Below are 230686 nucleotides of genomic sequence, written 5' to 3'. Positions count from 1 at the left end.
GGCGGCACCCCCGCACAGGGTGCCGCCCTCTCTTTCGTGATCCGGAGCCGTTGCCGATCGGTGAGGGTCGGGTGACAGACAACGGCTCCGGGGCCTCGCGCCGCCCCGGAGGGCTCAGCGGTGGTCGCTTCCCGTCGATGTGACCGCCGCCCGGCCGGCCTCCAGGCGGGCGACCGGGATGCGGAACGGGGAGCAGGAGACGTAGTCCAGGCCGACCTCGTGGAAGAAGTGGACCGACTCCGGGTCGCCGCCGTGCTCGCCGCAGACGCCGAGCTTGAGGTCCGGGCGGGTCGCGCGGCCGGCCTGGGCGGCGAGCTTCACCAGGGAGCCGACGCCGTCCTTGTCGATGGTCTCGAACGGCGACACCCCGAAGATGCCCTTCTCCAGGTAGGCCGTGAAGAAGCTGGCCTCCACGTCGTCCCGGGAGAAGCCCCACACAGTCTGGGTGAGGTCGTTGGTGCCGAAGGAGAAGAACTCCGCCGCCTCCGCGATCTGGCCGGCGGTCAGCGCGGCGCGTGGCAGCTCGATCATCGTGCCGATGGCCAGCTTGAGTGCGGTGCCGGTGGCCGCCTCGACCTCGGCGATGACCTTGTCGGCCTCCTCGCGGACGATCTCCAGCTCCTGGACCGTGCCGACCAGCGGGATCATGATCTCCGCGCGCGGGTCGGCCTTGGCCGCCCTGCGCTCGGCCGCCGCCTCCGCGATGGCCCGTACCTGCATGGTGAACAGGCCGGGGATGACCAGGCCGAGCCTCACTCCGCGCAGGCCCAGCATCGGGTTCTGCTCGTGGAGGCGGTGCACGGCCTGAAGGAGGCGCAGTTCGTTCTCGTGCGGCTCCTGGCGGGACTCGGCGAGGGCGACACGGACCGACAGCTCGGTGATGTCGGGCAGGAACTCGTGCAGCGGCGGGTCGAGGAGGCGGATGGTGACCGGCAGGCCGTCCATCGCCTCGAACAGCTCGACGAAGTCCCGCTTCTGCAGCGGGAGCAGGGCCTTGAGGGACTCCTCGCGCTCGGCCTCGGTGTCGGCCAGGATCAGCCGCTCCACCAGCTCGCGCCGGTCGCCGAGGAACATGTGCTCCGTACGGCACAGACCGATGCCCTGGGCGCCGAAACGGCGGGCGCGCAGCGCGTCCTCGGCGTTGTCGGCGTTGGCGCGCACGCGCAGCCGGCGCTTGCGGTCGGCGAAGGCCATCATCCGGTGCACGGCCTCGACCAGCTCGTCGGCGTCGTCGGCGCCCGGGTGCATCCGGCCCTCGAAGTACTCCACGACCGGGGACGGGACGACCGGGACCTCGCCGAGGTAGACCTTGCCCGTGGAGCCGTCGATGGAGACGACGTCGCCCTCCTCGACCACGTGCCCGCCGGGGACGGTCATCCGGCGGCGCTTGGTGTCGACCTCGAGCTCCTCCGCGCCGCACACACAGGTCTTGCCCATGCCGCGGGCGACCACGGCCGCGTGGGAGGTCTTGCCGCCGCGGGAGGTGAGGATGCCCTCGGCCGCGATCATGCCGTCCAGGTCGTCCGGGTTGGTCTCCCGGCGGATCAGGATGACCTTCTCGCCGGAACGGGACCACTTGACGGCGGTGTAGGAGTCGAAGACCGCCTTGCCGACGGCCGCGCCCGGGGAGGCGGCGATGCCGCGGCCGACCTGCTCCACCTTCGCGTCCTCGTCGAAGCGGGGGAACATCAGCTGGGCGAGCTGGGCGCCGTTGACGCGGGTGAGCGCCTCGGCCTCGTCGATCAGGCCCTGGTCCACCAGCTGTGTGGCGATGCGGAAGGCCGCGCCCGCCGTCCGCTTGCCGACGCGGGTCTGGAGCATCCACAGCTGGCCGCGCTCGATGGTGAACTCGATGTCGCAGAGATCCTTGTAGTGGTTCTCCAGGGTCTCCATGATCTGCATCAGCTGGTCGTACGACTTCTTGTCGATCGACTCCAGTTCCGCGAGCGGCACGGTGTTGCGGATGCCCGCGACCACGTCCTCGCCCTGCGCGTTCTGCAGGTAGTCGCCGTAGACGCCCTGGTGGCCGGAGGCGGGGTCGCGGGTGAAGGCGACACCGGTGCCGGAGTCCGGGCCGAGGTTACCGAAGACCATGGAGCAGACGTTGACGGCGGTGCCGAGGTCGTGCGGGATGCGTTCCTGGCGGCGGTAGAGCTTGGCGCGGTCGGTGTTCCAGGAGTCGAAGACCGCCTTGATGGCGAGGTCCATCTGCTCGCGCGGGTCCTGCGGGAAGTCCCGGCCGGCCTCGGTCTTGACGATCTTCTTGAACTTGGTGACGAGCTTCTTGAGGTCGGCGGCCTCCAGCTCGGTGTCGTCGGTGACCTTCTTGGCCGTCTTCGCCGCCTCCAGCGCGTCCTCGAAGAGCTCGCCGTCGACGCCGAGGACGGTCTTGCCGAACATCTGGATGAGGCGCCGGTAGGAGTCCCAGGCGAACCGGTCGTCGCCGGCCTGCTCGGCCAGGCCCTGCACGGACCGGTCGGAGAGGCCGATGTTGAGGACGGTGTCCATCATGCCCGGCATGGAGAACTTGGCCCCGGAGCGGACCGACACGAGGAGGGGGTCGTCGGCCTGCCCGAGCTTCTTGCCCATGGTCGCTTCGAGGGCGTCGAGGTGCGCACTCACCTCGTCACGCAGTGCCGCGGGCTCCTCGCCACTGTCCAGGTAGACCTTGCAGGCCTCCGTGGTGATGGTGAAGCCGGGCGGGACGGGAAGGCCCAGGTTGGTCATCTCGGCGAGGTTGGCACCCTTGCCGCCGAGCAGGTCCCTGAGGTCCTTGTTGCCCTCGGTGAAGTCGTAGACGAACTTCACGCTCTCAACGCTCGTGCCCGACTGAGCTACGTGGGGATCTTTGTTTTCCGACACGGGTCTCGACTCCTCGAGGACGCGGTGGCTGCCCTGACGGCGAGGAACATACCCAGATCGAAGGCGCCTGGGTACGTCTACTCGCGCGTCATGCGCCTGTAACCACTCGTCCGCCAGCGGATCGAAAGTCAAAGCTTGGCAAGCGGTCACAGCCGAGTGTTTTCACTTCTTGAACGCATCACCTCGCACGGACGCCGATTACCGCTCACGTGAGCGGCAATCGCCACGTTTGATTTCGCTCGATGAACGATCAAAGGGTGGCACTGAGTGCCACCCTTTGAGAAGTGCAGCCGCTCATGATCCGCTCATCTGAGCGCAACCCTTATCAAGGGTGGCGAGAATCACGCTGCCACAGCCAGCCGGATTCCACCATGCGGACCGCTGTCGGGACCCGATGCCGGACCACTCCAGGACCGCTGTCGGGACACGAGGCCGGACCACTCCGGACCACTCCCGGCACCCGATGCCGGACCACCCCAGGACCGCTTTCGGCACCCGATTGCCGACCGCTCCCGGCGCCCGGCCTTCCCGTTCCGGTGAACGCACCGGCCGGCCCGCCCGTACGAAAGGGCGGCGGACCCGGGCCCCCACGCCGGGTCCGCCACCACCGGGCCCACGGAAGGGGCCCGCGGCTCATTGCCGCGGGCCCCTTCCGACGTACCGCTCGGCTCAGCCGCCGGAGGTGTCCAGTTCGGCCTCCTCGCCGACGCCCGCGCAGTCGTACGGGTCCTTCAGCCAGCCGTCCGGCAGCACCACCCGGTTGTTGCCGGACGTACGGCCGCGGGGGCCGTCGGCGCCCACCGGCCAGGGCTGGTCGAGGTCCAGCTCGTCGAGTCCGGCGCGCAGAGCCTCCAGCGAAGAGGTGATCGCGAGCCGCTTGCGCATCTCGGAGCCGACCGCGAAGCCCTTCAGGTACCAGGCGACGTGCTTGCGGAAGTCGATCACGCCCCGGGACTCGTCGCCGAGCCACTCGCCGAGCAGCGTGGCGTGCCGGACCATGACGTCGGCGACCTCGCGGAGGGTGGGCCGCGCGAGGTCCTGCGTACGCCCCTCGAAGGCCGCGACCAGATCCGCGAAGAGCCACGGCCGGCCCAGGCAGCCCCGGCCCACGACCACTCCGTCGCAGCCCGTCTCGCGCACCATCCGCAGTGCGTCCTCGGCCGACCAGATGTCGCCGTTGCCGAGCACCGGGATCTCCGGGACGTGCTCCTTCAGCCGGGCGATGGCCTCCCAGTCGGCGGTGCCGCCGTAGTGCTGGGCGGCGGTGCGGCCGTGCAGCGCGACGGCGGTCACGCCCTCCTCCACGGCGATCCGGCCGGCGTCCAGGTAGGTGAGGTGGTCGTCGTCGATGCCCTTGCGCATCTTCATCGTCACCGGCAGGTCCCCGGCCCCGCTGACCGCCTCGCGCAGGATGGACCTCAGCAGGTTCCGCTTGTAGGGCAGGGCCGAGCCGCCGCCCTTGCGGGTCACCTTGGGCACGGGGCAGCCGAAGTTGAGGTCGATGTGGTCGGCGAGGTCCTCCTCCGCGATCATGCGGACGGCCTTGCCGACGGTCGCCGGGTCGACGCCGTACAGCTGGATGGAGCGGGGCCGCTCGCTCGCGTCGAACCGGATCAGCTGCATCGTCTTGTCGTTGCGTTCGACCAGCGCCCGGGTGGTGATCATCTCGCTGACGAACAGGCCCTTGCCCCCGCTGAACTCTCGGCACAGCGTGCGGAAGGGCGCGTTGGTGATCCCGGCCATGGGGGCCAGTACGACGGGCGGCTGTACGGTGTGCGGGCCGATCCGCAGGGTCGGGTTCATCGTCGACAGGGGCGTGGACATGGCCCCATTGTCCCGCACGCCGAGGGGTACCCGGCACGCCGCGGCACAAAGACCGTGTAGCGGTCATTAGTTAGACGCACTATCGAAACGCGCGTACGATGTCGCCCATGCCCGAGCTCAGCCACGGCCGACGCATGCTGGTGCTCGCGATCTGCTGCATGAGCCTGCTGATCGTGAGCCTGGACAACACGGTCCTCAATGTCGCCCTGCCCGCCATGCAGCGGGAGTTCCACGCGAGCACCTCGGGCCTGCAGTGGACCATCGACGCGTACACGCTCGTCCTGGCCTCGCTGCTGATGCTCGCGGGCTCCACGGCCGACCGGATCGGCCGCAAACGGGTGTTCATGGCGGGCCTGGTGGTCTTCACCCTCGGCTCGCTGCTGTGCTCGCTGGCGCCGGACCTGTCGTGGCTGGTCGTGTTCCGGATGGTGCAGGCGGTGGGCGGCTCGATGCTCAACCCGGTCGCCATGTCGATCATCACCAACACCTTCACCGACCGGCGCGAGCGGGCTCGCGCGATCGGCGCGTGGGGTGCGGTCGTCGGCATCTCGATGGCCGCCGGTCCCCTGGTCGGGGGTCTGCTGGTGGAGTCGGTGGGCTGGCGCTCCATCTTCTGGGTCAATCTGCCGGTGGGCCTGGCCGCCCTGCTGCTCACCTGGCGTTTCGTCCCGGAGTCCCGCGCTCCCAAGGCCCGCCGCCCGGACCCGGTCGGACAGCTCCTGGTGATCGCCCTCTTCGGCTCCCTCACGTACGCGATCATCGAGGCGCCGCATGCCGCCCTCCCGGTGATCGCCCCGTGCGCCGCCGTGGCACTCGTCGCCCTGCTCGCCCTCCTGATGTACGAGCCCCGCCGCCGTGAACCCCTCATCGACCTGCGATTCTTCCGCTCCGCTCCGTTCAGCGGGGCCACGGTGATCGCGATGAGCGCGTTCGCGGCGCTCGGCGGCTTCCTCTTCCTGTCCACGCTGTACCTGCAGAACGTACGGGGCCTGAGCGCCCTGGACGCGGGCCTGGGGATGCTCCCGATGGCCGTCCCGACCTTCGTGTGCGCCCCGCTCTCCGGCCGTGTGGTCGGCAGCCGGGGCCCGCGCCTGCCGCTGCTGATCGCCGGCGCCGCGATGACGGCGAGCGGGCTCCTCTTCGCCCTCTTCGAGGCCGAGACCTCGAACGTCACCCTCTTCGTCGGCTACGTCCTGTTCGGCATCGGCTTCGGCTTCGTCAACGCCCCCATCACCAACACCGCCGTCTCCGGCATGCCGACCGCGCAGGCCGGGGTGGCCTCGGCCGTCGCGTCCACCAGCCGCCAGCTGGGCCAGGCACTGGGCGTGGCGGTGATCGGCGCGGTACTGGCGGCCGGCGTCGGCTCGTCGTCGTACGCGGACGCCTTCGTCCCCGCCGCACGGCCCGGGTGGTGGATCCTCGCCGCGTGCGGTCTGGCGGTCCTGCTGGTGGGCGCGCTGACGTCGGGCCGCTGGGCCCGCGGGACCGCGGAGCGCACTGCCGAGCGGCTGGAGTCGGCGGAGATCCGCCAACCCGCGGGCGCCGGCGCGTGATCGGCCCCCCGGCAACAGCTCGACGAGCCGGGGCCACCACAGGGGGTGCGCCCGCACCCGCTCCCGCATGACCGGGCCGGTCGCCAGGGTGGACCGGCCGTAGGCGTCCCAGGCCTCGGCGCCGGCGCTGCCGGGCACCTGCTGATGGACCTGCACACCGCTGCACATCACATCGGCCGGCGAATCGGCGATGGCGCACATTCCATGTCGTCCCCGAACGGGGGCAGACGAACGGCGACACCCCACGCGGATGCCGGAGGAGTCATGCCGCAGATCGACTCGAGCAAGGTGAGCCGCTGGGATCTCCACGGCCGCGCACACGTCGTACACGTCCAGCGCACCGGTGTGCGGCGCACGATCAGATGTGACACGTGCGGCTGGCGCAGAGGCGCCCAGTTCCTGCCGTGGCTCAAGGCGCAGGAGCATCTGGCCCAGGCGCACCAGGCGACGGTGGATCCGGCGCGGGCGTGAGCGCTCAGGCCCGCAGACCCTGCACCAGCAGGTCCACGAGCGCCGCGAAGTCGGCGTCCGCCCCGGGGGTCTTCCACTCCGGGGCGTAGGCGGGATCGTGGAAGCAGGCCGTGGCCCGGAACACGGCCCAGGCCGTGGCCTCCGGGTCGGCGGCGCGGAAGGCGCCCGCGTCCACGCCGGCGGCGACGATGCGGGTCAACTGGCCCGTCAGATCGGCGATGTGCTCGGCGACCGCCTCGCCCTGCTCACCGGCGAGGACGGAGTACGTGGCGAACAGTTCGGGGTCGTCGCCCGCCTTGCGGCGCTTGGCCGCGAACAGGGTGGCGAGCCAGTCGCGCAGCCGGGACTCCGGGTCCCGGTCCGCGTCGGCGGCGATCCCGCTCAGCGCCTCGGACGTGCGGTCCAGCCAGCGCTTGGTGACCGCTTCCCGCAACGCCGCCTTCGTACGGAAGTGCCGGTAGACGCTGCCGTGGCTGACGCCGAGCGCGCGGGCCACGTCCACCACGGTGGCCTTCGCCGGGCCGTGGCGGCGCAGCACCTCCTCGGTCGCCCGGAGGATGCGCTCGGCGGTCAGGGGCTCGGTCGCTGCCATGCCTAGACCGTACCCGGCAGCCGGATCACTCCGTGGTGCCGAGGTGTGCCATCTGCGGCGCCGGGTAGCGGTCGCCCGCCGCCGAGCCCGCCGGCACGGCCCGCTCGATCGCCGCGAGGTCGGCGGCGTCGAGCGTGACGTCGAGTGCCCCCAGTGACTCCGTCAGCCGCTCCCGGGTGCGGGCGCCGACCAGCGGCACGATGTCCTCGCCCCGGGACAGCACCCAGGCGATCGCGATCTGGGCGACCGAGACGCCCTTGTGCTCGGCGACCTCGCGCAGGGCCTCGACGAGGGTCAGGTTGTGCCGGAGGTTGTCGCCCTGGAAGCGGGGCGAGTGCGCCCGGAAGTCGTTCACGGCGAGCGTGCGGTCCGCGCTGAAGTGGCCGGAGATCAGCCCGCGCGAGAGGACTCCGTACGCGGTGACGCCGATGCCCAGCTCACGGGTGGTCGGCAGGATCTGCTCCTCGATGGCGCGGGACACCAGCGAGTACTCGATCTGCAGGTCCGAGATGGGGGCGGTGGCGGCGGCCCGGCGGATGGTGTCGGCGCCCACCTCGCTCAGGCCGATGTGCCGCACGTACCCCTTCTCGACCAGTTCGGCGATCGCGCCGACGGTCTCCTCGATCGGCACGTCCGGGTCGGCGCGGGCGATCCGGTAGACGTCGATGTGGTCGACGCCCAGGCGCTGGAGCGAGTACGCGGCGAAGTTCCGCACCGCGGCCGGGCGGCCGTCGACGCCGCCCCAGTTGCCGTCCGGGTCGCGCAGCGCACCGAACTTGACACTGGTCAGGGCCTGTTCGCGCAGGCCGGCGGGGGCGGTGCGCAGCGCCTCGCCGATCAGCATCTCGTTGTGGCCCATGGCGTAGAAGTCGCCGGTGTCGAGCAGGGTCACGCCCGCTTCCAGGGCGGCGTGGACCGTGGCGACGGCCTCGCTCCGGTCCGCGTCGCCGTACAGCGCGGACATGCCCATGCAGCCGAGGCCGAGGGCGGAGACCTGGGGGCCGGTGGTTCCGAGGGGACGGGTGTCCATGGGTGCTCCTTAGACGGGGGTGGGGTCCGCGGTGGCGTACCCCTACTCTCGCATGACAGCTGACAGATTTCAATATCTGTCAGCTGTCATGTGTCAGCACCGCGTCCCGGGAACGCGAAGGCCCCCGATACGGGACCACTGACGGGTCCGTATCGGGGGCCGAAGTGCCGCCCGGCGTGCGCCGGCTGGGAGCTAAAGCCGGTCTGACCATTCGCGTCGTCGCCCGCAGGGCGGCGGGAATGGTCAGACAGGCCCTCTAGGCGCCGATCAGTCGCGAGGCCAGGTAGCCCTCGATCTGGTCCAGCGAGACGCGCTCCTGCTTCATGGTGTCGCGCTCGCGCACCGTCACCGCGTTGTCGTCCAGCGTGTCGAAGTCGACGGTCACGCAGAACGGCGTACCGATCTCGTCCTGGCGGCGGTAGCGGCGGCCGATGGCGCCGGCGTCGTCGAAGTCGATGTTCCAGTTCTGCCGCAGCGCCTGCGCGAGCCCCTTGGCCTTCGGGGACAGCTCGGGGTTGCGGGACAGCGGGAGCACCGCGACCTTGACCGGGGCGAGGCGGTGGTCGAGCCGCAGCACGGTCCGCTTCTCCATCTTGCCCTTGGCGTTGGGCGCCTCGTCCTCGACGTAGGCGTCGAGGAGGAAGGCGAGCATCGCCCGGCCGACACCGGCCGCCGGCTCGATGACGTACGGAGTCCAGCGCTCGCCGGCCTCCTGGTCGAAGTAGGAGAGGTCCTGGCCGGAGGCCTTGGAGTGGGCGCCGAGGTCGTAGTCGGTGCGGTTGGCGACACCCTCCAGCTCGCCCCACTCGCTGCCGCCGAACTGGAAGCGGTACTCGATGTCAGCGGTGCGCTTGGAGTAGTGGGAGAGCTTCTCCTTCGGGTGCTCGTACCACCGCATGTTCTCCTCGCTCATGCCCAGGCCGGTGTACCAGTTCCAGCGCTGCTCCATCCAGTACTCCTGCCACTTCTCGTCCTCGCCCGGCTTGACGAAGAACTCCATCTCCATCTGCTCGAACTCGCGGGTGCGGAAGATGAAGTTGCCGGGCGTGATCTCGTTGCGGAAGGACTTGCCCATCTGGGCGATACCGAACGGCGGCTTGCGGCGCGAAGTGGTCTGCACCTGGCCGAAGTTGGTGAAGATGCCCTGGGCGGTCTCGGGGCGCAGGTAGGCGATGGAACCGGAGTCCTGCGTCGGACCGAGGTGGGTGGAGAGCAGACCCGAGAACTGCTTGGGCTCGGTGAAGGTGCCCTTGTTGCCGCAGTTGGGGCAGTTGAGGTCGGCGAGGCCGTTCGTAGGGGCGTGACCCTTCTTCTCCTCGTACGCCTCCTCCAGGTGGTCCGCGCGGAACCGCTTGTGGCAGGAGGTGCACTCGGTCAGCGGGTCCGTGAAGGTGGCGACGTGGCCGGAGGCCACCCACACCTCGGGGGCCAGGATGACGGACGAGTCGATACCGACCACGTCCTCGCGCGACGTCACCATGTAGCGCCACCACTGGCGCTTCAGGTTCTCCTTGAGCTCGACACCCAGCGGCCCGTAGTCCCAGGCGGCACGCTGGCCGCCGTAGATCTCACTACAAGGGAAAACGAAGCCACGGCGCTTGCTCAGGCTGACGATGGTGTCGATCTTGTCGGCGGCCACGGTGCTCTCTTCATTACGACGACGGGCGACGAAGCGAGATGCTTCCAGCGAATGCTTCAGGTTACCGGCGGGGGCCGCCCCTCGACCAAATCGGTGCCCTCTACAGGCCTCTCACGTGCTTTGTTGACAACGGTTTCCATATTTGTTGAAAATGACTGTCATGAACGTACGACGACACCACATATCCGGGGTCGCGCTGGCCGCGGTCACCGCCCTCGGCCTCGGCACCCTGACCGCCTGCTCCTCCGACAGCGCCGCCGCGGGCAGCACCGACAGGTTCGATGTCGTCGCGTCGTTCTACCCGATGGCCTTCCTCGCCGAGCAGATCGGCGGCGACCACGTCAACGTCACCAGCCTCACCGAGCCCGGCCAGGAGCCGCACGACCTGGAGATCAGCGCCCGGCAGACCGCGCAGCTCCAGGAGTCCGACGCGGCGCTCTACCTCAAGGGCCTGCAGCCCTCCGTCGACGAGGCCATCGGCCAGTCCGAGGTCAAGACGAAGATCGACGCGGCCACCCTGACCTCCCTGGAGGCGCACGGCGCCGAGGTCGGCGGCCACGCGGAGGATTCCGCCGGGGAGCACGCGGACGAGCACGGCCACGAGGGCGAGGAGGAGCACGCCCACGAGGACGAGCACGCCGGGGAGGAGCACGCCGGGGAGGAGCACGGCCACAGCCACGGGACCGAGGGCGGCAAGGACCCCCACATCTGGCTCGACCCGGTGAAGTACGCCGAGGTCGCCGAGGGCGTCGGCAAGGCCTTCGAGAAGGCCGACCCGGACCACGCCGCCGACTACAAGAAGAACACCGCGGCCCTGGTCGAGAAGCTCGACGACCTCGACACCGCCTTCCGGACCGGCCTGAAGGACAAGAAGACCGACGTCTTCATCACCACGCACGCCGCCTTCGGCTACCTCGCCGAGCGCTACGGCCTGACCGAGGAGGCCATCAGCGGCCTGGACCCCGAGTCGGAGCCCAGCGGCGCGCGGGTGAGGGAACTTGAGAAGATGGCCAAGGCCGACGGCGTCACCACCGTGTTCCACGAGACGCTCGTCAGCGACAAGACCGCCAAGACCCTCGCCGGCGACGCCGGACTGAAGACGGACGTCCTCGACCCGCTCGAGGGCATCACCGACGAGTCCCGCGGCGACGACTACTTCCAGGTCATGGAGGCCAACCTCAAGGCCCTGCAGACGGCCCTGGGAGCCAAGTGACCGACCCCTTGGAGGAGGGCAGCATGACGGAGCCCGTCATCGCCCTGCGCGGCGTCCGCGCAGAACTCGGCTCGCGTCCCGTCCTGCGCGGCATCGACCTCACCGTGCACCGCGGTGAGGTCGTCGCCCTGCTCGGCGCCAACGGCTCGGGCAAGTCGACGGCCGTGCGCAGCGTCATCGGCCAGGTGCCGGCCGCCGCCGGCGAGATCGAGCTGTTCGGCACCCCGCAGCGCCGGTTCCGCGACTGGGCGCGTGTGGGCTACGTCCCGCAGCGCACCACCGCCGCGGGCGGCGTCCCGGCCACCGTGACCGAGGTCGTCTCCTCCGGCCGCCTGGCCCGCACCCGGTTCGGCGTCTTCCGCAAGGCCGACCGCGAGGCGGTGCGCGGCGCGCTGGAGCTGGTCGGCCTGGCGGACCGCGCCAAGGACGCCGTCGACGCCCTCTCCGGCGGCCAGCACCAGCGGGTGCTGATCGCCCGCGCCCTCGCCGCCGGACCCGAACTGCTGATCATGGACGAGCCGATGGCCGGCGTCGACCTGGTCAGCCAGGAAGTCCTCGCCGAAACGCTGCGGCACCAGGTCTCCGAGGGCGCCACCGTCCTGCTCGTCCTGCACGAGCTGGGCCCGCTGGAGCCCCTGATCGACCGGGCGATCGTCCTGCGCGACGGCTGCGTCCTGCACGACGGCCCGCCCCCGAAGGCCCTCGGCCAGCACGCGCTGCCCGGCCACGACCACGTACACCCGCACGCACCGGCGGGCGCCGAACCGATCCGCACGGGACTGCTCAGCTGATGGAGATCCTGAACTACGCCTTCATGCAGCGGGCGCTGCTCGCCGCCGTCCTGGTCGGCATCACCGCCCCCGCCGTCGGCATCTACCTCGTGCAGCGCCGCCAGGCCCTCATGGGCGACGGCATCGGCCACGTCGCCATGACCGGCGTCGGCCTCGGCTTCCTGCTCACCTGGTCCCCGGTGTGGATGGCGACGCTGGTCTCCGTCCTCGGCGCCGTCTTCATGGAGCTGGTCCGCTGGTACGCCAGGACCCGCGGCGACATCGCCCTCGCGATGCTCTTCTACGGCGGTATGGCGGGCGGCGTGATGTTCATCAACCTCGCCCCCGGCGGCTCCACCACGAACCTCTCCTCGTTCCTCTTCGGCTCCCTGTCCACGGTCTCCGAGTCCGATGTGACCGCGATCTGCCTGCTGGCCGCCTTCGTGGTCCTGGTCACCGTCGGTCTGCGCCGGCAGCTGTTCGCGGTCAGCCAGGACGAGGAGTTCGCCCGGGTGACGGGCCTGCCGGTGCGGTTCCTCAACCTGCTGACGGCGATCACGGCGGCGGTGACGGTCTCGGTCGCGATGCGCGTGGTCGGCCTGCTCCTGGTGAGCGCGCTCATGGTGGTGCCCGTCGCGGCGGCCCAGCAGCTCACCCGCAGCTTCGCCGCCACCTTCGCCATCGCCGTCGCCATCGGCGTGAGCGCGACCCTCGGCGGCACGGTCACCTCGTACTACCAGGACGTGCCGCCCGGCGCGACGATCGTGCTGCTGACGATCGCCACGTTCATCGCCCTGACCCTGCTGGCCACCCCGCTGACCCGGCGCCGCGCCCGGGCCCTGGCCGCCGCGCAACCCGGCGGCGATCCCGCCGAGTGCGCCATCCCGGCCGGCCGCAAGGGGCGCGACGAGGTCGGCGCCTGACCGCCCTCCGCCCGGACTGGCACAATGGCCCGGGCAGAGGCCAGATGTGAGGAGGCATTCCCGTGACGACCGCAGGACCGCCCGTGAAGGGCCGCTCCACCCGGCAGCGTGCCGCCGTGGCGGCGTGCCTTCAGGAGGTCGACGAGTTCCGCAGCGCGCAGGACCTCCATGACATGCTCAAGCACAAGGGCGACTCGGTCGGGCTCACCACGGTCTACCGCACGCTGCAGTCCCTCGCCGACGCCGGCGAGGTCGATGTCCTGCGCACCGCCGACGGCGAGTCCGTCTACCGCCGCTGCTCCACCGGCGACCATCATCACCACCTGGTCTGCCGCAACTGCGGCAAGGCGGTGGAGGTGGAGGGCCCGGCCGTGGAGAAGTGGGCCGAGGCCGTCGCCGCCGAGCACGGTTACGTCAACGTGGCGCACACGGTCGAGGTCTTCGGCACGTGCGCGGAGTGCGCGTCGGCCGCGGACGGCGACTGAGACCGCGGCGGCGGCAGGCCCTCAGGGCAGCATGTCGCCGCGGTTCACGCAGGAGTGGGAGCCGTCGTCGTTCCGCCCCACGCTGCCGTAGGACCAGCAGTGCGGCATCGGCGCGAGCGTCCGGGCCCGCGCCACGACGAGGGACCCGATGACGACGACGGCCGCCCACCCCGCCCTCGACCGCCGCCCGGTCAGCGTCAGTCCGCGGGCGGCGAGCAGCGCCGCGCACACCGTCAGGTACACGGCGACCGGCCCCAGGTTCTCCCGCGGGCCAGGGAACGACTCCATCTCCACCGTGCTGCCGAAACCGAGGAGCACGGCAAGGCACGCGAAGGCGAGGACGGCGCCGCCGCGCACCCCCGCACCGCCCGCGCGGCACGGGGGCACGGGGGGCCGTCATGCGCGTGAGAGGTGACGGTCGAGCAGGGCCCGCAGCCGCTGGAGGTCCTCCTCGCCGCGCAGGCCGCGCTTGGGGGCGACCTCCAGGACCAGGATGTTCGGGTCGCGGCTGAGCAGCACCAGGTGCTCGGGGGTCTCGCGGTAGCCGCGGAACAGCGTCCAGCGCTGCACCAGCGTCGTGTGCTCGGTCTCGATCGTGATCCCGGCGTCGGTCACCGTGGCGCGGTACTCGCCCTGCCACGAGACGGTGCGGAACACATGGTTGGCCTGGAGCCGGGGCGTGCCCCAGATCAGGACCGCGGTCAGCAGCGAGAGCACGGTCAGCACCGCGGCGTCCGCCCCTCCCAGCGCGGTGAAGGCGGCGAACCCGGCGAACAGCACGGTGAACGTCCACCGCACCGGTGTCAGCCCGCGCACGCGCTCACGGACCTGGATGCCCCGGAGGATGTCGGTGCGCGTCGGCCGGAAGGCCAGCCCGACGGCGTCGGTGCCACTGTCCTGAATGATGTCCCGCCCCTGGTGAACCATGGGCGGAACCCTAGCGTCCGAGGTCAGCCCCGAGGCTGCCTGCCCTCCATGGCCAGCAGTTCCTCGTTGGGGATCGCACCGCCGAAGCGGCGGTCGCGGGAGGCGAATTCGAGACAGGCCCGCCACAGGTCACGGCGGTCGAAGTCCGGCCACAGCACGTCCTGGAAGACCATCTCCGCGTACGCGCTCTGCCACAGCAGGTAGTTCGACGTGCGCTGCTCGCCGCTCGGCCGCAGGAACAGGTCCACGTCCGGCATGTCCGGGTAGTACATGTACTTCTGGAGCGTCTTCTCGTTGACCTTCGACGGGTCGAGCCGTCCGGCCCTCACGTCCTCGGCGAGCGCCTGCGCGGCATCCGCGATCTCCGCGCGCCCCCCGTAGTTCATACAGAAGTACAGCGTCAGCCGGTCGTTGTCCTTCGTCTGCTCCTGGGCGATCTGGAGCTCCTTGGCCACCGACTTCCACAACTTCGGCATCCGCCCCACCCAGCGCACCCGGATGCCCAGCTCGTCGAGCTGGTCCCGGGTCTTGCGGATGAAGTCGCGGTTGAAGTTCATCAGGAAGCGCACCTCGTCCGGCGAGCGCTTCCAGTTCTCGGTGGAGAAGGCGTAGAGGGAGATGGCTCCCACGCCCATCTCGACCCCGCCCTGCAGCACGTCCAGCACCCGCTCGGCCCCGACCTTGTGCCCCTCGGTGCGCGGCAGCCCCCGCTCCTTCGCCCACCGGCCGTTGCCGTCCATGACGATCGCCACATGGTTCGGGACCAGCTCCCCGGGGAGCTTCGGGGGCCGCGCGCCGGAGGGGTGCGGTTCCGGTGTCCTGTACTCCCGGCGCTGCCGCCCCAGGAACCCGCGTACCACCATGTGCTTCTCGTCTCCTCTGGCTGTTGCTGTGTGCTTACTTCTCGACGTACCGCAGCGAGCGCAGTCCGCGCTCCAGGTGCCAGTGCAGGTAGGCGGAGACCAGCCCGCTGCCCTCCCGCACGTACCGCGCCTCGCAGGCGTCGGCGGTCTCCCAGTCTCCCGTGAGCAGCGCTCCGAGGAGTTCCACGGCCTGCGGCGAGGGTACGACGCTGCCGGGCACCCGGCAGTCGGCGCAGACGGAACCGCCGGACGCGACCGAGAAGAACCGGTTCGGTCCGGGCATCCCGCACTTCGCGCAGTCGGTGAAGCTGGGCGCGTACCCGTTGACGGCGAGGGAGCGCAGCAGGAACGCGTCGAGGACGAGATGCGGCGCGTGCTCGCCCCGGGCCAGCGTCCGCAGGGCCCCGACCAGCAGCAGATACTGCTGCACCGCCGGCTCCCCCTCGTGGTCGGTGAACCGCTCGGCGGTCTCCAGCATGGCCGTCCCGGCGGTGTAGCGCCCGTAGTCGGTGACGATGGCGCCGCCGTACGGCGCGATCGTCTCGCTCTGCGTGCACAGCGGCAGGCCGCGGCCGATCAGCTCGCTCCCCCTCGAGAAGAACTGCACGTCCACGTGCGAGAACGGTTCGAGGCGCGCACCGAACTTCGACTTCGTCCGGCGCACGCCCCTCGCCACGGCGCGCACCCGCCCGTGACCACGCGTGAGCAGTGTGATGATCCGGTCCGCCTCACCCAGCTTCTGGGTGCGCAGCACGATGCCGTCGTCGCGGAACAGACTCATGGCATCCATTGTCGCCTACGTTCACGGCACCTCACCGCGACTGCGGGCGTTGGCGTACGCCGTCGCCGCGCGCAGCCGCTCGGCGGGGGTCGCGTGCCGGACGGCTCCGGGGTGGGCGTCCCACTCCCTGCCGCCGCCGTACGGTCTCAGCTGGACGTAGGGCCCCTCATGCCCCATGACGATGCCGATCCGCTCGGTCCGGGTGTCCACGACGTACGCGCCGACGGGCGGCTTCACCGCACCACCACCGCCGCGATCCGCCGTGCGGTCTCCACGGAACACCGTCCCAATTCGACCAGCGGGCAGGGCGCCTCCCGCGCAAGACTCACCGGGTCCAGCCCCAGTGACGGCAGGGAAATTCCGGCCTCAGCGAGCGCCGCCCGCAATTCCTTCACCACTTCCTCCGCTTCTTCGGCGCAGAGCGCCGAGTGTCGTGCCTCCACGGTGATCCCCTCGCTTTTCCGGTTTTACTCTTCGCACGCCCAGAATGCCGTGTCACGCCTACACTCGGCAGGATCCTGTGCACGAGAAGTGCGGGTCGACACAAGGGGGTTGGTTATGGCCAACGATTCATGTCAGGCGGCGCAGGAGTTGTTCGGCACGGACTGGAGCGGCGGCGCGAGGACGCAGGGTTCACGCAGGTGGGGCCGGGTGCGCGGGTGTTTGTATCCGGTGGGTATATCGGCCGGTTCGAACAGGCCATTAGGGAACCACAATGGGACGTGGCGCGGCGGATCGACGGGACGCTGCAAACCGACGGTGTTTTCGAGCGGCTATGCATCAAGCTGATTGACGATCGATGGTTCGCGGATTACTTCGCGAGGGCGGCTGAACCGGAAGCGCCGGCGAGAAGATCTGCGACTTCGCACCCGCGCTTGTGCCGGGGCTGTCGCGGACTCCGGAGTACGCGGGGTCGGTCACGCCGGCGGAAGAGCCCATTCGCGCCGGCCGAGCACATCGAGGAAGAGGCGTCCGTCCGAATGGAGCGCCGGCGCATCCTCGAGGACGCCGGTCCTCCCGTGGGACCCGAGGTGGGCCGCGCGGCCGGCCGGGGTCGGCGGCGCGCGGCCTGGTGGAGCACCACGACCGCCGCCACGACGGCAAGCTGCGCGCCATCGCCGACGCCCAGGCCGCGGGCCTGGTGCGGCAGGGCGACCCGTTCGACGTGATGGCCCTAGTCATCGCCGTGTCCATGGCCTGGTCACGAGGGTCCAGCCGAGGCGGGCGCGGAGGGGCGGGGGTGCCGGACCGAGGCGGCACGGCGGTACGCGTCGGCCTCCGCACGGTGTTCGACGGCGCGGGTGTGGTGCAGGGCGAGGTAGGTCTCCGGGTGCATCGGGCAACCTTGTGGACCTTCCACCACCGCTCCCGCCCCTTTTCCGTGTTCCGGGGCGGGATGGCTATGCGAAGAATCCGTTGCGACGTTTTCTTTGCAACGGATTCGTCCGACCGGACGATGAACTGCCGATGACGCCGTTGGCGTGACGTTTCGCCGTGGTCGCAACCGGGTGGGCGCGGGCGGCCTCCTGTCCTGCAGAACCGACGTTCTCTGGTGAGGAGACCGATATGACCGCCACCGCTTTCGAGTACGGCCCGAACCATGCTTTCGTCGACCCCTACGCCGTCGAGGACGGCACCGGCTCCTCCGTCTGGTGGCCCCCGGCGAACGGGCAGCGGGAGGGCGACTACCTGCTGCCGCCGCCGCGCCCGGCCGACCGGCTCGACATCGCCATCGACCCGCGCGACCGCCGTCGTCTGGAACTGCACGCCGCCCTGACCGCGGCCGGCATCCCGCCCCGCCCCGAGGACCGCGAGGCCATCGAGAGCCTGAGCGCCCTGTCCGGCAGCATCAACACCACCATCCGGCGCTGGCTGCACCACACCCTGTGAACCCGCCGCAGACGGTGAACCGGCGGGGAGGCCGTGAACCGGCCGGTTCACGGCCTCCCCGGTGCCAGCAGCCCCGCGCAGCACGAGCGCGGCCGGCCACAGGCCGACCACCGCCCACGCCCCGCACCCAGGGCACGGCGCGTCGCCGCCGTGTACGTGTCGTTGCGGCCCCTCATGAGACGGGCTCCCCTCCGGTCGGATGTCCGAATGCGCTCTCCAGACTCCCGGCGGAAGGGGGCGGGGCGTCGGGCGTGGGGGCGAGTCGGGGGGTACTGCGGCGCGGGGGCGGGACTACTCCCGGGGAGTATCCGGGGCGTGCGCCCCCGCAGGCCCCGCTCAGCCCCGGTCGACCATCCAGGTGCCGTCCTCCTCGTCGTCGACCCGCACCTCCAATTCGCGCAGGCTCATGCCGGCTGCCCAGAGCTCCCGGAAGCGTTTCATCCGGTCCTGGACGTGGTCCTGGCGCGCGATGAGCCGGGTCCTGACGTTGACGTCGCGCAGGTCCTGGTCGATCTCGAAGGAGACTGCCTCGTCGTAGACGATGAAGTCGTTGGTGGTGCCGCGCAGCAGGTGCGGCGGCAGTTCCGGCAGAACGGCCACGCGCACCTCGATGTGCAGCACCTCCTGCTCCTCGCACAGCCGCAGCAGCCGGTCGTCCAGCTCCCGGGCGCTCTCCAGCAGGAACAGCCGCCGCACCGGGACCCCGTGCTCGTCGATCGCCTCCTTCTGGGCGTGGAGGTAACGGCTGGCGGGCTCGCTGTTCCAGAACTGCCGGTCGACGGAGGTGCTCGTGGCGCAGATGGACTCCTCCGCGGCACGGGTCAGGGTGAGCATCCAGTCGTGGTTCTCGCCGGGGCACTCCACGCTCAGCGTGGACAGGTCCGTCATGTAGCCGATGACCCGCTTCATCTCCAGGCGGACGAAGGCCGACAGGATCGGCGGTCCGGGCGCCACGGCCTCGGCGAAGTTCGTGACCAGGTCGGGTGCCGTGTCGATGTCGATGCGGGCGCCGGCCGGCGCCGGGCGGAGCTCCGCGTCCCGGTCCGCCGCGACGAGCCGGTTCTCGACGAGCTGCCTCATGTCCTCGGTGTGCCGGGTCAGGCCGTTCTGCAGTTCGTCGTGGCGTCGCAGTCCGTCCCGCACGGTGGCGGCGGTCTCGGCCAGCAGGATCTCGGCCCGCCGGGCCCGTTCCTCCGCTGTCCGGTCCGGGCCGAGCAGATGCTGAACGATCACCGCGGCGCCGGCGCAGAGTCCGGCCGCGCCGAGTTGCCGCAGCGGACCGTCCTCCGGGCTCAGCAGCGCGGCGACGCCCCAGGCGAGCAGGCCGACGACGAGTCCGAGCTGCAGTCTGCGGGTCCAAGGGGCCGGGGCCGGCGGGCCGGGTGTGTCTTCGGGCTGGGATGACTGTGCCGTGCTCATCTCGCTTCTCCCCCCGTTGGGATACGCGTCGGTTCGGGATGCGGAATGTGCGTGGGGATCCGGTCGAGTCCGCTCACGGCTGGTGGGCGTCTCGCGGGTGTCGGACTAGGGGCTCGGCTCCACCTCCCGGGACGCCGGGGGGATCGCGTGCAGGGTCAGCTGGTCGCGGATGCGCTGCACCAGCGCCTGCCACTGTCGGGTGAAACCGGGCTGTTCCTCCAACGCGGTCCACAGCGGGGCCAGTTCCCTGGACACCCGGGCCCGCGGCATCCACAGATGCAGCAGATGGTCGACGGCCGGCCGCAGCGCTTGGACGACGGTGGGGCGGCCCTCGGCCGGGCCCGGCAGCGGCCGGGCGCGCGGTGTCCCGGGGCCCAGGCGGATCCCGTCCAGGATGTGGACCACGGTCGTCAGCAGCCAGTCGTGCAGGGCCAGATCGTCGCAGAGCCCGGCGATCTCGGCGCTGCGGGTGCCCTCGGGAACCCGCAGCCGCACGGTGCGCAGCTCGTCCTCCGCGACGGTGAACCGCTCGATGGACGGCCCGTCCCCGTGCTGAGTGGGCAGGGCCACCCAGCGCAGCCGGGTGGGCCGGGACCTCAGGGGCGGCCTCTGGTCGAGCAGGGGGTGCCGCAGCAGCCGTGTGAGCAGTCCGCCGGCGATCAGCCCGACGTCGAGTTCGCCGAGCCCCCCGCCGTCGAGCAGGCCCTGGGCGACCGCCTCGCGGGGCAGCTTCCCGAACGGCTCGACCACCCCGGGCCGTACCAGGTAGTGGCCCCAGGGCCGCCGGTGGTCGGGGCCGGTGGCGGGGACCCGGAAGTACGCGGACGTCTGCAGCACGCGCCCTTCGGTGAGCGCGGCCCGTGCGGCGACCGTGCCGACCGCACGGACTCTGGCCCCGTTGGAGCTGGGGAGCGGGCAGTCGACTCCGGTCAGGGTGTCGGGGGAACGCCCGTAGAGGTTGGGCCGCTCGGAGACCAGGACCCGCTCGTCGGCACGCAGGCGCAGGAGCTGGGCGGCGGCACGGCTGTCGAGGGCCTGCCCGGCGGGCAGCAGGCAGGTCCGGACCTCGCCGCAGGCGAGCACGGCACGCGCTGCGGTCTCCTCCGGCCCCATGTCACGTCCCCGCGTAGAAGAGGTAGGAGACACGATCGGCCACCGAGTCGGGTACGGCCACGGACTCGCGGGCGGACCGCTCGGCGACCTGGTGCAGCGCCTCCGGGTCCACCTCGACCTGGTCGAGGATCACCCGGACGGCGTGCTCGACGGGCAGGAAGCGGTTGGGCAGCACGGAGCAGGTCCGGTAGGCGGCGAACGGATCCGCCCGCGGGTTGAGCCGCACCAGCGTGGGCAGTTCGTCCCAGTCCTCGGGGAATTCGGAGTCGGCGTCCGGGTGCGGGTGCGGGTGCGGGTGGGGGGACAGGACGGCCTCGCCCCGGTTGCGCAGCAGCCCGAGGCGGGCGAGCTGCCACACGGCGGCCAGGAAGGGGCAGGACCAGGTGCGCCGTCCGTCGGGGCCGTCGCTCCACAGCTCGACGTCCAGGAAGACGGAGTGGCGGCGGGCCGCGGTCTCCGTGGGCGGCTGCCAGGCGGCGGCCCTCTTCATCGCCTGCGGGGCGCGCGCGGTGGGGCTGCGCTCCCCGTTGGCCAGCCAGCCGGTCTGCGCGGCCGGGGGCCGGATGCCGTAGCTGCCGGGCGGCGGTTCCTCGACGATGCGGCCGGCCACCGCTTCCGCGACCGGCACCTTGCCGGTGACCGCGCAACCGGACTCGCGGGCCAGGTAGTCGATGACCAGTCCGGCGCGGTCGGCCTCCGCCAGCAGGAGGGGGACGAGTTCGGCTGGGCTGGAGAAGCGGGCGAAGTAGTCGTCTATCAGGAAGCAGGTGCTGATCCGGGGGCGTTTGCCGCCCGCCTGGTCGACCGCGACGGTACGCGCCGCCTCCACCCAGGGCCGTACCCGGTCGAAGTGCTGCCGCAGGTGCGCGGGCCCGGCCTCGAAGTCCTCCATGTAGAAGTGGCCCAGCTCCAGGGAGAGATGGGACAGCGGCACCGCCTGGGTCCGTGGTTCCGCGGAGGTCTCGCGGAACACCGCTTCCGTCATGGCCGCCCCCAGTGGGAGTCGTCGGTCAGGCGCCGGGCGATCTCCTCGAGCGCCTCCAGCGTCTCCTTGTTGGCGATCTGGGTGGAGAGCACGTCCTCTTCGGTGATCAGCTGTTCGCGCCACTGCAGGATGGGTTCCAGCGGCACGATGCCGAGGACGACGCTGTCGCCGATGCGGTGCTCCGCGGCGAGCCGGCGCAGCGCCTCGTCGCAGGCCTGCATCCAGGCCGCCTGGGCGGGCGAGCCGTGCAACCACAGCGGCGACTCCGGATCGGGCACGGCGGCCCGTACGAAGCGGATGGCGCCCTGCAGGGTCTCCTCGTCGTGTCCGCGGTCGACGCCGCCCTTGAGGATGCCGTTCTCCTTGTGGACGAGACCGGAGGCGGCGATCACGTGCTGCCGGGTCCAGCGGTGGAAGACGAGCCAGCGGAAGGGGACGTAGCGCATCCGGGGGTGGGCCGTCGCCGCCAGGACCAGGTCCACGGCGTAGCTGCGGCCCGCGCTCAGGTCCACCACGATGAGGTCGAACTCGCCGTTGAGCTGCAGCAGGAGGTCGACGCACCGCTCCAGGGCGTCCTCGTCCGTGGCGAATTCGCCGCCCCCGACGTCACCGGGGAAGAGGACCAGGCGGCCGGACTGGTTCGGCCGGGCACGCAGCAGAGGGTGCTCGGTCTGCCGCCAGACGTCGATCCTGGCGGGCTCGGTGACCTCGCCCTCGAGGTAGGAGTGCAGGCCCCGCTCCTCGGTGCCGCGCATCGCGCCGGGGACGTCGAAGACGGCGGCGGCGGTGGGCGAGCCGAAGTCGAAGTCCACGTAGGCCACGTGGTCGCCGGTCAGGGCACGCTGGTAGGCCAGGTTGGCGCTGGTGACCGAGCGGCCCGTGCCTCCTTTGTCGGAGGCGGCGAAGACGAGCACGGCTCACCCCTCCTGTGTGGCGGCACCCCGGGCCTGGGCCAGGGTGTCGAGTTCCTGGAGCACGGGCAGGGCCAGCGCGAAGGCGGTGGCGGGCCGTTCGTCGACCAGGCCGCGGGCGTGGTCGAGGCGGCTTTCGATGCTCCGCATGGCCCGCCCCCGGCTGCCGTCGGCGGAGGCGGGGGCCTCCAGCTGTTCCTTGCCGAACAGGTGGGTGGCCTCGCTGAGCAGTTCCCTGGCGAGCTGGGCGAGTTCCGGGCTGCGGATGGGCTGCTGCTCGTACATGTTGCGAGCGGCGACCAGGCACTCGGTGACGCGTTCGGTGACGCTCCAGGACAGACGCCGGGTGATGCCGCGCGCGTCCGGGTAGACGGCCTGCACGTTGTCCCAGAGGCCGGTGCCGTGGCCTTCCTCGATCCGCCGGTTCCACAGATGTTCGAAGGTCTGCTCGGCGAGGCGCAGCAGACGGTCCTGCGCGTCGATGTTCCGGGAGAGTTCCGCGAGCTGGATGGTTCGCTTGAGCAGTTGCGCCGAGAAGTCCGTCATCCGCCACTGGAGGAGCGAGCCGGAGCGTTCGGAGCCGGCGAGCGGCATCATCACTCCCGGGTCGTGCAGCCGGACCACGGGGTCGTTGCGCGTCATCCGGCTGGTGATCCGGCCGCGATCGGCGAGGCGCTCCATGATGGCGACGGTGCGGGTGAGGTCGTCGTCGGTCGCTTTCCGGCGGACCAGGTCGTGGACGAGGATGGCCGCGACGGTCAGGGAGAAGTACTCCGACTCCAGCCGCAGGCCGGTGGTCTGCCAGGGGAGGTCCTCCAGGGGCCAGCGCTCGCTGCCGAACCTGGCCACCGCCGACCAGTACTGCTGGCTGAGTTCCCAGCGCAGCCGCAGCGCCTCGGCGAGTTTCTGCTGATCGGCGTCGAGCAGGCCCAGGGTGAGGGTGCGCTCGGAGAAGAGGTCCTGGATGCCGTCCAGGGCGACGACGGTGAAGTACACGTAGGGCAGCCGGTCGGCGATGCCGTCGGGCTGGCCGGGGACCTCGACGCTCAGGTCGGTGATCTGCGGCGCGTCCTTGACCACGCCCCAGGCCCAGCCGCACTCGAAGAGCTGGCTCTCGTCCCGGATGCTCTCCTCGACCTCGATGCCGCGGCTGAGGCTCTCGATGATCGTGGCGCGCAGCGGACGGAACCGGCGGGAGAACTGCTGCAGCACCGCCCGGTCGGACTGTCTGTTCTGCCCGATGACCTCGATCAGCCGCCGGCCCTGTTCGGACTCGGCGTCGAAGACGTTGACGGTGAAGGAGCGCAGCAGGCTGATCATCGCGGCGGTCAGCCGTGTGTTGGTGGCGTCTCTCAGCTCACTGAGCGCCTTGCGCACTTCGGGGCGGGTGGTGCTGGTCTCGTAGACCTTGAGGAATCCGAGTGTGGCGAGGCAGAGCGTGACGGACATGGAGTAGGAGTCGACGACACCCAACTTGCCTTGCTCGTAGGTGAGTTCGTCCTTCGGGTCGGCCGGTTTGAAGTACGGTCCGCCCGCGAAGGTGGGGCTCTCGTCCGGCCCGGTGTAGGTGCGCATGAACTGGGTCAGCGCGGTGATCAGGTTGGGCGGGATCTCCAGCCGGCTGCCGACCCGCTCCAGCGCGCGCAGCACGTCCCGCTCGGTGGTGTCCGGCTGGTCGAGGCGGAAGGCGGGGACCTCGGTGGCGGGGTACAGCAGACAGAGCAGCCGCTCCGCGTCCGCGACGCTGCTCAGCCCGTCGGTGTCCCCCCAGACGAGTTTTCCGTCGTCGAACGAAGAGCGGGCCGCTGCCCGCCAGATGTCCAGCAGATGCTGGCGTGGCTTGATCTGCATCCCCCTACCCCTCGTACAGATCCGGTTGCCCGTATCTCAGACATGGTCCCCGTTCCTACGTGGCGGCAATCACGGAATTCCGCCGCCCCAGTGCGAGGATCATTCCCTCGTGTCCCGGCCGCACCATGTGGTGCAGATCGTGGATCTCCAACTCGTCGGCGAAGTCCCCCAAACTCTCCCGGACCCGGTTCTCGTTCACCCGGTAGGCCGGATACCGATGGGCACCGACCTGGTATCCGACCGACTCCTTCATGAACGCGGCGGCGAACGGGGCCCCCTCGTTCAGCGCGTCCATGAAGCACCGTACGCCCCGCTGGAATTCGTCGGGACACTCGGACATGGAATCGGCGACGAAGAACATCGTCCCGATGTCCCAGCGCCGCTGTCCGTCCAGGTCGAGCAGGTTGGCCCGCTCCGCGCGGACGATCTCGCTGAACCGGCTCCGCGGCTCGAGGGAGTGATAGGCGGGAGCGTCGCGGAGCACGTCCCAGAACGCGTCCCACACCACGTCGTATCCCTCGGGAGACGCCTGCTTCTCCAAATACTCGACATTCGGGCGGGCGTACTCCAGCAGGAGGATCTTTTCGCACCAGGGGAGCATGGAGAGCGCCGGATAGAGATTCGCGCCGGCCCCTACGTCGACACCGCGCACCGAATGCGGAACGTTTTCGGCGAAGCAGCCGCTGAAATAGTCGCGCATCAGTCGAACGATCAGCAGATCGACCTCGAGCGGGGTGCGGTAATTGAGGTCGACATAGGCCTCCGGATCGAACTTCGACCACGGGGCGTCGGCGTTGCGGTCCATAATCACCCTGCCGCGTTCCATTCAGTGTCGGACAAGACCGTGTGCCCTGTCTGCGCGTCCTCGTGAACGTCGGCAGGTGAAGCAGCATCTCCGGTGCTCGCACGGTAGGCCGCCACGGCATGCGGAAACAGCCAGGAACACGCCAGTCCTCAATGAACGGGCGCACACCAGGCGCACGCCAGCATATCGCTACACACCTGAACTCGCCCTTGCACGCGGTGAGTTGGGAGCTCACTCTAGCCAGAAGCAGTCACCGGCCGCCACCGGGAGCCGCAATCCTCCCGGGTGAACGGGCCGGTGCGTGTCGCGTTGACGTCCGCACGTCCCGACTGGGGGTGGCATGACCGCCGAACCGCTGGAGCGAGCCCTGGACCGCCACGAGCACCTCATGGAACCGGCCAGGTTCCCGGGGTCCGGGCGCCTGGTCCTACGGACGGCACGGGAGTCCGACCTGCCCGAGCTGTGCCGCCTCGACGAGGAGGTCTTCCAGGAGGTCGCCTATCCCGCGTTCCTGCTGCGCCAGCTCTACGACATGTACGCGGAGCACCTGCTGGTCCTCGACGAGGGCGAGGGCCACCTGCGCGGCTATGTGCTGGCCGCCACCACGGGCCTGAGCCGGGACAGCTGGATCCTCGGCCTGTGTGTGACCCGGGACCGCCGCCGCCACGGACTGGGCCGTGAGCTGATGAGGGAGATCCTGACACGGCTGCGCCGGGACGGCGTCGAGCAGGTCAGGCTGACCGTGGAGCCCGCCAACCGGGCCGCGATCCTGCTCTACCGGTCCCTGGGCTTCCGGCCCGAGCAGCCCGACGACGGCCTGCGCCGGGACTACTTCGGCCCCGGCCTGGACCGTCAGATCCTGCGCCTCGAACTCCCCCGGGACCACTGAGCCGCCCGGGGGACCACCGGACCACCGCCGCGACGGTGCCGCGGCCTTCGGGTCAGGACGGGGTGCGGGCCGCCGCCAGCAGGCGGGTGACGTCGTCCGCGCAGATGGTGAGGGCCGCGCCCACGGTGGCCAGGGCATCGCGTTCGGCGGGGGTGTAGGGGCCGTCGGCGAGGGCGATGCGGGCGCCCTGGAGGAGGATCGATTCACGGCCCGGCGCGGCGAGGTGCGGGGCGAGCGGGTCGAGGGCCTCGTGCAGCTCGATGGCGAGGCCCGCGGCGCAGGGCTGGCCGGTGAAGCGGCCGGTGTCCGCCTCCAGCGCCTCGACGAGCGCGGCCAGCTGTTCCTCCGTGCAGTCGTCGAAGCCCGCCGCGCGCACCCCGGCCGCCGCCGTCTCCAGGGACGCGCGCGAGCCGGTGCCGCCGGCGGTCAGCACCGCGAGGGCGACGGTGTGGACGGCGTCGCGGAGCATCGCGGAGAAGCGGGTGGTGGTGGGGTGGTCCAGGACGTCGGTGCCGAAGTGGCGGCGGCAGGCGGCGCATTCGACGACCGGCCCCGTCTCGCCGCGCGGCAGCACCGGCACGCCGAAGAGGGCGAAGCGGCGGTGCCCGGTCAGCCGCTGGTAGTTGCGGTCGCCGCCGCAGCCGGGGCAGAAGAACTCCCCGTCGCCGACGGGCGTCCACGAGGTGCGGGTGCCCAGCAGGCGCGACAGTCTGGTGGCAGCGGCACGGCCGTTGGGTCCCCGTCCTGGCAGCACGTCGCACCTCCGTAAGGCCACAGCACCATCGCCGCGCTTGCGTGATGTTAGCCACATCCATGAGGTGGAGTCAGTACCCGGGACGAGACCTTTCCGTGACCTCCACAGCAATTGGCCGGTATATGACGGGGCTCCGCCCGCCGGACAAGGCGGACGGAGCCCTCAAACCCCACGAAACGGCTGTTCAGCGCGCCGCGCGGTTGACGGCCGAGACGACCGCCTTCAGCGAGGCCCGCGTGGTGTTCGCGTCGATTCCGATGCCCCACAGCACCTTGTCGCCGATGGCGCACTCGATGTACGAGGCGGCCTGCGCGGAGGCGCCCTCGCTCATCGTGTGCTCCTGGTAGTCCAGCAGGCGCACGTCGACGCCGACGCCCTGCAGTGCGTGGAAGAACGCCGAGATCGGGCCGTTGCCGGTGCCGACCAGGGTGGTCTCCACGCCGTCGACCGTGGCCTCGACGGTGAGGGTGTCCACGCCGTCGCGGTCGGTGGTGGACTGGCCGTTCGCGACCTGGATACGGCCCCAGGGGTTCCCCGGGTTGGGCAGGTACTCGTCCTGGAAGACGGCCCAGATGTCGGCGGGGGTGATCTCGCCGCCCTCCGCGTCCGTCTTGGCCTGGATGATCTTCGAGAACTCGATCTGCATCCGGCGCGGCAGGTCCAGCTTGTGGTCGTTCTTCAGGACGTAGGCGATGCCGCCCTTGCCGGACTGCGAGTTGACGCGGATGACGGCCTCGTAGGAGCGGCCGACGTCCTTGGGGTCGATGGGCAGGTACGGGACCGCCCACTCGATGTCGTCGACGGTGACACCGCGCGCGGCCGCGTCGGCCTCCATGGCGTCGAAGCCCTTCTTGATGGCGTCCTGGTGGGAGCCGGAGAAGGACGTGTAGACTAGGTCGCCCACGTACGGGTGGCGCGGGTGGACCTCCATCTGGTTGCAGTACTCCCACGTACGGCGGATCTCGTCGATGTCGGAGAAGTCGATCTGCGGATCGACGCCCTGGGAGAACAGGTTCATGCCCAGGGTGACCAGGTCGACGTTGCCGGTGCGCTCGCCCTGCCCGAACAGGCAGCCCTCGACCCGGTCGGCGCCGGCCATCAGGGCCAGCTCGGCGGCGGCGACGGCCGTGCCGCGGTCGTTGTGCGGGTGGACCGACAGGCAGACGTGCTCGCGGCGGGAGAGGTTGCGGCCCATCCACTCGAAGCGGTCGGCGTGGGTGGAGGGGGTGGAGCGCTCGACGGTCGCGGGCAGGTTGAGGATGATCTCGCGGCCCGGGCCGGGCCGGTAGACGTCCATCACCGCCTCGCAGACCTCCAGCGCGAAGTCCAGCTCGGTGTCGGTGAAGATCTCCGGGCTGTACTGGTAGCCGAACTCGGTCTCCTCGCCCAGCAGCTTCTCGGCGTACTCCATGACCAGACGGGTGCCGTCCACCGCGATCTGCTTGATGTCGTCCCTGGAGCCGCGGAAGACCACCCGGCGGAAGACCGGGGCGGTGGCGTTGTACAGGTGGACGGTGGCGCGCTTGGCGCCCTTCAGGGACTCCACGGTCCGCTCGATCAGGTCCTCGCGGGCCTGGGTCAGTACGGAGATCGTGACGTCGTCCGGGATGGCGTCCGGGTCCTCGATGATGGAGCGTACGAAGTCGAAGTCGGTCTGCCCGGAGGCCGGGAAGCCGACCTCGATCTCCTTGTAGCCCATCTTGACCAGCAGGTCGAACATCGCGCGCTTACGGGCGGGCGACATGGGGTCGATCAGGGCCTGGTTGCCGTCACGCAGGTCGGTGGAGAGCCAGCGGGGGGCGGTGGTGATCCGCTTGTCCGGCCAGGTGCGGTCGGGGATGTCGACCTGGTCGTACCGGCCGTACTTGTGGATCGGCATGGGGCTGGACTGCTGGCGGTTCGCCATGATGCGTGGGCTCCTCGGTGGTCCGCGGGGTGTCCTGAGGGACGGCCGACGGCGCAACGCCAGACTCCGCGGGGAGGGGGTCGGCCTCTACTGGGGACCCTCACCGCGGCAGCTAAGGAGAAGCAGCCCGAAACGCATGATGCTCCGCAGCTTAACCGAGTCGCCCACCGTGCGAGGGTCCGTATCAGTATGCGGGACCCGAGGGAGGAACGGGACAAAAAGTGCCGTATACCACTGCGAGAGGAGACGGAGGCGGAGTGGCCGGGGATTTCATCCATCATGGTTGCGGGTAGTGACAGTCAGGACACACAGTGCGAGGGTGCCGGGCATGACCACGACCGGGGGCTTCGAGCCCGTCTTCTGCACCATCGTCCCGCCACACGTCCTCGACCGGCTCGCCCAGGCCGACGACCCCGCGCTCGCCGGGCCGGCGCGCCGCACCCTCCAGCGCGACGCCTACGAGCGCACCCAGCGCCGGCTGACCACGGTGGTCGGCGCCCCGGCCGCCGCCCCGCTCGCCGAGGCCGAGGCCGGCAAGCCGCGCCGCACCGTGTACGACGCCCGGCACGGCACCGGCCTGCCGGGCGAGAAGGTGCGCGGCGAGGGCGACGAGCCCGGCAAGGACGCCACCGTCAACCGTGCCTACGCCGGTCTGGGCGCCACGTTCGAGCTGTTCCTCACGGCCTACGCCCGTGACTCGATCGACGGCAACGGGCTGCCCCTGGACGCGACCGTGCACTACGACCGCGACTACAACAACGCCTTCTGGAACGGCGAGCAGATGGTCTTCGGCGACGGGGACGGGGAGATCTTCCTCGACTTCACCCTCCCCATCGACGTCATCGGCCACGAACTCGCCCACGGCGTCACGCAGTACACCGCGAACCTGACGTACTTCGGCCAGCCCGGCGCGCTCAACGAGTCCATGTCGGACGTCTTCGGCGCGCTCATCAAGCAGTACTCGCTGGGCCAGACCGCGTCCGAGGCCGACTGGCTGATCGGCGCGGGCCTGCTCGCCCCGCGCGTCACCGGCACGGCGCTGCGCTCGATGAAGGAACCGGGCACGGCCTACGACGACGACGTCCTCGGCAAGGACCCGCAGCCCGCGACGATGGACGGCTACGTCCGCACCGGCCGGGACAACGGTGGCGTCCACATCAACTCCGGCATCCCGAACCACGCCTTCTACCTGGCGGCCACCACGCTCGGCGGACACGCCTGGGAGCGGGCGGGACAGGTCTGGTACGACGTCCTCACGGGCGGTGAGCTCAAGCAGGACGCGCTGTTCACGGACTTCGCGACGCTCACGGTGCGGGCGGCCCGCGCCCGGTACGGGGAGGGCGAGGAACTGCTGGCGGTGACCAAGGCGTGGGAGCGGGTGGGGGTGCGCACGCTGTAGTTCCGTACTAGACACGGACCATGCGCATTCAGGTGAGACGCACCGGTGGGTTCGCGGGCATCGAGCGGCAGGCCGAGGTGGACACCTCGGGCCGCGCCGACGCCCCCGAGTGGCACGCCCTGGCCGAGCGGGTGATGGCCGCCGGCCGGGGAACACCGCCGGCCGGGGTCCCGGACGGCTTCAGCTACCGGATCACGGTGGACGGGAGGTCGGTGTACTGCGCGGATCCCGGGCTGACGGAGGAGCAGCGGACACTGATCCGCGGAGTGCTGAAGGAAGGCGCGTAACGGCCCTCGTACGCGACGGGCGTCGACCTCGGTCACCGGCGGGGCGGAGGGTCCGGGCCATGGTGACGACGGAGGCGCCGTACGGCTGGTTCAGGGCGCTGCCAGGCGCCCGGCGGCAGTGATCAGAACCCCAGTCGCCGCAGCTGCTTCGGGTCGCGCTGCCAGTCCTTGGCGACCTTGACGTGGAGGTCGAGGAAGACGGGCGTCCCCAGCAGGGCCTCGATCTGCTTGCGGGACTTGATGCCGACGTCCTTCAGGCGCTTGCCCTTGGGGCCGATGACGATGCCCTTCTGGCTGGGGCGCTCGATGAAGAGGTTGGCGTGGATGTCGAGCAGGGGCTTGTCGGCGGGACGGTCCTCGCGCGGGAGCATCTCCTCGACGACCACGGCGATGGAGTGCGGGAGTTCGTCGCGGACGCCCTCCAGGGCCGCCTCGCGGATGAGTTCCGCGACCATGACCTGTTCGGGCTCGTCGGTGAGGTCGCCCTCGGGGTAGAGGGCCGGGCCCTCGGGCATCAGCGGGATCAGCAGGTCTGCCAGCAGCTCGACCTGCTGGTTGGCGGTCGCGGACACCGGGACGATCTCCGCCCAGGTGATCCCCAGCTCCCGGCCCAGCTGGTCGACGGCGATCAGCTGCTCGGCCAGCGCCCTGCCGTCCACCAGGTCGGTCTTGGTGACGACGGCGATCTTCGGGGTCTTCTTGATCCCGGCCAGCTCCTTGGCGATGAAGCGGTCGCCGGGGCCGATCTTCTGGTCCGCGGGGATGCAGAAGCCGATCGCGTCGACCTCCGCCCACGTGGTGCGGACCACGTCGTTCAGCCGCTCGCCGAGCAGGGTGCGCGGCTTGTGCAGCCCGGGGGTGTCCACCAGGATCAGCTGCGCCTGCGGGCGGTGGACGATGCCGCGCACGGTGTGCCGGGTCGTCTGCGGCCGGTTCGAGGTGATCGCCACCTTCTGCCCGACCAGAGCGTTCGTGAGGGTGGACTTGCCCGCGTTGGGGCGGCCCACGAAGCAGGCGAAACCGGCCCTGTGGTCCCCCGCGGCCTCATGGGCGTGGGAGGTGCCCCCATCGTCGGCAGGCTGCTCGGATGACTGGGTACGAACACTCATGCCGTCCATTCTCCCTGATCCGGAAAGCCCTGCCGTACCACCGGCCCGCGCGGGCCGGTGCGGAGGCGGGTGTTCCGGGACGTACGGGCCGGACGCCCCGTGGGTGTCCGGCCCGTACGCCCCGCCCGGTGGATCAGTCGAAGACGAACGGACCCGGTGCCTGCGGCCCGGTCGCCGTGCAGGTGATGGTGATGAAGCCGAAGGCGGTCACCTTCAGCGTGCCGCCGAACGCCTCCAGGCTGTCACCGGAGGCCACGGTCCCGGTGAGCGGGCCTACCTTGAGGGCACTACCGACCGCCATGGCCGGGTTCTTGGTGCCCTTGAAGACGGTCTTGCCGCCACCGGCCTTCACCAGGGTGAGCTCCGAGACGAGTGAGTCCTGGCCGAGGGCCACGGGCGCGGTGACCGCGGAGGTGCTGATGGTGACGGTGGCGGACGTGCCGCTCTGGGTGGCCGTCAGGGAGGCCTGGCCACCGCCCCAGCTTCCGCAGTCGGCGTTGACCGTCGCCGTCCCGGGTGCGACGGCGGCGGCGGTGGGGGCGAAGGCGAGCCCGCAGACCGCGAGAGCACCTGCCACCAGGGACGCACCTGTTCCGATTCGCTTGCCTCTCATAGGATTCCGGTCCCTTTCCGTGGGGGGGAATTCCGTGGGGGGAACTGCTCGGCAGATGGGGTCCGGACCCGCTGCACCACGCCGGCTGACGTCGTGTCAGGACCGGCGTCTCCATTGATGCGCGGGAGACAGGGCGCGGCAAGGTAGAAATCTGGCCTATTTACCGGCGGTAACAGCAGGGTGGGAGGGCAGGCGCGTCAGCCCGCGGTGACCGTCTCCCGGACCGTGCCGTCCGGGCCGGCCACCAGCACGGGGGTGCCGGGCCCGCCGAGGTCCCGTACGGCCGCGCGGTCCTCGGCCGACGCCGACTCCGCGTCCGTCACCACCGCCGCCGCCTCCAGCGACGTCGCACCGGAGGCCACGGCCATCGCCACCGCCGTCCGCAGGGCGCTGAGCTTCAGGGAGTCCAGGGTCACGGTCCCCGCGACATACGTCCGCCCGGTCTCGTCCCGTACGGCCGCCCCCTCGGGCACGCCGTTGCGGGCCCGCGCGGAACGGGCCAGGGTGACGATCTTGCGGTCCTCGGGGTCGAGCGCGCTGCTGTCGGTCATGCCCCGAGCATAAAGGGGGCTCACGGGCGGTCGAGGCGGAGGCGGTCGGCGCGCGGCAGACCGGCCACGACCAGGTCGTAGGAGTCCTCGACCAGCTCCCGCACCAGGCGGTCCGGGAGGCCGCCGTCGACGGTCACCGTGTTCCAGTGCCGCTTGTTCATGTGGTAGCCGGGGACGATCAGACCCGGGTGCTCGGCGCGGAGCCGGATCGCGTCCTCCGGCTCGCACTTGAGGTTGACCGTGAGGGGCCTCGCGTCCAGGTTCGTCAGCGCGAACAGCTTGCCCCGGACCTTGAAGACCGAGGTCCGCGGGTCGAAGGGGAAGTCCTCCACGGCCGCGTTGAAGGACAGGCACAGGGCGCGCAGCTGCCGCGGCGTCACTCCGCTCCCGCCTCCTCGGCGACGAGCGCGTCCGCCGGCTTCACCGGCTCCACCAGCACCGTCACGATCTTGTTCCGGCGTCCGGCCGCCGCCTCCGCGGTCAGCCGCAGCTCACGGGCGTCGGGGAGGGCGACCACGGACGAGGCGCCCGCGATCGGCACCCGGCCGAGGTGTTTGGCGAGCAGCCCGCCGACGGTCTCCACGTCCTCGTCGTCGAACTCCTCCAGGCCGTACAGCTCGCCCAGGTCGCCGATGTCGAGGCGGGCGGTGACCCGGTAGCACTCCTCGCCCAGCTCCTCCACCGGCGGCAGCTCGCGGTCGTACTCGTCGGTGATCTCGCCGACGATCTCCTCGAGGATGTCCTCGATGGTGACGATGCCCGCGGTGCCGCCGTACTCGTCGACGGCGACGGCGACGTGGTTGCGTTGCTTCTGCATCTCGCGCAGCAGGTCGCCGGCGTTCTTGGTGTCGGGCACGAAGAAGGCCGGGCGCATGGCCGTGGACACCAGCTCGTTCTCGGCGTCCCGGCTGATGTGCGTCTTGCGGGCCAGGTCCTTGAGGTAGACGATCCCGACGATGTCGTCCTCGCTCTCGCCGGTCACCGGTATCCGGGAGAAACCGGAGCGCAGGGCGAGGGTGAGGGCCTGGCGGATGGTCTTGTACCGCTCGATCACCACCAGGTCGGTGCGCGGCACCATGACCTCGCGCACCAGGGTGTCGCCCAGCTCGAAGACCGAGTGCACCATGCGGCGCTCCTCGTCCTCGATCAGCGACTCCGCCTCCGCGAGGTCGACCAGCGCGCGCAGTTCCGCCTCGGAGGCGAACGGGCCGTGCCGGAAGCCCTTGCCGGGGGTGAGCGCGTTGCCGATGAGGATGAGCAGCGAGGGGACCGGGCCCATGATCCGCGCGAGCGGCACCAGGACGTACGCGGCGGCCGTGGCGGTGTTCAGCGGGTGCTGGCGGCCGATGGTGCGCGGGGAGACACCGACGGCGACGTAGGACACGAGGACCATGACCGCGATGGCGATCAGCAGTGCCTCGGCCGTGCCGTCGAACGCCCTGAGGCAGCCGTACGTGATCAGCGCGGCGGCGGCCATCTCGCAGGCGACGCGGACCAGCAGCGCCACGTTGAGGTAGCGGGTGGGGTCGGCGGAGATCTGCGCGAGCCGGGCGCTGCCCCGGCGGCCGGAGCGTACGGCCTCTTCGGCGCGGAAGCTGGAGACGCGCGCGATGCCGGTCTCCGCGCAGGCGGCGAGCCAGGCGACGACCACCAGGGCGATCGCGCCGAGGACGAGTTGCGGGCTCATGACACGGTCGGGGCCGGGGACGGGCCGGTCAGGCCCCTCTCCGCACGCCAGCCGTCCACGATGGCGGCCTGCAGACCGAACATCTCGGCCTTCTCGTCCGGTTCCTCGTGGTCGTAGCCCAGCAGGTGCAGCACACCGTGGACGGTGAGCAGCTGGAGCTCCTCGTCCATGGTGTGCCGCGTCTCCGCTTCCTCGCCCTGCCTGGCGGCGACCTCGGGGCAGAGCACGATGTCGCCGAGCAGCCCCTGCGGGGGCTCGTCGTCGTCCTTGGACGGCGGCCGCAGCTCGTCCATCGGGAACGACATGACGTCCGTCGGCCCGGGCAGGTCCATCCACTGGATGTGCAGCTGCTCCATGGCGCCGGCGTCCACGACGATCACCGAGAGTTCGGAGAGCGGGTGGATACGCATCCGCGCGAGCGCGTAGCGGGCGATGTCGAGGATCGCCTGCTCGTCGACCTCGGTTCCGGACTCGTTGTTGACGTCGATCGACATCTGGTGCTCGGTCTACTTCCCCTTGTGCCCGGCCTTGCCCCGGCCGCCCTTGTGGGTGCCGTTCTGGGTGCCGTGCTGGCTGTCGTACTGCTCGTACGCGTCGACGATACGGCCCACCAGCTTGTGCCGGACGACATCGTGGGACGACAGCCGGGAGAAGTGGACGTCGTCCAGGCCCTCCAGGATGTCCTGCACCTGCCGCAGGCCGGACTTGGTGCCGTCCGGAAGGTCGACCTGCGTCACGTCACCCGTGATCACGATCTTCGAGTCGAAGCCGAGGCGGGTGAGGAACATCTTCATCTGTTCGGGGCTGGTGTTCTGGGCCTCGTCGAGAATGATGAACGCGTCGTTCAGCGTGCGGCCGCGCATGTACGCGAGGGGCGCGACCTCGATGGTCCCGGCCGCCATCAGCCGGGGGATCGAGTCCGGGTCGAGCATGTCGTGCAGCGCGTCGTACAGCGGGCGCAGGTAGGGGTCGATCTTCTCGTAGAGCGTGCCCGGGAGGAAGCCGAGCCGCTCCCCCGCCTCGACCGCCGGCCGGGTCAGGATGATGCGGTTGACCTGCTTGGACTGCAGGGCCTGCACCGCCTTGGCCATGGCGAGGTACGTCTTGCCGGTACCCGCCGGGCCGATGCCGAAGACGATGGTGTGCTTGTCGATCGCGTCCACGTAGCGCTTCTGGTTGAGCGTCTTGGGGCGGATCGTGCGGCCGCGCGAGGACAGGATGTTCTGCGTGAGCACCTGGGCCGGGGTCTCCAGGCCGTCGCTCTCCCCGTCCTCGCTCGCCCTGAGCATGGCGATCGAGCGTTCCACTGCGTCCTCCGTCATCGGCTGTCCGGTGCGGAGCACCAGCATCATCTCGTCGAACACGCGCGAAATGAGGGCGACCTCGGTAGCGTCGCCGACCGCGCTGATCTCGTTGCCCCGGACGTGGATGTCGGCCCCCGGGAAGGCCTTCTCGATCACGCGCAGGAGGGAATCTCCGGAACCCAGCACGGTCACCATGGGGTGCTGGGCGGGGACGGTGAACTGCACTCTCGCCTGCCCCTGCGCGGGGGTGTGAGCTGTGGGTGTCTGAGTCATGGGCCGGCGCTGAAGGCCTGCGATTCCTCCTCGTCACGGCCGCACGGCTGACGGCGGCCTCGCGTGTCCCAGGGTACGCCGCGGGGGTGACAACACCGTAGGCCTTTTCGACCGATCGAGCGGGGCGGGGGTCCAGGGGGCGGAGCACCCGGGCAGGGGTGCGGGGCCGAGCCCTCGCGGCGGGCCCCGTGTCAGGCCGAGCGGCGGAAGCCGATCGTCGGCACCGCCCGCCGCAGCGGCCAGGGCCGCACCGGTTCCTCCGGGACCACGTCCGCCAGGAACGCGTACCGCCGCAGCGCAGCCGGGTCCTGCCCCTCGACCGACTGCACCGTGCGCCACCAGCCCGCGATCTCCGTCCACCCCGGCGCCGACAGCGAACCGCCGAACTCCTGGACGGACAGCGCGGCGGTGAGGCCGGCGAAGGCGAGGCGGTCGGCCAGTGGCCAGCCGGCCAGGGTTCCGGTGACGAAGCCCGCGACGAACACGTCCCCCGCCCCGGTCGGGTCCAGCGCCTCGACATCGATGGCCGGCACCGAGGCGGTCTCCCCCGTACGCCGGTCCACCGCGTACGCGCCCTCCGCGCCCAGGGTGACCACCGCGACCGGAACGTGCTCGGTGAGGGCGTGCGCGGCGGCGCGGGGGCAGTCCGTGCCGGTGTAGCGCATGGCCTCCTGCGCGTTCGGCAGGAAGGCCTCGCAGTGCCGCAGGTCGGGCAGCGCGGCCAGGTCCCACGCGCCGGTGTCGTCCCAGCCGACGTCGCCGAAGATCCTGGCCCCCGCGCGCACGGCCCGCGCGATCCAGGGGGCGCTGCGGCCCGGCGTGAGGGAGGCGACGGCGGCACGCGCGCGGGGCGGGCACGGAGGCAGGTCCGCGCCCGCAGGAGGTCGTGTGCGGGTGGTGGGCGACGGGTGGGACGGCTCCTCGGGGGGCGGTTCGTGGCCGTGGGAGACCATCGTGCGTTCGCCCTCGTAGGCCATGGAGACGGTGACCGGCGAGTGCCAGCCGGGCACGGTGCGCGACGGGGAGAGGTCGATGCCCTCGCCCTGTTCCAGCGCGTCCCAGCAGTACTCGCCGTAGTGGTCGTCGCCGAAGGCCGCCGCGAGGGAGGTGCGCAGGCCGAGGCGGGCCAGCGCGGTGGCCATGTTGGCGACGCCGCCCGGGCTCGACCCCATCCCGCGTGCCCAGGACTCGGTCCCGCGCACCGGGGCGGAGTCGAGCCCGGTGAAGATGATGTCGAGGAAGACGGTGCCGGTGAGATAGACGTCCCAGGGCGGATCGTCCGGTGTGCGCAGGGCGGCGAGGGGATCGACCTGGGACGAGCGGTGCGATCCGTCGGTGAGCGCCTTCCCGGTGGACGCCATCACGGTCGCCTCCCTGACATGGTGCGGATCAGGCCAGTGTGCACCACGCCACCGACAGGGTGACGGCCGTCACCCGTCGTGAAGGAGGTGAAGCCGTACCGCTCCTTGAACCTGCGGGCCTGCTCGACGACGCCGGCCGGGTCGACGGCGGCGCCCCAGTCGTCCTTCTCCGCCGGGACGCCCTCCGAGTGGCCGGCCCACCTGTAGAAGAGGTACGCGCTGTGTTCGACGGCGTCGCGCACCTTGCCGCCGAGCAGCGCGTGCACGGGCAGGCCGAGGCCGCTGTGTTCGACGGCGTCGAGGCAGGCGACCTCGACGCCGGAGAGCACGGACAGGCGGAGCTTGCCGGCGGTCTGCACCCCGCGCAGTCCGCCGACGTCGACCTTCCCGGAAACCTGGGAGTCGTCGACGGCGACCTCGTCGGCTTCCACGAACAGCGCGTTCAGGTCGCCGGCCCGGCGGCCGACGAGCCTGTCCGCGAGGGGCGCGGCCAGGTCCAGGTACGTGGTGTCGCCGTAGGTCTCGCCCAGTCCGACGGTCGCGTCGGCGGTGACCACCTCGATGATCAGGCGGGGGGTGTACGGCTGGTGGACGCCCTGGGCGTTGAGGAGAGGCGGGTCGGCGACGAGGATCGGCGTCAGCCGGACCTCCGCCACGGTCAGGTCGCGGGGCGTGGGCGAAGTCACAGGGCGGCTTGGAAGGTTGGACAGGCGAACAGGTGCCGTCAACGGTCCGGCGCGCACCTTTCTCGCGCCGGACTACGATCGGCGCATGTCGGAGACCGGGGGCGTGCGCGAGGTGAAGTCCGCCGCGCGGACAGTGGAGCTGCTGGAACTGCTCGCCGCGCGGGGTGACCGTCCGGCCCGGCTCCAGGAGCTGGCGGACGCGCTGGAGGTGCCGCGCAGCTCGATGTACGCGCTGCTGCAGACCCTGATCTCGCGCGGCTGGGTCCGCACCGACGTCACCGGCTCGCTGTACGGCATCGGCATCCACGCCCTGCTCACCGGCACCAGCTACCTCGACTCCGACCCGCGCGTGCGGGCCGTACGGCCGTATCTCGACGAGGCGTCCGACGCGCTGGGCGAGACGCTCCACATGGGGCGGCTGGACGGGCACGACGTGGCATATCTGGCGACGCGCGAGTCGCACGAGTACCTGCGGACCATCAGCCGCGTCGGCCGGCGCCTGCCGGCCCACATGGGCGCGCTGGGCAAGGCGCTGCTGGCGGAGCGTCCGGACGAGGCGCTGCCCGAGGGCCCGTACGAGGCGGCCACGCCCAACACGCACACCTCGCGGGAGTCACTGGCGGCCGATCTGAGCCGGGTGCGCGAGCGCGGCTACTCCGTGGACCGGGAGGAGGGCGTGCCCGGAATCGTCGGCTTCGGCTTCGCCCTGCGGTACGACTCCCCCGCGCAGGACGCCATCAGCTGCTCGGTGCCGGTGGCCCGGCTCACACCGGAGCGCGAGGAGCGGATCGTCGCCCTGATGCGGGAGATCCGGACGAAGGTGGAGGCGACGATTCCCGCAGGTGGAGGGGCCATTCACTGGCGGTAGCCCGCACCGCTACCCAAGCCCGGGACACCCCAAACGCAAGAGTGTCATAGATCACATCTGGCGCACTCCCGTTGCCCTGCCCTCGCTTGATACAAATTGCCCGCGCGTTCCTGTCCGTCGACGGTCGTCGCTCCCACCCTTTTTGTCCCCCCTCCCTTTCGCATGCCCTGGGAACGCCCGTGTTCGCCGCTCGCACCACCCCCTGGCCCCTCGTCGCCCTTTTCACGGCCGGGTACCTCGCCCCGTATCTGCTGCCGACCACCGTCGGCCGGCTGGAACGCGGCCTCGATCTGTCCGCCACCCAGGCGGGAGCCGTCGGAAGCGCGCTGCTGCTGAGCTCGGCCACGGCCGGGTTCCTGCTGGCCTCCCGCGTGGAACGGGTCGGGGCGCGGACCCTGGCCCGGCTGGGTCTCGTGCTGGCCGCCGTCGGCTACGGCGGGGCCGCCCTCACCACCGCCGTACCGGCGGTCGTCGCCGGTGCGATGGTCGGCGGCTTCGGCTCGGGCACGGCCACGACGGTCGCCGCCACCCGGATCGCCGCCGAACGGGACCCGCACCGGGCCTCCACGCTCGGACTCCTCAGCGTCTCCGCGCTCGCGGGCGTGGTGTACCTGACGGTGCCGCATCTGCCGGGGCACGGACTCACCCTGGCCGCCATCGCCCTCACGGCGCTGGCCGTGTGGCCGCTGACCTCCCGGCTGCCCGCCGGCACGCCCGGTCCGCGCCAGGCCGGACCCTCGACGTCCGCCCGCCTGCCGCACCGGCGTTCGGGGCTGGTGCTCGCCGGGTCCATGCTGCTGTGGTCGCTCGCGCAGAACGCTCTGTGGGGCGTGAGCGGACGCATCGGGGTCGGTCAGGCCCACCTGTCCGAGGCGACCGTGGGTGTCGTCTTCGCGGTGGCGCTGGGCGCCGGACTGCTGGGTGTCCTGGGCGCGGGCGCGCTGGGGTCGCGGCTGGGGCGCGCCCTGCCCATCGGCGGCGGCACGGTCGTCATCGCCGGCTGCATCGCGCTCAGCGCCTCCGCGACCGGTCTGGGCAGTTTCGCCGCCGGGGAGATCGCCTGGAACACGATCTACCCGGTCGTCCTGTCGTACCTGATCGGACTCGCCGCCTCGCTGGACCCGCGCGGACGCTGGGCCGTACTGGTGGGCTCGGCGTCCTCGCTGGGCACCGCGGCCGGACCGCTGACCGGCAGTGTGCTGTCCGCGCAGGCCGGGTTCCCGGTGATGGGCACGGTGCTCGCCGCCGGCCTGCTGCTGGTGGCGCTCCCGATGACCGCCGTCGCCCTGCACACCGGCGGACGCCCGCTGCTGCCGGGCGCGGTCCGCCGCCGCGGCGGCCACCCGGCGGCCCTGGTCGCCGCGGCCACGGGCACCCCGACGGGCTCGGTCCCCGAGGTCGGCGCCATGGAACAGCCGGTGGTGGAGATCCCGCTGGACGGCACCCCCGCCCCGGCCCGGCGCGCCTACGACACGGCGGCGGCGACGCGGGCGCCCGGAGCCCCCTGAGGGTTACCGGACGTCGGTCGCGAAGTCGTACGCCTCCACCTCCGCCAGGTACCGCGCCCGCAGCTCCTCGTCGTCCTCCAGGAAGGAGGCGAGGAAGGAGTTGCGGGCCAGTTCGCGCAGGCGCTCCGGGGGCAGGCGGAGGGTGTCGCGCACCGCGTCGAAGGTGTCTGCCGCGTAGCCGCCGAAGTACGCCGGGTCGTCGGAGTTGACCGTGCACATCAGTCCCGCGTCGAGCATCGCGGGCAGCGGATGGTCGGCGAGGGTGTCCACCGTGCGCAGCCGGACATTGGACAGCGGGCACAGGGTCAGCGGAACGCGCTCCCGCACCAGCCGCTCCACCAGTACCGGGTCCTCCACGCAGCGCAGGCCGTGGTCGACGCGTTCGACGCCGAGGACGTCCAGCGCCTCGGTGATGTACTCCGGCGGCCCCTCCTCACCGGCGTGCGCCACGCGCCGCAGGCCCAGCGCGGCGGCGGCCTCGTACACCTCGCGGAACTTCACCGGCGGATGCCCGACCTCGGCCGAGTCGAGCCCGACGCCGGTGATCCGGTCCAGGTACGGCTTCGCGGCGTCCAGCGTCGCCAGGGCCGATTCGGCGGACTCGTCCCGCAGGAAGCACATGATCAGCCGGGTCGACACCCCGTGCGTCTCCCGGCTCCTGCCCAGCGCCCGCCACAGCCCCTCGACCACCGTGCCCATGCCGACGCCGCGCGCCAGGTGTGCCTGCGGGTCGAAGAAGATCTCCGCGTGCCGCACGCCCTGCGCGGCGGCGCGGGCGAGGTAGGCGTCGGCGAGGTCCTCGAAGTCCCGCTCGGTGCGCAGCACCGCCATGAGCTCGTAGTACAGGTTCAGGAAGGACTGCAGGTCCTGGAAGCGGTACGCCTCGCGGAGCGCGCCGGTGTCGGCGTACGGCAGCTCGACGCCGTTGCGCCCGGCGAGGGCGAAGGCAAGCTCGGGCTCAAGGGTGCCTTCGATATGAAGGTGCAGTTCGGCTTTCGGTACGGGCATCGAAATATCGTACGGCTGTTTCACCGACGCTTCGGAAGCCCCACCCGCTGCAGATCGTGCGCCACGGTCAGCTCACCCTCGTACCCGGCCGCCCGCGCCTGCCGCTCGAACTCCGCCGGGTCGGAGTAGCGCTGGCTGAAGTGGGTCAGGACGAGATGCCGTACGCCCGCGTCGCGCGCCACCCGCGCCGCCTGACCGGCGGTCAGATGGCCGAACTCGACGGCGAGTTCCTCGTCCTCGTCGAGGAACGTCGACTCGATGACGAGCATGTCGCAGCCCTCGGCGAGCGCGTACACCCCGTCGCACAGCCGGGTGTCCATGACGAACGCGAACCGTTGCCCGCGCCGCACCTCGCTGACCTCCTCCAGCGTGACACCGCCGAGCGTGCCCTCGCGCTGGATGCGGCCGACGTCCGGGCCCGTGATGCCGTGCGCGGCCAGCCGGTCGGGCAGCATGCGCCGGCCGTCGGGCTCGACCAGCCGGTAGCCGTACGCCTCGACCGGGTGGGACAGCTTCCGGGCCTCCAGCGTGTAGCCGGGGGTGCGGGCGAGGGGGCCGTCCGTGTCGACCGGGGCCTCGGTGAGGGCGACGGTCTCGCGGTAGGCGGTGGCGTACCGCAGCCGGTCGAAGAAACGCTGTCCGGAACGCGGGAAGTGGGCGGTGATCCGGTGCGGCACCTTGTCGAGGTTGATGCGCTGGATCACCCCGGCGAGTCCGAGCGCATGGTCGCCGTGGAAGTGGGTGACGCAGATGCGGTTCAGGTCGTGGACGGCGACCCCGGCGCGCAGCATCTGGCGCTGTGTGCCCTCGCCGGGGTCGAACAGGATGCCGTCGCCGTCCCAGCGCAGCAGATAGCCGTTGTGGTTGCGGTGCCGGGTGGGGACCTGGCTGGCGGTGCCGAGCACCACCAGTTCGCGGACGGACAAGGCGCTTATCCGGGGGGCCAGTCGAGACCGCGACCGCCCAGGACGTGGGCGTGCGCGTGCCAGACGGTCTGGCCGGCGCCGGTGCCGGTGTTGAAGACGATGCGGTAGCTGTCCAGCTTTTCCCCGTCCGCGACGGCCTGCGTCTCGCGCAGCACGTCCGCGGCGAGCTCGGGCGCGGCGGCGGCGAGGGCAGCGGCATCCTTGTGGTGCGCCTTCGGGATCACCAGCACGTGGGTGGGCGCCTGGGGATTTATGTCTCGGAACGCGACGGTCGTCTCCGTCTCCCGCACGATCGTCGCCGGAATGGTCCCGGCGACAATCTTGCAGAACAAGCAGTCATCCTGCGCTTCCCCTGCCATACACCCTCCTCGACCCAGGTGATCACGTACGGAGGCATGGTATCCGCGCCACGCGGCCGCGGGCCGTCGCACCCACGCGGCAGCGGGCCGTCGTGCCGCCGGGGCGGCACGGGTGGGCGGGACGGCGCCCCGCACACGCCGGGCCGCGCACCGTCCCCCGGCTCACGACAAGGCAGGCGGCACCTTCGCCGGCGAGGCCTCCAGCGCGGCCAACGCCAGCCTCACCGCCTCGTCCAACTGCGCATCCCTGCCCGCCGCGTAGTCCTGGGGCCGCTGCACGACCTCCACGTCGGGATCGACCCCGTGGTTCTCCACGTCCCACCCGTAACCCTCCAGCCAGAACGCGTACTTCGGCTGCGTGACCAGCGTGCCGTCGACCAGCCGATACCGGCTGTCGATACCGATCACCCCGCCCCACGTCCGCGTACCCACCACGGGCCCGATCCCCAGCGCCCGGATCGCCGCGTTGACGATGTCCCCGTCCGACCCGGAGAACTCGTTGGCGACAGCCACGACGGGCCCACGGGGCGCGTCCCGCGGATAGCTCTCCGCCCGCATCCCGCGCGGCAGGTCCCACCCGACGATCCGCCGGGCCAGCTTCTCCACCACCAGCTGCGAGGTGTGCCCGCCCCGGTTCTCCCGCACATCCACGATCAGCCCCTCCCGCAGCACCTCCACCCGCAGATCGCGGTGGATCTGCGCCCACCCGGGCGCCTGCATGTCGGGAACGTGGATGTACCCCAGCCGTCCACCGGACTTCTCCAGGACGTGGGCCCGCCGATCGGTGACCCAGGCGTGGTACCGCAGCGCTTCCTCGTCCGCGAGGGGGACGACGACCGCATGCCGCGGGTCACCGCCCCCGGCCGGCGAGACGGTCAGCTCGACCGGCTTGCCCGCCGTCCCGACCAGCAGCGGGGCGGGCCCGGTCACCGGATCGACCGGCTGCCCCGCGACGGCGACGATCGCGTCACCGGGCCGGACGGCGACACCGGGCGCGGCCAGCGGGGAGCGGGCGTCCGGGTCGGAGGTCTCCGCGGGCAGGATGCGGTCGACCCGCCAACCGCCGTCCTCGTGCCGGGAGATGTCCGCGCCGAGCAGTCCCTGCCGGGCGCCGCCGCCGTATCCGCCGCGCGGCGTGACATACGCGTGCGAGGTGCCGAGCTCGCCCTGCACCTCCCACAACAGATCCACCAGGTCGTCATGGGTGGCGAGGCGGTCGAGGACAGGACGGTAGCGGTCCAGGACGCCGTCCCAGTCGACACCGTTCATGTCGGGACGCCAGAAGTTGTCCCGCATGATGCGGCCGTTCTCGTCGAACATCTGCCGCCACTCGGCGGCCGGGTCGATGAACTGGCGCACCCGGCCGAGGTCGACGGTGATGTTGCTGTCGCTGTCGTCGTCGCCGGAGGCGCGCCGGTCGCTGGGGACGACCTTCAGCCGCCCGTCGGTCCACAGCAGCACCCGCTTGCCGTCGCCGCTGACCTCGAAGTGGTCGGCGTCCACGGCCAGATGCTCGAGGCGCTGCTGGGCGAGGTCGTAGCGCTCCAGGTCGGTCTTGGGGTCGGGGTCGTCGGGGGTGGCGCGGGAGGCGCCGAGCACGCCGCGCACCGGGTGCCGCAGCCACAGCACCCCGTCCTTGGCGGCGCGCAGGTTGGTGTAGCGGGCGGCCTCCACCGGGAACGGCACGATCCGGTCGGCGAGGCCTTCGAGGTCGATCCGGGTGGTGGGGGTGCCCTCGCTGTCGGGGGTCTCCTCCCGGTCCGGTGTCTCGAAGGGGCGCCCGTGCCGTTGCGGGCCGAACGGGGACGGCGTCGTCGCCGCGAGGGTGATCAGGTACGGGCGTACGCCCTCGACGAAGGCCAGGTCGAAGACGTGCTCGTCGTAGACCGGGTCGAAGGAGCGGGTCGACAGGAACGCGAGGTGCTTGCCGTCGAGGGTGAAGGCGGGCGCGTAGTCCTGGAAGCGCAGCGGGGTCGCCTCGGTGACCGACAGGTCGGTGGTGCCGGCGAGCCGGATCTGGCTGAGCGGGCGCGGGCCGGGGTGGGACCAGGCGAGCCAGGCGGAGTCGGGTGAGAAGACCAGCCCCGAGACGTCGCCGTCCTCGCTGCGGTCGACCTCCCGGACCTCGCCGGTCTCGCGCTCGACGAGGAGGACGCGGCCGTCGTGCGAGGCGATCGCGGCGCGGCTGCCGTCGGGGGCCATGGCGAGTTCCACGACCCGGCCGAGCTCCCCGGCGGCGATCCGGCGCGGGGTGGCGCCCGGGGCGAGGCCGGTGGCGGGGGCGAACTCCAGGGCGTCGTCGCCCTCGGCGTCGGTCACCCACACCACCCACTCCTCGCCGTCCGCGCGGAAGGCGCGCGGACGCCGGGCCCGTACGCCCGGGGTCGCGGCGAGCGCGCGGGCGGGGCCGGAGCGGTGGGTGACCCAGTGGACGGTGCCGCGCACGCACACGGCGCTGCCGCGCGCCGTGTGGTCGGGGGAGGCGGAGCCGAACCAGCGGGCCGCGTTGACCGGGAACGGCTGGAGGTCGACGCGCTGCCCGCCGAGCCGGATGTCGAGCGGGCGCGGCTCGGCCCCGTCGAGGTCGTCCAGCAGCCACAGCCGGCCGGCGCTGGAGTAGACGACGCGGGTGCCGTCGGTGGCGGCGTGCCGGGCGTAGAACCCGTCGAGAGGCGTGTGGCGGCGCAGGTCGGAGCCGTCGGCGAGGGAGGAGTACAGCGCGCCGGTGCCCTCGTGGTCGGAGAGGAACGCGATCCTGTCCCCCACCCACAGCGGGTACTCGATGTTCCCGTCGAGGTCCTCGTGCAGCCGTACGAACTCGCCGGCGCCCTCTCCGTCGCGGCCGTCCCCGTCGATCCACAGCTTGCCCGCCGTGCCGCCCCGGTAGCGCTTCCACCAGGCGGCCTCGCGGCCCATCGGCGCGGACAGCAGCACGGTGCGCGGCCCGTGGGCGACGTCGCCGACGGGGCCGTAGGGCAGGGTGGTGGCGGGGCCGCCGTCGAGGGGGACGGCGCGGGCCCAGGTGCGGCGCAGGCTCGCCTCGCCGTGGGCGCTGATCGCCAGGACCCGCCCGTCCGCGGTCCAGCCGCGCACCTGGGTCTTGAGGTTCCCCCAGTAGGTCAGGCGCCGGGCGGGGCCGCCGTCGACGGGCGCGATGTGCACCTCGGGGGCGCCGTCGCGGGTGGAGGTCCAGGCGACGGTGGTGCCGTCGGGCGAGATCCGGGGGTGGGTCACCGGCACGTTGTCGGCGCTGACCCGCCAGGCCCGGCCGCCGTCGAGCGGGGCGAGCCACACGTCGTCCTCGGCGGTGAAGGCGACCAACTCGCCGTGCGGATGCGGGAACCGGAGATAAGCGGCGGAGGCGACCGATGCGGACTGTGTCACCCGATCACCCTATGCAAGCGTGGGCGGCCTGGACAGGGGTTTCGATCACTTGCCCTCGACGGGGCGACACGACGGGTACTGCTCGCACCACACGGTCGTGGTGACGGTCACGGTGACGGTGGGCTTCGGCCCGCGCTCCGTCGGTTCGCCCACGCGCGGCGGGCTGGTGGAGTCGCAGTCGCCGAGGCCGTCGACCCGGAACCACTCCTTGCCGTCCACCTTGGCGGTGAGGTCCCCGCGCACACAGGCGCCGTTGACGGCGTGGGTGACCTTCCCGGTGACGGTGATCTCCTCGCCGTCCTGCGTCTCCCCTTCGCAGTCGACGGAGGCGACCGTGTCCTCGCCTGCGGCGGGCGACTCGCCGTCCTCCCCGAAGGACGCGGTGCAGGTCAGCCAACGCACCCCGGCCTTCTGCCGGTTGAGCTCGTCGGTCACGGTCTCGTCGGTCGTGATCGCGACGGCCGCGGATCCCAGTCCGCCGCCCTCGCACGCCACGACGCCGCCCACGGCGGCGACGGCGAACCCGACGGCGAGTGCCTGCCGCCGCCACCGACCTGCCCCGCGCGAAATCCTCGTCATCGCCCCCATGCACAGCAGCCTGCCACCGTCACAGGCGGGCGCGGTAGAGCGCATACGGTCACTTACCGCCCGGCCCCCGCCGCCCCTTCCCGTCCCGAACCCGCGCCCCCGGAAACCCCTTCGGCCCGAACGGCCTCGTCCTCAAGCGCCGGAGACGGGCTGACTCAGCCCCTCCGGCGCTTGAGGAGCGGGACCTGGGGCGGGCCCCAGGTCGGGAAGGGCGGGAAGGGGCGGGGCGGGAAACCCTCAGGTCAGGACCAGCGACCCGTGCGGCCGAGCAGCAGCGCCGCGGCGGCCGTTCCCGCGGTGGAGGTGCGCAGCACACTGCGGCCCAGCCGGTACGCGCGGGCGCCGGCCTCCTCGAAGAGCGCCAACTCCTCCGGGGAGACACCGCCTTCGGGCCCGACGACCAGCACGATGTCACCGGAGGCGGGGAGTTCGGCGGTCGCCAGCGGTTCGGTGCCGCTCTCGTGGAGCACGGCGGCGAAGTCCGCTTCGGCGAGAAGCGAGGCAACCCGCTTGGTCGCCGCCGCGTCCGCGACGCGGGGGAAGCGCACCCGGCGGGACTGCTTGCCGGCCTCCCGGGCCGTCGCCCGCCACTTGGCGAGGGACCTCAGTCCGCGCTCGCCCTTCCACTGCGTGACGCAGCGGGACGCCTGCCACGGCACGATCGCGTCGACGCCGACCTCGGTCATCGTCTCCACGGCCAGCTCGCCCCTCTCGCCCTTGGGCAGGGCCTGTACGACGGTGAGCCGGGGGAACTCCTCGGCCTCCTCGGCGACTTGGCCGAGCCGCACGATCAGCCGGTCCTTGCCCTCGGTGCCGTCCACCTCGCCCTCGGCCCAGCGGCCCGCGCCGTCGGTGAGGACGACGTCCTCACCGGCCCGCAGCCGCTTCACGGAGACGGCATGCCGTCCCTCGGGACCGTCGAGCACGTAACGGCCGGCACCGTCCGTGTCGAAGTGGTCGACGACGAACACCGGCGCGGTCATCGGGCGCCTCCCGCCGACAACGCCGTCCGGGCGGAGGCCAGTTCGGCGGCCAGTACCTCCACCAGCTGCCCGGCGGGCAGCTCGCGGGCCATGCGGTGGCCCTGTCCCGCCCACAGCGCCAGGCCCTGCGCGTCCCCGGCCTTGGCGGCGGCCTTGCGCAGCGGTGCGGTGAGGTGGTGGACGTCCGGGTAGGCGGCGGGCGCGTACGGGCCGTGCTCGCGCAGGAAGCGGTTGACCAGACCACGGGCCGGGCGGCCGGAGAAGGCCCGGGTCAGTTCGGTGCGGACGTACAGGGGGTGGGTCAGGGCCTGCTTGTGCAGGGCGTGCGCGCCGGACTCGTGGGTGGCCAGGAAGGCCGTGCCGAGCTGGGCCGCGGCGGCGCCGGCCGCGAGGACGGCGGCGATCTGGCTCCCGCGCATGATGCCGCCGGCGGCGATCACCGGGATGCCGACGGACTCCCGGACCTGGGCGACGAGGGAAAGCAGTCCGACACCGGAGCCGTCCGTCTCCGGGACGTCCCGGTGGGTGCCCTGGTGGCCGCCGGCCTCGACGCCCTGCGCGATCACCGCGTCCGCGCCGGCCCGCTCCACGGCCTGGGCCTCCTCCGCGGTCGTGGCGGTGACCAGGGTGAACGTGCCGACGCGGCGCAGGGCATCCAGCACCTCGCGGGCCGGCACGCCGAAGTGGAACGACACGACCGGCACCGGGTTGTCCAGCAGCACGGCGAGCTTGGCGTCGTAGCCGTCGTCGCGTCCGCCGTCGGGGTCGCCGAGTTCGGTCCCGTACCAGGAGGCCTCACCGGCCAGCTGGTGGGCGTAGACGCCGACGGCTGCCGGGTCGGCCGTCTCCGGCTGCGGCAGGAAGAGGTTGACGCCGAAGGGCCGGCCGGTCAGTCCCCGCAGCTGCTTGATCTCCTCGTACATGCCGTCCGCGGTCTTGTACCCGGCGGCCAGGAAACCGAGCCCGCCCGCCTCGGACACGGCGGCCGCGAGCCGCGGCACCGATACACCGCCCGCCATGGGGGCCTGCACGATCGGGTGCGGGAAGAGATCGGTCGGTACGGAGGACATGACGGCATGTTGTCACGTCCCCCGACCAACTCCGAATCGGCCCTTCCCTTGGCATCAGCCGCTTCTCGCAGGGCCCCGGCACGGATGCCGGCGGCCGCCAAAGGGGTCGCTCAGCGCCCGTCGAAGGCGTCCTTCAGCCGCGAGAACAGGCCCCGCCGCCCCGGCCGACCGTGCCCGCCCGGAGGACGACCCCCGGCCCCCCAGCGGCAACCGACCCCGCCCACGCGCGACCGAACATCCTCACCGCCCGTTGAAGGCGTCCTTCAGCCGCGAGAACAGGCCCTGCTGCCCCGGCTGGAACTGCCCCGTGGGGCGCTCCTCGCCGCGCAGCTTGGCGAGTTCGCGCAGGAGGCGCTCCTGCTCGGGGTCGAGCTTGCCCGGGGTCTGCACCTCGACGTGGACGATGAGGTCGCCCCGGCCGCCGCCGCGCAGATGCGTGACGCCCCGGCCGTGCAGCGGGATCGACTGGCCGGACTGGGTGCCGGGCCGGATGTCGACCTCCTCCATGCCGTCCAGTGTCTCCAGCGGCACCTTGGTGCCGAGGGCCGCCGCCGTCATCGGGAGGGTGACGGTGCAGTGCAGGTCGTCGCCGCGCCGCTGGAACTGCGCGTGCGGCAGCTCGTGGATCTCGACGTACAGGTCACCGGCGGGACCGCCGCCGGGCCCGACCTCGCCCTCACCGGCGAGCTGGATGCGGGTGCCGTTGTCGACACCGGCCGGGATCTTGACCGTGAGCGTGCGCCGGGAGCGGACCCGGCCGTCGCCGGCGCACTCCGGGCACGGCGTGGGGACCACGGTGCCGAAGCCCTGGCACTGCGGGCAGGGGCGCGAGGTCATGACCTGGCCCAGGAAGGACCGCGTGACCTGCGAGACCTCACCGCGACCGCGGCACATGTCACAGGTCTGGGCGGTGGTGCCGGGCGCGGCACCCTCGCCGCTGCAGGTGGTGCAGACGATCGCCGTGTCGACCTGGATGTCCTTGGTCGTGCCGAACGCGGCCTCGTCCAGCTCCACCTCGATGCGGATCATCGCGTCCTGGCCCCGGCGGGTGCGCGAGCGCGGGCCGCGCTGCGACGCCGTACCGAAGAACGCGTCCATGATGTCCGAGAAGTTCCCGAAGCCGCCCGCGCCGAAGCCGCCGGCCCCGCCGGCACCTCCGGCCTGCGAGAGCGGGTCGCCGCCGAGGTCGTAGACCTGCTTCTTCTGCGGGTCCGACAGCACCTCGTAGGCGGCGTTGATCTCCTTGAACCGCTCCTGGGTCTTCGGATCCGGATTGACGTCCGGATGCAGCTCGCGGGCGAGCCGCCGGAAGGCCTTCTTGATCTCTTCCTGCGACGCGTCGCGGCGCACGCCGAGTACGGCGTAGTAGTCCGTGGCCACTACGACTCCGCCAGGATCTGTCCGACGTACCGTGCCACTGCGCGTACCGCTCCCATCGTTCCCGGGTAGTCCATGCGTGTCGGTCCGACCACGCCGAGCTTGGCAACCGCCTCGCCGCCCGAACCGTAGCCCACCGACACGACGGACGTTGAGTTGAGTCCTTCATGGGCGTTCTCATGACCGATACGGACGGTCACGCCCGGATCCTTCGCCTCGCCGAGCAGCTTGAGGAGCACGACCTGCTCCTCGAGCGCCTCCAGGACGGGCCGGATCACCAGGGGGAAGTCATGTCCGAAGCGGGTCAGATTGGCGGTGCCGCCGATCATCAGCCGCTCCTCGTTCTCCTCGACGAGCGTCTCCAGGAGGGTGGAGAGCACCGTCGAGACCGTACCGCGGTCCTCGGCCTCGAAGGCCTCCGGGAGGTCCTCCACCAGGCTCGGCACGTCGGCGAACCGGCGGCCCGCGACCCGGCTGTTGAGCCGCGCCCGCAGATCCGCCAGGGACGACTCACCGAACGGCGCCGGGCAGTCGACCATGCGCTGCTCGACCCGGCCGGTGTCCGTGATCAGCACCAGCATCAGACGCGCGGGGGCGAGCGACAGCAGTTCCACGTGCCGCACCGTCGAGCGGGTCAGCGACGGGTACTGCACGACGGCGACCTGCCGGGTCAGCTGCGCGAGCAGCCGCACGGTCCTGGCCACCACGTCGTCGAGGTCGACGGCGCCCTCGAGGAAGTTCTGGATGGCCCTCCGCTCGGGCGGGCTCATCGGCTTGACGCCGGCGAGCTTGTCGACGAACAGCCGGTAGCCCTTGTCGGTGGGGATGCGCCCGGCGCTGGTGTGCGGCTGGGCGATGAAGCCCTCGTCCTCCAGGGCCGCCATGTCGTTGCGCACGGTGGCCGGGGAGACGCCGAGGTTGTGCCGCTCGGTGAGCGCCTTGGAACCGACCGGCTCCTCGGTGCCCACATAGTCCTGGACGATGGCGCGCAGCACCTGGAGCCTGCGTTCACTGAGCATTCGCGCACACCTCCAGAAGCCTTCCGCCCGACACTTCCCTGGCACTCTTCGTACGCGAGTGCCAGACTTCCCCGGCCCAGTGTACGGCCGGGGGGTACGCCCCGGGCAAGGCCGGTCCCATGCCGTCGCGCCCGGGGGCATCGTCCCCGCTAGCGTCGCGGTATGACCGTGACTTGGGAAGAGTCGGGATGGGAGCAAGTGGCCGCCGGAGTGGGGCGGTGCCGGCTGCCGGGGTGGGACTGCACGGCGGGGCTCGTCGTCGGCGCGGGCGCCGTGCTGCTCGTCGACGCGGGCTCCAGTCTGGGCGAGGGCGCGCGGTTGCGGGCCCAGGCGCAGGCGCTCACCGGTCGTCGTGTGACGCATCTCGCGCTCACCCATCCGCACTTCGACCACGTCCTCGGGGCGGCGGCGTTCGCGGGCGCGGAGGTGTTCGGCGCGGTGGGCATGGACACGGCGCTGGCGGGTCGCGGGCGGGAGGAGCTGCGCGCGGACGCGGTGCGCCACGGGCTGGACGCGCGGGCGGCGGACGAGGCGGTGGACGCGCTGGTCCGGCCGCGGCACGCGGTGCGCGGCGAGTGGACGCTCGACCTCGGCCTCGGCCGGGGCGGTGGCCGGCAGGTGCTGCTGGCGAACGTGGGCCCGGGGCACACGGCCCACGACCTCGCCGTGCTCGTCCCCGGCGACCCGGAGGTGGTCTTCTGCGGCGACCTGGTCGAGGAGTCGGGCGAACCGCAGGCCGGTCCGGACGCCGTACCGTCCCACTGGCCCGCCGCGCTGGACCGGCTGCTGGAGCTGGGCGGCGAGGACGCGCGGTACGTCCCCGGTCACGGGGCGGTGGTGGACGCGGCGTTCGTACGGGCCCAGCGCGACGCGCTGGCGGCCCGTTTCGGCGTGTCACGCTGATCTCGGCGGGCGGGCTTCTCGTATCGTCATCAAAATGCGCCAGTACTCCGCCGATCTGACCCCTCCGTGGAAGAAGCCGCAGCCCGTACCGGAGGTCGCGGCCGAGCCCGGCCTGGTGGTCGAGGAGCCCGGCACCGGCTTCTGCGGCGCGGTGATCCGCTGCGAGGCCGGCACGGTGACCCTGGAGGACCGCTTCGGCAAGCACCGCGTGTTCCCGCTGGAGCCCAGGGGCTTCCTGCTGGAGGGCCGCGTGGTCACGCTGGTGCGGCCGTCCGCCGGTCCGGTACGGCCCGCCCGCACGGCGTCCGGCTCGGTGGCCGTGCCCGGCGCACGCGCGCGGGTCGCCCGCGCGGGGCGCATCTACGTCGAGGGCCGGCACGACGCGGAGCTGGTCGAGAAGGTGTGGGGCGACGACCTGCGCATCGAGGGCGTGGTCGTGGAGTACCTGGAGGGCGTCGACGACCTGCCGTCGATCGTCGCGGACTTCGCCCCCGGCCCGGACGCACGCCTGGGTGTGCTGGTGGACCACCTGGTCCCGGGCTCGAAGGAGTGGCGGATCGCCGAGTCGGTGACGAGCGCTCACGCGCTGGTGGTGGGCCACCCGTACATCGACATCTGGGAGGCGGTGAAGCCGTCGTCCGTGGGCATCGCCGGCTGGCCGCGGGTGCCGCGGGGGCAGGACTGGAAGACGGGGGTGTGCCGGGCCCTGGGCTGGCGCGTGGCGAACACCGGGGAGGCGTGGCAGCGGATCCTCGGCTCGGTGCGCTCGTACAAGGACCTGGAACCCCAGCTCCTGGGCCGCGTGGAGGAACTGATCGACTTCGTCACGGCCCCGTCCTGACCGGCCTGGCTTGTTTCGCCCCCGCCGCGCCTTCCCGTGCCACACGCCGGACGGGCTGAAAGTCAGCCCGTCCGGCGTGTGTGGACGAAGCCCGTTCAGGGCCGAAGCGGGGTCCGGGGGCGCAGCCCCCGGGCGGGACGGGCAGGGGCGGCGGGGCGAGGATCCGACGGCCCGCGCGCCCCGCTCAGTCGACCAGGTCCCGCACCACCGCGTCCGCCAGCAACCGCCCCCGCAGGGTCAGCACCGCGCGGCCCGACGCGTACGGCTCCCGCTGGAGCAGCCCGTCCGCCAGGGCCCGGCGCGCGGCCGCGAGCCCGTCCGAACGCAGCAGCGCGAGCGGCACGCCCTCCTCGAGCCTCAGCTCCAGCAGGATCCGCTCCACCCGCCGGTCCTCGTCCGACAGCAGCTCACGCCCCGCCCCCGGCGACCGCCCTTCCGCCAGCGCCGCCGCGTACGCGCCCGGATGCTTGACGTTCCACCAGCGCACCCCGCCCACGTGCGAGTGGGCGCCGGGTCCCGCGCCCCACCAGTCGGCGCCGCGCCAGTACAGCTCGTTGTGCAGGCAGCGGCCGGCCTCGGAGGTGGCCCAGTTCGACACCTCGTACCAGTCGAACCCCGCCGCCGACAGGGTGTCCTCGGCCATCAGATAGCGGTCCGCGTGGACGTCGTCGTCCGTCATCGGCACCTCGCCGCGCCGGATGCGGCGGGCGAGCTGCGTGCCCTCCTCGACGATCAGCGCGTAGGCGCTGACATGGTCCGGCCCGGCGCCGATCGCCGCGTCCAGGGACGCCCGCCAGTCGTCGTCGGACTCCCCCGGCGTGCCGTAGATCAGGTCCAGGTTGACGTGCTCGAAGCCCGCCGCGCGGGCCTCGGCGACGCAGGCCTCCGGGCGACCGGGGGTGTGCGTGCGGTCGAGGACCTTCAGCACGTGCTGCCGGGCGCTCTGCATGCCGAAGGAGATCCGGTTGAAGCCGCCCGCGCGGAGGGCCGCCAGGTAGGCCGGGTCGACCGACTCCGGGTTCGCCTCCGTGGTGACCTCGGCGTCCGCCGCCAGCCCGAACTCCTCCCGGATCGCCCTCAGCATCCGTACGAGGTCGTCGGCGGCCAGCAGGGTGGGGGTACCGCCGCCCACGAACACCGTGCGGACCTCGCGCGGGTCGTCCCCCAGCACCTTGCGGGCCAGGCGGATCTCGTCGATCAGGGTGTCGGCGTAGTTGTCGCGGGAGGCCAGCACCCCGCCGCTGCCGCGCAGCTCGGTCGCGGTGTAGGTGTTGAAGTCGCAGTAGCCGCAGCGGGTCGCGCAGTACGGGACGTGCAGGTAGAAGCCGAGGGGGCGGTCGGCGGCCCCGGCGAGCGCGGACGCGGGCAGCGCGCCGTCGGCGGGGACGGGTTCGCCGTCGGGGAGTGCGGAAGGCATGTGCTCCATTGTCCCGCACCCGCCCCGCGACCTCCGCGTCACTCGGCTTGGAGCACCAGGAGGGCGAGATCGTCGGCGGGCGGACGGGCCCCGAACTCGTGCACGAGCTGCGTGATCCGTTCCGCTATCAGGCCGGCGTCCATCCCCGCGCACCCCGCCAGGGCCGTGGCGAGCCCGTCCCCGTCGTCGAACTGGCGGGAGCCGGAGCGCCGCTCGGTGACCCCGTCGGTGACGCAGAGCAGGGTGTCCCCCGAGTACATCTCGAAGGTCTCGCTGGTGTACGTGGCGTCCTCGACGACGCCGAGCAGGGTCTGCGGCTGGGCGACGGCACGGACCGAGCCGTCGGGGGCGAGCAGCAGGGGCAGGGGGTGTCCGGCGGAGGCGAGGGTGCAGCGGACGCCGCCCTCGAAGGGGACGAGTTCGCCGTAGAGGAGGGACAGGAAGCGGGTCTGGGGGCCGTCGCCGGGGGCGGTGGGGCGGGCGCCCGCGGCGACCAGCGCGCGGGCCGCGGCGTCGGCGGCCTCGGTGGCGTCGTCGAGGAGGAGCTGGTTGAGGCGGTCGAGTACGTCGGCGACGCGGTAGCCCTCGCGGGCGAGCAGCCGGAGCCAGGGCCGGGCCAGCCCGATGACGACGGCCGCCTCCGGACCCTTGCCCTGGACGTCGCCGAGGGCGAAGCACCAGCGGCCCTGTCCGGCCGGGAAGAGGTCGTAGAAGTCACCGCTCGGCCCGCCCTTGTCGCAGGGCTCGTAGACGAGGGCGCTGCGCACGCCGGGGATCTCGGCGACGGCCCCGGGCAGCAGCCCGCGCTGGAGCACGGCGCTGATGGTGGCCTGGCGGGAGTACTGCCGGGCGGCCCCGATGGCGAGCGCGACCCGGCGGCCGAGGTCCTCCACGAGGCCGGTGATCTCGTCGGGGAAACGGTCGATCCCGCCCCGCCCGATCACCAGTGTGCCCAGCGGGCGTCCGCCGGCGACGAGCCGGTAGGCGAGGGCGGTCCCGGAGACGGCGGGGGCCGGGTCGTGGGCGCCGGGGACGTGGCCCGTGCCGCCGGCCCCGGCGTGGGCCGTGGCGTCGGCCGGGACATCGGACGGGACGCCGCCCGGGACGCCGGCCGGGACATCGGCCGGGACGTCGAGCGCCTTCTCCGGCCAGGGATAGGGCACGGGACCCGGGCGTAGGGGGTCGCCCGGGTGGGGCGGGTTCTGTTCCAGGGCCCGGCTCAGGTCCTCGATGCGGTTCTCACTGGCGTGCCAGACCCGGGCGAGGCGGGGGCCGCCGACCCGTGTCGCGTCGCTCCAGCCCCCGCGGCCGGTGGCCTCGTCCTCCAGCCACACCGCGCACCAGTCGGCAAGGCGCGGCACGATCAGCTGCCCGGTGAGCGAGGCGACCAGGTCCTCGTCCAGCTGGCCCGCGAGCAGGTCGGAGGCCTCGGCGAGGAAGGACAGCGCGCCGCGCCCCAGCCAGGTCCCGTCCCGCCCCGGACGGCGGGCGAGCCAGTCGTCGCCGTACGAGCCGCCCCGCCAGGCGTCCCGCGCGCCCGGTCCCTCCCGAGGGGCGGACGGCCCCCGGGGGACCAGCGGGTCCAGCGGGTCCAGCGGGTCCAGCGGGTCCATGCAGTCGGTCGCGAGGATCTCCGCGACCCTCAGGTCCCGCGCCGCCGCGCGCTCCTGCGTGTACGCCTCGATCTGGTCGCCCGCCACGCACCCCCCGGCGGGCAGGCGCGCCCACACGGTCTTCGTGCCCGGCCGGTAGGTGATCCCCCAGGCCTCGCAGACCGCGGCGACGAGGCGCAGACCGCGCCCGTACTCGGGGGCGTCGGGCGCCGGTGCTTCGGGCTCGTCGCCGCGCGGCGCCCGGGAGGGGTGCCGGTCGGCGACCTCGACGACGATCGCGCCGGTCTCCTCGTCGAGCCCGCACGTCAGGCGCAACTCGGTGCCCGCGTGCACGACGGCGTTGGTGACGAGCTCGCTGAGGACGAGCATGGCGTCGTCGCCGACGCGGCCGGTGAGATGTTCGGCGCCGGGCAGTGCGCGCTGCGCCCACTCGCTGAGTGCCTTGCGCAACAGGGCCCGGGCGGCACCCGGCGCGAGGGGGCTTCCGGACAGGGTCGCTTCCACCCGCGCGCACCCCCGCGCGCCGGAGGCGCACGAGGCGGTCTCCCGTTGGGTCGGAATGGCCCTCATGGGCAGCTCCCCGGGCAGTTCGTACGAATAGAACCTCGATCGACGCCCACAGGGTGACAGACCGACCCCACTCATAAGCACCGAGTTACCGAAGTTGGCCCGCCAAGGGTGAGAACAGTGCTCCGCGCGTGATCAAGAACGGACAGAAAGTCGGCCGGTTCCGTACATCCCGGAACCGAAGAAACAGGGGCGGGGCCCCGGGCCGCACCGGCCCGGAACCCCGCCCCCGCGGTCACACCGCGCTGGTCACGCCTCGCGCGTGCCCGCGTACAACGTTGATCACGCCTCGCGCGTGCCCGCGTACATCTCCTCGATGAGGTCCTTGTACTCCCGCTCCACCACCGGCCGCTTCAGCTTCAGGCTCGGGGTGATCTCGCCGTGCTCGACGTCGAGGTCGCGCGGCAGGAGGCGGAACTTCTTGATGGTCTGCCAGCGCTGGAGGCCCTCGTTGAGCTGCTGGACGTAGCCGTCGACCATCTCGACCGTGGCGGGCGCGGCGACGATCTCCGCGTACGGCTTGCCCTCCATGCCGTTCTCCGCCGCCCAGCCGGCGAGCGCGGCCTCGTCGAGGGCGATGAGGGCGGTGCAGTAGTTGCGGTCGGCACCGTGCACCAGGATGTTCGAGACGTACGGGCAGACCGCCTTGAACCGGCCCTCGACCTCGGCGGGCGCGATGTACTTGCCGCCGGAGGTCTTGATGAGGTCCTTCTTGCGGTCGGTGATGCGCAGGTAGCCGTCGGGCGAGAGCTCGCCGATGTCGCCGGTGTGGAACCAGCCGTCGGCCTCCAGGACCTCGGCGGTCTTCTCGGGCAGGTTGTGGTAGCCCTGCATGATGCCGGGGCCTCGCAGCAGGATCTCGCCGTCGTCGGCGATGCGCACCTCGGTGCCGGGCAGGGGCTTGCCGACCGTGCCGGTGCGGTACGCCTCGCCGGGGTTGACGAAGGAGGCCGCCGAGGACTCGGTGAGGCCGTAGCCCTCCAGGATGTGGATGCCGGCGCCGGAGAAGAAGTAGCCGATCTCGGGGGCGAGGGCCGCCGAGCCGGAGACGCAGGCGCGCAGGTTGCCGCCGAAGGCCTCGCGGATCTTGGCGTAGACGAGCGTGTCGGCGACCTTGTGCCTGGCGCCGAGGCCGAAGGGGACGCTCGCGGTGCCGGTGCGGCGGAAGTTGTCCTGGGCGGCCTTGGCGTACTCGCGGGCCACGCCTGCGGCCCACTGGAAGATCTTGTACTTGGCGCCTCCGCCGGCCTTCGCCTTGGCGGCGACGCCGTTGTAGACCTTCTCGAAGATGCGGGGCACGGCCGCCATGTAGGTCGGCCGGACCACCGGAAGGTTCTCGATGATCTTGTCGACGCGGCCGTCGACGGCGGTGACGTGGCCGACCTCGATCTGGCCGGAGGTGAGCACCTTGCCGAAGACGTGCGCGAGCGGCAGCCACAGGTACTGCACGTCCCCGCCGCTGACCAGCCCGGTCGCGGCGATCGCCTTGGCCATGTACGACCAGCAGTCGTGCGGCAGACGCACCCCCTTGGGGCGGCCGGTGGTGCCGGAGGTGTAGATGAGGGTGGCGAGCTGGTCCTTGGTGATCGCGGCGACCCGCTCCGTGACCAGCTCCGCGTCCTTCGCCAGCCGGGCGGCGCCGCGGCGCTCCAGTTCGGCGAGGCTGATCACCCAGTCGTCGGTCTCGACGCCGGCCGCGTCGACGACCACGACCCGGGTGAGCTCGGGCAGCTCGGCGCGCTGGTCCACCGCCTTGGCCACCTGCTCGGCGTTCTCCGCGATGAGCACCCGGCTCTGGGAGTCCGACAGGATGTAGGCGGACTCCTCGGCGTTGGTCTGCGGGTAGATCGTGGTGGTGGCGGCGCCGGCGCACAGGATGCCGAGGTCGGCGAGGATCCACTCCACCCGGGTCGACGACGCCAGCGCCACCCGCTCCTCCGGCTGTACGCCCAGCTCGATCAGTCCGGCCGCGATGGCCCGGACCCGCTCCGCGGTCCCCGCCCAGGTCAGCGACTTCCAGTCGTCCGGGCCCTCGCCGGAGGCGGGCGGGACGGGGTAGCGGTAGGCCTCGGCGTCCGGTGTGGCCGCCACACGCTCCAGGAAGAGGGTCGCCACGCTCGGCGGACGGTTCTCGATCAGTGTCTGTGTGTCGCTCACGACATCCTCCGGGCCCGCGACGGTGCGGCTGGCTCAGTGCGGCTGGGTTTCCCTCGCGTCGTTGTTTAACTCGCGAGTAACTATCGAGCACGGACAGAGTAAGGGCCGATCGGTCACCGCGTAAGGGGCCACGGCCTGTCACTTCGTACAGGGAGCTACCCGATGTACGCGCAGGGGCCCGCCGCACCTGCGTGCGACGGGCCCCTGTTCCGCCCGGTTTGCGGAGTGACCCGCAGTAACCCCGGCTACTTCTTGCTCTTGCCCGATCCCGCGCTGTCATCGCTGGAGAGGACAGCGATGAATGCCTCCTGCGGAACTTCCACGGAACCCACCATCTTCATCCGCTTCTTGCCTTCCTTCTGCTTCTCCAGCAGCTTCCGCTTGCGGGAGATGTCACCGCCGTAGCACTTGGCGAGGACGTCCTTGCGGATGGCGCGGATGGTCTCGCGGGCGATGACCCGGGAGCCGATGGCGGCCTGCACCGGCACCTCGAAGGCCTGCCGCGGGATCAGCTCCTTGAGCTTGGCGACGAGCCGTACGCCGTACGCGTACGCCTGGTCCTTGTGGGTGATCGCGGAGAACGCGTCCACCTTGTCGCCGTGCAGCAGGATGTCGACCTTGACCAGGCTGGAGGTCTGCTCACCGGTGGGCTCGTAGTCGAGCGAGGCGTAACCGCGGGTCTTGGACTTCAGCTGGTCGAAGAAGTCGAAGACGATCTCGGCGAGCGGGAGGGTGTAGCGGATCTCGACCCGGTCCTCGGAGAGGTAGTCCATGCCGAGCAGCACACCGCGCCGGGTCTGGCACAGCTCCATGATCGAGCCGATGAACTCGCTGGGCGCCAGGATGGTGGCGCGCACGACCGGCTCGTACACCTCGTCGATCTTCCCCTCGGGGAACTCGCTGGGGTTGGTGACGGTGTGCTCGCTGCCGTCCTCCATGACCACCCGGTAGACCACGTTCGGCGCGGTGGCGATCAGGTCGAGCCCGAACTCGCGCTCCAGGCGCTCGCGGATCACGTCGAGGTGCAGCAGGCCGAGGAAGCCGACGCGGAAACCGAAACCGAGGGCGGCGGAGGTCTCCGGCTCGTAGACCAGGGCTGCGTCGTTGAGCTGGAGCTTGTCCAGGGCCTCGCGCAGCTCCGGGTAGTCCGAGCCGTCCAGCGGGTAGAGGCCGGAGAACACCATCGGCTTGGGGTCCTTGTAGCCGCCGAGCGCCTCCTCGGCGCCCTTGTGCTGGCTGGTGACGGTGTCACCGACCTTCGACTGGCGGACGTCCTTCACACCGGTGATGAGGTAGCCCACCTCGCCGACGCCGAGGCCGTCGGCGGACAGCATCTCCGGCGAGTTGGTGCCGATCTCCAGCAGCTCGTGGGTCGCGCCGGTGGACATCATCCGGATCCGCTCGCGCTTGTTGAGCTGGCCGTCGATGACACGGACGTACGTCACGACACCGCGGTAGGAGTCGTAGACCGAGTCGAAGATCATCGCGCGGGCGGGGGCGTCCTTGACGCCGACCGGGGCGGGGATCTCGGCGACCACCTTGTCCAGCAGCGCCTCGACGCCGAGGCCGGTCTTCGCGGACACCTTGAGGACGTCGTCCGGGTCACAGCCGACCAGGTTGGCCAGCTCCTCGGAGAACTTCTCGGGCTGTGCGGCCGGCAGGTCGATCTTGTTGAGCACCGGGATGATCGTGAGGTCGTTCTCCATCGCCAGGTAGAGGTTGGCGAGGGTCTGCGCCTCGATGCCCTGGGCGGCGTCGACCAGGAGGACGGTGCCCTCGCACGCGGCGAGCGACCGCGAGACCTCGTAGGTGAAGTCGACGTGCCCCGGGGTGTCGATCATGTTGAGGATGTGCGTGTTGCCCTTGTCGTCGGTGGGCGCCCACGGCAACCGCACCGCCTGGGACTTGATCGTGATGCCGCGCTCACGCTCGATGTCCATGCGGTCGAGGTACTGAGCGCGCATCTGCCGCTGCTCGACCACACCGGTCAGCTGGAGCATCCGGTCGGCGAGCGTGGACTTGCCGTGGTCGATGTGCGCGATGATGCAGAAGTTGCGGATCAGCGCGGGGTCGGTACGGCTCGGCTCGGGCACATGGCTGGGGATCGCGGGCACGCAGGGTCCTGATTCTTGAGGCGTCCGCATACGTGTGCTTGTGCGTCTGCGGTCTCGGGTCGGATCGATACGTAGCCTCCATGGTCCCACGGGTGGGGACCCGGGACGGGTTTGGGCCACTGAATGGGCCGCTGGTAGTGTGGGGGGCTGTGTCTCATGCCCTCTCAGCACGAGGCACACCCCAAGAAATCACCCGGTGCGGGATCCGTGCGGCATCGTGCGGCTCCGTGCCAGAACCTGTAGAGGCTCATTCGTGGCGAACATCAAGTCCCAGATCAAGCGGAACAAGACCAACGAGAAGGCCCGGCTGCGCAACAAGGCCGTCAAGTCCTCTCTGAAGACCGCGATCCGCAAGGCCCGTGAGGCCGCCGCCGCGGGTGACACCGAGAAGGCCACCGAGTACCAGCGCTCCGCCGCTCGTCAGCTCGACAAGGCCGTCTCCAAGGGCGTCATCCACAAGAACCAGGCCGCCAACAAGAAGTCGGCGCTGGCTCAGAAGGTCGCGGCCGTCAAGGGCTGAACAACCCCTTGATCTGACCGTCGGCGGGACTCCGGGCGGGCCCTCTCTCATCCGCCCCCGGCCGGCACCCCGAGCTCGTACGCGGCCTGCGTTCGCCACGCGGGTACGGGCTCACAGGCTTCATCCGAAGGCCCCGCTCCCTCACCCTTCCCCAGGGTGGCGGGCGGGGCCTTCGGCATCGTCCGGGAGCAGAGGTCGTTCATCGTGTCGATGTCCGCGACGCACTCGTCCAGGTCCGTCGTCCTGTCCCCGACGAGCCGGAAGACGATGCCTCCGTCCTCGTCCAGGTGCTCGCCCCGCCGGTCGGCCGTGAGGTGGTGCGGGCTCACCGCGTGCCCCCGGCCGTCGACCAGGACCTGCCGCAACCAGACGGCGAACGTCCCGCCGGTCTCCTCACCGAGCCGCCGGTACATGTCGGGAATCGCGTCCCGGCCCTTGTAGTCTCCGGACAGGGCGCCGGTCACCGGCACGTGACGGGTGGCATCCGCCGCACACATCGCGCGCAGGGTCTTTCAAGTCCCCGCTTACGTGAAGGCGTCGTAGCCCGCGCGACCGGGGTCAGGCCCGTCCCCTCGACCGCGCCGCCCGCGCGATGGTGACGACCGCCTTCTCCAGGGCGTACTCCGGGTCGTCCCCGCCGCCCTTCACGCCCGCGTCCGCCTCGGCCACCGCGCGCAGCGCCACGGCCACGCCGTCCGGGGTCCAGCCGCGCATCTGCTGCCGCACCCGGTCGATCTTCCACGGCGGCATGCCCAGCTCGCGGGCGAGATCGGCCGGTCTGCCGCCGCGCGCCGACGACAGCTTGCCGATCGCCCGTACCCCCTGGGCCAGCGCGCTGGTGATCAGCACGGGAGCCACCCCGGTCGACAGCGACCAGCGCAGGGCCTCCAGGGCCTCCGCCGCGCGTCCCTCGACCGCACGGTCGGCGACCGTGAAGCTCGATGCCTCGGCCCGCCCGGTGTAGTACCGGCCGACGACCTCCTCGTCGATCGTGCCCTCGACGTCCGCGACCAGCTGGGACACCGCCGAGGCCAGTTCACGCAGATCGCTGCCGATGGCGTCGACCAGCACCTGGCACGCTTCCGGTGTGGCCGATCTCCCGGTGGCCCGGAACTCGCCCCGCACGAAGGCCAGCCGGTCGGCCGGCTTCGTCATCTTCGGGCACGCCACCTCCCGTGCGCCCGCCTTGCGCGCCGCGTCGAGCAGTCCCTTGCCCTTGGCTCCGCCCGCGTGCAGCAGCACCAGCGTGATCTCCTCGGCGGGCGCTGCGAGGTACGCCTTCACGTCCTTGACGGTGTCGGCCGACAGATCCTGCGCGTTGCGTACGACCACGACCTTGCGCTCCGCGAAGAGCGACGGGCTCGTCAGCTCGGCGAGGGTGCCGGGCTGGAGCTGGTCCGGCGTCAGGTCACGTACGTCCGTGTCCGCGTCGGCGGCCTTCGCGGCGGCCACCACCTCCCGCACGGCACGGTCGAGGAGCAGGTCCTCCTGGCCCACGGCGAGCGTCACCGGGGCGAGGGGGTCGTCGGATGCGGTCTTCCTGGCCATTGCGACAAGCATCCCACGCGCCACTGACAACACCGCCCGGCCCGCGTCACCCGGCCGCTGCCGCCGGGGGCCCGTGCCCTCCGGTCGGCCTGCGGGGCCGGCCGGACTGCGGGCCCGGCCGGACTGCGGGCCCGGCCGGACTGCGGGCCCGGCCGGACTGCGGGCCCGACCGGACTGCGGGCCCGACCGGACTGCGGGGCCGACCGGACTGCGGGCCCGGTCGGCCTGCGGGGCCGGCCGGACTGCGGGGCCGGCCGGACTGCGGGCCCGCTACGGCTCCTCGCGCCAGCCGTCCCACTCCGCCACGAACTCGTCCAGCTCGCCGGGGTCCAGCCGCCCCGACTCGTCCCGCAGGAGGACGAGCCACTGCGCGTCCTCCGCGTCGTCCTCGCCCGCCAGGGCGTCCCGCACCAGCCGTGGCTCCTCGTCCACGCCCAACCGTCCGCCGAGGGCCCCGGCCACCTCTTCCGCGGCATCACGGTCGGGCAGCACCAGCACATGTCGCACATCACTCACACGGGCCATTGTCCGTTACCGGGTCAGCCGCCGTGCCCGGTGCCCCGCACCGTCGGCACCGCGTCCAGCCCGATCCCGAACCGGTCCCGGTAGACACCGAGGACCTCCTCGTCCGTCCCGATCTCGCGTTCCCGCCGCGTCCCGTCCGGCGCCGTGACCGTGAACCGCCGCCCGCTGAGCGTGATCCGCCCCCCGTCCTCGGTGACCCGCGAGCACACGAGCGACCGGGTGAAGTGGGAGGCCGGTGAGGTGCTGTGCCACCACGCCCCGGCCGTGAAGTCGTCGAGCGCCCTCGGCCGGACCTCCAGGCGGTACACCGGCCGCGCGTTCCGGGTCACGTCCAGGTCCGCCGCCTCCACCCTGTCGTGCCCGCCGCGCACCCCGGCCGCGTCGGCACCCGCCTCGACGATCCGGAAGGTGCCTCCGGGGTCCTCCTGCTCCCCCCGCTCCCCGAAGGCGAGCGGGAGATGGCAGTGGGCCCCGAAGCCGACGTCGGCCAGCCGGTCGCCCCCGTCCACCGTCCGTACCCGCAGCGCGAGATGGTCGTACGGAATGCCGAGCCGGCCCCCGTCCCCGTACACCCGTGCGGCGAGCAGCGTGACGTCGTAGCCGATCGCGGCCAGCAACGCCCCGAAGGCTCCGTTGAGTTCGTAGCAGAACCCGCCCCGCCGCCCCTGGACCACCTTGTCCAGCAGCCGCTTCTCGTCCAGCACGATCTCCTCGCCGAGATGGATGGACAGGTTCTCGAACGGCACGGTCCGCAGATGTCGCAGGTGCAGCTCGCGCAGCGCGTCCACGGTGGGCCGGGCGGGCTGTTCGACGCCCAGTCGGCTCAGATAGGCGTCGATCCCCGCGGTGTTCATGCCCTCGGTCACGCCCTCAGTGTCGCGCCACCCGCGGCTCTTCGCTCCCCTCCCCTCCGCCTGTCACCGCCAGGGCCCCGTCCCGGTCCGTCCGCAGCACCGTCGCGCCCCCGGCGCGCAGGGCGTCGACCGTGCCCGGTGCCGGATGTCCGTACGTGTTGTCCTGCCCCGTGCTGATCAACGCCAGCCTCGGGGCGGCCCTGCGTATGAGGTCGGGATCCTGATACGCCGAGCCGTGGTGGGCGACCTTCAGGACGTCCACGTCGGCCAGCCGCTGGGCCGCCGGTGACCTCGCCAGGGCGCGCTGGGCCGGGGGTTCCAGGTCCCCGAGCAGCAGCAGGCGCAGGCCGGCCGTGCGGACCAGCATGGCCACGCTGGCGTCGTTCGGCCCCTCCGGCACCGGGCCCAGGGACGGCAGACCCGGGGGCGACGTCCCGGAAGGCGGCGGACCGGGGACCTGCGGACCGGAAGGGTGCGGGCCCTGTGATGGCGGGGCGCTCGGCGGGGGCCACACCACTTCCCAGGACAGCTCCCCCGCGCGCCGCACCTCGCCGGCGACGGCATGCGTCACCGGAACCTGCCGGGCGGCCGCGAGTCCGCGTACGAACGCGGCCTGGCCGGCCGGTTCCTCGAAGGCCGTCGTCTCGACGGCGCCCACCGCCCGTCCGCGCAGTACGCCGGGCAGGCCCGCCACGTGGTCGGCGTGGAAGTGGGTCAGTACGACCAGGGGCACCCTGGTGATGCCCAGGGAGCGCAGGCAGCGGTCCACGAGGGCGGGGTCGGGTCCGGCGTCCACGACCACGCCGGAGCCCTCGCCCGCCGCCAGCACCATCGCGTCGCCCTGTCCCACGTCGCACATCACCATCCGCCAGCCCGGCGGCGGCCAGCCCGTGATCACCCGGGTCAGCGGCGGTGGCTGCACCACAAGCAGCACCAGCAGCAGTGCGCAGGCGCCGCACCACCAGGGGTGTCCGAGCAGCCGCCGCCCCACGAGCAGCGCGGCCAGGGTCACGGCGCCGAGCGCCGCCGCTCCGGTCCAGCCGCCGGGCCAGTCCACCCCCGCGCCGGGCAGCGCCGCCCCGGTCCTGGCGACTCCCGCGATCCACTCCGTGGGCCAGCTCGCGCACCAGGCCAGCGCCTTCGCCGCCGGCATCGCCACCGGCGCCGTCGCCAGGGCCAGGAAGCCCAGCACCGTGGCCGGTGCGAGGGCGAACTCCGCGAGCAGATTGCACGGGATCGCCACCAGACTCACCCGCGCCGCGAGCACGGCGACCACCGGCGCGCACAGCGCCTGCGCGGCGCCCGCGGCGGCCAGCGCCTCCGCGAGGCGGGGCGGAACCCCGCGGCGCCGCAGCCCCGCGCTCCAGCGCGGAGCGAGCGTGAGCAGCGCGCCGGTGGCCAGCACGGAGAGCAGGAAGCCGTAACTGCGGGCCAGCCACGGGTCGTACAGGACCAGCAGGAGCACGGCCGTCGCCAGCGCGGGGATCAGTGATCTGCGGCGGCCGGTGGCGAGCGCGAGCAGCGCGACGGATCCGCAGGCGGCGGCCCGCAGCACGCTGGGGTCCGGCCGGCACACGACGACGAACGCGAGGGAGAGTGCCGCGCCCAGCAGTGCCGTGGTCCGCAGGGAGATGCCGAGGCGGGGGGCGAGTCCTCGGCGCTCGACGTGCTGCGCGAGGCCGGGCGGGCCGAGGAGCAGGGCGAGGAGAATGGTGAAGTTGGCGCCGGAGACGGCGAGCGTGTGCGTGAGGTCTGTCTCCCTGAACGCCTCGTCGAGTTCCGGGGTGATTCTCGCGGTGTCTCCCACGACCAGCCCGGGCAGCAGCGCCCGCGCGTCCGCCGGCAGCCCGTCGGTGGCCTCCCGCAGTCCGCCCCGCAGCCGTCCCGCCAGCCGCTGCGGCCCCGACGGCTCCCCGACCACCTCCGGTCCGCCCCGGTCCTTCACCCGCAGCACCGCCGCGAACCGGTCACCGCCCGCCCTCGCCGGCGCGAGCCGTGCCTCGACGCGCAGGCGGGTGGAGGGGAGCAGGGCGAGCCAGGGGGAGCCCGCGCCGCCCCGTGTGGTGCGCTCGGACGGGCGCGCGTCGACGATCAGCAGCACGGGTGCCCGGGTCGCCTCCGCCGCTCCGCCGGCCCTCGCCACCCGCCGCACGTCGGCCTCGATCAGGACGGACGGTGGAGCCGTGTGGTGTCCGCTGACCCTGGGCCTGGTGAGCCGGGGGTCGGCGCTGACCTCGACCTCGGCGGTGACCCGGGCGTACTCCACCGCCAGCGCGGGAACGGGGCCCCGCCGGACATCCGAGCCGTGCAGACCCGCCGATCCGGCCGCTGCGGCGACGCAGAGCAGCGCGGCGGCACCGGCGTGGGCGGTGGCCCGTCCCCGTCCCGTCAGGCGGCTGCTCCCTGCCAGGAGGAGAACCCCGGCCGCCAGCAGGGAGGTGAGCACGACACCCGCCACCAGGCCGGACGGGGCGTGCAGCATCGCCGCCGCCGTGCCCCAGGCGGCCAGCGCGGGTGGGACCAGTCGGAGGTCCGTCGGTCCCTCCTGCCTCGGGTGCGCGGCCCCGAGCCGTTTCCCGGAGGCGGCGTGGACGCGCCGTCGGGCGGTGTGCTCGCGGGGCGGTGGCACCGCTGTGTCCGTGGCGTCGGTCCTCATGGCCGTACGAGGTTCCGCAGGTCCGCGAAGCGGCGGTCGCCGATGCCGTTCACCTCGCGCAGCTCGTCCACCGAGCGGAAACCGCCGTTGCGGGTGCGGTAGTCGACGATGTGCTGCGCCAGCACGGGGCCTACTCCCGGCAGGGTGTCGAGCTGGTCCAGCGTGGCGGTGTTGAGGGACACCGGGGCGGCGGGACCGGCTCCCGCCGCCGTACCGGCGCCGGGGGCGGTTCCGGTGGCGCCGCCCGGTCCGGCGGCCGGTGCCGGGCCTCCCACGACCACCTGTTCGCCGTCGACGAGGAAGCGGGCGCGGTTGAGGGTGTCGGTCCTGGTGCCGGGCCGTACTCCGCCCGCCGCACGCAGCGCGTCCTCGACCCGTGAACCGGCCGGGAGACGATGGATTCCCGGGTCCCGGACCTTGCCGCTGACGTCGACCACGATCTCGGGCGCCGCCGAGCCGCCCGCCGCCGTACCTGCCGACGCGCCCGGCCGGCCTTCTCTCCCGTCTGCTCCACCCGCGACCCGCTCCCCCTGGGGGACCGCCGCCCTTACCACCTCCGGTGCCCGTACCGGCTGGGCGCGCCCCGTCCAGAAGTGCTGCACGGCGAAGCCCACGGCGACCACGAGCAGCATCGACAGCGCGATCACGCTCCGCCGTTCCAGACCGCACCGCGCCTGCACCCACAACGGCAGACGCTCCCGCAGCGCGAGCCCCGCCCGCTCCCGGCGCCGCCCCTCCGAAAGCCCCGGTGCGGAAGCCGTCTCGTGCGGCTCCGCGTCCGCGAGTCCTTCGTCGCCCTCCACCGTGACCGCACCGCGCCCGGGCCACGGTGACCGGTGCCGCACGGCCACCGGACCGTCTGGATCGACTGGACGGTCTGCAACCACCGGACGGTCCGGAACCACCGGACGGTCTGCAACCACCGGACGGTCTGCAACCACCGGACGGTCCGGAGCAGCGGAGCCGTCCCCGGCCGCCGAACGACCGGCGGCCACCGAACGGCCCGCGGACCCCCCGCGCTCCACAGCCACCGAGCGCCCCGCCAACCCCCCGCGCTCCACCACCTCCGAACGCCCAGCCAACCCCCCGCGCTCCACAACCACCGAACGCCCCCTCGCCGCCGAGGAGTCGGTCCGTGGGAGGGGGCGTGCGCCGCGTACGGCCCAGCTCGGTACCCGCCTGTTGGTTCCGCCGCCCCCGACGCCCTCGTCGGCGTCGAACAGCGACTCCGCGCGGCGCCGGACTTCCTCCGCCGCGGCCTGACGGTCCCGGTGCCGGGCCCGGCTGCCACGGGGCCGGGCGGGCCGGCGATGGCGGGCGCGGCCGTCGGAGGCGGGGCCGCGGCCCGGTCCACTGGTCGGCGTCGCTGAGCGTGAGCGTGATCGAAGTGCCATGCGAGCAGGATCCGGCACCGCGCCCCACCCGCGATGATCTTGCTCGATCCCCGTGGATCACCGCCCGGTTGTGGACAACTCCGTCACCCGTACGAGTACGAGGTCACGCGACGGGCCGACAGACCGGCCGACCGCCTCATCGAGCCGAGACCACGACCCCCAGCAGCCCGGGCCCCGTATGTGCCCCGATCACCGCGCCCACCTCGCTGACATGCAGGTCGGCCAGGCCCGGCAGCCGGGTCCTGAGCCGCTCCGCGAGGGCCGACGCGCGGTCCGGGGCGGCGAGATGGTGGACGGCGACGTCGACCTCCCCGCCGCCCGCCCGTTCGGCCGCGATCTCCTCCAGCCGGGCGATCGCCTTCGACGCCGTCCGCACCTTCTCCAGCGGTTCGATACGGCCGCCCGCCAGTTGCAGCAGCGGCTTCACCGCGAGGGCCGAGCCCAACAGCGCCTGGGCGGCGCCGATACGGCCGCCGCGGCGCAGATAGTCGAGGGTGTCCACGTAGAAGTAGGCCGAGGTGTCCGCCGCCCGTTTCTCCGCGGCCGTGACCGCCTCGTCCACCGTGCCGCCCGCCTCCGCGGTCTCCGCCGCGGCGAGGGCGCAGAACCCGAGCGCCATCGCGATCATGCCGGTGTCCACCACGCGCACCGGCACCGGTGCCCGGCGGGCGGCCACGACCGCCGCGTCGTGGGTGCCGGACAGTTCGGCGGAGAGGTGGAGGGAGACGATGCCGGTCGCACCGGACTCGGCGACCTTCCGGTAGGTCTCGGCGAAGACCTCGGGGCCGGGCCGGGACGTCGTCACCGGGCGCCGCTTCTGCAAAGCCTGGGCGAGGGAGCGGGTGGAGATCTCGGTGCCCTCTTCGAGCGCGCGGTCGCCGAGGACCACGGTCAGGGGTACCGCCGTGATGCGGTGCCGCTCCATCGTCCGGGCCGGCAGGTAGGCCGTGGAATCGGTGACGATCGCGACATGGCGGGACATGAGCTGGAGGTTACCTGCCGTAGTGCCCCTGCGGCAGCCCGGCCCCGCGGGCACGACTCACGTGGTGCTCTCGGGGCGGCGCTTCTTCTGCCAGGGGTAGGTGGGACGCGGCGCGGGCGGGGTGATGGCGGGCCGCGCGGGCTCCTGTTCCGGTTCGCGTGCCCGGGCGGGCTCCGGTGTCTCCGGCCGGTTCTGACCGGCCCGCGGGGCGTCGGCGGTGGGGGCTTCGGGCCAGGGCGGGGGTGTGGGGCGCGGTTCCGTGGTGGTCCAGTGCCGCAGGGCCCCGGCCTCCATGTCGATCTGCTCGCTCAGGGAGTCCAGGTCGTCGGCCGCGAAACGGTGGGCGCGGTCGCGGGCGGCCCAGCGCAGGGAGTCCGCGGCACTCGTGATGCGCTCGGTGCGCTCGCGCAGCTCGGGCAGCCGCCCGGAGAGCGTGGCGCGGTCCGGTTCGGACTCCAGGCGCCTGAGTTCGCCGTCCAGTTCGTGGCCGTGCGCGCTGAGCCGCTGGAAGAGGCCGAGGGACTCCTTGAGGGACTCGTCCTCGGCGACGGCGGCCTCCAGCGCGTCCTGGGTGGCCCGCATCGAGGTGCGCAGCTTGAGCCGGAGCTGGGCGATCTCGCCGGCCGGGCCGGGCTGGGCGAAGGCCTTGGCCCTCAGGGTGTGGTCCTCCACCGTGCGGCGGGCCTGGGTGATGTGGCGGTCCGCGCTGCGCTTGGCGGCGCCGACGACCTTCACCGTGGCGTACGCGCCAAGCACGACGAAGAGCACGAAGAGCAACGCGACCACTGCGAACACCGCTTCCACGAAGCTCCTCCTCCGGGCCCTTCTCATCTGTCCCGGCGCACTTCGCGCCGCTCTTCAACGGTAAACGCAACGGGCAGGTCCGGAGTTCCTGACAAACCCCGAACCTGCCCGTAGGGGATCACCCGGACCCGCGGGCCCCAGACCCCTGGACCCGGACTCCGGACCCCTGGGCCCTCCGGCGGACCATGCCGACCGCCGGACGGGCCCTGACGCTCACCTCACGCCGGAACGATGTTCACCAGCTTCGGCGCCCGGACGATCACCTTGCGGATCCCGGCCCCGTCCAGCGCCGCGACGACCCTCTCGTCGGCCAGCGCCACCTTCTCCAGCTCGTTCTCCGAGATGCCCGGGGACACCTCCAGCCGCGCCTTGACCTTGCCCTTGATCTGCACCACGCAGGTCACGGTCTCGTCGACCACGTACGCCGGGTCGGCCACCGGGAAGTCCTGGTGCACCACCGAGTCCGTGTGGCCCAGCTTGCGCCACAGCTCCTCGCCGATGTGCGGGGCCAGCGGCGCGACCATCAGCACCAGGGGCTCGGCGACGGAGCGCGGCAGCGCGCCCTGCCGCTTGGTCAGGTGGTTGTTCAGCTCGGTGACCTTGGCGATGGCGGTGTTGAAGCGCATGCCCTCCAGGTCGCCGCGCACCCCGTCGATCGCCTTGTGCAGGGCGCGCAGGGTGTCCTCGTCGATGTCGGCCGTCTCGACGTCGACGACGGTCACCTCGCCGGTCGCCTCGTCGACGATGTTGCGCCACAGCCTCTGCAGCAGCCGGAACTGACCGACCACCGCGCGGGTGTCCCACGGCCGCGACACGTCCAGCGGGCCCATGGCCATCTCGTACAGGCGCAGCGTGTCGGCCCCGTACTCGGCGCAGATCTCGTCCGGAGTGACGGCGTTCTTCAGGGACTTGCCCATCTTGCCCAGCAGTCGGGAGACCTTCTCGCCCTGGTAGTAGTAACCGCCGTCGCGCTCCTCCACCTCGGCGGCCGGCACCGCGATGCCCCGGCTGTCGCGGTAGACGTAGGCCTGGATCATGCCCTGGTTGAACAGCTTGTGGAACGGCTCCGCCGACGACACGTGGCCCAGGTCGTACAGCACCTTGGACCAGAAGCGGGCGTACAGCAGGTGCAGCACCGCGTGTTCGGCGCCGCCGACGTACAGGTCGACGCCGCCGTGCGGCATGCCCTCGCGCGGGCCCATCCAGTACTGCTCGATGGCCGGGTCGACCAGCTTCTCGGAGTTGTGCGGGTCCAGGTAGCGCAGCTCGTACCAGCAGGAACCGGCCCAGTTGGGCATGGTGTTGGTCTCGCGCCGGTACTTCTTCGGCCCGTCGCCCAGGTCCAGGGTGACGTTGACCCAGTCCTCGTTGCGCGACAGCGGCGTCTCGGGCTGGGTGTCGGCGTCGTCCGGGTCGAAGGTGCGCGGCGAGTAGTCCTCGACCTCGGGCAGCTCCAGCGGCAGCATCGACTCGGGCAGGGCGTGGGCGACGCCGTCCTCGTCGTAGACGATCGGGAAGGGCTCGCCCCAGTAGCGCTGCCGGCTGAACAGCCAGTCCCGCAGCCGGAAGTTGACGGTGCCCTCGCCGTGGCCCCGGTTCTCCAGCCACTCGGTGACGCGCGCCTTGGCCTCGACGACGCCGAGGCCGTCCAGGGAGACGTCCGCGCCGGAGGAGTTCACGATCTTCGCGTCGTACGACACGAAGGCGTCGTCCCACGTCGACGGGTCGGTGCCGCGGCCGTCGGTCGGCTCGACCACGCAGGTGATGGGCAGCTCGAAGGCGCGCGCGAACGCGAAGTCGCGCGTGTCGTGGCCGGGGACGGCCATGATCGCGCCGGTGCCGTAGCCCATCAGGACGTAGTCGGCGATGAAGACGGGAACCCGCGCGCCGTTGACCGGGTTGGTGGCGTACGCGCCGATGAAGACGCCGGTCTTGTCCTTGGCCTCGGCCTGGCGCTCGACGTCGGACTTCGAGGCGGCCTGCGCGCGGTACGCGGCGACGGCCTCGGAGGGGGTCGCGTGGCCGCCGGTCCACACCTCGTGGGTGCCCTCGGGCCAGGCGTCCGGGGTGAACTTCTCGACCAGCGGGTGCTCGGGCGCCAGCACCATGTAGGTCGCGCCGAACAGGGTGTCCGGGCGGGTGGTGAAGACGGTGATGCGCTCGCCGTCGATGGGGAAGTCGACGCGGGCGCCCTCGGAGCGGCCGATCCAGTTGCGCTGCTGCAGCTTGATGGCCTCGGGCCAGTCCAGGGCGTCCAGGTCGTCGAGGAGGCGGTCGGCATAGGCCGTGATCCGCATGTTCCACTGCCGCAGCTTGGCCTTGAAGACGGGGAAGTTGCCGCGCTCGGAGCGGCCGTCGGCGGTGACCTCCTCGTTGGCCAGCACGGTGCCCAGGCCGGGGCACCAGTTGACGGGCGCGTCGGAGGCGTAGGCCAGGCGGAACTCGCCCAGGACGTCGGCGCGCTCGGCCTCGCTCAGTTCGCTCCACGCGCGCGTGTGGCCCGGTACGGGGCGCTCACCGGACTCGAAGAGCGCGATCAGCTCGGAGATCGGACGGGCCTTGTCCGCCCGCTCGTCGTACCAGGAGTTGAAGATCTGCAGGAAGATCCACTGGGTCCACTTGTAGTACTCCGGGTCGATCGTGGCGAACGACCGGCGCTTGTCGTGGCCCAGGCCCAGCCGGCGCAGCTGGGACTTCATGTTCTCCATGTTGGCTTCGGTGGACACGCGCGGGTGCGTGCCGGTCTGCACGGCGTACTGCTCGGCGGGCAGGCCGAAGGCGTCGAAGCCCAGGGTGTGCAGGACGTTGTGCCCGGTCATGCGCTGGAAGCGGGCGTAGACGTCGGTGGCGATGTACCCCAGCGGGTGACCGACGTGCAGTCCCGCACCGGAGGGGTAGGGGAACATGTCCATGATGAACTTCTTGGGCCTGGCGACCGTCTCCGCGTCGCCCGCCAGGTCGCCGCCGGGGTTGGGAGCGGCGTACGTGCCCTCGGCGTCCCAGAAGTCCTGCCAGCGTGCCTCGATCTCGGCCGCCAGGGCGGCCGTGTAGCGGTGCGGCGCTGCCTCCGCGGCTGCGGTGGCAGCGGGGTTCGTCTCGCTCATGATCCTCAATGCTCCATCGATCGTCTCTGCCTGCTGCTGCGGCTTTCCGGAAATGAAAAATCCCCTCGCACAGGAGGGGACGCCGCGCCGATTCCGACCGGCCTGTCACCGGCGGTCGGGACTGATCAGCGCGGCTCGCTAAGCAGAAGGCGTACGGCACGCATGGCGCTAGGGTACCGCAGCCCTCGTTCCGGCCGCGACGCGCTTCTCACCGCGGCGCGACGCCCTTCGCACGCCGACCCGACGCGCTCCCCACGCCGGCCGATGCGCACGGTTACTCCGCGTAACAACCACTAAGGGACATCGCAACGAGCGCGTCGTCATGTGATAACAGCGCAATAACTCAAACCTCGTACTCATCGGTATGACGAGCTCTACAGTTCGGCAGCGGGACCGCTTTACCGAACCTTTCGGAGTTGCCCCATGAACTCTCGTCCAGACAGCAGCCCACCTCCCGCACGGGGCCGGTCGGCTGCGGCCGAGCCGTGCCCGCTTCGCGTCGTGGCGTCGGGAGGCAGGTCGTGAGGCCGGACGACAGCACGGCGGACGACTGGCTCGCCGAGTTCCTCGGCTTCGGTGTGGGCGTCCTGTCGCTGGTCTGCCTGAGCTGCTCGGTGATCTGGGGACTCGTCGCCCAGGACCGGATCCTGCTCGGCCCCCGTCAGCGGATCCTGGCGCAGGCGGTGCACCGGACGACCGCGGTCGCCTCGATCGTCTTCCTGCTGATGCACATCGGCATCAAAGTGGCACAGGAGCACACCTCCTGGATCGCCGCCGTGATCCCGTTCGGACTGGCCCTCACCGACGACGAGGCCGTCACCGGCCGCACCTTCCTCATCGGGCTCGGCACCCTCGCCGGCCTGCTGATGTTCTTCGTGGGCATCACCGGCGCACTGCGCAACCGCTTCGCCTCCCCGGCCCCGGTCGCGGCCCGCTGGCGGGCGATGCACATGCTGGCGTACCCGGCCTGGTGCGCCGCGCTGGTCCACGGCCTGTACGCGGGCCGCGAGGCGAAGCCGGTCTTCGTGATCCTCTACGGGCTGTCCGTGGTCGGCGTCACGGCGGCCCTCGTGCTGCGCGCCTCCCCACGCCCGGTAAAGCGCAGAATCGCCGGCCGGATCACCTCGCTGCTCGGCCCCACCGAGCAGCGCGACCGCGAGAACCTGGAGGAAAGCAGGTCGCGCGCGGCCGGGTCCGCCCTGCCCGGACACGGGGGCCGGCGTGCCTCCGCGCGGGGCGACGAGCGCCCTCGCGGCGGGCGCCCGCTGTACGAGACCGCCGAGCGGGCCGCCGCCCCGGAACCGGCGAACGGCTTCGCCGCCGCCTACCGCGCGGTCTCGACACCCGCCCCGTCACCGTGGCAGACGCCGCTCACCGGGGGAACCGCCCGCATGGAGCTGCCGCCGGACCTGCAGCGCACGGAGGCCATGCCGCGCGTGGACGGCCCGTCCAGCACCTCGGGCAACTGGCCGATCCCGTCCCCGCCGCCGGTCGGTGAGGCACCGCCGTCGGCGTACGACCCGCTCAACGACACCGGATACACCGTCCCGGCGTATGACAATTCGGTCGGCTCCGGCTACGGCTCGAGTGATGTGTACGACACCGCTGAGACGAACACCCTCTACGGCACGTACAACCCCAGTGACACGTACAACAGCGGTCCCGCCACTGAAACGCTCCCCGGTGCGTCGCCCTCGTCGTCCTACGACTTCGACGCACCGGGTTCGGGCGAACCTTGGAACACGCCTTCCGGAGGCTTTAAGTGAACGAGGCCCTGCCCGACGTACCCGAAGTCCGCGTGGTCGGTCTTCCCCAGCTCACGTCGGGCTTCGACCTTGTCGACCGGCTCGATCTGCCCATGCACCTCAAGGTGCACGGGCCGCTCGAGCCCCTGGGCGGTGAGCAGCTCGCGCAGCTCGCCGAACGCATCAACCTCAGGGGCCGCGGCGGCGCGGGCTTCCCCTTCCACAGGAAGCTGCGCTCGGTCGCCGAATCGGCGATCAAGCGCGGCGTCCGGCCGGTCGTCGTCGTCAACGGCAGCGAGGACGAGCCGGCCTGCCGCAAGGACACGGTGCTGATCAACCGTGCCCCGCATCTCATCCTGGACGGCGCTCTGCTGTGCGCCGAGGCCATGGGGGCCCGCACGCTCGTGGTGGGGGTCACCCGGGAGTCCACCCAGCGCTCCATGGAGGCCGCGCTCGCCGAACGCGGACTGAGCAACGGGCGCCGGTCGGTGCTGCGCGCCCGTGTGCAGCGCAACCCGGTCCGTATGGTCACCGGGGCCGCGGCCTCCCTGATCCGCTCCATCGACGGCGGCCCGGCGATCCCGCCGGGCCGCAAGGTCAGCGCCTCGCGCAGCGGCGTCGGCGGCGCGCCCACCCTGCTGTCGAACGCCGAGACCTTCGCCCAGCTCGCCATCGCCGCCCGCATCGGCCCGGAGCGCTACGGCAACACCGGCCTCTACGACGAGCCGGGCACCGTGATGCTCACGGTGTCCGGCGCGGTGGCCCGCCCCATGGTGATCGAGGTGCCGACGGGCGTGCCGCTGCGCTACGTCCTCCAACTCGCCGGGGCACCGCCGGTGCCGCAGGGCGTGCTGACGGGCGGTTACCACGGCAAGTGGATCGACGCGGCGACCGTCGACGAGGCGATCGTCTCCCGCAACTCCTTGGACGCGGTGGGCGGTTCGCTCGGCGCGGGCGCGATCCTGCCGATCGGTCAGGACACCTGCCCCCTGGGCGAGTCGCTGCGGGTGGCTCAGTGGCTGGCCGAGGAGAGCGCGGGCCAGTGCGGCCCCTGCTACCTGGGGCTGCCGGCCGCCGCGCGCGGCCTGGAGGACATCCTGAACGGTGGCGGGCCGGCCGCCCTGGAGGCGGTCAGGCAGGTCGCCAAGAACGTGAAGCGCCGGGGCGCGTGCTCGCACCCCGACGGCTCCGCGATGTTCCTGGAGTCGACGCTCAAGGCGTTCACCGACGACCTCGCCGCCCATGTCCTCGGCAACGGCTGCGGACGGCCCGTGACGGGCGTTCTGCCGCTCTTCGAGGGAGGCAGGGCGCCTACGGGCATCCCTGGTGGCGGCGGGGAGGAGAACGGGCCCAGCCGCCAGAAGATCTACGTCGACTGGACGCTGTGCCGGGGGCACGGCCTGTGCGCGGACATCCTCCCGGAGGTGTTCCAGCTCGGCGCGGACGGCTTCCCGACGGTGGCTCAGGCCCAGGTGCCGCGCTTCGCCGAGGCGAAGGCGCTGCGCGCGGTGCGCCGCTGCCCGGCGCTGGCCCTGCGCGTAGAGGACGAGGCCCCCCAGGCCAAGGCGCCCTCCCGCAATCTGCCGGTGCTCTCCCAGGGCCGCGGGCGGCGCGCCCTGGGCCGCTAGGGTCTGTCCGCCCTCACAACCAGCGAGGGCGGACCATCCATTCGGATGATCCGCCCTCGACTTCTGTGGAGCTAAGGAGAATTGAACTCCTGACCTCCTGCATGCCATGCAGGCGCTCTACCAACTGAGCTATAGCCCCTTGCCCTGCTCCGCCCGGTTTCCCCGGCGGCGACGCCAACTTTACACGGTCGACCCGGGCCAACACCAAATCGGTTTCGCTTGGCTCACCTATGCCCGAAATGCCCTCACCCGAGTCATGACCCGAGTCATGACCGGGGTCATGCGGTCACGAACGAATAGAAGCGCTTGAGCGTGCAGTGTTCTTCCAGGAGCCGGCCGTAGATCGGCTCCCCCTCGAGTTCGCGGTACGTCTCGATGGGGTCGCCCTTTATGATCAGCGCCCGCGCGCACTCCTCGCACCAGTACTGGTAGTCGGGGTTGATCGGTTCCATGTCCCGGACGATCGGCGTCCCGCTGCCGCACCAGTCGCACTTCCGCCTGTGTGCACCCATCGATCAGCTCCGGCTGCGGCCGCGGGCCGTGCACACGTAGGAGATCCCGTCGTTGTGGCCGAACACCTGGGCGGCGTGCTCGAAACCGAGGGAAGGGCGGCTGAGGTGGGTCGAGGTCCGTGGCGTCGACACCGCTCCGAGAAGGTGGTCGACCTCCTCGTGGATGCTCGCAGGCATCACAACTCCCTCCCGTCGGGCCGCGCCCCCTTCCGGCCGTTTGATTCTGCCACGACCGGGCCGACACGGTCAGCGACGCCGTGGTACCGGTCGGGACACGGCTCCACACCTCGCAGAGGGATACGTCCGGGGAGACCGTCCCGCTCATGTGCGGGGAACGAAAAATCCCGCCTCCCTGAGGGAGGCGGGATCTTCGTCACGTGGAGCTAAGGAGAATTGAACTCCTGACCTCCTGCATGCCATGCAGGCGCTCTACCAACTGAGCTATAGCCCCTGGTGCCACGCGGCGTGGCCGCCTGGTGTTTCGCCCCGCTCGGCGGGGCGAACAAGAAGAACTTTAGCCTGCGACCTGCCAGAAAGTGAAATCCGGGTCCCGGGGCGTCCCGGGCCGGATCGGGAGTCCCTCAGTCGTCGTCGCCGAGCACCGGTTCGGGCAGGGTGCCCGCGTTGTGCTCGAGCAGGCGCCAGCCCCGGGCGCCCTCGCCGAGGACGGACCAGCAGCAGTTGGTGAGACCGCCCAGGCTCTCCCAGTTCTGCGGCTGGAGGCCGAGCAGCCGCCCGATGGTGGTGCGGATGGTGCCGCCGTGGCTGACCACGACGAGCGTGCCGTCCTCCGGGAGCTTCTCGGCGTGCCGCAGCACCACGGGGGCGGCGCGGTCGGCGACCTCGGTCTCCAGTTCGCCACCGCCCCGGCGGACCGGCTCGCCGCGCTTCCACGCGGTGTACTCGTCGCCGTACGTGGCGATGATCTCGTCGTGCGTCAGGCCCTGCCAGACGCCCGCGTAGGTCTCCCGCAGCGCCTCGTCGAGGGTGACGTCCAGGCCGGTGAGCGCGGCGAGCTCCGCGGCGGTGGCCGCGGCCCGCTTCAGGTCGGAGGCGACGATGGCGTCCGGCCTGAGGCCGGCGAGGAGACGGGCGGACCGGCGGGCCTGGGCGATGCCGGTCTCGGTGAGCTCGACGTCGGTGGAGCCCTGGAAGCGCCGCTCCACGTTCCAGGAGGTCTGGCCGTGCCGCCACAGGATGATGCGGCGGCCCCGGCGCGCGGACCCGCTCACCTCACCGGTGGCGCTCACCTCACCGGTGGCGCTCACCTCACCGGTGGCGCTCACCGCCACTCACCCCCCGGCTCGGTCGCCTCCTCGGCCTCCTGCTGCCGGGCGTGCTCGGCGGCCTTGCCACGGGTGGCCTTGGCGTCCTCGGGCAGTTCCAGCTCGGGGCAGTCCTTCCACAGCCGCTCCAGGGCGTAGAAGACACGCTCCTCGCTGTGCTGGACGTGGACGACGATGTCGACGTAGTCGAGCAGCACCCAGCGGGCCTCGCGGTCGCCCTCGCGGCGGACCGGCTTGACGCCGAGCTCCTTGCTGAGCCGCTCCTCGATCTCGTCGACGATCGACTTGACCTGGCGGTCGTTGGGCGCGGAGGCCAACAGGAACGCGTCGGTGATGGACAGCACGTCACTGACGTCGTAGGCGACGATGTCGTGCGCGAGCTTGTCGGCGGCCGCCTGGGCGGCGGTGGTGACGAGCTCAAGGGAACGGTCGGTTGCGGTCACTACAAGGCTTTCGGTCGGCGGACACTTGCCCTCAAGGGTCTCACGGACCGCCGGGCGCACCCCACGCGATGACGGAGGGTGCGCCCGACCACGCGCCGGGCGGCTACGAACCGGGGTCGTAGTCCTGGCCGAGGACCACCGAGACGCGGGCGTTCGCGGAGACCTTGCCCTGGGTGACGGAGTCGGCGGGCAGCCCCAGGGTCTTGGCGACCTCGGTGGCGTTCTCCTTCTCGGCGGCGTTCGCGTAGACGACCTTCGAGGCCGTCTCGGGGGCACCGGTGGTGCCGGCGTCCCGGAAGGTGAAGCCGCCGTTGAGGAGCACCACGCGGGCCTTGTCGGTGTGGTCCTGCACGCCGGTGGCGTTGCGCACGGAGACGCTGACGGCGGCGTCCTTGTCGGGGCTCTTCGCGGTGCCGCCCAGGACGTCCTCGACCACGCTGTCGCTCGCCTCCGCCGTGAGCGTGCCGTCGTCCCGCACGGGCAGCAGCGCGGTCTTGTGGTCGCCGCCCTTGGCGAGGTCGGAGAGCCGGGCCAGGAAGGAGCCCAGGTCCTTGTCGGTGAGGGGCGGCTCGATGATCTGCCCGAGGGTCTGGATGGTGGTCGTGGCGGCGCCCGGGTCGGAGGTCATCTTGCGCAGGACGCCGTGCAGGACCTGCCCGAACCGCTCCAGCTGGGCGTTTGGGTCCTCGCCGTCCGCGCGGTGGGTGGCGTAGGCGACGGCCGCCTTGCCGCTGAGGGTCCGGCCCTCGCCCTTGCGGACCAGGGGAGCCTCCCCCTTCTTGGCGTCCGGGTCGGGCACGTCGGCGTCGGCGTCGATCTCGATGTTGCCGACGAGGTCGACGAGGGTGAGCAGGAACGGGGTGTCCAGCCGCCAGGTGCCCTCGATGTCGGTGCCGAGGACGGTGTCGATCGCGGTCCTGGTGCCCTCGGAGCCGTCGTCCTCGACCGACTTGGCGAGCGTGGTGGTGGTGCCGTCGTCGCCGGTGAGGGCGAGCGAGTTGGGCAGCAGGACGGTGGTGCCCTGCTTGGTGGTGGTGTTGTCGACGAGCAGGGCGGTGGCGGTGCCGCCGTTGGTGGTGTCGTGCAGATGGACGACGATCACGTCCCGCTTCTGGGCACCCGCGGCCGTCGTGGTGCCCGTGTCCGGGTCGGAGGCGGACAGTCCGGGCAGCTTCCCGGCGTACCAGAGGTAACCGACGCCGCCGACGGCGACCAGGGCGAGGACCACGACCAGGGCGACGATCCGGCTGCGGGCGCGGCGCCGGGCCTCCTCGCGCCGCTCGGTGCGGTTCTCGGTGAACGCGAGCCAGTCGATGACGTCCTCGGAGTCGCCGTCGGGCTCCTCGACGAAGGCGAACTGCTCGGTGCGGTACTCCCGGTCGGGCTCGGCGGGGGCCGGCTCGTCGTCGTCGACGGGGCCGGCCTGCTGCGGGATGTGCGCGGTCTGCTCGGCGGCCCGGGGCTGCTGCCCGGGGCCGGCCTGCGGGGCGGCCTGCGGGGCGGCCTGCCCGTAGGGGTCGTACGGGGCGGTCGGGCCGCCGGCCTGCTGGGCCTGCTGGGGGACGCCGTAGGGGTCGTACGGGTCGTAGGAGCCGTAGGAGGGCGCCTGCGGCTGCTGCGGCGACACGCCTCCGGTCCCTGTCCCGCTCCCGGTCCCGTAGGGGTCGTACGACGGCTGCTGCTGCCCGCCCGTGCCGTACGGGTCGTAGCCGTAGCCCTGCTGCCCCTGCTGCTGGTACCCCTCGTAATGCTGAGCCTGCTGAGCCTGCTGGGTCTGCTGGTCCGTGGCCTGCTGGTAGACGGGCCGGCCGTACTCGTCGTAGCCGACGAGCTCGTACGGGGCGGCCCCGTCGGTCCCGTACCCCGCGTCGTATCGGTCGTTCACCGGTGCCCCTCTCGGCTCACTCGCCGCGGTACAGCTCGCGCTTGTCGATGTAGCGCACGACTCCGTCCGGCACCAGGTACCAGACGGGTTCTCCCTTGGCGACTCTCGCACGGCAGTCCGTGGAGGAGATGGCGAGGGCGGGAACCTCGACGAGCGAGACGCCGCCCTCGGGGAGGCCCGCGTCGGTCAGATGGTGGCCGGGCCGGGTCACGCCGATGAAGTGCGCGAGGGAGAACAGCTCCTCGCTGTCGCGCCAGGTGAGGATCTGGGCGAGGGCGTCGGCGCCGGTGATGAAGAACAGGTCCGTGTCCGGGTTGAGCGCGCGCAGGTCGCGCAGGGTGTCGACGGTGTAGGTGGGCCCGCCGCGGTCGATGTCGATGCGGCTCACGGAGAACTGCGGGTTCTCGGCCGTCGCGATGACCGTCATCAGGTAACGGTCCTCGGCGGCGGAGACCGCGCGGTGGCTCTTCTGCCATGGCTGGCCGGTGGGGACGAAGACCACCTCGTCGAGGCCGAACTGCGCGGCCACCTCGCTGGCGGCCACCAGGTGCCCGTGGTGGATCGGGTCAAAAGTGCCGCCCATGACGCCGAGACGGCGCTTGCCCCGCTTGGCCGGGCCGCTGCCGGGACCGGTAGGCATGTCCTGCTCTCCCATGCGTGCAGACCCTACCGGCCCGGCCTGGGAACCCCGGCGGCCAGGGCGGCCCGCGACGGGCTCAGCGGTCGCGGTTGAAGCGGGTGGTGATCCACAGCAGGAGCAGCAGGCCGAGCAGGGCGCCGCCGCCGGTGACGTAGGGGCTGAGGCTCTCGTGGTTGCCGCTGTGCTCTCCGCCCTCGGCGGCGAGGGTGACCAACTGGGCAGCGGTGCTGGGGAAGCTCATCTTCGGCAGGACCTATCGCGTGTGGGCGGGATAACGACGTCCGCTCATCGTAAGCGGGCGTCCTCGCGCCGGACACGCCGACTCCGCCGTTGTGGACGGGGGGACGGGTCGGGCCCGTTCGCCGGAGCGCCGCGGGCAACCCTCGCCGGCTCTCAGTCGTCCTTCCGCCCGTAGCCGCGCAACAGGAACCACGCGGTGAGCACACAACCCACCAGCATCACGATCAGAATGACCCGGAGCAGAATGTCCGTACCTCCTCGGCCGTACCGCGGTCCGTACTGCCCGTCCACGGTATCTCCGCCTAGGCTGGGCATCGCCGCGGGGGAGCAAAAGGTCGTACAAGGGGCCGCGAAGGTCACTCGAAGCACATGGGGGAAACATGTCCGACGGCCAACAGCACAACGGGCACGAGAGCGTGCCGAGCAGGCAGCGCAGGCGCTTCCCCGGAATCTCCTCGCGGGCGTACGAGCATCCGGCCGACCGCTCGGCGCTGGTGGCGCTGCGCAAGCTGAGCGGCTTCGACACGGTCTTCAAGGCCCTGAGCGGTCTGCTGCCCGAGCGCAGTCTGCGGCTGCTGTTCCTGTCGGACTCGGTGCGCGTCTCCGACCGGCAGTTCGCGCACCTCAACGACATGCTGCGGGACGCCTGCTACATCCTGGACCTGGAGAAGGTCCCTCCGATGTACGTCAACCAGGACCCGAATCCGAACGCGATGTGCATCGGCCTGGACGAGCCGATCATCGTGGTGACCACGGGGCTGGTGGAGCTGCTCGACGAGGAGGAGATGCGGGCGGTCGTCGGGCACGAGGTCGGGCACGCGCTGTCCGGGCACTCGGTGTACCGGACGATCCTGCTGTTCCTGACGTCGCTGGCGGTCCGGGTCGCGTGGATCCCGCTCGGCAACTTCGCGATCATGGCGATCGTGACCGCGCTGCGCGAGTGGTTCCGCAAGTCGGAGCTGTCCGCGGACCGGGCGGGACTGCTGGTCGGGCAGGACCTGCAGGCCTCCATGCGCGGCCTGATGAAGATCGCGGGCGGCAACCATCTGCACGAGATGAACGTGGACGCGTTCCTGGAGCAGGCCGAGGAGTACGAGGCCGGAGGCGACCTGCGCGACTCCGTGCTGAAGATCCTCAACGTGCTGCCCCGTTCGCACCCCTTCACCACCGTGCGGGCGGCCGAGCTGAAGAAGTGGGCGGCCACCCGGGATCACCAGCGGATCATGGACGGCCACTACCCGCGCCGCGACGAGGACAAGGACGCGTCCGTGCGGGACTCGTGGCGGGAGTCGGCGAGCAGCTACGCCGGTGAGGTGCGGACCTCCAAGGACCCGCTGATGAAGCTGGTCAACGACATCGCGGGCGGCGCGGGCGACCTGGGTGACCGGGTCCGCCGCGGCTTCGGGGGCTTCGCCTCCTCGGCGCCGAAGCCCCCGCGCGGGCCGCAGGAGCCGGGTACGGGTCCGGGTACGTCGTCCGGCACCGAGGGCCCGAGGGACGAGGACCCGCCGCGCGACGGCGCGTGAGGCGCGCCCTGCGCGCGTAGGGCGCCGCTCACACCGTGGGCTGCGCCGCTCACACCGTGGGCTGCGCGCCCTTCGCCAGGGAGCCGCACAGCGCCGGGACGCTGCCCGTGGCGTAGGGGTCGGTGCCGGCGGGGCCGCCCTCCTTGGCCGTCTGGCCGGCGAGCAGCGGGTGCAGCCGGCCGGCGGAGTCCTCCGCGCAGGACAGGGGCCCGGCCTGGACGTAGGCGACGACGAGCTCGGCCTGGTGCAGGCGCAGGTCGTCGCGGTCGAAGCGGAAGTGCAGTTCGCGGCGGACGGTGAACAGCGACGCCTCGGCGTCCCGGTCCGCGTCGGCCGGTCGCAGCGCGTACACGAAGGTGTGGTCGGTGGTGACCTCGAGGGTGGAGGAGTCGGTCTCGGCGGCCTGCATGGTGCCCTGGACCCGTATCTCGCGGTCGGCCAGCTCCACGCGGGAGGGGTCGAAGCGGACCAGCCATCCGGTGGGCGCGTGCCGTCCGTCGGCGGTGGGCCGATTGAAGCTCTGGTCGAACTGGTCGAGCTGGCCGGAGTCGAGCAGCACCCGTACGGGGCGGGTCCGGCCCCCGGTGACCACGCCCGGGTCGAGCGCGGACCGCACGAGGTAGTCCTTCGCGGTGATCAGCGCGGTCACCACCTGGCCGTCGGAGAAGTGCGCGGTGCGCCGGGAGGCGGGGAGCGGCACCCCCTCGGCGCCGATGCGGAACTGCGCCGCCGGACTGCGCGCGTACAGCTCCTCGACGTCGGAGGTGCCGGGCACCTCGCCCTGCGGGGCGAGCGGGATGACGGTCATCCGCAGGGGCTCGGCGGGCCGCTCGGCGGCGGGGTTGCGGTAGGGGTGGCGTACGCCCATGTAGATGGCGGTGCCGAAGGCCACGGCGATCAGCAGGACCAGGATCAGCGCCTGCCGGGACAGGCCGCCACGGCGCAGGGGCGGACGGCGGCGGACGGCGGGCGCGTGGTCGGTGATGCGTTCCTGGGCGGAGTACTCCTGGAGCCGGGCAGCCTGGACGAAGGACTCGTCGAAGACGACGGACCTGTACTCGTCCTCTCCGCCTCCGGGGGCTCCCTCGGGCGTCCCCTCGGGCGGGTCCGAAGGCCCTCCCATACCTTCAGGGTAGGTCCGGGGAGGGCCCGGTAAACGCCCGGCCGTACCCCATATTCTGACAGGTACTCACCAAGCGGATGCCCGGTCTCAGGGGCTGTGGCGCGGGATCACCGGGACGGTCGGCTGGGAGTAGTCGGCCGACGCGGAGGGTGCCGCGCCGCCACGCTCCAGGCCGGTCGAGGCGGGCGGCGGGACCGGGTCCTGACGGTGGGAGGAGGCGCCCCGGTAGACGGCCGAGAAGGCGAGCGCGACCATGCCGATGCCCATCACCAGGGCGAGCATCCAGGCGACGGGGCGGTGCCAGCGCACGTGCCTGCCGTACGGACCCGGGGAGCCGTAGTCGTCCTCCAGGACGTCGGGGTCGTCGTCCGGGACGTCGTAGCCGGGATCGCCCCGGTAGCCGCCGTACCCGTCGTCGTACCGCTCACCGCGCGCACGGGCCCGGTGGGCCTCGGCCTCCGATGCCTCGGCTCTGGCCCGCGCGGCGGCCAGGAGACGTTCGACGGCGGTCGGCTCGTGCACCTCGGCCGCGCGTACGAAGGCCTCGTCGAAGACCACGGAGGCGAACTCTTCGTCCGACACCCCGCGGTCGTGGTCGTCGTCGGGCTCCCAGCCGTCAGGGAACGGCGTGCCCCCCACGTCCTCCGGCACGGATCCAGAGTAGACCTGGGGGGTCATTTTGGGCAGACGGTATGGAAATTCATCCGTTTGCTGAGACGTCCCCCGCCGTCGCTCACCCGGGGTGCGCGGTTCAGCGCCGTACGTGGCCGTCGCCGGTGACGATGTACTTCGTGCTGGTCAGCTCGGGCAGGCCCATGGGTCCCCGGGCATGCAGCTTCTGCGTGGAGATGCCGATCTCGGCGCCGAAGCCGAACTGGCCGCCGTCGGTGAAACGGGTGGAGGCGTTCACCGCGACCGTGGTGGAGTCCACCAGCTGGGTGAACCGGCGGGCTGCCTGCTGCGAGGTGGTGACGATGGCCTCGGTGTGGCCGGAGGTCCACAGCCGGATGTGCTCCACGGCCCGGTCGAGGGAGTCGACGACGGCGGCGGCGATGTCGTGGGAGAGGTACTCGGTCTCCCAGTCCTCCGTGGTGGCCTTGACGACGGTGGCGCGGGAGTCCTTGGCGTACGCCATCACGCGCTCGTCGGCGTGCACGGTGACCCCGGCGTCGGCCAGGGCGTCCAGGGCGCGCGGCAGGAACTCGGCGGCGATGTCCTGGTGGACCAGCAGGGTCTCGGCGGCGTTGCAGACGCCGACCCGCTGGGCCTTGGAGTTGACCAGGATGTCCACGGCCATGTCGAGGTCGGCCGCCGCGTCGACGTAGACGTGGCAGTTGCCGGTGCCGGTCTCGATGACCGGGACGACCGACTCCTGGACGACCGTGTTGATCAGTGAGGCGCCGCCGCGCGGGATGAGCACGTCGACCAGACCCCGGGCGCGCATCAGCTCGCGCACGCTGTCGCGGCTCTCGCCGGGCACCAGTTGCACGGCGTCGGCGGGCAGCCCCGCCCCGCCCACGGCGTCCCGCACCACGCGCACCAGCGCGGTGTTGGACCGGTACGCGGAGGAGGAGCCGCGCAGCAGGACCGCGTTGCCGGACTTCAGGCACAGGGCGGCGGCGTCGACCGTCACGTTCGGACGGCCCTCGTAGATGATCCCGACGACGCCGAGCGGCACCCGGACCTGGCGCAGGTCGATGCCGTTGGGCAGCGTGGAGCCGCGGACGACCTCGCCGACCGGGTCGGGCAGCGCGGCCACGTCCCGCACGTCGGCGGCGATCGCGCGCACCCGCTCCGGGGTGAGCGTGAGCCGGTCGATCATGCCCTCGGTGATGCCCGCCTCGCGCGCCCTGGCCACGTCCTGGGCGTTGGCCTCGACGATCTCACTCGCGCGGACCTCCAGCGCGTCCGCGACGGCGAGCAGGGCGTCGTCCTTGGCGGCGCGCGGCAGCGGCGCGAGGGTGGCGGCGGCCCCCTTGGCGCGGTAGGCGGCCTGGCTGACCGGGGACATCGAGTCGTACGGCGAGAGCGTGGTCATGGGGGAAGGGTAGTGCGGTCGGCCGGCCCGGTCGGCAGGTATCCCAAACCCCGAGACACACGCTCAAAACGGATGCACTCCGACGGGTGTCGCCAGGGCCGGTCCGTAGCCCGCGGCGACGCGCTGGTGGTAGGTGGGCCGGTCGATGACCTCCAGGCCGACGATCTCCCAGGGCGGCAGGCCCGCGGTCTGGCGGTGCTCGCCCCACAGGCGCAGCGCCACGGCGGCCGCGTCGTGCAGGTCGCGGGCCTCCTCCCAGTAGCGGATCTCCGCGTGGTCGTCGGCGTAGCGGCTGGTCAGCAGGAAGGGGTGGTCGTGGGCCAGTTGCTCCAGGGCCCGCCGGACCTCGGCGACCGGCGCCCGTTCGCCGGAGACGCTGAGGGTGACGTGCCACAGGCGCGGGAGGTCGCCGGGTTCGCCGCCCGGACACCGGTCCCCGGCCGCGACGCTGGTCAGGGCGCGCTCGTCGCCGGCCGCACGGGAGCCGGCACCACCGCGAGACGCCGCGGTCCCAGGGCGCACTCGTCTCACGACGGCCTCCTTCACACGCGGACCGGCCCGGGGATCGGGCGGATGTGTCCCTGGGACAAAGTTGAGCAGGCCGCCGGGGGATCGCGGGGCACTTTTGCGGAACGTCCACGACCGAGGGCGGACGTAACGGCGCATTACGGATGCAGGACCACCAGGTCGTCCCTGTGTACGACCTCGCGTTCGTACTCCGGTCCGAGGTCCCGGGCCAGTTCATAGGTCGAGCGGCCGATCAGGAGGGGGATCTCCTTGGCGTCGAAGTTGACCAGCCCGCGGGCCACCGCCCGGCCCTCGCGGTCCCGCAGCTCGACCGGGTCGCCCGCGCTGAACTCGCCCTCGACGCCGGCGATCCCGGCCGGCAGCAGCGACTTGCGGCCCTGCACGACCGCGCGCACCGCGCCGTCGTCGAGGGTGAGCGAGCCCTGCGGGGTGGAGGCGTGCTGGAGCCACAGCAGCCGGTCGGCGGAGCGGCGGCCGGTGGGGTGGAAGTAGGTGCCGGTGTCGCCTCCGGTGAGGGCGTCGGCCGCGTGGATCGCGCTGGTCAGGACGACCTGGATGCCGGCGGCGGCGGCGATCCGCGCGGCCTCGACCTTGGTGACCATGCCGCCGGTGCCGACGCCCGCCTTGCCGGCGCTGCCGATCTCGACGTGGGAGAGGTCCCCGGGGCCCCTGACCTCCGCGATGCGCGAGGTGCCGGGCCGGGCGGGGTCGCCGTCGTAGACGCCGTCCACGTCGGACAGCAGCACCAGCAGGTCGGCGCGGACCAGGTGGGCGACGAGGGCGGCGAGCCGGTCGTTGTCGCCGAAGCGGATCTCGTCGGTGGCGACGGTGTCGTTCTCGTTGACGATCGGGAAGGCGCCCATCGCCAGCAGCTTGTCGAGGGTGCGGGAGGCGTTGCGGTGATGGGCCCGGCGGCTCATGTCGTCGGAGGTCAGCAGCACTTGGCCGACCCGGACGCCGTAGCGGGCGAAGGAGGCGGTGTAGCGGGCGACCAGCAGTCCCTGGCCGACGCTGGCGGCGGCCTGCTGCCGGGCGAGGTCGGTGGGCCGGCGGCGCAGGCCCAGCGGGGCGAGACCGGCGGCGATGGCACCGGAGGAGACGAGGACGATCTCCCGCTCTCCCCCGCTCGCACGTCTTGCGCCACCACCCTCGGCCGGGGCACCGCGGGCCGCCCCCTCGTTCCGGGTCTTGGCGAGCACGTCGACGAGCGCGTCGACGCGGTCGGCGTCCAGACCGCCCGCCGCAGTGGTCAGCGACGAGGAGCCGATCTTGACGACGATCCTGCGTGCCTCGCCCACGGCCTGCCTCGCGCCTGCCACCTTGCCGCCCGTCCCTCACGTCGATCGGTCGCTCGCCAGGCAATCTACGCGAAGCACCCCCGCGTGCGCTCGGGCGTTCCACCCTCCGGACATGCGCACCGTGACCGCCCGCTCACGCACCGCGCCCAGCGGAAAAGTTGCGTTGGTTGCCCATAGAAATCAAACATTCCGTGAACGTATTTTGAACGGCGTGCCCCACAACGTTCGCCCCACGAAGCGCATCCTGCTCAGATCGGGGAAGAGCCCCCATGACGTCCTGTCCGTGGAGGAGGCCCTCCACCGTGACGTCATCGCCACCAACTCCGGCAACCTGATCTTCAGCGACGCCGCGCACAAGATCCTCGAGACGCCCGGCACGGAGGTGGTCTCGAACAGGATGCGGACCGAGGTGGCCGCGGCGGAGCGCATCAACGAGGAGTACGACGCCTTCGTCGTGCCGCTCGCCAACGCCTTCCGCCCGTCCTTCGAGCCGGGCCTGAAGCGGCTCACGCGGCTGATCGGCAGGCTGAGGATCCCCGTGGTCGTCCTCGGGGTCGGCGCGCAGACCGGGCTGAACTACAACCCGGCGCGGCTGAAGCCGATCGAGCCGTCCGTGCGCGCCTTCGTCTCCGCGGTGCTCGACCGCAGCGCCTCGATCGGGGTACGGGGCGAGTTCACCGAGAAGTACCTCAACGACATGGGATTCCGCGACGTCGAGGTGATCGGCTGCCCGTCGCTGTTCATGTACGGCAAGGAACTCGCCGTACAGAAGCGGACGCAGGAGCTGACCGAGGGCTCGCGCATAGCCGTCAACGGCTCGCACAGCGCCGTGCGCAAGCTGGGCATGGACCGGATCATCTCGCGCACCCACGCCCGCTACCCCAACCTGCGGTTCATCGGCCAGAACCTCAGCGACGCCAAGCAGCTGCACTGGCGGGACCTGTCCGACCCGAACGGGAAGGTCACCGCGATGCCGACGCATCCCGACCACCCGATGTACCGCGAGGGCAAGGTCCGCGTCTACGTCGACCCGGTCACCTGGATCGACGACCTGCGGGACTTCGACTTCTCCTTCGGCTCACGCATCCACGGCAACATCGCCGCGCTGCTGGCCGGTACGCCCGCGACCGTACTGTGCGCGGACTCGCGGACGCTGGAGCTGTGCCGCTACTTCGAGATCCCGCACCGGCGGATCGACGAGCTGCCCGAGGACGTCGACCCGGCACGACTGTACGAGGAGGCCGACCTCAGCGCGCTGACGGGCCACCACCACGAGCGGTTCGAGCGGTTCACGGCGTTCCTGGACCGCAACGGCCTGGAGAACACCTTCTCGCACGGCGACGGCGGCGCGGCCTTCGAGAAGAGACTGCGCGCGCTGGACTTCCCGGCGGGAGTGCGCCCCTGGACCGACACGGACCTCGCCTCCCTCGCCTCGCGCATGGGCTGGCTGAACCACCAGGTGAGCGAACTGACCGCGGAGAACACCCGGTTGAAGCGGGACCTGGACCGTACGAAGGCAGGTGTGCGCAGGTTCGCGGCCGCCCCGGCGACCGCGTCGGTGTACCGCCGGGCCCGCCGCGTGGTGGGCGCTCCGCTGCGCAGGGCACTGCGGAAGGGGCGGTCCTAGGGAGTGTCGTTCGGATCGGGCCGACTTTCGGGGAACGGCGCCTTGCGGCCGGACACGATCCGAACGAACCCCCCAGACCCCGCCGGGCGGGCCCGGCGGGGCCCTGGCATCCTGCGGTCACTCCACACGTCGAGGACACGCGCGTGTCGTCCGGAGGTCGGCACGCGTTAACCCGGGCGCCCGTTCTGCGCCGACCCTGGAGTGACCGCAGTGCCCGAACCTTCGTCCCATCGGCGGCGGATCGCCGTTCAGTTGCTCGTCCTCGCCGCCCTGACGGCCGCCTTCGTCGCGCAGGCCACAGCCGCGCTGCACCCCCATGTGGCCCTGCTGCTCGTCTCCACCTCCGTGTCCCTGGCGGTGGAGGGTGTGCTGTACCGGTGGCAGCCCGGCATGCTGTCACTGTTCGCCAAGTCGCACGCGGACATCACCGTCCGCCATGTGCTGCGCGATCTGCTGCTGGTGGTGGGCCTGCTGCGGCTCGGGGAACAGGACCGGGAGACGCAGTACGCACCGCTCGTCGCCGGACTGCTGGCCTTCTACGTGCTGCACTGCGCGATCCAGGCGGTGTCCGTGCTGGTCCGCCGGACCCGCACGCTGCCCGTGGTGACCCGGAACGTCGACGCCTCGGCGCTGCGCCTGTCCCCCGCCCCACCCCTGCTGCTGCGCCGCCCCGGCCACCGGCTGCTGGTGTTCGGCCTGCCCGCGACGGCCGGGCTGACGGCGACGGCGGTCACCGACGATCCCCGGTACGCGGCGGCCGGTGTCGCGCTGGCGCTGCTGCTCACGTCCCTGGGCCTGGGGGCGCTGCTGCTGCGGCTGCTGCCCGGCCGGCGTCCGGCGGACGAGCAGGCGGTGCTCGACTGGTTCGACGCGTGGCTGGCCGAGTACCGGCCCACGGTCGGTCTGTACTTCTCCGGCGGCCCCTCCTCCGCCTACCAGGCCAACATGTGGCTGGGGCCGCTGGCCGGGCTCGGCGGACGGCCGGTGATCATCCTGCGCGAGCGGTTCATGGTCCCGAGGATCGCGGCGACCGACGTGCCCATCGTGTGCCTGCCGAAGGTGTCCACGCTGATGCGGTTGGAGCAGTCCACGCTCCAGGTCCTCATCCACCCGTCGAACTCCGGCAAGACCTCCCAGGTGCTGCGCATTCCCACGATCAAGCACACGTTCGTCAACCACGGGGAGAGCGACAAGCTGTCGTCCTGCAACCCGTACGCGAAGGCCTACGACGAGGTGTGGGTGGCCGGTCCGGCGGCGCGTGAGCGGTACGCGCTGGCCGATGTGGGCGTCGAGGACAAGGACGTGGTGGAGATCGGGCGCCCGCAGCTGGACGTCGTACGCCCGTACGCGGGCCCGCCCACCAGCGCGTACACCACCGTGCTGTACGCGCCGACCTGGGAGGGCTGGGACGGCCATCCGGGCAACACGTCGGTGATCACGGCCGGCGAGAACCTGGTGCGGGCCCTGCTCGCGGACCCGGGGGTGCGGCTGCTGTACAAGCCGCATCCGCTGACCGGCTCGGTCGACCCGCGGGCGGGCGCGGCCGACCGGCGCATCCGGGAGCTGATCCGGGCGGCGAACCGGGAGCGGTCCGCGTCGCGTCCCGCGCCCTCGGCGGAACTGGCGCCGCGCACCGCGGAGTTGGACCGGCTCACCACGGCCGCGTTCCGGGCGGGCGCCGATCAGGTCGAGCGGATGCTGGTGCAGTCCGCCCCGGAGCCGGGCCGGGCGGAGGCGGTGGCGCGGGCGACGGCGGCCTGGGAGGAGGCGTACTGGGCGTCGCTGCCCGAGGGGGAGCACCACATCGTCACGGACGCCCGCCCCGAGCTGTACGCCTGCTTCAACGTGGCCGACCTGCTGATCAGCGATGTGTCGAGCGTGATCAGCGACTTCCTGGCGAGCGGGAAGCCGTACGCCGTGGCGAACACCAGCGGGCTGCCCGAGGAGGCGTTCCGCGCGGCGTTCCCGACGGTGGCGGCGGCGACCGTGCTGACGCCGGACGCGGCCGGGGTGCCGGCCCTGCTGGAGTCGGTGCGCCATCCGGAGACGGACGAACTGGCCGAGGCGCGGGCGGAGTTGAAGCTGCGACTGCTGGGCCCGGCGGAGCCGACGTCCCAGGAGCGCTTCGCCGCGGCCGTACGGGCCCTGTGCGCGGCGGCGCGGGAACACCGGGCCCGTACGGCGCTGAGGGCCACCGCGGAACTGCCCGGCCAGCGCCGGGAGGCTCCCGCGGAAGCGGGGGCCGGAGCCCCCGGAGCCGGCGCGGTCTGACGACCGGGTCCGGTCGCCCCGGCCCGGCCCGACGACCGGCCCGACGTTCGGCCCGACGTCCGGCCCGGGGCAACCGGCCCGGGGCAACCGGCTCGGGGCAACCGGCCACTGGTCCCACGGCACCGGGGACCGGTCCCCGTAGACGGGACATGCCAAGCCCGCCAAGCCACGACCGACCGGCCGCGCGCCGCCGGTCCAGGCAGGACGGCCAGTCCAGGGCAGGACGCCCGATCCAAGGCAGGACAGCCGATCCAAAGCGGGACGCCCGGTCCAAGGCAGGACAGCCGATCCAAGGCAGGACGCCCGATCCAAAGCGGGACAGCCGGTCCAAGGCAGGACGCCCGGCACCGTCGGCTCAAACCGGCCCGAGCCGAAAACGGTCTGGGCCGTCGAGGTCCCCCGGCCCCGGCGGCCTCACGCCGCCGCGGCCGGGCCGTCCGGTGTGGTCCTGAAGAAGGCGGGCAGCTTGCGGCGGGCCTTGCGCGCGGCGCGGCGCAGGACGGAACGGGCGCCGCCCTCGCGGTAGCCGGGAACGGCGCGGGACTCACGCGGGGAGGCCAGGTACACGGAGTCGGGGATGCCCGCCGCACTGTCACGGAAGTGCGGGTAGGCGAGGTAGACGCGGCGGCCCCGCTTCTCCAGCCGCGCCGGCGCCTGCTGCTTCGTCCGCACGAACTGCAGTACGTCCATGAGGAGTTCCAGCCGCTGCTCGGCCACCAGGTGCAGCCGCAGCCGCTCCTCGACCTTCAGCCGCTCGGCGACGCCCTCGGTCCAGTGGACGTCCATCAGCGGCCGCGCCAGCGACAGTTTGCGCCGCCGGACGTCATCGCCGTCCTTGAGGAACCGGGGGCCGAACTGCGGCAGCAGGGTGATGGTGAAGGGCCGCACCATGAGCCGGTCGCGCCGGGGGCCCTCGGGGACGAGGTCGGCGATCAGGTTCATCAGGGCGCGGGCGGAGTCGAACCGCAGTTCGTAGCCGCCGCTCTTGGTGACGTGCTTGCCGTCGTCGCGGCCCACCAGGTAGTAGCAGGTGTGGTCGGCGACCACGGAGACGCCGTCCGCCCGCAGGTACGCCTCCATGGTGAACAGCGCGTCCTCGCCGGTGAACAGCGACTCGTCGAACCGTATGCCGTGCCGGTCCAGCAGCTCGCGGCGGAACAGCTTCTGCGCGCTGAGCGTGAACATGATGTTGGAGGAGAAGACGTCGGTGCGCTCCAGCGTCTCGCCCCACATGGACTTCGGCGCGCTGCGGTTGACGCCCTCGACCCGGCCCAGCACCACATCGGTGCCGGCGCGGTCGGCCATGGCCACCATCCGCTCGAGGGCCTCGGGGCCCAGCCGGTCGTCGGCGTCCAGGAAGAAGACGTAGCGCCCGGCGGCCTTGTCCAGGCCCACGTTGCGCGGGCCGCTGGGGCCGCCCGAGTTCTCCTGCCGGAGCACGGTGACCGGCATCGGCGCGCGGTCCGCGAACTCCGTCAGGTACTCCCCCGTGCCGTCGGTCGAGCCGTCGTCGACCGCGATGACCTCGATGCGCTCCGGACCGATGGTCTGTAACTCCACGGAGGCCAGGCACTCGACCAGATAGGGCATCGCTTCGTACGCCCCGATGACCACGGTGACATCAGGCTGCGTCACGGTCACGTTTCCCCCTCATCACGGGATAGTCCCCCGTTTCGCGTCATTCGCTACTGATTAGACGGGTGTTCGAGGGGGAAGGTTGCCCGGCACCTCTGCCTTAGTGGCTCACGTCACACCGCGCCGTCCCTCCTCGGTCACGCACCTGAAAAGGCTCGGCCCCCGAGGATCAACTCCTCGGGGGCCGAGCCCAGTTGGACCTGCGAGGCCGGTCAGCCCGCGTTTATGCCGTCCGCCTCACCGGCCGCCGACGCCCGCTGGCCGGGCACCGCGTCCGCCAGCTCCACGTCGGGGCCGCCGGTCGTGATCCGGGACGTCTGGCCGAGGTTGCGCGTCTCGGCCTTCAGCGCGAGCTGCGCGACGGCGGTGTTGAACTGGTCGATGGACTTGGGCTCGTCCGGGCCGAGCAGGTAGCGCTTGAGCTCACCGCGGTCCTCGGCCAGCGGGTCGGCGGCCGGGTCACGGACGGCGTCGAGCAGCCCGCCCAGCTCGGCCGCGCTGTTGGACAGGATCACCGCGGCACGCACCGCCGTGTTCTGCCGCTTGAACTCCTCCACGCCGAGTTCGGCGGAGTCCGTGACCGCGTACGGCTTGCCGCTGGCGATGAAGTCGGAGACCACGCTGGAGATGTCGGAGACCATCGCGTCGGAGACGTTGAAGCAGTCGTACAGACGCGGCTGGGAACCCGTGATGACGCGGTGCTCCCACTCGGGGAAGGAGCGCCAGTACGCGGCGTTCCACTCCTCGCGCAGCCGGGCGGTCTCCTCGTGCCGGGCCACGTCGACCAGCCCGTCGCGGGTGGCCTCGGCCTCGTCGCCCTTGTCGGTGCCGACGGCCAGCTCGGCCAGCCGGGCCTCGATGCGCGCCAGTTCCGCCCTGGCCCGCGTCTGTTCGGCGGTGTCGGCGGTGAAGCGCGCGTCGGCGGCGCGCTCGGCGGCGGCCTTCTCGATCAGCGCGACGATCCGCTGGTGGGCGGCCTTCGCCCGCGCGCTGCGGGTGCCGGTGAAGGGGTGCGGCTTGTACAGCACTCGCACCGCCGGGTCGGCCTCGACCAGCTTCTTCACGATGGTCTCGCCGGCCAGCAGGATCGAGGTGTTGCCGGGGTTGTCGTCCCAGCCCTCCCAGGTGGGGGCGTACAGGACCGTCGGGCAGCGTCCGTCGGCGGCACCGCCGGGCACTCCCTGCCAGGTCTGGATCGGGGCCAGCTGCGGGCGGCCGACCTCGACGATGTCGTCGTCGCGGACACCGACGTCGGCGATGGCGTAGCGGTCGCGGCCCGCGCGGCCGGCCGTCCACACCTCGTCGTAGACCTTGCTGAACGGGTTGACGCTGGCGAGCTTGTCGCTGTCGCCGTGGCCGATGAAGACGTGCTTCATGGTGGGTACGCGCAGCAGGTGGATGTTCTTGCCGACGTTCGCCGCGTACAGCGCGACCCGCACCGTGGACAGGTCCATGTTCATCAGGTGCACCCCTCCGGGCACGCAGATGACGGGGACCGTGGTGGGCGCCAGGTTCTGCAGGATGACCCGCTCGCGCAGGATGACCAGCGGACGGGTGTCCAGCTGCTCCATGGTCTCCAGCCACATGTTGACCTGGTAGGCGGAGTCCTTGGAGCCGGAGAAGTACAGCACCGTCTCCGGGCGGTACTCGCGCAGCCAGCCGTCGACCGCGGCCAGCACCTTGTCGGCCTTCGGCGGGATCTTCCGGCCGCGCACGTAGGGCACCAGGACGGCGACGTACAGGATGCCCAGGGCCAGCGTGACGCCGATGCCCGTGTACCCGACGGCGGCCGACTCCAGCTGCGCGCCGACGAGTATGCCGGCGACGGCCGCGAGGTCGAGGTGGAGCATCTTCTCCGCGGCGCGGTGCAGCAGCACGCGCGGCGGGGCGTCGGGGATGCGGACGCGGGAGGCCAGGTCGACGTTGCGGGTGGCGACCGGCATGCGGCGGCGGTTGCGGATCAGGGTGGCCAGCGCGCCGTGCGGGGCCTGGAGACCGTAGAAGGCGATGAAGCAGGCGATCGCCCCGTAGTAGATCAGGTTGTCCGCGAGGGACAGGCGGGCCAGCAGCAGGATCAGCAGCAGCTGTCGGATCAGGAAGCGGATCGACAGGCCCGCCCGCACCTTGCTGAGACGGTTGACCAGATAGCTGCCCTTGCGGTGCAGATAGTGGTCCGCCAGGTACGTCACGGCGGCCGCCGCCGCGAAGGCGGGAATGCTCGGGACGAGCGCGGCCAGCATGAGGCAGGGGAAGCCCAGCATCATGAGGACCGCCGCGGCCAGTTCGGCCGCGCTGCCCACCCGGGCGACGCGAATAGCGGTGGATATCACGGAGAACCTGCTCTTGGAGGGGGAGTGCCGGTTGTGTGCCTGCGGGTAATTCGGGAGGTACGGATTCAGGCCCCGGCGAACTCCCGTCGCTGGACTGCGTTAACGGGAGGCCGCAGAGGCCTGAATTACCGAAGACTATTTGACGGCAATTATTACACGCCGTCCTGACGGTCCAGCACGGAGGCCAGCGCCTGCTCGAACCCGGAGGCGCGCGCGGCGCCCGCCGTGGGGTCCTGCTGGCGTACGTCGATGACATGGCCGGTGAGCTCGGACAACAGCACGTCCAGCGACGTACGGGCCACCGCCTCGGAGGACAGCAGGCTGCCCGCGGGCTCCTGCCCGAAAGCCTTGGTGCGCATCGGCGTGGCGGTGCGTTCCGGGTTGATGCAGTTCACCCGGACGGCGTCACCGGCCCACTCGTCGGACAGGGCCTGGGTGAGGTTCACCATCGCGGCCTTGGTCGAGGAGTACAGGCTGTACTCGGCGCGCCCGCGGGTGTAGCTGCTGGAGGTGTACAGCAGCAGCTGTCCCTTGCTCTCGGCCAGGTACTTGTACGCGGACCGGGCGATCTGCACCGGGGCCAGGTAGTTGACCTTCAGCGCCTCCTCGATGGTGGCGTTGTCGGTCTCGGCCAGCTTGCCGATGCGCAGTACGCCCGCGGTGTTGACGACGTAGTCGATGCGGCCGGTCTCGGCGTACGCCTTCGACAGCGCGTCGTCGACCTCCTCCGGGTTCTCCACGTGGGTGCCGGTGGTGGAGCGGCCCAGCGCGTAGACGGTGGCGCCGTAGGACTCGGCGAGGGCGGCGATGTCCTGGCCGATGCCGTACGAACCGCCGAAGACGACCATGGTCTTGCCGGTGAGCAGCCGGCGGTAGACGTCCTCGCCCTTCTGCGCGGGCGCGGCGGTGGAGGCGAGCTGGTAGAGCTTGTCGGCGATGAAGACGTCGACGGGCTGGGTGACCTTCATGTTGTACTCGTCGCCCGCCACGACGTGGATCGGCACGTCCGGCAGGTACTTGAGCACGACCGAGCAGTCGTCCGTGGCCTGGAAGTTGGGGTCGCCGGCGGCGACCTCGTAGGCGCGGCGGATCGTGGACAGCTTGAAGGCCTGCGGGGTCTGGCCGCGGCGCAGCCGGGAGCGGTCCGGGATCTCGGTGATGAACTCGCCGTCCTCGCCGTGCGTGCGCGTGACGATGATGGTGTCCGCGGACGGGATGGCCACGTCGACGGCCTGGAAGCGCTCCAGCGCGGTCACGCAGTCGTCGATGACGCGCTGCGACAGCAGGGGGCGTACGGCGTCGTGGAAGAGGACGTTGCGGTCCTCGCCCTCGGCCAGGCCCTCACCGAGCGCGGCGATGGCCCGCTCGGTGGTCTCGTTCCGGGTCGAGCCGCCCTCGATGACCTGGGTGACCTTGGTGAAGCCGGCCTTGGCGACGATCTTCTCCACGTCGGGCACGTATCCCGGCGCCATCAGCACGATGATGTCGTCGATGGAGTCGGCCTTCTCGAAGGTGGTCAGGGTGTGCTCGATGACTGCCTTGCCGGCGATCTTCAGCAGCTGCTTGGGGATCGACAGACCCACCCGCTGACCGGTACCGCCGGCCAGGATCACTGCGGTCGTACGGGGCTTGGCTATGCGCTGGGACACAGGTGACCTACCTTGGGGCGACAGGGAACTTCGAAATGGTCCCACTTGTGGTTACCGCAGTGCAAGGTGAGCGACCTCCGCCGCATATGTGCGCGCAACCTGTCATTCACCTAGGACCCCTGGTACTCCGTGAGGGTTCCCGGGACCTCTGGTGAATTGCTGTGAGTAACTGCACAGGAGTTATGCCATTGCTGTGCGTGACACAGGTGACGGCACCGGCTCGCTCGGCGCGGGCGCAGCCGTTCCGGACCGCGGTGACCGGGGACCTTCACGAGTTCCTTCGACGATGTCCGGTGAACGGTACGCCCTTTGCCGGCGCCGGCCGTCGCGGCGACCGCGGTGAGCGCCCCGAACAGCGCCTGCGCTGCCGCTTCGGGCGCGAGCCGCGGCTCACCCGCGGGCACCGGGGAGTCCGGTACGGCGGACGGCGGGCCGGGGTCGCCGGGGGCGCGCACGCCCCTGCCGCCGATCCGCGCCGCCGCCTCGGCGCCGATAGCGGCGGCGGCTTCCGGAGCCCCTCACGGGGTACGGATCTTCACGTCCTGAGAGGCGGGACCGCACGAGTTCTTCATATGAGCGATCGCGCCCTGGCGCACCAGCCTCGAATACAGCTTCCGCCGGGAGATCATTGCCGCGGAATTCCTTATTAAGATTCCGCAGCATTTCGGTCTCGGCGAGGGTGAGGGAACGGTTCACGGTCTCCGGACCCGGTTTCCACGGTCCGCCGGGGAGTCCGACTGCTGCCACTGCGGGGGCGTGACCCGCACGAGAGGGCGCGGGGACCTGGACGTGCGCCCGGTCCCCGCCGCGCCGCTCGACGACACGTGCGACGACCGTCTCGTCCTCCGTGTCGGCGAAGAACGCGCTGCCGATGACGGAGGTGCGTGCGCCGGCGGGACCGCCGCCGTGGTGCCGGCCGCCCGGGGTTCGTCCTCCGTGCGGTCCGTGTCCATGCCGAGGCACGGTAGACGGACTTCCTGAGGGTGGCCCGAGAGGAGCCCGGGACCCGGGTGAGTGCCCGGCTCCTCCCGTCGGGCGGCGGGCTCAGACCAGGTGGACGCCGGGCCGGCCGGCCTCGACCCGCAGCCTGGCCAGGGTGCTCGGCGTGGCGCGCGGCGCCACGACGGTGTCGACCACCCGCACGCGCGCGTCGATGCCGTCGCGGCGGATGTCGAACAGGTGGTAGCCGCGGTGGGCGTCGAGCAGCTTCCAGTGCGGGTTGTCCGCACGCCGCGGGTCCCACTGCGCACGGAAGGCTGCCTGGTCCTGGTCGCCGTTGCTGGAGATGGAGGTGCCGACGAACTCGGCGCCCACGACCGCCGACCTCGGGTCGGCGAAGTCCGCCTTCAGGTCGCTGATCATCGTCAGGTGCCGGTCACCGGTGAGCACGACCGGGTTGCTGACCCGCCGGAACTCCTGGAGCAGGGCGTTGCGTTCGGCCTGGTAGCCGTCCCAGGCGTCGTAGAACCAGAGCTTGCCCTCGCCGACCTGGAGGTCGGTCTCGGCCATCATGATCTGGGAGGCGATCAGGTTCCAGCGGGCGGGCGAGTGGCGCAGCCCGTCGACCAGCCACCGCTTCTGCGCGGCCCCGAGCATGGTCAGCGACGGGTCCTGGGCGCCTTCCTGAGTGGTGGCCTGGTCGCTGCGGTACTGGCGGGTGTCCAGCACGTTGAGCCGGGCGAGCCGCCCGAACTCCAGCCGGCGGTACATGCGGATGTGCGGTCCGTTCGGAACGGCGGTGGCGCGGACCGGCATGTGCTCGTAGTACGCCTGGTAGGCGGCCGTCAGCCGGGCCACGAAGGCGTCGTGCGCCTGCTTGCCGGGGTCCTGCGGGATGTCGCCGGCGAAGTCGTTGTCGACCTCGTGGTCGTCGAAGGTGACCACGAAGGGGGCGTTCGCGTGCATCTCCGCGAGGTCCGGGTCGGAGCGGTACTGGGCGTACCGGTTGCGGTACTGGGTCAGGCTGTACGGCTCGCCCGTGCCCTCGTGCCGCCGTACACCGGTCGCCGAGGGGGTGGACTCGTAGATGTAGTCGCCGACGAACACCACGACGTCCGGGTCCTGCTGCAGCATGTCGGCGTACGGGGTGAAGTAGCCGTGCTGCCAGTTCTGGCAGGAGGCGAGGGCGACCCGGAGGTTTCCGCCGGAGCTGTCCGGGGCGGGCGCGGTGCGGGTGCGGCCGACGCGCGAGAGCTGCCCGCCGGCGCGGAAGCGGAACCAGTACGTGGTGTCCGGGCGCAGCCCGCGCACGTCCACGTGGACGCTGTGTCCGTGGGCGGGGCGGGCCTGGGCGGTGCCCTGGCGGACGATCTTCTTGAAGCGGGTGTCCCGGGCGATCTGCCACTCCACGGGAACGGTGCGGTCGGGCATGCCGCCGCCGTTCAGCGGGTCCGGGGCGAGCCGGGTCCACAGCACGATTCCGTCCGGCAGCGGGTCGCCGGAGGCGACTCCCAGGCCGAACACGCCGTCGGGCAGCGGTCTTCCGGCCGCCTGGGCGCCGGCCGGCAGCCACAGCTGGGCGGAGGCCGCGGCGCCGAGCGCGGCGGCACCGGCGGTCAGAACGCGGCGGCGGTCTGGCGACATTGCTCCGGTCATCGGCGAACTCCCCTGCCTCACGTGCCTCTTGGACACTGGGAAGCTCGCCGTCCGGGCGGTACGCCCGCTGAACGCCGTGATGCGCGTGCATGACAAGCAGAGAGACAACAGGAAACCCGCCGCGGCACGGGAACATCCCGTTGCCGCGACGGGTCCGTCAGGTGAGCGGCGGACGACGGCCCGTCTTCGGCCCGCCTCTCGGCCGTACGGGGCCGGTCGCGGTCAGTCGGCGAAGGCGGTGCCCAGTCCGGCCCCGGTCGCCACGGTGCCGAGGGTGCCCGCGCCGAAGGCCGTGGTGCCGTTGGGGCTCACCACGGTCGTCGGGGAGGAGCGGAAGTACCACACCGACCCGGCGCCGGAGTTCTCCCCCGGCGCACCGACGGCGAGGTCGGCGAGCCCGTCGCCGTTCGCGTCACCGAGGTGGGTGGCCCGGCCGAACCCGTCGTTCCGCTCGGCGCTGCCCGGCACGTTCGCGGTGTTCTGCGTGACCGCCCGGGCGCCGGCCCCGGTGAGTCCGCTCGCGGTGCCGCGCAGTACGACGACCGAGCCCGCGCTCGCCACACTGCCGAGGTCCTCGCCGGGCAGCCCGGTGACGACGTCCGGGTAGCCGTCGCCGTCGACGTCGCCTATCCGTACGTCGGTGCCGAAGGCGTCGTCGTCCTCGGCGCTGCCGGGCACACCGGGGGTGTCCTGGTTGACGAAGACCGCCCGGGCACCGTCGGGGCCCTCAGGGGTGCCGGGGATCCAGGTGACGCGGCCGCCCTTGACGTGCGGGTGGTCGAGGTCGCTGTCGTAGCCGTCCACGGCCCGCCCGACCACGATGTCGTCGACCCCGTCGGCGTTCACGTCCCCGACGTCGAGGTTCTCCCCGCCCTGCAGCCGGCCGCCGTCGGCGTCGTCCACGACGGTGTACGGGGTCAGCCCGTCCCGGGTGCCCGCCCAGTACACGACCCGCCGGGCGTCGTACTCGTCGCCGTCGTTCTCGGTGGCGACGACATCCGTCACGCCGTCGCCGTCGACGTCACCGGCGGCGAGGTCGAGGACCCGGCTGTCGAACTCGTCCTTGACCACCTGCTCGCCGCCCGCACCGGCACCGTCCCGGCCGAAGGGCCCGCCGACGACCCGCAGATCGTGCAGGTTCTCCACGGTCACCAGGTCCGGGCCGCCGTCGCCGTCGACGTCCCCGACGGTCAGGTGGCCGGCGGCGCCGAGGCCGTCGTAGGTGTTCCGGCCGGACGCGAGCGCGGCACCGCCGGACAGACCCCGGGGACCGCCCCACAGCACCTCGACCATTCCGGCGTCCGCTCCCCCGTCCGCGGTGTCCTCGCGGCCGACGCCGACGACGAGATCCGCGTAGCCGTCCCGGTCGAGGTCGGCGGTGGCGAGCGCGCTGCCGAACTCGTCGTCCGTCTCGGCGCTGCCGGGCACCCCGGCGGTGTTCTGGCTGAACACCTGACGGGTGGCGGTGCGCAGACCGTTCGCCGACCCGTACAGGACGGCGACGTAGCCCGCGCCCTCCTTGCCGTCCACCGTCGCGGTGGGGGCGGCCACGGCGAGGTCGGCGTAGCCGTCGCCGTTGAAGTCGTCGTGCGGGCCGGTCGTGCCGGCGGCGGCCGGCTGCTGGGCGGGGACGGCGTACGCACCCGGCACCGCGAGCGCGCAGGCGACGAGTGCGACGCCGGTCGCGAGCGCGATCCGTGCGGGGCGGGAGAGGTACCGGCGTGGGGAAGGCGTGGCCATGGGGGGATTCCTGTCGTAGAACCGGTTTGGCTTCCGTGATCTACGACTCGCCGGAACCCCCCTGGGTTGCCCCGCCGTTCACCACGACTTCACCCGGTGTCACTCCGCCTGGAACGGCTGGAAGTCGTCGTACGCCCGCTCGACGTCGTCCCGCTCGGCCTGCCGGTCGCGTCGCCGCTGCGCCGCCGGGCGGGGTGCCTCGAAGCGGTGGTCCTCGCCGCGCCGGCCGAGCATCTCGGCGCCGGACGTCAGGGACGGCTCCCAGTCGAAGACGACCGCGTTGTCCTCGGGTCCGATGGCGACGCCGTCGCCCGACCGGGCACCGGCCTTCACCAACTTCTCCTCGACACCGAGGCGGTTGAGCCGGTCGGCGAGGTAGCCGACGGCCTCGTCGTTGTTGAAGTCGGTCTGGCGGACCCAGCGCTCGGGCTTCTCGCCCCGCACGCGGTACAGCCCGTCCTCCTCGCGGGTGACGGTGAAACCGGCGTCGTCCACGGCCTTGGGCCGGATGACGATCCGCGTCGCCTCCTCCTTCGGCTTGGCGGCCCGCGACTGGGCCACCAGCTCGGCGAGCGCGAACGACAGCTCCCTCAGCCCCATGTGCGCGACGGCCGACGCCTCGAAGACGCGGTAGCCGCGCGCCTCCAGGTCGGGCCGCACCATCTCGGCGAGGTCCTTGCCGTCCGGTACGTCGATCTTGTTGAGCACGACGATGCGGGGGCGGTTGCCGAGACCGCCGTACTGCCGCAGCTCCTCCTCGATGATGTCGAGGTCGGAGACGGGGTCGCGGTCGGACTCGAGCGTGGCGGTGTCCAGCACATGCACGAGCACACTGCACCGCTCCACATGCCGCAGGAACTCCAGCCCGAGCCCCTTGCCCTGGCTGGCCCCGGGGATGAGGCCCGGCACGTCGGCGATCGTGTACACGGTCGACCCGGCGGTGACGACACCGAGGTTCGGGACCAGGGTGGTGAACGGATAGTCGGCGATCTTCGGCTTGGCGGCGCTGAGCACGGAGATCAGCGACGACTTGCCGGCACTGGGATACCCCACCAGCGCCACGTCGGCGACGGTCTTCAGCTCCAGGACGACGTCCTGCAGGTCCCCCGGCTCACCGAGCAGCGCGAACCCGGGCGCCTTGCGCCGCGCGGAGGCGAGTGCGGCGTTGCCGAGCCCGCCGCGTCCGCCCTGGGCGGCGACGAACGAGGTCCCGTGCCCCACCAGGTCGGCGAGCACGTTCCCCGCCTTGTCCAGGACGACGGTCCCGTCCGGCACGGGAAGGACCAGGTCCTGCCCGTCCTTGCCGCTGCGGTTGCCGCCCTCGCCGGGCTTGCCGTTGGTGGCCTTGCGGTGCGGGGAGTGGTGGTAGTCGAGCAGGGTGGTGACGGACTGGTCGACGGTGAGGATCACATCGCCGCCGCGTCCGCCGTTCCCGCCGTCGGGCCCGCCGAGCGGCTTGAACTTCTCACGGTGGACGGAGGCACAGCCGTGGCCTCCGTTACCCGCGGCGACATGCAGCTCGACGCGGTCCACGAAGGTGGTCATTGGGGGTGCCTCCAGCACTGCGAGAACGTACGGATCAGTGGTTGGTGTAACACGCGAAAGGCGGACCCGCTTCCCACCGGGGAAGTGAGGTCCGCCTCGCGAAAGCTTCCGATCAGGCGACCGGAACGATGTTCACGACCTTGCGGCCACGGCTGGTGCCGAACTGCACCGAACCGGCCTGCAGCGCGAACAGCGTGTCGTCGCCGCCGCGGCCGACGCCGGCGCCCGGGTGGAAGTGGGTGCCGCGCTGGCGGACCAGGATCTCACCCGCGTTGACGACCTGACCGCCGAAGCGCTTCACGCCGAGGCGCTGAGCGTTGGAGTCACGACCGTTCCGGGTGGACGATGCGCCCTTCTTGTGTGCCATCTCTCCTCAGTCCCTTACTTCGCAGCCGCGGGGATCTCAGTGACCTTGATCGCCGTGTACTGCTGGCGGTGGCCCTGACGACGGCGGTAGCCGGTCTTGTTCTTGTAGCGCAGAATGTCGATCTTCTGGCCCTTGTGGTGGTCCACGACCTCGGCCTGGACCTTGATGCCGGCCAGCACCCACGGGTCACTGGTCACGGCGTCGCCGTCGACGACGAGCAGGGTCGAGAGCTCGACCGTGTCGCCGACCTTGGCGGTGGAAATCTTGTCAACCTCAACGATGTCGCCGACAGCAACCTTGTGCTGGCGACCACCGCTGCGCACGATGGCGTACACGCGGATCTCACTCTCATTCGAAGACCGGCACCCCCGCAGTCCAGCCGCTCACGACACGCGAACAGCCTCTCCGGAACACCGTGTGCTCCGGAGGAAGAGGTTTACGGGGATGTGGCATGTCACTAAACACGCCGACGGCCCAGATTACGGGGCCCCGGCCGAACGGGTCAAACCGGAGCGGGGCGGCGGGCCGGACCGCCCCGGCGGCGGGTCCGGTCCGGGCGGCTCAGCCGCCGAGGCTCTCGCGGTAGGCCACGCACGCCTCGTAGGAGGGCAGCAGGCCCTGCTCGCGGGCCTCGGCCAGGGTGGGCGCCTGTTCGTCCTTGGGGGAGAGCAGCGGCGTGAGGCCGTCGGGCCACTCGATGCCGAGCGCCGGGTCGAGCGGGTGGATGCCGTGCTCGCGCTCGGGGGCGTACCCCTCGGAGCAGAGGTAGACCACCGTGGCGTCGTCGGTGAGCGCCATGAAGCCGTGGCCGAGGCCCTCGGAGAGGTAGACCGCGTGGTGGTCCCGGTCGTCCAGGCGGACCGCCTCCCACTGGCCGAAGGTGGGCGAGCCGGTCCGGATGTCCACGATCACGTCGAGGACCGCGCCGCGCACGCACTTGACGTACTTGGCCTGGCCGGGCGGCACGTCGGCGAAGTGGATGCCGCGCAGGGTGCCCCGGCTGGAGACGGACATGTTGGCCTGGGCCAGCGTGAGCGGATGACCGGCCGCCTCGGTGAAGACCGGGGCCTTGAACCACTCGTGGAAGCTGCCCCGGCCGTCGGGGAAGATCTTCGGCTCGTGCACCCAGGCACCGGAGAGGGAAAGGGGTCGCATCGAAGGGGTCCTCAGCTCTTCTTCTGCTCGTTCGTCAGTGCGCGCTTGACGCGCCCGGCGACCCTGCGCCACAGGGGGCGGGGCCGGGCGGGCTTCTTCGGGGCCGCCTTCTGCCCGGCGGACCCGGCCGGCGGGGTGTGCCGGTCGATCACCCGGGCGGTGCCGTCGGCGGCGACCACCACGTCCACCGGCAGCCGGGTCCATTTTGCCTCGCCACGGCCGGCGGACGGCACGCCGACGCGGACGGCCCAGCGCTTCCCGGCGAGCTTCCCCACCGGCAGCGTGGCGCTCACCGTACGGCCGTCCACCACGGCGTCGGCCGGGAACTTGCCCACGTTCTTGCGTTCGAAGCGGAGCCGCACCGGATCCCCGCCGTCCGCCGCGACGTGCAGCGGCAGCGGGAGCCGTACGGTGGCCCCCTCGACGACAGCTTCGGCCGGGTCCATCAGGGCCACCGCCTCGCGCTCCAGCTTGTTCGTGTGCTGGTCGACGTCGAGGGACAGGTTGCCCGGCCCGTCGGTCCAGTACGGCAGGACCAGCCGCCTCGGCTCACCGGTGAGCGCGGCCAGCCGCCCGGCCTCCGCCTCCTCGCCGCGCACCGCTCCGAGCCGGGTCTCCTTGCTCCAGCCGCAGGACTTGATGCGCAGGTGCAGGTCCCAGATGCCCTTGCCCAGGGGCTTGCCCGCGGCAGCGGTCTCGGGGTCGAGCACGGCGCGCGCGGTGATCCGCTGGCGGAAGGTTCCGTCTCCCGCCTCCAGGCGGTGCGGTGCGCACTCGACCGGGAGGTAGTACTGCGTGGCGTCCTCCCGGTGGCGGACCACCAGGTCCACGTCGCTCTTCGCGACCGGGGCGTCCAGGGTGATGTTCTGCCCGGCCAGCGCCTCCAGCGCCTTGTCGGACAGCGGCAGGGCGAGCAGGTCGCGCTCGTCCTCGCGGCGGAAGGTCATCGGCTCGCCGTCGACCTGGTACTCGGAGGTGAATCCGACGTTCAGGACGCCCTCCTGCCAGGCCAGGGAGTCCAGGGTGCCGGTGGGCCTGATCCCGGCCTCCCAGCGGGCGAGCGCGCGGACGTCCTCGTACAGGTCGGCGGCGATCAGTCCGGCCACCACCCGCTGGGTGGGGGCGACCCTGGCGAACACGCCCGGCCCGAAGCGTTCGGTGATCACACCGCGGATCTCGCGGTACAGCTCCTGCGCGTAGTCCTCGGGGAGCTTGAGCAGCCGGCTGCCGCGCAGCCGCTCGACCATCTCGTTGCGCAGCCAGCGGCTGAACAGCTTGTCGCGCAGCGGGCCGGGCTCGGTCAGTTCCTCGACCACGTCGAGGGCCTCGCGGAGGTTCTTGAAGTAGCCGACCGGGTCGAAGCGCTGGAAGCCGGCGTTGGAGCCGTCGTCGCGGGTGATGTGGTAGTAGCACAGGTAGTCGCCGAGCACGGCGACGCTCCTGGCCCGCAGGTAGGCCTCGACGACGAAGACGTGGTCCTCCAGCCGGCGGCGGCCCTCCTTGAAGCGCATGCCGTGCTGCTCGAGGAACTCCCGCCGGAACATCTTGTGCGGGGTGAGGCTGTCGATCAGCGGCGCGTTCTCCACCGTCGCGCGCGGCCGGTTGACCCGGAACAGCTCCTGCGGGACGGGGCGGCCGATGCCCGCCATCTTCCCCACGACCACGTCGGCGTCGTTCGCCTTGCCGTAGTCGTACATCCGCTCAAGGGCCTCGTCGCCGAGCCAGTCGTCGTGGTCGACGAACATGACGTACTCGCCCCGGGCGGCGTCGATGCCGGTGTTGCGGGGTTTGCCGGACCAGCCGGAGGACTCCTGGTGGATGACGTGGAAGTGGGGGTGCTCGGCCGCCAGTCGGTCCAGCAGGGCCGGAGTCTCGTCGGTGGAGCCGTCGTCGACGAAGAAGACCTCGAACTCGTCGGGGGTGAGACTCTGCCGCAGCAGGCCCGTGACGCAGTCCTCGACGTACTTGCCCGGGTTGTAGACCGCGATGACGACGCTGACCTTGACTGTCACGCCGGGTTCTCCTTCTCGTGGACCCGGTGGATCGCCGGGAACGCCTCGGTGAGGGCCGCGCGCCAGTCGCGCAGCGGCTCGATGCCGGCCGCGGCGAAGCGCTCGTGGCCGAGCACGCTGTAGGCCGGGCGGGGGGCGGGGCGCACGAACGCCTCGCTGGTGGTGGGGCGGACCCGGTCCGGGTCGGTGCCGAGCAGGCGGAAGATCTCCCGGGTGAAGCCGTACCAGGTGGTCTCGCCGGAGCTGGTGCCGTGGTAGACGCCGGCCGGGGCGGTACCGGCCAGGGCTCCGCGCCCCAGCTCGATCAGCAGACCGGCCAGGTCGGCGCTCCAGGTGGGCTGGCCGCGCTGGTCGTCCACGACGTCCAGGGTCTCGCGCCGGCCCTCCAGGCCGATCATGGTGCGGACGAAGTTGGGGCCGCCGGTGCCGTACAGCCAGGCGGTCCGGACGACGTAGCCGCGGTCCGGGAGGGTCTCCAGGACGGCCCGTTCGCCGGCCAGCTTGGTGCGGCCGTAGGCGCTGCGCGGGGCGGTGGGGGCGTCCTCGGCGTACGGCGTGGTGGCGTCGCCGGCGAAGACGTAGTCGGTGGAGACGTGGAGCAGGACGGCGCCGGTGCGGGCGCAGGCGTCGGCGAGGTGGGCCGGGCCGTCGCCGTTGATCGCGAGCGCCTCGGCCTCGCGGGTCTCGGCGTCGTCCACGGCCGTCCAGGCCGCGCAGTTGACGACCACGGCGGGCCGGTGGTGCCGGAGCGCCTGCCGTACGGCGTCGGCGTCCGTGAGGTCCAGCGCCGCCCGGTCCAGGGCGGTGGTCCGCTCCCCGGCCGCGGCCAGCCGGGCCAGTACGTCCTGGCCGAGCATGCCGCCCGCCCCGGTGACCAGCCAGCCGGCCGGGGCGCTTGCCTGTTCCTGTGTCGGGTTCATCCCTCTTCTTGTCCTCTGTGCGGGTGGCGCGGGCCGCCGCAGTGGTCCGGGGCGCGCGGGAAATGCCTGAACGGGCCCGGGACGGTCCCGGGCCCGCGAGAGGTGGGTGGCGGAGCTCAGTTCAGCGCCGCGCGCTCCTTCAGCGGCTCCCACCAGGCGCGGTTGTCGCGGTACCACTGGACGGTCTCGGCGAGGCCCTCGCGGAAGTCCTTGCGCGGCTCGTAGCCCAGTTCCTCGCGGATCTTCGTGCAGTCGACGGAGTAGCGGCGGTCGTGGCCCTTGCGGTCCTCGACGTACTCGACGCTGGTCTCCCAGTCGGCGCCGCACGCCTCCAGCAGCAGCCCGGTGAGCTCCTTGTTGGAGAGCTCGGTACCGCCGCCGATGTTGTAGATCTCGCCCGCGCGGCCCTTGGTGCGGACCAGCTCGATGCCCTGGACGTGGTCGTCGATGTGCAGCCAGTCGCGGACGTTGCCGCCGTCGCCGTACAGCGGGACCTTCCTGCCGTCGAGGAGGTTGGTGACGAAGAGGGGGATGACCTTCTCGGGGAAGTGGTGGTGCCCGTAGTTGTTGGAGCAGCGGGTGACGCGGACGTCCAGGCCGTGGGTGCGGTGGTAGGACAGCGCGATCAGGTCGCTGGACGCCTTCGCCGAGGAGTAGGGCGAGTTGGGCTCCAGCGGGTGGGTCTCGGGCCAGGAGCCCTCGTCGATCGAGCCGTAGACCTCGTCGGTGGAGATGTGCACGAAGGTCTTGATGCCGGCGCGGTGCGCCGCGTCGACGAGCGTGTGGGTGCCGACCACGTTCGTGCGGACGAACTCCGCGCCGCCGTCGATGGAGCGGTCGACGTGCGACTCGGCGGCGAAGTGCACGACCTGGTCGTGCTCCGCCATCAGCTTGCCGACCAGCTCCGGGTCGCAGATGTCGCCCTGCACGAAGGCGAATCCGGGGTGCTCGCGCACCTCGTCGAGGTTGGCCGGGTTGCCCGCGTACGTCAGTTTGTCCAGGACGGTGATCGCGACATCACCGGGGCCCTGGGGGCCGAGCAGCGTACGGACGTAGTGCGAGCCGATGAAGCCGGCACCGCCGGTGACCAGGATCCGGGTCGGACGGGCGGGAGAGGTGGGGGCCGTCATGAGGAGATCTGCACCTTGCTGTGATCACCGAGCATGAGCCGGTGGGCCTTGGGGTTACGGGGAGCGGGCGTGACCTCGACGTCGCGCCCGATGAGCGAGGCCTCCACCCGGCGCACGCCGGTGACGGACGAACCCCGCAGGACGATGGAGTACTCGATTTCGCTGTCCGCGATCCGGCAGCCCTCGGACACCGAGGTGAAGGGGCCGATGTACGCGTTGTCGACCACCGTTCCGGCACCGATGATCACGGGTCCGACGATCCGGCTGCCGCTGACGCGGGCGCCCTCCTCGATGCGCACCCGGCCGATGATCTCGCTGGCCTCGTCCACGGTGCCCGCGTCGTGGGGCTCGAGGGTCTCCAGCACGGACCGGTTGACCTCCAGCATGTCGGTGACGTTGCCGGTGTCCTTCCAGTAGCCGGAGATCGTGGTGGAGCGGACGTCCCGCTTCTCGTCGATCAGCCACTGGATGGCGTGCGTGATCTCCAGCTCACCGCGCCAGGACGGCTCGATCGAGCGGACCGCCTCGTGGATGGCGGGGGTGAACAGGTAGACGCCGACGAGGGCCAGGTCGCTCTTCGGCTGCTTCGGCTTCTCCTCCAGGCCCACCACCCGGCCGTCGTCGCCGAGTTCGGCGACGCCGAAGGAGGTGGGGTTGGGGACCTTGGTCAGCAGGATCTGCGCGTCGGGCCGCTCGGTCCTGAACTCCTCCACCAGGCCGGTGATGCCACCGACGATGAAGTTGTCGCCGAGGTACATGACGAAGTCGTCGTCGCCGAGGAAGTCGTGGGCGATGAGCACGGCGTGCGCGAGTCCCAGAGGCGCTTCCTGCGGGATGTAGGTGACCTCGATCCCGAAACGGGAGCCGTCCCCCACCGCCTCACGGATCTCGTCCGCGGTGTCGCCGACGATGATCCCGACCTCGCTGATCCCGGCATCGGCGATCGCTTCCAGGCCGTAGAACAGCACGGGCTTGTTGGCGACCGGCACGAGCTGTTTGGCCGAGGTGTGGGTGATCGGACGGAGGCGGGTCCCCGCTCCCCCGGACAGGACGAGAGCCTTCACGTGTAGCGCCCCAATACTTTACCTAATTAGGGACACAAAATCCCTGTTTGTCTGATTTAAAAGTCGATCTTTGGCCACATCATAACCAGACGGTAGGGGGCATTGATTCACCGCCCATTCACATATTCGGCCCCCCGGTGACGATTGGAGGGCGGAATAAAGCAATCCGCCCCCGGCGGGAGCCGGGGGCGGATCACGATCTTCGAACGATGCGGCGGTCAGTCCTCCGTCGAGGCCGTCACCGACGACGACGGCTGCTGGGCCGCGGCCGCGGTCTTCTTCGACGCCGTCTTCTTCGCGGTCGTCTTGGCGGCGGCCGTCTTGGTGGTCTTCGCCGCCTTCTTGGCCGTCGTCTTCTTGGCGGCGGTCTTCTTCGCCGTCGTCTTCTTCGTGGCGGCCTTCTTCGCCGTGGCCTTCTTGGCCGCCTTGCGGGCGGTCTTCTTGGCCGGAGCGGCCTCCTCGGCGGCGGCCTCCTCGGCGGCGGGCGCCTCCTCGGCCTCCCCGGCAGGCGCCTGCTCCTCCGCCGGGGCCGACGCGACGACCACGACGGCCGCCTCCTCGGACGCGGTGGACGTGCTCGGCTTGCGCACCGCGCGGCGGCGCGGGCGCACCGGGGCCTCGGGCTCGGGCTCGGCGGGTGCCTCGGACGGCGCCGCCTGCGCGGGCTTCGGCTCGGGCGCTTCGGCGACCGTGGCCGCGGGCTCCGCGACCGTCACCACCGCGGCCTCCGCTCCCGCCGGGGAACCGGCCGGCGCGGACGCCTTGCGGGTGGCCCGGCGACGCGTACGGCCCTTGGGCGCGGCCTCCTCGGCGACCGGCTCGGCAACCACCGCGTCCTCGACGGCCGCGGGCTCGGCCAGTGCCTCGGCGGCCGACTCCGGCTGCACCGGACGCGCGGCCTCCTCGGCGACCGTCACGTCCTGAGCCGTCGGGGCACCGACCGCGACCTCCTCGGCGGCCTCGACCTTCGCCGCCCGCTCCGCCTTCTCGGTCTCCTCGGCCCGCTGCCGGTCGGCCCTGGCCTCCCGCTTCGGCGCGCCCGCAGGGGCCGACACCCGCCGGCTCGCCCGGCGGCGCGTGCGCCCACGGGTGGCCGCGGCCTCCGCCTCGGCGGCGCTGCTGTACAGCTCCTCGTCCGGGACGAACTCGGGTGCCGGAAGCGCGACCGGCGCGGCGGCCTCGGCGGCGACCTCGGCCACCGTCTCCGCCTCCGCCTCCTCCTCGGCCGTCTCGAAGCCCGCGACGGCCTCGTGCTCGTGCGGCTGCTCCGCCGCACCGGCACGCGCCCGCTTCCTGCGCTTGCCCCCACCGCCGACGGCGGCGGGCTGGTCCAGGTGCACGATGACACCGCGCCCGTTGCAGTGGACGCAGGTCTCCGAGAAGGACTCCAGCAGACCCTGGCCGACCCGCTTGCGGGTCATCTGGACCAGGCCCAGCGAGGTCACCTCGGCGACCTGGTGCTTCGTACGGTCGCGGCCCAGGCACTCCAGCAGGCGCCGCAGCACCAGGTCCCGGTTGGACTCCAGCACCATGTCGATGAAGTCGATCACGATGATGCCGCCGAGGTCGCGCAGCCGCAGCTGACGCACGATCTCCTCGGCCGCCTCCAGGTTGTTCCTGGTGACCGTCTCCTCGAGGTTGCCGCCCTGACCGGTGAACTTGCCGGTGTTGACGTCGATGACGATCATCGCCTCGGTCCGGTCGATCACCAGCGAACCGCCGCTGGGCAGCCAGACCTTGCGGTCCAGCGCCTTGGCGAGCTGCTCGTCGATCCGGTACGTGGCGAAGACGTCGACCTCGCTGGTCCACCTCTGCAGCCGGCCCGTCAGGTCCGGCGCGACGTGCGCGACGTAACCGTGGACGGTCTCCCAGGCCTCGTCACCGCTGACGACGACCTTGGTGAAGTCCTCGTTGAAGATGTCCCGCACGACCCGGACGGTCATGTCCGGCTCGCCGTACAGCAGCGTCGGCGCGTTGCCGCCGTTCTTGGACTTCTTCTTGATCTCCTCCCACTGCGCCTGGAGCCGCTCGACGTCCCGGCGCAGCTCGTCCTCGCTCGCGCCCTCGGCGGCGGTGCGCACGATGACGCCCGCGTCCTCGGGAACGACCTTCTTGAGGATGCTCTTCAGCCGGGCCCGTTCGGTGTCGGGCAGCTTGCGGCTGATGCCGGTCATCGAGCCCTCGGGGACGTACACGAGGTAGCGGCCCGGGAGGGAGACCTGGCTGGTGAGGCGGGCGCCCTTGTGGCCGATCGGGTCCTTGGTCACCTGGACCAGGACCGACTGGCCCGACTTCAGCGCGGATTCGATACGGCGCGGGCCACCCGACATGCCGAGCGCCTCGAAGTTGACCTCACCGGCGTAGAGCACGGCGTTGCGGCCCTTGCCGATGTCGATGAAGGCGGCCTCCATCGACGGCAGCACGTTCTGCACCTTGCCGAGGTAGACGTTCCCGACGTACGAGGTCGCCTGCTCCTTGTTGACGTAGTGCTCGACGAGCACGCCGTCCTCCAGGACGCCGATCTGCGTACGGTCGCCGTGCTGGCGGACCACCATGACGCGCTCGACGGCCTCGCGGCGGGCCAGGAACTCCGCCTCGGTGATGATCGGCACCCGGCGGCGGCCCTGCTCGCGGCCCTCGCGGCGGCGCTGCTTCTTCGCCTCCAGACGCGTGGAGCCCTTGATGGACTGCACCTCGTCCGACGGCTCGGCGGCCTTGCGCGGCTCGCGCACCTTGACGACGGTGCGCTCGGGGTCGTCGGAGGCGGGCTCGGCCTCGCCACCGCTGTCGCCGGCCCGGCGACGACGGCGACGACGGCGCCGGCTGCTGCTGGATCCGGCCCCGGAGTCCTCGCGGTCCTCGGCCGACTCGTCCTCGGCGTCTTCCTCGTCCTGCTCGGCGGTGTCCTCGGCGTCCTGGGCGGCCTGTTCGGCGGAGACCCGCTCGGTGTCGGCGTCCCCGGGCTCGCCGCCCTCGGCGTCGGTCTCGGCGGACTCACCGCGCCGGCGGCGACGGCCACCGCGGCGACGGCGCCGGCGCGAACCGGCGGCCTCGTTGTCGTCCTGGTCCTCGGCGTCGGCGATGTCCTCGGCCGACTCCTCGGCCTCCTCCGCCTCGTCCTCGGCCCGGACCTCGGGAGCGGCCTCGGCGGCCGGCACGGCCTCCTCGCCCGCGCCCCGGCGCCGACGACGGCGACGGGAGGCGGTGGGCTGCTCCTCCGGCAGCTCCTCCGCGAGCCCCTCGGTCTCCTCCGGCTCCACCGGTTCGGCGACCTCGGCCGCGGCTTCGGCGGCGGCCCGCTCCGGGGTCTGGAAGCGGGGCTGGGTGAACACCGGCGGCTGGAACACCGCGACGGCGGGACGCGCGGGGCGCCGCGGCGAGGTCTCCGCCTCGGCGGGCTCGGCGGCCGGGGCGGCCTGCGCGGAACGCGCGGGCTCGGCGAACCCGGCGGCGGCCTTGCGGACCACCCGACGACGGCGCCGCGGAGCGGCATCGTCCGCGGGGGCCTCGGCACTCTCGGGGGCCTGCGCGGCTTCCGGAGCCTGCGCGGCCTCGGGAGCCTGCGCGGCCTCGGAGGTCTTCGCGGCCTTGGCCGCCCGCGCGGCCCTGGTCCTCTTCCTCGGGCCGGCCTCCACGGCGGGCGCCTCGGCGGTCTCCGAAGGATTCTGCGCCGTCTCCACCGTCTCCGCGGGGGTCTCGGCCACTGCGGCCTCCTCGGCGGCGGCCGGGGCGGCCTGCGCGGACTCGCCCGCGTCACCCTCCCCGGCGGTCACCGGCGCACCGGCGGGTGCGGAAGCACGCCGCGAGGTGCGACGCCGGGTGCGGCGCGGAGCCGCGTCCTCGGACGCTTCGGCGGATTCGGGGGCTTCGGCAGCCGCCACGGGGGCCTCGGCGGACGCCACCGGCTCCGCCTCCGCGGCGCTCCGCGCGGTCTCGGCGGCGGTCTCCGCCGGCGAGGTCACGCTGCGCGTCGCCCGACGGCGGGTACGCCGGGGAGCGGCGTCCTCGGAGGTGTCGGCGGCGACGGCGGCCTGTTCGGCGACCGGAGTGGTCTCCGCTGCGGCCTGCGCCGCCGGGACGACGGTCTCGGCGGCCTCCGCCGACGCCGGTGCCCCGGCGGGCGCGGCCGCACGGCGGACCACACGGCGACGCCGAGGCGCGGCGGACGCGGCCTCGGCCTCCTTCTCGGCGCTGCCCTGCTCCTGCTCCACGAGCTCAGCGGGCTCGGGAGTCTCAGGGGCGTCGGCATCCCCGGCGGCCTCCGCGGCCGGTATGGCCGGTGCGACGGTCTCGGCCGTCGCCTCGGCCGCCCCGGCGGGTGGGCCCGCCGGACGCGACGCGGCACGACGCCGCCGCCGCGGCGGCAGGGTGTCGCTCGGAGTGTTCAGTTCGGAGCCCTCGGTGGGCTCGATCGGTTCGAGCATGCGGGCGTTTCTCCCGTCAGGCTCCCGGGCGCCGCACTCGGTCCGGCGATGCCGGTGACGTCCGCGGCTCGCGCGATGCGCGTCTGCCGCCGTCCGGGGCGCGGGCGCCGCACGGGAGCTCTCTGTGTCCTGTCTCACCGGTTCCGTACGCCGAATGCGTACGGCCTGGCGAAAGTCTTCTGGTCGGTGCGCTGCCCGACCCAGGTGGCTCCCGAGGTCGAGGGCGGCGCTTACGACGTCCGTCCCTACGCGGGACCTTCCTTACGCCGGCGCCGTCGCGGCGGCAGTGGCGCCGGCCGGTTGCGGCTCGGTCGCTGCTGCCTCGCGGTCGGGCGCGAGCGGGTCGGTCACCGTGCCGGTCTCTTCATCGAACAGCCCCTGCGCCAGCCTGGTCACCGCTGCGGGGACCGGCGGCGCCAGGTCGGCCACGGCGCGGAGACCGGACAGGACGTCGTCGGGTCGTACGGCAGGCGTCACGTGCCGAACAACCAGCCGCAGTATCGCACAGGGCTGGTCGGTCGGCCCAGCAAGGAGCGCGTCATCAGCCGCTCCGGTGGAGCCGACGCTCGCGTCGGGCTGCGACGAGTGCGTTTCCGCGCTCTCCAGCCCCGCGACCGCCGAACGGGCGTCGAAGGTGCGGACGCCGTTCTTGGTCAGGCGCTGGACCTCCACGGTCTCGGCCGCGTTGAAGGCGTCCACCGCTCGGCGGGCGTCCTCGGGAGCGACGCCGTCCAGCCGCAGCTCCCACACGGAGGCCGTCAGCCGGTCGGCGAGCCCCGACGTGCGGGCCTCGACCGCCTCGACGATGTCGAGCCCGTCGGGCAGCGACTCGTCGAGAAGGGCCCGGAGCCGCTCGGGGTCGCGCGGCTCGGTGAGCGCGATCTCCAGGTACTCCGCCTCACTGCCCGTGCCGGTGGGTGCGGCATTGGCGTACGACACCTTCGGATGCGGCGTGAACCCTGCCGAGTAGGCCATCGGCACCTCGGCACGGCGCAACGCACGCTCGAAGGCGCGCTGGAAGTCACGGTGGCTGGTGAACCGGAGGCGGCCGCGCTTGGTGTAGCGCAGTCGGATGCGCTGCACCGCGGGTGCGGGCGGCGGGCCTTCGGGCTGTCGCTTGCCCAGTGTCGTTCAGTCCTTCGTGAGAGCGGTCGTACTGCTACCAAGAGTACGTGTCTCCGGGCCGGTAGGTTCCCCGCGGTGCGCGAGCTGCGGTTTCCTCGGTTCGGCGACGCGTTCGGCGACGCGTTCGGCGACAGGTTCACCTGCCGGTTCACCGAGCAGCATCCGGCGGAAGTCGGCGCGGGCCTGCCGCGCCGACGCGCGGGCGGCGGCCAGGGCCTGCCGGCCGGCCCGCCCCGCCGCGCGCGCGGCCTCGGCGACGGGCCGCAGCACGGTGTCGCGCACCACATGCCCCACGGGGGTCAGCACACTCCGGTACACCCACCGCACCGGCTCCACGAAGACCCACCGGAACACCGACCCGAGGAACCGTCCGACGGCGAGCGAGAGGTGCCCGGCGACCCGCCAGGCATGCCCGAGGGCGGCCCCGACCTCCCGCGCGACGACGGCGAGCACCCGCCCCACGGGCACCAGGACCCAGCGCCACACCGCCGACGCGGGCAGCACCACCAGGATCCGGGTGATCCAGTACAAGGCCGTGCCGATCCCCGTGACGATCAACGTCACCAGCCACACGAGCCCCTTGCCGCACCACACGACTCCCTTGCCGCACCAGGCGATCGCATGCCCCACCGGTGTGAGAACCCACCGGTACACCCCCACCGAGGGCACGACGACGAGATACCGCCCCAGCCACGCCAGCCCCGTCCACACCCCGGCGCCGATCGCGGCGAGCACCTGTCCGGCCGGAGTGAGCACGCGCACGTACACCCACGCAAGCGCATGACCAAGGGGGATCAGCACATATCGGTAGAACGCCAGGACGGGAAGGACGACCACCACCTTCCCGAGCCAGGCCAGCCCCTTGCCCAACGGCACGAGGACATACCGCCACAGCCCCACGAACGGCCACACGAACACCGCCCGCCCCACCCACAGCAGCACCCGCCCCAGGGGCCGGAACACGGTGTCGCCCAAGAACCGCCCGGCGACGACCACCGCGTCCCACGCCATCCGCACCGGCACGACCAGCACGAGCACCACGATCCGCACAGGGAGGCGGACCGCCACGACGAGACACCCCTCGCCCGCGGGCGCCGACGACTTCTCGAGATCCATACCGGCGAAGACGCACAAACGGTCCGCCCGGATCCCGCACCCATCGGACCGTGCCCCTCATATGCTGAACGCCGATCCCAAAAACGGAATGGCGAGACTTTATACAAAACAATTGTCACTACAGCCGTTCACTCATTTGCCACGCATCCAAGTGAAACACCCGCCGTTAGTCGCTGTATGACGAAGGCAAGCAGGTCAGGGCCGCTCGAACTGCACGTCGCAGAACCGCTCTTGGGTGATCCGCACGCCGACCCGATGAATCAATCGTGACATGAATGATGAACGCTACGACCATCCCTGGTACAGCGCCGACGTCTCGAACCCATTCGACGGAGCGGGCACCGGACGGCACCGGGCAGGAGCCGTCTACGCGGAGTCCATGGAACCGGCCGTCCCCCCCTGGGACCCGGCCGAAGAACTCGCCTATCTGCTCCAGGAGGCCCGCGGCGAGGAGTACGGCCGGCCCTTCCCGCAGACCCGCGAGGAGGCCTCGGTCACCGCACCTCCCGCCGGCAGCCCCATGGGCAACCTGCAGGAGATCACGGCCGAACTGCCACCCCTGCGCGCGGCCCCGCGCGGCCATCGCAAACTCACCCCACGCAAACTCACCCCACGCAAACGCCCCGACGCCGTACGACTCGCCAGCTACGTCATCGCAGCCCTGGCAGCGGTCACCGTGTCGATGGTGAGCGTCTTCAGCGGTGTGGTCACCTACGAGCCGCTGCTCCTCGTCACCACGGCACGCAGCAGCGGCAGTTCATCGGCCTGGTGGCCCGTACTCGTCTACGGCCCCTGGCTGGCGGGATCGCTGTCCATCCTCCGCGCGGCACTGCACCAACGACGCGCCCTGCACTCGTGGTTCGTCGTGCTGCTCTTCTCGTCCGTCGCGGTACTCCTCTGCGCCGTCCAGGCCCCCCGGACCATCACCGACACGGCCGCCGCCGCGCTCCCGGGAGTCGCCGCCCTCACCTGTTTCCAGCAACTGGTCCGCCAGATCACCCTGACCCGCCCACCCCGGCGCACCGCACCGCGCCACCGCGTACGCCAGTACCGGCGCGACCTCCCCTAGAACCGGCGTCACGACAGGGAAGCGGCCCCCACCGTCCGGCGGGGGCCGCTTCGCTGCTTGGTGTTAGTGCGGCCGCGTGGGGCCAGGGCTCGCAGGACGTCTCAGGGGCTCAGCGGGCCATCCAGCTGTGTCCGGACCGCCCTCGTGCGTCGACCGCCACGCTCACGTCAGTGTGCGTGGCCGCTCGGCGTCGGCGCGGCGTTCTTGACCGTCAGAGGCAGCAGCTTCTTGCCCGTCGGACCGATCTGGATGCTCGTGTCCATCTGAGGACACACCCCGCAGTCGAAGCACGGGGTCCAGCGGCAGTCCTCGACCTCCGTCTCGTCGAGGGCGTCCTGCCAGTCCTCCCAGAGCCAGTCCTTGTCGAGACCCGAGTCGAGGTGGTCCCAGGGCAGGACCTCCTCGTAGGTGCGCTCGCGGGTGGTGTACCAGTCGACGTCGACGCCGAACTCCGCCAGCGCCTTGTCCGCGCAGCTCATCCAGCGGTCGTACGAGAAGTGCTCGCGCCAGCCGTCGAAGCGGCCGCCGTCCTCGTAGACCGCGCGGATGACCGCGCCGATGCGGCGGTCGCCGCGGGAGAGCAGGCCCTCGACGATGCCGGGCTTGCCGTCGTGGTAGCGGAAGCCGATGGAGCGGCCGTACTTCTTGTCGCCGCGGATCTTGTCGCGGAGCTTGGCGAGACGCTCGTCCGTCTGCTCGGCGGAGAGCTGGGGCGCCCACTGGAAGGGGGTGTGCGGCTTGGGGACGAAGCCGCCGATGGAGACCGTGCAGCGGATGTCGTTGGAGCCGGAGACCTCGCGGCCCTTGGCGATCACGCGGGTGGCCATGTCGGCGATCTGGAGGACGTCGTCGTCGGTCTCGGTGGGCAGGCCGCACATGAAGTACAGCTTCACCTGGCGCCAGCCGTTGCCGTAGGCGGTGGAGACGGTCCGGATGAGGTCGTCCTCGGAGACCATCTTGTTGATGACCTTGCGGATGCGCTCCGAGCCGCCCTCCGGGGCGAAGGTCAGGCCCGAGCGGCGGCCGTTGCGGGTCAGCTCGTTCGCCAGGTCGATGTTGAAGGCGTCGACACGGGTGGAGGGGAGGGAGAGGCCGATCTTGTCCTCCTCGTAGCGGTCGGCCAGTCCCTTGGCGACGTCGCCGATCTCCGAGTGGTCGGCGGAGGACAGGGAGAGCAGGCCGACCTCTTCGAAGCCGGTCGCCTTCAGGCCCTTGTCGACCATCTCGCCGATGCCGGTGATCGAACGCTCGCGCACCGGGCGGGTGATCATGCCGGCCTGGCAGAAGCGGCAGCCGCGGGTGCAGCCGCGGAAGATCTCCACCGACATGCGCTCGTGGACCGTCTCGGCGAGGGGGACGAGGGGCTGCTTGGGGTAGGGCCACTCGTCGAGGTCCATCACCGTGTGCTTGGAGACGCGCCACGGCACGCCCGAGCGGTTCGGTACGACACGGGCGATACGGCCGTCGGGGAGGTACTCGACGTCGTAGAAGCCGGGGACGTACACGCCGCCGGTCTTCGCCAGGCGCAGGAGGAGTTCCTCGCGGCCGCCGGGGCGGCCCTCCTCCTTCCAGGCGCGGATGATCCGCGTGACCTCCAGGACCGCCTGCTCGCCGTCGCCGATGATCGCGCAGTCGATGAAGTCGGCGATCGGCTCGGGGTTGAAGGCGGCGTGGCCGCCGGCCATGACGATCGGGTCGTCCAGGCCGCGGTCCTTGGACTCCAGCGGGATGCCGGCCAGGTCCAGGGCGGTCAGCATGTTGGTGTAGCCGAGCTCGGTGGAGAAGCTCAGGCCGAAGACGTCGAAGGCCTTCACCGGGCGGTGGCTGTCGACCGTGAACTGCGGGACGCCGTGCTCCCGCATCAGCGCCTCGAGGTCCGGCCAGACGCTGTAGGTGCGCTCGGCGAGGACTCCGTCCTGCTCGTTGAGGACCTCGTAGAGGATCATGACGCCCTGGTTGGGCAGTCCGACCTCGTACGCGTCGGGGTACATGAGCGCCCAGCGGACGTCGCAGCTGTCCCACGGCTTGACCGTGGAGTTGAGCTCTCCGCCGACGTACTGGATCGGCTTCTGCACATGCGGGAGCAGAGCTTCGAGCTGTGGAAACACAGACTTCACAGACTCGGCGGCTTCGGCAGGCATCTCGCGAACCTTCGTGTGCTGACTGGGGGTCCCCCCGGCCGATGGCTGGAGGGCGGGTGACCACCCAGACTAACGCGGCCGGGCGGGTTCCCCGTACGCCGATCAGAGGGCGGTGTTCTTCCTGATCGACGTCCAGGTTCCGGGGAGGGCGGCCTCGGCGAGTTCCGCGCGGCGTTCCTCGCGGCCGTGGAGGAGGCCGTGGGTGAAGGCGCTCTCGCCCGCCGCGTGGGCGACGGCGGCCAGCTCGCGCAGGGTCTGGCGGGCCATGACGCTGTCCTGGTGGTCGCCGAGCAGGCTCTGCAGCGACTTCATGGACTTGACGAGGTTCTTCGCGGGTTTGCCGAGGGCGGGGGTGGCGGCCTCGGCCGCGTACCGGGTGCGCTTGCTCTTCTTGCGGGCCTCGTGCAGGGCGATGTCGCGGTCCTGCCCGGGCGGGAGGCCGAGGGCGTGGGTGACGAGGCGGGTGAGCTTGTCGAAGTCCTTGCGTACGGCCTTGGCGAGCGGCTTGCCGGGGTCGGCGCCGGCCTTCTCGCGCAGTGGCGGGTCGGCCGACAGGGCGTCCAGGGTGTCGAGCAGGGCGAGGTAGCGGCGGGAGTCGAGGATCTTGGTGAGCCGGCCGTGGGCCGAGCTGTGGCGGGCCTCGGACCATGTGGTGAGCCGGTCGGCGATGGGGCCGGAGACGAGGGTGGCGGGCAGGTCGTTGAGGGCCGTGGTGAGGCGTTCGGCGAGTACCTCCTGGTCGCGGTCCAGGCCCAGCTCGCCGGCCAGCCATTTCAGGTCGGCGCCGATGGGGTCGGTGATCTCGCGGTCGAGGAGGGCGCGGAAGGTGCCGAGGGTGCTGCGCAGGCGGCGGGTGGCGACTCTCATGCGGTGCACGGAGTCGGGCATGTCCTGGCGTACGGCGGGGTCGAGTTCGACGAGGGCGTCCCGCTGCTCGCGGACGTAGGCCAGGACGTGGTCGCCGGCGGTGACGGGTTTGCGGGGCACTCGTGGCCCGCGGGGGTGCGCTTTCGTGGGGGGTGCCGTCTCGGCCAGGGCCCTGGCGAGTTTCGAGGGCGACTTCGAGGGGCGTACACCGGCCTTGCGCAGGCGTTTGTCCACCTTGTCGAGGAAGGCGGGGTCGCCGTCGTCGGCGAGTTCGACCTCGATCTCGGTCCACTGGACGGTGCCGCCGTTGCCGGTGAGGCGTTCGGCGTGGACGGCGTCGACGCCGACCTCGGCGAGCAGTCGGCCGTCGGCGTCGACCAGGTGGCGTATTTCGCGGTCGGAGCGCAGCCGGACGACGGGCCGCAGTGCGCCGTCGCGGACGCGGGAACGGACGAGCGCGGCGAGCCGGTCCGGGACGGTGTCGGAGAGCGGGGCGTGGATCTCGTCGCGCACTCCTGGGGCGACGGGGAGCTTCAGGTGCCAGCCGGCGTCGGATCCACCGGTGCGGCGGCGCAGGGTGACGGCGGACGCGGCCAGTCGTTCGTCGGCGGTGTCGTGGTAGGTGGCGTCGAGGTGGGCGACGCCCTTGTCGAGGACGGAGGCGACGCCGGGGACATGGGTCAGGTCGGGCAGCCCGCTGTCGTCGGACTCGTACTTTCGCTCGATCTCGCGCTTGATGTCCGCCATGAACCGAATGTAGTCGCCCTGGGTGCGGAAGGGCAGTGGGTGGCTCCGCGCCGGTGACGCGAGGGGTCGCGCGGATGTCCGTGACGCGAGGGGTCACGCGGACGTCCGTGACGCGAGGGGTCACGCGGACGTCCGTGACGTGACGGCCGCGCGGACGTCCGTGGCACGGGGGCCGCGCGGCCGGTGGTCACGCGGACATCGGCCGTTGCACCCGGATCGACTGCAGCAGGCCCACGGCCAGCCATACGGCGAACATCGACGAGCCGCCGTAGGACACGAAGGGCAGGGGCAGGCCGGTGACCGGCATGATGCCGAGGGTCATGCCGATGTTCTCGAAGGACTGGAAGGCGAGCCAGGCGACGATGCCGGCGGCGACGATGGTGCCGTACAGGTCGGTGGTGTCGCGGGCGATGCGGCAGGCGCGCCAGAGGATGATGCCGAGCAGGGCGATGATCAGTGCGCCGCCGACGAAGCCGAGTTCCTCACCGGCGACGGTGAAGACGAAGTCGGTCTGTTGCTCGGGCACGAACTGGCCGGTGGTCTGGGAGCCGTGGAAGAGGCCGGAGCCGGTGAGTCCGCCGGAGCCGATGGCGATGCGGGCCTGGTTGGTGTTGTAGCCGACGCCTGCGGGGTCGAGCTCGGGGTTGGCGAAGGCGGCGAAGCGGTTGATCTGGTACTCGTCGAGGATCCCGAGTTGCCAGACGGTGACCGCGCCGATGGCGCCGGCGCTCAACAGGCCGAAGACCCAGCGGTTGGTGGCGCCGGAGGCGAGCAGCACGCCGAGCACGATGATGACCATGACCATGACCGACCCGAGGTCGGGCATGAGCATCACGATCAGCATGGGGACGACGGCCAGCCCGAGGGCCTGGAGGACGGTGCGGTGGTCGGGGTACGGCTTGTCGCCCGCGTCGACGCGGGCGGCGAGCAGCATCGCCATGCCCAGGATGATCGTGATCTTCACGAACTCGGAGGGCTGGAGGGAGAAGCCGCCGGGGAGCTTGATCCAGGAGTGGGCGCCGTTGATGGTGGAGCCCAGGGGTGTGAGCACCAGCAGGATCAGCAGGAGCGAGACGCCGTACAGCAGGGGTACGGCCGTGCGCAGGGCGCGGTGGCCGAGCCAGACGGTGCCGATCATCAGGGCCAGCCCGATGCCGGTGTTCAGCCAGTGCCGGACGAGGAAGTAGTAGGGGTCGCCCTGGTTGAGTTCGGTGCGGTTGCGGGTGGCCGAGTAGACCAGGAGCGAGCCCAGCAGGGACAGGGCGGTCGCGGAGAGCAGTATCGGCCAGTCGAGGCGGCGGGCGAGGGAGTCGCGGGCGAAGACCCGTGTCCAGCCGGCCCGCTCGGGTCCGTATCCGGAGACCTGGAAGCTGTTGACGCCGCCGGTCATGTCGCCGTCCTCCGCGTCGCGGTGCCGCGGCGCCGGTGGTGGGCGCGGTCGCGGTGGCGGCCGTCAGCGGGGCGTGGTCCGCCGCCCCGTCGTCGCTCGCGGCGGCGGGTGTCGCGGTTGCCGATCTCCGGTGAGGGGGCCGTGGCCGCCTGCTGGTCGGCGGGGTCGTCCTGGCCGTCCTGCGGGGTGGTGGCCCGGGCGTCGGGCGAGGGGCTCACCCGGTCCTTGGCGGGGTCCTTGGAGATCTTCGGGGACTTGATGGTGCCGTCGGTGCGGACCGTGGGGAGGTTCTTCTGCGGCTGGGACAGCAGTGCCTTCTTCTTGTCGATCCCCCCTTCCTCGGAGACGCCGTACAGGGCGTTGTAGATGTTGCGTACGGCGGGGCCCGAGGCGCCGGAGCCGGTACCACCCTGGGAGATCGTCATGACGATCGAGTAGTCCTTGGTGTAGGTGGCGAACCATGAGGTGGTCTGCTTGCCGTGGACCTCGGCGGTACCGGTCTTGGCGTGCATCGGGATCTCGTCCTGTGGCCAGCCCCCGAATCGCCACGCGGCCGTGCCGCGGGTGGCGACTCCTTCGAGGGCTGCGTCTATCTGGCCGAGGGTCTTCTTCGACATGGGCAGCTTGCCGTGCGACTGGGGCTCGAGCTCCGTGACGGACTTGCCGTCGGGGCTGATGACGGCCTTGCCGACGGAGGGGTTGTAGAGGGTGCCGCCGTTGGAGATGGCGGCGTAGATGGTGGCCATCTGGATGGGGGTGACGAGGGTGTCGCCCTGGCCGATGGAGTAGTTGACGGAGTCACCGGCGCGCAGCCGGTTGCCCTCGAGGCAGTTCTCGTAGGCGATGCGCTCGACGTAGCTGCCGTCCTTCTTGCCGGACTTGCACCAGGCGTCCTTGTTCGCCGTCCAGTAGTCCTTCTTCCACTGGCGGTCGGGGACGCGGCCGGTGACCTCGTTGGGCAGGTCGATGCCGGTTTCCTCGCCGAGGCCGAACTGGTGGGCGGTCTTGTAGAACCAGTCGTTGGCGTTCTTCTTCGGCTTGTTGCCGCCGTCCCGCTTCCATTCCTGGTGGGAGAGGCTGTAGAAGACGGTGTCGCAGGAGACTTCCAGGGCCCGGCCGAGGCTGATGGGGCCGTGGTTCTGGGACTCGAAGTTCTTGAAGACCTGCCCGCCGATGGAGTACGAGCTGGAGCAGTTGTAGGGGCCTTCGAAGGAGTATCCGGCGTTGATCGCGGCGGCGGTCGGGATCACCTTGAAGATGGAGCCGGGTGCCGACTGGCCCTGGATGGCGCGGTTGAGCAGCGGGTAGTTGGACTTCTTGCCGGTGAGGTTGGCGTAGTCCTTGGCGGAGATGCCGCCGACCCAGGCGTTGGGGTCGTAGGTCGGGTTGGAGGCCATGGCGACGACACGGCCGGTCTTGGCCTCCATGACGACGACGGCTCCGGAGTCTGCCTCGTAGTTGCGGTTGGTGTTGCGGTCGTGTTCCTTGCGGGCGGCCTTCATGGCCTCGTTCAGCTCGTACTCGGCGATGCGCTGGACGCGGGAGTCGATGCTGGTGACGAGGTTGGCGCCGGGCTGGGCGGGGTCGGACTCGGCCGTGCCGATGACGCGGCCGAGGTTGTCGACCTCGTAGCGGGTGACGCCGGCCTTGCCGCGCAGCTGTTTGTCGTACTGGCGCTCCAGTCCGGAGCGGCCGACCATGTCGGAGCGCAGGTAGGGCGAGCTGGTGTCCTGGGCCTGCTGGATCTCCTCGTCGGTGACGGGCGAGAGGTAGCCGAGGACCTGGGCGGTGTTGGCCTTGCCGGGGCTCGGGTAGCGGCGCAGGGCCTGCGGCTCGGCGGTGATGCCGGGGAAGTCCTCGGCGCGCTCGCGGATCTGCAGGGCCTGCTTGGCGGTGGCCTCGTCGGTGATGGGGATGGGCTGGTACGGCGAGCCGTTCCAGCAGGGCTGGGGGGTCTCGGCGTCGCACAGCCGGACCTTCTGCATGACCTCCTCGGGGGTCATGCCGAGGACGTCGGCGAGCTTGGTGAGGACCGCCTTGCCGTCGTCCTTCATCTTCAGGAGGTCGGTGCGGGAGGCGGAGACGACCAGCCGGGTCTCGTTGTCGGCGAGGGCCACGCCGCGCGCGTCCAGGATGGAGCCGCGGACAGCGGGCTGGACGACCTGCTGGACGTGGTTGCCGGAGGCCTCCTTGGCGTACTGGTCGCCCTCGCGGATCTGGAGGTACCACAGGCGCCCGCCGAGGGTGCCGAGGAGGGAGATGACGAGCACCTGGATGACGACGAGCCGGATCTGGACCCGCGGGTTGCGGCCGGTCTCGGGGATGTTGGTCACGCGGTTTCCTCCCCCTCTCGGAGTGCGTACGAGTGTGTGGGTACGAGTGATGAACGGCCGGTCCGCGTCCCGGGTTTCCGTCCTCGATCACTCGTTGTGGTGAAGTGTGGCGAGGTCACAGGCGCTTGACCCCCTTGATGCGTCCGGCGCGGGCCCCCCGGGCCCGGGCCGCCTTGGCCCGCAGTCCGTTCCGCTGGCCGCCGATGCGCAGTCCGGTGCCGCCGGAGAGCCAGCCGGTCGAGATGTCGCCGGACTTGGCGGAACCGGTCTCGGCGAGCGGGTCGTTCTCGGCGCGCCGGGCCAGGGCCATGACGCCGGGGACGACGAACGGGGCGAGCAGCAGGTCGTACAGCGCGGCGGTGAACAGCAGTCCGCCCAGGCCGACATGGCGGGCGGCGGTGTCGCCGACGAGGGCGCCGACACCGGCGTAGAGCAGGGTGGAGCCGATCGCGGCGGCGACCACCACGGCCATGGGGCCGGTGGCCGACTTGACCTTCCCGGTCTCGGGTTTGACGAGTCCGGCCAGGTAGCCGATGACGCACAGCACGAGGGCGTAGCGGCCGGCGGCGTGGTCGGCGGGCGGGGCGAGGTCGGCGAGGAGTCCGGCGGCGAAGCCGACGAGGGCGCCGCCGACATGACCGTAGACCAGGGCGAGGCCGAGGACGGTGAGCAGCAGCAGGTCGGGGACGGCGCCCGGGAGGTGGAGGCGGGCGAGGACGCTCACCTGGATCACCAGGGCGACGACGATCAGCGAGCTGGACAGCAGGATCCGGTTGACGCGCATGGGGGTGACAGCTCCTACTGCTCTTGCTGGTACTGGCCGTCGGCAGGGGCGGAGGGCGTGACGGTCACCGTCACGGTCGGGGTGGGCGTCGGCTCGGGCTTCTTGGGCAGCACCGTGTCACGCGGGTCCTTCTCGGGGGCCTGGACGACGACGCCGACGACATCGAGCTTGCTGAAGGCGACGAACGGCGTGACGTAGAGGGTGCGGGTGAGGTCGCCGCCGGAGGGGTCGACGCGGGAGACGACACCGACGGGGACGCCGGGCACGAACGGCTTGTCGGCCTGCGAGCCGAAGGTGACCAGGCGGTCGCCCTTCTTGATCTCGGCCTTGCTGTTGAGCAGTTCGACGCGCAGCGGGCGGTCGCCCTGGCCGGAGGCGAAGCCGAGTTCGTCACCGGCTTCCATGCGGGTGCCGACGGTGAAGTCGGGGTCGCTGGCGAGCAGGACGGTGGCGGTGTTCGGCCCGACGGTGGTGACGCGGCCGACGAGTCCGTCGCCGTTGAGGACGGTCATGTCGCGCTTGATGCCGTCGTTGGCGCCGACGTCGATGGTGATGGTCCAGGAGAAGCCCTGGGCCGCCCCTATGGCGATGACTTGGGCGCCCTTGATGCCGTACTGGCCCCGGCCGGAGATCTTCAGCAGTTTGTCGAGCTGCTCGAGGCGGCTGCGGCCGCGGTCGTCGCTGCCGAGTTCGGCCTTGAGCGCGGCGTTCTCCCGCTCCAGTTCGGCGAGCCGGTCGTGCCGGTCGCCGGATTCGCGGACGGCGGAGACGGCGTTGCCGATCGGGTCGACCGCGCTGGACACGCCGTTCTCGATCGGGCCGAAGACGGTCGCCGCCGCCTGCCGGGCACCGTCGACCGGTGAATCCTCCCCGCCGCGGATGTCCACCGTGATCAGTGCGAACGCGATGGCGATCAGCAGCACCAGGAGCAGCCGGCTCTCTCGTGTGTCCCTCACGTGCGGCGGCCGTGCCTTCCTCGTCGAAAAACGGATTTGAGGTGTCGGTTGTTCAGTTCTCCGGCGATATGTGCCGGGCTTTCGAGGCGTTGCGGGAGAGCTTATGCCTCGATATCAGCGATCCGCCGTACGAGAGAAGAACGTCCCGTACGGCGGAATCGAAGAGTTGAGTCATCTGCGGGGCTGGGCGTCCAGCACCTGCTGCAGCGCTTCGAACTCCTCTACGCACTTGCCGGAGCCGAGCGCGACGCTGTCCAGCGGGTCCTCGGCGATGTGGATCGGCATGCCCGTCTCCCGGCGCAGCCGCTCGTCGAGTCCGCGCAGCAGTGCTCCGCCGCCGGTCAGAACGATTCCTCGGTCCATGATGTCGCCGGACAGCTCCGGCGGGCACTTGTCGAGGGTCGTCTTGACGGCGTCGACGATGGCGTTGACCGGCTCCTCGATCGCCTTGCGCACTTCGGCGGCGGAGACCACCACGGTCTTCGGCAGTCCGGAGACGAGGTCCCGGCCGCGGATTTCGGTGTGCTCGTCAGTGTCGAGTTCGTACGCCGAACCGATCGTGATCTTGATCTGTTCGGCCGTCCGCTCACCCAGCAGGAGCGAGTACTCCTTCTTGATGTGCTGGATGATCGCGTTGTCCAGCTCGTCGCCCGCGACGCGGATGGACTGGGCGGTGACGATGCCGCCGAGGGAGATGACCGCGACCTCCGTGGTGCCGCCGCCGATGTCCACCACCATGTTGCCGGTGGCCTCGTGGACCGGCAGTCCGGAGCCGATGGCGGCGGCCATGGGCTCCTCGATGATGTGCACCTGGCGGGCGCCGGCCTGGGACGACGCCTCGATGACGGCGCGGCGCTCGACGCCGGTGATGCCCGAGGGCACACAGACCACGACCCGCGGGCGAGCCAGGTACCGGCGCTTGTGGATCTTCAGGATGAAGTAGCGGAGCATCCGCTCGGTGATCTCGAAGTCGGCGATGACGCCGTCCTTCAGCGGACGTACGGCGACGATGTTGCCGGGTGTGCGCCCGATCATCTTCTTCGCTTCGGCACCGACCGCGAGGATGCCACCGGTATTGGTGTTGATCGCGACGACGGACGGCTCGTTGAGTACGATCCCACGACCCCTGACGTACACCAGCGTGTTGGCGGTCCCGAGGTCGACAGCCATGTCACGGCCGATGAACGACATTGAGTTCCCCATCAGGATTCGTCTGGCCTCCCCACAAGCTTTTGAGGGCTTTTCAGGTTGGCGAGGTGGGTGCGGTGACGTGAAGGCTTCCATGGTAGACGCGCCTTCGCGAACACCGCGCGAGGGTCTTCGCCATTGTCATCAGATGGCGTGCGCCCCTGCTTGTGGAGACGGGCCATCGGGGGCATCCGTTCCCCCGAACGCCGTGCATATGCCAAAAATGGCCCGGGGGCAAAGCCCCCAGACCATCCGACAGACGGCAAACGCGCTGAACGCGGCCGCGACGTGATCGTTATCCGCGAGGTTACGCGCGACCGGGGAAGAAGATCTTCACCTCACGCTCGGCGGACTCCTCGGAGTCGGAGGCGTGGATCAGGTTCTCCCGGACGATCACACCGAAGTCGCCGCGGATCGAGCCCGGCGCGGCGGCGATCGGGTCGGTGGGACCGGCCAGTTGGCGCACTCCCTCGATGACCCGCTCCCCCTCGACGATCATCGCCACGACCGGGCCGGAGGCCATGAACTCCACCAGCGGCTCGTAGAACGGCTTGCCCTTGTGCTCGCCGTAGTGCTGCTCCAGCGTGTCCTGGTCCAGGGTGCGCAGCTCCAGCGCCGTGATCCGCCAGCCGGCCTTGCGCTCGATACGGCTGATGATCTCGCCGGTCAGGCCGCGACGGACCGCGTCGGGCTTGAGCAGGACGAGGGTGCGCTGGGTCACGACGGAGCTCCTTGTGCGTGAAGTTGTGCGGGGAGATGAGGTTACCGGGCGTGTCGGGGCAGCTGTCACGCAGCGTCAGGCCGGTCGGCGGCGGCGGCGAAACGGGCCTTCGCTTCGTCCACCTTCCGGCCGAAGTGCACCGATGCCCACCACAGCACCGCGAAGAGCACGCCCATGAAGAACATCAGCGGGACGAACACACCGGAGGCGACGAGGGCGATCTGGAACGCCCAGCCGAGGGCCACCCCGCCGGGCCGGGTGATCACCCCGCACAGGGCCACCGACAGGAACATCGCGACACCGCAGACCGTCCACACCGTGGCGGTGGCCAGGTCCGGGTCCTTCATCGCGACCAGCCCGGCGAATCCGATGATGAAGAACTCGCCGATCAGCGTCGAGGCGCAGAGCGTACGCACGGTGTCAGCCCCTCCCCAGGAGCAGTCGGGCCTCGCCGACGGTGATGACGGAACCGGTGACGAGCACACCGCCGCCCGCGAACTCGCCCTCCTCCTCGGCCAGCGTGATCGCGGCCTCCAGCGCGTCGGGCAGCCGCGGCTCGACCTGGACGCGGTCCTCGCCGAACACCTCGACGGCGATCGCGGCCAGCTCGTCGGCGTCCATCGCGCGGTGGCTGGAGTTGCGGGTGACGACGACCTCGGCGAAGACCGGCTCGAACGCCTCCAGCAGCCCGCGCACGTTCTTGTCGCCGCTCGCGCCGACCACGCCGATGAGCCGGCTGAACTGGAACGCCTCCCCGAGCGCCTCGGCCGCCGCCCGCGCGCCCGCCGGGTTGTGGGCGGCGTCCAGGACGACGGTCGGTGAGCGCCGCACGACCTCCAGCCGGCCCGGGGAGGTGACGGCGGCGAAGGCCTTGCGGACGGTGTCCATGTCGAGCTGCCCGTCACGCTCCGCGCCGACACCGAAGAACGCCTCCACGGCGGCGAGCGCCACGGCCGCGTTGTGCGCCTGGTGGGCGCCGTGCAGCGGCAGATACACCTCGGGGTACTCGCCGCCGAGTCCGCGCAGCGTCACCAGCTGGCCGCCGACCGCGACCTGCCGGGCGACGACGCCAAACTCCAGGCCTTCCCGGGCCACCGTCGCGTCGACCTCGACGGCCTTCTTCAGCAGGACCTGCGCCGCGTCGACGGGCTGCTGGGCCATGATCACCGTGGCGTCCGGCTTGACGATGCCGGCCTTCTCGCCGGCGATCTCACCGGGTGTGCTGCCGAGCCGGTCGGTGTGGTCGAGGTCGATCGGCGTCACCACGGCGACGCTCCCGTCGATCACATTGGTCGCGTCCCAGCTGCCGCCCATGCCGACCTCGACGACGGCCACGTCCACGGGCGCGTCCGCGAAGGCGGCATACGCCATGCCGGTCAGCACTTCGAAGAAGGACAGCCGGTACTCCTGCCGGGAGTCGACCATCTCGATGTACGGCTTGATGTCCTGGTACGTCTCCACGAACCGCTCGGCGGGGATCGGCGCCCCGTCGAGGCTGATCCGCTCCGTGATCGACTGGACGTGCGGCGAGGTGTACCGCCCGGTGCGCAGCTCGAAGGCGCCGAGCAGGGCCTCGATCATGCGGGCGGTGGAGGTCTTGCCGTTGGTGCCGGTGATGTGGATCGAGGGGTACGACCGCTGCGGCTCGCCCAGCACGTCCATCAGCGCGGAGATGCGGCTGACGGAGGGCTCCAGCTTGGTCTCGCCCCAGCGGGTGGCGAGGTCCGCCTCGACCTCGCGCAGGGCCTTGTCGACCTCGGGGTCCTCGGGGCGGGCGGGTACGTCCGCCTGCGGCAGCCCGCCCTGCGTGCGCAGGGTGCGGCTGCCGGCCTCGATCACCGCCAGGTCGGGGTCGCGGCGGGTCTCCTCCTCGACGAGCTCCGCGAACTCGTCAAAGGTGTCGTCCGGGTCGGGACCTGCTGATTCTGGGCGCTCGCTCACGGTACCCAGTCTACGGAGCGGCGCGGGCGGCGCCGGGCGGGCCCGGTGCCCCGGGTCAGCCGAGCCATTTCCGCATCCCCAGCCGGCCCCACAGGACGCTCGCGGCGAAGGACAGCGCGGCGGCGGCCACCGCCGTCACGGCGAGCGCCACGGGCGCCGCGAACCCGTGCGGGACCCGTTCCGCGACCGGCCTGACCAGCAGCATCACGAACAGCAGATGCACCAGGTACGTCCCGAACGACGCGTCCGACAGCCGCCCCAGCACCGCCCGCACCCTCTGGGGCACCCGCACCCCGGCCACCGCGCCGAGCACGGCGAAGGTCAGCGCGGCCACCGCCGCGCTCCCGTACGCGGCGGGGTGCCGCACGGTGAACTGGTACAGGGTGAGGGCGACGAGCGCGACCGCGGCGGCCGCGATCCACAGCGGGCGCGGGCCGAGCCGCCGGGCGGCGAGCAGGGCGGCGCCCGCCACCGCGTAACCCAGGGAGGACAGCGACACGCTCCAGTCCCACGGGGGCAGCGGCAGCCCGGTGAGGGTCCGGGCGTCCCCGACGACCGCCGGTGCGACGGCGAACGCGGCGAGCAGCAGCAGCGACCGGCGGGGCGTGGCGCGCCGCTGGAGGACGAGCGCGGCGACGCCGAGGAGCAGGAGCAGCGGTACGTAGGCGTAGAGGTACCAGAGGTGGAAGGCGGCCTCCACCGAGCCGAAGAGGGCCCGTACCGCCTCCTTGACGCCGCCGTTCAGGGGTGGCCCCGCCACGTACTGCCAGAGGAGATAGACCGCCGTCCACACCGCCATCGGGCGCAGGATCCGTCCGAGCCGGGTGAGGAGGTGGGCGTCGCCGCGCACCGGCGAGCCCGCCAGTGCCGACCAGCCCGCCATCGCGAAGAACACGGGCACGGCGAACCGGCTGACCGAGTCGCCGAGGACGCCGGTCGTACGGTGGCCGGCGTCGATGAACTCGCCGGAGGCGTGCACCAGCACGACGGCGGCGGTGCACAGGACGCGCAGGAGGTCGATGTCGTACCGCCGGTCCCGGCCGGGTCTGCCCTGCGCGGTTCCTGCGGCGGGCGGTGCGGCGGTCGGGGGCGCGGTGCGGGGCATCGTGGGGGTGCTCCTGAGGGCGTCGGCCTGGCGGTGGGCGAAGCCGCAGGTTCCCCCGGGCGGGTTACGCGCCGGCCACCACGACGTGAACGGCCCCCGGCCGGGAGGTCTCCGGTCGGGGGCCGCGGGTGGTCCGTCTCGGCCGTCAGGCGCTGGGCAGGCGCTCCAGCTGGGTCCGGATGCGGGTGATGTCCTCCTCCGCCTTGGCCAGCCTCGTGCGGATCTTGTCCACGACGTGGTCCGGCGCCTTCGCCAGGAACGCCTCGTTGCCGAGCTTCGCCGTCGCCTGCGCCTTCTCCTTCTCCGCCGCGGCGAGGTCCTTCGCGAGTCGCTTCCGCTCGGCGGCCACGTCGATCACACCGGACAGGTCAAGGGCGACCTCGACGCCCCCGACCGGGAGGGTCGCCGTCGCGGTGAAGGAGTCGCCCTCCGGCTGGAGGCGCAGCAGTTGCCGGATGGCCGGCTCGTGGGCGGCGAGCTCCGTACCGCCGAGGGTCAGCCGGGCCGGGACCCGCTGCCCCGGCTGGAGACCCTGGTCGGCACGGAACCGGCGCACCTCGGTGATGACCGACTGGAGCGTGGCGATCTCCCGCTCGGCGTCGGCGTCCCGGAAGCCGCTGTCCTTCGGCCACTCGGCGACGACCACCGACTCGCCGCCCGTCAGGGTCGTCCACAGCGTCTCGGTGACGAACGGGACCACCGGGTGCAGCAGCCGCAGCGTGACGTCGAGGACCTCACCGAGGACGCGCTTGCTGACCTCGGCCGGTTCGCCGCCCGCCTGGAAGGTGGTCTTGGACAGCTCGACGTACCAGTCGAAGACCTCGTCCCAGGCGAAGTGGAACAGCGCGTCCGACAGCTTGGCGAACTGGAAGTCGTCGTAGTACGCGTCGACTTCGGCGACGACCGTGTTCAGCCGGGACAGGATCCAGCGGTCGGTGGACGACATCTTCGACGCGTCCGGCAGCGGGCCCTCGACCGTGGCGCCGTTCATCAGCGCGAAGCGGGTCGCGTTCCAGATCTTGTTGGCGAAGTTGCGCGAGCCCTGGACCCAGTCCTCGCCGATCGGCACGTCGACACCCGGGTTGGCGCCGCGCGCGAGCGTGAAGCGGAGGGCGTCGCTGCCGTACTTGTCCATCCAGTCCAGCGGGTTGACCGCGTTGCCGAAGGACTTCGACATCTTCTTGCCGAACTGGTCGCGGACCATGCCGTGCAGGGCGATGGTGTGGAACGGCGGGGTGCCGTCCATCGCGTACAGGCCGAACATCATCATCCGGGCGACCCAGAAGAAGAGGATGTCGTAGCCGGTGACCAGGACGGAGTTCGGGTAGAACTTCGCGAGCGACTCGGTCTGTTCCGGCCAGCCGAGGGTGGAGAACGGCCACAGGCCGGAGGAGAACCAGGTGTCGAGGACGTCGGAGTCCTGGTGCCAGCCCTCGCCGCTCGGCGCCTCGTCGTCCGGTCCGACGCAGACGACCTCGCCGTTCGGCCCGTACCAGACCGGGATGCGGTGGCCCCACCACAACTGCCGCGAGATGCACCAGTCGTGGAGGTTGTCGACCCAGTCGAAGTACCGCTTCTCCATCTCCTGCGGGTGGATCTTGACGCGGCCGTCGCGGACCGCGTCACCGGCGGCCTTCGCCAGCGGGCCGACCTTGACCCACCACTGCATGGACAGGCGCGGCTCGATGGTGGTCTTGCAGCGCGAGCAGTGGCCGACGGAGTGGACGTAGGGCCGCTTCTCGGCGACGATCCGGCCCTCGGCGCGCAGCGCGGCGACGATGGCGGAGCGCGCCTCGAGGCGGTCCAGGCCCTGGAAGGGGCCGTGCGCGGTGATGACGGCGTGCTCGTCCATCACGGTGAGGGACGGCAGGTCGTGGCGCCGGCCGATCTCGAAGTCGTTCGGGTCGTGGGCCGGGGTCACCTTGACGGCACCGGTGCCGAACTCGGGGTCGACGTGCTCGTCGGCGACGACCGGGATGGACCGGTCCGTCAGCGGCAGGTTGATGAGCTTGCCGACGAGGTGCTTGTAGCGCTCGTCGTCGGGGTGAACGGCGACGGCCGTGTCACCCAGCATGGTCTCCGCGCGGGTGGTGGCGACGACGATGGTGTCGTCCCCGTCGCCGTACTTCATGGAGACGAGCTCGCCGTCGTCGTCCTGGTAGTCGACCTCGATGTCGGAGATCGCGGTCAGACAGCGCGGGCACCAGTTGATGATGCGCTCGGCGCGGTAGATCAGCTCGTCGTCGTAGAGCCGCTTGAAGATGGTCTGGACGGCCCTGGACAGGCCCTCGTCCATGGTGAAGCGCTCACGCGTCCAGGCGACGCCGTCACCGAGGCGCCGCATCTGTCCGCTGATCTGCCCGCCGGACTCGCCTTTCCACTGCCAGACCCGCTCGACGAAGGCCTCGCGGCCGAGGTCGTGGCGGGACTTGCCCTCCTTGCCGAGCTCCCGCTCGACGACGTTCTGCGTGGCGATACCGGCGTGGTCCATGCCGGGCTGCCACAGCGTCTCGAAACCCTGCATCCGCTTGCGGCGCGTCAGGGCGTCGATGAGGGTGTGCTCGAAGGCGTGCCCGAGGTGCAGGCTGCCCGTGACGTTCGGCGGCGGGATGACGACCGTGTACGGAGGCTTGTCGCTCTTGGCGTCGGCCTCGAAGTAACCCCGCTCCACCCAGCGCTCGTACAGCGGCCCCTCTACATCGGCCGGCGCGTACTGGGTCGGCAGTTCGGTCGTGGGCGCTGGTTGCGGCTGCTGAGAGTTCTCGGTCACGGGGGTCAGTTTAGAGGCGTCACAGCCCTGACCCGAAACGCGATTTCCTTTGTAACGGTGCGGCACCCGGTGGCCTGAACGGGTCATGCCTGAGTCAGGATGTCAGCAGCACATAAGCATCTGGAGGGGGAACCCTGTAATGAGCTACAACCAGCCGGGCCCGTACGGCGGGCAGCCCCAGCAGCCCGGACCGTACGGCCAGCCGGGTCCTTACGGCCAGCAGCCGCAGGCTCCGCAACCCGGCTACGGCTACCCTCAGCAGGCTCCCCCGCCTCAGCAGCCCGGCTACGGCTACCCGCAGCAGCCCGGCCAACCGGGCGTCCCGCCGCAGCAGCCTCCTTACGGTCAGCAGCCCCCGTACGGTCAGCAGCCGCCCTACGGCCAGCCCCAGTACGGCATGCCGCCCCAGCCGCCCGCCTCGGGCGGCGGCGGCAAGAAGGCCGGGATCATCATCGGCGCGGTGGCGGTCGTGGCGGCGATCGGCGTGGGCGCGTACTTCGTGATCGGCGGAGGCGGCGGCGCGGGCGGCCTGGAGGACGACGGGGCGCACAAGCTGTCCGCGCCGGAAACGGTGCTCAGCGAGTACACCCGCGTAGGCGACGGCGGCGAGGACTCCAGTTCCAACACGGTGGACGACCTCGCCGAGGGCGGCATCAAGGACGGCAAGTCCGTCGGCGCCCAATATTCCACGGCCGACTTCAGCAACTACGACCCGCAGGACCCCACCACCATTCCGGACAAGACCGAGCTGCTTACGGCCAAGGGCGTGACGTTCATCGGCGCGTACGGCAAGGTCGAGAATCCGGAAGCGGCGCTCGACAAGATCTTCGCCTCCATCAAGAAGGAGACCGAGGAAAGCTCGAGCAAGGGGCTCATGTCCGAACTGGTCGGCGAGCCGGAGTCGGTCAACATCGACGGCGCGGTGATGAAGTGCCAGGCGGGCAAGGGCACCAACGACCTCACCCAGAAGGAAACGACCAACTGGTTCTGCGCCTGGGCCGACTACAGCACGATTGCGATCGTCTCCCCCGGTGACAACACCAAGGACATCACCAAGGACGCCGCAGCGGACATGACCACGAAGCTGCGCAACGAGGTCCGCGACAAGGTGTGAAACGAGAAGGTTTGAGGGGGTGCACGGCGAGCTCGCCGTGCACCCCCTCACTGCATGTGATCCTCTACGGCCGGCTGCAGGTGAGTGCATGTCGGCCGGATGGAAACCTCAGACCGCGCGACACGCCTGGATCGCGTGGTTGTCCCTCACGCCCAGCTTGATCAGTCCCGCACTGCAGATCGGTGCGGTCCCTGGACTTCCCGCGTACTTGCAGGAAGCCTTCGCACCCGATCCGACGATGTAGTCCTTCGAAGCAAGGTACTGCTCACCGTAAGAAGGTCCGTAAGCGCTGGCAGGTGAGGCTGCGACCAGCGGTAGGACTCCTGCGGCCGCCGTCACGCATAAAAATAGTCAGATCGGCGGGATCTGACCGAAATCACTGCCACCAGGCAAAAGGCGCCCAGCGGATTCGCTGGGCGCCTTCCTATGCGTCAGGCCTACGCCGTCTTCTGCTCCCCCGACCCCCGGCCGCGCGCGTCACGCGGGATCAGGGTCGGGTTGACGTTGGAGAGGACCACGTCCGCCGTGATGACCACGCGGGCCACGTCCTTGCGGGACGGGACCTCGTACATCACGCCCTGGAGGACTTCCTCCATGATGGCGCGCAGGCCGCGCGCGCCGGTCTGGCGGAGGATGGCCTGGTCGGCGATGGCCTCCAGCGCCTCGCGCTCGAAGTCCAGCTCCACACCGTCGAGTTCGAAGAGGCGCTGGTACTGCTTGACCAGCGCGTTGCGCGGCTCGACCAGGATCTGCAGCAGGGCCTCGCGGTCGAGGTTGTGGACCGAGGTGATGACCGGGAGACGGCCGATGAACTCGGGGATCATGCCGAACTTGACCAGGTCCTCCGGCATGACCTCCTCGAACTGGTCCTTGGACTCCATCTCCCGCTTGGAGCGGATCGTCGCGCCGAAGCCGATGCCCTTGGCGCCCGCCCGGCCCTCGATGATCTTCTCCAGTCCGGCGAAGGCACCGCCCACGATGAACAGCACGTTCGTCGTGTCGATCTGGATGAACTCCTGGTGCGGGTGCTTGCGGCCGCCCTGCGGCGGGACCGAGGCCGTGGTGCCCTCGAGGATCTTCAGCAGGGCCTGCTGTACGCCCTCGCCGCTGACGTCACGGGTGATCGACGGGTTTTCACTCTTGCGGGCGACCTTGTCGATCTCGTCGATGTAGATGATCCCGGTCTCGGCCTTCTTGACGTCGTAGTCGGCCGCCTGGATCAGCTTCAGCAGGATGTTCTCGACGTCCTCGCCGACGTATCCCGCCTCGGTGAGCGCCGTGGCGTCGGCGATCGCGAAGGGGACGTTCAGCATGCGGGCCAGGGTCTGTGCCAGCAGCGTCTTGCCGGAGCCCGTGGGGCCCAGCAGGAGGATGTTGGACTTCGCCAGCTCGATGGCGTCGTCGCGGCCGGCGGCGCCGCCGTTCTCGCCGGCCTGGACGCGCTTGTAGTGGTTGTACACGGCGACGGACAGGGCCTTCTTCGCCGACTCCTGCCCGACCACGTAGCCCTCGAGGAACTCGTAGATCTCGCGGGGCTTGGGCAGCTCCTCCCAGCGGACCTCACTGGTCTCGGCGAGCTCTTCCTCGATGATCTCGTTGCAGAGATCGATGCACTCGTCGCAGATGTACACACCGGGCCCTGCGATGAGCTTCTTGACCTGCTTCTGGCTCTTGCCGCAGAACGAGCACTTGAGCAGATCGCCGCCGTCACCGATGCGTGCCACGGTGTGCTTCCCCTTCGCCTGGGAGACGACCGGACATCCGTGTCCGGCGGCTCCTGGTGCTGCCTTATGTCCGACGGTACCTTGCCGAGCCCCCCGTCCGGGCCCCCCTTGGCACGGTTCACTTTGACGTGGACCGTGCCAAACCGTGCCAAGGGGCGGCAGACGTTACACCCCCACCTCGCGTCAGCGCAGGCTGGCGTTGTCCATCTTCCGGGTGGAGATGATCTGGTCGATCAGGCCGTACTGCAGCGCGTCCTCGGCCGTGAGGATCTTGTCGCGCTCGATGTCCTCGCGGATCTTCTCGATCGGCCGGGTGGAGTGCTTGGCCAGCATGTCCTCCAGCTGCGTGCGCATGCGGAGGATCTCGTTGGCGGCGATCTCCAGGTCGGAGACCTGACCGCGGCCCGTCTCGCTGTACGGCTGGTGGATCAGCACGCGCGCGTTCGGCAGCGCCATGCGCTTGCCGGGCGTACCGGCGGCCAGCAGGACCGCGGCGGCGGAGGCCGCCTGGCCCATGCAGACCGTCTGGATGTCCGGCTTCACGTACTGCATCGTGTCGTAGATGGCCGTGAGCGCGGTGAAGGAGCCGCCCGGGCTGTTGATGTAGACCGAGATGTCCCGGTCGGGGTCCATCGACTCAAGGCACAGCAGCTGCGCCATGACGTCGTTGGCGGAGGCGTCGTCGATCTGGACGCCGAGGAAGATCACGCGCTCCTCGAAGAGCTTCGCGTACGGGTCGTACTCGCGGATGCCCTGGGAGGTGCGCTCGACGAAGCGCGGGATGACATAACGGGACTCGGCCGCGGGGCCGGTGTACTCGGCACGCGCGCGGTCGTACAGGCCGCTGCCGGGGAAGTCGTTCACGGTGTCTCCTGGAAAGGGGCTGTGGCGGTCGGCTGGGGCTGCTGGGGCTGTTCACCGGGCCCGGGGAGGGCCGGCGGGGTCCACGGGGCCACAAGGGCCCCGTGGGGCCGCTCAGGCCCCGGTGCCGCCGCCGCCCGGCATGCCGGCGGCCGTGGGGATGACGTCGTCGATGAGGCCGTACTCCTTGGCCTCGAAGGCGTCGAACCAGCGGTCACGGTCCGAGTCACGGGTGATCTGCTCGACCGACTGGCCGGTGTGCTGGGACGTCAGCTCGGCCATGCGCTTCTTGGTGTGCAGCAGCCGCTCGGCGTGGATCTTGATGTCCGAGGCCGAACCGGCGAGGCCGGCGGACGGCTGGTGGATCAGGATCTCCGCGTTCGGCAGCGCGAAGCGCTTGCCGGGAGTGCCCGCGCTCAGCAGGAACTGACCCATGGAGGCCGCCAGGCCCATGGCGATCGTCACCACGTCGTTCTTGATGAACTGCATGGTGTCGTAGATCGCCATGCCGGCCGTGATGGAACCGCCGGGGCTGTTGATGTACAGGTAGATGTCCTTGTCCGGGTCGGCGGCAAGGAGCAGCAGCTGTGCGGTGATCTTGTTGGCGATGTCGTCGTCGACCGGCTGGCCGAGGAAGATGATCCGCTCGTTGAGCAGCCGGTTGTAGACCTGGTCGCCGAGGCCACCACCGATGGAAGGCTCGCCGGCGGCGGAGGGCATCAGATTCGTCACGTATCCACCTGCTCGTCTTACGACGGCGCCGGGCCGTCTTACGTTTCCTGCGGGGCCGGAGCCGTATGCGGTGACTCCTGTGCCCTCGTATTCATGGACCCTAACGCGGTGGCTGCGCTGGGCAATCCCGGTAACGGGAGTGTTCGCCGGGGGCGTAGCGCGGTGTACTCCGCGGGGACGCCGGTGCGCCTTCTCGCCCTGAGCCCGACGGAGCACGGGCGGCCACGGCCCGTGGGGGCCGGTCGCGCGGTTCCCCGCTGTCCCCGAGGTACGAGGACGGGCCCCGGGTGACCAACGTACCCGGAGCCCGTCACACGCTCTTCGGAGCCGACGGACGGCTCAGCCCTCGGTCTTCTCCTCGGCGGCGGCCTCGCCGGCCTCGGCCTCGGTCGACTCGGTGGCGGCCTCGGCGGTGTCCGCCTCGTCCTCCTCGTCGTCGAGGTCGACGATCTCGCCGTTGGTGTCCTTGACCGTGGCCTTCTCGACCACGACGGCCAGGGCCTTGCCGCGGGCGACCTCACCGACGAGGAGCGGGACCTGGCCCTGCTCGACGACGGCCTGGGCGAACTGGTCGGGGGACATGCCGGAGGAGGCGGCACGGCGCATGAGGTGCTCGGTGAGCTCCTCCTGGTTGACGTTCAGCTTCTCCTGCTTGACGAGCTCGTCGAGCACGAACTGGGTCTTGATGCCCTTGACCGCGGCCTCACGGGTCTCGGTCTCGAACTCCTCCTCGGTCTTGCCCTGGATCTCCAGGTACTTCGCGAGGTCGAGGCCCATCTGGCCGAGCTGGTGGTGCTCGAGGTTGTGCTTACGGGTGTTGATCTCGTCCTCGAGCAGCTTCTCGGGGACCGGGACCTCGACCAGCTCGAGCAGCTTCTCCAGGACGCGCTCCTGGGCCTGCGTGGCCTGGTCGTACTGCTTCATGTTCTCCAGGCGCTTGCGGCTGTCCGCCTTCAGCTCCTCGAGGGTGTCGAACTCGGACGCGAGCTGGGCGAACTCGTCGTCCAGCTCCGGCAGCTCGCGGGCGGCGACCTGGGTGACCTTGACGGTGACCTCGGCCTCCTTGCCCGCCGCGGAGCCGCCCTTCAGCTCGGAGGTGAAGGTGGCCTCGCCGTCGGCGGACAGGCCCCTGACGGCGTCGTCGATGCCGTCGAGCAGCTCGCCCGAGCCGATGGTGTAGGAGACGCCGCTGGCGACGCCGTCCTCCAGGATCTCACCGTCGACCTTGGCCTCCAGGTCGATGGTCACGACGTCGCCGTCCTCGGCGGCGCGCTCCACCGGGGAGGTGGAGGCGAAGCGCTCGCGGAGCTGCTCGACCGACTTCTCGACGTCCTCGTCGCTGACCTCGACGGCGTCGACCTCGACCTCGATGCCGGAGTAGTCCGGGATCTCGATGGCGGGGCGGATGTCGACCTCGGCGGTGAAGTTCAGCGTCTCGCCGTCCTTCAGCTCCGTGATGTCGACCTCGGGCTGGCCCAGCGGGTTCAGCTCGGCCTCGTTGACCGCGTCGGTGTAGAACTTCGGGAGGGCGTCGTTGACGGCCTCCTCCAGCACCGCACCGCGGCCGAACCGCTGGTCGATGACCCGGGCCGGGACCTTGCCCTTGCGGAAGCCCTTCACCGTGACCTGCTGGTTGATCTTCTTGTACGCCGCGTCGAGGCTGTCCTTGAGCTCCTCGAAGGGCACCTCGACAGTGAGCCGAACCCGAGTCGGGTTCAGGGTCTCCACGGCGCTCTTCACGGTTCGGTCTCCTTGTGGCTGACTTCTCGGTTCTGCCGGGACCAGAGCGGTCCGGCCGATTCGCCGCCCGGAGGACTTCAGACGCTGAGACACACGGGCGTGCAGCTTGCATAGTAACGGCAGCGGCTACGGCGCCCAAAAGGCGATCAACGGATACGTGATCGACCGGGTGGTCGGGGTGGCGGGATTTGAACCCACGGCCTTCCGCTCCCAAAGCGGACGCGCTACCAAGCTGCGCCACACCCCGTCTGGTGCGAGACGTAGGGTACATGCACCCAGGCACAGGGGCCGCCGCATTTCCCGGGCGCGGCGCGACGCCGGCGGCGGGGCGGGAACGGGGTGTGCGACGAGGGGGCACTACCCGCTACGATGCCTGTCAGTGCCGCGGTCACCGATCCGCGGCGCGCGCTGTGCGGGCGTAGCTCAATGGTAGAGCCCTAGTCTTCCAAACTAGCTACGCGGGTTCGATTCCCGTCGCCCGCTCTGGACGCATCAGGGCCAGGTCGGAGGATCGATCCTCCGGCCTGGCCCTGATCACGTCCGGGGGCGGTGTTCGGTCCGGCGTGCCCCCTGCGTGCCGTGCCGGATGTCCGGGGCGAGAGCCGCCGGAACGGACTCGGCCGCTCGGCCGCGGCGCTCTTCGACCCGGCGGTTGCCCGCCACGCACCCGCCACCCGTACGCGACGTCGCATGAGCCCGCTCGCCGGCACGCAGCGCACGCGCAGGCCGGCGTTCTGCCAGGTCGGTCGGGGATCTCCGCGCGGGGCGGGGCGGGGTCAGAAGCTGATCGAGTTGATCATCCCGGCTATCGAGTCCAGGAACCGCTGGATGTCGTCGGCCATGCCGGTGGAGGCGAGGAAGAAGCCGAAGAGGACGGCGACGACCGCCGGCCCGGCCTTGAGGGACCCGCCTCTGATCAGCACCACCAGGATGATCGCCAACAGAAGCACCACAGACAGTGAAATGGCCACAACTGATCACACCCTTGGTCGGTTCGGTTCCCCGGCCCGGGCGACGCGACCCCGCGCACCCCGCCAGAACCATCGTGCCACCAACATGGCCGCCCTAACCGGCGACTGACGCATCGTCCGCCACACCCTGTCCTGTGCCCCTGCGCGGTTGGCCCGCGCGGGCCGACGACTCCGTGCCGTACGGCAATTCGAAGGCACACCCGCACAGGTAATTCGACCGGACCGTTTCCGTATCCACACAATGCGTTCGCAGCCGAATCGAATTACTGCCACAGAGTCCCCGACACACCCACAGGGCGGCCGGAAAACGCGAACGAAGGCGGACATTTCACCGGAGTCGCCTGCCGGTCTTATGCACGGTTTAGTCCGGAATAATCATGACAAGGTCGCCCGGTGTGCCGGATAAGCCCCTTACTCGCACACTGTGTTGACCATCACGTCCCCGGAGGCGCGCACTTTCCCCCACACGGGGTACCCGGACCGAATACGCAGGAATGACGTCGGGCGTTTTACGAAATCCCGCGGACAACGCTAGGGTGCCTCAGATGTTCCACGCTGCCTCGTCCCCCGCAAGCGCAGCGAGCTCACCGATCGCCTCCCCGAGTCCCCGCCGGGAGGGTCAGTGACGAACTCGCAGCGACCGTACGGCAACCGCAGAACGCCGCTTCCTCCGTCACCTTCACCGGCGCCCGGAGTGCCGAGCCCGCGTACGGAGAACGAGCAGAGCGGCCGGCCCGCGCCGTCCGGCAAACAGCGCGACGCGTTCTTCGACAACGCCAAGTACCTGGCGATCGTGCTGGTGGCGATCGGTCACGCCTGGGAGCCCATCAAGGGCGACAGCCGGATCCTGGAGGCGGCGTACACGGTCGTGTACACGTTCCACATGCCGGCCTTCATCATCATCTCCGGCTTCTTCTCGCGCAGTTTCGACATGCGCCCCGACCGGCTGCGGCGGCTGATCACCGGTGTCGCGGTGCCGTACATCGTCTTCGAGACCGCCTATCCCCTCTTCAAGCGGGTCGTCGACAGCGATCCGCAGCAGGAGATCAGCCTTCTCGACCCCTGGTACCTGACCTGGTTCCTGGTCGCGCTGTTCGTCTGGCGGCTGACCACGCCGATCTGGAACGCGGTACGGCACCCGCTGCCGCTGGCCCTCGGCATCGCCATGCTGGCCAGTGCCACCCCCGAGATCGGCGACGACCTCGACCTGCAGCGCGTGCTGCAGTTCCTGCCGTACTTCGTGCTCGGTCTGTGCATGAGGCCCGAGCACTTCCACATGGTGCGCCGGCGTTCGGTGCGGATCGCGTCGGTGCCGGTCTTCGCGGCGGCGCTGGCCGTCGGCTGGTGGGCGGTGCCGCGGATGAACACCGCGTGGTTCTACCACCGTGACGCCGCGCAGGAGCTGGGCGCGCCGTGGTGGGCCGGGCCGGTCATGGTGCTCGCGATGTTCGGCTGCTCGCTCCTGCTGACCGCCTGCTTCTTCGCGTGGGTGCCGCGCCGCCACATGTGGTTCACCGCGCTGGGCGCGGGCACGCTGTACGGCTATCTGCTGCACGGCTTCGTGGTGAAGGCCGGCGAATACCAGGGCTGGTTCGAGCACTCCGTGCTGCACCAGCCGCTCGGTGAGATCGCCGTGAGCGTCCTCGCGGCGGTCCTCGTGACACTGCTGTGCACCAGGCCGGTGCGGCGGATCTTCCGGTTCGCGATGGAGCCGAGGATGGAGTGGGCGTTCAAGCGGGACGCCGCCGAACTGGCCCGCGAACGCGAGCGCCGGGAAGAGGGGAAGAAGGAGACCCGCGAGAAGGTCTCCGCTTAGGAGTTCCCCTCCCCCGCCCCGAGACCGAGGAGTGCGCGCATCCGCGTGTACTTCTCGGTCAGTCGTGTGCGGGTCGCCTCGTCCAGTACGGCGAGGCGGGCCGGGTCGGCGTTGTGCGCCAGGTCCGCCTCCTTCACCAGCAGCGCGCCGGGGGTGGCGAGGATGCGGGCCGCGTACGCCTCGGGCGGCTCCCCGGACCGTTTGGTGACCGCGAGGACGATGTCCTTGGTCCGCCGGGTCAGCGCGGCCTCGTGCAGCCACCGCTCCGTCAGCCTGTCGTCCTCCACCGCGTCGTGCAGCCAGGCCGCCGCGATCTGCTCCTCGTCGCCGCCCCGGGCCCGCACTCCCTCGGCGACGGCCCTCAGGTGCTCGGCGTAGGGCCGGCCCGCCTTGTCGGTCTGCCCGGCGTGCGCGGCGCGGGCGGCGGCCTCGACCTGGGCCGGGGTCAGCGGGGTCTGCGGTGTCTCGGTCATCGGCCGAGTATGCCCCGACGCACGGGTCAGCGGGCCGCCGTCGCCGTCGGACCCTCCCGGCAGATGAGCAGCAGGGCCCGGTCGTCGTTGACGTCCTTGGCGACCGCCTCGATGAGGTGCCAGGCGGCGCCGTGGAAGCCGCCGGCGACATAGCGGTCGGCCTCGCCGGTGAGACGGTCGATGCCCTCGACGATGTCCCGGTCGGAGGTCTCCACCAGACCGTCGGTGAACAGCATCAGCACGTCCCCGGGGCGCAGGGAGCCCTTCACCGGGTGGAACTGGGCGCCGTCGTACACGCCCAGCAGGGGGCCGTCGGCCACCTTCTCCTCCCAGCGGCCGCTGCCCGCGCTGAGCTGGAGGCCCGGCGGGTGCCCGGCGGAGTACAGCTCGTAGTCCCCGGAGTCCAGGTCGAGCACCAGGTGGATGGAGGTGGCGAAGCCCTCCTCCCAGTCCTGGCGGAGCAGATAGCCGTTGGCGGCCGGGAGGAAGGCGTGCGGGGGCAGGCTGCCGAGCAGTCCGCCGAAGGCGCCCGACAGCAGCAGGGCGCGCGAACCGGCGTCCATGCCCTTGCCGGAGACGTCCGTCAGCACGACCTCGAGCGTGCGCCCGCCGTTGGTGCGGGCCGCCACCACGAAGTCGCCCGAGAACGACTGCCCGCCCGCCGGGCGCAGCGCCATCTCCCGGTGCCAGCCGTCCGGCAGCTTCGGCAGCTTGCTCTGCACCCGGATGCGTTCGCGCAGGTCGAACAGCATGGTGCCGCCGCGCCGCCAGGGCACGCCCACCCGGCTGCGGAACTGGGCGACGAGCAGCCCGAAGAAGCCGCAGGCCGCGACGGTGAGGACCACGCCGGGTGTGACCCGGGCCGCGCCCTCGGTGTAGGGGCCGAGTTGCACCGACTCGACGATCAGCGCGGTCGCCGCCGCCGCGTAGAGGCCGAGCAGGCTCGCCGGGCGCAGCAGCAGACCGCCCGCGACGATGGGGAGGACCAGTGCGGCCGGTGCGCACCACACGGAGTTGGCGAGTGTCCCGGCCGCGATCAGCGGGACGGTCAGGAGCAGTCCGGCGAGCGCGATCCAGTCGGAGCCGTCCCCGCGGAAGTAGTCGACGGCGGACCGGCGCATGCCGACCCGGGCCCGGTGCCACTGCTTCTTCAACCGGGCCGTGAACGTGTCGGCTTCCGCGCGCCGCTGTCGTCCTGCTGCCATTAGTTCGGGACCCTATCCATCGGACCGGCCGCTTGGCACGGGAGGTCCTGGTTGTCCCCCCTGACGGGGACCGAACTCACAGTGAACTGCACCTGGGGCCGTCGTGTGGCCGACCGGGAGAAAATGCGTCGCTCGTCCCGTACGACCCTGGTACGCATGGCTCATGGCGAACGAGCAGGCGGACCCCGCGACCGGACTTCGAGCGCTGCGGCCGGACGATTGGGACAAGTGGTACGCGAACCTCTCCCGCGCCTTCGGCGGGATTCCGGAGGGGGACGAGGAGCGTGAGCTGTGGAACTCGTTCACCGAGTTCGACCGTTCCCTGGGTGTCTGGGACGGGGACGAGTGCGTGGGGACGGCGGGCGCGTTCTCGTTCCGGCTGACGGTGCCCGGCGGTGATTCCGTGCCGGCCGCGGGCGTCACCATGGTGAGTGTGGCCGCCACGCACCGGCGGCGCGGGGTGCTGAGGTCGATGATGCGGCGGCAGCTGGACGACGTGCGGTCGTGGGGCGAGCCGCTGGCGGTGCTCACGGCCTCCGAGCCGGCGATCTACGGCCGGTTCGGGTACGGGGCGGCGGCCTTCCAGATGAACGCCGAGATCGACACGCGTCGCACGAGTCTGTCCGTCCCGCCCGGCACCGACGACGTACGGCTGCGGTACGCGGTGCCCGCCGATGTGCTCGACGCGTGCGAGGCGGTGTACGCCCGGCTGGTGCCGGGGCGGCCGGGGATGCTGGCGCGCCGGCCCGGCTGGGAGCGGCTGGGGACGGTCGACCCGGCGGGCGGCCGGGACGGAGCGTCGCCGCTGCAGTGCGTCGTCGCCGAGCGGGGCGGTGAGACGGTCGGGTACGCGCGGTTCCGGGTGAAGCCGCACTACGGTCCGGCGGGGCACGACGGCTCGGTGGTCCTGAGCGACCTCGCCGCGCTGGATCCGGCGGCGGACGGCGCGCTGTGGCGGTTCCTGTTCGGTGTCGACCTGACGTCGACGCTGGTGGCGCGGGGCCGGCCGGTGGACGAGGCGTGGCAGTACATGGTGTCGGACATCCGCCGGTGCCGGCCGGAGGTACGGGACTCGCTGTACCTGCGGCTGGTGGAGGTCGGCTCGGCGCTGCGGGCGCGGACGTACCAGACGCCGGTGGACGTCGTGTTCGAGGTGGAGGACGTCTTCTGCCCGTGGAACGCGGGGCGTTGGCGGCTGAGCGGGGACGCCAAGGGGGCGTCCTGCGAGCGCACCCAGGACACGGCGGATCTCGCCCTGTCGGTGAGGGAGTTGGGCGCGGCGTATCTGGGCGGGGTGAGCCTCGCGGCGCTCGCGGCGGCCGGCCGGGTGCGCGAACTGCGGCGCGGTGCGCTGGCGGAGGCGTCCCTGGCGTTCGGCAGCGCGGGCGTGGCGCCGTGGCTGCCGCACGGGTTCTGAGCGCGTCTAACGCGCCGTTCGCTGGCAGGACGGGCACCAGAAGAGGTTGCGGGCGGCGAGGTCGGCGGTGCGGACCTCGCCGCCACAGACGTGGCAGGGCCGGCCGGCCCTGCGGTAGACGTACACCTCGCCGCCGTGGTCGTCGACGCGCGGCGGGCGGCCCATCGCCTGGGGGGTGTGCTCCGGGCGGACGGTGTCGATGCGGTTGTTGCGGACGCCCTCGCGCATCAGCGCGACCAGGTCGGTCCACAGGGCGTCCCACTCGGCCGGGGTGATGTCCCGGCCCGCGCGGTAGGGGTCGACGCGGTGCCGGAAGAGGACCTCGGCGCGGTAGACGTTCCCCACGCCCGCGATGACCTTCTGGTCCATGAGGAGTGCGGCGATCGTCGTACGGCTGCGGCTGATCCGGCGGTGGGCGAGGGCCGGGTCGGCGTCCGGGCGGAGCGGGTCGGGGCCGAGGCGCTCGTGAATCGCCCGCTTCTCGGGGTCGGTGATCAGGGCGCAGGTGGTGGGGCCGCGCAGATCGACGTACGAGGTGGCGTCGGCGAGGCGCAGACGCACGGTGTCCGTGGGCGGGGGGACCGGGGCCGGGCCGAAGGTGACCTTGCCGAAGAGGCCGAGGTGGATGTGGACCCACTCGGTGTGCTCGGGGCCGGGGTCGCCGAAGCCGAGGAAGAGGTGCTTGCCGTGGGCGTCGGTGGTGTGCAGCGGTGTGCGGTCGAGGAGGGCGGCGGCGTCGGCGAACTTGCCCTGGGGGCTGGTGACGCGGAGGGGGCCGCCGCCCGCGAAGGCCGCGGCGTAGTCCTCGGCCAGCCGGTGGATCGTGTGGCCCTCGGGCACGGGCGGCCTTCCCCTCGCTCGCTCTTTCCGCCGCCTCCCGGGCGCTACTGCTGGGGGTGGTGGGCCGGGATCGGGGGGAGGTCGCCGGTGGTCTCGTAGGCCGCGAGCATGTCGATGCGGCGGGTGTGACGCTCGTCGCCCGAGAACGGCGTGCTCAGGAAGGTCTCGACGAACTTCGTCGCCTCGTCCTGGGTGTGCATGCGCGCGCCCACCGCGACCACGTTGGCGTTGTTGTGCTGGCGGCCCAGTGCCGCCGTCTCCTCGCTCCAGGCCAGGGCCGCCCGTACGCCCTTGACCTTGTTCGCGGCGATCTGCTCGCCGTTGCCGGAGCCGCCGATCACGATGCCGAGGGCGTCCGGGTCCGCGGCGGTCCGCTCGGCGGCACGGAGGCAGAAGGGCGGGTAGTCGTCCTGGGCGTCGTAGAGGTGCGGGCCGCAGTCGACGGGCTCGTGGCCCGCCGCCTCGAGCCACTCGACGAGGTGGTTCTTGAGTTCGTAGCCCGCATGGTCGGAGCCGAGATACACGCGCATGCGACGAGTGTGACATGGGCGCCGGCGGGCGGCGGCGCCGGGTGCCGCACCCGAGAAGAGTGAGCCAATCCACAGAACCTCAGGAAAACCTCAAATAACAATCCGAAATCAAAGGTTCCCCAATTCGTTCGCCTCCGTTTCACTGGTCCGGCTCGTACTCCGTTCGTACGGGGACCGATCAACCGGCGCAAAGGAAAACCACCCCATGACTTCGCAGCCGACCGTGACCAACGCGGGGAACGACCCCGCAACGCCCGGCGACGCCGGGACCCCCGGGGGTTCCGGGCTCCAGGCCGGGCTCAAGAACCGACATCTGTCGATGATCGCCATCGGCGGCGTCATCGGCGCCGGCCTGTTCGTCGGTTCCAGCTCCGGCATCGCGACCGCCGGCCCCGGCATCCTCCTGTCGTACGCCCTCGTCGGCACGCTCGTGGTGCTGGTGATGCGGATGCTCGGTGAGATGTCGGCGGCCAACCCGACGTCCGGGTCCTTCTCCGCGCACGCCGACCGCGCGCTCGGCCCGTGGGCCGGGTTCACCATCGGCTGGCTGTACTGGTTCTTCTGGGTCGTGGTGCTGGCGGTCGAGGCGACCGCCGGTGCCGCGATCCTCGAAGGGTGGATACCGGCCGTTCCCCAGTGGGGCTGGGCGCTCATCGTGATGGTGGTGCTGACCGCCACCAACCTGGTGTCCGTGGGCTCCTACGGCGAGTTCGAGTTCTGGTTCGCCGGGATCAAGGTCGTCGCCATCGGCGCGTTCATCGTCATCGGCGGGCTGGCCGTCTTCGGGGTGCTGCCCGGCGTCGACAGCGACCAGGCGGGGCTCGCCAACCTCACCGACCACGGCGGCTTCCTGCCCCACGGCGCCGGCGCCATCCTCACCGGCATCCTGCTCGTCGTCTTCTCCTTCATGGGCAGCGAGATCGCGACCCTGGCCGCCGGCGAGTCGGAGGACCCGGAGCGGGCCGTCACCAAGGCGACCAACAGCATCATCTGGCGGATCGGCGTCTTCTACCTCGGCTCGATCTTCGTCGTGGTGTGCCTGCTGCCCTGGGACAGCGAGTCGATCACCGAGGACGGCTCCTACGTCGCCGCCCTGGACTCCCTGGGCATCGCGCACGCCGGCCAGATCATGAACTTCATCGTGCTGACGTCCGTGCTGTCCTGCCTCAACTCCGGGCTCTACACGGCCTCCCGGATGGCCTTCTCGCTCGGCCAGCGCGGGGACGCGCCGAAGGCGTTCGCCCGGACCACCGGCCGGGGCGTGCCGCGGACCGCGATCATCGCGTCGGTCGTGTTCGGCTTCGTCGCCGTCTTCTTCAACTACGAGTTCCCCGACTCCGTCTTCCTCTTCCTGGTCAACTCCTCCGGTGCGGTCGCCCTGTTCGTCTGGCTGGTGATCTGCTTCTCGCAGCTGCGCATGCGGAAGATCATCCAGGCGGAGGCGCCGGAGAAGCTGGTCGTGCGGATGTGGCTGTACCCGTATCTGACGTGGGCCAGCGCGGGGCTGATCGTGTTCGTGCTGGGTTACATGCTGACCGACACGGAGCACGACGGGCGGACGACGGTGCTGCTGTCGCTGCTGGTCGCCGGCATCGTGCTCGCGATCGCCGTGGTGAGGCAGCGCATGGCGGGGCGCCGGGCCGCGGACGCCGAGGGGCGGGACGAGGTCCGGGCCGGCTGACGCCGCGCCCTGACGACACCACAGGGCCGGGGGCCCGCGGCGCGTGTGCCGCGGGCCCCCGGCCCTGTGTGTCGCGTCGGCCGGTCAGCGCTTGCCGGCGAACTTCCAGGCCGTGGGCAGCACGCCCATCGCCAGGGCCGCCTTCAGGGCGTCGCCGACGAGGAACGGGGTGAGGCCGGCCGCGATCGCGGCGGAGGCGGACATCCCGGTGGCGAGGGCCAGGTAGGGGACGCCGACGGCGTAGATGATCGCCGAGCCGAGCACCATGGTGCCCGCCGTCCGCCAGGCGGAGCGGTCCGCGCCGCGGCGGGCCAGGGCGCCCACGACGACGGAGGCCAGCAGCATGCCGAGGACGTAGCCGAAGGACGGCATGGCCATCCCGGACCTGCCCTCCGCGAACCACGGCACCCCGGCCATGCCCACCAGCGCGTACACGGCGAGGGAGGCGAAACCGCGGCGGGCGCCGAGGGCGGTGCCGACGAGCAGCGCCGCGAAGGTCTGGCCGGTCACCGGCACCGGGGAGCCGGGGACGGGGACCGCGATCTGGGCGGCGAGGCCGGTGAGCGCGGCACCGCCGAGCACGAGCGCGGCGTCCCGGACACGGGAGGCCGGGATGAGGTCCGCGAGGACCTGTCCGGATCGGGCGGACGTGACGGCAGCGGTGCTCATGAAGGTCTCCGCGGGGTGAGGGCGGTTGGGGGACACGGTGACGCTACAACGGCGCCCGCGCGCCGATCACCATCAGCGCTCGACAAAGGCGTGACCACGGACGTGGTGGGCTCCGGACAAAGGGCCGGGGTGGCAAGCGGCACGAGGTGACGCCAGTCACTGAGGTGAGGTGGTTTCGCCGACGGACGGCGGTGGAAGGGCGGCTGTGGGGAACCGCCAAACGGACGGGCCACGCCTCACGGGTAACCGGAACACCACTCTCCGAATGACGCCTGTCCATATGCTGGGCATCCTCTTCGTGAACGGGTGGAGGCCGCCCAGACTGGGGGCGTTTTGTCATCTCCCGCATTGGACGAGCCGCGCCCATGCCCAGCACCTCCCCCAAGCCCTCGACCTCGCCCGACCAGGGGGCATCCCCGGCCGGGACGCCCCCGAAGGCGGACGGCGTCTCCCTCTCGCACGGACTGAAGCAGCGCCATCTGTCGATGATCGCCCTCGGCGGGGTGATCGGCGCCGGTCTGTTCGTCGGCTCCGGGGCGGGGATCGCCGCCGCCGGACCCTCGATCGTCCTCGCCTACACCCTCTCCGGCCTCCTGGTGATGCTGGTGATGCGGATGCTGGGCGAGATGTCCGCCGCGTATCCCTCGTCGGGCTCGTTCTCGGCGCACGCCGAGCGGGCGATCGGCCCGTGGGCCGGCTTCACCGCGGGCTGGTCCTTCTGGGTGCTGCTGTGCACGGCGGTCGGCCTGGAGGGCATCGGCGCCGCGAAGATCGTCACCGGCTGGCTGCCGGGCACACCCGAGTGGGCGTGGGTGGCGCTGTTCATGGTCGTGTTCTGCGGGACCAATCTCGCGGCGGTGAAGAACTTCGGCGAGTTCGAGTTCTGGTTCGCGGCCCTGAAGGTCGGCGCGATCACGCTGTTCCTGGGGCTCGGCGTGCTGGCCGTCGCGGGAGTGCTGCCCGGCACGGACTCCCCCGGCGCCTCCCACCTCACCGACTTCCTCCCCAACGGCGGCGAGGGCCTGGTGATCGGACTGCTCGCCTCCGTCTTCGCGTACGGCGGCCTGGAGACGGTGACGATCGCGGCGGCCGAGTCGGAGAACCCGGTCAAGGGCGTGGCGAGCGCGGTCCGTACGGCGATGTGGCGGATCGCGCTGTTCTACATCGGCTCGATGGCGGTGATCGTCACCCTGGTCCCGTGGGACTCCCCGGCGGTCGTCGAGGACGGCCCGTACGTCGCCGCCCTGGACCGCCTCGGCATCGAGGGCGCCGGTCAGGTGATGAACGTCGTGGTGCTGGTGGCGCTGCTGTCCGCGATGAACGCCAACATCTACGGCGCCTCGCGCATCGCGTACTCGCTGGTGCGGCGGGGCCAGGGGCCGAAGGCGCTGGGACGGGTGTCGGGCGGGGTGCCGCGGATCGCCGTCCTGGCCTCCTCCGTCTTCGGCTTCCTGTGCGTGCTGCTGAGCTACTGGCGGCCCGACGACGTCTTCTCCTGGCTGCTGAACATGATCGGCGCGGTGATCCTGGTCGTCTGGATCTTCATCGCCGTCTCCCAGCTGCGGCTGCGCCGCCGGCTGGAGCGGGAGGAGCCCGAGAAACTGGTGGTGCGCATGTGGGGCTTCCCCTGGCTGACATGGGTGGCGCTGGCCGGCATGGCGGCGGTCTTCGTCCTCATGGCCCGGGAGCCGGACACGCGCGTGCAGCTGTACTCGACGGGCACGATGACGCTGGCGCTCGCGGCGGTGGGATACGCCCGGCAGCGGGCGCGCGCCCGGAGCTGACGCTCACCTCGGACGGCCCTCGCGGGATCACGCGGGGGCCGTTTCGCGTGCCCCGGGCTCACCAGCCCCTTTCTCTCGGCGTGCAGGTGCAAGTAACTTGCAATAAGTGTCCTGCCCTCGTGATCGTCTTCTCACCGTTCACCCGGCAGGCGGAAAGACGGAAGTCCCCGCGGGGACGTGACCCGCGGGGGCTTCCGGTAGGCGGCAATCCGGTCCATGGTGGCGCAATGGCGACACAGAGGACGATGAAGGACTACTGCTGGACCTGCGGCGCGGACCAGCAGCACCGTCAGCTGAACAAGAAGGAGGAGGACTGGCTCAAGGAACGGCTGGGCCGGTCCGGGGTCGGCGAGTTCTGGCTCTGCGTGAACGTACTCGACCCCGACACCGGCAAGCAGTGCCGCAACCTGCGCACGGGCTTCAACAAGAAGCCGTTCGCCGAGCCGATCAAGGTACCCGTGCTGGACTGAACCGTCACAGGTCGCTGAAGTCCGGCCCCTTCGTCCGGGTGCGCTTGATCTCGTAGAAGCCGGGGACGGAGGCCACCGCGAGGGTGCCGTCCCACAGGCGGGCGGCCTCCTCGCCCTTGGGGGCCGGGGTGACGACCGGGCCGAAGAAGGCGAGCTGCTCGCCGTCCGCGCCGGGGACCGCGATGACCGGGGTGCCGACGTCCTGGCCGACCTTGTCGATGCCCTCCCTGTGGGAGGCGCGCAGCTCGGGCTCGTAAGGAGTGGAGTCCCAGTGCTCCATGAGGGACTCGGGCAGGCCGACGTCCTTCAGGGCGGCGGCGACCGTCTCCCTGCCCGGACCCTCGCCCCGGTTGTGGATGCGGGTGCCGAGCGCCGTGTAGAGGTCGCCGAGCACCTCGGCGCCGTGCTCCTGCTCGGCCGCGATGACCACCCGGACCGGCCCCCATGCCTTGGCCTCGAGCATCTCGCGGTACTCCGCCGGCTCGTCGAGCTTGTCCTCGTTGAGGACGGCGAGGCTCATCACATGCCACCGGACCTTGACGTCCCGCACCTTCTCCACCTCCAGCATCCAGCGGGAGGTCATCCAGGCCCAGGGGCACAGCGGGTCGAACCAGAAGTCGACGGGCGTGGCGGGAGACGTGTCCGACATGTCGCTCCTTGTGAAGGCGGTGCTTCCCCGTGACAACGCGGAGTCCGCTCCCGGCCATTCCCGGCTGCCCGCCGTCAGGGCCACATGGCAGGATCGGTCCTGTTCATCCCTGTCGACGACGCCTGAGGAGTGCCGCCCGTGCCCGGTGAGAATCTGACCCGCGACGAGGCCCGGGAGCGGGCGGCCCTGCTGTCCGTCGACGGGTACGAGGTGAGCCTGGACCTGCGTTCGGCGGTCGGTGAGCACAAGGGCGGAGGGCCCCGCACCTTCCGTTCCGTCACCACCGTCCGGTTCCGCTGCGCCGAGCCGGGGGCGAGCAGCTTCGCGGACCTGATCGCGCCGAGCGTGACGGCGGTCTCGCTCAACGGGCGGGACCTCGACCCCGGCCAGGTCTTCGACGGCTCGCGGATCCTGCTGGAGGACCTCGCCGCCGACAACGAGCTCGTCGTCGACGCGCAGTGCGCCTACTCCCGCACCGGCGAGGGCATGCACCGCTTCGTCGACCCCGAGGACGGCGAGGTGTACCTCTACACCCAGTACGAGCCGGCCGACGCCCGCCGTGTCTTCGCCACCTTCGAGCAGCCCGATCTCAAGGCGCCCCACCGCTTCGAGGTGCGCGCGCCCGAGGACTGGACGGTGTGGAGCAACGGCGCAGGTGAACGCAGCGACGGCGTGTGGCGGTTCGCGGAGACCAAGCCGATCCCGACGTACATCACCTGCGTGGTGGCGGGCCCGTACCACTATGTGACGGACTCCTACGAGCGGGTCTTCGAGGACGGTACGCGGCTGGAGATCCCGCTCGGCGCGATGTGCCGCAAGGGTCTCGCCCCGCACTTCGACGCCGACGACGTCTTCCTGGTGACCAAGCAGGGCCTGGACTTCTTCCACGACCACTTCGACTACCCGTACCCCTTCGGGAAGTACGACCAGGCCTTCGTGCCCGAGTACAACCTGGGCGCGATGGAGAACCCGGGGATGGTCACCTTCCGGGAGGAGTTCATCTTCCGCGGCAAGGTCACCCGGGCGTCCTACGAGGGCCGCGCGAACGTGATCCTGCACGAGATGGCCCACATGTGGTTCGGCGACCTGGTCACCATGGAGTGGTGGGACGACCTGTGGCTGAAGGAGTCCTTCGCGGACTTCATGGGCGCGTTCTCGCTGGTCGGCGCGACCCGCTTCACCGACGGCTGGATCACCTTCGCCAACCGCCGCAAGGCGTGGGCGTACCGCGCGGACCAGCTGCCGTCCACGCACCCGATCACCGCCGACATCCGCGACCTGCAGGACGCCAAGCTCAACTTCGACGGCATCACGTACGCCAAGGGTGCCTCCGTGCTGAAGCAGCTGGTGGCCTACGTCGGCCAGGACGCGTTCCTGGAGGGCGCCCGGCGCTACTTCAAGCGGCACGCGTACGGCAACACTCGGCTGGGTGACCTGCTGTCGGTCCTGGAGGAGACCAGTGGCCGGGACATGGACGTCTGGGCGCGGGCGTGGCTGCAGACGGCCGGCGTCAACTCCCTCACGCCGCAGGTGCTGTTGGACACGCGGGGCAGGATCGACGAGCTGGCGATCGTGCAGGAGGCCGCCGAGTCGCACCCCGAGCTGCGCCCGCACCGGGTGGCGGTGGGCCTGTACCGGCGCACGGACGACGGCGCCCTGGAGCGGTACGCGCAGGCCGAGACGGACGTCGACGGGGCGCGTACGGTCGTGGCGGAGCTGGCGGGCGCGGACGCGCCGGAGCTGGTGCTGGTCAACGACGACGACCTGACGTACTGCAAGACCCGTTTCGACGAGACCTCGCTGGCGGCGCTCCGGCGCGGCCTCGGCGACCTCACCGATCCGCTCGCCCGCGCCCTGTGCTGGTCGGCGCTGTGGAACATGACGCGGGACGCGCTGCTGCCGGCCCGGGAGTTCATCGGCCTGGTGATGGAGTTCGCGGGCCGGGAGTCCGACATCGGTGTGCTGCAGATGCTGCACGCGTGGGCGGAGTCGGCCGCGGTGCACTACACCGCGCCGGAGCGGAAGGAGGAGGCCGGCCGCCTGCTCGCCGAGGGCGCCTCGGCGCTGCTGCACGCCGCCGAGGCGGGCAGCGAGCACCAGCTCGCGTGGGCGCGGTTCTTCGCGCACGTGGCCGCCGCCCCGGCCGACTTCGAGCTGCTGACCTCGCTGCTGGACGGCACGGTGACCGTGCCGGGGCTCGAGGTGGACCAGGAGCTGCGCTGGGCGTTCCTGGAGCCGCTGGCCGCGCACGGGGTGGCGGACGAGAAGACGCTGGACGAGGAGCTGGCCCGGGACGACACCGCCTCCGGCAGGCGGCACCACGTCCGCTGTCTGGCCGCCCGCCCGTCGGCCGCGGTGAAGGCGCAGTGCTGGGCGCAGGTCGTGGAGTCGGACGCGCTGTCCAACGCGCTGGTGGAGGCGACGATCTCGGGCTTCGCGCAGTCGTCCCAGCGGGAGCTGCTCGCGCCGTACACGGAGAAGTACTTCGCGGCGATCGAGCGGGTGTGGGCCGGGCGGTCGATCCAGATCGGCATGGACGTGGTGCGGGGGCTGTTCCCCGCGTTCCAGGACTCGCAGGCGACGCTGGACGCGACGGACGCGTGGCTCGTGGCCCACGAGGACGCGGCCCCGGCGCTGCGCCGCCTGGTCCTGGAGGCCCGTGACGACCTGGCCCGGGCGCTGCGCGGCCAGCGTTGCGACGCGGCGGCGGGCTGAGCCGTGCCCTGAGCCCGCCCCGAGCGCTCCCCCGTGACGTGACGTCCCGGACAGTCGTTACGGAACGCGGGCAATCAAGCCGTAACCCCTGGTCCTCACCCGAACGGACCAGGGGTTCGCGGTATCCGAACACGCGTCCCTCCGTGCGGGCTTGTCCTCATTTGTCGACGGACTTGTAACAGGGGTTCAGGGGTGGGCGGGAGACGGGAAGTTGCCGGACATGAACCACAACACCCCGCTCTCCCCGCGCCCCCCGCACCAGCTCGCCGACGACACGCGCCGGGTGCTGACCCACGCACAGCTCCGCGCCCGGGGCGTCCCGGCCGCGGAGGCCGGCGAACAGTGCCGCCCCGGCGGGCCCTGGCAGCAGCTCCTGCCGGGTGTCGTCCTGCTCCACCCCGGCCCGCCGACCAGCGAGGAGCGGCTGCACGCGGTGCTGCTGTACGCGGCGCGGGAGCGGACCGTGGGCGTCCCCGCGCAGCCCGGTGCGGACGGGCCGCCCGCGTCCCCCTGCGGCGAGGCGATGATCACCGGGCTGGCCGCGCTGACCCTGCACGGCTTCTCCTCCGCTCCCCCGCTGCCGTCCCTGGAGGTGGTCGACGTCCTGGTCCCCAGGCTGCGCCGGCTGCGTTCGACGGGGTGCGCGCGCATCGTCCGTGCCTCCCCCCTGCCCGCCCCGGAGCAGGTCACGGGCCTGCCGGTGGCGCCCGTCCCGCGCGCGCTGGCCGACGCCGTGGCGGGCCTCGAGGACGCGGACGCGGTGCGCCGGCTGCTGACGGAGGCGGTACGGGGCGGCCACTGCGAACCGGCGGCGGTGGTGCGGGAGCTGACCGGGGCGAAGCTGCTGAACCGGCCGCACGTGGTGGACGCGGTGGACTCGCTGCTGGCCGAGGGCCGGGCGCTGGCGGAGGGGCGGCTGTACCGGATGGTGCGCGAGCACGGCCTGCCGGAGCCGTGCTGGAACGTGGACCTGCGGCTGCCGGGCGGCCCTCGTCTGGGCGTCCTGGACGCGTACTGGCCCCAGGAGGCGGTGGCCCTGGAGCTGGACACCCGCGCGCCGCGCCCGGGCCGAAGGCCCGAGGACGACGCCGAGTGGTCGCAGTACGCCCGCAGGCGCGAACACCTGGAACGCCTCGGCGTCACGGTCGTCCACGTCAGCCCGCGCAAGCTGCGGGACGCGATGGAACAGCAGGCGGCGGTGGTCCGTACCGCCCTGATGGCCTCGGCCGACCGCGACCCGGCGGCGTACGTCGTGGTCCTGCCGCGGTAGTGAGGGACCGGGCCGGGCATCAGGAGGGCGAGGAGGGGCCGTGCGGCGGCCCCTCCTCCCGTGCGCGGGTACGGCCTTCGTCCTCAGCGCTTCTCGAGCACCAGCTCGGTGTTGCGGTCCTCCGGGGCTCCGGAGAGGTCCGTGCGGGCTCCCGGGGCGTTCAGGGAGAGTTCGCGGTAGAGGGCTGCGAGGCCCGTCTGGGAGAGGTCGGTGAAGTCCGTGCGGGCGGGGGCCGCTGACTCGACGAGGGTGGTGAAGAGCGAGAGCGTGCCGTCCTTGTTGTCCACCAGCTCGATGACGCGGGCGAGTTGGGGGAAGTCGACGTGGGAGGCGGTGGAGATCTCCCAGAAGGAGCCGCCGGATCCGGTGTGCGGGGTGACGGCGTTGCGGTGGATGTGGCCGTTCACCCAGGCGACCACGTTGTCGTGCCGGCCGAGGAGGGCGGCGACCTCCTCGCCCGTGTGGCGCCGTTCGTCGGGCCGTGCGGGGTCGCGGTGCGTGTTGTTCATCGAGGTGCTGGTGTGGTGGCTGAAGACGATGACGTGGGAGTCCCGGTTCTCCCGCAGGGTCCGCTCCAGCCACCGCAGCTGGGCCGTGCCGAGGGAGCCGTTGTAGTGGCCGCCCGGGTCGGTGGTGTCGAGGCTGATGCCGAGGACGTCGTCGGCGATGCGGAAGGCGTAGTACTGGGTGCCCGCGTCGAGGTTGGCGGCGGAGTAGCCGTGGCCGACCGGGCCGAGGCCGCGGTAGGCCGGGTCCAGGTGGGCCCGGAGGTATTCGCCGGGGGTGAAGGGGGCTCGCCTGTCGTCCGGGGTGACGGAGCGCATGGTGCGGGCGTGGGCCTTCAGGAAGTCGCCGTACCGCACGCCGCGGGGGTCCGTGGCCTTCTTGATGGCCTGCTGGAGTCGGTGCGCCTCGGCCGCCGGTACGTCCATCAGTTTGCGTCCGCCGACCGCGAGCTCGGTGAGGCGGGAGTCGCCGTGGGAGGCGTAGCAGCCGAGCGGCATCGAGTCGTGGTTGCCGACGGTGGAGTACCAGGGCAGGTTCAGGCCGGGGCTGTTCACCTCGCGGACGGCCGCCGCGAGGAAGCCGTCGAGGTGCGGGAAGCCGACCTGCTTGTCGGCGTCGCGGACGGCGGCGTCCGGGTGCCAGTACTGCTTCAGGCCGCTGTTCTGGACGCCCTCGTAGTGGCGCGGGTCCCCGGTGTTGGGGGTGACGCGGCCCCCGCTCATCACCGTCAGGAACCACTCCAGTTCGGAGCGGGCGTTGTTGTCGGTGTTGTCGCCGGTGGTCATCGCGAAGTGCAGCGGGGAGCCGGTGACGGGGGCGCCCCGCAGCGCGTTGATCCGCTCCACGAGGGCGATCGCGCCCTGCACGGTCAGGGCCTCCTGGGGCCGCCAGGCGTGCACGTCGGCGGAGCGCAGGTACTCCAGGCGCAGCGGATGCTGGGTGTCGATGATGTGCAGGTCGGTGAGGTGCACGAACGCGGCGAGCGCGGTACGGCGACCGGCCCGGCCGGAGCGGGCGGCGGCCAGGTCGCCGCGTACCACCCGCCCCCAGCCCGGCCCGTCGGCGAGGCGCCGGTAGCCCGGGCCGCCGCGCGGTGCCGCCGTGCCGGCGACGGTGGTGCCGCGCGTGTACGGCGCGAGCGGGGCGGGCGGCGCCTTCCGGGAGGAGGCGAGCACGGCCTCCTCGGAACCGGCACCGGAGGCCGCGGCGGCGGTGCCGCCGTCGCCGGGCCGCAGGGCGTAGCCGGCGCCGGCGGACAGGGCCACCGCTCCGGTGGCGGCGAGGAGGGAACGGCGGTGGAGTCCAGTGGAGCCGGCGACTGAGCGTATGCGCGACATGGCGCTTTGTCTCCCCGGGTGCGAACGCGTCGGCAGTGGTCGCGGAACGCTCGCCGGGCGAGTTTCCCGCTCGTACTGGATGCTTGGCACCGGGAATGGCCTGCGCGTGAACGAGACGGCAACGCGCAACGCCGATCGCCGTACGGTAATCCAGGACCGCCGGACGGGTCGCCGGCCGCTCCCGCACCGGCCCCGGGACGGTCACTTCGTGTTCACCTCGCGGGGCAGGGGGCCGCCCGGCTACCCCTCGGCGGTCTCCACCCGCCCGGCCGCCGGGCGCTCCCGCCACAGCCGCAGCGCGATGTCGACCAGGCGTACCCGGACCAGCCCGGGTACGGCGTCGAGGGGCTGCCAGGCGGCGATTTCGGTGGAGCCGCCGACCTCGTCGCGGAGTTCGCCGCCGGTGATCCGGCCCTCGTAGACCAGCCGTACGCCGTGGTGGTCGACGGCGCGGCCGAGGCGACCGGGGAAGGTGCGGCGGCTGGAGTGCACGCCGAGCAGCCCGGTGACCTCGATGAGGTAACCGGTCTCCTCCTCGACCTCCCGCCGCACGGTGTCGTGGGGATCCTCGCCGTGCTCCATGCCCCCGCCCGGCAGCACCCACTCGGGGACGCCGCCGGGGCCCGGGGACCGGGCGAGCAGGAACTGTCCGTCGCGCACCACCACGGCGTAGGCCGCCACCCTCAACTTCCGTCGCATCCAGGGACGTTAACCCGGTGGCTGGGGATTGGCAGGTGAGTACGCGGGGGCGGACCAGCTCAACGGCACGGCGCACGGGGTGTCCTCGGCCTGCGTCACGGTGAAGTGGACCCGGCGCTCCCCGTCGGCGGTGTACTCGGTGCGGGCCTCGCCGCTGAGCTGGAGCGCCCTGCCCGTCGTCCAGTCGAGCAGGAGCAGGCCCGCCCGGGGGTCGGTGGCCAGGTTGCCGAGGGTGAGGAACATGGCGTTGCCCGGGTAGTCGCGCCAGCTCAGCCCGGTCGGTGAGGTGGTGCGGACGAAGCCGGGGTTGCCGCCGCGGTGGCCGGCGTCGGCTCCGCCCGGGTGCACGGTGGCGACGAAGAGGGTGTCGGCCGCCTCCACGAACGCCCGCTGTTCGTCCGTGAGGTGACGGCCGCGCCGGGTGGTGCCCGGCCGGCGGTCGGTGACCGTCTCGTACGACTCCCGTTTCTGCAGGTATTTGGGGCAGTTGGCGAACACCTGGTCGGCCTCGACCGCGAAGCCCCGGGGTGTGGGGCGGAGCCGGCCGTTCAGGCGCATGCGGCGGCGGGTGCGCGGGTCCAGGGCGAGGGTGCCGACCCGGGTCCCCCCGGTGGCGAGGGCGGAGGTGAGCGGGTCGGCCGGGCGGGGTCCGCCGGTGACGGACATCTGCCGCGGGCCGGTGGCGCGGACGAAGCCGGGGGCGCCGGTGAGCGGGGAGGCCCACACCCTGCCCGTCCCGGGGGCGGCGGCGCCGATCACCAGCAGGGGCTGGAGCTCCAGGAAGGCGGCGGCCACCGGTTTGATGCCCTGCCCGATGGACCGGCCGACGTGGTCGGCGCTGTCGCGGACGCCCACACGGTCCTGAACGGCGCGCGAGCCCACGTGGTACACGTCCATGGTCGTCTCCAAGGCTAGAAGAAACCGCAGGTCGGGGCGGAGTCGTGCGGCGCGGGAGCGTCCTGGGCGCCGCTCGGCGCCGAGATCTCCAGCCGGGTGCCGTCCGGGTCGTGGAAGAAGATGCCGCCGGAGGCGGCGCCCTCGCGGTGGGCGACCACGCCCTCGTGGGCGAAGCCGGTGCCGTGGGCGCGCAGGGCGGACTCGTACTCCCTGACCCGCTCGATCGAGTCCACCTCGAAGGCGAGGTGGTGCAGCCCGGCGCGGGTGCCGTCGTACGACTCCCGGGCCTGCTGCCAGAGCGTGAGGACGAGTCGCTCGCCGTCGCCCAGGAACGCGTACCGCCTGCCCTCCTCCTTGCCCTCACCGATCGGGACGAGGCCCAGCACGTCGCGGTAGAAGGCGAGCGAGCGGTCGAGGTCGGTGACGTTCAGGCCGGTGTGGCCGGGGCGCAGGGGCATGGCGATCCCTTTCGTCGGGGCTCGCGGAGAAACCGCGAAGCTAACCCTCTTAATCAATGTTAAGGGTTAGGTTTCCTCTGCGTCAACCGGTCACGTAACCTTGAGCGGTTAGCACGGAAGGGAGACCCCATGTCCGACCGGGACCGCGTGGACCCGCGGCCGCTCACCGGCGAGCCGCTCGCGCTCGACCTGCTCAACACGCGCTGGGTGAGCGAGGGAGCCGTACAGGATCTCCTCACCGACACCGACGGGCTCGCGGTGTGGCTCGGGGCCAACGGGCTGGACGGGGAGTTCGCCGCCGACGCGGCGACCTTGCGGCACGCGCTGCGGGCGCGGGACGCCCTGAAGGACGCGGTGGACGGAGCGCCGGGCGAGGGGGCCGAAGGGGTCGACGCCGTGCTCGCGCACGGGCGGATCCGGGCCACGCTCACGACTCGGGGGCCGGGTGAGCGGCCCGAGTTCGACGACGCCTCCTGGGGGCCGGCCTGGCTCGCCGCCCGCGACTACCTCCGGCTGCTGACCACCGCGCCCGACCGGATCCGCGGCTGCGCCCACGAGGCGTGCGTGCTGCACTTCTTCGACACCTCACGCAACGGCACCCGCCGCTGGTGCTCCATGGCGTCCTGCGGCAACCGGGCGAAGGCGTCCCGGCACTACGCGCGCACCAAGGACGCCTGACGCAGCGCACCCATGGCGCGACTTGTCGCCTTCGGGGCACATCTCCCCATACGGGCACCGGGGGTTTTCCCCATACATCCATTTCGATTCGGCCAACCCTCGCCAAACATCAGCCCCTTGCGCAAGGCTCAACGATCGTCCGGAGTCTCATTCCGGACCATAGCGACCAGGGTCGATCGGCTCCGGTCGCTCCACGATCGTTCCTTACGCACAAGGGATGCCGATGACCCCTGTTCCCCAGCGCGACCCGATATCGGGCGCGAGACGTGTGGCCCGCATAGCCGTGGCCGCCGGTCTCGTCGCCGCGCTCTCCGCGGCCGGGCCGATACCCGCGGCGCTCGCCGCCGACACCGCGGCCCCGGCGCCCGCCGACGCCGACGTGAAGTCCGCGCCCGGCAAGCTCGGTTCGGACGACGCGGAGCTGCTCGCCGAGGCCAAGGCCGACGGTGCGAAGAACGTCACGATGATGATCGCCACCGCTCCCGGGAAGACCGAGCAGGTCGCCGAGCAGCTGGACGCGGTCAAGGGCGGTTCGGTCGGCCGGACCCACGACAAGCTCGGCTACGTCCGCGCCACCGTCCCCACCGGCAAGGCCGACGCGGCGATCGCCGCCGCCACCGAGCTCTCCTCCGTGCACGGCGTCGACCTGCGCGAGGAGATCCCGCTGGACGACCCCACGCCGAGCGCGGACACCACGAAGCAGGCCGGCGGCCAGGGCACCGCCGCTTACCCGGCCCCGGGGAAGCGCACCCCGGCCGAGAACCCGTACAACCCGTCCTTCGAGACCGGCGCCGTCGACTTCGTCGAGGACCACCCGAAGGCGGACGGCCGCGGCGTCACCATCGGCATCCTCGACTCGGGCGTGGACCTCGGCCACCCGGCGCTGCAGAAGACCACCACCGGCGAGCGCAAGATCGTCGACTGGGTGACGGCCACCGACCCGATCGTCGACAGCGACCGGACCTGGCGTCCGATGGTCTCCTCCGTCTCCGGGCCGACCTTCACCCATGACGGCAGGACCTGGCAGGCCCCGGCGGGCTCGTACCGGATCAGCACCTTCCTGGAGTCCTACACCACCGGCGGCGACGCGGGCGGTGACGCCAACCGCGACGGCGACACCACCGACTCCTGGGGCGTGCTCTACGACGCCGCGGCCGGCACGGTCCGCGTCGACCTGAACAACAACCGGGACTTCGCCGACGACACCCCGATGAAGCCGTACAAGGACGGTTTCCAGATCGGGTACTTCGGCACCGACGACCCGGCCACCGACGTCGCCGAGCGCCAGCCGTTCGTCGTGGAGATCCGCGAGGACGTCCCGATGGACCCCTACGGCGGCGACTGGGTCGGCAAGACGGCCGACTTCGTCAACATCGGCGTCATCGAGGGCTCGCACGGCTCGCACGTGGCCGGCATCACCGCCGCCAACGGCCTGTTCGGCGGGCGGATGGACGGCGCCGCCCCCGGCGCGAAGATCGTCTCGTCCCGCGCCTGCACCTGGTCGGGCGGCTGCACCAACGTGGCGCTCACCGAGGGCATGATCGACCTCGTCACCAACCGCGGCGTCGACATCGTCAACATGTCGATCGGCGGCCTGCCGGCGCTCAACGACGGCAACAACGCCCGCGCGGAGCTCTACAACCGCCTGATCGACGAGTACGGCGTCCAGCTGGTGATCTCCGCGGGCAACTCCGGCCCCGGCGCCAACACCATCGGCGACCCGTCGCTGGCCGACAAGGTCATCTCCGTCGGCGCGTCCGTCTCCAAGGAGACCTGGGCCGCCAACTACGGCTCCGTGGTGGAGAAGAAGTACGCCATGATGCCGTTCTCCTCGCGCGGTCCGCGTGAGGACGGCGGCTTCACGCCGACGCTGGTCGCGCCCGGCGCGGCGATCAACACCATCCAGACCTGGCTGCCGGGCGCCCCGGTCGCCGAGGCGGGCTACTCCCTCCCGGCCGGCTACGGCATGCTCCAGGGCACCTCGATGGCCTCCCCGCAGGCCGCGGGCGCCTCCGCGCTGCTGCTGTCCGCCGCGAAGCAGAAGCGCATCGACCTCACGCCGGCGAAGCTGCGCACCGCCCTCACCTCCACCGCCGAGCACATCAGCGGTGTGCAGGCCTACGAGGAGGGCGCCGGCCTGATCGACATCGAGGACGCCTGGGACGCGATCCGCGACGGCGCCACCGCGCACACGTACACGGTGAAGGCGCCGGTCGACACCGCGATGGACCAGTTCCTGAGGACGCCCGGCTTCGGCACCGGTCTCTACGACCGTGAGGGCGGCCTGCGGGCCGGCCAGAAGAAGACGTACGACGTCACCATCACCCGTACGTCCGGCCCGGACCGCGCGATCCGTCACGAGCTCGGCATCGAGAACAACGCGGGCCGCACCTTCCGCGTCCTCGGCGACGACGACATCGCGCTGCCGCTGAACAAGCCGGTGACCGTCAAGGTCCAGGCGGCGCCCGGCTCGGCCGGCCTCAAGAGCGCGATCCTGGAGGTCGACGACCCGCGCACCGAGGGCGTCGACCAGCAGATCCTCAACACCGTGGTCGTCTCCGCGCCGCTGAAGTACACCTTCTCCGCCTCGGGCACGGCCCAGCGCAACGACACCACCTCCTACTTCGTCACCGTGCCCGAGGGCGCGAAGACGCTGGAGGTCGCGATGAGCGGGCTGAAGGACAAGAGCCAGACCCGGTTCATCGCCATCCACCCGTACGGCGTCCCGGCCGACCCGACGTCGACGGTCAACTGCTACCCGAACTACACCAACCCGGCCAACACCTGCCGCCCCGACGTGCGTTCGTACGCGAACCCGCAGCCGGGCGTCTGGGAGATCGAGGTCGAGTCGCGCCGCACCTCGCCGCTGCTCGACAACCCGTACAAGCTGGACGTCGCCGTCCTCGGCGCGGCCTTCGACCCGGAGACCGTGACCGTGCCCGAGGCGAAGGTCGGCACGCCGGCCGCCGCCTCGTGGACGGTGACGAACGAGCTCGCGGCCCTGGACGGCAAGCCGGCCGGCGGCCCGCTCGGCTCGTCCAAGACCACCCGGCCGTCCATCGCGACGGGTGGGACGCACACCACGACCGTCGAGGTGCCCGAGGGCGCCACGTCGCTCGACGTGGCCATCGGCAACGTGTCCGACGCCGCCGCCGACCTGGACCTGGCGGTCTACGACCAGGACGGCAACGAGGTCGGCTCCTCCGCCGACGGCGACTCGGAGGAGTCCGTCTCCATCGCCTCCCCGGCGGCCGGTACGTACACCGTCGAGGTCGTCGGCTACGCCGTCCCGGCCGGTTCCACGGAGTACGACTACCGGGACGTGTTCTTCGCCGCCTCGCTCGGCTCCGTCACCGTCGACGGCGCCGCCGCGGTGAAGCTCGGCACGGGCGACTCGGCCACCGTCTCCGGCGACGTCACCGTCGCCGCGGCGGCGCCCGAGGGCCGTGCGTTCTTCGGGCGGGTCCAGCTGGTCAACGCGCGCGGCACGGTCGCGGGCGTCGGCAACGTGGCGATCGAGAAGGTCGTTCCGTAACGGACGGCTGAGCACGAGGTGGGGCGGGCGTCCGTACGGGCGCCCGCCCCTTCGTCGTGCTCAGCCGCAGGTCAGGGTGCGCGACTCGGGGAGCGAGGCGGTGATCCGGGCCCGCTCGGGGGCGATGTCCGTCTCACCGACGATCACCATGTCCGGGTGGGCGCCCTCGAGGGGCAGGCCGATCATCACGAGGTCGCCGGGGTGCAGCGGGGGGTCACCGGCGGTGTCCCGGAGGAACGTGATCTCGCCTTCGCCGTCACTCGCGCCCTGGCCCTCGCCTTCGCCCTCGCCCTCGCCCTTGTAGACGCGGCTCGCCCGGAGCGTGACGCGTTCCGTCCCGGTGGCCCCCGGCACCGGAACCACCGCCAGCACCGTGCCCTCGGCGACGAGACGGGCGCAGGCGAGGTGGCGCGGGCTGCCGAAGGCGACCCCGCCCCCCGCCTGGGAGTCCGCTTCCTTGGAGTCCGCCGCGGCGGCCTTGCCCGCCGACGCGTCGGACGCTCCCCCGGGCTGCGTCACGAGCCATCCCATACCGACGACCACGGTGGCGGCGGCAGCGGCGGCCAGGGCACCGAGGGCGACCTTCAGGGGGCGGCGACGGGGACGGCGGGGACCCCGGGAGCCGCCGGCGGTGCCGGGCCGACCGGTCCCCGGGTGCCTCGCCGGCGGGTGCCCGGCAGTCCGGTTCCGGGCGTCGTCCCCGGGCCCCGGCCCGACGGCCGGCTCCGGCGCGTCGCCGGGATCCGACCGCTTCCCGGGACCCGGAACGGACCTCAGCGGAGCCTGGGCGGCCGACGGGGCCCCGCTCCCGGCGGCCGAGGGGCGCCCGGTCGCGTCCCGCCCCGGCCCGGCGTCGGGCTCCGGCCGCTTTCCGGGGTGAGCGGCCCCGTGTCGCCCCGTCGGGGCGGCGTCCTCCGTGCCGTCCGGGGCCGCCAGTGCGTCGCCGATCAGCGCCAGCTGCTCCCGCAGCACCGCCAGGTCGGCGACGGCGGCGCCCCGCGCGGCCATGAACACCGCGTCCTGCCGGGCCGGCGCGGGCAGCGGTGCGTCGAGCAGGGCGGCCATCAGGGCGTCCATGCCGTCGTACTCGGGGGCGTCGTACTCCGGGCCGTCGTACTCGGGGGCGTCGTTTCCGGGGCCGTCGTTCTTGACGCTCCGGGCGGTCCCCTCGCTCCGGGTGCTGTCGGCGCTCCGGGCCTTCCCGACACTCCGGGTACTCTCGCCGTTCCGGGCGTTCTCGGCGCTCAGGCCGTTCTCGGGGTCCCGGGCGTTGTCCGGGTCCCGGGTGTTCTCGGGATCCCGGGCGTTGTCGGGGTCCCGGGCGTTCTCGGGGTCCCGGGTGTTGCCGGGGTCCCGGGTGTTGCCGGGGTCCCGGGCGTTGTCCGGGTCCCGGGCGTTCTCGGGGTCCCGGGCGTTCTCGGGGTCCCGGGCGTTCTCGGGGTCCCGGGCGTTCTCGGGGTCCCGGGCGTTGTCCGGGTCCCGGGCGTTGTCCGGGTCCCGGGCGTTGTCCGGGTCCCGGGCGTTGCCGGGGTCCCGGGTCTCGTCGTGGGCGGTCATGTCACACCACCTCGTCCTCGTGCAGGCGGGCGCGCAGAGCCCGTACCGCCGTGTGCAGCCTGCTCTTGACCGTGCCCTCCGGGACGCCGAGCTGCTCCGCGATCGAGCGCACCGGCAGATCGGCGTAGAAGCGCAGCACGACGACCTGGCGCTGCGCGTCGGGCAGCTCGTCCAGGCCGCGGGCGACGGCGAGCGAGAGCAGGCTGGTCTCCTCGCCCGAGGGCAGCTCCGTCGGCCGCAGCGCGGCCAGCCGCTCCCCGAGCCGCTCCTGGCGGCGCTTGGCCCGGTGCCAGTCCATGGCGAGGTTGGAGGCGACCACCGCCGCCCACGCCGAGACGTCCCGGGGCGCCTCCCGCCCGCTCGCGGCGCGTTCCAGCAACCGCAGGCGGACCTGCTGCACCCCGTCCGGCAGGTCCCCCTGCGGTACCCCGCCCAGTGCGAGCACCGCCCGCACCCGGCGTTCCTGCGCCGCGTCCAGCGGGTCGTCGTCGGCGACGTACGACCCCCGGCCGCGCCGGGTCCTTCCGCGCAGCACTGGCCACCCCCCTCACGCTGTTTCTCCTACGACGCCGCTCCCGCCCGGAACGTTCACGCGGGTTCTCCTCGTTCTCCGTCGTTCTCCGCATCCCGCAGAGGCGTACGTCACACCTTCGTGTGGCCGGATCCGGGCCGGGCAGGGAACCTTGCGGTCCGCGACCCCCGGTGGCTGAATTGCTGCAGTTCACAGGGGTGACGGCCGAAGGTCCGCAACCGTTGATCACTGTCCCGCCGTCCCACTGGGCGGGCAGAGCGGCAAAGAATTGGACAGGCGGACCGTGGTCGGCCGCATGATGGAAGAGCCTCGGCCAGGCATCAGGAACGTTCGAAGACGCAGTAGGGAGTCGCCGTGAGGGTCGGAATCGTCGGAGCCACCGGTCAGGTGGGCACGGTCATGCGCAGGATCCTCAAGGAGCGGAACTTCCCGGTCACGGAGCTGCGCCTGTTCGCCTCGGCCCGCTCGGCGGGCACGGAGCTGGACGGCGTGACGGTGGAGGACGCGTCCACCGCCGACTACACCGGCCTGGACATCGTGCTGTTCTCCGCGGGCGGCGCGACCTCGAAGGCGCTGGCCGAGAAGGTCGCCTCGCAGGGCGCGGTCGTGATCGACAACTCCTCCGCCTGGCGCAAGGACCCCGAGGTTCCCCTCGTCGTCTCCGAGGTGAACCCGCACGCCATCGCGGACCGCCCCAAGGGCATCATCGCCAACCCGAACTGCACCACGATGGCCGCGATGCCGGTGCTGCGTCCGCTGCACGCGGAGGCGGGCCTGGAGGCGCTGGTCGTCGCCACGTACCAGGCGGTGTCCGGTTCCGGCCTCGCGGGCGTCGAGGAGCTGCACGGCCAGACCCGGAAGGTCGTCGACGAGGCCGACAAGCTGACCCACGACGGCGCGGCGGTCGACTTCCCCGAGCCCGGCGTCTACAAGCGCCCCATCGCCTTCAACGTGCTGCCCTTCGCCGGCAACCTCGTCGAGGACGGTCTGAACGAGACCGACGAGGAGCAGAAGCTGCGCAACGAGTCCCGCAAGATCCTCGGGATCCCCGAGCTCAAGGTCTCCGGCACCTGTGTGCGCGTCCCGGTCTTCTCCGGCCACTCCCTGCAGATCAACGCCCGTTTCGCCCGGCCGATCAGCGCCGAGCGCGCGACCGAGCTGCTGGCCGACGCCCCCGGTGTGGTCCTCACCGACATCCCCACCCCGCTCCAGGCCGCCGGCCAGGACCCGTCCTACGTCGGCCGCATCCGCCCCGACGAGACGGTGGACAACGGCCTGGCCCTGTTCGTCTCCAGCGACAACCTCCGCAAGGGCGCGGCGCTGAACGCCGTACAGATCGCGGAGCTGGTGGCGCAGGAGCTGCGCGGCTGACCTCCACGTCGTGAGAGGCGGGCACGCCCGGGACACCGGGGGCGCCCGCCTCTTCGTCGTCCTCGGGGCACCAGGCGCGGCCGCGCGGCGACCGCGACCGCGCCCGTCGGCCAGTCCGGGATCCGCGTCACGCACGGACAGCCGGCGGAAGGCCGGTCAGGCGATGTCGTCCCGCCGCACCTCGTACAGGAAGCAGCCGTACTCCACGGCCCGTACGTGCACCAGCGCCACCGCGGGGTCGGCGAAGGCCTCGGCGAGGGCGGGCCAAAAGCCCTCCTCGGCCTCGACCCGCCGGCCGCCCAGGATGCGGCCGTCGGCCGAGTAGCGGCGCACGACGCGGTGCGCGTTGGTGAACGGCAGGCGGTCGTCCTCGGGGCCCGCGCACTCCTCGGCGTGGATGAAGACCGGCCCCTGCTCGTCGTACGCGCCCGGGTCCGCGCCGGTCTCCGCCGCCCAGCGGCGCAGGGGTGCGTAGGAGACGAGGGCGATCCGCTCGCCGGGCTCGCTGCGGCGCAGGCAGCAGCGGAGCGGGGCTCCGCCCTCGTCGTCGGTGCGGGGGACGGCAGGGCGGCCCGCGTCGTCGCTGATCCGCAGTTCCTTCAGCACCGCCGGCGGAACGGGGCGTGCGGTGTGGTTCGTCATGTCCGCCAGGCTCGCTCCCGCCGTCCCGGATCGCCGGCGGCTTTCGGACGTCGCGTCCCGCCCCTCCCCGGCCGCCCTGCCCGGGGCCTGCCGATACAGGGGTATCCCCATGCCTCGCCGTCATCGTCGCCCGATCCCGACCTGCCGTGGAAGGATGACGCAACCCACACATATCGAGGAGATGACCGCGTGCCTGGCACAAACCTGACTCGCGAAGAGGCGCAGCAGCGGGCGAAGCTGTTGACGGTTGACTCGTACGAGATCGATCTGGATCTCTCCGGCGCGCAGGAGGGCGGCACCTACCGGTCCGTGACCACGGTGCGCTTCGACGTCGCCGAGGACGGCGGCGGCGCGGAGTCCTTCATCGACCTGGTGGCTCCGGCCGTGCACGAGGTGACCCTCAACGGTGACTCGCTCGACCCCGCCGAGGTCTTCGCGGACTCCCGCATCGCCCTGCCCGGTCTGCTGACGGGCCGCAACGTCCTCCGGGTGAGCGCGGACTGCGCGTACACCAACACGGGTGAGGGCCTGCACCGGTTCGTCGACCCGGTCGACGACCAGGCCTACCTGTACACGCAGTTCGAGGTGCCGGACGCCCGTCGCGTCTTCGCGTCCTTCGAGCAGCCCGACCTCAAGGCGACGTTCCAGTTCACCGTGAAGGCGCCGGAGGGCTGGACCGTCATCTCCAACTCGCCCACGCCCGAGCCGCGGGACAACGTCTGGGTCTTCGAGCCGACGCCGCGCATCTCGTCGTACATCACGGCGCTGATCGTCGGCCCGTACCACTCCGTCCACAGCGTGTACGAGAAGGACGGCCAGTCCGTCCCGCTCGGCATCTACTGCCGCCCCTCGCTCGCCGAGTACCTCGACTCGGACGCGATCTTCGAGGTCACCCGGCAGGGCTTCGCGTGGTTCCAGGAGAAGTTCGACTACGCGTACCCGTTCGAGAAGTACGACCAGCTGTTCGTGCCGGAGTTCAACGCGGGCGCGATGGAGAACGCGGGCGCGGTGACCATCCGTGACCAGTACGTCTTCCGGTCCAAGGTGACGGACGCGGCGTACGAGGTGCGCGCGGAGACCATCCTGCACGAGCTGGCCCACATGTGGTTCGGCGACCTGGTCACCATGGAGTGGTGGAACGACCTGTGGCTGAACGAGTCGTTCGCCACCTACACCTCCATCGCCTGCCTGGCCGCCGCGCCCGGTTCGCGCTGGCCGCACTCGTGGACGACCTTCGCGAACTCCATGAAGACCTGGGCCTACCGCCAGGACCAGCTGCCCTCCACGCACCCGATCATGGCGGACATCCGCGACCTGGACGACGTGCTCGTCAACTTCGACGGCATCACGTACGCCAAGGGCGCCTCCGTCCTCAAGCAGCTCGTCGCCTACGTCGGCGAGGACGAGTTCTTCCGCGGGGTGCAGGCCTACTTCAAGCGTCACGCGTTCGGCAACACGCGCCTGTCCGACCTGCTGGGCGCCCTGGAGGAGACCTCCGGCCGGGATCTGAGGACCTGGTCGAAGCAGTGGCTGGAGACGGCCGGCATCAACGTCCTGCGCCCGGAGATCGAGACGGACGCCGACGGCCTCATCACCTCCTTCGCCATCCGCCAGGAGGCCCCGGCGCTCCCGGCCGGCGCGAAGGGCGAGCCGACGCTGCGCCCGCACCGCATCGCGGTCGGCGCCTACGACCTCGACGCCGGCGGCAAGCTGGTGCGCGGTGAGCGCGTCGAGCTGGACGTGGACGGCGAGCTGACGGCCGTACCGCAGCTCGTGGGCAAGCGCCGCCCCGCGGTGGTGCTCCTCAACGACGACGACCTGTCGTACGCCAAGGTCCGGCTCGACGAGCAGTCGCTCGCCGTCGTCACCGACCACCTCGGGGACTTCGCGGAGTCCCTGCCCCGCGCGCTGTGCTGGGCCTCCGCCTGGGACATGACCCGGGACGCGGAACTCGCCGCCCGCGACTACCTCTCCCTCGTCCTGTCGGGCATCGGCAAGGAGTCCGACATCGGGGTGGTGCAGTCGCTGCACCGCCAGGTGAAGCTGGCGATCGACCTGTACGCCGACCCGGCCGCCCGCGAGGCCCTGCTGGCCCGCTGGACCGACGCCACGCTGGCCCACCTGCGGTCCGCCGAGCCGGCCGGTGACCACCAGCTGGCCTGGGCACGGGCCTTCGCGGCGACGGCCCGTACGCCGGAGCAGCTGGACCTGCTGGAGGGGCTGCTGGCCGGCACGCAGACCGTCGAGGGGCTGGCCGTCGACACGGAGCTGCGCTGGTCGTTCGTCCAGCGGCTGGCCGCGGTGGGCCGGTTCGACGAGTCGGAGATCACGGCCGAGTACGAGCGGGACAAGACGGCGGCCGGCGAGCGCCACGCCGCGACCGCCCGGGCGGCCCGCCCGACCGAGGAGGCCAAGGCGGAGGCGTGGTCCTCGGTGGTGGACTCCGACAAGCTGCCGAACGCCGTCCAGGAGGCGGTCATCGCCGGCTTCGTCCAGACCGACCAGCGCGAGCTGCTGGCGCCGTACACGGACCGGTACTTCGAGGTGCTGGCGGACGTCTGGGAGGCCCGCTCGCACGAGATGGCCCAGCAGATCGCGGTCGGCCTCTACCCGACGATCCAGGTGTCCGGCGAGACCCTGGACAAGACGGACGCCTGGCTGGCCTCCGCCGACCCGAGCGCGGCCCTGCGCCGCCTGGTCTCGGAATCCCGTGCGGGAGTGGAACGCGCCCTGCGCGCCCAGGCGGCGGACGCGGCGGCGGGGGCCGCTCAGTAGCGTCCGGTTCGCAGTGGGGGCGCCCGGTGTCGTTGCGCCGGGCGCCCCCTGCCGCACGGAGTCCGTGTCCGTTCGAGGGCCGGTCCCTGTCCAGTCCTCCCCCGGCAACGGCGCGTTCACGTACACCAGTCCGCCCGCATCGTCGCGTCCACGCCAACTTGAGCGCCTGCGTGCTCTCGCCCACCCTCGTGACCAGGCGCTTCTCCTCTCATCACGTCAGCCTTGCCGGCGTAATCCAGCCGCTTTTCGCACCGTGCGTTACTGCGGACGCTGCGCGGATCAAGATCACCTAGCCTCTGTTCACTCTTGATCCCCAGGTGATTCACCATGCGCGCACAAGCGCGAAGACTCGTCACGGCCCTCCTGGCCTTCGTTCTCCTCGTGATAGCGGCTGCCGCCCCGACCTGGGCGGCGCCCCGGGACCGGCCGGGCGGGGCCGGAGCGGGCGTCGCCCGGGTCGAGGCCCGTACGGCCGAGGACCTGCCCGATCCGCCCAAGGCGATGACGCTGGCCGAGCGCCGCGAGCAGGTCGCGAAGGACCGGCACGAACTGTCGCCCATGCGGGACTACATGACGGCGCCGGAGCGGAAAGCCAAGGGCACGCCTCACGGTCGGCCGGACACGGAGCGCATCGAGCGTGGCCCCGCCTCCGGGACGGGCGCGGCCGCGCAGCGCCTCGCAGCGGCGCCCGGGAACCCGGTCTCGGTGTCGGCCTGGGCGACCGCGTACCCCGGCTTGCTGTCGATCGGCGGGCAGGTGAAGCTGCCGAAGCGAGGGTCGACGTACACCGGGATGTGGCTGTACGTCCTGGACGAGGCGGGTTACCCCGTCGTCCAGCAGGAGATCAAGAAGTCCACCGACGACCCCGTCGGGGACACCCCGGACACCGGCGCCTGGTGCTACGACTGGTGGTCGAGCAACTCCTACCCCACCGACCAGTGCTTCTGGTGGGCCGGCAGTGAACTGGGCGGGATCCTGGAGGACGGCAAGAAGTACTACGCCTGGGTCTTCCTGAACAACGCCGACGGCTCGAGCCCGGGCGGCACCACCTCGCCGCTGGTGGAGGCCTTCTACACGCCCGGCATCCCCGGTGCGGCGGCGGGCATCTGCACCTGTTACGCCCAGGCCCACCGCGCCGACCCGGTCAACACGGCGACCGGCATGTTCTACGAGCAGCTCACCGACGCCTCGCTGGTGAGCCCCGGCGTGCCGCTGACCCTGGAGCGCACCTACCGCTCCGATGCGAGTGCCGTCGGCCTGCTGGGGCGCGGCTGGGCGACGCCGTTCGACGCGAAGCTGACGGTCGCGACGGGGAAGGTGACGTACCGGACGGACGACGGTGCGTCGTTCGTGTTCACGCAGGCGGGCGACGGCACGTACACGGCCCCTGCCGGCACGACGGCCAAGCTGGTCAAGGGGACGAACACGTACACGGTGACGACTCCGGACCACACTGTGCGGACCTTCGACAGCGCCGGTCTGCCGACCTCCGTGGTCGGCGCGGCGGGCAAGGGCCTGAGCCTGACCTACGCCTCGGGCAGGCTCGCCTCCGTCAAGGACGCCGCCGGCCGCACCACCGCGTTCACCGTGGGCACGGACGGACTGCTGTCCAAGGTGGACCTGCCGGACGGCACTTCGGTCTCGTACGGCTTCACCGGCGGGCTGCTGACCTCGGTCACCGACCCGGCCGGCAGGATGTCCTCGTACGCGTACGACACGGACAAGCGGCTGTCCTCCTACACCGACCCGGCGGGCGGCAAGGTCACCAACGTCTACGACTCCACGGGCCGCATCAAGTCCCAGACCGACCAGAACGGCAAGACCACCACCTTCACCTGGGACGGCAAGAGCGAGTCGCACACCACCGCGCCCGACGGCGGCGTGTGGACCGACGTCTACGCGGCCAACGTCCTGATGGAGACGATCGACCCGTACGGCAAGAGCATCACCTACGACTACGACCGTCAGCTGCGCCCCGCTGCCATCACCGACCAGCGCGGCAACACCACGGAGATGACGTACGACACCGCGGGGCGGATGCTCACCCGCACCGCACCGGCCGCGCTCGGCTACAAGGAGAGCTGGGGCTACGACACCGCGGGCAACCTCACCAGCCACACCGACGGCCGCGGCAACAAGACGACGTACGCGTACACCGCGAACCGGCTGACGTCGGCGACGGACCCGACGGGTGGCAAGACCGTCTACACGTACACCGCGCTCGGCGCGCTGGAGACCGTGACGAGCCCGCGCGGCAAGGTCACCACGTACGGGTACGACACCGCGGGCAACCGGACGTCGGTCACGACGCCGCTGGGCGAGAAGACGACGTTCACGTACGACAAGGCGGGCCGCGTCCTGACCAGGACGGACCCACGCGGGAACGCCTCCGGCGCCGACCCGGCCGCCTACACCACGAAGTACACCTATGACGGCCGCGGTCTCCTCAGCTCGGCCACGGACGCCCTGGGCCGTACGACGACCTACGAGTACAGCGGTGCCGAGCAGTTGACGTCGGTGCGCAACCCGGCGGGCGACACCGCCACGCTCGGCTACGACGACGCGGGGAACCTGACCCGGACCACCGACCAGGCGGGCAAGTCCCTCACCCGCACCTACGACGCGAGCGGACGGCTCGCCTCCGTGACCGACGCGGCCGGCGGCAAGACCACCTACACGTACGACAAGGTGGGCCGGCTGCTCAGCAGCGTCTCGCCGCGCGGGAACGTCTCCGGCGCCGACCCGGCCGCCTACACCACGTCCTACGGGTACGACGCGGCCGGCAACCTCACCGAGACCACCGGTCCCACCGGCGCGACGACGAAGACGACCTACGACGCGATCAACCGGCCGCTCGTGGTCACCGACCCGCTGGGCCACACCACCGGCTACACCTACGACGCCAACGACAACGTCACCAAGACCACCGACGCCGCGGGCAGGACGACCACCGCCGTCTACGACAAGAACAACCGCCTCAGCAGCAGCACCGACCAGCTGGGCAAGACCACGACCTACGCCTACGACGCCGACGGCAATCTGCTCAGCCGCGTCTCCCCGCTCGGCCACAAGTCGAGCTGGACCTACGACGGCGACGGCCGCCGGGCCACCGCGGTCGATCCGCGCGGCAACGCACCCGGCGCCGACCCCGCCCAGTACACGACGACGTACGGCTACGACCCCGCGGGCAACCCCACCGAGGTCACCGACCCGCTCGGCGGGGTGACCACCACCGCCTACGACGCCCTCGGCAAGGTCGTCGAGCGCAAGGACGCCGACGGGCGCACCACCTCCTACGGCTATGACGACCTGGACCAGCTGACCAAGGTCACCGCCCCCGACGGCGCGGTCACCGCCTACGGTTACGACAAGCTGGGCAACCTCACCGAGCGCACCGACGCGGGCGGCCACGTCACCGCGTACGGCTACGACGCGGTGCACCGCCTCACCTCGGTCACCGACCCGCTGGACCGGAAGACGACCTATGCGTACGACGCGGAGGGCAACGTCACCGGGAAAACCACGCCGCGCGGCACCACCGGGTACACCTACGACCCGCGCGGTCTGCTCACCAAGATCGACTACTCGGACGCCACCCCCGACGCGACCTTCGGCTACGACGACGCCGGGCAGCTGACCGCCCGCGCGAACTCCAAGATCTCCGAGGACTTCGTCTACGACGCCGTCGGCAACCTCACCAAGACGCGCGGCTTCGCCTACACCTACGACGCCGCCGGGCAGATGCTCACCCGCAAGTACTCCGACGGCAACACGATCACCTACACCTACGACGACGACGGCCGCACCGCCACGATGCTGGCCGACGGCAGGACCACCACGTACACCTGGGACCCGGCGGGCAACCTGGTCGCGTCGGCCCTGCCCAACACCGAGACCGAGAACCGCACGTACGACCGGGCGGGCCGGGTCACCGCGGTGACCGCGAGCAAGGCGGGCGCCACGGTCACCAAGACGGCGCTGACGCTGTCCCCGGCGGGCCTGCCCTCGCGCGTCGACGTCACCCGGGCCGGTGTCGGCACCGGCGGCTACGACCTCACCTATGACACGGCCGGCCGCCTCACCTCCGGCTGCTTCCCGCAGCCCTGGGTCACCGGCTGCGCCGCGAGCCGCACCACGTCCTACACCTACGACAAGGTCGGCAACCGCCTGACCTCCACCCTCGGCACCACGTCCACCAGCTACACCTACGACGCGGCCGACCAGCTCACCTCCACCACCACCGGCACCACGACCACCGACTACGGCTACGACGCCGAAGGCAACCAGACCAAGAAGGGCGCCGACACCTACACCTACGACCTGGCCGGACAGATCTCCGCCGCCACCGTCGCGGGCACCGCCTACACCTACGACCACGACGCCGACGGCAACCAGGTCGCCACCCTCAAGGACGGCACGGTCACCCACCGCACCCAGTGGGACCCCAACGCACCCCTGCCGATCCTGGCCACCGAATACGACAGCGCCTGGACCATCAAGCAGTCCTACCGCTACGACCCGCTCGGCCAGCCCACCGCCACCAAGACCGGCGCAGGTGCGCTCTTCTACTACCACCACGACACCCAGGGCTCCCCGGTCGACGTCGCCGGCAGCACCGGGACCCTCCACCAGCGCTGGGCCTACGACTCGTTCGGCACCCGCATCCTGAACACCACCACCAGCGGCGCGCCCGCGAGCACCCCGTCGTACACCGGTGCCCGGTACGAGACCAGCACCGGCAATCTCGACCTGCACGCCCGCCAGTACGACACCACCACCGGCCGTTTCACGCGGTCCGATCCGGCGGCCCGGGACCTGTCGACGCCGTACGTCTCCGCGTACGCCTACGCCGACAACGTGCCCAGCATGCTCACCGACCCCAGCGGTCTGACCCCCGACGACCCGAACAACGACCGGGTCGACAGCCTCGGCGAAGCGCTCGGTATCTTCGGCGACGCCTTCGTCGACGTCGCCAAGTCACCCTTCGTGTTCCTCGGGGACCTGGAGGACGCGTTCACCGGTGAGAACGGCGGCGCGGGCGCGTTCGTCGACAAGTACCTTCCCGTCCGGCCCGCCTACCGGCTCTACCGCGCCGAGTACATGCTCCGGCAGCAGGGCTGCGACGCGCTCGCCGACCTGTACGCGGAGACGGCCGACGAACTCGCCCAGCAGCTGGTCCTCACCGGCGTCGGCGGGCTGACGGGGTGGCGTCGGACCGCGGTGGCCACGGAGCGGGAGCTGCAGTCCGGCGGTTCGTCCTTCCGGCGGCCGCGCGGCGAGATGGACTTCGAGCTGGAATGGGCGGACCACGCCTACAACGCGATCCGCGCCGACGCCCAGCTCGACCGGGTGGCGCAGACCGCGGCGTCGCACGGCTATTCCGCGGCCGACATCAATCAGATCTACAACCACCTGTTCGTCGAATCGCATCAGCTCGACGCGGGAATGCTGCGATTCGATGCCAATCCGCGTATCGCCAGGGCCTGGGAACGTCTCCAGAACGGAAATCCGCACCCCAGTGATTTCGATCTGCTCGCACATGAACTGTATGAGTCGAACTGGATGCGTCAGCACGGCGACCAGAACTATCGCCGCGCCCACCAGGCAACCGTGGACGCCGGCCACACCTGGGACGAACATGCGCCCGCGGCGGACGGTATAGGGTTCAGGTGATCAAATGCCTGGCACGAGCGAACTGGTGGACATCCCCGTGACAGCGTCACTGACATGCAGGAAGATCCGCTCTCTCGAAGCGGGATCCGTCTACGCCTGGGAAACCGCGGAAGGGGATACCGGAAACATCCTGATCGACCCGGGGGGATCAGTCGCCCGCCCCTGCACACCCGAGGGGATAGCCCTCGGCGACATGTTCCTCGACAAGAACGTCGGGAATGTGGAAAACCCCGCCTCGGACCCGAAAATCCGCCGCGCCTTCCTGATCGCGGCATCGGTGATCTTCCAGGAGGGGGAGCGGCAGGGGCTGCTGCCTGACAAGATCACGCGCACCTACTGGTAGGCGCCACGTCACCACCCGAGAGGCCGTGCTCTCCCAGAGCCCGGCCTCTCGGCATTCAGGGTTCGCCGTCACCGTGGCGAGCGCGTCGAGCCTGCTCTGCAGCTCGGTCGCCAGGGCCACCGGTGCGTCGATCAACGCATCGTCCGAGCAGGCGTGGTCGGCGGCCAGGCGGCGCAGCCGCTCCTCGCTCACACCCGCGAGGGCGGATGCGATGTGACTGATCCGGACCGGGCTCACGCGTGCGAGCCGGGCGCGGCTCAGGACGTGCGGGAGTCCTGTCAGCGGATGACGTCGCGGATGACGTCGAAGACGTTCTTCTGCAGGCCGTTGGCGTAGGCCTCGTGGTCGACGAGCTTCAGCTTCCGGGTGTCCTTGTCCGTGGTGCTGAAGAGACGTTTGCCCGCGCCGAGCAGGAGGGGGAAGACGAGCAGGTGGTAGCGGTCGATCAGGCCGGCGTCCGACAGGGCCCGGCTCAGGGAGGCGCTGCCGTGGATGATGATCGGGCCGCCCTCGGTCTCCTTCAGCGCGGCGACGTCGTCGAGTGAGCGCAGGATCGTCGTCTCGCCCCAGTTCGACACCAGGTCGTCGTCGGTGAGGGTGGTGGAGACGACGTACTTCGGCATCGGCTTGTAGTCGGCGAAGTCCTCCATGTCGGGCCAGACCGGGCTGAACGCCTGGTAGCTGGTCCGGCCCAGCAGCATGGCGGTGGCTTCCTTCTGCTCCTGGCCCTTGATGTCGAATGCCTCGGGGAGGAACTCGACGTCCTTGAAGGTCCACCCGGCGTTCCGGTAACCGGGCTCGCCGCCCGGGGCCTCCACGACGCCGTCGAGCGAGATGAAAGCGGTGCTGATCAGGGTACGCATGGGCGGTCCTCGGGTGTCTCGTGTCGGTTTCTGCGGATGCGGCCGGCACGCGCTTCGACGACACTCGCGGCCGCGGCGCACCAACCGCGATCTCCGACCGCCAATCACGGAGAAACTCATCGGTCGTCGCCCGGCCCCTTCGACGGACTCAGCCATCCGGACCGGGGGATCCGGGGGATCCGGGGGATCCGGGGGATCCGGGGGTGCCTTCGAAAACCGTGAACACTTCGGCTTCAAGTGTTCACGGTTTTCGCAAGGGGTGTCCGGGCGGAGGCACGGAGAGCCAGTCGGTGGGGCTCGCGGACGGCTGGGCGCGCCGGTGGCTCAGCGGCCGACCGCGCAGGCGTCCCCGTTGAGGGTGAAGCGGGGCGGTGGTGACGCGTCGCCGGTGTGGTCGGTGAGGTAGCCGAGGGTGATGCTCGCGCCCGGGGCGATCGCGGCGTTGTGGGAGGCGTTGGCCGCCGTGATCACGTTGCTGCCCTGGGTCAGGTTCGTGTTCCAGTCGGAGACGACGGTCTGACCGAGGGCCAGCGGGAACTCCAGCGTCCAGCCGTTCACCGGGGTGCTTCCGGTGTTGGTGACGGTGAGGTCGACCGTCATCCCGGTACCCCAGGCCTTCACCGTACGGTCCACCCGGCAGGTGGGTTCCTCCTGCGCGAACGACACCTTGTGCAGGCCGCCGGGCAGGTCGTTGACGACGTAGAACTCCCCGCCGGCGGTCGTGCCGATCGACGTGACCTGGGTGGGCATCTCCCCGATCTCGGCCTGCTCGTAGCCGCCGCTGCCGTCGGCGCGCAGCGCCCAGACCGTGGACGAGCAGTAGTCGGTGGCGATGTACGTGCCGCCCACCAGGTCGGCGTACTTCTGGCCCCGGTAGACGCGGCCGCCGATGACGGAACAGCCGCCGGTGTACGGGGAGTACGTGAAGACCGGCTCGGTGTGCGTCGCACCGGGCACGCAGTCGCCGCCCGCGAACTTCTCCAGTCCCTCGTAGCAGGACCAGCCGAGATTCAGCCCGCCCCGCCCGGGGGCTATGTGGTCGACTTCCTCCCATCGGCCCTGGCCCACGTCGCCGATCCACATCGAGCCGTCGGCGTCGTCGAAGGAGAACCGCCAGGGGTTGCGCAGCCCGTACAGCCAGATCTCCTCGCGGGCCCCGGCCGTGTCCACGAAGGGGTTGTCGGCGGGGACGCAGTAGGGAAGCGCGCCGCAGCTACGGCTCACGTCGATGCGCATGATCTTGCCCAGCAGGGTGTCCAGCCGTTGGCCGGAGCGGAAGGGGTCGCCGGAGCCGCCGCCGTCGCCGATGCTCCAGTACAGGTGGCCGTCGGGGCCGAACGCGAGCTGGCCGCCGTTGTGGTTGCTGTACTGGGCGTGTTCCTGGGAGAGGAGGACCTCCAGCCGGGAGTCGCCGAGCCGGTAGCGGGCGAGCGTGACCGCGCCGTCGGGCAGTGCCGTGTACGCCAGGTACAGGTTCCGGCTGTCGGCGAAGTCGGGCGGGAGGGCGATACCGAGCAGGCCGCGCTCGTTGCCCGACTCGTCCACGGCCGAGGTGATGTCGACGAGGGGGGTGGAGGCCAGGCCGGTGTCCGGGTGGTAGATGCGGACGGTGCCGGACTTCTCGGTGATGAACAGCCGGTCCGTTCCGTCGTCGGGTGCGGCGATGGCGGTGGGCCGTCTGAGTCCGGAGGCGACCTGGGTGGTGGTCGCGCTGAGCGACGGCAGGGGCACGGTCGCGGTGTGCTCCGCCGTTTCCGTCCGGGGCGCGGCGGTGTCCGCCGCCGCGGGCAACGGGGTGAGGGCGGTCAGCAGGAGGGCCAGCAGAAGGGGCCCGGTCCAGCGGCGTCGTAGGCGTCGTAGGCGTCGTAGCATGTCGGCTCCAGAAACGAGGACGCTTGCACGGCGGTGGTGCTTCTGGTGCTTCTCTGGGCAACAGGCGCGACCGTTCCCCTGTGGGGTGGCGACGACATGGGAGCGCTCCCGCGCCCTCCAGGCTGCTCGTCGGGAAACAGGGCGGCAATGTTTGAACGCGCCACTTTCGCACCGTGTGGCGCAAACGCTGCGATCGACGGGTGGCGCCCCACGGCACCCACAGGCACCGGGAGGTATCAAGAGACTGCCTTGACGGGGGTTCTACGGGCGTGAACGTCCTGCGGCCGCGTCGGCCAGGCGCAGCCCGTCGTCTCCGGCGTCCCGTCCGGGGGAACTGCCGATCGCCGGGGCGGGCGCCGGACGCGCCGTGATCTGCCCGGCCACCGTCGCCCCGAACGCCAGGGCCATGCCCGCCAGTTGCAGCGGCGTCAGCGCCTCGCCGAGGGCCGCCCAGCCGACCACCGCGGCCGTGAGCGGGGAGAGGGGGCCGAGGAAGGTGACCTGGGTGGCGGTGAGGCTGCCGATGCCTCGGAACCAGAGCCAGTACGCGATCGCCGTGTTCGCCAGGGCGAGGTAGAGGTAACCGCCGATCGCCGGGGCGTCGAGGGCGGGTGGGGCACCCTCGACCAGGAAGGCGAGGGGGGCGATGAGCAGGCCGCCCGCGGTGAGTTGCCAGGCGGTGAGGGCGAGGGGGCCGACGCCTTCGGGGCGGCCCCAGCGCTTGGTGAGCACGGTTCCGGTCGACATCGAGGCGGTGGAGGCGAGGGCCGCGAGGACGCCGAGCGGGTCCAGCGCGCCGGCCGCCTTCAGGACCACCAGGCCGACGCCGAAGGCTGCCAGGACACCCGTGAGTACGTTCCGGGTCGTCGGCCGCTGTCCCAGCAGCAGTGCCGAGAGGGCCACGACGAACAGGGGGCCGACCGAGCCGACGACCGCGGCCAGGCCGCCCGGCAGCCGGTACGCGGAGAGGAACAGCAGGGGGAAGAAGGCGCCGATGTTGAGTGCGCCGAGCGCCGTCGCCTTCCACCACCAGGTGCCTCGCGGCAGCACCCGGGCGAGCGCGAGGAGCAGGAGTCCGGCGGGCAGGGCGCGCGTCAGGCCGGTGAAAAGGGGACGGTCGGGCGGGAGGAACTCGGTGGTGACGGCGTAGGTGGTGCCCCAGGAGACGGGGGCGAGGGCGGTGAACGCGATGAGGGTGGTGCGGTTCGCGGCCATGACGGGCGCACCTCTTCCAGTAGGTCAATGGAAAGTAGCTTAGCTTCAAGCTACTTTCCGTCAAGCTACTTTCTTGCGGGCGACCCAACCGGGGCGGATACTCCTGCCCATGAGTGCATCCCCGGAGCCGCGCAAGGACCCCGTCGACGCGATCATCGAGCAGTGGGCGGAGGTGCGGCCCGACCTCGACACCGCCGCCATGGAGGTCTTCGGACGTGTGTACCGGCTCGCGCGCGCCATGGGCGACCGGATCGACAAGGCGTACGCCAGGTACGGGATCTCGCGCGGGGAGTTCGATGTCCTGGCGACCCTTCGCCGTTCCGGGGAGCCCTACACGCTCTCCCCCAGGGAGCTCTCGGCCACGCTGATGCTGACCACCGGCGGGATGACGGGCCGCCTCGACAAACTGGAGCGCGCGGGGCTGCTGCGCCGCTCCCCCGACCCGCACGACCGGCGCGGACTCCAGGTCACGCTCACCGGGGAGGGGCTGCGCCTGACCGACGAGGCGGTCGGCGCGGGCCTCGCCGTCCAGACGGAGGCACTGTCCGCCCTGGACGGGGAACGGGCCGAACAACTGGCCGACCTGCTCAGGGAATTGCTGTTCGCGACCGAGCGGTAGGCGCCGTCTCCTCAGCCGAGGTGGGTGGCGAGTGCGGTCTCGATCTCGGCAGGTCCGGCGGAGTCCGACGCCCAGGCCGCGTAGCCGTCGGGGCGAACCAGCACGGTGGTACGACGGCTGCCGGACGCCCAGCGCTCCACCGCCAGCCGTTCCGCGCGCGCACCCCCGTCGTCGTACGGCCGCGGGGTGATCAGCGCGAAACGGCCACCGCGCAAGGCCTCGTGGAGGCGGCCGCTCTCCAGCGCCACGTCGGGGACGCGGGCGCCGACCAGGCGGTGGGCACCGCGCGGGGCGGCGTACGCGTAACCGATTCCCGAGATCTGGGCCAGGGCCTTGGCCCGGGCGGGCCGGGACGCGTTGACGAACGCGGAGACCAGGGCGCGCACGGCACGCACAGCCGGGTGCTGCGCCCGCGCCAGCCGGACCAGCCCGCCGCTGCTGCGCAGCACGGCCCTGCCGACGGGGTGGCGCTCGGCCTGGTAGGTGTCCGGGAGACCCTCGGGCACCCGGCCCTTGACGACCGCGGCGAGCTTCCAGCCGAGGTTGGCCGCGTCCTGCAGGCCGGTGTTCATGCCCTGGCCGCCGGCCGGTGAGTGGACGTGCGCGGCGTCACCGGCGAGGAAGACCCGTCCGACCCGGTACTCGGGAGCCTGCCGCTCGTCGCTGTGGAAGCGGGAGAGCCAGCGGGCGTCGTGCATGCCGTAGTCGGTTCCGAGGGCGCGACGGGTGACCTCCTTGACCTCGTCGAGGTCGAGCGGGGCGTCGTCGGGGACCTCGTGGCGGCGGTTCCAGCCCATGACCCGGTACCAGCCGCCGCCGAAGGACGCGATCACCGCGAAGGAGTCACCCGTGCCGTTGACGGTGAGCACGCTCCCGGGCCGCTCGGCGAGCCGTACGTCCGCCAGGAACAGGGACTTGATGACGGAGACGCCGGGGAAGGGCAGGCCGACCGCCTGACGTACGGCGCTGCGGTGACCGTCCGCGCCGACGGCGTAGGCCGCGCGGCGGGTGACGACCGCCCCGTCCGGGCCCCGCATGTCGAGGTCGACGCCGCTGCCGCCCTGCCGCAGGCCCACGACCTCGTGCTCGAAGAGGAACTCGACGCCGAGTTCGCGCGCCCTGTCCTCCAGAAGCCGCTCGACCTCGTACTGCGGGGTGATGAGCAGGAAGGGGAAGCGGGACGGCAGCGTGCCCAGATCGAGGGTGAGACGGCTGAAGAGGCGCAGCTCGGTGAGGGTGCTGCCGGCCGCGAGCAGCCGGTCCGCGAGGCCGCGGGCGTCGAGCTGTTCCAGGGTGCGGGCGTGCACGCCGAAGGCGCGGGACAGGTTGCGCCGTCCGGGCCCGCCGTCTCCCCCACGGGGGACGCACCGAGGGCGCCGCCCTCGTCCCGTACGGCGGATGCGCGTACGTACGGAAGGGTCGGCGCCCTCGGGAAAGCGCGTGGGGCCGCTCGCGAGCGGCCTGCCCCGGATCAGGCCTTGGCTTCGGCCCTGGTGCTGATGTTGGAGCTGGTCGTGTCCTTCTTCTTGTGCGACTTGTCGCCGATCATCACCAGGGCGGCGATGACCACGAACAGCGCGATCGGGGCCACGACATACAGGCCCAGCGTCTCGATGACGCTCAGGCCGGTGCCGGGGTCGTCGCCGTCGTCGCGGGTGAGCGCGAGCGCGGGGGACGACATGAGCAGCATCATCAGCGTCGTACCGGCTGCCAGGGCGCCGGCGCGCAGGGCGTTCTTCTTGTCCACGGTCCCCAAAGTAGCGAACGCGGTGAGGGGCCGCGCGCGCGGGGTGCCGTATGCGGGGACGGTCCGCGGGCAGTCGTGCCGCGCGACGGCACCGGTGGGCGCGGTGGCACCCCGCCGGCGCAGGGCCGCGCCGCTCGTCCCGGCCCACCTCGGCACCGGGCACCGCGTCACTGCCGCAGCACGTCCATCAGTGCCCGCAGTCTCGGTGACGCCGCCAGTTCCTCCAGCGTCACCGGCCGGCCCGCCGCGTCCGCGATCGGCAGGCGCCAGTTCGGGTACTGGTCCCAGGTGCCGGGGAGGTTCTGCGGGCGCCGGTCGCCGACGCCGTCGGGGAGCCAGACGCCGATCATGCGGGCGGGGGTGCGCAGCAGATAGCGGTGGACGGCCTGGATCTCGGCCTCCTCCGACGACGTGTCCGTGCCGCCGGCGGCGCCCGGCAGCAGGCCGAGCCGGGTGAGCAGGTCCAGCCACTCCCCGGTGTCGGCGGCGGCTTCCGCGCGTTCCTCGGCGAGGGGGCGGGTGAGCAGGCCGAGGCTGTCGCGGAGTTCGACGTGTTCGCCGGTGAGGCGGGCGGCGGTGGGGGGCAGGTCGTGGGTGGTGGCCGTGGCCAGGCAGTCGGCGCGCCAGCTGTCCGGCGGCAGGGGGCGGCGGTCGCCCTCCCAGTCCCGTTCGAACCACAGCACCGAGGTGCCGTACACGCCGCGCTCGCGCAGCGCCTCGCGCACTCCGGGCTCGACGGTCCCGAGATCCTCGCCGATCACGACCGCCCCGGCCCGGGAGGCCTCCAGGACGAGTACGGCGAGCATGGCCTCGGCGTCGTAGCGGATGTAGGTGCCCTCGGTGGGCGGGTGGCCCTCGGGGACCCACCAGAGCCGGAAAAGGCCCATGACGTGGTCGATGCGCAGGGCGCCCGCGTACCGGAACAGGGCCTGGAGCAGGGCGCGGAAGGGGGCGTATCCGGAGTCGGCGAGCCGGTCGGGGCGCCAGGGCGGCAGGCCCCAGTCCTGGCCGCGCGCGTTGAAGGCGTCCGGGGGCGCGCCGACGGACATGCCGGCCGCGAAGTAGTGCTGCTGCGCCCAGGCGTCGGCGCCGGCGGGGTGGACGCCGACGGCGAGGTCGTGGACGATCCCGACCGCCATCCCGGCGTCGCGCGCGGCGCGCTGGGCGGCGGTGAGCTGGGCGTCGGTGAGCCAGACGAGCCGGGAGTGGAAGTCGACGCGGTGCGTCAGCTCGCGCCGGGCGCGGGCGGTCTGGGGTGAGCGCGGGTCGCGCAGTGCGGGGGGCCAGTGGTGCCAGTCGGGCCCGTGGATCTCGGCGAGCGCGTACCAGGTGGCGTGGTCCTCCAGGGCCTGGCCCTGAGCGGCGAGGAAGTCGCCGTAGGCGGCGCGGCGGCCGGGTCCGAGCGGGACCTCGTGCACCAGTTCCAGCGCCTCCCGCTTGGCCTCCCACACGGCGTCCCGGTCGATCAGCGCGCCCTTGCCCAGGACCGCCTCGCGCAGCCGGCCGGCCCGCTCCAGCAGGGCGCGGACGCGGTCGCGGTCCTCGACGTACGCGAACTCCGGGACGTCCTCGACGCGCAGGTGGACGGGGTCGGGGAAGCGGCGGGAGGAGGGGCGGTAGGGGGAGGGGTCGGTCGGGGGGCCGGGGACGGCCGCGTGCAGGGGGTTGACCTGGACGAATCCGGCGCCGAGGGTGCGTCCGGCCCAGCCGGCCAGTTCGCCGAGGTCGGCGAGGTCGCCCATGCCCCAGGAGCGGCGGGAGAGCAGGGAGTAGAGCTGGACCAGGAGCCCGTGGGAGCGTCCGGGGGGTGCGGGCAGCCTGGGCGGGGCGACGATCAGGTGGGTGTGCGCGGTGCGGCCGTCGGGGGCGGTGGCGGTGACGTCGTGCACCCCGGGCGGGAGGTGCTCGGCGGACGCGCGGGTCTCGCCCTGTTCGGTGCGCACGTCGAGCCGGGTGCCCTCGGGGAGCGCGGTGAGCGCGGCGGGGACACGGGTGTCCCAGCCGACGACGGTGGGGGGCAGCAGCCGCTCGCCGACGTCCCGTTCGCGGGCGGTAAGGGCGGCGCGGACGGCCTGCGGGGTGGCCGCGTCCACGCCGAGGGCGGCCAGCGCGCGGGTGACGGCTACGGACGAGGCCGCGACCGTGCGGTCCGGGGAGGGGTTGTAGGAGGTGGCGACGCCGTGCAGGGCGGCGAGCCGGGACAACTCCTCGGAAGGGGGCTCGGCCGGCCGTGGCGCGGTCACCTTAGGGCTCCGGGCGGTACTGGGCCGGGAAGGAGTCGAGTCCGGAGGAGTCCGAGGAGTCCGTGAAGGCGTCGGACTCGCTGGTCAGGGGGGCGGCGTCGGCGAGCGGCGGCTCGCTGGTGAGGGGTTCGGCGTCGGGCAGCGGGGGTTCGCTGGTCAGCGGGACCTCGGTGCAGGGGCCCTCGGCGCTGAAGACACAGAAGTGGAGGTCGTCGGCGGACGGGTCCGCCGCGGGTTTGGACAGGGCCGGGGAAGGGACGTATGCCGGTGCGGTCACGGATGGCCTCTCGTCGAGCACGGCCTCGCGGGTCATGCGGCGGTCGTGCGGGTGATCGGGTGCGGTGATCGTGCGGGTGATCGGGTGCGGTGATCGTGCGGGTGATCGGGTACGGCGGTCGTGCGGGTGGTCGTGCGAAGTGGTCGTGCGGGTTATCCCGCAGCCCTACCCAGCGGGCGCGCGGGCAGACGCACAAAGCCGCACAACGTGCTCCTGGTCACATTTTCTCCTCGCCCCCTCCCTCCACAGTGGGACAAATACGCCACAGCGGCCACCCTCATTGACACGTTCACCGCATAAATGGTGGGCTCATGGCTTCTCGGTAACGGAATGGACACGGCCATCGCCACCGGGCGAGGTCCGTCGAGCAACGAGGAGGCCCGGTGCAGCTGCGGGGTGGGAGGACGGCGACCGCCAGGAGGGCGGCCCTCGCTTTCGCGGTCCTCGCGGGGACCCTGGGCTCCATGCCCTCCGCCGTGGCGGCGCCGCCCGTGCCCGGGACGACCGCGTCCCCCGCTTCCGACGCCGCCGAGGCGGCGGCGCTCTCCGTGTGGCCGCGCCCCCATTCCCTGCGCGCGAACGGCGCCCCGGTCGAGGTGACCGCCGAGGTCACGCTGATCGCGGACGCGACGGCCGACCCGTACACCCTCGACGCGCTGCGGGCGCTGCTGCGCCAGGCCGGGGCGCGCCGGTTCACCGCCCCCGGCGCACCGGTGCCCGAGGGGGCGCTCGTGGTGCGCGTGGGTGCGGAACGCGCCTCCGGCGACCCCCGGCGCGCCCTTCCGGCCGGCGGCTACACTCTGACCACCGGCGGGGACGCCGTCTCCCTCACCGGCGCGGACGGCGACGGCCTGTTCCACGCCGTGCAGACGCTGCGGCAGCTCCTGCGGCCGGACGGCCGCCTCACCGCCGCCCTCGTACGCGACTGGCCGGGCACCGCCGTGCGCGGCATCACCGAGGGCTTCTACGGCACCCCGTGGACGCACGGGCAGCGGCTCGCCCAGCTGGACTTCATGGGCCGCACCAAGCAGAACCGGTACCTCTACGCGCCCGGCGACGACCTCCACCGGCAGGCCCGCTGGCGGGAGCCGTACCCGGCCGAGCGGCGCGCGGAGTTCCGGGAGCTGGCCGAGCGGGCCCGGCGCAACCACGTCACCCTCGGCTGGGCGGTGGCGCCGGGCCAGGCGATGTGCTTCGCCTCGGACGACGATCTGCGCGCGCTGACCCGCAAGCTGGACGCGATGTGGGCGCTGGGCTTCCGCGCCTTCCAGCTCCAGTTCCAGGACGTCAGCTACAGCGAGTGGCACTGCGGGGCGGACGCCGACCGGTTCGGGTCGGGCCCCGAGGCCGCCGCCCGCGCCCAGGCACGGGTGGTGAACGCGGTGGCCCGGCACCTGGCGGAACGTCACTCCGGTACGGCGGCCCTGTCCCTGATGCCCACCGAGTACTACGAGGACGGCTCGACCGCGTACCGGCGGGCCCTCTCCCACGCCCTGGACGCGGGCGTCGAGGTGGCGTGGACCGGGGTCGGAGTGGTGCCGCGCACCATCACGGGCCGCGAACTGGCCGAGGCGCGGCAGGTGTTCGGGCATCCGCTGGTGACCATGGACAACTACCCGGTGAACGACTACGCCCCCGGCCGGATCTTCCTCGGCCCCTACCAGGGCCGGGAGCCGGCCGTGGCCGCCGGTTCGGCCGGACTGCTGGCCAACGCGATGGAACAGCCGGAGGCGTCCCGCATCCCCCTCTTCACCGCCGCCGACTTCGCCTGGAACCCGCGCGACTACCGCCCCCAGGAGTCCTGGCGGGCCGCGATCGCCGACCTCGCCGGCGGTGACGCCCGGCGCCGGGAGGCCCTGACCGCGCTCGCCGGGAACGACGCGTCCTCCGTACTGGGCGGCGAGGAGTCGGCGTACCTGCGTCCGCTGATGGAGGAGTTCTGGCGGACCCGGGCCCGGGCGGCCTCCCGCGGCACCATCGAGGGCGCGGCGGCAGGGCGGCTGCGCGCGGCCTTCACGGTCCTGCGCGAACTGCCGGAGCGCCTGTCCGGCACCGCCCGCGCCACCGAGGTCGCCCCCTGGAACGAACGGCTGGCCCGCTACGGCGACGCCGGTACGACGGCCCTGGACATGCTGGACGCCCAGCGCACCGGGGACGCGGGCGCCGCCTGGACGGCGTACCGGAGGCTGGGCGAGCAGCGGGCCGGGCTGGAGTCCGCGCGGGTGACGGTCGGCAAGGGCGTGCTGGACCCGTTCCTGAGCCGGGCCCTCAGGGCGTACGAGAGCTGGGCGGGCATCGGCCAGGAGCCGCCCGCCCGCCCCGGCGACGACCGTACGTTCCGCCTCCCGCGCGCCCGCGCGCTGCACGCCGTGACGGTGCTCACCGAGCCCGGCACGCGGGGCGCCGTGGAGGTCCGCTCGGCGGGCCAGGGGTGGCGGCGCCTCGGCGTGCTGTCCGCGTCGGGCGCCACCGAGCTGCCGGCCGGCGGCGCGCCGGCCGACGCGGTCCGGGTCACCGGCGCCGACCCCGCCCGGGTCCGGCACCTGGTCCCGTGGTTCGCGGACGCGCCCGCCGCCTCCCTGGAACTGCCGGACGACCGCACGGACGCCGACATCGGCGCCACCCGGCGGCTGACGGTCACCCTCGGCTCGCTGCGCCCCGACGAGGTGCGCGGCAGGCTGACCGTGAGGGCGCCCAAGGGCCTTGCGGTCCGGGTGCCGAAGGAGGAGCTGACCGTTCCGCGCGGGACGCCGGTGGAGGTACCGGTCGAGGTGACGGTGGAACGGGGCACGCCGGCCCGGTCGTACGACGTCCGGCTCGGCTTCGGCGGGGTGACCCGCACGCTGACGGTGCACGCCGTTCCGCGCACCGCGGGTCCCGATCTGGCCCGCGGCGGCCGGGCGGGCTCCTCGGCCGACGAGACGCCCGACTTCCGGGCCTCGGCGGCGAACGACGGCGACCCGGACACGCGCTGGTCGTCCCCGGTCGACGACGACGCCTGGTGGCAGGTCGACCTGGAGCGCCCGGTGCGGCTGGGGAAGGTCGCGCTGCACTGGCAGGAGGCGTACCCGTCGGCGTACCGCGTGGAGGTCTCGGCGGACGGCCGCACCTGGCGCACCGCGGCGACCGTCCCGGACGGCCGGGGCGGGCGGGAGACGGTCCGCATGGACGAGCGGGACGTCCGCCACCTCCGCGTCCAGGGCGAGAAGCGGGCCACCCGGTACGGCTACTCCCTGTGGTCGGTGGAGGCGTACGCGGTCGCGGACTGAGCGTCCCTTGGAACTCCTTTGTGGATCTTTTCGGCGGCTACTATTCACTCAGTACATGTACTCAGTACATAATGGCGTTCATGAGCACCCGCCACATCCTGCTGGGCCTGCTCGCCTCGGGGCCGAGCCATGGCTACGACCTCAAGCGACGCCACGACGAACGCTTCCCCCAGGCCCGCCCGCTGGCCTACGGGCAGGTCTACACGACCCTCCAACGCCTGGTCCGGGACGGACTGGCCGAGGTCGAGGGCACCGACTCGGACGGCGGCCCGGAGCGGACGACGTACCGCGCCACGGACGGCGGGGCGGCCGAGCTGTCCCGCTGGGCCGGGGAGATCGCCCCGCCCGCGCCGTTCGTGACGAACGAGATCTTCGCCAAGGTCGTGGTGTCGATCCTGTCCGGCGGCGACCCGGCCGCCTATCTGCGCGCCCAGCGCACCGCCCACATGGAGCGGATGCGGGAGCTCACCACGGTGAAGGCGGCGAAGGGCGCGGACCTGGCGACCGTGCTCTCGGCGGACTTCGCCCTCAACCATTTGGACGCCGACCTCCGTTGGATGACGACGACGGCGGCCCGGCTCACCACCCTGACCGCGGAGGTCGACACAGCATGAGCATCGGGGACAACACGGCGGGACCGCTGCTCGCGGGCCGCGGACTGGTCAAGGCGCACGGCCGGACCGAGGCGCTGCGCGGCGCCTCGGTCGACCTGCGCGCCGGGGAGATCCTCGCGGTGACCGGCGCCAGCGGCAGCGGCAAGTCGACGCTGGTGCACTGCCTGTCCGGCATCGTCCGCCCGGACGCGGGGTCGGTGACGTACGCCGGTCTGCGGCTGGAGGAGCTGCCGGAGAAGCGGCTGAGCGAGCTGCGCCGCACCGACTTCGGGGTGGTGTTCCAGTTCGGCCAGCTGATCCCGGAGCTGACCGTGCTCGACAACGTGGCGCTGCCGCTGATGCTGGCCGGCACCGACCGGGGCAGGGCACGGTCGGCGGCCGGGGAGTGGCTGGAGCGGTTCGGGGTGCGCGGGCAGGCGGAGCTGCGGCCCGGCGAGATGAGCGGCGGCCAGGCGCAGCGGGCCGCGCTGGCGCGTGCCCTGGTCACCGGACCGAAGGTGGTCTTCGCGGACGAGCCGACCGGCGCGCTGGACTCGCTGGCGAGCGAGCAGGTGATGACGGCCCTGGTGCACACGGCCCGCGAGGCCGGCACGGCGGTGCTGCTGATCACGCACGACGCGCAGGTGGCGGCGTACGCGGACCGTGAAGTGCAGCTGCGGGACGGTGCCGTGGCGCCGCTGGGGGTGACGGCATGACGACGACCCTGCACTCCGATCTGCGCCTGGCCTGGCAGCTCACCCGCGGTTCCGACCGGCGGGAGTGGTGGCGGATCACGCTCACCGCGACCGGAGCGGCGCTCGCGACCGGGCTCATGCTGGCGGCCGTCAGCCTGGCCACCCTGCGCGGCAGGTACCAGGTGTCCGTCGGCGCGGGCCTGCTGAACCAGCCGGGCACACGCGCGGGCGTGATCGTCAGCCTGCTGCTCCTGCTGGTGCCGGTCCTCGGTTTCCTCGGGCAGTGCGCCCGCATCGGCGCCGTCCACCGTGACCGGCGGCTGGCCGTGCTGCGGCTGGCCGGGGCGACGCCCTGGCAGGTGCGGCGGATCGCCGCGCTGGAGACCGGGCTGGCCTGTCTGCTCGGTTCGGCGGTCGCCACGGTCTTCTCGGTGCTGCTCCTGCTGCGCCTGTGGGACCACCCGACCGCGCCGGCCTGGACCGGCCTCGCCCTGATCGCCGTCGGCGTGCCGGGGCTCGGCGCGGCGGCGGGCGCGCTGGCGCTGCGCCGGGTGGTGACCTCCCCGCTCGGCTGGGTGCGGCGCTCGGGCCCGCGCACGGGACGGGGGCCGGGACTGCTGTTCGTGGCGGGCATGCTGCTGCTGACGGTGGCCGCGCTGCTCGCGGTGGCCGCCACGTCCTCGGGCGCGCCGTACCGGCCCGGCCCGCCGCCGCCGCTGATGGTGCTGGGCGCGGTCATGGCGGTCGGCGCGGGAGCGATCTGGCTCTCGGGGGCCGCGGCGAGGCTGACCGGGCGGGTGATCGCGGCCCGGGCACGCTCGGCGTCCACGCTGATCGCGGCGGAACGGCTGCGCGACGATCCGTGGGCGGCGGCGCGGACGCACGCGGCGGTCCTGCTCGTGACGGTCGTGGGCACCGGCTTCGTGGGCGTGCGGCAGATGCTCCTGGAGGTGCTGGACTCACCGAGGCACCTGTCGGAGAACCAGTCCTTCTACACCACCGGCCTCGATCTGACGGCCGTCGCCCTCGCGCTCGCCCTCGCGATCACCCTGTCCGGTCTCGCGGTCGGCACCGCCGAGTCGCTGGCCACCCGCCGCCGGGGCCTGGCCGCGCAGGCCGCCGCCGGCGTGCCGCGCACGGTGCTCGGGCGGGCGCTGCTGCTGGAGACGGCCCTGCCGCTGGCGCCGGCGGTGCTGCTCTCGGGTGCCGGGGGCGCGACGATCGGCTTCGGGTACGCCCTGTTCGCCGACGGCGGCGGCTGGTCGCTGCCGTGGACGTCGCTGCTGGTGCCCCCGGCCGTCTACGCGGCCTGCCTGCTGGCCGCGGCCACCGCCCTGCCCCTGCTGCGCCGCACGATCCGCCCGGCGGAACTGCGGTACACCTGAGAACGCCCGGGCCCGGGGAACGGGGGTTCCCGGGCCCGGTCATGACCTACGGCGCCCGGGGCCGGGATCCCACCAGGGGGCTCGGCCACGCCCCGTCACCGGGGAACCGGAGGTGCCCGAGGGCCGGGCCACGGCCCCCTCGCCCCGCCCCGCCGCCGATGCGAAGGCCCGGATCGTCGTCAGGCGGAGATGCCGTCGATCCGGGCCATGGCGTCGTCCGCGCCGTACGGCTGCAAGTACGGCAGCCAGCGCGGATCCCTGTGGCCGGTGCCAATGATGCGCCAGGCCAGGCCGGTGGGCGGGGCGGGTTTGTGGCGCAGCCGCCAGCCCAGCTCGATCAGGTGACGGTCGGCCTTCACGTGGTTGCAGCGGCGGCAGGAGGCCACCACGTTGTCCCAGACGTGCTTGCCCCCGCGACTGCGCGGGATGACGTGGTCGACGCTGGTTGCGACGCCACCGCAGTACATGCACCGGCCCCCGTCACGGGCGAACAGCGCCCGACGGGTCAGAGGAACGGGCCCCCGGTAGGGAACCCGCACGAATCGCTTCAGCCGGACCACGCTGGGTGCGGGGACTGTGACGGTCGCGCTGTGCAGATAGGCGCCGGTCTCCTCGAGGCAGACTGCCTTGTTCTCGAGGACGAGCACGAGCGCGCGGCGGAGCGGTACGACGCCGAGTGGCTCGTACGACGCGTTGAGGACCAGGACATGCGGCACGGATGGCCTCCTTGTACGCCGGCGGCGCGTGGCTCGCGCCGGGACGATCCGTAAGTCAGTCTCCCCTCATGCCTGGTCGAAGCGCCACCATGTCCCGGTAACGGGCTGGAGGTGTTTTCGACCACATCCCGATTCATCCCCAGGATCATGGCCTGTTCAAGCGCGGGTGCGGGTGAGGCCTGTCTCTTCTTCACAGATGGCGCCGGTCCCCCCACTATGCCCCGTTAGTGTGGTGGTTCTGCCCCTTCCGGTGACCCTTCCGTGACCTCACCGGCCTTGACTCGGCGCACCCGGGGGCAGACATGCACCTGGAGGTACCTGCCGTGTTCCTGTCCGCCGCCCTGTCGGCCGCCGGCCCGTCGCCGACGCCATCGGAGTCCGGGACACCACGGGTGCCCTCGCTCCAGGACGCCCAGGAGAGCGCCACCAACGCCGCCGGCTGGGTGGAGGAGAACTGGTCGACGTGGCTCGCGATCGGGCTCCGGGTCCTGCTCATCCTGGTGATAGCGATGGTGCTGCGCGTCGTGGTGCGGCGGGCGATCACCAAGCTGGTCGACCGCATGTCCCGTACCGGACACGCGGTGGACGGCACCGCGCTCGGCGGTCTGCTGGTCAACGCCGAGCGGCGCCGCCAGCGCTCGCAGGCGATCGGCTCGGTGCTGCGCTCGATGGCGTCGTTCGTGATCCTGGGCACGGCCGCGCTGATGATTCTCGGCACCTTCCAGATCAACCTGGCCCCGCTGCTGGCGTCGGCCGGTGTCGCGGGTGTGGCGATCGGTTTCGGCGCGCGCAACCTGGTGACCGACTTCCTCTCCGGCGTCTTCATGATCCTGGAGGACCAGTACGGCGTCGGCGACACCGTCGACGCGGGCGTGGCCTCCGGTGAGGTGATCGAGGTCGGGCTGCGGGTGACCAAGCTGCGCGGCGACAACGGCGAGATCTGGTACGTCCGCAACGGCGAGGTCAAGCGGATAGGCAACCTCTCCCAGGGCTGGGCGACCGCCAACGTCGACGTCACGGTCCGATCCGACGAGGACCTGGACCGGGTGAAGGCCACCCTGAGCGAGGTCGCCGAGAAGCTGGGCAAGGAGGAGCCCTGGAACGAGCTCCTGTGGAGCGCGATCGAGGTGCTCGGCCTGGACTCGGTGCTGCTGGACTCGATGGTGGTCCGCGTGTCGGGGAAGACCATGCCCGGCAAGTCCCTGACCGTGGAGCGCGAGCTGCGCTGGCGCATCAAGCGCGCCTTCGACGCGAACGGCATCCGCATCGTCGGCGGCGCCACGGCCGCGGAGGACACGGTGGCCCTCGACCCGACGGCGGGCGTCGCACCCCCGTCCGTCTACTCCAGCACGATCTCCCCGCAGTCGGCGGCGGCGTCCCCCCTGCCCCCGCCGAGCACCACGAAGTAACCGGCCGGCGGGAAAGGGCGGCACCCGCGACATCCGGGTGCCGCCCTTTCCGCCCCCCCCTCTTGACGCCCCTTCCACGCCGGGCTTACGTTCCTCTGCATCCGACAGGAAACTTTCCTAACAGTGATCCCCGGTACTGATGACCGCGTACTGATGACCGCGTACTGATGGCCGGTGACCGGTGGCCGGCGATGAGGGCGACCGCCCGGGATGGACGTCCCGCACCGGCCGCTGAGAAGCTGGGCAGCCGAAGAAGGGCAGGTGTCGCACCCATGGCAGGAACCGCCGGTACGCCGGGCACCCCGCGTGTGCTGCGCGCCATGAACGACCGCACCGCCCTGGACCTCCTGCTGGACCACGGGCCGCTGTCCCGCACCCGCATCGGCAAGCTCACCGGCCTGTCCAAGCCGACCGCCTCGCAGCTCCTGGCCCGCCTGGAAGCGGCCGGACTGGTCCTGGCCACCGGCACCACCGAGGGCCGCCCCGGCCCCAACGCCCAGCTGTACGAGGTCAACCCGGGCGCGGCCCACGCCGCCGGCCTCGACGTCACCCCCCAGCGGATACGCGCCGCCGTCGCCGACATCACCGGCCGCACGGTCGGCCACCACGAACTGCCCACCCCCGGCCGCCGCTCCGGCACCCCCGTCGTCCAGCAGGTCACCGACGCCCTGGACGGCGCGGTGAAGGCGGCGGGACTGTCCCGTGCCGACATCCACCGCCTCGTCATCGGCACTCCGGGCGCCTTCGACCCGAACACCGGCCGCCTGCGCTACGCCTCCCACCTGCCCGGCTGGCACTCCCCCACGCTGCTCGACGAACTCGCCGCCGCGCTGCCGATGCCGTTCGAGTACGAGAACGACGTCAATCTGGTCGCCCTCGCGGAGCGGCGCCTGGGCGCGGCCCGCGATCACACCGACTTCGTCCTGCTGTGGAACCAGGAGGGTCTGGGCGCCGCCCTGGTGCTCGGCGGCCGGCTGCACCGGGGCTGGACCGGCGGCGCCGGCGAGGTCGGCTTCCTGCCGGTGCCGGGCACCCCCCTGGTCCGCCAGGTCACCAAGGCCAACAGCGGCGGTTACCAGGAACTGGCCGGCTCCCAGGCCGTCCCGCACCTGGCGCGCGAGCTCGGCATCGAGGACGTCCCACAGGGCCCGTACACGGAGGTGGCCGCCGCCCTCGTCGAGCGCGCCGCGGCCGCCCCGGACGACGACGAGCCCCACCGCCGCCTCCTGCGGACCTACGCCACCCGCCTGGCCACCGGTCTGGCCTCCCTGGTCTCCGTCCTCGACCCCGAACTCGTCGTCCTGAGCGGCACCGGCCTCACCTCCGGCGGCGAGGTGCTGCGCGCGCTGGTCCAGGCCGAACTGGAGGAACTGGCCGCCCCCCGCCCACGCCTCGTCCTGGGCGACGTCCGCGAAGACCCCGTGCTGCGCGGCGCGCTGGAGAGCGCGCTGGCGACCACGCGCGACGAGGTCTTCGACACCTCCCGCTGACCCGCCTCTTCACCATGGCGGCCACCGTGCCGGTCACGGCCCCCGTGATCCTCGTGTTCTTCTTCGCCCAGAAGGCCTGCGCAGAGGGCGTCACCCTCACCGGAGTAAAGGGATGACTATGAAACTCACCGTGGTCGGCGGAGGCTCGACCTACACCCCCGAACTCATCGACGGCTTCGCCCGCCTGCGAGACACCCTCCCCCTGACCGAGCTGGTCCTCACCGACCCGGCGACGGACCGGCTGGAGCTGATCGGCGCCCTGTCCCGCCGTATCTTCACGCGTCTGGGACACCCCGGCACCATCACCACCACCACCGACCTGGACGCTGCGGTCGACGGCGCGGACGCGGTCCTCCTCCAGCTCCGCGTGGGCGGCCAGGCTGCCCGCCTGCGGGACGAGACCTGGCCCCTGGACTGCGGCTGCGTCGGCCAGGAGACGACCGGCGCCGGCGGCCTGGCCAAGGCGCTGCGCACGGTCCCGGTCGTCCTGGACATCGCCGACCGCGTCCGCCGCGCCAACCCCGACGCCTGGATCATCGACTTCACCAACCCCGTCGGCATCGTCACCCGGGCCCTGCTCCAGGCGGGTCACAAGGCACTGGGCCTGTGCAACGTGGCCATCGGCCTCCAGCGCAAGTTCGCGGCACTCCTCGGCACCGACCCCACCGACATCCACCTGGACCACGTGGGCCTCAACCACCTCACCTGGGAGACGGCGGTACGCCGGGGAGGCCCGGACGGCGAGGACGTACTCCCCCACCTCCTCGCCACCCACGGCGACACGATCGCCGCCGACCTCCGCCTCCCCCGCCCCCTCCTGGACCACCTGGGCGTGATCCCCTCCTACTACCTGCGCTACTTCTACGCGCACGACAGCGTCGTACGGGAACAGCGCACCAAGCCCTCCCGCGCCGCCGAGGTGGCCGACATGGAACGCCGCCTCCTGGCCCTCTACGCCGACCCGGCCCTCGCGGAGAAACCGGCCCTCCTGGCCCAACGCGGCGGCGCCTACTACTCCGAAGCGGCCGTCGACCTGGCGGCGGCCCTGCTCCGCGGCGCCGGATCCCCCCACCAGGTGGTCAACACGTACAACAACGGCACCCTCCCCTTCCTCCCCGACGACGCGGTCATCGAGGTGCAGGCGACCGTGGGCCCGAAGGGCGCGACCCCCCTGCCCGTCGCCCCCGTGGACCCCCTCTTCTCGGGCCTGATGGCCAACGTCACCGCCTACGAGCACCTGGCCCTGGAAGCAGCCCTGCACGGCACCCGGGACCGGGTCCTCCGCGCCCTCCTCGCCCACCCCCTGATCGCCCAGTACGAGTACGCGGACCACCTCACCGACGACCTCATCGCACACAACCGGGAGCACCTCACGTGGGCCTGACCGCAGGCGTCCTCGCCATCGACGCCGGCAACAGCAAGACCGACGTAGCGGTGATCGCCCACGACGGCACGGTCCTGGCCACGGCCAGGGGCGCGGGTTTCCGCCCGCCCGCCGTGGGTCTGGAGGCGGCGATGGCCTCCCTCACCGCCACCGTCACCCAGGCCCTCACCGACGCCCGCACCCCCACCGTTCGCCATGTCTCGGCCTGCCTGGCCAACGCCGACCTCCCCTTCGAGGAACGGCAGCTGACCGAGGCCCTGAGCACCCGCGCCTGGGGCGAGACCACCCAGGTCCGCAACGACACCTTCGCGATCCTGCGCGCCGGGGTCACCGAACCCCGGGGCGTGGCCGTCGTCTGCGGCGCCGGCATCAACTGCGTCGGCATGCGCCCCGACGGCCGCACGGCCCGCTTCCCGGCACTGGGCCGCGTCTCCGGCGACTGGGGCGGCGGTTGGCACCTGGCCGAGGAAGCCCTCTGGCACGCCGCCCGCGCGCAGGACGGCCGCGGCACGGCCACCGCCCTGGCCCACACCCTCCCGGCCCACTTCGGCCTCCCCGACATGCCGGCCCTCATCGAGGCCCTGCATCTCGAGCACCTGCCCCCGCCCCGCCGCCACGAACTGACCCCGGTCCTCTTCGCCACCGCGGCCGACGGTGACGGTGTGGCCCGGGCGATCATCGACCGCCAGGCCGAGGAGATCGTCACGATGGTGACGGTCGCGCTGACCCGTCTGGATCTCCTCGGGGAGGAGACGCCCGTCCTGCTGGGCGGCAGCGTGCTGGCGGCGCAACACGCGGGGCTCAACGGCCGGATCCGCTCCCTGCTCGGCGAGCGGGCGCCCAAGGCGGTTCCCCGGGTGGTGACCACCAGCCCGGTCCTGGGAGCGGGTCTCCTGGGCCTGGACCACTTGTCGGCCGCACCGGAGGCGCACGAGCGGCTGCGCAGGCACTACGAGCGGTAGCGGCGGCGCGCGTTGAGGCGGGCCGGGGGTTGGTTGCGCAGCCCGGCGTTGGCGGGGTGCCGCCGCGCCCACCCGTGCCGCCCCAGCGGCACGACTGCCCGCAGTTGGCGGCACAGTGACTGCCCGCGGTGGGCGGCCGTAGCTGCCCGCGGTGGGCGGCGATGGCCGCGTACGGCGCGAAGGGGACGGGGCGGGGGTGTCCGCCCGCAGTGGCTGGCGCGTCCGCACCCCCCGCTTCTCAAGTGACCGATTCCGCGCCAGTCCGAGGACGGACACCCCCGACCCGGCCCCGACCCACCCACCACCCACAGGCGCTACAGCGACCCCCACCGAAGCCGCACATGCGCCGCAGGCAGACAACCCGCACCCCCACCGGACCGAATGACGCCGCACCGCAGCCGCTACAACAGCCCCCACCGAACCGAACGCCGCACCGCAGGCATGCGCGGGAACCGAACAGACGGCCCAGACGTGTTCGTGGGCAGGGGGTGGTGCGGCCCGGCACGTCATGCCGAAATTCCCGGCAATCACGCCGCAATCGGATCAAGATCGTGCCAAGGCCGGTGCGGATGTCAGTCCCGGCGGCGATACTTGCCGCGAAGGATGACCATGGGGGAGGTCACATGACACACACGCCGGACACCACGGCTCCACCGGGCCACGCCACGCCCACCTTGCCGACCGTCCCGCCACAGCCCACCCCCGCCCCCACCCCCACCGGCCCCACCCCGCCCCCACCACCACGCCGCACCGCCTTCACCGAGGGCATCGACCGCCTGCGCAGGGCCGCCACCACGGAACCCGGCCGTCTCCGCATCATCGGTGCGGTCCTGGCCGCGCTCGTCGTCGCCTTCGGCGCCGTCACCGCCTGGCAGATGACCGACCGAGCCGCGGCCGCGGACGACGTCCTGACCAGCAGCCAGCCCCTCAGCTCGGACGCCGCCGACATCTACCGCTCCCTCGCGGACGCCAACACCGCGGCGTCCAGCGGCTTCCTCGCCGGCGGTCAGGAGACCGCCGCCTCCCGGGACCGCTACGAGAAGGACATCCGCACCGCGGCCGCCAAACTCGTCAACGCCGCGGCGAACTCCGCCCCCGACTCCCCGTCCGCGGCGACCATCACCAAGCTCAACCGCCTCCTGCCCGAGTACAAGGGCCTGGTGGAACGCGCCCGCACCTACAACCGCCAGGGCTTCCCCGTGGGCGGCGCCTACCTGCGGTACGCGAACGAGAAGATGCAGGAGGAGATGCTCCCGGCGGCGGAGGACCTGTACACGAAGGAGAACCAACGCCTGCGCTCCGACTACGCGGACGCGACCCCCTACCCCTGGCCCGCCATGGCCCTCGGCATCCTCGCCCTCGCCGCACTCGCCTGGGCCCAGCGCCGCACCTACCTGCGCACCAACCGGGTCCTCAACCACGGCCTGGTCGGGGCCACCGCGGCAGCGACCGTGGTCCTGCTCTGGCTGACCCTCGGTCACACCCTGGCCCGCTCGAACCTCAACGACTCCTACGACCACGGCGTCCGCTCGCTCAACGTCCTGCACGACGCCCGCATCGCCTCCCTGAAGGCGCGGGGCAACGAGAATCTCACCCTGGTGGCCCGGGGCGCCGAGACGACGAAGGTCGGCGACGAGACCTTCGACGCCTACGACTACGACTTCGCCCGCGACATGGACACCCTCACCAAGGGCCTGACCCGTGCGGCGGACCTCGCGGACGACGACAGCGGCGCCCGCCCCGTCGACTCGGCGGTGGGCAACATGACCGAGTGGAAGAAGCGCCATGCCGCCGCCCGCGAGCAGGACGAGAACGGCAACTACCAACAAGCCCTGGACATGGTGATCGGCGCCGACGGCGCGACCGGCGAGTGCTTCGACAACGTCGACGAGAACCTGGCCACCGCGCTGGCGCACGAGGAGAGCGAGTTCGAGCAGGCGGCGGACGACGGCCGGGACGCGCTGGCGGGCCTGCCGCTCGGCGCGGCCGTCCTCGCCGTACTGGGCGCGGCCGGCGCCGTACTGGGCATCGGCCGCAGGCTGTCGGAGTACCGATGAACGGGCGCGCGCCGTTGCCGAAGGGGGCCACGAAGATGACCGCACGACAGCTACGGGCCCGTCTCAAGGGCTGGGGCGGCGTGGGCGCGATGGCCACCGCGTGCGCCGTGACCCTGGTGTTGGCACTGCTCCTGACCTGCACCAACTTCCCGTCCCGCAGGGCCGCGGAGCCGACCGGCCAGTCCCTGTCACCCGCCGCGCAGACACAGGAGCAGGCGGACGAGGAGTGCACCGCCCCCGAGAAGCAGACCCTGCCCCCCTCCGACGCCGACGGTCCCACCATCGAGGCGATCAGGAACCGTCAGGGCGAGAAGCGCAAGCTGATCGTCGGTGTGGACCTGAGCAGCTACCGCTGGGGCTACCGGGACCCCAACAGCGGCGAGAGCGGCACCCTCGAGGGCTTCGACATCGACTTGGTGCACCGTATCGCCGAGGACGTACTCGGCGACCCGAACGCGGTCCAGTTCAAGGCGATCCCGACCGACCAGCGCATACCGGCGATCGAGGACGGCCGGGTCGACATGGTCGTCCGCACGATGACGATCAACTGTGCGCGCGTGCGGGACGTGGCGTTCTCCGCGCCGTACTTCAAGACCGGCCAGCAGGTCCTGGCCCCGAAGTCCTCGCCGATCAAGGGATACGACGAGACCCTCGCGCACCAGGAGATCTGCACGGCGACGGGCTCCACCGCGTACTCCCAGCTGGAGGCGGACAAGAAGGCGGGCCGCCTGCCGGAGTCCACCGACATCCGCACCACCGTCCCCAACCAGCTGGACTGCCTGGTGCGTCTGCAGCTCGGCGAGGTCGACGCGGTGGTCACCGACGGCGCGCTCGCGGCCAGCCAGGCCGCGCAGGATCCGGCGGTCCAGCTCAAGGGCGAGGCGTTCACGACCGAGTACTACGGCGTGGCGATGAAGAAGGACGCGGACGACCTGGTCCGCCGGGTCAACCGGATCCTGGTGGACTTCCGCGAGGACACCGAGGACGGCTGGCAGGCCTCGTACACCGAGTGGTTGTCGGCCACCCTGGGCGACGACCCCTCCCCGTCGGAACCACCGGCCCCCGAGTACTTGCGTAAGAGCTGACCCCGACCGCCCCCGAGGCAGACAAGGCACACCACAACCACCCACAACGCCCCCAATCCCAACCCCTTCAGCGAGAGGTGATCGATGGCCGACACGGATCCCGCCGGGCCGGTGATGGACCGGGACGAGGTGGACCGTGCGCTGGCGCGGCTCGGCGCGGAGCACGAGGCGATCGAGACCTCGCTCCTCGCCCTGCAGGACCACGCGGGCCGAAGACTCCTGGAGGGCGCGCGGCTCACCGGCCTCACCGAGCAGCGCTGGACGGCCACGGAGGCGTCGATCACGCTGCTGTGGACCTGCTTCGACGCGTACACGGACGCGCTGCGCACCGCCCGGCACATCCGGTCCCGCCGCCGCTGGTCCAGCCGCGAGGACCTGATCGAGCTGACGGAGCTGCTGCGCGGCGAACCGGTGACGCTGGCCGGCAGCGCGACGGCGACCGTCACCGCACCGGCGCCGAACGCCACCGCTCCGCACAGACTCAGCGAACGCTACTCGCTCGCCACGCTCGTCGACCGTATGAACGATCTGTACGCGTCCTCGCTGGACATGGTCGTCGCCGCGGACGCGGTGTGGTCGGCGCTGCCCGCGCGGATCGATCTGCTGGCGGCCGAACTCCAGCGCACCAGCAGGCTCGCGCACTCCGTGGGCGTGCGCCCGGGCGAGCACCCGGCGGGCGACGACCTGGAGCGGATCACCCGCACACTGACCAGGCTGCGCGAACAGGTGGTGTCCGACCCGCTGGCGTTCTGGAAGCCGGCGGAGGGCAGTTCGGCGCCGGGCGGCGGCAAGCCGGACACGACGGTGTACGACCGCGAGGCGCGCGCCCTGGAGGACGTACGCCGCGAGATCGACGCGGTGCTGACGGTCCGGCAGGACGCCGAGAAACGAATCGTCAGACTGCGCGACATCCTGTCCCGCGCCGACCGCACACTCGCCGAGGCCCGCACCGCACGCGGCGAGGTGCTGGCGAAGATCGCCGCGACGGAGGTCCCGGTGGTCAGCGGTCCGCCGACCGCGCTGCACGAGCAGTTGTCGACGGCCGCCGAGTACCGCAGGCACGCCCAGTGGCACCGCCTGTCCCCGCTCCTGGAGTCCCTGGAGCAGAAGGCGGAGGACGAACTGCTGCGCGCCCGGGAGTCGTTGACGGCGGTCACGGCGCCCCTGGCGGTCCGCGCCGAGCTGCGCGGCCGGCTGGACGCGTACAAGGCGAAGGTGGCCCGGCACGGCCTCGCGGAGGATCCCGAGCTGGTGGAGCGGTACGAGAAGGCGCGGCGGATGCTGTGGAGCGCGCCCTGCGACCTGCGCGCCGCCGAACAGGCGGTCCTGCGCTACCAGCAGGCGGCCACGGAACTGCTGGGCGGTTCACCGCGGGTGCCGGGACCGGGCGTGCCCGACGACCGGAGGGGGCCCGGCGCATGAGCGGCGAGGGGGAGGCACCGTCATGAACGAAGCGGTAAACCGGTCGGGGAACGGGACGGGAGACCCGTCGGAGAACCAGGGCCACGGCCCGGCGCGGCGCACGTGTCAGCGCCCCGACTGCGGCGGCGCGTACGAGGATGTCGGCGGCGGCGAGCTGTACTGCGACACCTGCGGCCTCGCCCCGGTCGTGTCACCGACCGGCATGGTCGCCTCGCCCCCGACCGGCATCACGGTGGGCGGCCGCGGCTCGCGGGGCTCGGGCAGCGTCGGCTCGCACGGCTCCCGCGCCGGCGGCCGCGGTTCGCGCACCTCGTCGCAGTCGTCGAAGTCCCGTCGCTCGGTCTCCGGACGGCTCTCGCGTGCGCTGTCGGGCCGGGCCACGGGCCGCTCGGTGTCGGTGCGCAGCTCCGGCGCCGGCGCCGGTTCCTCCGGCCGGGGCCGCCTGGGGGCCGGACTGGTCGAGGTACCGCCGATCCCGCGCCCCGATCCGCGCGCGATGGTGCTGGACGATCCCGAGGTGCCCGAGCGGAAGCGGTTCTGCTCGCGTGCGGACTGCGGGGCGCCGGTGGGCCGGGCCCGCAGCGGCCGGCCGGGGCGCACGGAGGGCTTCTGCACCAAGTGCGGTCACCCGTACTCGTTCGTCCCCAAGCTGCGGACCGGGGACGTCGTGCACGGCCAGTACGAGGTGGTCGGCTGTCTGGCGCACGGCGGGCTGGGCTGGATCTACCTCGCGGTGGACCGGGCGGTCTCGGACCGCTGGGTGGTCCTCAAGGGCCTGCTCGACACGGGCGACCAGGACGCGATGGCGGCGGCGATCTCCGAGCGGCGCTTCCTCGCGGAGATCGAGCACGCCAACATCGTGGGGATCCACAACTTCGTGGAGCACCTCGACCAGCGCACCGGTTCCCTCGACGGCTACATCGTCATGGAGTACGTCGGCGGCAAGTCCCTGAAGGAGATCGCCAACGGGCGCCGCACTCCGGAGGGCAGGCGCGATCCGCTGCCGGTGGAACAGGCGTGCGCGTACGGTGTCGAGGCGCTGGAGGCGCTCGGCCATCTGCACAGCCGGAACCTGCTGTACTGCGACTTCAAGGTCGACAACGCGATCCAGACCGAGGACCAGCTGAAGCTGATCGACATGGGTGCGGTGCGCAGGATGGACGACGAGGAGTCGGCCATCTACGGCACGGTCGGCTACCAGGCGCCCGAGGTCGCCGAGGTGGGTCCCTCGGTGGCGTCCGACCTGTACACGGTCGCCCGGACGCTCGCCGTCCTCACGTTCGACTTCCAGGGCTACACGAACGTCTACGTGGACTCCCTGCCCGACCCGGACAACATCGAGGTGTTCCGGCAGTACGAGTCCTTCTACCGGCTGCTGGTCCGCGCCACCGACCCGGACCCGGGGCGCAGGTTCGCCTCCGCGCAGGAGATGACCGAGCAGCTGACGGGAGTGCTGCGCGAGGTCGTCTCCCTTCAGTCGGGCCGGGCCCGCCCCGCGCTGTCCACGCTGTTCGGCCCGGAACTGCGGGTGACGGACACGGAGTTGTTCCCCGCGCTGAACGGGGACGTCTCCCGCCTGGGCACCCGGGCCCTCCGCCCCCGGAAGGGGGAACCGCGGCCCCTCCCGCCCGCCGCGGGCTCCCCCGCCGTCCCCTCCTCTCTCGTCAGGCCCGTCGACCGCGCCGCCGCCGCGCTCGCGCTGCCCGTACCGCACGTCGACCCCTCCGACCCCAACGCCGGTTTCCTCGCCGGTCTGCTGGCGTCCGCTCCCGGTGAGCTGATCCACGCGCTGGCCGCCGCGCCCGCCCCGTCGGCCGAGACCCGGCTGCGCCAGATCCGCGCCCGGCTGGAGACCGGCGACCGGTCCACCGCGCTGGAAGCGCTGGGCGCGCTGGAGGCGCAGGACCCCGACGACTGGCGGGTGGTCTGGTACCGGGGTCTGGCGGGGCTCGTCACCGGGGACCACGAGGGCGCCGCACTGGCCTTCGACGCGATCTACGACGCCTTTCCCGGCGAGATCGCGCCGAAGCTGGCGCTCGGTCTGTGCGCGGAGGTGCTGGGCCAGTTGGACAACGCCGCCGAGTACTACCGCCTGGTGTGGTCGACCGACCCGAGCTATGTGAGCGCCGCGTTCGGGCTGGCCCGGGTCCACCTCGCGGCCGGGGACCGGCGCGGCGCCGTGCGGACGCTGGAGTCGGTGCCGGAGTCCTCGATCCACTACACGGCCGCGCGGGTGGCGGCCGTCAGGGCACGGCTGCGCGGGCGCGCCGCGGCGGCCGTTGACGTACCGTTCCTGGACGACCTGACCGCGGCCGCGGGGCAGGTCGAGGCCCTGAAGGCGTACGGTCTGGATCCGGCACGACGCGAGCTGTTGTCGGCCGAGGTCCTCGGCTGCGGGCTGGACTGGGTACTCTCCGGGGGCCAGGGTTCCGCCCCTCCCGCCGCCGGGGGACGGACGCTGCTCGGCAGCGGCCTGGACGAGCGGGGTCTGCGCTTCGGCCTGGAGCGTACGTACCGCACGCTGGCCCGGCTGGCGCCAAGCGGCGAGGAGAGGATCGACCTGGTGGAACGTGCCAATCGTTACCGCCCCCGGACGTGGGTGTAGTTGATGTCGCAAATGCCCCAGCAGGCCGCTCTGTCGAAATGCCCGAGCTGCGAGGAGCCCCTCGAGTCGGGTGATCGTTTCTGCGGTGCGTGCGGATACGACCTGTCGGTGGTTCCCGCACGGCCGAAGGACGAGCCGACGATCGCCATGAACGGCTCGGTGCCGTCCCAGGTGTCGGCCGACCGTGCCCACCCCCGGCCCCCGTCGGCGCCGCCCGCCGCACCGGCCTGGCCCGCGCCCGGCCGGGACGGCTCCGCCGGTGCGCCCCCGGCCCACCGGCCGACGGACCTGCCCGGCACGAACTCGGACGGCTCCCCCCTGCCGGGCGAGCCCGCCCACCCGGCCCCCGCCGCACCCCGAACGCCGGCCGCAGGCGCCCCCGCCCAGGAAGCCCAGGTCCCGCCGCCTCTGGCCCAGGGCACGCCCGTACCGCCGCCTTCCCCCCGGGGCACTCCCGTACCGCCGGCCCCCGCCCAAGAAGCCCCCGCGCCACCGCCTCCACCCCAGGGCGCACCGGTACCACCGCCCCCACCGCCGCCGACGGCACCCCCCGCCCCGTCGTCCGGTGTGCGCTTCGACCGTCGCGCGCAGTCGGACGCGCCCGCCGCCCCGGCGCCCGCACCCTCCCCCGCCCCCTCTTCCGCCCAGCGGCCCGGCGGTGTCCATCAGCCCGCGCAGCCCGACGAGTACCCGCTCCAGGCGCCGGACCCGCGCGTGGCCGCCGAGCCCGCGCAGGCCGCCGGTGGCACGGCGGTGTGCGTGGCCTGCCGCGCGGGCCGGGTGGACGACGACGGCTACTGCGAGAACTGCGGCCACGCCCAGCCGCGCGAACGGGACCACATGGAACAGGAATGCGGCCCGATCGCCGCGGTCAGCGACCGCGGCCTGCGCCACCACCGCAACGAGGACGCCTTCACCGTCGGCACCACCACACTGCCCGACGGCTCCCCCGCCTCCGTGGCGATCGTCTGTGACGGCGTCTCCTCCGCGACCCGCCCCGACGAGGCCTCGCTGGCCGCCTCCCGCGCGGCGAGCGAGTCGCTGCTCGCCGCGCTGCCGCACGGCACCCACCCGCAGCAGGCGATGCACGACGCGATCATCGCCGCCGCCGAAGCGGTCAACGCGCTGGCCGACGAGCCCGCGGCGGCCCGCGAGCACGCCCCGCACCAGAACGCCCCCGCCTGCACGATCGTCGGCACGGTGGTGACGGCCGGTCTGCTGGTCGTCGGCTGGGTCGGCGACAGCCGCGCCTACTGGGTCCCGGTCGACCGCTCCGCCCCGCCGGCCCGGCTCACCGAGGACGACTCCTGGGCCGCGCAGATGGTCGCCGCGGGCCTGATGGGCGAGGCCGAGGCGTACGCCGACCAGCGCGCCCACGCGATCACCGGGTGGCTCGGCGCCGACGCCTACGACCTGGAACCGCACACCGCGTCCTTCAAACCGGACCGGCCCGGAGTGATCGTGGTCTGCACGGACGGCCTGTGGAACTACGCCGAATCGGCCGACCGGATGGCCGAGGTCGTGCCCGTCGACGCCGCCGCGCGACCGCTGCACAGTGCCCGGGTTCTGGTCGGTCACGCCCTCGACGGCGGGGGCCACGACAACGTAACAGTGGCCCTCGTGCCGTTCCCGGCCGTCCCGCAGGGGGCAGGATCGGCCTGAGGCCGCGTACGGGAAGCCTCTCAAGGGGAAGCCTCAACGGACCGGAGGGGACCGGTCCGTCATCCGTCGTCGCCCCGCGCCGTCGGGGCTCCAAGGGGGATCGACACAGGCATGGCCAATTTCTCGAAATCGAACGTGCCGCAGTTCTCGGTGGACGTGTATCAGAACGAGTACCTGCCGGAGGGCGGCCGCGAGGTCAACGCCATCGTCACGGTGACGGCGACCGGCGGCGGCACCATCGGCAGCGCGGTGACGGCACCCCACCTCTACTCGCCCGGTGAGGGACCGTCGGCCGCCGTGGTCCTCATGGTCGACTGCTCGGGCTCGATGGACTATCCGCCGACCAAGATGCGCAACGCCCGCGACGCCACGGCCGCCGCGATCGACGCCCTGCGCGACGGCGTGCGCTTCGCGGTGGTCGGCGGCACGCATCTGGCCAGGGAGGTGTACCCGGGTGACGGCACTCTCGCGGTCGCCGACGCCGCCACCCGCGAGCAGGCCAGGCAGGCGCTGCGCAAGCTGAGCGCGGGCGGGGGCACGGCCATCGGCACCTGGCTGCGGCTGGCCGACCGGCTGCTGGCGTCGGCGGACGTGGCGATCCGGCACGGCATCCTGCTCACCGACGGCCGCAACGAGCACGAGTCGCCGCAGGACCTGAAGGCGGCCCTGGACGCCTGCGCCGGACGCTTCACCTGCGACGCCCGCGGTGTGGGCACGGACTGGGAAGTGAAAGAAGTCACAGCCGTCGCCTCCGCCCTCCTCGGCACCGCCGACATCGTCGCCGACCCGGCCGGCCTCGCCGCCGACTTCACGCAGATGATGGAGACGGCGATGGGCAAGGAGGTCGCGGACGTCTCGCTGCGGCTGTGGACCCCGGTCGGTACGACGGTGAGGTTCGTCAAGCAGGTCGCGCCGACGGTCGAGGAACTGACCGGCCGCCGCATCGAGGCGGGCCCCCGCGCGGGCGACTACCCCCTGGGTTCCTGGGGAGACGAGTCCCGCGACTACCACGTCTGCGTGGAGGTCCCGCCCGCGAACATCGGCCAGGAGATGCTGGCGGCGCGGCTGTCGCTGGTCATTCCGCAGCCCGACAGCAGTGTGCAGAACCTCGGCGCGCAGGGTCTGGTACGGGCCGTGTGGACGGACGACATGGCCTCCTCGACGTCGATCAACCCTCAGGTCGCCCACTACACCGGGCAAGCGGAACTGGCCCAAGTCATCCAACAGGGTCTCGATCTGCGCAAAGAAGGAGATATCGACGGAGCAACGGCCAAACTGGGTCGTGCCGTTCAGCTCGCGAGCGCGTCCGGCAACGCGGACACTGCGAAACTGCTTGCGAAGGTGGTGGACGTGGTCGATGCCGCGACGGGTACTGTGCGACTGAAGGCGAAGGTCGAGGAGGCCGACGAGATGACGCTCGAGACTCGGTCCACCAAGACCGTTCGTGTGAAGAAGTGATCCGGAAGTAAACGAGCCCGGCCCCTCGGGGTTGGAGAATCCCGGCCGGAGACGGCCGGACAGGAGAGGGGGAAGCGCCGACATGCCGACCTGCCCGAACGGACACCAGTCGGGTTCCGACGACTGGTGCGAGGTGTGCGGTCACCGCATGGCGGGTGCCGTGCCCCCACCTCCTCCCCCACCGCCCCCGCCGGGCGGCGGCTACGGATTCCCGCCGCCCGGCGGCCCCGCCGGTGGTCCCGGCGGCCCGGGAGGCCCCGGCGGTTTCGGTGGCCCCGGCGGCCGGCCGGAGCTGTGCCCGCAGTGCCGTACGCCGCGTGAGGGCGGTGCGCCGTTCTGCGAGGAGTGCCGGTGGAACTTCCTGACGAACACGGCGACCTCGTACACCCCGGCGGCCCCGCGTCCACCGGCCCCCGGCCCGGGCCCCGGTCCCGGCGGCCCCGGCGGGCCCTTCCAGCAGCCGCCCGGCCCGTCGTACGGCGGCGGCGGTGACTCCTACGACTACCAGGGCTCGCGTCCCTCGCAGGTGAACCGGCCCGCCGAGCCGATCCCGCCGGGCCCGCCCGGCTTCGGCGGCGACCCGTCACGACCGGTACCGCCGCCGCCCGGCCCGGGCGGTCACGGGGGACCGGGCGGACATGGGGGACCCGGCGGACCGGGTGGGCACGGCGGTCCCAACGGCCCCGGTGGCCCCGGTGGCCCCGGTGGCCCCAACGGCCCCGGTGCTCCGCAGGCGTTCCGGCCCGGACCGTCCGGACCGCAGGCCCCGCCCGCCCCGCACGGGTTCCCGCAGGAGACCGGCCGCCCGCAGCCGAGCGGCCCGGCCTTCGGTGGCGGTGAGGACGACTGGGTGATCTCCCCGCCGAACGGCGGTCCCGGCGGCCACGGCGGTCCGGGAGGCCACGGCGGTCCCGGCGGCCATGGCGGCCCCGGCCATCCGAACGGCCCCGGTCAGCACGGCGGTTACGGCTATCCGCAGCCCGGCGGGACCCAGGCGCCGCCCGCACCCGGCGCGCCCGGCGGCTTCCCCCAGCAGCCCCGTCACCAGCAGGGCCCGGCGACCTGGACCGCGACCATCGGTCCGGACCGCGAGTACTTCATGGCGATGATGCAGCGCTCCGGCCCCGAGGCCGCGGGCCTGAACCTGCCCGCGTACTCGCCCGAGCAGCAGCGCACGCTCACCGGCAACCAGATCACCATCGGCCGCCGCCGCCACTCCACCGGCGACACCCCCGACATCGATCTGTCGACGCCGCCGGAGGACCCGGGCGTCTCGCACCAGCACGCGGTGCTGGTCCAGCAGCCGGACGGCACCTGGGCGGTCGTCGACCAGAACTCGACGAACGGCACGACGGTCAACGGCTCGGACGAGCCGATCCAGCCGTTCGTCCCGATCCCGCTCCAGGACGGTGACCGGGTCCACGTCGGCGCCTGGACGACGATCACCATCCGCCGGGGCTGAGGCCCGCTCAGCGGGAGGGCGTCATGAGGGCACCGGCCAGACGTACGGCCCCTGGGGGTCGTCCAGCCAGGCCCGGTCGCCCTCGCCGCCGGCCGTGAGGCCGTAGCGTTCGCGCCGCGGCCTGCCCTCGCGCTCCCACAGGTCGTACGCCTCCCGCGGGTCGAGGCTGCCGGCGGTCAGCGCCAGCAGGAACCGCAAGAGTTCGCTTCCCCGGGCCGTGGCCGGCAGCCCTCCCAGGTCGGGCTGCTCCCGCCACGACCGGCCCGCGCCGCGCAGCGGCACGAAGTAGGCGGGCGTGTGCAGGAAGCGCCCCTCGGCGTGCCCGGCGTCGCGCACCGTGAGCGCGACCAGGCCGGTGGCGAAGGGGGCGACGATCCGCGCACCCGGGCGGCACTGGGCGAGCCAGGCGCGCGGGACGGACGGCAGGGCGCAGGTCGCGACGATCCGGTCGAAGGGGGCGCGTGCGGGCACCCCACGCGCGCCGTCGCCGGTGACGACGGCCGGGTGGTACCCGGCGGCGTCGAGGTGCCGGCGGGCCGGCTCGGTGAGCTCCGGATCCAGGTCGACCGTGGTGACCAGGTCGTCGTCGCCGAGCCGGTGGGCGAGCAGGGCGGCGTTGTAGCCGCTGCCGGTGCCGATCTCCAGGACCCGCTGCCCGTCTAGGACGTCCAGGCCGACCAGCATCAGCGCCATCAGGGAGGGCTGGCTGCTGGAGGAGAGCAGTTCGCCGTCGCGCAGCCGGATCGCCAGCGGGGTGTCCTCGTACGCGCCGCGCAGCCACCGCTCGCGCGCCCCGGGGTCGGGGTCCTCGGCCCACCGGCGTTCGTAGCCGCCGACGGCACCCACGTAGTAGGACGGCACGAACAGATGACGGGGCACGGCGGCGAACGCCTCCCGCCACACCGGGTCGGCGTCGAACGCCCCGCGCGCGGTGATCTCGCGCACGAGCGCGGCCCGCGCCGAGACAGCGAGGCCGTCACCGTCGACACGGTCCTGCCCGTCCATGGCTCCACAGTAGGGCGGTCCTAGGCCTTGAGTCCTATGTCCCGCCGTCTGAGACCATGGACGGCGTGACAGAGATTCGGCGCGGCACGCTTCAGGAGCAGACCTTCTACGAGCAGGTCGGCGGGGAGGAGACCTTCCGCCGGCTGGTCCACCGTTTCTACGAGGGAGTGGCCGGGGATCCGCTGCTGCGGCCCATGTATCCGGAGGAGGACCTGGGCCCGGCCGAGGAGCGGCTCGTGCTCTTCCTCATGCAGTACTGGGGCGGTCCGACCACCTACAGCGACAACCGCGGCCATCCCCGGCTGCGGATGCGGCACGTCCCGTTCAAGGTCGACCGGGCGGCGCACGACGCCTGGCTGAAGCACATGCGGGACGCGGTCGACGAGCTCGGCCTGTCCGAGGAGCACGAGCAGACGCTGTGGAAGTACCTGACGTACGCGGCCGCCTCGATGATCAACTCCGCGGACTGATCGACTCCCTGGCTGATCGACCCCCCGAAACACGCGCCCGGACAGCCCTTGCCCGGTGTGTCGATTCCAGGGCTGCACCTTCCCGGACCAGGGCGGCATCCACCTGGGCGACGGCGTCCTGATCGGCCCGAAGACCGATCTCGTCTCGTCCGACCGCCCTCTCCTCCCCGGATGAGGGCCGTGGCGAAGCGGGCCTCTTGCTCAGCTGACCGGTGTTGAACGGGCATGACCAGGAACGCAGAGCCCGCTGACCACGCACGACGGGCACGCCACCGACCCGGGATCGAGATCGCTCCGCCACCGCCGATGTCCGTTCGGATTTTCCTCGACGGCCCGACGGCCCGGACGTCAGGATTCCGCTCGCATTCCGGTGAGGCGGCGCCGCATTCCGATCACAATCCGGTCAAGCCCGTACTCAAGGCGCTTACCCGTGGCCCATCGCCTCTGACAGCATCACCCGGAGGTCCGACAACCACGGGGGGTTGAGTGGCTGCCGCAGGGGGGTCTGCGAGATTCGTGCTCGCCCGTGCCCGGGCGCACCGGCCCCTGCTCGCCGCCGCCCTGCTCACGGTCCTGCTGACCACGGCGGTCCTGGCGACCCTCACCGCCTATTCCACGACGATCGGCGACGCGGCCCTGCGGCATGCCCTGGCCGATCCCCGCGACGCCGCCGGCACCACGCTCGCTGTGAAGGCCGAGGTCCCCGCGGACCGTCGCGCCGCCGCCGACGCAGCCGTACGCGAAGGAGCCCGGAAGGCGTTCGACGGGCTGCCGGTGACGCTGCGCACCCTCACCCGCTCCGGCCCGTACGCCCTGCCCCGCTCCCTGCGCCCGCCCGACCGGCGCGCGGAGACGGACGAACCCGACCTCACGCACTTCGCGGCGCTGGACGCGACCCAGGTGCGGATCACCGAGGGCCGGATGCCCCGGGCGGCGGGCGGGACGACGCTCGAGGCCGCCCTGCCCGAGGCCGCCGCCCGTGTCCTGGGCGTGCGGCCGGGCGCGCGGCTCGCCCTGGACAACCGGCTCGACGGGCCGCCCGCGACGGTGCGGATCACCGGCCTGTACCGGCCCGTGGACACCGCCGCGCCCTACTGGCAGCTGGACGACCTGAACGGCCGCGGGATCGTCGAGGTCCACTTCACGACGTACGGGCCGCTGCTCGCCGACCCGGTCGTGTTCACCCGCGACCGGGTCAGCGCGGGCGCGTCGGGGTGGCTGGCGTCGGCCGACTTCTCGACGATCGGCACCGGGCGGATCGACGCGCTGCGCGAGGCGGTGCGCCGGAGCACCGCCGCCCTGCCCGATGAGAAGGCGCTGGGCGGCGCGGCGAGCGCCACGAGTGAGCTGCCCGCCGTGCTGGACCGGGTCGAACGCTCCCTGCTCGTCTCCCGCTCGACGCTGCTGGTCATCGCCCTTCAGCTCACCCTGCTCGCCGGCTGCGCCCTGCTGCTGGTGGCCCGGCTGCTGAGCGCCGAACGCGCGGGCGAGACCCGGCTGTTGCGGGCCCGCGGTGGCTCCCGCGTCCAGGTGGCCCGGCTCGCCGCCCTGGAGGCCCTGCTGCTGGCCGTGCCCGCGGCGGCCTGCGCCCCGTTCCTTGCGGGACCGCTCACCCGGCTGCTGGCCGGGCAGGGCGCGCTGGCCCGGATCGGTCTGGATCTGGACGCCTCCGTCGGTGCGGTCGCCGGACGCGGCGCGGTGTGGCTGGTGGCGGCCGGGGTGGCGCTGGGCTGTGCGCTGGCCGTCACGGTCCCGGCGCTGACCTCGTCCTTCACCGTCGGCCGGGCCCGGCCGCTGCCCGGTGTGGTGCGCGCGGGTGCGGACGTGGGGCTGCTGGCGGTGGCCGGTGTCGCGTACTGGCAGCTGAGCGGGCGGCCCTCCGGCGTCGTCGGGGACGACCTCGGTGTCGATCCGCTGCTCGTCGTCGCCCCGGCGCTGGCGCTGCTCGCCGGTACGGTGCTGACGCTGCGGCTGCTGCCGCCGGTGGCGCGGCTGGCGGAGCGCCGGGCGGCGGCCAGCCGCGGGCTGCCGGGGGCGCTGGCCGGCTGGCAGTTCAGCCGCCGCCCGATGCGCGGGGCGGGACCGGTCCTGCTGCTGGTGCTCGCGGTGGCGCTGGGCATGCTGGCGATCGGCCAGGGCTCCTCGTGGGAGCGTTCGCAGGACGACCAGGCGGACTTCCGGGCGGGTGCGCCGGTGCGGGTCCTGGCGGCCGGGGAGGACGGATTCGGCCGTACTCAGGCGTACGCGGCGGTGCCCGGCGTGCGCCGTGCCGCTCCCGCCGTCCGTACGACCGTGCCGCTGTCGGGCGGGCGGACGGCCACCGTGCTCGCGCTGGACACCGCGCACGCGGCGGAGACGATGCTGACGCGTTCCGACCTGGCGCCGGTGCCGCCGCGCACCATGATGTCCGGGCTGTCGCCCAAGGGCAGCGCGGCGGGCGTCCGCGTACCGGCGGGCACCGCGCGACTGGCGCTGACGGCCCGGTTGCGGGGCGCGGACACGGCGAGCACGGTCGATGTCCGTGCCACCGTCCAGGATTCCTACGGCACCCCGTACACGCTCGACCTCGGCGGGCTCCGTACCGACGGGAGGCCCCACGGCCTCACCCTCGACCTCGACACGAGCGCCGAGGCACCGATGGGCGCGCTGACACTGACCGGGCTCCAGCTGGACCTGACCCAGCCGGTCGACAAGGCCGAGCGGCACCGCCTCACCCTGGCGGCGCTGACCGCCACGGACTCCGGCGGCCGGGACCGGGAGCTGCCGCTGCCGGCCGAGTGGAAGCTGTCCGCCGTGGCCAGTGGCGCGGTGTCCTCCCCCGGCGGCGGCACCAGCCCGACCCGGCCCCGCGTGGTCCCCGGCGACCCGACGACCATCTCCTACGGCACCGGTTACCTCCCGCGGGACATGTCCTGGCGGGCCTCGCCGCTGACGATCGGCCTCCAGGTCCCGCAGCCGGCGATGTCCGAGGTCCCGGCCCTGGCCACGGACCGCTACCTCGCCTTCACGGGCGCCCGTCCCGGGCAGCGGCTGGACGTGCGGATCGGCGGGTCCACCGTGCCGCTGCGGATCGTGCGGGCGGTGCGCGAACTGCCGTCCACGCCGACCGGCGGAAAGGACGACGGCGGTGCCCTGCTGGTCGATCTGCGGTCCGTCAACCGGGTGCTCCAGGCAGGCCGGGGCGAGAGTGCGCCGCCGAACGAGTGGTGGCTCGCCACCGACGCGGGGGCGTCGGCGCCGGTGGCCGAGGCGCTGCGCGACCGGCCCGACATCGACCCGTCCCGGGTGGTGGTGCGGGACGAGATCGCCGAGGAGTTGCGCGACGACCCGTTCGGCGCCGGTCCCGGGGCGGCGTTCGGTGCGGCGGCCCTCGCGGCGGCGGCCCTGACGGCGGTCGGGTTCGCGGTGAGCGCGGCGGGGTCGCTGCGGGAGCGGTCCGCCGAGTTCGCGGTGCTGCGCGCGCTGGGCGCCTCGCGGCGCCGGCTGGCCCGGGTGGTGCTGGTCGAGCACGGGGTGCTGGTCGGTCTGGCGCTGGCGGTGGGCGTCCTGCTCGGCGCGGTGCTGGCCCGGTCGGTGATCCCCCTGATCATGCTGACCGCGGAGGCCACCCGCCCGGTGCCCGAGGTCCTGGTGGAACTGCCCCCCGCCCGGGTGGCCGCCCTGCTGGCCGCCGTGTCCGCGGCACCGTTGCTGATCACCGCGGTACTGGCCCTGCGCCGGGCCGACCCGGTGACGTCGCTGCGGGAACGGGGAGGTGAGTGACGTGACGGTCCCGGCCCCGAGGCCCCCGGCGAACGCCCCCGGGCCACGGACCCGCCGCCGCGACGGCGTCGCGCCGCCCGCCGCGGTGACCGCGTTCCAGGCCGCCGCCCTCCCCGCCCGTACCGGCACCGCACCGCACGCCCGTACCGGCACCGCGCGGAACGGACCCGGTCATGGCGCCGCGGATCGGGGAGGTGAGTGACGTGACCGTCCGTGCTCCGAGGCGGTCGCGGGTGGTCGCGCCCTGGGTGCGTACCCGGCTGCGGTCGGCTCCCGGTGCGGCGGCGGCTCTGGCGGTGCTGGTCGCGGTGACCGCGTTCCTGGCCGCCGCGCTGCCGCTCGCGGTCGACCGGTACGGCGACGCGGGACTGCGCCGCGCCCTGGAGATGGCCGGACCCGGCCGCACCACCGTCCAGCTGTACACCACCCAGGCCGACTTCACCCTGCCGCAGCGCGAGCGGGAGGCCGAACTGCGCCAGGACGCGGTGCGCGACCCCTACGCCAGGATCCTCGCGTCGGCCGGACGCTCCCTCCCCCTCGACCCGGACCAGTCCGCCCACGGCGTGCGCACCACCCGGCGGCTGCAGGTTCGGGACCCGTGGCTGGCCCGGCCGGACGGGCTGCCCCCGCAGTTCCACCTCGTGGCGCAGAACGGGCTCGCCGACCACGCCCGGCTGCGGGCGGGCCGGCTGCCGAAGGCCCCGCACGACACCACCGCGGCGACCACGGCGGTCGAGGCCGCCGTCAGCACCGAGACGGCCCGCGAGCTGAACATCGAGGTGGGCTCCGTCCTCCACGTGCCCGGTGTGGAGCGCGCCCCGCTCGCGGTGCGCGTCACCGGCATCGTCGAGCCGCGCGCGCCCCGGGAGGCGTACTGGTCGACCACGCCCGTGCTGCGCAGCCCCAGTCTGGCGAACGTCCCCGGCGACCCGCAGCGCAGCGTGTTCTGGGTCGCCGCGCTGCTGCTGCCCCCGGACGCGGCCCCGGCGATGCTGGGCACGGCCGGGAGCCCCGAGCGGTACTGGATGCTGGCCCCCGAGGTCTCCACGCTGCACGGCCACGACCTCCCCCGGCTGACGTCGGCCGTCGCCTCCCTGGAGGCCGGCCCGCTGCTGCAGCGGGCGCGTGCGGCCGCCTCCCCGGCCGTGGAGTCGGACACCGCGCTCGACGAGGTGTTCGCCGAGTACACCGGACTGCGGTCCGCCATCGGCCCGCTGGTCGCCGTCGCCGCCTTCGGCACCGCCACGGTCGCGGCCGTGGTCCTGCTCATGGCGGGCGGTCTCGCCGCCGACCGGCGCCGCACCGAACTCGCCCTGCTGCGTGCCCGCGGCGCCTCCCTGCGCGGACTCGCCGGCCGGCTGCTGGCGGAGACCGCGGTGGTCGCCGTGCCGGCCGCCGCCTTCGGACTGGCCGCCGCCCGGCTCACCGTCCCCGGCCCCCGACTGCCGTACGCCGTGGCCGCCGCCGGCGCCACCGCCCTCCTCGCCTGCGTGGCGCTGCCGTCGCGGGCCGTCACCGCGCACCGCGCGGCAGGTGTGCACGCCGCCCGCGACGACCTGGCCTCGGCCCGCCCGTCACGCCGTCGCACCGTCGCCGAACTCACCCTGCTCACCCTGGCGGTGGGCGCGATCGTGGCGCTGCGCACGCGCGGCACCTCAAACGGGCAGCAGGCGTCCGGGGACCATCTGGTGTCCCTGGCGCCAGTGCTGGTGGGCATGGTCGCGGCCCTGGTGCTGGTGCGCCTGTACCCGCTGCCGCTGCGCGGGCTGGCCCGCCCCGCCGGGCGGCTGCGGGGCGTGGCCGGCCCGCTGTCGCTGGCCCGCGCGGGCCGTACGTCCGCGTCCGCGGTGCTGCCCCTGCTGGCGCTGCTGACCGCGCTGACCACCGCCGCCTTCGGCGGTTCCGTCCTCACCGGTGTGGCCGACGCGAGGGACCGCGCGGCCGTGCTCGCCGTCGGCGCCGACGCCCGCGTCGAGGGGCTGCAGGCGTTGCCGTCGGGCCTGGCCAAGCAGGTCCGCAGCGCACCCGGCGTGCAGGACGTCACCGCCGTGAGCGTCGCCTACTACGCCCATCCCTCGGACGGCAGGCTGACCGTGCCCGTGGCCGGTGTCGACCCGGCCGGCTACGCGGCCCTCGCCCGGCATACGGACATCGGCGCCTTCGACCCGGGCGAGCTGAAGGCGTCCGGTGCCGAGGCCCTGCCCGCCCTCGCCTCCCCCGAGGTCGCCGACCGCTACGGCACCCGGCCGTTCCCGGTGCGTCTGGACGACGGCGGCTACATCACCGTACGGATCGTGGGGGTGCGCGAGCGGACCCCGGCGCTCGTCGGGCAGGAGTTCCTGGTCGTGGACCGCTCCGGGCTGCCCGGCGGCTCCGCCCGCCCGACCGCGCTGCTGGTGACCGGCGACCACCCGGACGCGGGCGCGCTGCGCGAGGCGGCGGGCGGTACCGCCCGGGTCCAGCTCCGGTCGGAGCAGTTCGCGCGGTACGTCGACTCGCCCCTGCAGTCCGGCGCCGAGCGGGTCTACACGGCGGCGGTCGCGGCGGGCACCGGGTACGCGGTCCTCTCCCTGCTGCTGACCCTGCTGCGGGCCGCCCCCGAACGCGCCGCGCTCCTGGCCCGGCTGCGCACCATGGGCCTCACCCGCGCCCAGGGCCGCCGGCTGCTCGTCCTGGAGTCCCTGCCGCAGGCGTTGCTCGCCGCGGTCGGCGGCACCGTCACGGCCTGGGCCGCCATCCGGCTGCTGGCACCCGGTATCGATCTGACGACCGTCGCCGTCTCCGCCTCCACCTCACCGGCGGGGCGTGCGGTGCTGCGCACCGACCCGGTGTCGCTGCTGGTGCCGGCACTGGCGGTGGTGGCCCTGACCGTCGGCATCGCGGCGGCACAGGCGTGGTGGACGGGGCGCAGGGGGTCGGTGCGGGAACTGAGGGCGGGGGATGCCCGGTGACCCCCCCCGCCGCCCGTTTCCGTGTCCCGCCGACTTCTTCCCCAGGAGGACCCCCGATGACCTCGCATCCCACGCTGGCCGAGCTCGCCGACCGGGTCACCGCCGACCGCGACCGTCCGGCCTACGGCCATGACGCGCTCATCACCTGCGACCGCCTGGTCCGCGTCTTCACCGCGGACGGTGTGGAGGTGCAGGCGCTCCAGGGACTCGACCTCCTGGTGCGCGAGGGCGAGTTGATGGCCCTCGTGGGTGCCTCCGGCAGCGGCAAGTCCACCCTGATGAACATCCTGGCCGGCCTGGACACCCCGACGGCCGGCGCGGCCCGCGTGGCCGGCCGTGATCTGCTCACGATGACCGCCAGGGACCGTCTCGCCTACCGCCGTGAGGTCGTCGGCTTCGTCTGGCAGCAGACCTCCCGCAACCTGCTGCCGTATCTGACGTCGGCGCAGAACGTCGCCCTGCCGATGCAGCTCGCCGGCTTCCGCGGCCGGTCCCGCGGCGCGCGCCGGGCCCGTGCCGAACGCGTCCTGGAGCTGCTGGAGTTGCTGGAGGTCGCCGACTGCCGGGACCGCCGCCCGCACGAGATGTCCGGCGGGCAGCAGCAGCGCGTCGCCATCACCGTGGCCCTCGCGGGCGATCCGTCGGTGCTGCTCGCCGACGAACCCACCGGCGAACTCGACTCCCACACCGCGGAACAGGTCTTCGCCGCGTTCCGCACCGCCAACGAGCGGCTCGGCACGACCATCGTGATCGTCACCCACGACCAGGCGGTGGCGAGCGAGGTCCGCCGCACGGTCGCCATCCGCGACGGCCGTACCTCCACGGAGGTGCTGCGCCGCAGCGAGGTCGACGCCACCACGGGCCACGAGACGGTCGTGGCCCGCGAGTACGCCATGCTCGACCGCGCGGGCCGCCTCCAGCTGCCCGCCGAGTACACGCGGGCCCTGGGCATGCGCGACCGCGTGGCACTGGAACTGGAACCCGACCACATCGCCGTCCGCCCGGACGACAGCGAACGGGACTGAGCGGACGCACCGGGCGGTGCCACCGAACAGGACCGAGCGGACACGCCGGGCGGTCTCACCGAACGGAACCGAGCGGACGCGCCAGGCGGTCTCACCGAAACAGGACCGAGCGGACACGTCGGACGATCTCGCCGAACGCAACCGAACGGACGCACCGGGCTGTCTCAGCGCACGCTGAGGCCCAGCGCCCCCAGTCCGGCCCGGCGCACGGCGACCGACCCGTACGGCGTGCGCAACCGGAGCCAGGCGCCCGAGGAGAACAGCCCCCGCTCCTCTCCCCGCAGGAACCCGAACGACTGGGCGGCGTGCACCGCCCGCACCGGCAGGCCGGTCTCCCCGACCGTGCGGGACCAGATCTCCCGCCCGATCCGGTCGAGCTCGGCCCGGGTACGCCGCTCGGGCGACAACTCGCCCGTACGGGAACGGAACTCCGTCACCGACGCGGCGACGAGCGCCCGCAGCTCCTGGGACGCCGGCAGTCCGGGCTCGGCCCGCCAGCCGCCGCGCGGCGGCAGCACCCCGGCCCACGGCGGCCCGGTCACCGCACCCGGCACGGCCGCCGTGGCGGCGGACTCGTCCACCGACTCCAGCAGCTCACCGGCGGACACGGTCACGTCCAGCGTGACGTCCAGGCCGTTCTCGTAGGGCTTGGCGAGGCGTACGGCGCGGATCGCGAGCACCTCGAAGGAGGGCGGCCGGCCGAAGACGGCGAGCGCCGTGCCGGCCGCCTGCAACCGCACCGCGGCCGAACGGTCGTAGTGCAGCAGCCGGGAGAGGAAGGCCGCGAGATCCGCTGCCTCCCCCTCGTCGGCCAGATGGAGCACCGTCATGCGGCGACGGCCTTCTCCTCGGCGCCCACGGGGTCGTCCATGTACTCCCGGAGGAACTCGCGCTCCTCCTCGGTGATCCGGCGCGGGCGCTGCGTCTCGAAGTCGAACGGCACGATGACCGTCGAGGCGCGGACATAGATTTGGTCGTCGCCGTCCTTCACCTCGTAGGTGATGGTGAAGGACGCCGCCCTTATCTCCGTGATCCACAGCTCGATGTCCACGGGTGAGTGCCGGTGGACGAGCTGCCGCTTGTAGTCGATCTCGTGCCGCGCCACCACGGACCCCTGCTTGAAGTCCTTATCCGGGCGGAACAGGAAGTCGATACGGGCTTCCTCCAGGTAGCGGAGGAACACCACGTTGTTGACGTGGCCGTACGCGTCCATGTCCGCCCAGCGCAGCGGGCAGCGGTAGATGTGCCGCAAGAGATCAGCCCCGGGTCAGCTTCTTGTAGGTGGCGCGGTGCGGACGCGCGGCGTCCGGACCGAGCCGCTCGATCTTGTTCTTCTCGTACGACTCGAAGTTGCCCTCGAACCAGAACCACTTGGAGTCACCCTCGTAGGCGAGGATGTGCGTGGCGACGCGGTCCAGGAACCACCGGTCGTGGGAGACGACCACGGCGCAGCCGGGGAACTCCAGCAGCGCGTTCTCCAGGCTGGAGAGGGTCTCGACGTCGAGGTCGTTCGTCGGCTCGTCGAGGAGCAGCAGGTTGCCGCCCTGCTTGAGGGTGAGCGCGAGGTTGAGCCGGTTGCGCTCACCGCCGGACAGCACGCCCGCGGGCTTCTGCTGGTCCGGGCCCTTGAACCCGAACGCGGAGACGTACGCCCGCGACGGCATCTCGACCTGGCCGACGTTGATGTAGTCGAGCTCGTCGGAGACGACGGCCCACAGCGTCTTCTTCGGGTCGATGTTCTCGCGGCTCTGGTCGACGTAGGAGATCTTGACCGTCTCGCCGACCTTGATGGAGCCGGAGTCGGGCTCCTCGATCCCCTGGATCATCTTGAACAGGGTGGTCTTGCCGGCGCCGTTCGGCCCGATGACCCCGACGATCCCGTTCCTCGGCAGGGTGAAGCTGAGGTCGTCGATCAGGACCTTCTCGCCGAAGCCCTTGCTGAGGTTGTTGACCTCGACGACCACACTGCCCAGCCGCGGGCCCGGCGGGATCTGGATCTCCTCGAAGTCCAGCTTCCGCATCTTGTCGGCCTCGGCCGCCATCTCCTCGTACCGGGCCAGACGCGCCTTGGACTTGGCCTGACGCCCCTTGGCGTTGGACCGCACCCACTCGAGCTCGTCCTTGAGCCGCTTCTGCCGCTTGGCGTCCTTCTGGCCCTCGACCTTGAGGCGGGTGGCCTTGGTCTCCAGGTACTTGGAGTAGTTGCCCTCGTAGCCGTGCAGCCGGCCGCGGTCGACCTCGCAGATCCACCCGGCGACGTTGTCCAGGAAGTACCGGTCGTGGGTGACGGCCACGACGGTGCCCTCGTACTTGGCGAGGTGCTGCTCCAGCCAGTTCACCGACTCGGCGTCGAGGTGGTTGGTGGGCTCGTCGAGGAGCAGCAGGTCGGGCGCCTCCAGCAGCAGCTTGCACAGCGCCACCCGGCGCTTCTCGCCACCGGAGAGGTTGGCGACCGGCCAGTCGCCGGGCGGGCAGCCCAGGGCGTCCATGGCCTGCTCCAGCTGGGCGTCGAGGTCCCAGGCGTTGGCGTGGTCGAGCTGCTCCTGCAGCTTGCCCATCTCGTCCATGAGCTCGTCGGTGTACTCGGTCGCCATCTGCTCGGCGATCTCGTTGAACCGGTCGAGCTTGCCCTTGACCTCGGCGACACCCTCCTGGACGTTCTCCAGGACGGTCTTGTCCTCGTTCAGCGGGGGCTCCTGGAGCAGGATGCCCACGGTGTAACCGGGAGAAAGGAAGGCGTCACCGTTCGACGGCTGTTCCAGCCCCGCCATGATCTTCAGAACGGTTGACTTACCCGCGCCGTTCGGGCCGACGACACCGATCTTCGCCCCCGGCAGGAAGCTCAGGGTGACGTCGTCGAGGATCACCTTGTCGCCGTGCGCTTTGCGCGCCTTGCGCATGGTGTAAATGTACTCAGCCAAGAGAAACCGTCCGGCAGCTTGAAATCTGGCAGTGGGCAGATACACCCCATCTTGCCCGACCGCTACCCCTGGGGGGAAACGCGTTCGGCGCGGGGGCCCCGACCTGCGGTTTCACGGACGTCGACCGCGCGTCGCCTGTCACCGCCGGTCGCCGTCCAGTCCCCTCGGGCCCCCTCGCACGGTCCGGGGACGGCCCGGTTACGGCCCGGCTGAGATCACTCGTCGGCTGCCGGCCGGGACGCGAGCGGGGGCATCTGAGTACACGTGCTCATGTGAAGCGCCGATGGGGCCACGATGCTGGGTCGCGTGGCGATCGATGGTCAGTCGCCTTCAAGCGGAATGGTGGGGGGAGGTGGAGCGCGTGAGCAATCCGTCGACCGGCCCGCAGGTCGGGGTCGGCATTGCACTGCTCGTCATCGACCTCCTGGCCGTCGCGCTGCTGTTGTACGGCTATGGAATCCACGGCTGGGCCGATGGATACAACGGAGGCAATACGCCGGAGGCGCCGCGGTTCGCGTGGCGAGCGATGTGGTGCCTGGCTGGCGGTGCTGCGGTCACAGGTGGTGGTCTTCTGGCCGTGCGATGGCACATACCTGGCACGGTGCAGATCCTGATCCTCGGTGGCGGAGCAATGCTGTTCGCCTCCCTGTCTGCCCGTTCATAGCGCTCGATCGGTCACGATCGGTCACGGCACCTCGCCCCGCGCCGTCACGCGTGCATGCGTGGTCCGCTGAGCAGGTATTCGGCGTACGCGGCGGGCTGCCCGAGCGGTACCGGGCCGTGGTCGACCTCGTCGCCGGGTGCGACATGCGGCGTGCGGCGTGCGGCAGGGTGAGATCAGCAAGCGCACGGCCCGCGGACGGCCGAGGGACCACCCGGACCTCGACCTCGTGATCTGCGCGACGGCCGGACAGGGACGCGGGTGTACACCCCCCGTCCGGCGTCGTTGATGTCAGCTGTGGACGGCAGAAGCCTGCTGCTTCGGTGGGAGCCGGCTACCTCGGGTCACGCTGCACTCATGCCTGGGACGTGTCCTTGCCCGTCCTCGAATACGACGCCTTCGCTGTCCCCGAAGTCGGGGGCCCGGAAGGGGTTCGTCGTGGGAGGCGGGGATGCCGTGGCGGAGCAGCGGGGTGCCCCTTCCGGAGCGGAGAACAGCGAGATCGGATCGATGAGAGGTCTCCCTTTTCGCTACAGGTCCCCGGGGGGACCTGACGTGCCGCGACTGGGCACAGAGGTCTTACAGCTTGGTCATCTTGGCGTACGGGCTGAGGATCCGCTCTTGTGCCGAGCCGAAATCCACGAGCACCGCGATCCCGTCCTCGACGCCGATCACTCGGCCGAGGCCGTACATGTCGTGTGTCACCTGGTCGCCGACGGCGAAGTGCTTGGGATCCGGCACGACCCGGGCCTGGAAGGGGCTGGTGGGCAAGTGACGCTTCAGTGCAGCAGGCTTTGTCATTGTCCCCAGTATGCGCCCGCGGGCCTCCCTTTCGCTGCGGTCGTCCACGTCGGGTTCGACACAGGCCGCATGCTTTTACCGCGGGCCGGCCATGATGCGACCGCGGTCGTCGTTCAGCACCACTGCGAGTCGGCGTGGTCCGCGACGATCTCCCCATGGAGAAGGCCGTCGTCCGGGCCCTCCACGCCGAGGTAGGCGGTCGTTCCTCCCACCGGCTTGGCGGCGACGCACCTGGGCACCGTCGCGTCGCCGGCCTCGGTCTGCGGCCGCCGACCATCGGCCCGGGCCGTCTCGCCGTAGTGCCGCAAGGCCTGCCCCGGCGCACCGTCGTACCGGTACCGCGCCCCCACGACGACGCCACGGTCGTCGTCGTCGCGCTCCTGGTAGCGATCCCTGTCCGCCCGCTCCGTCGGGGCCGCGAAGGGCCCGGCCGGTGAGTCCCCGCTCGGAGTGCGACAGCTGATCGGCGACGTGTGGGATCCGAGTCCGTCGGCGAGGTCGCCGAGTGGACCGCGGGAACGGTGCTCAGTCGCCGGAAGGTGCGCGCCTGCGGCCGGTGATGACCAGGCCCGCCCCGCCGAGGACGACCAGGGCGATGGCGGTGCCGGCGATCCACGGGGTGACGTCCGTGGCGCCGGTCTCGGCGAGGTTGGTGTCGGTGGGGGCGCCGGCGACGGGAGTGGGGTTCGAACCGGTGAGGGTGTGGGTGGTGGTGCCGATCTCGGCGGCCCGCGTCAGGCAGTCGAGCATGCCGGTGAACCGCTGCTCGAAGCCGCCCGGCCCCTTGACCGTGAAGTCGTACGGCTGGTCCTCGCTCAGCGGAACCGTCACCGTGCGGGACGCGCCACCCGCGACGGTGTGCTCCGCACCGGCCAGCTCGAAGGTGAACGGCTCGTCGTCCTGGTTGGCGACGGTGAGGTCCACACCGCCCTTGGCGCAGTTCTCCCGGGCGGACAGCGCGGGTATCGCCCCTTCCAGCGCCCAGGTGGCGCCGGCCGTCGCCGAGACGGTGGACTCGCTGGACCCGGCGAGGATCTGCGTCTGGCTGCGGCTGTCGGAGACGAAGGCGCGGCCGACGGGCACCGTGGTCGAGGCCTGCACGGTGAGCTCCGCGGTGGCCGCCGCCGCGTCCTCGGGCACCTCGAAGAAGATCTGGCTGCCGTCGGCGGCGGTGGTGACGGGCTCGCCGCCCCTGTCGACGATCCGCACCCCGCTCGTGGCGGCGTCCGCGGGCGGCAGGACCGTCACGCTGCGCGCGTCCGTGCGCACGGTCACCGGGCCGATCCGCTCACCCGGGCGGCCGGAGACCGCCGGCGGGTCCAGGGTCAGTGACGCCTTCGGCTCCGGCTGGTCGCGGGCGTTCTTCTGCAGATAGTCGGCGAGCTGCTCGGCCTGGGGGTCGAGGGCGTCCACGTCCACGTCGTCGGAGTGGCGCCAGATGGCCACCTGGGTGCCCGCCGCCGCGTCCTGCTCCGTGAGCTGGCCGCGGACGCCGGCCTTCTTCGCGAGTGCCGCGAGGTCGTTCACCTGCGGGTAGGAGTGCTGCAGGATCCAGCGGATCCGGCCGGCATCCTCGTTGGTGCCCAGCGAAGTCCCGCTCCAGGCGGTCTCGTGGTACTTGGCGTCCTTCTGCGTGGGCGTGTGGATGTCGACGCAGTACGTCTGCAGCATGCCGCCGCCCTCGACGGACATCTCGAACAGGCCCGCCGACACCTGCTGGTCCCCGGCGGCGCCGTGGATCACGGCCGTGCCGTAGGTCTTGAGCCCGCCTATGGCCGCGACGGCTCCGCTGTGCACCGGTTCCGTCGCGTCACCCTCGTCGGCGGCGGCTCTCCCGGTACCGGCCAGTACGGCGGTGGCGACGAAACCGGACACCAGCGTCCCCGCGGCGAAGCGGGCCGACCCACGTCCGCGCGCGGACGACGCGGAGAACGAAGCAAACACCGAATTCCCTTCCGAGCAGGACCCGTTGACGAGGGGGGACGGTCCCACCAGCAGAATCACCGGCCCCGAGAGTCCCGGGAGCCATGCCGGGAATCCTAAGGAGGCGGCGTACCACGCTTGCCGGTGATCGCGTCGGAGCGGTGATCCGACTCGGAATCGTTATCGCCGGAGCGACCGCGAGCAGGGCTTATCGACAAATCCACCTGGGATGGTTCGGCATACATCTGCCGATAAGCCTCGCTTCGGTCAGCGTCCGCGGAACCGAGCGCGAGTCGCTGATGTCACGTCACCATGGCCGGTCGCGGCGGCTTTTGTCCGGCGCCCTCGTTCGCGGCCGTCGTATCTGCCGGCGCGCTGTCCCAGTCGGGCTCGGAACGGTCCGGCACGGCCGTCTGTTCCGGCCGTTGCGCGCGGCGGAAGGCGGTCGTCCCGCGGGCGAGGTCATGGCCGATCGCGACCGCGTCGATGTCCGCCGACATCCAGCCCTGCTGCCCCTCGCGTGTCTCCGTGCGCACCTTCAGCCTGCCCTGGACGATCACCGGTTCGCCCACCGACAGCGACGCCGCGGCGTTGGTGGCGAGCTGTCGGTTGGCCCACACCGTGAAGAAGTTGGTGTGACCGTCCGCCCAGGCGCTCTTCTCCCGGTCCCAGTACCGGGAGGTGACCGCCACCCGGAACCTCGCCGCGGGGCCGGACGCCGTCTCCCGGTACACCGGCCGCGTCGCCACGTTGCCCACCACGCACACCATCGTCTCGTTCATCGCGCTTCCCTCCCTGCCCGGACCCGCCGGCACGCGCGCCGGCGCCGGGTGGACACGCGTACGGGCCACTCCCGTACGGCTGCCGTCTGGCACGGTGACCGCGAACCGTCTCGCGATCGCCGCAGAGCCAGACTGCCTCCGCCGGGCCGGGCCCGCCGAGCGCTGTGGACCACCGCCGGCCTGTGGAGAACTCCGCCACCCGAACGAGTGGCTCCCTAGCCGCCCCCGCCCCCCGCACCCACCCCCACGACCCGCCCGTACTGCTCCCGCACCTCCCGGTACCGCAACAACTCCGCCGCCACCGGATCCAGTACGCGGGCCCGGCCGCACCCCGAGGCCGCCTCCCGCAACCGTCTCTCCGCCTCCAGCCCGTACCGCCGGGCAGGCCCCCGGGCCGCGATGCGGCAGCTCCACTCGATGAGCGGACCGCCCACGATGCCGATCACCATCAGCAGCACCGGGACGCCGAGGTTCGGCGCCGTGACCCCGATGATCTGACCCAGCAGCCACAGCCCGCCCACGAACTGAAGGACCGTCATCGACGCCTGGACGAGTACGGCCAAGGGCCACCACCCGGGCCGCGGTGGCCTCCCCGGCGGCAGTCCCGCGCGGACGGCCAGCTCGTCCAGCGCCTCCGGCAGACCCTGGGAGCCGCGCGTGGCCGCCTCCCGCACCGCCTGCGCCCAGGGCGCAGGCAGCCCGGCCGAGGCCCGGTCGGCCACCGTGCGCACCGCCTGCTCCACCCGCTGGCGGGCCGTGACCTCCTCGTCGGGCTGGCCGCGCAGGGCGACCCGGCCGGTGGACGGCTCGCTCCGCTCCTGGCACCAGCGCCACAGCCGCAGCCAGGGCGTTCCGCAGGCACGGTTGGCGTTGCGCAGCCACGCGCGTTCGGCCGCCTCGCCCGCCGCCGTGGCGCCCACGGCGTCCGCGAGCCGGTCCGAGAACTCCTCGCGTGCCTCCTCGCTCAGCCCGACGCGCCGCCGGGTGGCGTACACCGGCCAGAGTCGTGCCGCCGCGATGTCCACGTCCGCGGAGATCCGGCGGGCCGGGGCCCCGCGTTCGGACACGAACCGGCCGAGCGCCTCGCGCAGTTCGCCCATCCCGTCCCCGGTGAGCGCGGACAGGGCGAGCACACTCGTACCGGGTTCGCCGTACTCCCCCAGCACGATGCCGTCCTCGTCGAGCAGCCGCCGCAGATCGTCCAGAACCTGCTCGGCGGCCTCCCCGGGCAGCCGGTCGATCTGGTTGAGGACGACGAACATGACCTCCGCGTGGGCCGCCATGGGCCGCAGATAGCGCTCGTGGAGCATGGCGTCGGCGTACTTCTCGGGGTCGACGACCCAGATGACCGCGTCGACCAGTCCCAGCACGCGGTCCACCTGCTCCCGGTGCTGCACGGCCGCCGAGTCGTGGTCGGGCAGGTCGACCAGGACCAGCCCGCGCAGCCGCTCGTCCGCGTCCGCCGTGGCCTGCAGGGGCCGCCGCCTGAGCCGGGGCGGGATGCCGAGGCGTTCGATGAGACTCGCCGCACCGTCGCTCCAACTGCACGCGATGGGCGCGGCGGTGGTCGGCCGCCGTACGCCGGTCTCCGAGATCGGCACTCCGGCCAGGGCGTTGAACAGCTGCGACTTGCCGCTGCCGGTGGCACCCGCGATGGCGACGACGGTGTGCTGTCCGGAGAGCCTGCGCCGCGCGGCGGATTCGTCGAGGACCCGGCCCGCCGGCGCGAGGGTCCGGTGGTCGAGCCGGGCACGGGAGAGCCCCACCAGCTCGCGCAGCGCTTCGAGCCGCGACCCCAAGTGCGGGCCGTACGCCAGCGGGGCCACGGTCTGCGGCCCGGACGCCCGGGACTCCGTCACCGTGCGCTGCTCCTCCTCCGCGCTCCCGTTCACCCGCCGCGCGATCAGCCCGTCGTCCCAGGGGCTGCCGGAATCCGTGCGCATGGCGGCTTCGGAGCCCTCGGAGGCGTCGTGCTCGGGGTGTTCGTGCTGCTTGGGACGCTCGGGGTGTTCGGGGTGCTCGGTGTGGTCCTGGTCAGTGACGGCGGTCACCGGTCACCTCTCCTTCTGCAGTACGGACAACGCGGCGATGAGTTCGGCCTGGGGCTCCGCGTGCACCTCGAGGGCGTCGAGCGGGGCGAGCCGGCGCTCGCGTTCGGTGTGCATCACCCGGTCCACGACGTCGAGGAGCAGCCGTCCACCCCGGTCCCGCAGCCGCAGCGCGCCGTGCGCGCCGATCCGCTCGGCGAGCCCCTCCCCGGCGTTGCGTGCGCGCCGGCCGCCCAGCAGCACCGTGGCGACCAGGGCGGCGACCATCTCGGGGTCGGGCGCGTGACCGCGCTCCAGCTCGCGCACCTCGTCCTCGGCGTACTCCTCGAGCTCGCGCCGCCAGCGCCGTACGGCCAGCCCGATCCGGTGCTCGGCGCTCTCCGGGGCCGGGTCGCGGGCGGTGAGTTCGGGGGCGTCCGCCGCGGGTTCGCGCCGCCAGGCGTCGTCGACGCGCTCGTCGGCGGCGGCGACGGCGCACAGCAGCAGCGCGCTCAGGCTCTCCACCAGGGTGTCGAGGAGTTCGCCCGGAGTGCAGTCGAGGGGGAAGGCACGCCACCGCTTGAGCGCGTCCCCGGCGAGCACGGCCCCGGCCTGCAACCGGCCCCGCACGCGCGCGTGCTCGCTGTCGTACGCCCCGTCGACGGCCGCGGTGAGCCGCAGGGCGGCGGCGTACTGGGCGGCGGCGGCGCCCGCCAGTTCGGGCATGCGGGCGTTGAGGGAGTCGAGGACGCCGTACGCGGTGCGGGCCATCACGTGCTGCCGCGCGGCGGGGTCCAGCGTCTGGTGGACGAGCCAGGTCCGCAGCGCCGCCACGGCGGTGGCGGGCAGCAGTCCGCCGCCCCACGCCGACTCGGGCAGCTCGGGCACGGTGAAGCGCGGTACGTGGCCGAGTCCGGCCTTGGTCATCAGGGCGCCGTACTGCCGCGACACCTCGGACACGACCTGGTGGGGCACCCGGTCCAGGACGGTCACCAGCGTGACGTCGTACTCCTTGGCGGTGCGCAGCATGTGCCAGGGGACGGCGTCGGCGTAGCGGGCGGCGGTGGTGACCATGACCCAGATGTCGGCGGCGCTGATGAGTTCGGCGGCGAGGACGCGGTTGTCGGACACCAGGGAGTCGATGTCGGGTGCGTCCAGGAGGGCGAGGCCGGGCGGCAGGGTGTCGGCGGTCTCGACGCGCAGCACCCGCGCGGGGTTCTCACCCGGGAGGAGCAAGTCGTCCGCCGTGTCCTGGTGGTGGGGCACCCATACGCGCGTGAGGTCGGGCAGCACCCGCATGCCGCTGAACCAGTGGTGGTCCTCCGGGTGGCAGACGAGCACCGGCGTCCGTGTGGTGGGCCGCAGCACGCCCGCCTCACTGACCCGCCGGCCCACGAGGGAGTTCACCAGGGTGGACTTCCCGGCCCCCGTGGACCCTCCGACGACGGCGAGCAGGGGCGCCTCGGGGTCTCTCAGCCGTGGCACCAGGTAGTCGTCGAGCTGGGCGAGCAGTTCGTCACGGTTGGCACGCGCGCGTGCGGCCCCCGCCAAGGGCAGCGGGAAGCGTGCGGCGGCGACACGGTCGCGCAGGGCGGAGAGTGCGTCGAGCAGCTGAGGCCGTACGTCCAAGGTCACCACATGCGAAGAATGCCCAATTTTGGGGGAATTCTGAAGCATATGAGCATGCCTGCGCGCCGACAGGACACAAGGGATGGAAGGGATGACTGAGACACGGGCACAGTCCAGGCATAACGAGTACACAACACCCGATGCGCGAGA

Annotated in this window: 182 protein-coding genes, 4 tRNA genes and 4 pseudogenes; 59 read left to right on the top strand and 131 right to left on the bottom strand. The window is 72.0% G+C overall.

All coding sequences use genetic code 11. The features are described from left to right. Positions 1–114: 114 nt before the first annotated feature. Entirely contained in the window at positions 115–2862 is a 2748-nt protein-coding gene (gene ppdK, locus IE178_RS02470; protein ID WP_193511109.1) for a pyruvate, phosphate dikinase, read from the bottom strand. A gap of 669 nt (positions 2863–3531) precedes the next feature. Beyond that, entirely contained in the window at positions 3532–4686 is a 1155-nt protein-coding gene (gene dusB / locus IE178_RS02465; protein WP_318279796.1) for a tRNA dihydrouridine synthase DusB, read from the bottom strand. Positions 4687–4793: 107 nt separating this feature from the next. On the opposite strand from dusB, the gene IE178_RS02460 reads away from it, so the two are divergent. Both IE178_RS02460 and IE178_RS02455 read left to right on the top strand, forming a co-directional pair. After that, positions 4794–6239 carry an MFS transporter gene (locus IE178_RS02460; protein WP_193511108.1) on the top strand — a complete coding sequence of 482 codons (1446 nt, stop codon included), beginning with the start codon at positions 4794–4796 and terminating at the stop codon, positions 6237–6239. 264 nt (positions 6240–6503) lie between these two features. Next, positions 6504–6710, top strand: coding sequence for a hypothetical protein (locus tag IE178_RS02455; RefSeq protein WP_193511107.1), 207 nt, complete (start codon positions 6504–6506; stop codon positions 6708–6710). A gap of 4 nt (positions 6711–6714) precedes the next feature. On the opposite strand, the gene IE178_RS02450 is transcribed toward IE178_RS02455, so the two are convergent. The 3 genes from IE178_RS02450 to IE178_RS02440 all read right to left on the bottom strand — a co-directional run bounded on the left by IE178_RS02450 (position 6715) and on the right by IE178_RS02440 (position 9971). Beyond that, entirely contained in the window at positions 6715–7302 is a 588-nt protein-coding gene (locus IE178_RS02450; RefSeq protein ID WP_184760713.1) for a TetR/AcrR family transcriptional regulator, read from the bottom strand. 25 nt (positions 7303–7327) lie between these two features. Continuing rightward, positions 7328–8332 carry an aldo/keto reductase gene (locus IE178_RS02445; protein WP_193511106.1) on the bottom strand — a complete coding sequence of 335 codons (1005 nt, stop codon included), beginning with the start codon at positions 8330–8332 and terminating at the stop codon, positions 7328–7330. Positions 8333–8588: 256 nt separating this feature from the next. Beyond that, positions 8589–9971 (bottom strand): glycine--tRNA ligase, encoded by a 1383-nt coding sequence (locus IE178_RS02440; RefSeq protein ID WP_193511105.1) that lies wholly within the window; start codon positions 9969–9971, stop codon positions 8589–8591. Between the two features lie 160 nt (positions 9972–10131). Here IE178_RS02440 and IE178_RS02435 point away from each other — a divergent pair, with 160 nt between their 5' ends. From IE178_RS02435 to IE178_RS02420, 4 genes are all read left to right on the top strand, one after another. Further along, the gene (locus IE178_RS02435; RefSeq protein WP_193511104.1) at positions 10132–11184 is read left to right on the top strand and encodes a metal ABC transporter substrate-binding protein; all 1053 of its coding nucleotides are present in this window, start codon (positions 10132–10134) and stop codon (positions 11182–11184) included. A 23-nt stretch (positions 11185–11207) separates the two neighbouring features. Further along, positions 11208–11975 carry a metal ABC transporter ATP-binding protein gene (locus tag IE178_RS02430; protein ID WP_193511103.1) on the top strand — a complete coding sequence of 256 codons (768 nt, stop codon included), beginning with the start codon at positions 11208–11210 and terminating at the stop codon, positions 11973–11975. Continuing rightward, on the top strand, positions 11975–12877 hold the full coding sequence (locus IE178_RS02425) for a metal ABC transporter permease (protein ID WP_193511102.1): 903 nt from the start codon (positions 11975–11977) through the stop codon (positions 12875–12877). Before IE178_RS02430 ends, IE178_RS02425 begins: the two co-directional genes overlap by 1 nt. Positions 12878–12939: 62 nt before the next feature. Continuing rightward, on the top strand, positions 12940–13362 hold the full coding sequence (locus tag IE178_RS02420) for a Fur family transcriptional regulator (RefSeq protein ID WP_184760707.1): 423 nt from the start codon (positions 12940–12942) through the stop codon (positions 13360–13362). Positions 13363–13383: 21 nt separating this feature from the next. Here IE178_RS02420 and IE178_RS02415 read toward each other — a convergent pair whose 3' ends face one another. The 6 genes from IE178_RS02415 to IE178_RS02390 are packed head-to-tail and all read right to left on the bottom strand — an operon-like array spanning position 13384 to position 16376. Then, complete coding sequence (locus IE178_RS02415) at positions 13384–13749, bottom strand: hypothetical protein (protein WP_193511101.1); 366 nt, start codon at positions 13747–13749, stop codon at positions 13384–13386. Positions 13750–13758: 9 nt separating this feature from the next. Next, the gene (locus tag IE178_RS02410) at positions 13759–14289 is read right to left on the bottom strand and encodes a YcxB family protein (RefSeq protein WP_184760705.1); all 531 of its coding nucleotides are present in this window, start codon (positions 14287–14289) and stop codon (positions 13759–13761) included. A 23-nt stretch (positions 14290–14312) separates the two neighbouring features. Further along, positions 14313–15152 carry an isoprenyl transferase gene (locus tag IE178_RS02405; RefSeq protein ID WP_184760704.1) on the bottom strand — a complete coding sequence of 280 codons (840 nt, stop codon included), beginning with the start codon at positions 15150–15152 and terminating at the stop codon, positions 14313–14315. A 34-nt stretch (positions 15153–15186) separates the two neighbouring features. Continuing rightward, positions 15187–15933: a DNA repair protein RecO gene (gene recO, locus IE178_RS02400; RefSeq protein ID WP_184760703.1), complete on the bottom strand. Its 747-nt coding sequence runs from the start codon at positions 15931–15933 to the stop codon at positions 15187–15189. Positions 15934–15954: 21 nt separating this feature from the next. Beyond that, positions 15955–16170 carry a hypothetical protein gene (locus IE178_RS02395; RefSeq protein ID WP_145869343.1) on the bottom strand — a complete coding sequence of 72 codons (216 nt, stop codon included), beginning with the start codon at positions 16168–16170 and terminating at the stop codon, positions 15955–15957. Further along, the gene (locus IE178_RS02390) at positions 16167–16376 is read right to left on the bottom strand and encodes a hypothetical protein (RefSeq protein WP_193511100.1); all 210 of its coding nucleotides are present in this window, start codon (positions 16374–16376) and stop codon (positions 16167–16169) included. The genes IE178_RS02395 and IE178_RS02390 overlap by 4 nt, the downstream gene beginning before the upstream one ends. Before the next feature lie 115 nt (positions 16377–16491). Here IE178_RS02390 and IE178_RS35665 point away from each other — a divergent pair. Both IE178_RS35665 and IE178_RS02385 read left to right on the top strand, forming a co-directional pair. Continuing rightward, positions 16492–16952 (top strand): annotated as a pseudogene (locus tag IE178_RS35665) (helix-turn-helix domain-containing protein); the annotation flags it as partial. Positions 16953–17002: 50 nt separating this feature from the next. Next, positions 17003–17137, top strand: a pseudogene (locus IE178_RS02385) (TetR/AcrR family transcriptional regulator); the annotation flags it as partial. On the opposite strand, the gene IE178_RS35660 reads toward IE178_RS02385, so the two are convergent. After that, entirely contained in the window at positions 17135–17269 is a 135-nt protein-coding gene (locus IE178_RS35660; RefSeq protein WP_318279806.1) for a hypothetical protein, read from the bottom strand. The pseudogene IE178_RS02385 and the gene IE178_RS35660 sit on opposite strands and share 3 nt — an antisense overlap. A 230-nt stretch (positions 17270–17499) precedes the next feature. Between IE178_RS35660 and IE178_RS02380 the strand changes: the two genes are divergently transcribed. Continuing rightward, positions 17500–17823: a hypothetical protein gene (locus IE178_RS02380; protein ID WP_184760700.1), complete on the top strand. Its 324-nt coding sequence runs from the start codon at positions 17500–17502 to the stop codon at positions 17821–17823. 336 nt (positions 17824–18159) lie between these two features. On the opposite strand, the gene IE178_RS02375 is transcribed toward IE178_RS02380, so the two are convergent. The 6 genes from IE178_RS02375 to IE178_RS02350 all read right to left on the bottom strand — a co-directional run bounded on the left by IE178_RS02375 (position 18160) and on the right by IE178_RS02350 (position 24928). Further along, the gene (locus IE178_RS02375; RefSeq protein ID WP_193511099.1) at positions 18160–19242 is read right to left on the bottom strand and encodes a hypothetical protein; all 1083 of its coding nucleotides are present in this window, start codon (positions 19240–19242) and stop codon (positions 18160–18162) included. A 105-nt stretch (positions 19243–19347) separates the two neighbouring features. Further along, positions 19348–20355, bottom strand: a complete 1008-nt coding sequence (locus IE178_RS02370) for an SCO2521 family protein (protein ID WP_193511098.1) — start codon at positions 20353–20355, stop codon at positions 19348–19350. Between the two features lies 1 nt (position 20356). Continuing rightward, positions 20357–21340: an SCO2522 family protein gene (locus tag IE178_RS02365; RefSeq protein WP_193511097.1), complete on the bottom strand. Its 984-nt coding sequence runs from the start codon at positions 21338–21340 to the stop codon at positions 20357–20359. Further along, the gene (locus IE178_RS02360) at positions 21337–22254 is read right to left on the bottom strand and encodes an SCO2523 family variant P-loop protein (RefSeq protein ID WP_193511096.1); all 918 of its coding nucleotides are present in this window, start codon (positions 22252–22254) and stop codon (positions 21337–21339) included. Before IE178_RS02360 ends, IE178_RS02365 begins: the two co-directional genes overlap by 4 nt. Positions 22255–22257: 3 nt before the next feature. Next, positions 22258–24102 (bottom strand): SCO2524 family protein, encoded by a 1845-nt coding sequence (locus IE178_RS02355; RefSeq protein WP_193511095.1) that lies wholly within the window; start codon positions 24100–24102, stop codon positions 22258–22260. 55 nt (positions 24103–24157) lie between these two features. Then, the gene (locus IE178_RS02350) at positions 24158–24928 is read right to left on the bottom strand and encodes an SCO2525 family SAM-dependent methyltransferase (protein ID WP_193511094.1); all 771 of its coding nucleotides are present in this window, start codon (positions 24926–24928) and stop codon (positions 24158–24160) included. Between the two features lie 319 nt (positions 24929–25247). Between IE178_RS02350 and IE178_RS02345 the strand changes: the two genes are divergently transcribed. Continuing rightward, positions 25248–25796, top strand: a complete 549-nt coding sequence (locus IE178_RS02345; protein WP_193511093.1) for a GNAT family N-acetyltransferase — start codon at positions 25248–25250, stop codon at positions 25794–25796. A gap of 52 nt (positions 25797–25848) precedes the next feature. Here IE178_RS02345 and IE178_RS02340 read toward each other — a convergent pair whose 3' ends face one another. Both IE178_RS02340 and leuA read right to left on the bottom strand, forming a co-directional pair. Then, positions 25849–26550 (bottom strand): TerB family tellurite resistance protein, encoded by a 702-nt coding sequence (locus IE178_RS02340; protein ID WP_193511092.1) that lies wholly within the window; start codon positions 26548–26550, stop codon positions 25849–25851. Positions 26551–26734: 184 nt separating this feature from the next. Then, positions 26735–28456: a 2-isopropylmalate synthase gene (gene leuA, locus IE178_RS02335; protein WP_184760694.1), complete on the bottom strand. Its 1722-nt coding sequence runs from the start codon at positions 28454–28456 to the stop codon at positions 26735–26737. A gap of 328 nt (positions 28457–28784) precedes the next feature. Between leuA and IE178_RS02330 the strand changes: the two genes are divergently transcribed. Together IE178_RS02330 and IE178_RS02325 are read left to right on the top strand one after the other, a co-directional pair. Next, positions 28785–29855: a M4 family metallopeptidase gene (locus IE178_RS02330; RefSeq protein ID WP_193511091.1), complete on the top strand. Its 1071-nt coding sequence runs from the start codon at positions 28785–28787 to the stop codon at positions 29853–29855. A 20-nt stretch (positions 29856–29875) separates the two neighbouring features. Continuing rightward, positions 29876–30142 carry a protealysin inhibitor emfourin gene (locus IE178_RS02325; protein WP_193511090.1) on the top strand — a complete coding sequence of 89 codons (267 nt, stop codon included), beginning with the start codon at positions 29876–29878 and terminating at the stop codon, positions 30140–30142. A 122-nt stretch (positions 30143–30264) separates the two neighbouring features. Here the strand turns inward: IE178_RS02325 and era are convergent, their stop codons facing one another. The 9 genes and pseudogenes from era to IE178_RS02280 form a co-directional block, all read right to left on the bottom strand. Then, the gene (era, locus tag IE178_RS02320) at positions 30265–31251 is read right to left on the bottom strand and encodes a GTPase Era (RefSeq protein ID WP_184760691.1); all 987 of its coding nucleotides are present in this window, start codon (positions 31249–31251) and stop codon (positions 30265–30267) included. Between the two features lie 133 nt (positions 31252–31384). Beyond that, a complete protein-coding gene (locus tag IE178_RS02315) occupies positions 31385–31864 on the bottom strand; it encodes a hypothetical protein (protein WP_184760690.1) in 480 nt (159 codons plus the stop codon). Between the two features lie 197 nt (positions 31865–32061). Beyond that, positions 32062–32415, bottom strand: coding sequence for a cytidine deaminase-like protein (locus IE178_RS02310; protein WP_193511089.1), 354 nt, complete (start codon positions 32413–32415; stop codon positions 32062–32064). 20 nt (positions 32416–32435) lie between these two features. Beyond that, positions 32436–32795: an MmcQ/YjbR family DNA-binding protein gene (locus tag IE178_RS02305; protein ID WP_184760688.1), complete on the bottom strand. Its 360-nt coding sequence runs from the start codon at positions 32793–32795 to the stop codon at positions 32436–32438. Then, complete coding sequence (locus IE178_RS02300; protein WP_184760687.1) at positions 32792–34102, bottom strand: hemolysin family protein; 1311 nt, start codon at positions 34100–34102, stop codon at positions 32792–32794. Before IE178_RS02300 ends, IE178_RS02305 begins: the two co-directional genes overlap by 4 nt. Then, positions 34099–34596 (bottom strand): rRNA maturation RNase YbeY, encoded by a 498-nt coding sequence (gene ybeY / locus IE178_RS02295; protein ID WP_145869319.1) that lies wholly within the window; start codon positions 34594–34596, stop codon positions 34099–34101. Before ybeY ends, IE178_RS02300 begins: the two co-directional genes overlap by 4 nt. A 12-nt stretch (positions 34597–34608) precedes the next feature. After that, entirely contained in the window at positions 34609–35679 is a 1071-nt protein-coding gene (locus IE178_RS02290; protein WP_184760685.1) for a PhoH family protein, read from the bottom strand. Positions 35680–35870: 191 nt separating this feature from the next. After that, positions 35871–37040, bottom strand: coding sequence for a carbohydrate kinase family protein (locus tag IE178_RS02285; RefSeq protein ID WP_193511088.1), 1170 nt, complete (start codon positions 37038–37040; stop codon positions 35871–35873). A gap of 56 nt (positions 37041–37096) precedes the next feature. Beyond that, positions 37097–37726 (bottom strand): annotated as a pseudogene (locus tag IE178_RS02280) (enolase-like domain-containing protein); the annotation flags it as partial. Between the two features lie 85 nt (positions 37727–37811). Between IE178_RS02280 and IE178_RS02275 the strand changes: the two are divergent. Together IE178_RS02275 and IE178_RS02270 are read left to right on the top strand one after the other, a co-directional pair. Then, positions 37812–38594: an IclR family transcriptional regulator gene (locus IE178_RS02275; RefSeq protein WP_193511087.1), complete on the top strand. Its 783-nt coding sequence runs from the start codon at positions 37812–37814 to the stop codon at positions 38592–38594. A 179-nt stretch (positions 38595–38773) separates the two neighbouring features. After that, positions 38774–40102, top strand: coding sequence for an MFS transporter (locus IE178_RS02270; RefSeq protein WP_193511086.1), 1329 nt, complete (start codon positions 38774–38776; stop codon positions 40100–40102). Between the two features lie 3 nt (positions 40103–40105). On the opposite strand, the gene IE178_RS02265 is transcribed toward IE178_RS02270, so the two are convergent. The 9 genes from IE178_RS02265 to hrcA form a co-directional block, all read right to left on the bottom strand. Continuing rightward, positions 40106–41110 (bottom strand): adenosine deaminase, encoded by a 1005-nt coding sequence (locus IE178_RS02265; RefSeq protein WP_184760680.1) that lies wholly within the window; start codon positions 41108–41110, stop codon positions 40106–40108. Positions 41111–41130: 20 nt separating this feature from the next. Beyond that, positions 41131–42036, bottom strand: coding sequence for a ribonuclease Z (locus IE178_RS02260; protein WP_184760679.1), 906 nt, complete (start codon positions 42034–42036; stop codon positions 41131–41133). A 5-nt stretch (positions 42037–42041) separates the two neighbouring features. Further along, complete coding sequence (locus tag IE178_RS02255; protein ID WP_184760678.1) at positions 42042–42395, bottom strand: histidine triad nucleotide-binding protein; 354 nt, start codon at positions 42393–42395, stop codon at positions 42042–42044. A 162-nt stretch (positions 42396–42557) separates the two neighbouring features. After that, positions 42558–45779, bottom strand: coding sequence for a S41 family peptidase (locus IE178_RS02250; RefSeq protein ID WP_193511085.1), 3222 nt, complete (start codon positions 45777–45779; stop codon positions 42558–42560). Between the two features lie 45 nt (positions 45780–45824). After that, positions 45825–46367, bottom strand: a complete 543-nt coding sequence (locus tag IE178_RS02245) for a hypothetical protein (protein WP_373301081.1) — start codon at positions 46365–46367, stop codon at positions 45825–45827. A 242-nt stretch (positions 46368–46609) separates the two neighbouring features. Next, complete coding sequence (locus tag IE178_RS02240) at positions 46610–47350, bottom strand: 16S rRNA (uracil(1498)-N(3))-methyltransferase (RefSeq protein WP_193511084.1); 741 nt, start codon at positions 47348–47350, stop codon at positions 46610–46612. Further along, a complete protein-coding gene (locus IE178_RS02235; RefSeq protein WP_184760674.1) occupies positions 47347–48420 on the bottom strand; it encodes a nitronate monooxygenase in 1074 nt (357 codons plus the stop codon). Before IE178_RS02235 ends, IE178_RS02240 begins: the two co-directional genes overlap by 4 nt. 240 nt (positions 48421–48660) lie before the next feature. Beyond that, positions 48661–49800, bottom strand: a complete 1140-nt coding sequence (dnaJ, locus tag IE178_RS02230) for a molecular chaperone DnaJ (protein ID WP_184760673.1) — start codon at positions 49798–49800, stop codon at positions 48661–48663. Beyond that, entirely contained in the window at positions 49800–50816 is a 1017-nt protein-coding gene (hrcA, locus tag IE178_RS02225) for a heat-inducible transcriptional repressor HrcA (protein WP_184760672.1), read from the bottom strand. Before hrcA ends, dnaJ begins: the two co-directional genes overlap by 1 nt. A 162-nt stretch (positions 50817–50978) precedes the next feature. On the opposite strand from hrcA, the gene IE178_RS02220 reads away from it, so the two are divergent. Together IE178_RS02220 and IE178_RS02215 are read left to right on the top strand one after the other, a co-directional pair. Next, the gene (locus IE178_RS02220) at positions 50979–51719 is read left to right on the top strand and encodes an MBL fold metallo-hydrolase (protein WP_193511083.1); all 741 of its coding nucleotides are present in this window, start codon (positions 50979–50981) and stop codon (positions 51717–51719) included. A 34-nt stretch (positions 51720–51753) separates the two neighbouring features. After that, the gene (locus IE178_RS02215; RefSeq protein WP_193511082.1) at positions 51754–52560 is read left to right on the top strand and encodes a DUF3097 domain-containing protein; all 807 of its coding nucleotides are present in this window, start codon (positions 51754–51756) and stop codon (positions 52558–52560) included. 184 nt (positions 52561–52744) lie between these two features. Here IE178_RS02215 and hemW read toward each other — a convergent pair whose 3' ends face one another. From hemW to lepA, 4 genes are all read right to left on the bottom strand, one after another. Beyond that, positions 52745–53977, bottom strand: a complete 1233-nt coding sequence (gene hemW, locus IE178_RS02210) for a radical SAM family heme chaperone HemW (RefSeq protein ID WP_193511081.1) — start codon at positions 53975–53977, stop codon at positions 52745–52747. A 38-nt stretch (positions 53978–54015) separates the two neighbouring features. Then, positions 54016–56160, bottom strand: coding sequence for an ATP-binding SpoIIE family protein phosphatase (locus IE178_RS02205; protein WP_193511080.1), 2145 nt, complete (start codon positions 56158–56160; stop codon positions 54016–54018). A 279-nt stretch (positions 56161–56439) separates the two neighbouring features. Then, positions 56440–58314, bottom strand: coding sequence for an AMP-dependent synthetase/ligase (locus tag IE178_RS02200; RefSeq protein WP_193511079.1), 1875 nt, complete (start codon positions 58312–58314; stop codon positions 56440–56442). Between the two features lie 245 nt (positions 58315–58559). Further along, complete coding sequence (gene lepA / locus IE178_RS02195) at positions 58560–60428, bottom strand: translation elongation factor 4 (protein WP_184760666.1); 1869 nt, start codon at positions 60426–60428, stop codon at positions 58560–58562. Between the two features lie 253 nt (positions 60429–60681). Here lepA and rpsT point away from each other — a divergent pair, with 253 nt between their 5' ends. After that, positions 60682–60948 (top strand): 30S ribosomal protein S20, encoded by a 267-nt coding sequence (gene rpsT / locus IE178_RS02190; protein WP_184760665.1) that lies wholly within the window; start codon positions 60682–60684, stop codon positions 60946–60948. A 47-nt stretch (positions 60949–60995) separates the two neighbouring features. Here the strand turns inward: rpsT and IE178_RS02185 are convergent, their stop codons facing one another. The 9 genes from IE178_RS02185 to leuS form a co-directional block, all read right to left on the bottom strand. Continuing rightward, the gene (locus tag IE178_RS02185; protein ID WP_318279794.1) at positions 60996–61445 is read right to left on the bottom strand and encodes a nuclear transport factor 2-like protein; all 450 of its coding nucleotides are present in this window, start codon (positions 61443–61445) and stop codon (positions 60996–60998) included. Between the two features lie 61 nt (positions 61446–61506). Beyond that, positions 61507–62496 (bottom strand): DNA polymerase III subunit delta, encoded by a 990-nt coding sequence (gene holA, locus IE178_RS02180; RefSeq protein ID WP_184760664.1) that lies wholly within the window; start codon positions 62494–62496, stop codon positions 61507–61509. Between the two features lie 270 nt (positions 62497–62766). Further along, positions 62767–63012 (bottom strand): hypothetical protein, encoded by a 246-nt coding sequence (locus IE178_RS02175; RefSeq protein ID WP_193511078.1) that lies wholly within the window; start codon positions 63010–63012, stop codon positions 62767–62769. Between the two features lie 23 nt (positions 63013–63035). Further along, positions 63036–63875 carry an arylamine N-acetyltransferase family protein gene (locus IE178_RS02170; RefSeq protein ID WP_193511182.1) on the bottom strand — a complete coding sequence of 280 codons (840 nt, stop codon included), beginning with the start codon at positions 63873–63875 and terminating at the stop codon, positions 63036–63038. Between the two features lie 16 nt (positions 63876–63891). Continuing rightward, positions 63892–66531 carry a ComEC/Rec2 family competence protein gene (locus tag IE178_RS02165; protein ID WP_193511077.1) on the bottom strand — a complete coding sequence of 880 codons (2640 nt, stop codon included), beginning with the start codon at positions 66529–66531 and terminating at the stop codon, positions 63892–63894. Next, positions 66528–67595, bottom strand: coding sequence for a ComEA family DNA-binding protein (locus IE178_RS02160; RefSeq protein WP_438874341.1), 1068 nt, complete (start codon positions 67593–67595; stop codon positions 66528–66530). The genes IE178_RS02165 and IE178_RS02160 overlap by 4 nt, the downstream gene beginning before the upstream one ends. Positions 67596–68061: 466 nt before the next feature. Beyond that, complete coding sequence (locus IE178_RS02155; RefSeq protein WP_184760661.1) at positions 68062–68907, bottom strand: DegV family protein; 846 nt, start codon at positions 68905–68907, stop codon at positions 68062–68064. Between the two features lie 57 nt (positions 68908–68964). Further along, positions 68965–69711 (bottom strand): hypothetical protein, encoded by a 747-nt coding sequence (locus tag IE178_RS02150; RefSeq protein WP_193511075.1) that lies wholly within the window; start codon positions 69709–69711, stop codon positions 68965–68967. A 218-nt stretch (positions 69712–69929) separates the two neighbouring features. Beyond that, positions 69930–72815, bottom strand: coding sequence for a leucine--tRNA ligase (gene leuS, locus IE178_RS02145; RefSeq protein WP_193511074.1), 2886 nt, complete (start codon positions 72813–72815; stop codon positions 69930–69932). Between the two features lie 521 nt (positions 72816–73336). Here leuS and IE178_RS02140 point away from each other — a divergent pair. Continuing rightward, entirely contained in the window at positions 73337–74581 is a 1245-nt protein-coding gene (locus IE178_RS02140) for a ferric reductase-like transmembrane domain-containing protein (protein ID WP_193511073.1), read from the top strand. Continuing rightward, positions 74578–76188, top strand: a complete 1611-nt coding sequence (locus IE178_RS02135; RefSeq protein ID WP_193511072.1) for an NADH-quinone oxidoreductase subunit NuoF family protein — start codon at positions 74578–74580, stop codon at positions 76186–76188. Before IE178_RS02140 ends, IE178_RS02135 begins: the two co-directional genes overlap by 4 nt. Positions 76189–76254: 66 nt before the next feature. Here IE178_RS02135 and IE178_RS02130 read toward each other — a convergent pair. From IE178_RS02130 to IE178_RS02085, 10 genes are all read right to left on the bottom strand, one after another. Beyond that, a tRNA-Ala gene (locus IE178_RS02130) sits at positions 76255–76327 on the bottom strand. A gap of 139 nt (positions 76328–76466) precedes the next feature. Further along, a complete protein-coding gene (locus IE178_RS02125; protein ID WP_006136074.1) occupies positions 76467–76700 on the bottom strand; it encodes a hypothetical protein in 234 nt (77 codons plus the stop codon). A gap of 3 nt (positions 76701–76703) precedes the next feature. Then, positions 76704–76877: a hypothetical protein gene (locus tag IE178_RS02120; RefSeq protein WP_184760656.1), complete on the bottom strand. Its 174-nt coding sequence runs from the start codon at positions 76875–76877 to the stop codon at positions 76704–76706. Positions 76878–77078: 201 nt separating this feature from the next. Then, positions 77079–77151, bottom strand: a tRNA-Ala gene (locus IE178_RS02115). A gap of 130 nt (positions 77152–77281) precedes the next feature. Continuing rightward, on the bottom strand, positions 77282–77950 hold the full coding sequence (locus IE178_RS02110; RefSeq protein WP_193511181.1) for a histidine phosphatase family protein: 669 nt from the start codon (positions 77948–77950) through the stop codon (positions 77282–77284). Positions 77951–77982: 32 nt separating this feature from the next. Further along, positions 77983–78429 carry a ribosome silencing factor gene (gene rsfS / locus IE178_RS02105; protein WP_184760654.1) on the bottom strand — a complete coding sequence of 149 codons (447 nt, stop codon included), beginning with the start codon at positions 78427–78429 and terminating at the stop codon, positions 77983–77985. A 103-nt stretch (positions 78430–78532) separates the two neighbouring features. Further along, entirely contained in the window at positions 78533–80314 is a 1782-nt protein-coding gene (locus IE178_RS02100; protein WP_193511071.1) for an LCP family protein, read from the bottom strand. Between the two features lie 16 nt (positions 80315–80330). Next, the gene (nadD, locus tag IE178_RS02095; protein ID WP_184760652.1) at positions 80331–80969 is read right to left on the bottom strand and encodes a nicotinate-nucleotide adenylyltransferase; all 639 of its coding nucleotides are present in this window, start codon (positions 80967–80969) and stop codon (positions 80331–80333) included. A gap of 61 nt (positions 80970–81030) precedes the next feature. Beyond that, positions 81031–81195 carry a hypothetical protein gene (locus IE178_RS02090; RefSeq protein ID WP_184760651.1) on the bottom strand — a complete coding sequence of 55 codons (165 nt, stop codon included), beginning with the start codon at positions 81193–81195 and terminating at the stop codon, positions 81031–81033. A gap of 152 nt (positions 81196–81347) precedes the next feature. Then, entirely contained in the window at positions 81348–81485 is a 138-nt protein-coding gene (locus IE178_RS02085) for a hypothetical protein (RefSeq protein WP_184760812.1), read from the bottom strand. 89 nt (positions 81486–81574) lie between these two features. Between IE178_RS02085 and IE178_RS02080 the strand changes: the two genes are divergently transcribed. Further along, positions 81575–82720 carry a M48 family metallopeptidase gene (locus IE178_RS02080; RefSeq protein WP_184760650.1) on the top strand — a complete coding sequence of 382 codons (1146 nt, stop codon included), beginning with the start codon at positions 81575–81577 and terminating at the stop codon, positions 82718–82720. A gap of 49 nt (positions 82721–82769) precedes the next feature. Here the strand turns inward: IE178_RS02080 and IE178_RS02075 are convergent, their stop codons facing one another. The 5 genes from IE178_RS02075 to proB form a co-directional block, all read right to left on the bottom strand. Continuing rightward, positions 82770–83843 carry an SCO2583 family membrane protein gene (locus tag IE178_RS02075; RefSeq protein ID WP_193511070.1) on the bottom strand — a complete coding sequence of 358 codons (1074 nt, stop codon included), beginning with the start codon at positions 83841–83843 and terminating at the stop codon, positions 82770–82772. Between the two features lie 87 nt (positions 83844–83930). Next, on the bottom strand, positions 83931–84494 hold the full coding sequence (locus tag IE178_RS02070; protein ID WP_498370629.1) for an SCO2584 family spore wall biosynthesis protein: 564 nt from the start codon (positions 84492–84494) through the stop codon (positions 83931–83933). 100 nt (positions 84495–84594) lie between these two features. Then, positions 84595–85881, bottom strand: a complete 1287-nt coding sequence (locus tag IE178_RS02065; protein WP_193511068.1) for a glutamate-5-semialdehyde dehydrogenase — start codon at positions 85879–85881, stop codon at positions 84595–84597. A gap of 63 nt (positions 85882–85944) precedes the next feature. Further along, the gene (locus IE178_RS02060) at positions 85945–86403 is read right to left on the bottom strand and encodes a DUF8830 family protein (protein ID WP_498370630.1); all 459 of its coding nucleotides are present in this window, start codon (positions 86401–86403) and stop codon (positions 85945–85947) included. 143 nt (positions 86404–86546) lie between these two features. Then, complete coding sequence (gene proB / locus IE178_RS02055; protein ID WP_184760645.1) at positions 86547–87728, bottom strand: glutamate 5-kinase; 1182 nt, start codon at positions 87726–87728, stop codon at positions 86547–86549. Between the two features lie 190 nt (positions 87729–87918). Here proB and IE178_RS02050 point away from each other — a divergent pair, with 190 nt between their 5' ends. Continuing rightward, positions 87919–89334, top strand: coding sequence for a polysaccharide pyruvyl transferase family protein (locus tag IE178_RS02050; RefSeq protein WP_318279786.1), 1416 nt, complete (start codon positions 87919–87921; stop codon positions 89332–89334). Positions 89335–89544: 210 nt separating this feature from the next. Continuing rightward, positions 89545–91605: a CDP-glycerol glycerophosphotransferase family protein gene (locus IE178_RS02045; RefSeq protein ID WP_193511066.1), complete on the top strand. Its 2061-nt coding sequence runs from the start codon at positions 89545–89547 to the stop codon at positions 91603–91605. A 414-nt stretch (positions 91606–92019) separates the two neighbouring features. Here IE178_RS02045 and IE178_RS02040 read toward each other — a convergent pair whose 3' ends face one another. From IE178_RS02040 to IE178_RS01965, 16 genes are all read right to left on the bottom strand, one after another. Then, positions 92020–93246 (bottom strand): glycosyltransferase family 2 protein, encoded by a 1227-nt coding sequence (locus tag IE178_RS02040; RefSeq protein ID WP_193511065.1) that lies wholly within the window; start codon positions 93244–93246, stop codon positions 92020–92022. A gap of 206 nt (positions 93247–93452) precedes the next feature. Beyond that, entirely contained in the window at positions 93453–95540 is a 2088-nt protein-coding gene (locus IE178_RS02035) for a CDP-glycerol glycerophosphotransferase family protein (protein ID WP_193511180.1), read from the bottom strand. Positions 95541–95722: 182 nt separating this feature from the next. Continuing rightward, complete coding sequence (locus IE178_RS02030) at positions 95723–97219, bottom strand: bifunctional cytidylyltransferase/SDR family oxidoreductase (RefSeq protein ID WP_184760641.1); 1497 nt, start codon at positions 97217–97219, stop codon at positions 95723–95725. Positions 97220–98263: 1044 nt separating this feature from the next. Continuing rightward, positions 98264–99814 carry an alkaline phosphatase D family protein gene (locus IE178_RS02025; protein ID WP_184760640.1) on the bottom strand — a complete coding sequence of 517 codons (1551 nt, stop codon included), beginning with the start codon at positions 99812–99814 and terminating at the stop codon, positions 98264–98266. A gap of 222 nt (positions 99815–100036) precedes the next feature. Beyond that, positions 100037–101554, bottom strand: a complete 1518-nt coding sequence (locus IE178_RS02020) for an FG-GAP-like repeat-containing protein (RefSeq protein ID WP_193511064.1) — start codon at positions 101552–101554, stop codon at positions 100037–100039. 99 nt (positions 101555–101653) lie between these two features. Then, a complete protein-coding gene (gene obgE / locus IE178_RS02015; RefSeq protein ID WP_184760638.1) occupies positions 101654–103099 on the bottom strand; it encodes a GTPase ObgE in 1446 nt (481 codons plus the stop codon). A gap of 112 nt (positions 103100–103211) precedes the next feature. Then, complete coding sequence (gene rpmA / locus IE178_RS02010) at positions 103212–103466, bottom strand: 50S ribosomal protein L27 (protein ID WP_006132816.1); 255 nt, start codon at positions 103464–103466, stop codon at positions 103212–103214. A 14-nt stretch (positions 103467–103480) separates the two neighbouring features. Then, positions 103481–103801 (bottom strand): 50S ribosomal protein L21, encoded by a 321-nt coding sequence (gene rplU / locus IE178_RS02005; protein WP_004931419.1) that lies wholly within the window; start codon positions 103799–103801, stop codon positions 103481–103483. A gap of 226 nt (positions 103802–104027) precedes the next feature. Further along, positions 104028–104621, bottom strand: coding sequence for a dTDP-4-dehydrorhamnose 3,5-epimerase (rfbC, locus tag IE178_RS02000; protein WP_193511063.1), 594 nt, complete (start codon positions 104619–104621; stop codon positions 104028–104030). Positions 104622–104632: 11 nt separating this feature from the next. Continuing rightward, positions 104633–106633 (bottom strand): glycosyltransferase family 2 protein, encoded by a 2001-nt coding sequence (locus tag IE178_RS01995; RefSeq protein ID WP_193511062.1) that lies wholly within the window; start codon positions 106631–106633, stop codon positions 104633–104635. Beyond that, a complete protein-coding gene (gene rfbD, locus IE178_RS01990) occupies positions 106630–107553 on the bottom strand; it encodes a dTDP-4-dehydrorhamnose reductase (RefSeq protein ID WP_193511061.1) in 924 nt (307 codons plus the stop codon). Before rfbD ends, IE178_RS01995 begins: the two co-directional genes overlap by 4 nt. 116 nt (positions 107554–107669) lie before the next feature. Then, positions 107670–108683 (bottom strand): dTDP-glucose 4,6-dehydratase, encoded by a 1014-nt coding sequence (rfbB, locus tag IE178_RS01985; protein ID WP_184760634.1) that lies wholly within the window; start codon positions 108681–108683, stop codon positions 107670–107672. Continuing rightward, the gene (locus tag IE178_RS01980; protein WP_193511060.1) at positions 108680–109747 is read right to left on the bottom strand and encodes a glucose-1-phosphate thymidylyltransferase; all 1068 of its coding nucleotides are present in this window, start codon (positions 109745–109747) and stop codon (positions 108680–108682) included. The genes rfbB and IE178_RS01980 overlap by 4 nt, the downstream gene beginning before the upstream one ends. 218 nt (positions 109748–109965) lie before the next feature. Beyond that, on the bottom strand, positions 109966–114171 hold the full coding sequence (locus IE178_RS01975; protein WP_193511059.1) for an Rne/Rng family ribonuclease: 4206 nt from the start codon (positions 114169–114171) through the stop codon (positions 109966–109968). Between the two features lie 261 nt (positions 114172–114432). Next, the gene (locus tag IE178_RS01970) at positions 114433–115254 is read right to left on the bottom strand and encodes a TIGR03936 family radical SAM-associated protein (RefSeq protein WP_184760631.1); all 822 of its coding nucleotides are present in this window, start codon (positions 115252–115254) and stop codon (positions 114433–114435) included. 48 nt (positions 115255–115302) lie between these two features. Next, the gene (locus tag IE178_RS01965; protein WP_193511058.1) at positions 115303–116412 is read right to left on the bottom strand and encodes a hypothetical protein; all 1110 of its coding nucleotides are present in this window, start codon (positions 116410–116412) and stop codon (positions 115303–115305) included. A gap of 271 nt (positions 116413–116683) precedes the next feature. Here IE178_RS01965 and IE178_RS01960 point away from each other — a divergent pair, with 271 nt between their 5' ends. Beyond that, entirely contained in the window at positions 116684–117481 is a 798-nt protein-coding gene (locus tag IE178_RS01960; RefSeq protein ID WP_193511057.1) for a hypothetical protein, read from the top strand. A gap of 167 nt (positions 117482–117648) precedes the next feature. Here the strand turns inward: IE178_RS01960 and IE178_RS01955 are convergent, their stop codons facing one another. The 12 genes from IE178_RS01955 to IE178_RS01900 form a co-directional block, all read right to left on the bottom strand. Further along, the gene (locus tag IE178_RS01955) at positions 117649–119622 is read right to left on the bottom strand and encodes a TIGR03960 family B12-binding radical SAM protein (RefSeq protein WP_193511056.1); all 1974 of its coding nucleotides are present in this window, start codon (positions 119620–119622) and stop codon (positions 117649–117651) included. 102 nt (positions 119623–119724) lie between these two features. Next, positions 119725–121236 carry a CYTH and CHAD domain-containing protein gene (locus tag IE178_RS01950; RefSeq protein WP_193511055.1) on the bottom strand — a complete coding sequence of 504 codons (1512 nt, stop codon included), beginning with the start codon at positions 121234–121236 and terminating at the stop codon, positions 119725–119727. A 187-nt stretch (positions 121237–121423) separates the two neighbouring features. Beyond that, positions 121424–122626, bottom strand: coding sequence for a rod shape-determining protein RodA (gene rodA / locus IE178_RS01945; protein ID WP_184760626.1), 1203 nt, complete (start codon positions 122624–122626; stop codon positions 121424–121426). Then, complete coding sequence (gene mrdA / locus IE178_RS01940; protein ID WP_318279784.1) at positions 122623–124959, bottom strand: penicillin-binding protein 2; 2337 nt, start codon at positions 124957–124959, stop codon at positions 122623–122625. Before mrdA ends, rodA begins: the two co-directional genes overlap by 4 nt. Before the next feature lie 115 nt (positions 124960–125074). Next, positions 125075–125743 carry a rod shape-determining protein MreD gene (gene mreD, locus IE178_RS01935; protein ID WP_193511054.1) on the bottom strand — a complete coding sequence of 223 codons (669 nt, stop codon included), beginning with the start codon at positions 125741–125743 and terminating at the stop codon, positions 125075–125077. A 14-nt stretch (positions 125744–125757) separates the two neighbouring features. Further along, positions 125758–126699, bottom strand: a complete 942-nt coding sequence (gene mreC, locus IE178_RS01930; protein WP_184760624.1) for a rod shape-determining protein MreC — start codon at positions 126697–126699, stop codon at positions 125758–125760. Between the two features lie 171 nt (positions 126700–126870). Then, positions 126871–127890 (bottom strand): rod shape-determining protein, encoded by a 1020-nt coding sequence (locus tag IE178_RS01925; RefSeq protein ID WP_142195489.1) that lies wholly within the window; start codon positions 127888–127890, stop codon positions 126871–126873. Positions 127891–128194: 304 nt separating this feature from the next. Beyond that, entirely contained in the window at positions 128195–128608 is a 414-nt protein-coding gene (gene ndk / locus IE178_RS01920; RefSeq protein WP_184760623.1) for a nucleoside-diphosphate kinase, read from the bottom strand. 65 nt (positions 128609–128673) lie between these two features. Next, positions 128674–129024: a DUF4233 domain-containing protein gene (locus IE178_RS01915; RefSeq protein ID WP_184760622.1), complete on the bottom strand. Its 351-nt coding sequence runs from the start codon at positions 129022–129024 to the stop codon at positions 128674–128676. 4 nt (positions 129025–129028) lie between these two features. Continuing rightward, positions 129029–130549, bottom strand: a complete 1521-nt coding sequence (gene folC / locus IE178_RS01910) for a bifunctional tetrahydrofolate synthase/dihydrofolate synthase (protein WP_184760621.1) — start codon at positions 130547–130549, stop codon at positions 129029–129031. 55 nt (positions 130550–130604) lie between these two features. Further along, the gene (locus tag IE178_RS01905) at positions 130605–131654 is read right to left on the bottom strand and encodes an acyltransferase (protein WP_193511053.1); all 1050 of its coding nucleotides are present in this window, start codon (positions 131652–131654) and stop codon (positions 130605–130607) included. 145 nt (positions 131655–131799) lie between these two features. Then, positions 131800–134424, bottom strand: coding sequence for a valine--tRNA ligase (locus tag IE178_RS01900; protein WP_193511052.1), 2625 nt, complete (start codon positions 134422–134424; stop codon positions 131800–131802). A gap of 139 nt (positions 134425–134563) precedes the next feature. Here IE178_RS01900 and IE178_RS01895 point away from each other — a divergent pair, with 139 nt between their 5' ends. Next, entirely contained in the window at positions 134564–135538 is a 975-nt protein-coding gene (locus IE178_RS01895) for a hypothetical protein (RefSeq protein ID WP_193511051.1), read from the top strand. Positions 135539–135975: 437 nt separating this feature from the next. Here IE178_RS01895 and clpX read toward each other — a convergent pair whose 3' ends face one another. From clpX to IE178_RS01870, 5 genes are all read right to left on the bottom strand, one after another. Continuing rightward, complete coding sequence (clpX, locus tag IE178_RS01890) at positions 135976–137262, bottom strand: ATP-dependent Clp protease ATP-binding subunit ClpX (RefSeq protein ID WP_184760617.1); 1287 nt, start codon at positions 137260–137262, stop codon at positions 135976–135978. Between the two features lie 183 nt (positions 137263–137445). Beyond that, a complete protein-coding gene (locus IE178_RS01885) occupies positions 137446–138126 on the bottom strand; it encodes an ATP-dependent Clp protease proteolytic subunit (RefSeq protein ID WP_308433318.1) in 681 nt (226 codons plus the stop codon). A 111-nt stretch (positions 138127–138237) separates the two neighbouring features. Further along, positions 138238–138843: an ATP-dependent Clp protease proteolytic subunit gene (locus IE178_RS01880; RefSeq protein WP_030818448.1), complete on the bottom strand. Its 606-nt coding sequence runs from the start codon at positions 138841–138843 to the stop codon at positions 138238–138240. A gap of 351 nt (positions 138844–139194) precedes the next feature. After that, a complete protein-coding gene (gene tig / locus IE178_RS01875) occupies positions 139195–140595 on the bottom strand; it encodes a trigger factor (protein WP_184760616.1) in 1401 nt (466 codons plus the stop codon). Between the two features lie 170 nt (positions 140596–140765). Next, a tRNA-Pro gene (locus tag IE178_RS01870) sits at positions 140766–140842 on the bottom strand. Between the two features lie 165 nt (positions 140843–141007). Between IE178_RS01870 and IE178_RS01865 the strand changes: the two genes are divergently transcribed. Continuing rightward, a tRNA-Gly gene (locus IE178_RS01865) sits at positions 141008–141078 on the top strand. Positions 141079–141371: 293 nt separating this feature from the next. Here IE178_RS01865 and IE178_RS01860 read toward each other — a convergent pair. Further along, positions 141372–141566, bottom strand: a complete 195-nt coding sequence (locus IE178_RS01860; RefSeq protein WP_142195362.1) for a hypothetical protein — start codon at positions 141564–141566, stop codon at positions 141372–141374. Between the two features lie 622 nt (positions 141567–142188). Between IE178_RS01860 and IE178_RS01855 the strand changes: the two genes are divergently transcribed. Then, the gene (locus IE178_RS01855) at positions 142189–143382 is read left to right on the top strand and encodes an acyltransferase family protein (protein ID WP_193511050.1); all 1194 of its coding nucleotides are present in this window, start codon (positions 142189–142191) and stop codon (positions 143380–143382) included. Here IE178_RS01855 and IE178_RS01850 read toward each other — a convergent pair. Both IE178_RS01850 and IE178_RS01845 read right to left on the bottom strand, forming a co-directional pair. After that, positions 143379–143855 (bottom strand): HD domain-containing protein, encoded by a 477-nt coding sequence (locus IE178_RS01850; protein ID WP_184760614.1) that lies wholly within the window; start codon positions 143853–143855, stop codon positions 143379–143381. The two genes, IE178_RS01855 and IE178_RS01850, sit on opposite strands and share 4 nt — an antisense overlap. Before the next feature lie 26 nt (positions 143856–143881). Beyond that, on the bottom strand, positions 143882–145060 hold the full coding sequence (locus IE178_RS01845; RefSeq protein WP_193511049.1) for a PP2C family protein-serine/threonine phosphatase: 1179 nt from the start codon (positions 145058–145060) through the stop codon (positions 143882–143884). A gap of 163 nt (positions 145061–145223) precedes the next feature. On the opposite strand from IE178_RS01845, the gene IE178_RS01840 reads away from it, so the two are divergent. Further along, positions 145224–146477: a GNAT family N-acetyltransferase gene (locus IE178_RS01840; RefSeq protein WP_193511048.1), complete on the top strand. Its 1254-nt coding sequence runs from the start codon at positions 145224–145226 to the stop codon at positions 146475–146477. Between the two features lie 6 nt (positions 146478–146483). On the opposite strand, the gene IE178_RS01835 is transcribed toward IE178_RS01840, so the two are convergent. After that, a complete protein-coding gene (locus IE178_RS01835; protein ID WP_193511047.1) occupies positions 146484–147317 on the bottom strand; it encodes an Fpg/Nei family DNA glycosylase in 834 nt (277 codons plus the stop codon). Positions 147318–147361: 44 nt separating this feature from the next. Further along, complete coding sequence (locus IE178_RS01830) at positions 147362–147847, bottom strand: ribose-5-phosphate isomerase (RefSeq protein ID WP_184760610.1); 486 nt, start codon at positions 147845–147847, stop codon at positions 147362–147364. 205 nt (positions 147848–148052) lie between these two features. On the opposite strand from IE178_RS01830, the gene IE178_RS01825 reads away from it, so the two are divergent. Beyond that, positions 148053–149528: an amino acid permease gene (locus IE178_RS01825; RefSeq protein WP_184760609.1), complete on the top strand. Its 1476-nt coding sequence runs from the start codon at positions 148053–148055 to the stop codon at positions 149526–149528. Between the two features lie 84 nt (positions 149529–149612). On the opposite strand, the gene IE178_RS01820 is transcribed toward IE178_RS01825, so the two are convergent. After that, positions 149613–150197, bottom strand: coding sequence for a biotin transporter BioY (locus tag IE178_RS01820; protein WP_193511046.1), 585 nt, complete (start codon positions 150195–150197; stop codon positions 149613–149615). A 365-nt stretch (positions 150198–150562) separates the two neighbouring features. Here IE178_RS01820 and IE178_RS01815 point away from each other — a divergent pair, with 365 nt between their 5' ends. Further along, positions 150563–151981 carry an amino acid permease gene (locus tag IE178_RS01815; protein ID WP_193511045.1) on the top strand — a complete coding sequence of 473 codons (1419 nt, stop codon included), beginning with the start codon at positions 150563–150565 and terminating at the stop codon, positions 151979–151981. A gap of 227 nt (positions 151982–152208) precedes the next feature. Next, entirely contained in the window at positions 152209–152451 is a 243-nt protein-coding gene (locus IE178_RS01810) for a hypothetical protein (RefSeq protein ID WP_193511044.1), read from the top strand. Positions 152452–152455: 4 nt separating this feature from the next. Here IE178_RS01810 and IE178_RS01805 read toward each other — a convergent pair whose 3' ends face one another. Further along, positions 152456–153100, bottom strand: a complete 645-nt coding sequence (locus IE178_RS01805) for a mycothiol-dependent nitroreductase Rv2466c family protein (protein ID WP_193511043.1) — start codon at positions 153098–153100, stop codon at positions 152456–152458. Between the two features lie 138 nt (positions 153101–153238). Here IE178_RS01805 and pepN (IE178_RS01800) point away from each other — a divergent pair, with 138 nt between their 5' ends. Continuing rightward, positions 153239–155815: an aminopeptidase N gene (pepN, locus tag IE178_RS01800; RefSeq protein WP_193511042.1), complete on the top strand. Its 2577-nt coding sequence runs from the start codon at positions 153239–153241 to the stop codon at positions 155813–155815. A 220-nt stretch (positions 155816–156035) separates the two neighbouring features. After that, complete coding sequence (locus IE178_RS01795; RefSeq protein ID WP_193511041.1) at positions 156036–157085, top strand: hypothetical protein; 1050 nt, start codon at positions 156036–156038, stop codon at positions 157083–157085. Positions 157086–157168: 83 nt separating this feature from the next. Here the strand turns inward: IE178_RS01795 and IE178_RS01790 are convergent, their stop codons facing one another. From IE178_RS01790 to IE178_RS01775, 4 genes are all read right to left on the bottom strand, one after another. Next, positions 157169–158929, bottom strand: coding sequence for a TIGR03767 family metallophosphoesterase (locus IE178_RS01790; RefSeq protein ID WP_193511040.1), 1761 nt, complete (start codon positions 158927–158929; stop codon positions 157169–157171). A 240-nt stretch (positions 158930–159169) separates the two neighbouring features. Then, positions 159170–159628 carry an NUDIX hydrolase gene (locus tag IE178_RS01785; protein WP_193511039.1) on the bottom strand — a complete coding sequence of 153 codons (459 nt, stop codon included), beginning with the start codon at positions 159626–159628 and terminating at the stop codon, positions 159170–159172. A gap of 9 nt (positions 159629–159637) precedes the next feature. Continuing rightward, the gene (locus tag IE178_RS01780; RefSeq protein ID WP_184760600.1) at positions 159638–160525 is read right to left on the bottom strand and encodes a pyridoxamine 5'-phosphate oxidase family protein; all 888 of its coding nucleotides are present in this window, start codon (positions 160523–160525) and stop codon (positions 159638–159640) included. Between the two features lie 14 nt (positions 160526–160539). Then, entirely contained in the window at positions 160540–160983 is a 444-nt protein-coding gene (locus tag IE178_RS01775) for a VOC family protein (RefSeq protein ID WP_184760599.1), read from the bottom strand. A gap of 129 nt (positions 160984–161112) precedes the next feature. On the opposite strand from IE178_RS01775, the gene IE178_RS01770 reads away from it, so the two are divergent. Both IE178_RS01770 and IE178_RS01765 read left to right on the top strand, forming a co-directional pair. After that, a complete protein-coding gene (locus tag IE178_RS01770) occupies positions 161113–161661 on the top strand; it encodes a CGNR zinc finger domain-containing protein (RefSeq protein WP_193511038.1) in 549 nt (182 codons plus the stop codon). A 223-nt stretch (positions 161662–161884) separates the two neighbouring features. Beyond that, positions 161885–165196: a S8 family serine peptidase gene (locus IE178_RS01765; RefSeq protein WP_193511037.1), complete on the top strand. Its 3312-nt coding sequence runs from the start codon at positions 161885–161887 to the stop codon at positions 165194–165196. 60 nt (positions 165197–165256) lie between these two features. Here the strand turns inward: IE178_RS01765 and IE178_RS01760 are convergent, their stop codons facing one another. Further along, complete coding sequence (locus IE178_RS01760) at positions 165257–166753, bottom strand: hypothetical protein (RefSeq protein ID WP_193511036.1); 1497 nt, start codon at positions 166751–166753, stop codon at positions 165257–165259. A 1-nt stretch (position 166754) separates the two neighbouring features. Then, positions 166755–167288, bottom strand: coding sequence for an RNA polymerase sigma factor (locus tag IE178_RS01755; RefSeq protein ID WP_193511035.1), 534 nt, complete (start codon positions 167286–167288; stop codon positions 166755–166757). 351 nt (positions 167289–167639) lie between these two features. Here IE178_RS01755 and IE178_RS01750 point away from each other — a divergent pair, with 351 nt between their 5' ends. Beyond that, positions 167640–168656 (top strand): aspartate-semialdehyde dehydrogenase, encoded by a 1017-nt coding sequence (locus IE178_RS01750; protein WP_193511034.1) that lies wholly within the window; start codon positions 167640–167642, stop codon positions 168654–168656. Positions 168657–168812: 156 nt separating this feature from the next. Here the strand turns inward: IE178_RS01750 and IE178_RS01745 are convergent, their stop codons facing one another. Continuing rightward, positions 168813–169298, bottom strand: a complete 486-nt coding sequence (locus IE178_RS01745; protein WP_184760593.1) for a DUF1203 domain-containing protein — start codon at positions 169296–169298, stop codon at positions 168813–168815. Positions 169299–169487: 189 nt separating this feature from the next. Here IE178_RS01745 and pepN (IE178_RS01740) point away from each other — a divergent pair, with 189 nt between their 5' ends. The 3 genes from pepN (IE178_RS01740) (at position 169488) to IE178_RS01730 (ending at position 178089) form a co-directional block, all read left to right on the top strand. Continuing rightward, complete coding sequence (gene pepN / locus IE178_RS01740) at positions 169488–172073, top strand: aminopeptidase N (protein ID WP_184760592.1); 2586 nt, start codon at positions 169488–169490, stop codon at positions 172071–172073. 501 nt (positions 172074–172574) lie between these two features. After that, a complete protein-coding gene (locus tag IE178_RS01735; RefSeq protein WP_193511179.1) occupies positions 172575–177746 on the top strand; it encodes a DUF6531 domain-containing protein in 5172 nt (1723 codons plus the stop codon). A 4-nt stretch (positions 177747–177750) separates the two neighbouring features. Then, positions 177751–178089, top strand: coding sequence for a hypothetical protein (locus IE178_RS01730; RefSeq protein ID WP_193511033.1), 339 nt, complete (start codon positions 177751–177753; stop codon positions 178087–178089). A gap of 278 nt (positions 178090–178367) precedes the next feature. Here the strand turns inward: IE178_RS01730 and IE178_RS01725 are convergent, their stop codons facing one another. The 3 genes from IE178_RS01725 to IE178_RS01715 form a co-directional block, all read right to left on the bottom strand. Beyond that, positions 178368–178952 (bottom strand): dihydrofolate reductase family protein, encoded by a 585-nt coding sequence (locus IE178_RS01725; protein ID WP_193511032.1) that lies wholly within the window; start codon positions 178950–178952, stop codon positions 178368–178370. A 324-nt stretch (positions 178953–179276) separates the two neighbouring features. Further along, complete coding sequence (locus tag IE178_RS01720; protein WP_193511031.1) at positions 179277–180824, bottom strand: PQQ-dependent sugar dehydrogenase; 1548 nt, start codon at positions 180822–180824, stop codon at positions 179277–179279. A 261-nt stretch (positions 180825–181085) separates the two neighbouring features. Further along, positions 181086–182039 (bottom strand): EamA family transporter, encoded by a 954-nt coding sequence (locus IE178_RS01715; protein ID WP_193511030.1) that lies wholly within the window; start codon positions 182037–182039, stop codon positions 181086–181088. 109 nt (positions 182040–182148) lie between these two features. On the opposite strand from IE178_RS01715, the gene IE178_RS01710 reads away from it, so the two are divergent. After that, positions 182149–182658 (top strand): MarR family winged helix-turn-helix transcriptional regulator, encoded by a 510-nt coding sequence (locus tag IE178_RS01710; RefSeq protein WP_184760587.1) that lies wholly within the window; start codon positions 182149–182151, stop codon positions 182656–182658. A gap of 11 nt (positions 182659–182669) precedes the next feature. On the opposite strand, the pseudogene IE178_RS01705 reads toward IE178_RS01710, so the two are convergent. From IE178_RS01705 to IE178_RS01690, 4 genes and pseudogenes are all read right to left on the bottom strand, one after another. Next, positions 182670–183986, bottom strand: a pseudogene (locus IE178_RS01705) (FAD-dependent monooxygenase); the annotation flags it as partial. Between the two features lie 143 nt (positions 183987–184129). Then, complete coding sequence (locus tag IE178_RS01700) at positions 184130–184405, bottom strand: hypothetical protein (RefSeq protein WP_184760803.1); 276 nt, start codon at positions 184403–184405, stop codon at positions 184130–184132. A 167-nt stretch (positions 184406–184572) separates the two neighbouring features. After that, positions 184573–186648, bottom strand: a complete 2076-nt coding sequence (gene malQ, locus IE178_RS01695) for a 4-alpha-glucanotransferase (RefSeq protein WP_193511029.1) — start codon at positions 186646–186648, stop codon at positions 184573–184575. Between the two features lies 1 nt (position 186649). Continuing rightward, the gene (locus IE178_RS01690; RefSeq protein ID WP_184760802.1) at positions 186650–186925 is read right to left on the bottom strand and encodes a hypothetical protein; all 276 of its coding nucleotides are present in this window, start codon (positions 186923–186925) and stop codon (positions 186650–186652) included. A 383-nt stretch (positions 186926–187308) separates the two neighbouring features. Between IE178_RS01690 and IE178_RS01685 the strand changes: the two genes are divergently transcribed. From IE178_RS01685 to IE178_RS01670, 4 genes are all read left to right on the top strand, one after another. After that, positions 187309–190194, top strand: coding sequence for a glycoside hydrolase family 84 protein (locus tag IE178_RS01685; RefSeq protein ID WP_438874338.1), 2886 nt, complete (start codon positions 187309–187311; stop codon positions 190192–190194). Between the two features lie 80 nt (positions 190195–190274). Beyond that, positions 190275–190808 carry a PadR family transcriptional regulator gene (locus tag IE178_RS01680; RefSeq protein WP_184760584.1) on the top strand — a complete coding sequence of 178 codons (534 nt, stop codon included), beginning with the start codon at positions 190275–190277 and terminating at the stop codon, positions 190806–190808. After that, complete coding sequence (locus tag IE178_RS01675; protein WP_184760583.1) at positions 190805–191503, top strand: ABC transporter ATP-binding protein; 699 nt, start codon at positions 190805–190807, stop codon at positions 191501–191503. Before IE178_RS01680 ends, IE178_RS01675 begins: the two co-directional genes overlap by 4 nt. Then, on the top strand, positions 191500–192867 hold the full coding sequence (locus tag IE178_RS01670) for an FtsX-like permease family protein (protein WP_193511027.1): 1368 nt from the start codon (positions 191500–191502) through the stop codon (positions 192865–192867). Before IE178_RS01675 ends, IE178_RS01670 begins: the two co-directional genes overlap by 4 nt. A 179-nt stretch (positions 192868–193046) precedes the next feature. On the opposite strand, the gene IE178_RS01665 is transcribed toward IE178_RS01670, so the two are convergent. Continuing rightward, positions 193047–193583 carry an HNH endonuclease gene (locus IE178_RS01665; RefSeq protein WP_125506459.1) on the bottom strand — a complete coding sequence of 179 codons (537 nt, stop codon included), beginning with the start codon at positions 193581–193583 and terminating at the stop codon, positions 193047–193049. A 302-nt stretch (positions 193584–193885) separates the two neighbouring features. On the opposite strand from IE178_RS01665, the gene IE178_RS01660 reads away from it, so the two are divergent. The 11 genes from IE178_RS01660 (at position 193886) to IE178_RS01610 (ending at position 210579) form a co-directional block, all read left to right on the top strand. Then, positions 193886–194992 (top strand): mechanosensitive ion channel family protein, encoded by a 1107-nt coding sequence (locus IE178_RS01660; protein ID WP_184760581.1) that lies wholly within the window; start codon positions 193886–193888, stop codon positions 194990–194992. Positions 194993–195264: 272 nt separating this feature from the next. After that, the gene (locus IE178_RS01655) at positions 195265–196482 is read left to right on the top strand and encodes an ROK family transcriptional regulator (protein WP_193511026.1); all 1218 of its coding nucleotides are present in this window, start codon (positions 195265–195267) and stop codon (positions 196480–196482) included. Between the two features lie 118 nt (positions 196483–196600). Next, positions 196601–197866 carry a 6-phospho-beta-glucosidase gene (locus tag IE178_RS01650; protein WP_193511177.1) on the top strand — a complete coding sequence of 422 codons (1266 nt, stop codon included), beginning with the start codon at positions 196601–196603 and terminating at the stop codon, positions 197864–197866. Beyond that, entirely contained in the window at positions 197857–198828 is a 972-nt protein-coding gene (locus tag IE178_RS01645; protein WP_193511025.1) for an N-acetylglucosamine kinase, read from the top strand. Before IE178_RS01650 ends, IE178_RS01645 begins: the two co-directional genes overlap by 10 nt. A 623-nt stretch (positions 198829–199451) precedes the next feature. Continuing rightward, positions 199452–200885, top strand: coding sequence for a GlnX family signal transduction membrane protein (locus tag IE178_RS01640; RefSeq protein ID WP_193511024.1), 1434 nt, complete (start codon positions 199452–199454; stop codon positions 200883–200885). Positions 200886–200920: 35 nt separating this feature from the next. After that, the gene (locus tag IE178_RS01635; RefSeq protein WP_193511023.1) at positions 200921–201970 is read left to right on the top strand and encodes a glutamate ABC transporter substrate-binding protein; all 1050 of its coding nucleotides are present in this window, start codon (positions 200921–200923) and stop codon (positions 201968–201970) included. 84 nt (positions 201971–202054) lie between these two features. After that, entirely contained in the window at positions 202055–203392 is a 1338-nt protein-coding gene (locus tag IE178_RS01630; RefSeq protein WP_193511022.1) for a hypothetical protein, read from the top strand. 22 nt (positions 203393–203414) lie between these two features. After that, positions 203415–205997 carry a serine/threonine-protein kinase gene (locus tag IE178_RS01625; protein WP_318279780.1) on the top strand — a complete coding sequence of 861 codons (2583 nt, stop codon included), beginning with the start codon at positions 203415–203417 and terminating at the stop codon, positions 205995–205997. 3 nt (positions 205998–206000) lie between these two features. Next, a complete protein-coding gene (locus IE178_RS01620; RefSeq protein ID WP_193511021.1) occupies positions 206001–207659 on the top strand; it encodes a PP2C family protein-serine/threonine phosphatase in 1659 nt (552 codons plus the stop codon). A gap of 111 nt (positions 207660–207770) precedes the next feature. Further along, a complete protein-coding gene (locus IE178_RS01615) occupies positions 207771–209117 on the top strand; it encodes a vWA domain-containing protein (RefSeq protein WP_193511020.1) in 1347 nt (448 codons plus the stop codon). A gap of 82 nt (positions 209118–209199) precedes the next feature. Next, the gene (locus IE178_RS01610; RefSeq protein ID WP_193511019.1) at positions 209200–210579 is read left to right on the top strand and encodes an FHA domain-containing protein; all 1380 of its coding nucleotides are present in this window, start codon (positions 209200–209202) and stop codon (positions 210577–210579) included. Positions 210580–210600: 21 nt separating this feature from the next. Here IE178_RS01610 and IE178_RS01605 read toward each other — a convergent pair whose 3' ends face one another. Then, positions 210601–211584, bottom strand: coding sequence for a methyltransferase domain-containing protein (locus tag IE178_RS01605; RefSeq protein WP_193511018.1), 984 nt, complete (start codon positions 211582–211584; stop codon positions 210601–210603). A gap of 56 nt (positions 211585–211640) precedes the next feature. Between IE178_RS01605 and IE178_RS01600 the strand changes: the two genes are divergently transcribed. The 4 genes from IE178_RS01600 (at position 211641) to IE178_RS01580 (ending at position 219792) form a co-directional block, all read left to right on the top strand. Then, positions 211641–212054: a globin gene (locus IE178_RS01600; RefSeq protein ID WP_184760569.1), complete on the top strand. Its 414-nt coding sequence runs from the start codon at positions 211641–211643 to the stop codon at positions 212052–212054. A gap of 516 nt (positions 212055–212570) precedes the next feature. Then, positions 212571–215816, top strand: coding sequence for an FtsX-like permease family protein (locus tag IE178_RS01590; protein WP_193511017.1), 3246 nt, complete (start codon positions 212571–212573; stop codon positions 215814–215816). Between the two features lie 173 nt (positions 215817–215989). Further along, entirely contained in the window at positions 215990–218767 is a 2778-nt protein-coding gene (locus IE178_RS01585; protein ID WP_193511016.1) for an FtsX-like permease family protein, read from the top strand. Between the two features lie 56 nt (positions 218768–218823). Continuing rightward, positions 218824–219792 (top strand): ABC transporter ATP-binding protein, encoded by a 969-nt coding sequence (locus IE178_RS01580; RefSeq protein ID WP_193511015.1) that lies wholly within the window; start codon positions 218824–218826, stop codon positions 219790–219792. A gap of 164 nt (positions 219793–219956) precedes the next feature. Here the strand turns inward: IE178_RS01580 and IE178_RS01575 are convergent, their stop codons facing one another. From IE178_RS01575 to ettA, 3 genes are read right to left on the bottom strand one after another with little or no spacing between them, the layout of a single operon-like run. After that, positions 219957–220622, bottom strand: a complete 666-nt coding sequence (locus IE178_RS01575) for a DUF8185 domain-containing protein (RefSeq protein WP_193511014.1) — start codon at positions 220620–220622, stop codon at positions 219957–219959. Next, positions 220619–221044, bottom strand: coding sequence for an acyl-CoA thioesterase (locus IE178_RS01570; protein ID WP_184760564.1), 426 nt, complete (start codon positions 221042–221044; stop codon positions 220619–220621). The genes IE178_RS01575 and IE178_RS01570 overlap by 4 nt, the downstream gene beginning before the upstream one ends. A gap of 4 nt (positions 221045–221048) precedes the next feature. Next, positions 221049–222713, bottom strand: coding sequence for an energy-dependent translational throttle protein EttA (gene ettA, locus IE178_RS01565; RefSeq protein WP_184760563.1), 1665 nt, complete (start codon positions 222711–222713; stop codon positions 221049–221051). A 361-nt stretch (positions 222714–223074) separates the two neighbouring features. On the opposite strand from ettA, the gene IE178_RS01560 reads away from it, so the two are divergent. After that, entirely contained in the window at positions 223075–223377 is a 303-nt protein-coding gene (locus tag IE178_RS01560) for a hypothetical protein (RefSeq protein WP_318279778.1), read from the top strand. 576 nt (positions 223378–223953) lie between these two features. On the opposite strand, the gene IE178_RS01555 is transcribed toward IE178_RS01560, so the two are convergent. From IE178_RS01555 to IE178_RS01530, 6 genes are all read right to left on the bottom strand, one after another. Next, complete coding sequence (locus tag IE178_RS01555) at positions 223954–224175, bottom strand: hypothetical protein (RefSeq protein ID WP_184760561.1); 222 nt, start codon at positions 224173–224175, stop codon at positions 223954–223956. Between the two features lie 113 nt (positions 224176–224288). Next, the gene (locus IE178_RS01550) at positions 224289–224525 is read right to left on the bottom strand and encodes a hypothetical protein (RefSeq protein ID WP_193511012.1); all 237 of its coding nucleotides are present in this window, start codon (positions 224523–224525) and stop codon (positions 224289–224291) included. Between the two features lie 175 nt (positions 224526–224700). Beyond that, a complete protein-coding gene (locus IE178_RS01545) occupies positions 224701–226119 on the bottom strand; it encodes a Cys-Gln thioester bond-forming surface protein (RefSeq protein ID WP_193511011.1) in 1419 nt (472 codons plus the stop codon). A 281-nt stretch (positions 226120–226400) separates the two neighbouring features. Next, positions 226401–226880 (bottom strand): single-stranded DNA-binding protein, encoded by a 480-nt coding sequence (locus IE178_RS01540; protein ID WP_193511010.1) that lies wholly within the window; start codon positions 226878–226880, stop codon positions 226401–226403. Between the two features lie 215 nt (positions 226881–227095). Then, entirely contained in the window at positions 227096–228931 is a 1836-nt protein-coding gene (locus tag IE178_RS01535; RefSeq protein WP_193511009.1) for a YfjP family GTPase, read from the bottom strand. A gap of 3 nt (positions 228932–228934) precedes the next feature. Next, a complete protein-coding gene (locus tag IE178_RS01530) occupies positions 228935–230545 on the bottom strand; it encodes a dynamin family protein (RefSeq protein WP_184760557.1) in 1611 nt (536 codons plus the stop codon). Positions 230546–230686: the final 141 nt, after the last annotated feature.

Origin of the sequence: Streptomyces griseoloalbus, from assembly GCA_014650015.1 — a bacterium.
Classification (GTDB): domain Bacteria; phylum Actinomycetota; class Actinomycetes; order Streptomycetales; family Streptomycetaceae; genus Streptomyces; species Streptomyces griseoloalbus.
Note: the sequence above shows the minus strand (reverse complement) of the source record. Positions and strands in the feature narration are given on the sequence as shown.

What these genes read in the sequence shown, in the direction of transcription:
- IE178_RS01830 (WP_184760610.1), bottom strand. Translation starts at nt 147,847, where the DNA reads ATGCGCGTGTATCTCGGCTCCGACCATGCGGGCTACGAACTCAAGAAC.
- holA (WP_184760664.1), bottom strand. Translation starts at nt 62,496, where the DNA reads ATGGCCAGGAAGACCGCATCCGACGACCCCCTCGCCCCGGTGACGCTC.
- IE178_RS01975 (WP_193511059.1), bottom strand. Translation starts at nt 114,171, where the DNA reads ATGCTCGAACCGATCGAGCCCACCGAGGGCTCCGAACTGAACACTCCG.
- IE178_RS02330 (WP_193511091.1), top strand. Translation starts at nt 28,785, where the DNA reads ATGACCACGACCGGGGGCTTCGAGCCCGTCTTCTGCACCATCGTCCCG.
- IE178_RS01770 (WP_193511038.1), top strand. Translation starts at nt 161,113, where the DNA reads ATGTCCGACCGGGACCGCGTGGACCCGCGGCCGCTCACCGGCGAGCCG.
- recO (WP_184760703.1), bottom strand. Translation starts at nt 15,933, where the DNA reads ATGAGTCTGTTCCGCGACGACGGCATCGTGCTGCGCACCCAGAAGCTG.
- IE178_RS02265 (WP_184760680.1), bottom strand. Translation starts at nt 41,110, where the DNA reads ATGCCCGTACCGAAAGCCGAACTGCACCTTCATATCGAAGGCACCCTT.
- IE178_RS01625 (WP_318279780.1), top strand. Translation starts at nt 203,415, where the DNA reads ATGAACGAAGCGGTAAACCGGTCGGGGAACGGGACGGGAGACCCGTCG.
- leuA (WP_184760694.1), bottom strand. Translation starts at nt 28,456, where the DNA reads ATGGCGAACCGCCAGCAGTCCAGCCCCATGCCGATCCACAAGTACGGC.
- IE178_RS01630 (WP_193511022.1), top strand. Translation starts at nt 202,055, where the DNA reads ATGGCCGACACGGATCCCGCCGGGCCGGTGATGGACCGGGACGAGGTG.
- IE178_RS01555 (WP_184760561.1), bottom strand. Translation starts at nt 224,175, where the DNA reads ATGACAAAGCCTGCTGCACTGAAGCGTCACTTGCCCACCAGCCCCTTC.
- IE178_RS01580 (WP_193511015.1), top strand. Translation starts at nt 218,824, where the DNA reads ATGACCTCGCATCCCACGCTGGCCGAGCTCGCCGACCGGGTCACCGCC.
- obgE (WP_184760638.1), bottom strand. Translation starts at nt 103,099, where the DNA reads ATGACCACCTTCGTGGACCGCGTCGAGCTGCATGTCGCCGCGGGTAAC.
- IE178_RS02215 (WP_193511082.1), top strand. Translation starts at nt 51,754, where the DNA reads ATGCGCCAGTACTCCGCCGATCTGACCCCTCCGTGGAAGAAGCCGCAG.
- IE178_RS35660 (WP_318279806.1), bottom strand. Translation starts at nt 17,269, where the DNA reads ATGCACCCGGAGACCTACCTCGCCCTGCACCACACCCGCGCCGTCGAA.
- IE178_RS02365 (WP_193511097.1), bottom strand. Translation starts at nt 21,340, where the DNA reads ATGACGGAAGCGGTGTTCCGCGAGACCTCCGCGGAACCACGGACCCAG.
- IE178_RS01745 (WP_184760593.1), bottom strand. Translation starts at nt 169,298, where the DNA reads ATGACGAACCACACCGCACGCCCCGTTCCGCCGGCGGTGCTGAAGGAA.
- IE178_RS01675 (WP_184760583.1), top strand. Translation starts at nt 190,805, where the DNA reads ATGAGCATCGGGGACAACACGGCGGGACCGCTGCTCGCGGGCCGCGGA.
- IE178_RS01840 (WP_193511048.1), top strand. Translation starts at nt 145,224, where the DNA reads ATGGCGAACGAGCAGGCGGACCCCGCGACCGGACTTCGAGCGCTGCGG.
- rfbD (WP_193511061.1), bottom strand. Translation starts at nt 107,553, where the DNA reads ATGAACCCGACACAGGAACAGGCAAGCGCCCCGGCCGGCTGGCTGGTC.
- nadD (WP_184760652.1), bottom strand. Translation starts at nt 80,969, where the DNA reads ATGGGAGAGCAGGACATGCCTACCGGTCCCGGCAGCGGCCCGGCCAAG.
- IE178_RS01850 (WP_184760614.1), bottom strand. Translation starts at nt 143,855, where the DNA reads ATGACCGAGACACCGCAGACCCCGCTGACCCCGGCCCAGGTCGAGGCC.
- IE178_RS01585 (WP_193511016.1), top strand. Translation starts at nt 215,990, where the DNA reads ATGGCGCCGCGGATCGGGGAGGTGAGTGACGTGACCGTCCGTGCTCCG.
- IE178_RS02090 (WP_184760651.1), bottom strand. Translation starts at nt 81,195, where the DNA reads ATGAGCTTCCCCAGCACCGCTGCCCAGTTGGTCACCCTCGCCGCCGAG.
- rfbB (WP_184760634.1), bottom strand. Translation starts at nt 108,683, where the DNA reads ATGACGGCCCCCACCTCTCCCGCCCGTCCGACCCGGATCCTGGTCACC.
- IE178_RS02375 (WP_193511099.1), bottom strand. Translation starts at nt 19,242, where the DNA reads ATGAGCACGGCACAGTCATCCCAGCCCGAAGACACACCCGGCCCGCCG.
- IE178_RS02455 (WP_193511107.1), top strand. Translation starts at nt 6,504, where the DNA reads ATGCCGCAGATCGACTCGAGCAAGGTGAGCCGCTGGGATCTCCACGGC.
- rpmA (WP_006132816.1), bottom strand. Translation starts at nt 103,466, where the DNA reads ATGGCACACAAGAAGGGCGCATCGTCCACCCGGAACGGTCGTGACTCC.
- IE178_RS02310 (WP_193511089.1), bottom strand. Translation starts at nt 32,415, where the DNA reads ATGACCGACAGCAGCGCGCTCGACCCCGAGGACCGCAAGATCGTCACC.
- IE178_RS02165 (WP_193511077.1), bottom strand. Translation starts at nt 66,531, where the DNA reads ATGAGGACCGACGCCACGGACACAGCGGTGCCACCGCCCCGCGAGCAC.
- IE178_RS01660 (WP_184760581.1), top strand. Translation starts at nt 193,886, where the DNA reads ATGCACCTGGAGGTACCTGCCGTGTTCCTGTCCGCCGCCCTGTCGGCC.
- IE178_RS01825 (WP_184760609.1), top strand. Translation starts at nt 148,053, where the DNA reads ATGACTTCGCAGCCGACCGTGACCAACGCGGGGAACGACCCCGCAACG.
- IE178_RS01615 (WP_193511020.1), top strand. Translation starts at nt 207,771, where the DNA reads ATGGCCAATTTCTCGAAATCGAACGTGCCGCAGTTCTCGGTGGACGTG.
- IE178_RS02020 (WP_193511064.1), bottom strand. Translation starts at nt 101,554, where the DNA reads ATGGCCACGCCTTCCCCACGCCGGTACCTCTCCCGCCCCGCACGGATC.
- IE178_RS02025 (WP_184760640.1), bottom strand. Translation starts at nt 99,814, where the DNA reads ATGACCGGAGCAATGTCGCCAGACCGCCGCCGCGTTCTGACCGCCGGT.
- hrcA (WP_184760672.1), bottom strand. Translation starts at nt 50,816, where the DNA reads ATGCTCAGTGAACGCAGGCTCCAGGTGCTGCGCGCCATCGTCCAGGAC.
- IE178_RS02450 (WP_184760713.1), bottom strand. Translation starts at nt 7,302, where the DNA reads ATGGCAGCGACCGAGCCCCTGACCGCCGAGCGCATCCTCCGGGCGACC.
- IE178_RS02380 (WP_184760700.1), top strand. Translation starts at nt 17,500, where the DNA reads ATGACCGCCACCGCTTTCGAGTACGGCCCGAACCATGCTTTCGTCGAC.
- IE178_RS02155 (WP_184760661.1), bottom strand. Translation starts at nt 68,907, where the DNA reads ATGTCCCGCCATGTCGCGATCGTCACCGATTCCACGGCCTACCTGCCG.
- IE178_RS01775 (WP_184760599.1), bottom strand. Translation starts at nt 160,983, where the DNA reads ATGCCCCTGCGCCCCGGCCACACCGGCCTGAACGTCACCGACCTCGAC.
- IE178_RS01620 (WP_193511021.1), top strand. Translation starts at nt 206,001, where the DNA reads ATGTCGCAAATGCCCCAGCAGGCCGCTCTGTCGAAATGCCCGAGCTGC.
- IE178_RS01785 (WP_193511039.1), bottom strand. Translation starts at nt 159,628, where the DNA reads ATGCGACGGAAGTTGAGGGTGGCGGCCTACGCCGTGGTGGTGCGCGAC.
- IE178_RS01655 (WP_193511026.1), top strand. Translation starts at nt 195,265, where the DNA reads ATGGCAGGAACCGCCGGTACGCCGGGCACCCCGCGTGTGCTGCGCGCC.
- ybeY (WP_145869319.1), bottom strand. Translation starts at nt 34,596, where the DNA reads ATGTCGATCGACGTCAACAACGAGTCCGGAACCGAGGTCGACGAGCAG.
- IE178_RS01605 (WP_193511018.1), bottom strand. Translation starts at nt 211,584, where the DNA reads ATGGACGGGCAGGACCGTGTCGACGGTGACGGCCTCGCTGTCTCGGCG.
- IE178_RS02405 (WP_184760704.1), bottom strand. Translation starts at nt 15,152, where the DNA reads ATGGTGGTACGCGGGTTCCTGGGGCGGCAGCGCCGGGAGTACAGGACA.
- IE178_RS01730 (WP_193511033.1), top strand. Translation starts at nt 177,751, where the DNA reads ATGCCTGGCACGAGCGAACTGGTGGACATCCCCGTGACAGCGTCACTG.
- rfbC (WP_193511063.1), bottom strand. Translation starts at nt 104,621, where the DNA reads ATGCGACCCCTTTCCCTCTCCGGTGCCTGGGTGCACGAGCCGAAGATC.
- IE178_RS02325 (WP_193511090.1), top strand. Translation starts at nt 29,876, where the DNA reads ATGCGCATTCAGGTGAGACGCACCGGTGGGTTCGCGGGCATCGAGCGG.
- IE178_RS01880 (WP_030818448.1), bottom strand. Translation starts at nt 138,843, where the DNA reads ATGCCCTCCGCCGCCGGCGAGCCTTCCATCGGTGGTGGCCTCGGCGAC.
- IE178_RS01815 (WP_193511045.1), top strand. Translation starts at nt 150,563, where the DNA reads ATGCCCAGCACCTCCCCCAAGCCCTCGACCTCGCCCGACCAGGGGGCA.
- IE178_RS02355 (WP_193511095.1), bottom strand. Translation starts at nt 24,102, where the DNA reads ATGCAGATCAAGCCACGCCAGCATCTGCTGGACATCTGGCGGGCAGCG.
- IE178_RS01905 (WP_193511053.1), bottom strand. Translation starts at nt 131,654, where the DNA reads ATGCCCCGCACCGCGCCCCCGACCGCCGCACCGCCCGCCGCAGGAACC.
- IE178_RS02370 (WP_193511098.1), bottom strand. Translation starts at nt 20,355, where the DNA reads ATGGGGCCGGAGGAGACCGCAGCGCGTGCCGTGCTCGCCTGCGGCGAG.
- IE178_RS01845 (WP_193511049.1), bottom strand. Translation starts at nt 145,060, where the DNA reads ATGGCAGCAGGACGACAGCGGCGCGCGGAAGCCGACACGTTCACGGCC.
- IE178_RS02300 (WP_184760687.1), bottom strand. Translation starts at nt 34,102, where the DNA reads ATGAGCCCGCAACTCGTCCTCGGCGCGATCGCCCTGGTGGTCGTCGCC.
- IE178_RS02255 (WP_184760678.1), bottom strand. Translation starts at nt 42,395, where the DNA reads ATGGCAGGGGAAGCGCAGGATGACTGCTTGTTCTGCAAGATTGTCGCC.
- IE178_RS01780 (WP_184760600.1), bottom strand. Translation starts at nt 160,525, where the DNA reads ATGGACGTGTACCACGTGGGCTCGCGCGCCGTTCAGGACCGTGTGGGC.
- IE178_RS02350 (WP_193511094.1), bottom strand. Translation starts at nt 24,928, where the DNA reads ATGGAACGCGGCAGGGTGATTATGGACCGCAACGCCGACGCCCCGTGG.
- IE178_RS02445 (WP_193511106.1), bottom strand. Translation starts at nt 8,332, where the DNA reads ATGGACACCCGTCCCCTCGGAACCACCGGCCCCCAGGTCTCCGCCCTC.
- IE178_RS02075 (WP_193511070.1), bottom strand. Translation starts at nt 83,843, where the DNA reads ATGGGAGGGCCTTCGGACCCGCCCGAGGGGACGCCCGAGGGAGCCCCC.
- IE178_RS02315 (WP_184760690.1), bottom strand. Translation starts at nt 31,864, where the DNA reads ATGAGAGGCAAGCGAATCGGAACAGGTGCGTCCCTGGTGGCAGGTGCT.
- IE178_RS01790 (WP_193511040.1), bottom strand. Translation starts at nt 158,929, where the DNA reads ATGTCGCGCATACGCTCAGTCGCCGGCTCCACTGGACTCCACCGCCGT.
- IE178_RS01680 (WP_184760584.1), top strand. Translation starts at nt 190,275, where the DNA reads ATGAGCACCCGCCACATCCTGCTGGGCCTGCTCGCCTCGGGGCCGAGC.
- IE178_RS02120 (WP_184760656.1), bottom strand. Translation starts at nt 76,877, where the DNA reads ATGCCTGCGAGCATCCACGAGGAGGTCGACCACCTTCTCGGAGCGGTG.
- IE178_RS02205 (WP_193511080.1), bottom strand. Translation starts at nt 56,160, where the DNA reads ATGAGGGCCATTCCGACCCAACGGGAGACCGCCTCGTGCGCCTCCGGC.
- leuS (WP_193511074.1), bottom strand. Translation starts at nt 72,815, where the DNA reads ATGAGCGAGACGAACCCCGCTGCCACCGCAGCCGCGGAGGCAGCGCCG.
- IE178_RS02345 (WP_193511093.1), top strand. Translation starts at nt 25,248, where the DNA reads ATGACCGCCGAACCGCTGGAGCGAGCCCTGGACCGCCACGAGCACCTC.
- IE178_RS01950 (WP_193511055.1), bottom strand. Translation starts at nt 121,236, where the DNA reads ATGGCGGACATCAAGCGCGAGATCGAGCGAAAGTACGAGTCCGACGAC.
- IE178_RS01810 (WP_193511044.1), top strand. Translation starts at nt 152,209, where the DNA reads ATGGCGACACAGAGGACGATGAAGGACTACTGCTGGACCTGCGGCGCG.
- IE178_RS01610 (WP_193511019.1), top strand. Translation starts at nt 209,200, where the DNA reads ATGCCGACCTGCCCGAACGGACACCAGTCGGGTTCCGACGACTGGTGC.
- IE178_RS02220 (WP_193511083.1), top strand. Translation starts at nt 50,979, where the DNA reads ATGACCGTGACTTGGGAAGAGTCGGGATGGGAGCAAGTGGCCGCCGGA.
- IE178_RS01725 (WP_193511032.1), bottom strand. Translation starts at nt 178,952, where the DNA reads ATGCGTACCCTGATCAGCACCGCTTTCATCTCGCTCGACGGCGTCGTG.
- IE178_RS01710 (WP_184760587.1), top strand. Translation starts at nt 182,149, where the DNA reads ATGAGTGCATCCCCGGAGCCGCGCAAGGACCCCGTCGACGCGATCATC.
- IE178_RS01540 (WP_193511010.1), bottom strand. Translation starts at nt 226,880, where the DNA reads ATGAACGAGACGATGGTGTGCGTGGTGGGCAACGTGGCGACGCGGCCG.
- IE178_RS01670 (WP_193511027.1), top strand. Translation starts at nt 191,500, where the DNA reads ATGACGACGACCCTGCACTCCGATCTGCGCCTGGCCTGGCAGCTCACC.
- IE178_RS01715 (WP_193511030.1), bottom strand. Translation starts at nt 182,039, where the DNA reads ATGGCCGCGAACCGCACCACCCTCATCGCGTTCACCGCCCTCGCCCCC.
- IE178_RS01820 (WP_193511046.1), bottom strand. Translation starts at nt 150,197, where the DNA reads ATGAGCACCGCTGCCGTCACGTCCGCCCGATCCGGACAGGTCCTCGCG.
- IE178_RS01965 (WP_193511058.1), bottom strand. Translation starts at nt 116,412, where the DNA reads ATGGATCTCGAGAAGTCGTCGGCGCCCGCGGGCGAGGGGTGTCTCGTC.
- IE178_RS01650 (WP_193511177.1), top strand. Translation starts at nt 196,601, where the DNA reads ATGAAACTCACCGTGGTCGGCGGAGGCTCGACCTACACCCCCGAACTC.
- IE178_RS02185 (WP_318279794.1), bottom strand. Translation starts at nt 61,445, where the DNA reads ATGTGTGCGGCGGATGCCACCCGTCACGTGCCGGTGACCGGCGCCCTG.
- IE178_RS02460 (WP_193511108.1), top strand. Translation starts at nt 4,794, where the DNA reads ATGCCCGAGCTCAGCCACGGCCGACGCATGCTGGTGCTCGCGATCTGC.
- IE178_RS01600 (WP_184760569.1), top strand. Translation starts at nt 211,641, where the DNA reads ATGGACGGCGTGACAGAGATTCGGCGCGGCACGCTTCAGGAGCAGACC.
- IE178_RS01895 (WP_193511051.1), top strand. Translation starts at nt 134,564, where the DNA reads ATGAGCTACAACCAGCCGGGCCCGTACGGCGGGCAGCCCCAGCAGCCC.
- IE178_RS01640 (WP_193511024.1), top strand. Translation starts at nt 199,452, where the DNA reads ATGACACACACGCCGGACACCACGGCTCCACCGGGCCACGCCACGCCC.
- IE178_RS02275 (WP_193511087.1), top strand. Translation starts at nt 37,812, where the DNA reads ATGTCGGAGACCGGGGGCGTGCGCGAGGTGAAGTCCGCCGCGCGGACA.
- rodA (WP_184760626.1), bottom strand. Translation starts at nt 122,626, where the DNA reads ATGACCGGCGGCGTCAACAGCTTCCAGGTCTCCGGATACGGACCCGAG.
- IE178_RS01635 (WP_193511023.1), top strand. Translation starts at nt 200,921, where the DNA reads ATGACCGCACGACAGCTACGGGCCCGTCTCAAGGGCTGGGGCGGCGTG.
- IE178_RS02410 (WP_184760705.1), bottom strand. Translation starts at nt 14,289, where the DNA reads ATGGTTCACCAGGGGCGGGACATCATTCAGGACAGTGGCACCGACGCC.
- IE178_RS02430 (WP_193511103.1), top strand. Translation starts at nt 11,208, where the DNA reads ATGACGGAGCCCGTCATCGCCCTGCGCGGCGTCCGCGCAGAACTCGGC.
- IE178_RS01960 (WP_193511057.1), top strand. Translation starts at nt 116,684, where the DNA reads ATGAATGATGAACGCTACGACCATCCCTGGTACAGCGCCGACGTCTCG.
- IE178_RS01720 (WP_193511031.1), bottom strand. Translation starts at nt 180,824, where the DNA reads ATGCTACGACGCCTACGACGCCTACGACGCCGCTGGACCGGGCCCCTT.
- IE178_RS02235 (WP_184760674.1), bottom strand. Translation starts at nt 48,420, where the DNA reads ATGTCCTCCGTACCGACCGATCTCTTCCCGCACCCGATCGTGCAGGCC.
- IE178_RS02080 (WP_184760650.1), top strand. Translation starts at nt 81,575, where the DNA reads ATGTCCGACGGCCAACAGCACAACGGGCACGAGAGCGTGCCGAGCAGG.
- IE178_RS01955 (WP_193511056.1), bottom strand. Translation starts at nt 119,622, where the DNA reads ATGCCTGCCGAAGCCGCCGAGTCTGTGAAGTCTGTGTTTCCACAGCTC.
- IE178_RS01925 (WP_142195489.1), bottom strand. Translation starts at nt 127,890, where the DNA reads ATGTCGTTCATCGGCCGTGACATGGCTGTCGACCTCGGGACCGCCAAC.
- IE178_RS02065 (WP_193511068.1), bottom strand. Translation starts at nt 85,881, where the DNA reads ATGACCACGCTCTCGCCGTACGACTCGATGTCCCCGGTCAGCCAGGCC.
- hemW (WP_193511081.1), bottom strand. Translation starts at nt 53,977, where the DNA reads ATGCCTTCCGCACTCCCCGACGGCGAACCCGTCCCCGCCGACGGCGCG.
- era (WP_184760691.1), bottom strand. Translation starts at nt 31,251, where the DNA reads ATGAGTGTTCGTACCCAGTCATCCGAGCAGCCTGCCGACGATGGGGGC.
- IE178_RS01575 (WP_193511014.1), bottom strand. Translation starts at nt 220,622, where the DNA reads ATGACGGTGCTCCATCTGGCCGACGAGGGGGAGGCAGCGGATCTCGCG.
- IE178_RS02290 (WP_184760685.1), bottom strand. Translation starts at nt 35,679, where the DNA reads ATGACTCAGACACCCACAGCTCACACCCCCGCGCAGGGGCAGGCGAGA.
- IE178_RS01760 (WP_193511036.1), bottom strand. Translation starts at nt 166,753, where the DNA reads ATGACCGCCCACGACGAGACCCGGGACCCCGGCAACGCCCGGGACCCG.
- IE178_RS01795 (WP_193511041.1), top strand. Translation starts at nt 156,036, where the DNA reads ATGAACCACAACACCCCGCTCTCCCCGCGCCCCCCGCACCAGCTCGCC.
- IE178_RS02125 (WP_006136074.1), bottom strand. Translation starts at nt 76,700, where the DNA reads ATGGGTGCACACAGGCGGAAGTGCGACTGGTGCGGCAGCGGGACGCCG.
- IE178_RS01805 (WP_193511043.1), bottom strand. Translation starts at nt 153,100, where the DNA reads ATGTCGGACACGTCTCCCGCCACGCCCGTCGACTTCTGGTTCGACCCG.
- IE178_RS01735 (WP_193511179.1), top strand. Translation starts at nt 172,575, where the DNA reads ATGACGCTGGCCGAGCGCCGCGAGCAGGTCGCGAAGGACCGGCACGAA.
- IE178_RS02425 (WP_193511102.1), top strand. Translation starts at nt 11,975, where the DNA reads ATGGAGATCCTGAACTACGCCTTCATGCAGCGGGCGCTGCTCGCCGCC.
- IE178_RS02245 (WP_373301081.1), bottom strand. Translation starts at nt 46,367, where the DNA reads ATGGGGGCGATGACGAGGATTTCGCGCGGGGCAGGTCGGTGGCGGCGG.
- dusB (WP_318279796.1), bottom strand. Translation starts at nt 4,686, where the DNA reads ATGTCCACGCCCCTGTCGACGATGAACCCGACCCTGCGGATCGGCCCG.
- mreD (WP_193511054.1), bottom strand. Translation starts at nt 125,743, where the DNA reads ATGCGCGTCAACCGGATCCTGCTGTCCAGCTCGCTGATCGTCGTCGCC.
- IE178_RS02240 (WP_193511084.1), bottom strand. Translation starts at nt 47,350, where the DNA reads ATGACCGCGCCGGTGTTCGTCGTCGACCACTTCGACACGGACGGTGCC.
- IE178_RS01765 (WP_193511037.1), top strand. Translation starts at nt 161,885, where the DNA reads ATGACCCCTGTTCCCCAGCGCGACCCGATATCGGGCGCGAGACGTGTG.
- IE178_RS02170 (WP_193511182.1), bottom strand. Translation starts at nt 63,875, where the DNA reads ATGAACACCGCGGGGATCGACGCCTATCTGAGCCGACTGGGCGTCGAA.
- IE178_RS02285 (WP_193511088.1), bottom strand. Translation starts at nt 37,040, where the DNA reads ATGGCGTCCACCGGGAAGGCGCTCACCGACGGATCGCACCGCTCGTCC.
- IE178_RS02435 (WP_193511104.1), top strand. Translation starts at nt 10,132, where the DNA reads ATGAACGTACGACGACACCACATATCCGGGGTCGCGCTGGCCGCGGTC.